The organism is Rhodohalobacter barkolensis (assembly GCF_002834295.1).
GTDB lineage: Bacteria > Bacteroidota > Rhodothermia > Balneolales > Balneolaceae > Rhodohalobacter > Rhodohalobacter barkolensis.
Map to the genome: position 1 here is coordinate 865,072 of NZ_PISP01000001.1, position 230,686 is coordinate 1,095,757.

The following is a 230,686-nucleotide window of genomic DNA, read 5'->3' on the forward strand; positions in this document are numbered from 1 at the left end:
ACTTCCCGAATATGAGATAGAAATGCATTTCCCTTTCCCTTCCCTTCGGAAGCACCTTTAACCAAACCGGCAATATCCACAAATTCAATTGTTGCAGGGATGGTTTCTTTGGGATCAATCAATTTTGTAAGAGTTGTTAGACGTTGATCCGGGACGGTAACCAAACCTACATTGGGATCAATGGTACAAAATGGGAAGTTTGCTGATTCAGCGCCTGCATTACTCAAAGCATTAAAAAGAGTGGATTTGCCAACATTAGGCAATCCAACAATACCACATTTTAAATTCATAAATATTAATTCTTAAAAGTCGAGTGAAGTTTGTTGTATAAATTGTTGTTCGGGTAGCAGAACCGCAGTTAATTTTCCATAACCAAGCTTTTCATACACGCATCCTGTATCTATACCAATCATATTTTTCTTTTGAATAGGATAAGGTCTTGGTGTATGTCCAAAAATCACAGTTTTTTCCCATGGTGTTTCGAATGAGTCAATATGATCTCTGCCCCATAAGAAAAAGTCGTGATTTTCTTCTGACTCTATACTTTTGCGTATAGGCTGATGAGGCGGAACACCTGCATGAACAAAAAAGTAGTCGTCTGTTTGATAGTAGAGTTTGGTATTTATATAGAACTCTAGATGATCATCCGGTATTTGATCTGCCCCGTCCACACCATATGATTCTAAAGTTGTATCTCCGCCATTCAGGAGCCAATTATAATCTCTTTTAGATTCAAATGAATCGAGCAGCATCTGTTCATGATTTCCACGCAGAAATATACAATTGCGTTCGTTTTGTACTTTCAACAGAAAATCAACCACACCTTTTGAGTCAGGACCACGATCAATATAATCTCCAATAAATATAAAGGAGGCGTCTGAAAAAGGTTCGAGTTTATCCCACAATGCCTTTAAAGATTGTGAACAGCCGTGAATGTCTCCTATAGCAACTAGTTGATTAGTCATTCAATTATGAGGATTCTATTAAGCCTCTTCCCTTTTTATTGATTTTCCCATCTTCATCCAACTGATTTAGTACTGCATCCAGAATACCGTTCACAAAATTTCCACTTTTCCCTGTGGAATAATCTTTTGCAAGCTCAATAGCCTCGTTAATAGTAACTTTAGTGGGTACTTCTTCAAAGTGGAGGAATTCTGTCATGGCCATCCTGATGATTAGCTTATCAAGCATGGCCAGACGTTCTACTTTCCAATTCTTAATATGATTTTGAATAATCTCATCATACTCATGAGCAAAATCTACAGTTGTTAATAACAGTTTTTCAGCAAACTTAATAGAGTTCGTATCATCTTTTAATTCAGCCTTTATAATATTCTTTGTTACATCCTGAGTCCGGCTATTGCCTACCTCAACGGCATAAATCGCTTTTAAAGCTGATTCTCGTGCTGCTCTTCTATTCGACATACATTTTATTAATTATTCAAAGACAGGAAAAATACAAAGCATTATACTCAGCTGAAAGATTTCAATGCTATTTCTTTTGCTATTAAAACAATTGGTGTTGTATATTTGGACTCTTGGGTTCATAGCTCAGATGGTTAGAGCGCTACATTGACATTGTAGAGGTCGGCAGTTCGAATCTGCCTGAACCCACCAACTCATTTCTCTTCCTTTTTAAGATATGCGTAATTGAGCGGGAAATTCTCTCAGTTGCTGGAACGCAAGCACACCGAACGTTTTGAAATAAAGAGATCCAAACTCTTAGCTATTCAATGGATCTATCTAACACAAATAGTTGATTCATCAACTGCAGGTCTATTGAATCACGATAAGTTTGGGTTAAACTGTCTTTAAAAGCAGAAATAGTAAAATATGCCGTATCCGAACAGCGTATTTCATTATCCCATGCCTGATCACAAGCATGGATTACATAAGAAATTGAATCTGCTACATGATTGATTTCCAAATTAATACGATGAATATCAATTTCAGATTGTCGATGTTCCCAGTCTACAGATAGTATAAGATCTTCTGCTTCTTGCAAATCATTATTTATACTACTCAAATCAGGATCTTGCAAACTATCATTAAAATCATTTGAAACGTCACTCGACATTAAAACCTGCTGGTAACTTTCCAAGCCACCAATTGAATTTGGAACATTCGTCTTGCAACCTACTGACAATAACGTCAGCAACAATACAAAATTGGCGATGCCAAAATATGTTCCTACCCTTTTCATGTTTAAACCCCTTAAATTGTAGCATAACTAACTGCTACAGTCTGTTCACTCCTACTAAATCGGGCTTTTTTGCCCACTTAATTGATTGCTTAAATCTTTGTTCTATAATAACTACTCTGCAGAAGAATTATTAGTCGTTCAACGATAATAACTCCTTTATTAAAAAATTTTCACGTACGTAAAAACCTTGATATTCAGACCAAGTTGCATTCAAGCTTATGGAACCTTGCTATCTACTCTTGAAGAGTGCTTTTCTTTAGAGCAGATGGGAAAAATGGATTTATCTCGGTTTTGTATTCCAACAACCCTACTCTTAATTTGAACTTATTATAATGAATAAAAATTTCATCAATGAATTATGAAAATAACAGCAATTGCAATAATCTGTATCTCTTTCCTTTTAGTTTTGGGATGCAGTAACGATAAAAGTATGACTGAAAATCCGTTCTATTCTGAAAGCTCTCTTCCATTTGAAGCCCCTGATTTTGATAACATCGAAAACAGACATTTTATGCCTGCCTTTGAACGCGGCATGAAAGAAGGACTGGAACAAATTGAAGCCATTGCCAACCAAGATATACCGCCCACTTTTGATAATACCATTGTAGCAATGGAGCAAAGTGGTGATTTGTTAACTCGGGTTCAACAAGTGTTCTATAACTTGACCTCTGCTCACACAAATGACGAGATTCAGGATATCCAGTCTGAACTAGCTCCTAAGCTCGCTGCTCACTCAGATAACATCTATTTGAATCGTAACCTTTTTGAACGTGTAGAAACACTATACAACGATATCGAATCTCTCTCTTTAAGTGATGAAGCTGAAAAGCTATTATCCGACATTTACCGTGATTTTGTTCGGGCCGGTGCACAGCTTTCAGACTCAGAACAACAGCGTATGCGTGAGATTAATGAGCGAATGTCTTCATTAACTACGGAATTTCAGGAAAAGCTTTTAGCAATGACTCGTGAACGGGCTGTAGTGGTTGATGATATTGATATGTTGGAAGGATTGAGTAACGATCGTATTGCTGCTGCTAAAGAAGCCGCAGAACAGAGAGACCATGATGACAGTTATTTAATCAATATTTCCAATACTACGCGTCACCCCCTCCTCTCATCACTAAGTAACAGAGAAATGAGAAAACAGATTTGGGAAGCATCTGCCTACCGTGGCCTTGGTGAAAATGGAGGAATTGATACTCGCCCAATTCTACTCGAAATTGCAGAACTGCGCGCTGAGAGAGTTCAACTTCTTGGTTATGAAACGTATGCACACTACGCAATTGAACCTCAAACAGGCGAAACACCTGAACGTGTCTTAGAACTTCTCAAAGATTTAATTCCACCGGTTGTAACCAATAGCGAAGTGGAGGCTGAATTGATCCGTGAGTATATGCAGCAAGACGGTATTGAAGATGATCTTCAACCCTGGGATTGGGAATACTATGCGGAAAAAGTTCGGCAGGAACGATATGACATTAACGATAACGAAGTCAGAGCTTATTTTGAACTGAACCGTGTTTTGGACGACGGTGTTTTCTTTGCAATGGAAAAACTCTTCGGAATTACATTTGAAGAGCGATTTGATCTCCCGGTATATCATGAAGATGTAAGAGTATGGAATGTGATGGATGAAGACGGATCGCAAATCGGACTTTTCTATGGCGATTTCTTCAGTCGAGACTCAAAGAGAGGTGGTGCATGGATGAACTCATTTGTAGTTCAATCTCACTTGAAAGAAAAAAATCCTGTAGTCGTTAACGTTTTAAATATAACTCCACCGGCAGAAGGTGAACCCGCACTTGTAAGTTTTGATAATGTGACGACTCTATTTCATGAAATGGGTCATGCCGTTCATGGACTATTTTCAGACGTAACCTACCCTTCCTTAGCCGGCACATCTGTACCAAGAGATTTTGTCGAATTCCCTTCAACTTTCCAGGAAGATTGGGCAATACTTCCTGAAGTACTTGAGAATTATGCTAAACATCATGAAACCGGTGAACGGATTCCTCAGGATCTCTTAGACAAATTGATCGAAGCCAGAGAGTTCAATCAGGGATTCAATACCTACGAATATCTTGCCGCAACCTTAGTGGATATGGAGTGGCACCTCTTGGATCAATCCTCAATTCCATCAGATGTTGAAGCATTTGAACAGGCATCACTTGCAAAATATAACCTTGCAAATCCTGCTATTCCTCCAAGATATAAGTCAACGTATTTTTCTCACATTTTTTCCGGAGGGTATGCGGCTAATTACTATGCCTATATTTGGAGTGAAATTCTAGCGGCTGATGCGTTTGCATTTATGAGTAATCAAGGTGGACTTACCCGGGATAACGGAAATCGATTCCGGGAGTATATTTTGTCTCAGGGCGGCAGTGAAGAAGCCATGGATCTGTATCGTAATTACAGGGGCGGAGAGCCGGATGTTCAACACTTACTCGAAAGGCGTGGACTTACTTCGAACTAGGTCACTAGAACGTTTATATAAGTAAAATAAAACCTCATCGGCATTCCCGATGGGGTTTTTTATTTTTCAAGCTTAAATGAAAAGGTATAAGCAGTACCATCTGCAGGGTTTACACTCATTTCTGCATTCAACTGTCTATTCAGTGTTTTAATCAGGGTTAATCCAAGTGACGTTTCTCCCAGATTTTCGAATTCTCCGGGTAAACCGATTCCGTTGTCACTAATCTCGAGTTTTATATTCTGTTCTTTGTCCATTGATAAGGATGCGTTGAGTTTTGCCTCTCCTATAAATGATTTACCAAACGCGTGTTTATAGGCATTCGTAAAAATTTCATTTAATAAAAGTCCGCATGGAATCGCTTGAGTGATCGTAAACTCAACAGGTTCTAAATCTAATTGGATCTGAATTGGATAGGAATCCGTACGATGTGTTTTATCAATAACATCAACAAGATCTTCGATATATTTTGCAAAGTTTATATTCGATAGAGTCTCATTTTGATAAAGCTTTTCATGAATCAATGCCATAGTGTTGATACGCATCTGGCTATCCTTTAAAGCTTCCTGAACATCGAGATTTTCAGTGCTATGAGACTGAAGATCCAATAAACCGGTAATCACGGCCAAATTGTTTTTTACACGATGATGTATTTCAGCAAGCAGTACCTCCTTCTCTTTTAAGGAGCTTTTTAGCTTTCCCTCTGCATTCTTCTGATCTGTGATGTCAACATATAAGCCGTAAATGGAAATGGTTTTACCATCAACTTTAACAGGCACACCGTAGATTAGTACATCAACAATTTTTCCTGATTTCGTTTTACGAGACCCCATAACTTCAAAAGTTTCAGAGCTGTTCGATAGTTTTCTCGCAACATCCAGTTCTTCGTCAGGTGCAATTAAATCATCAATATTTAACCCTCTGATGTCGTCAATCTTATATTCGAAAATTTCTTCAAAACTTTTGTTAACCATCTGCACTTCATTATGGTTATCAAGCATCGCTATACCAACCGGTGCATTCTGAAAAAGCTGCCTGAATAGCTCTTCACTGTGCTTAAGTTCTTTTTGTTGTTCGTGCTGTTGACTAATATCACGGGCCATGGCTATTACCACATCCTTGCCAAAATACTTTCCGGGATTCAGTGTCACCTCATTAGGAAAAATTTCTCCATTTTTTCGTTTACCCCACCACTCGAATCGCTGCATTTCTCCCTCGAGTGCCTTTTCAATAAAGCCAAAAGTTCTCTCTTTATTTACTTTTCCCGGAGCTGCAAGCAGCATTGGATCTTTACCAATTATTTCATCTCTATCGTATCCAAAAATTTCCTGTGCCGTTCGGTTTGCTTCTATAAACTCACCATCGCTGTTGTGAATATAGATTGCGTCCCCTATAGAGTTAAACAGGTCTTTATAACTTTGGATCGAGTACTTGAGTTTTTTCTGAGCATCCATCTGTTTTGTTTGATCGATTACAACTCCCATAATAGCAATACGATCATCAAGCATGATTTTAGAACCATAAATTTTGACAAAAATCTCAGATTCATTTTTGGATAAGGCCCTGGCATCCACCTCAAATGAGTCGATTTCTGAATTATGAAACCGTTCCCGGAGTGACTTCAATTTCCCGACATCATTTTTATGAATCAATTCAACAGGATCGATTGACTGAAAAAGCTCATTTTTGGTGTATCCGGAAATCTCACAAAACATCGGATTCACATATTTGAGTTTACCGTCTTGCAGCAAGTATACGCCCACAGTTGAAGCTTCACTCAAAACCCGAAAACGTTGCTCAGACTCTTTTAACTTATCTTCAGCATTTTTACGCTCAGTGATATCCTCAATCAAAGAGTAGATGCTTAACAGTTTTCCACTTTGATCATAATTAGCAGAATTATGCCAAGTTGAATAGATTGTTTGTCCGTTTTCAAGAACCGTTTTAGAGTCAAAAGTAAAATAGTTATTGTAATTTAAAATCAGCTCATGGATCTTACTTTCAACAAAATCTCTGATATCTGGCTGTATAATACCGGTTTCGAAAAGTGATTTCCCCATTACCTGTTCATAATTCCACTCAAAAAGAGACTCTGCTTTCGGTGACCAATCTCTGATATTTCCGCTTCTGCTCCACTCTATTGTTGCCAATGGCAACCTCTCCCGTAAAGTATCAATTCTGGGCAGCTGATGTAGATTCTGTTCTACTTCGGGAAACTTATCAGAAATGTCATGCAGTACACAAAGTTGAACATATTTCCCATCTCTCTTGAGTTGATGAAATGTGTATTGCACATAAAAAGAAGATCCGTCTTTTCTGTAGTGCTTCCATACTGCGGGAAGTTGTAAATTATCTGATTTTAAAGCATCGCCATTTAAACCGGACACCGGCTCTCTATACTTCTCCCCTAAATCGGTAATTTTTTTGCTTAAGAACTCCTTTTTAGAAAATCCGTATTTAGTTTGACATGCCCGGTTAACTTCCAGGATATCAAGGGTGTAATAGTCGTAAATAAGCATGCATTCATTTTCAAAAAAACCATCTTCGATGTGTTTTTCTTGAGCAGATATTCCCATTACAAATGATTTAGTTCTGCAGCATTCCAAATAAATCTGAATATAACTAATTCAATTAGAGATAACAGTTTAAAGGATTGTCAGGATTTTGTATTTTAAGGCTTCATATGTTAACGAATTAAACTTATTCCTCACAGATAAAATTTAATGCCAGAAGAATTTATTACGCTCACCTTTCCTGACGGAGCAAAAAAAGAATTTAAAAAAGGAGTTTCAGGATTTGAAGTTGCTGAGAGCATTTCCAAAGGTTTAGCCCGCAATGCATTAAGTGTAACATTTAATGGAACGATAAAAGATTTGGATGCACCTATTGAAGAAAGTGGTGCGATAGAAATTAATACCTGGGACTCGGAGGATGGTCAATATACATTTTGGCACTCTTCGGCACACCTTCTGGCTGAGGCTATTCAAGAACTCTACCCAGACGCAAAATTCGGCATCGGCCCTCCTATCGAAAATGGTTTTTACTACGATATCGATTTTGGAGATGAATCCTTTGGTCAGGACCATCTTTCGAAAGTTGAAGATAAGATGATCGAACTTGCCAGAAATAAATCTGAGTTCAAGCGTCGCGATGTCTCAAAAGAAGAAGCTCTTGAGTTTTACAAAGAACGGGGTAACGAGTATAAAGTAGACCTGATTGAAGATCTTGAAGATGGAACCATTACATTTTATGAGCAGGGTTCATTTACAGACCTTTGTAAAGGTCCGCATATTCCGGATACATCACTGATAAAGGCCGTTAAGCTGACCAATCTTGCAGGGGCTTATTGGAGAGGTGATGTTGACAGCAAGCAGTTGACCCGTATTTACGGTGTCTCTTTTCCTAAACAGAAACTATTAAAAGAGCACCTTGAACAGCTTGAGGAAGCTAAAAAGCGTGATCATAAAAAATTAGGGAAAGAGTTGGGCATTTATATGATGGACAGAATGGTCGGTTCCGGACTGCCTATGTGGCTTCCGAATGGTACTGTTCTCAGAAGAACTCTTGAAGCTTTTTTGCGGGAAGAACAGAAAAAACGGGGATATAAAGAAGTTATCACTCCTCATATAGCCAATATTGAGCTTTATGAAACCTCTGGGCACTACCCCTATTACAAGGATTCTCAATTTGATCCAATGGAGGTTGATGATGAGAAGTACATGCTCAAACCAATGAACTGTCCGCATCATCATAGAATTTATTCCAATGAATTACGCAGTTACCGGGATTTACCGCTCCGACTTGCAGAGTTCGGTTCAGTTTATAGATACGAACAGAGCGGTGAGCTGAATGGACTTTCGCGCGTTCGTGGATTTACGCAGGACGATGCACACATCTACTGTACTCACGACCAATTAAAAGATGAAATTAAGAGTACGATTGAGCTGACACAATTTGTGTTTTCCACATTTGGAATGCCTGTTGATATTCGTCTCTCTTTTCGAGATGATAATGACGAAAAGTATGGGGGAAATAACGAATATTGGGAACGTGCGCAGCAGGAAATTAAAGAAGTTGCCGACGAAATGGATCTGGACTATAAGATTGCATTGGGAGAAGCCAGCTTTTATGGGCCAAAAATTGATTTCATTATTCGTGATGCAATTGGCAGAAAGTGGCAGCTGGGAACCGTTCAGGTTGATTACGTGATGCCCGAAAGATTTGATTTGACTTACGTGGGATCAGATAACAATAAACATAGACCGGTCATTATCCATCGTGCACCATTTGGATCCATGGAACGCTTTACAAGTATTTTGATTGAGCATTTTGCCGGGGATTTCCCGCTATGGCTCTCTCCTCTTCAGGTAAAAGTCCTTCCAATTTCTGAAGATTTTAATGAGTATGCTGAGAAGTGTGTTAAGAAATTTGAAGATGCCGGAGTACGTGTAGAAATTGATACGCGTTCAGAAATGATTGGCGGTAAAATTAGGGATGCAGAAAATGCAAAAATTCCCTATATGTTAATAGTCGGAGCTAAAGAGCAGGAAGATGAATCTGTCTCCGTCAGAAGGCACAAAATGGGTGATATTGGAACGTTTTCACTCAATGATTTTTTTAATAGTGTGATGGAAGAGATTAACTCTAAATCACTTACAACAAACCTTAATTAAAATACAGAGGATTACTTATCGCAAGACCACGACCAACAAGAAGACCACGGAATGACGACAAACCGAGGGTTAATAACGAAATTCGGGCATCAGAGGTCAGATTAATTAAACCTGATGAAGAGCACGAAATCGTTTCTGTACAAAAAGCCCTTCAAATTGCCGAGTCATTCAATATGGACTTAGTAGAAGTTGCACCTAACGCCAAACCACCCGTTTGCAAGGTGATTGACTTTGGAAAGTTTATGTATGAAAAGAAGAAGAAGGAAAAGGAAGCGAAGAAAAAGCAACATACTATTCAAGTGAAAGAGTTGCGTTTCCGGCCTACTACTGATGATCATGACCTGGAATTTAAAACCCGTCACGCCAGAGAATTTTTAGAAGGCGGTGATAAAGTGAAAGCTACGGTTCAGTTTCGAGGACGTGATATGCTATATACAGAGCAGGGTGAAGAGCTGCTGAAAAATCTTGCTGAGGAATTAAGTGATGTCAGTAAAATCGAATCCAATCCTACCATGGAAGGACGCAGAATGATTATGATCTTATCTCCTTCAAAAGATTAAAGAAGTTCTTTTATCAGACCGTAAACATTTTTATCTTTCTGTTCTTTATAATTTCAGACAATTACGCTAGTTATGCCAAAAATGAAATCGAATAGTGGTGCGAAGAAGCGTTTTAAGGTTACCGGTTCCGGTAAAATTAAAAGAAAGAAAGCTTACAAGCGTCACATTCTCACAAAGAAATCACCTAAGCGGAAGAATAATCTCGGAAAGGATGCTTTGGTTCACAAAGCAGACGAAAGTTCTGTGAAAGATCTTCTCCCATACGGTGGAAAGTAAATCAAATTAATTATTAACTCTTAAACGTTAAGTAAAAATGCCACGATCAAGAAATTTGGTGGCTTCCCGTCGCCGTCGCCGGAAGATTTTAAATAAGGCGAAAGGCTATTGGGGCAGACGCAAAAACGTTTACACCGTTGCCAAGAATGCGGTAGAAAAAGGTCTTCAGTACCAATACCGCGACAGAAAGGTTCGTAAAAGAATGTTTCGTCGGCTTTGGATTACGCGTATAAATGCAGCTGCTCGATTAAACGGGACCACATATGCCAAGTTAATACACGGCATGAAGTCCAATAACATGGAAATTAATCGAAAAATGTTGGCCGATATCGCCGTTCGCGATCCGGAAACATTCGCTGCTGTTGTCAAAGAAGCAGTTAAGTAATTGCAATTTCATGTTTATAGCCGGCAAATCTTCTGAGGTTTGCCGGCTTTTTTTTATCAATATTGCACTATCTTTATAAACATAATCCTTCAATACTCCTCACAGAGTCCTTAAACAGCTAAGTAAGGCATGATCGAAAAAATTGAACTGATCAAAAAAGAGATAAAGAATTTTCAAATCACCAACGAGAAACAGTTGGAAGCTTTTCGCCTAGAGTTTCTCTCCAGAAATGGAAAAGTTCAGGAGATGTTTGGTATGATGGGCAATGTGCCAAATGAAAAGAAAGCTGAAATGGGTAAGGCAATGAATAAGGTTAAAATCCTTGCTCAAGAAAAATTTGAAGATAGTAAAAGCAATTTACAGTCAGCTTCGCGAAAGGAATTTGGTGCAAAAGATGATATTACCCTTCCTGTTGAACCTACCTACACCGGGTCTTTTCATCCGTTAACTCAGGCATTGGACGAGATCAAACAGATTTTTTTACGCCTTGGATTCAATATTGCTGATGGACCTGAACTGGAAGATGATTTCCACAATTTCACAGCACTCAATTTTCCACCCGATCACCCTGCTCGAGATATGCAGGATACTTTTTTTGTCAGAAAATCAGATCAACCGGATGAACAGGACCTGGTACTGAGAACGCATACCTCCCCAGTTCAAATTCGTTTGATGAAAGATCAACAACCGCCACTTCGATCCATCATGCCTGGCCGTGTTTACCGAAATGAAGCGGTTACTGCGAAATCATATTTTCAATTTAATCAGGTTGAAGGTCTTTACGTAGATAAGAATGTTACCATGGGCGAGCTCATTGAAACTCTTGTGATGTTTGCCAAACTCATGTATGGAAGTGATGTAAAATACAGGGTACGACCCTCCTTTTTTCCTTTTACAGAACCAAGCATTGAAATGGACGTTTGGTGGGAAAATGAAAAAGGCGGTCAATGGCTCGAAATATTAGGAGCCGGAATGGTCGATCCAAACGTTTTTGAAGCCGTAAATGTAGATCCGGAAATTTATACAGGATTTGCGTTCGGTATGGGAGTAGACCGTATTGCAATGCTACGCTATGGAATTGATGATATCCGCTTGCTTTATGAAAATGACCTGAGATTTTTGAATCAATTCAAATCATAAAATTAATTAACTGCATCTAAATTATATAGTGGAGCAGTTTACTTAAATATTCAAGATTTACTAAATACCAACGTTTTTAAGCATGAACATTTCTTATAACTGGCTCAAGCAGTACATCGATTTAGATTTATCACCCGCAGAAACTGAAGAAAAACTTACCCTGTCCGGTTTGGAAGTTGAAGGTATTGAACAGATAGGATCGGACTTTGAAGGATTTGTTGTTGGTGAAATTAATCAGGTAAGATCACATCCCAATGCAGATAAACTTCAAATATGTGATGTGAACCTGGGCAACAAAGAAGTTCAGATTATTTGTGGCGCCAAAAATGTAGCAAAAGGCCAAAAAGTACCGGTTGCAACTGTTGGGTCTACCCTTCCGGTTCCCATGGATGATGGAAGTTATTTGAAAATCAAAAAGGCCAAATTAAGAGGAGAAGCTTCTCACGGGATGATCTGCTCTGAATCTGAGCTTGGTTTAAGTGATGACCATTCGGGGATTATGGTATTAAATTCTGATTTGCAGGTAGGCTCATCACTTAAAGAGGCTTTAAATGTAGACAAAGACACAATCTTTGAAATTGGATTGACTCCTAATCGTCCTGATGCCTCCTGCCATGTAGGTGTTGCACGGGATTTATCGGCAATTACCGGTAAACCACTGAACAACCCCTATTCGGAGTTAAAGCCTGAGAAAGGTTCTTTAGATGATCACATTTCCATTTCGATTAGAGATGAAGATAAATGCCATCGCTATGTTGGAATTATGGTTCGAGACTTGGAAGTTAAAGAGTCTCCGGCTTGGTTGAAGCAGAAATTAACGGCCATTGGATTAAGACCCCGTAATAATGTTGTAGACATTACCAATTACGTGTTACAGGAAATTGGACAGCCGCTACACGCATTTGATTATGATAAAATTGCGAGTAAAAAAATTGAAGTTAAAACATTCGATAAGGAGATGAACTTCACTACACTTGATGATGTGGAACGTAAAGTGCCGGCCGGCTCTCTCTTTATCTGTGATGGAAATGGTCCGGTAGCTATTGCCGGTGTGATGGGTGGTGAAAACAGTGAAGTATCACTAGAAACTAAAAATGTACTAATTGAAAGCGCGTACTTTAACCCCTCTTCCATTCGTAAAACCTCTAAGCAGCTGGCTCTGCAGACAGACAGTTCATATCGATTTGAGCGAGGAATAGATCCGGAGATTCAGTTAAAAGCAGCCCAGCGAGCCGCTGAACTTATAAGGAAATATGCCGGCGGTGAAATTGTGAAAGGATTTACTGATGTTCATCCTGTTAAATTTGAAAAAAGAGAAGTTTCACTTCGTCTGTCCAGAATTAACAGAGTATTGGGCACATCTCTGACGCTGAAGAAAGCAGAAGAAATATTAAATGGACTCGAATTTGAAACAACTTTAACCGGTGAAGGACAGCTTCTGTGTAAAGTACCAACGTTCCGGCCGGATGTAACACGAGAGATTGACTTAATTGAGGAAGTTGGACGAATTTTTGATTACAACAATATACCCTCTCCTACTTCCTCTCCTTTCTTCACACCGGAGACTCTGTCTGATTTTGAGGTGTATCAGCAGAAAATAAAATATTTTGCAAAAGGACTCGGTTACAAGGAGATCTCAACTAATTCCTTGTTGTCTCCCAAAGAAGCCGAAGCACTGGCTGAAAAAGAACTACAGGTTGAGACTTTAAATCCCGTCTCTCAGGAGAATACAACACTCAGAACCCATCTGGCCGGTGGATTTTTAAAGTCTGTAGGATACAATCTCAATCGGAATGCAGAGAAGATTCGATTTTTCGAGCTGGGTCATGTATTTAGAAATGCCAATAAGGAGAACAGTACATGGGTAGGTGGTATACAGGAAAATGTTCACCTTTTAATGGGTAGCTGTGGTCAAAAATATTCAGATGACTGGCAAGGATCTTCCTCAAATTATTCAATATTTGATGTCAAAGCCGATTTAGAAGCTCTGATTCAACATCTGGATATAGACAAATCTGTGGAATGCTCAGCTGAGAATAATTACTCCCTCCAATACAGCCTAAACGGGAAAACCGTTGCCGAGCTGAAACAAATTGACGAAAAAACACTTCATAGTTTTGATGTTGAGAAAGACGCGTTTGTTGCGGAAATAAATATTTCTCTGCTTTACGAAATGGGAGCCGGAAGAGATAAGACAACATACAAACCGGTAGCGAAATATCCTTCATTTGAATTTGATGCAGCCTTTACGGTAGATAAATCAATTCGTGCCGGAGAGCTTTCATCTGCTATCCATAAAAATGCAGATGAAACATTGCAATCGGTTTCGGCATTTGACGTATATGAAGGAGCAAATATTGGTGAGGATAAAAAAAGTATTGCATTTCGTCTCACTTTTTTAGATCCTAATAAAACATTGACAATCAAAGATGTAGAACCAAGAGTTCAAAAAATTGTTCAATCGTTAGAGAAAAAGTTTGGAGCTAAATTGAGATCATAGAATCTAACCTTATGGCTATCAGTGAAATTCAAAAAGAAACATTTTTAAATTTACTGGAACAGATCCGTACTGAGGTTCAATCACTTAAGAAAAAGAACAAAGATCTTAGCCGTGAAAACCTGAAGTTGAAGTCTAAACTGGATGAGATTCAAAAAGATCAGAACGATATATTTTCATCCATCAGTGAATCTGAACGTATTGCTATGAGACATAAAGTTGATGGATTAATCGAAAAACTGGAAAATCATTTAGGCCATTAATATGCAGTCCATAAAAGTAAATATTATGGGTAAGCAGATTCCTCTCAAAGTTGAAGAGAGTGAAGTGGAGAGTACTCGTAAGATTGCCCAATTCGTGGATGAAAAATTCAGGCTCTACAGAAATCAACTATCGAATCAACCCGATTCAACAGTTATGATTTTGGCTTGTTTAAATATCGCGGAAGAGGTATTTGAACTCAGATCAAAATTACAGTATCAAGAAGACAAAGAGAGTGAGTTGATGGACCAAATCAATCATAAGATTGAAGACTTTATCAAAGATCTTGCATAATATTTTTTTATAATAGAATCTTTTCGCCTGGTTTGTCGTTCTCAATCTATAGCATCATTAATTCTCTATTTCAAATAATATGTATAAAGGCGAACGTTTTAATTCCATTACTCACCTTATCGGTGCCATCGCTGCAATTGCCGGTCTCTTCGCCTTGATCTATATTGCAGTAAAACAGGGTGATCCATGGAAAATTGCTTCATTTACGATTTATGGAAGCACGCTCTTTATTCTATATCTTTTTTCTACACTTTATCACAGTTTTAAAGGCAAATGGAAAAAAATATTCCAAAAGTTTGACCATATTGCCATCTATCTGTTAATTGCAGGCACGTATACTCCATTTACATTGGTTACGCTTCCCGATAGCCTGGGATGGACATTTTTTGCAATTATCTGGGGTTTAGCCATGATCGGTATCGTAATCGATCTTCTTCCTCAAAAAGGACACCGAATTTTACCTCTTGTCATTTATCTCTTAATGGGATGGCTTGTAGTGTTGGTACTTGAACCACTGACTCAAAATCTACCCATGACCGGGTTTGAGCTCTTGATAACCGGTGGTGTTTTCTATACGATGGGAGTCCTATTTTATGTTCTCGACAGTAAACATAAACTGGCGCATGGAATTTGGCACCTTTTTGTGTTGGCGGGAAGTGTAAGTCACTTCATTAGCGTAGCAGCTTTTGTCTAGTACATAATACAGATCCAAAAAGAGTGGTTCTGCCCTTCGCTTTTCTTTACCTTTCCACAGATTTTAATTCTTTCACTTAAAGAGTACATGGCTAAAACTCTAAAGATTTTTTTTATTTCTGATATTGTCGGGGAATCGGGGCTTAACCTATTGGAAACGATGTTTCCTCCTATCCGGGAAAAATACTCACCTGATTTTATCATAGCGAATGCAGAAAACTCCCACGAAGGTCGAGGTTTAAACAGATCCATTGTAAAACGACTTTATGACATAGATGTTGATGTGATAACCGGCGGAAACCACTCGTTTGATAAATGGAAGATTTTCTCCTACATGAAAACGGACGAAAAGCTTCTGCGGCCTATGAACTACCCAAAAGGTAACGCCGGTTATGGGTATGGAATCTACCCGGTTAAGAATTCAGATTTAAAAATTGGAGTTTTAAATCTTCAGGGAAGAACATTCCTGCCACAGATTGACGATCCATTCTCTACAGCTGAGTGGGCTTTAGAGAGAATCAAAAAGGAAACAGACCTTGTGTTTGTTGATTTTCATGCTGAAGCAACCGCAGAAAAGATGGCATTTGCATGGGAATTTGACGGACAGGTTTCGGCCGTAGTTGGTACACATACTCATGTTCCTACAAATGATGCTCGAATTTTTCCACAGGGTACCGGTTATTTGACTGATGCCGGCATGACCGGTCCTTTCGATTCTGTAATTGGTATGGATAAGAAAACATCCATCAATCGTTTCAGATTAGGTACCCCGCAACGTTATAAAATTGCCGATAAAGATAACCGGATGTGCGGAGTCTATCTTGAAATTGATCCCGAAAGCGCGAAATGCTTGCTTATTGAACCTGTCATTTTTCCTGAATTTAATAATAGAGCGAACTAATGAGCACTCCTTCACCCGTACTTCGTTGCGAAGAAATTCATAAAAAATTTAAATCCGAATCCGGTCCTGAAGATCTTCATATCCTCAAAGGAGTTAATTTAAGTGTAGCATCTGCAGAAATGATCTCCATTGTTGGCTCTAGCGGTAGTGGAAAAAGTACACTCCTACATATTCTCGGCGGGTTAGACAGGCCAAATGCGGGTTCTGTTTATTGGCATGATAAATCTATTTATGATTTTAAACAGGATAAACTGGCAGATCTCAGAAACCAAAATGTAGGATTTGTCTTTCAGTTTCATCATCTATTACCCGAATTTACCGCAATAGAAAATGTTACGATGCCAGCATTGATTCAGGGACAGAATCAAAAAGAAGCTGAACATCGTGCATCAGAACTTCTCAAACGTTTCGGAATGTCTGATCGAATTTATCACAGGCCTTCACAGCTTTCTGGTGGTGAACAACAACGTGTTTCCATGGCCAGGGCGTTAATGAATAGTCCTTCAATAATCTTAGCCGACGAACCGACAGGTAATCTAGACGAAAAGAATACGGATATCATTCTGGATCTTCTTTTTGAGCTGCGTGAAACAGAGCAAGTATCCCTCGTACTCATCACTCACGAAAAAGAAATTGCAAGGCGTTGCGACTCTCTCTATTCCCTTCATATGGGAGTACTTGAAAAAGTAGAGTGAACGACTCATTTCTCTTGGTTAAATGCACAAACAATGATATTTTTGTAAGTCTTAAAACCATTTTAAAAATCTACTACAGAACCAGCAATATACTATTAGCAGAATGAGTAAACGATTGAAAAACGAAGATCTGGAACAGGATCTACTAATTGAATATACGTCCAGATTTGTACACTTCTACAATCAAAACAAAGCAGCTGTAATTGGCGGTGGAATTGGATTGGTATTAGCGATAGGGTTAATAATTGGGTACGGTATCTACAGTTCACAACAGGAAACTCAGGCTCAGGATCTTTTGGGTATTGCTGAACAGTCTTTGATGGAGGGCGATTATGAAACAGCTCTTTATGGAAATGAAGAAGAATTTACACTTGGATTTGAACAAATAGCTGATAATTACTCAAATACAGAAGCCGGAAATCTTGCGAAATATTATGCGGCTATTTCTGAGTATGAATTGGGGAATTTTGATTCCGCCCTTACATATATCGAAAGTTTTAATAAGCCTAAAGGAATATTGGGCGTATCCCCTGCTACTTTCCATGCCACTTTGCTGCTTGAATTAGAGCAGTATGAAGAAGCCGCACAAATGTTTGAACGAGCAGCGGAATGGGATGAAAACAGTGCTACAACACCATTTAATCTGTTTGACGCAGCACAGGCTTATCAAGCAGCCGGACTTACTGCAGAGGCTAACAGAGTATTGGATCAAATTATGGAAGACTACCCCAATAGCCAGATCCTGGATCGTGCACAAAGATTGAAAGGTACTTTAGCTATTAATGGATAATCCCTTTTCCAATATCTAAAAAACTTTTAAAAGGAGTAACTCCATGTGAGTTACTCCTTTTTTTATATGATCAATAAGCTGCTGAGTACACGGATTACGACATCTACATATTTCTTCTGTACTGCCCGCCTACTTCATATAATGCTTGAGAAATCTGACCCAGCGATGCTACTTTCACCGTTTCCATCAGTTCCTCAAATAGATTTCCATTCTCCCTGGCCACTTTTTTAAGTCGGTTAAGTGCCTTATCTGCAACATCTTCATTTCTCTTTTGAAATGCCTCAAGATTATCGATCTGCTGTTTCTTCTCTTCCTCAGTTGATCGGATAAGTTCTATTTCTCGCTCATCCTCTTCAGATGTTGATTCCGATTTAAATGTGTTTACACCAATAATCGGAAGTTCGCCGGAATGTTTTTGAGATTCGTAAAACAGACTCTCTTCCTGAATTTTACCACGCTGATACATACTCTCCATAGCGCCTAGAACTCCGCCCCTGTCTGTAATTCGGTCAAACTCTTTCAGAATTGCATCCTCAACCAAATCTGTAAGCTCTTCAATGATATACGAACCTTGCAGTGGGTTTTCATTCTTGGTCATACCCATCTCCTTGTTAATAATGAGCTGTATCGCTAATGCACGCCGTACAGACGCCTCAGTTGGCGTTGTAATGGCTTCATCGTAGGCATTGGTATGCAGAGAGTTGCAATTATCGTAGATCGCCATCAATGCCTGCAGTGTCGTTCTGATGTCATTAAACTGAATTTCCTGAGCATGAAGTGAACGTCCACTGGTTTGAATATGATATTTGAGCTTTTGAGAACGCTCATTCGCTTCGTATCGATTCTTCATGGCAATAGCCCAGATTCTTCTTGCAACCCGTCCTATGACAGCATATTCCGGATCTAATCCATTGCTGAAAAAGAATGAGAGGTTGTGTGCAAAATCGTCCACATCCAATCCACGCGACAGATAGTACTCAACGTAAGTAAAGCCATTTGCAAGGGTAAAGGCAGCTTGTGTAATCGGGTTTGCCCCTGCTTCGGCAATGTGATAACCGGATATTGATACTGAATAGTAGTTACGCACTCTGTTTTCAGTAAAGTACTTCTGCATATCTCCCATCATCTTCAAGGCAAATTCAGTAGAAAATATACAGGTATTCTGTGCCTGATCTTCTTTAAGGATATCAGCCTGAACCGTACCTCTCACAACCTTGAGGGCATCCTGTTTAATTTTTTGATAGGTTTCGTTATCGATAAGTTGATCACCGGTAACACCCAATGTACCGAGCCCAAAACCATCCGTATTTGATGGGAGTTCACCGGCATAGTTTGGTAGTGGCAGACCCTTATCCTTATAAATGGACTTAATTTTCTTCGTAGCGTCGTCCCACTTACCGCTCTCTTTCAGGTAACGTTCTACTTCCTGATCGATGGCCGTATTCATGAACATTGCCAAAATCATTGGGGCCGGCCCATTGATCGTCATCGAAACCGAAGTAGTTGGTGCTGTCAATTCAAAGCCGGAATAGAGCTTTTTCATATCATCCAGTGTACAGATGCTAACACCTGAATTTCCAATCTTACCATAAATATCCGGTCGATACGCCGGATCTTCACCATACAGCGTAACAGAATCAAAAGCCGTTGAAAGTCGTGCTGCCGGCATTCCTTCACTCACATAGTGGAATCGTTTGTTGGTACGCTCCGGTGTTCCTTCTCCGGCAAACATTCGAGTTGGATCTTCACCTTCCCTTTTAAATGGAAATACACCCGCAGTAAATGGAAAATAACCCGGCAGATTCTCTTTCAGCGCAAACTTGAGCCGATCTCCGAGATTCTTAGTTTTGGGCATGGAGATTCTTGGAATTTTTGTTCCGCTGAGAGATTCTCTGAATAGCTCGTTCTTTATAACTTTATCCCTGATTTTAACATCAAATGTTTCTTGCCGATACTTTTCAAATAGCTCGTCCCAACCGTCAAGAATTTTTTTAGGCAGCGGATCGAGTTTCACTGACCAGTGCTCCTCCATCTCCTCCATTTTGGTGAGCATCAGGTCGCTATCTTCAGGATTCCAGTTTTTCACCTGTTCTATGGTGCCTTTAACCTGATCCAGCTTGGATGCAATATCAACCTGCTCATTTGCCCAATGATGATAGTTCTCAATTGTTTCTGTAATTTCTGAAAGATAGCGCTGTCGCTTACCGGGAATGACCGCTTGTGTGTGGAGATCCTCAGCCGGTTCAACATTTGTATATAAGTTTGGAGTCCATCCAAGCTCAAAATGGTAATTGATTCGTTCAACAATGGCAGCAAAAAGTCTGTGAACACCTTCATCATTAAACTGTGCTGCAATAGTCGGGTAAACCGGCATCTCTTTTGGATCGGTATGAAATTCTCCGCGATTTCGCTGAATCTGCTTACGAACATCACGCAGTGCATCCAGAGATCCTTTTTTCTCAAATTTGTTCAGTACAACAATTTCTGCCAGATCAAGCATATTGATCTTTTCAAGCTGAGTTGCCGCACCATACTCGTGAGTCATCACATAGATTGGAATGTCACAAATATCTACAATTTCTGACCCACTCTGCCCAATTCCACTGGTCTCGACAATAATCAGATCAAATCCGGCAGCTTTATACACCTCAATGGCACCTTTTACCGAGTCACTGATCGCCTTATTCGTTGCTCGGGTAGCCATACTTCGCATGTAAACCCTCGGTGTATCAATGCTATTCATTCGAATTCGGTCACCCAATAGTGCACCACCGGTTCGAAGTTTTGATGGATCAATCGAAATAACTCCAATATTCAGATCTTCAAATTCAGTGATGAAACGGCGAATAATTTCGTCAGTTAAAGAACTTTTACCGGCACCTCCTGTTCCCGTAATTCCTAGAACCGGAATATTTTTATCGATATTGACGTCGACCTTGCTTCCACCGATGCTTAAAGCTTTGTCATCAAACGAAGCGATCTTATCAATTCCATTTTCGAGTGCAGATATGGTACGGGCAATTGAGTTGGTTTCGCGTTGCTTAATTTTCTTTGGATCAACCGGAGCAACTTCATTTGTATCAAAATCACATTGCTCCATCATGAAGTTGATCATTCCCTGAAGCCCCATCGTACTTCCATCATCAACTGAGAAGATTCGGGTAACTCCATATTCATGCAAATCTTTAATTTCTCTATCTACAATCACACCGCCTCCGCCACCAAAAACCTTTATGTGAGAAGCATCATTTTCCACCAGAAGGTCTACCATGTACTTAAAATACTCCATATGACCGCCCTGATAGGAACTAATGGCAATCCCTTGTGCATCTTCCTGGATTGCACAGTTCACAATTTCATGCACAGAACGGTTATGTCCCAAATGGATAACTTCAGCTCCGGTTCCCTGTAAAATACGCCGCATGATATTGATACTGGCATCATGCCCGTCAAATAGACTCGCAGCTGTTACAAAACGTACTTTATGTGTTGGAGAATATTTTTCAGGTGTATTTGCTCCGTTGGATGAAGTTTTCTTAGATGATGAGCCTTTCTTTGTGATCGTACCTTCTGACATAAAAACTAGCCTAACTGATTTCAATTCTTGTTTATGGAAGCGATTCCAAAAGATAATGATTTTAATGGATAATCTTTATCCGTGAATAGTAGATGAACGTTTAAAAACTGTAAATCATGTAATTCTAAGTCCGATCTAATTTGGGTTCGGTATGTCCGGCTTTGAATTGTCTAAATAACTGATCGTACGTTGAGGAAAAGGAATAACGACTCCTTCTTTGTCAAATCTTTTCTTAATGCTTTCTGTCACATCACATTGAAGCAAAAACGCACTTTGAGCATCTTCCGCCCAGGCCCAGCCACGAATCATTACTGAGGAGTCTAACAGACTCAGAACTCTGACAAAAACTCTTGCTGTATCATTTTCGATATCCTCTGGAGTACGCACGTCAATATTGAGTGGGTGATTTTCGATCTCTTCCGCAATAATTTTTTTCGCAAGATCGATATCCGACCCATAACTGATTCCAACATCGATAAAACGGCATATTTTTGAGTCATTAAAATTGGAATTAATCAAAACCTCATTGCTGATCACTGAATTGGGTATGATAATTCGTTGATTCTCAAAATTTCGAATAACCGTATGTCTTAAGCTGATATCTTCCACAACTCCTCTCAGGTCGGTTCGAAGTGTTATTCTGTCATTAATTACATAAGGTTTATAGATCACAATAAAGAGTCCGCTTATGATATTTCCCAAAGCCTGTTGGGATGCAAAACCTACAGCAATAGCTAAAATTCCTGCACCGGCAACCATCGATTGTGCAACATGTTCAAGAGCTGGAATTCTCCAAATAGCGAGACTAAAACCTACTAAATAGATAATGGTTGAAAGAGAATGCTCAATAAACTTATAGTTTGTAAGATCTTCATCTTCCGTAACCTTACTGCCTATAAATTTTTTAAATAAACGTTTTGAAACCCTTGCAAGAATAATAGTTACAATTATTATTATTGCAATAGTTATGGGTAATTGATATTGAATGAGAATATCTGATAGCATATTAAGAATCATTATTAGTTGTGTCTTGGTCAGATTTTTCGATTTCTTCGACCGGAATCTCAGGCAGGTCAACAGAAAGAGTATCTCTGTTGGGAAAACTCATTTGTGTTTCTGATGTGAACCCCTCACGAACGGGGATGGATCTCTGAACAGTATACGGTTCTGGTTTTTGAAATGGATCAACAGACCCTGAATCCCATCTGCCATTTTCATTCAGATCCTGAAAAAGGATAGCACGATATTCCAATGGCGGCAGATTATCAATTTCAATTGTTGAATCAGTAAATGTCGTATCCACCTCGATACTTCGATCCATATCGTGAACCTGTAGAATTAGAGGCAGATCAGCCTCTGCATTTTCAATAATAAATTCAATACTGCCCAATTGATTTCTTTGCCAAATCTCGGGATTTATACGCAGATGTTCAGACTCCCATGGATCCCAAACCCTGAACTCGTATCTAAGACCACTTTCCCATGTTTCATCTTGAGGTGAAATGCGCAGAATATGCCGGTCAATTTCAAAAGTGGGCCAATCATCAAACATTTGATCTCCCTCAAAAACCAGTAATGAATCTGAAATGACATCATCATCAATAAATTTTGAATAAGTAATTTCGAGTGATTCATCCGGGAATAGACCATTTTGAGAATTGTGAGATATGGGACGCAGTCCGGTAGTATCCGGTTCAGAGGATCCTACGAATGGGTCGATATCGACCTGAAGCGAATTCCCTGATACATCTGTGAATTGATTGGGTTCAACCGTATAAAACTCCCCTTCCTGAAGTGGATCATCTGATTCTGCAAAAAATACTGTGGGATCTGATTCCTGTTTATAAAGTGGGAATGCTGTGGTCTGTTCTTTACCCAGTGTATCCTGAATAGATAAGGTTGCATTCGGACTCCAATCCACTTCTTCGCTGTTTCTTATTCGCAGCCTGCGTTCAGATAGTAAACCGACCCCTTCCAAGATTGGAGCAACCGTATCGGGTATAGAAACGAACAAAGTTCCCAAATCAAATTCACCATTTCTTTCCAGTTCAAAACGTTCCTCAGTAAATGGTTGAGCCAGCTCCCGTCCACTCTCCCAGGTACGATTTCGGTTTACATCATCGACCCAAATTGCCCTGTATTCACCCTCGCTTAGATAACCGAAATTTGCAGTACCGGCCGTATCCGTTTGCGCTACATAATTTGCACGGCCTGAAAAATCAACCGGTTCACGATATAGAAAAACTCTTTGACCGCTTTCGGCACTCCCCGTTTCAGCATCCAATATCCTTGCTGTTACAGATCCCTCATCTAAAATATCTCCTGTGGAAAGTGCCAGGTCAAATGAACCTGTCATCTTGTTTCTTTGCGTATCCGTAATATCAACACCCAGCTTAATAATGATCGTGGTATTTTCAGGGAGTTCGCGCTCAAAAGAAACGATTACAGTTTTTCTTCTAAAGTTGATTTCAAAAGGAATGGCTAAATCAGGCTCAATACTTACATTTTGTCTGACTGAACTGCGATCTACAAACTGATCAAAAGTAAAACGAACCTCATCATCTGAAAAATTAGTTGTTCCGTTTTCCGGTATTGTTTCAATAACTTCAGGTCCTTCCCGATCGGGCGGTCCACCGGTGGGTGCAACCGGTGTTGCACAACTCAGGCCAATTATTACAGATATGAATACAAATAGAATAGATAGTATACCACGTTTTGTACCTGACATTTTGCCTGCTTGTCGATCTGTGTTCATGGATTTTGTAAACTTAAAAGATTGTGGTGCAAATATAGAGAATTTGCAGTTCGAATCGTATTACTCCCGGATGAATTATATCAGATAGAATTGACATCAAGATGTGTAACTAAATTCATGAAAACGATTTTTGACCTTTATATAAAAAGCAGTATCCATGTAGCGGTTTCTATAGCTTCTTTTACGGCATTAACCTATCTCCACTTGGGTTTACGTATTGACCCGGGAATGATCTTCTTTACCTTTTTCTGCACAATTTCAGGTTATAATTATATCAAATACTCTGATGTCATCCTTCATAAATCTCACAGACTTACTTCAAAACTGAAAATTATCCTTTTTATTACTTCAATTTCTGTGGTTGGAATTGCTATTTTTTTACCCTCTTTTGATTGGGGTGAAATATTATTCCTCTCCGCTTTAGCTATGCTCTCTTTTTACTATTCCCATCCTGTTATAAACCGATTTAAAAATTTGAGAAGTATAACCGGTATTAAGATCCTAATAATTGCTATCGTCTGGACCGGTTTTACTGTTGTACTACCCGGTTTAAAAGAAAATATAGGATCCGAGAAGATACTTTGGATTGAGGCCCTTCAAAGATTTTTAATAGTGATTATATTGACTCTTCCATTTGATCTCAGGGATCTTCGAACAGATTCTGGGCAAATTAAAACGATTCCCCAGCTCATTGGAATAAATAATTCCAAATATTTAAGTACTGTTTTGATCGTCATCGTTATTGGAGTTGAAATCATATTCCCATATAAAATATTCACTGCAAGTGCAGTATTTATTGTAATTTCACTAATTCTTTTGGTTATAACTTTAAATACCCCACTTTTCCAATCACGTTACTACGCTTCTTTCTGGATTGAAGGAATTCCAATCGTTTGGTTTATAGCCCTCTTTTTATTGACATAAAGTGAATTACAGCTTTTGGATTGGCGATCACTTCTCTATTTTTAGCCCTGAAAGTTCACCTAATAAATAAAACATGTACATAAACAATCCTGCATCATACACCGACTACTATGAACTCACGATGGCGCAGGGATATTTTCTCTCAGGAAAGCATCAAAAAAGTGCCGGTTTCGACTATTTTTTCAGAAAAATTCCTTTTAAAGGCGGTTATGTAATTTTTGCAGGATTGAATGAACTGATTGAAACCATTCAAAATTTTTCATTCAGCGAAGAGGAGATTGAATATTTACGAAAAGAGAATTTTAAAAAGGAGTTCCTGGATTATCTACAAGACTTTCAGTTCAAGGGAAATATCTACTCGGTAAAAGAGGGAGAGATTGTTTTTCCCACCGAACCGATTCTTCGCGTAGAGGGTAACCTCCTCGAAACTCAGCTGATTGAAACTCTACTATTGAATATTTTAAACTTTCAATCACTTATAGCCACGAAAGCCGCGCGGATTAAATTAGCGGCCGGAGAGGGTCCAATAGTACTCGATTTTGGCCTCAGACGCTCTCAGGGGCTTGGTGGCATTCACGCTACCAGAGCAGCCATGATAGGCGGTTTTGACGGAACCTCAAACGTCTATTCAGCACAGCGGTTTGATGTACCTGCCGGAGGAACAATGGCCCACTCCTGGATTCAATCCTACGATTCCGAGCTGGATGCATTCCAAACCTATGCTAAGTACTATCCGGACGACACCACGCTTTTGGTCGATACGTACGACACCCTGGGATGCGGGGTTCCAAATGCAATAAAAGTTGCCAAAGAACTTGAAGAGAATGGACACAAAATGAAGGCCATTCGATTAGATAGCGGTGATCTGGCCTACTTCTCAAAACAATCCCGTAAACAACTTGATGATGCCGGTTTAGGTTATGTAAAAATCGCAGCTTCAAACCAATTGGATGAGAGAGTCATCCACAGTTTAAGAACACAAAATGCCCCAATTGATATATTTGGAGTTGGAACTCGTTTAGTTACCGGCCACACCACTCCTGCTTTGGATGGAGTTTACAAGCTAAATTCTGTAGACGGAACTCCTAAATTGAAAATTTCTGAAAATATTGAAAAGATTACGCTCCCGGGAAATAAAAAGATATTTCGCTACTGCAATGATGACGGTACGTTTTATGGGGATGCCATTCTATTTGATCAGGAAAAAACCATTGAGCGAATGCATCATCCTACGTTTCCGGCCAAGAAGAGCGATGTGACCAGCCGGGAATTTGAAGATCTACTTCAACCGGTTATTAAAAATGGCAGAATTGTATCAAATTTGCCGGAAGTGAAAGAGATTGCTAAGTACGCAAAACAGAGATTGAATCTGCTTCAGCCCGAATATAAACGACTTGAAAACCCACACATCTATAAAGTGGGCATCAGTACAAATCTGATGGAAAAACGAGACGCACTTTTAAAACTATTCAAATCTTAAATCTATGAAAGCACTCTTAATTGTAGACATTCAAAATGATTTTTGCCCCGGCGGTGCATTGGCCGTTCCGGATGGCGATGCCATTATTCCCACCGTAAACCAGTTAATTGAGCATTTTGATGTGATTATACAGACACAGGATTGGCACCCCGAAGGTCACTCCTCTTTTGCGTCGTCACACGAAGGCAAAGAGCCATATAACACTATCGAAGTTGAATATGGAAGTCAGGTACTCTGGCCCGATCACTGTGTACAAGGCACAAATGGAGCCGAATTTCATTCAGAACTGAATACTCTGAAATCTCAGGTGATTATAAGAAAAGGGTTCAGAAAGGCCATTGACTCCTACTCTACTTTCTTCGAGAATGACCAGGAAACAACAACAGGTTTGACAGGATATTTACAACAGCGCGGTATAACTGATCTTTATACTGTTGGCCTGGCCACCGATTTTTGTGTTAAATGGTCTATTTTAGACGGAATTGATGAAGGATTTACCATGCACATCGTAGAAGATGCTGTAAAAGGAATTGACCTGAATGGTTCACTTGATGCAGCATGGAAAGAGATGAAAGAAAAAGGTGTAAGAATTACAGATTCAGAAGAAATTTTAAAATAAATTTCGTTGAAACTGCAGGCTGAATACACTATCTTTTGAGTCTTGGATTTTTTGGAGAGATGCCAGAGTGGTCGAATGGGCTCGCCTGGAAAGCGAGTGTGCCCGCAAGGGTACCAAGGGTTCGAATCCCTTTCTCTCCGCTCTTTTCTTTAATTGGTATATCATTATCAACAGACGCAGTTAATTGTCTGCAATACCGATAAACAGCCAAACCTACTTTTCTCAAATCACGAATATCATATACCTTAAACCGTATACCTGTATTCAATAATTAAATCTCTGCCTTGTAAAGGCTTTCACCGGTTCGCCATCCTGTCGGGCGGGCCTGAATTGCCACTGCATGGCTGCTCTCAGAACCGCGTCCATCAAACCGTATTGAACAAAAGGCAGTTCTTCATAGCTGCTTCCGGATTCATCATAAAGCCTTATTTCCATCACACTAGCCTCTTCTACATTTCCCTCTTCATCAACTAAAAAGTTTACAATCATTTCGAGCTTTCCCTTATACTCATCAGGTACCGACTCCGGAGCGGTAGCCTCCACAATTCGGACAACAGTTGGAGGAATTTGAGGATTTGAGACAATTCTCTCTTCATCGCCAAACTCTCCGGTTCCAAATCCTTCTTCCAAATCGGGCAGTTCGGGAAGATCAAGATCAAGTTCTACATCAAGTTCAATTTCCACAACTTCATCACTTGGAACCGGGTTTGGCAAAATTGGTCTGGGAGGTGGCGGAGGTGATGTTTCTTGACGAGTAACTTCAATATCATCCAGAAATACCTGCTCTTGAGGTGGTAGTTCGAATGTCAACTCTGGTTCGTATTCTGTTTCAGGCCATAAATTTATGGCGGCAATCAATAATACTTCTATAAGAACAACGGCCAGCAGGTATCGGTTTCGGTAAACCGGTTCAGGCATTCGGCGTTCTGTGGATTGATTCGACAATTCGGGGTAATTAATGATTGAGCATCAAAGACAGATAAACTAACGAATTGTTACCGATTTTGATTTGTCTGAACTTAGATTTATTGAAGTTTTATTAATGCTTTTCTGATAAAACCGTCATTCAGCCTTAATTCTTCTTCTGCCTGATTCTTGTCGAGATTTCCAAGCGCCATCAAAAGAGCGGTTTTAACATGATGATCAGCCTTGTTCAGATATTCAGATGCCTCTTTGTACTCAAGGTCTGCCAATATCATAACGATTCGTTTTGCTCTCTCTTCAAGTTTCTTGTTAGTCAGCTGTAGATCAACCATTACATTCTGATACACTTTCCCCAACCGAATCATCGCTCCGGTAGTAAACATATTGAGGACCATTTTCTGAGCTGTTGCACTTTTCATGCGCGTACTTCCCATAATCACTTCCGGACCAACAGGTATATCAATCATATGGGTTACTTCAAGGTCAACCTGATCTGCAGAGACGGTAGTTACAAAAATGGTTGGTGATCCAATTCGCCGGGCTTCCTTTATTGCGCCATGTACATAGGGTGTGCGTCCACTGGCTGCCAGGCCCACAACTATGTCATTGGATGTTACATTTAGTCTCCTCAGCTCTTTTACTCCTTCCTCTTCACTATCTTCTGCTCCCTCCTGTGCAACAAACATCGCTTCTTTTCCTCCGGCGATGAATCCCTGAACGGTTTCCGGGTCAGTCCCAAAAGTTGGCGGACATTCAGAAGCATCAAGTACACCCAACCTTCCACTTGTACCCGCACCAAAATAGAGTAGCCTGCCCCCTTTTTTTAAATGATCTACAATGGTATCAATTGCAGATGCTATCTCATCTAATCGCTGTTCAACACTTTGGGCCACTTTCTTATCTTCATCGTTGATAATCGAAACAATCGTACGGGAATCAGCAAGATCAATCTCCCGGCTGTTAGGATTTCGCTGTTCAGTAAGTAGCCTTTCAAGCTGTTTAAAAAGTGTTTGATTTTCCTTCACGAACTAAGAGGTTCTATTTTTCCACCACTGATCTGCAGTTGTATTTGCAACTACACTGGTTTGATTGTGATTAGAGTCGTACTTATTTGATCTTTTTTTCAACAGAGCAGCAACAATCGAAATCACCTCCGATTGATCTGTTTTTTTAAGATCCTCTACAACCGGTGTATAATGATCCTGTACAAAATGAGTATCGTATTGCCCGTTAACGAATGATTCATTCCTCAACGTAAATTCACAGAACGGAATTGTTGTACGTACACCGGCGATTTCATACTCTTCCAAAGCACGCAGCATTCTTGCAATTGCACTCTTACGATCTGTGGAATGTGTGCAGAGTTTAGAAATCATCGGATCATAGTTGATGGTAACTTCCTGTCCCTCTTCAACCCCGGCATCAACACGCACTCCGGGTCCTGCAGGGATTCTGTGTTTTTGTAAGAGGCCTGTACTTGGCAGAAAGTTATCGGCCGGGTCTTCGGCATAAATCCTGCACTCTATAGCATGGCCGTTTGCCTGGACATCTTCTTGGGTAAAGGGTAACTCTTTTCCTTCAGCCACATCAATTTGAAGGGAAACCAGATCCAGACCTGTAATCAATTCCGTAACCGGGTGTTCTACCTGAAGGCGGGTGTTCATTTCCAGGAAGTAAAAATTCAGGTGTTTGTCCACCAAAAATTCTACAGTTCCAGCTCCAACATAGTTACAGGCTTTTGCAGCATTTACTGCCGCCTCGCCCATTTCAGCTCTTAATTGAGGTGTCAAAACCGAGGATGGAGCTTCTTCAATTACTTTTTGATGCCTTCGCTGTATCGAACACTCTCGTTCATATAAATGAACTGTATTTCCTTTTTCATCAGCCAAAATTTGAAACTCAATATGACGCGGCTGTTCAAGATATTTTTCGATGTATACACGATCATCCCCAAAAGCATTTTTGGCTTCCGATTTTGCAGCTTTCACACTTTTATCAAAATCCGCTGGATCATGAACAATTCGCATTCCCTTTCCACCGCCGCCGGCAGCCGCCTTAACTAAAACGGGATAACCGATCTCATCGGCAATCACTCTTGCCTTATCGATATCTTTCATAGCCGATTCCGTACCGGGAGGATAAGGTACGTTGGCCTTGGCCATAAGTTCACGAGCTTTGGTTTTATCCCCCATTAAATCTATAGCATCCGGTCTTGGGCCGATAAAGATAATACCGGAATCCATGCATTTTTTTGCGAAAGACGCATTTTCACTTAAAAATCCGTAGCCGGGGTGAATTGCATCTGCTCCTGTATCCTTAGCTGCAGATATTATTTTCTCCATTGAAAGATAACTTTCAGAAGATGCCGCTTCACCGATAAAAACAGACTCATCTGCAGCCATTACGTGTGGTGCGGTTGCATCAGGACGAGAATAGACTGCTACAGTTTTGATATTTTTTTCCTTACAGCTTCGGATTACTCGTAGAGCGATCTCTCCACGATTTGCAATCAGTACCTTTTTAATTTGAGACATAAACTGGATTTAGAACAGGTTTTCTTTAAACATAGAAGAAATAAGCGTCCATGGGTTGCTTGATTCCTCTTCCCAAACATAGTGTTCATGGTCTATAAATTTCAACCATAAGATATCACTCATTTTTTCCGTAGCCTCCCGGTATGGATCATTCATATAACTCAATAATCGAATATCAATCGTAGAGATGTTTTTTAAAATCTCCTGATCATGCAGATTAGGTATAAATTCAATGGGATTGTTGTAGTAACTATTGTCGTCTTTAAACCCGTTTAAATGAATGTTGATGTCGTAGTAACCGGACATTGCCAATACCTTATCAATCAGCTCAGGGAATTTCAGTGCAAATACCAAAGAGTGATAGGCGCCCAATCCCGCACCGGCAGTAATTAAATATGGATTGTTATTTTTCTCTTCAATAAATGGAACAACTTCATCCTTGATGTACATCTGGTATTGGTTTTCACGAATAACACGTGTGTATGGATCTACATCTTTATTCAAAAAGCTCTCATTATCTATGCTGTCTACACAAAAAAACTGATTATAGCCCAGCTCAATTTGTTCACCCACACTATCCATTATTCCCTGATCTTCCCATTCAAAAAATCTTCCTTCTTCTGTCGGAAAAATCAAAACCGGTGTTCCCTCTTTTCCAAACACCAACAACTCCATATCGCGCCCAAGTGTGGGGCTTTTCCATTTTCTATATTCCCTTTGCATCGTCTTTTAGTACCTTCCTTTTTCAGTTTTAAAGTTACTATTCATACTTAATTATTATATGCATAAATGTTTAAATAACCGCTCATAATCGCTATCCAGCATGCAATAACTGTGTACTAAAAGATAGGAATTTTTCTCTCTCTTGTAAGCGCTTTTCTGAAGAATAAAAGGGGATTACAAATTTATGCTGATCTGAGGCTATACATGACCTTAGGTACCATGGAAAGCTTTTCAGTAGAATTTAGAAATGCTCTTCTATCGTAAACGTTAAAGTTATTCTCTTCAATTTTTGAAAGAATCCGAGAATAGTTTTCCCGAGCCAGACATACAGGAAGCCGGCTGTCCCTGTTTAACATAGGAATTCCTTCATCAGCGCTTCGGTAGTATTCATTTGCCCGTTCAATCTGAAACTTCATAAAATCAACAAACCTCTCGTCTAATTTATGACTGAACAGATCAGATTCGGATAAGCCAAAATCTTTAAGCTCATCTTGTGGTAGGTAGATCCTGTCTCGTTCAAGATCTTCTCCAATATCACGCAAAATATTCGTCAACTGCATTGCAATTCCCAAATCAACGGCGTGTTCCAAGGCTTTAGGATCTTTGTAGCCAAATATTTCACTGGTCATTAGGCCTACTACTGAAGCCACTTTATATGAATAGTCGTAAAGTTCATTGAAGTTACTGTACCTATTTTTGACAAGATCCATTTTTACTCCATCCATCAACTGTAATGGTAGGTCAAGCGGAATCTTGTATAGATTCAATGTGTCGGAGAAAGCAATTAAAATTGGATCGTCTTGTGCAGATCCCCTGTAGGTATCCACCAGATTAAGCTTAAAGTTTTCAAGCTTTTCAATAACATCTAACGGACTAATTTTCTTTTTGAGGATTAAATCTTCAGCTTCGTCAACTAGATCATCCAGGTAGCGGCACAGTCCATAAATCGCGAAGATGCTTCTCTGCTTATGATTTGGAAGAAATCGGGTAGCCATGTAAAACGTCTTGGCGTGGATTTTTGTGATTTCTCTGCAGTGAGCATATGCATTTTTTAGACGTTCGTTATCCAATTCAGAAATAACCGATTGATGAAAACTGGTTTTCTCGTAAATAGGACGTAAAAGCGTATATGGAAGTTTAAAAAGGCCGGTCATGATCATATTTATCTGTATGTTCATTATACGCAATGCGTGCAACACTGCAAATAGTTCCTGACCACGGTAAAATTTTATCAAATTCTGCTTTTTTTCTGCTATTTTAACATCAACTTAATTAAGGGTATTTTGATTTTTTGTATCCTTTTTAAAAGGATCATAATTAAATAGTGTTCGAATGAAGTCTCAAAGCAAAAAAGTTACAATCTATCAGGTAGCAAACCGGGCAGGTGTTGCTATTTCTACAGTATCAAGAGTTTTAAATAATTCACCTAACGTATCAGATAAGACAAAAATAAAAGTTCAGGAGGCCATTGATGAATTGAATTTTCGGCCACAGGTTAGTGCGCGAAAACTTGCCAGCAGAAAACCTCAGATGCTTGCTATAGCTGTCCCCTCCTTTACAACTCCCTTTTATAATGAAGTACTAAAAGGTGTTAAGGATGAGATTGATTCGATGGATCTTGATATTGTTATTTACAATACCGGATCAAAGAATCCTAAAGAGGGAATTGAGAACTTCTTCAATCGTGGAACGGCTGATACCGTTATCAGCATCAGTATTGACATCGATGAGAATGTACATAAACAGATTCAGGCATCAGGTATGCCCATTGTGTTAATTGGTAGTTCCCACCCGGAGTACGACTATATTGATTTAAATCATCGCAGAGGCGGATTTATTGCCGGGGAACACCTTGTCAAGCAAGGATACGAAAATATCGGATTGATCAGACCGGCATTAGAAACAAAAGCCGGAATGTTGAGAGAACAGGGTTTTATTGATGCATTAAAAGAGTTTAAAATGCCAATCAATGAGGAGCTGTTCCTAACAGGACAAAGTACAAAGCACGCTGGTTTTACTGAAGAAGCCGGGTTTGAAGCCGTTTATGAATATGACCGAATGGGTCAATTTCCGGATGCTATTTTTTGTGCTAATGACACACAGGCAATTGGTGCTTACCACGCTTTAAACAAATTAGGGATCAAAGTACCGGAAGATATCGGGCTGATGGGATACGACAATATCAAGTTCACCAAATACCTAGATCTTACCACTGTAGATCAAAGCATGTACTCCATTGGTGTTAAGGCCACCAAGCGATTGGCGGAAATCATTAATGGTGAAGCTGATCATAAACTACAAATCGCCATTGATCCTGTTCTTGTACCACGTAATTCTACTAACAATCCAAATAAATAACTGACTTAAGATGAATCAGCAGGAGGCGCTCCGTCACTGTATCACAACCTCCAACACAAATCTGGAATCTATCGACGAACCCTATCGCGGCAAAGTCAGGGATGTTTATACACTAAATAAGGATACACTTGGAATTGTTGTGACTGATCGAATTTCTGCATTTGATCATATCATGAAGCAGGCGATTCCGTTTAAAGGTCAGATCCTAAATCAGCTTTCGGCATTTTCATTTGATAAGGTTTCTGATATCGTAGCCAACCACATTATTGATGTTCCCCACCCAAACGTTACAATTGCTAAAAAGTGTGAGCCCCTTCCTATCGAAGTGGTAATACGTGGGTATTTAACCGGTCACGCCTGGAGGGTATACCGTTCCGGTGCCCGCGAGATTTGTGGTGTAAGAATGCCTGACGGTATGATTGAACATCAAAAGTTTCCGGAGCCAATTTTGACACCCGCCACAAAAGCAATGGAAGGCCATGATGAAGACATTTCGGAAGACGAAATACTAAATCAAGGTATTATAGACGAAACCCTGTGGGATAAAATCCGATCTGTTGCTTTCAGGCTCTTTGAACGTGGGACAAACGTTGCCGCTAAGCAGGGTTTAATTCTGGTAGATACCAAATATGAATTTGGACTCTATAATGGTGAGTTAACCTTGATTGATGAAGTGCATACCTCTGATTCTTCTCGATATTTCTACTCTGAGGGATATGAAGAGAGACAAAAAAAACGTGAACCCCAGCGACAGCTATCGAAGGAATTTTTACGTGAATGGCTGATGGAACATGATTTCCAGGGTTTGGAGGGACAAAACCTACCCAACCTGCCCGATCAGTTCAGATGGAGTATTTATCAGCGCTACTCTGAGCTTTTTGAAACCTTAACAGGTGAAGAGTTTGAGCCCGTTATAATCGAAAACATCAATAAGGATCTGGACCAAGTCTTTCGGGACTTAAGCTAATTTACTTTTATAAATCCCTTTTTACTGCGATAAAAGCCGTGTGGTAGTGCACATATACTTTTCCGCCATTCTGTTCTTTCCAGTAGTTATTGAGTAATTCCAGCTGCTTGGCCGAGATCTTTTTCCCGGTAAAACTGGTTCCGGTTCCTGATCTTTTCAGATGATCATAAAATTCATATACAGAATTATATTCTTCATTGGATTGATCTTCGTAATAGTCCACTTTTACAGGCCCCATCGAAAGCTTCACAACCACTTCTTCAATATCAGGCAGCGGATTGGCAGTGAATGGTATTCCCAGATCCAGACAATATTTTCTCCACTGTGGAAAAGATTCACTTCCCGGAAACGACATCAACAGAAAACCACCGGGTTTGAGTGACTGAGCCATTTTAGACATGACCTCAGCCGGGTGTTTTAACCACTGTGCCACAAAATTACCGGCAATCAAAGAATATTTATTTTCAGGCCAATCAAAGGATTCCACATCCATTGTTTTAAATGAGACATGTTTACCCTCAGAAAAGTTATTCTCACAGAATTGAACCATCTCGTAAGATACATCCGAAAGAATTAATTCCCGCCCGGGATACATCTCTATGAGATGTTTGGAGAAAAATCCCGTTCCGGCCCCAACTTCGATGATGGGACCTTCCGGCAGAGAGTATTGCCAGGGTTGAAGTGCGTTGGCTAACCTCTCAGCCGTTGTTTTTTGAATGGTAGCATGTTCATTATAATAATCAACCGATTCAGAAAACCGCTCGATAATCTCACTTTTGGGAAAATCCATTCAGATATACTGCTCTATTCTATTCAACCTTTCAATTCGTTTCGGAAGGTGAATTCCATGTAGAATCAGCCTCAAATGTTCTTCCCATTGCCCTGAACTGACGAACAAATCTCCTTTTAGAAACACTTGGAGCAAATTGACCATATTCGATCATAAAAAGTCGCTCCGTTTCCGGATCGTGATAAAAGAAATTTACAAACGGTCCGCCCATAAAGTCGTTGGTCATTCTCCAGGTACCGAGTGTTTCAAATCCGGTCAGTCGGCTATCCAGATCCATCTCCTTTGTAATCACACTTCTGCCATATTCTGTGGTGATATACGACCCTTCTCTCGTACCCTGAACATATTGCTGGAGCAGTGAATCTCTGGTTGCATTGATCCACTCATCGTCAATAAAATCAGTATTCGGAACGTCATCCTTCCACCACGCAAGGATCCATCGATCATTATCTGGCAGAGCTCTTCGGTACACTTTTACGTTGGTGGTGTCAACTGTCTCAATATAATCGTGCTGCATCCGGACTTTCCATCCATGATTTTCCCACAGTGAATCGCTGATCGCAACCTGCTCTCCTCGTCGATATACCTCTTGAATGCGACGTTCAAATTCACGATCCATCAAATGCCCGACTAAAGATTCTTCAGAGTTTCTGATTTTTTCTGAAAGCTCTTGGTCATCATTCGATGCAAGGATTAAGGTCCATTGATCTCGTACCCAGCGGTCTTCCAAGGGAAATGCAAAACTTTCACCGGAACGGACACGCTCTTCTATCTCGTCACTTAATACGGCCCGGATAAACGTACCAACATTAGACTCTGCGTCAATAGGTGATGCAAAAATGATATTCTTACTTTCACGAAGCTGATCAAGCTGATCGTTATTACTGAAATCGCGAAATATCAGCCTGTATGTGGGTTCATAACTGGGAACAGTTTCAATTGCTTTTCCAAATGTCTCCTCAATTGCAAGAGCGGTATCACTATCCCACTCAGTGGAATCCATTACAACGATCACCTCATCGATTTGACCGATCGACATCGGTCTGTAATCCGACTCACATGCCGACACAATGAATAGAATTAAAAGTACAGGAATCAGATATAGATAATTTTTCATAGTCATGTTCAAGTTTGAATTTGATGGATCAAATATTCCCAAATTTCAATTCTTTAACAAATTGAAAAACATTTTCTTGCCAACCATTTTCCGGATAGTTCTTTTTGATAGTATCTATGAGCGCACTGCCGACAATAAAACCATCAAGATCTTTAGATATGATCTGTGCATCTTCATGATTCTTAATGCCAAATCCTACCAGTTTTGGATTATTAACCACATTAGCGTTCACCCGATCTATAAACTTACTCACAGATTTAGCAACTTCATCACCCTGCCGGGCTCCGGTTACACCGGTAACAGACACACAGTAAACAAAACCTTTGCTGGCTTGGTCAACTTTTTTCATCCGTTCATCTGTCGAATTTGGTGCTACAAGATAGATGATATCCAAGTTATTCTTATCCGCTTCTTCCGATATCAACGAAGACTCTTCAAGCGGTGCGTCCGGAATGATTAAACCATCAACGCCACTTTCAGACGCCTGTTTACAGAATTCAGCCACTCCAAAACGCAATACCGGATTGATATATCCCATCAGAATAATCGGTATTTGAGAACTTTTCCGAACCTCACTGACGATATCGAAAATCCGTTTCATCGTAATACCATTTTCGATCGCAATATTACTTGCCTGTTGAATGGTGGGACCATCGGCAAGAGGATCACTGAACGGCATTCCCAATTCAATCAGATCAGCTCCATTTTTTTCAAATCCAAGAATTAGATCTGCGGTTGAATCCAAATCGGGATATCCGGCCGTAAGAAACAGAGACATGATTTTATCGTCCTCTTCCCTGCTTTGAAAAATTGATTGAATACGCGAACTGTTATTACTCATGAAATCATGTATTGAATAAATTCTATTTCTAATGACGTATTGATCAGATCAGGCAAACCACTCAGAGATGGTTTTCATGTCTTTGTCGCCTCTTCCCGAAAAGTTGATAACGATAATCTCATCCTTTTGAGTCATTGGCATCAGGTTTTCCAGATAGGCCAGTGCGTGAGCCGTTTCAATAGCCGGAATAATCCCCTCTTTTTCCGATACTAATTTCACAGCATCCATCGCCTGTTGATCCGTTACACCATAATAATGAACTCTTTTGGAATCGTGCAGAAATGCATGTTCCGGTCCAATTCCGGGATAATCTAAACCGGCACTTACAGAGTGTGCCAGCTGAATCTGTCCTTCATCACTCTGAAGAAGGTAACTTAAGGAACCGTGCAATACTCCGGGCGTTCCCTTTGTAATGGTTGCAGCCGTTTGATTCGTTTCGGCTCCGAGACCTGCCGCTTCAACACCGATCATTTTGACCATTTCATCCTCAATAAAAGGATAGAAAAAACCTATTGCATTACTCCCACCTCCAACGCAGGCAATAAGATAGTCAGGTATTTTGCCTTCCTTCTCTTTAATCTGACTTTTAGTTTCTTCACCAATTACTCGATGAAAGTTTCTTGTCATCATCGGATAAGGATGAGGCCCAACCACTGACCCTATGATGTAGAATGTATTCTCTACATTTGTCACCCAATCCCGAATCGCTTCGTTGGTTGCATCTTTCAGTGTCTTTGATCCGCTATCAACTGACCGTACCTCTGCTCCCAGAAGACGCATGCGTTCTACATTCAGCTTTTGGCGCTCCATATCCTCTGCTCCCATGTAGATCACACAATCAAAACCGAACTTAGCACAAGCCGTTGCAGTTGCTACACCGTGCTGCCCCGCTCCCGTTTCGGCAATAATCCGGGTCTTGCCCATTTTCCGGGCAAGCAACAGCTGACCAATCGCATTATTTATTTTGTGAGCACCGGTATGACAAAGATCTTCCCGCTTAAAGTAGATCTTCCCTTTACCGTAGTATTCAGTTAAACGATTGGCAAAAGTAAGTTTGGTAGGTCGACCCACATACTCTTGTAACAGGTCGTGATATTCTTTTTGAAAAATGGGGTCTTCTAGCGTTTCCAAATAAGCTTCTTCCAGTTCTTCCAATGCCGGAATGAGTATTTCAGGAACAAATTTGCCCCCATATTTTCCAAAATATCCTTGTTTTGTAGGTGCTGTATACTTCATAATCTTTATTGAAAATATTGAGTAGTATGATTTTTCAAATGAGGTAGAATCTTCTGCGTCGGGATGCCTCCATTTCTGACACTACAGAGATCATTAAAGTTCCTGTTCTTCCCATATATCGCGCATTTTATCAAAGAAAAGCTCGATTTTATCAAAATCTTTCAATCCCGGTGATTCTTCCAGTCCGCTGGACAGATCCACGGCATAGGGTTGAACTTTCTTAATGGCATCTTCTATGTTTTCAGGATTCAGCCCACCTGAAAGGAAAAATGGTTTTTCATTTGAGATCTCCTTCAAAATATTCCAATCAAATGTCTGACCGGTCCCACCCCATTTTCCATCTACTTTTCTATCAAAAAGAAAGAATTCAACGTGTTCAACGTAAGGATCAATCTGTTCCACGAGATCATCTCTTGTCGTTTCACTATTTACGTGAAATACTTTAATGATCGGTTTTTCAACCAGAGCGCAGTAATCCGGTGATTCATTTCCATGAAGCTGAACATAATCAACACCGGTCTGTTTAGCGATGCTATTTACATCATCCAACGGCTGATTCACAAAAACACCAACCTTTCCCGGTCCTTCCAGCCAATTGATAATAGCACCTGCTTTAGCAGGTTCCACATATCTAGGACTTTCCGGATAGAATATAAATCCAAGAAAATCAGCCAGCGCTCCGGATACGAATCGTGCATCTTCAAGTGTGGTTAAACCGCAAATTTTGACTTTCGTTCTGTTTTCTGGTTCAGCAAACATACTTCCTGGTTTCTGTAGTAGAATTCAAATTTCAATTATTGATGCCTAAAAGTTCATTCAGTGCCTTCCCGGGATCTGATTGTCTTATCAAATGTTCACCGATTAAAGCTGAATGAATATCATTCTCCTGCAATTTCCGGATATCCTCTTTTTTATGAATACCGCTCTCTGAAACTCTGACAACACCTTCCGGTGCCAATTTCAGCAGTTCAATTCCGCGATGAAGATCAACTTCAAACGTATTCAAATTACGATTATTCACACCTACAATCTCAATTTCATCCCAGTTTAGAGATTCTACTTCTTCTTGGTGATAACACTCAACCAACGCCTGCAGACCCATCTCTTTAACGGCTGCCAATAATTCTGATAATTGGCTTCCCTCACAAATTGTTGCAATAAGCAAAACGGCGTCTGCTCCATAAGCCCGCGCTTCTTTCACCTGATAGGGATCAATAATAAAGTCTTTTCTGAGCAACGGGATTGGACTTATCTCTGAAATACGCTCCAGATATTTTAGTGAACCTTGGAAAAAAGGTTCGTCAGTCAACACTGAAATAGCTGATGCACCGGATTCTATATAACGATCTGCAATTTTCAAGGGATCAAAATCCTGGCGGATCAGCCCCTTTGATGGAGATGCTTTTTTTACTTCAGCGATAATGGAAACTGAATGATCTACTTTAAGAGCCTCTGAAAATGACTTCCGTTGATTCTCAAACCTCGGGAAACTTTCAAAATCTTGAAATGAAACTTCCCGCTTTCTCTTTTTGAGGTCTTCTTTCGTCTGATCCGTGATCTTTTCGAGTATGGATGCCATATCAGGCTTTAGACACTTTTTGAGATTCTTTGATAAACTGATTCAATTTGCGCAAGGCTTCTCCTGTCTCAACGCTTTTAACGGCTTTACGATTTGCCTCTTCCAAAGTGTCGGTTGCCCCTGCAGCATGAATTGCAAATGCAGCGTTCAACGTTACAATATTTCGTTGAGCGTCTGTAGATTCACCTTTCATAATATTTTTGATTATGCCAGCGTTTTTTTCCGCATCTCCACCCAAAAGCTCCTCGGGTTCAACCCATTCATAACCCAATGATTTAGGATCAAACGTTACAGATCCGTTTGAAAGATGAGATTGAAGCTCGAAAATTTCACTCTGCCCGGTCAAGGTCACTTCATCCAGTCCATCATGAGCGTTAAGAGTGTAGGCTCGTTTAGTGTCTAAATTTGCAAGAATTTGAGCCATCATACCGGCCGCTTCATGACTAAAGGCGCCAATCACCTGATTTTCCACATCTGCAGGATTTAAGAGAGGTCCCAGCATATTGAAAAAAGTTCTCAGTTTCATTGCCCTACGGGCCGGCATCACATACTTCATCGCAGGATGAAAATTCGGAGCAAACATAAAAACCATACCTGTTTCATTGAACATCTTTTCAGACTGTACTTTATTCAGGTTTGGAACAGCTCCCAGCTCCTCCAATACATCATAACTCCCGCTTTTACTGGAAACACTTCGGTTTCCATGCTTTAATACCGGAACACCGGCTCCTGCTACTACAAACATTGCTGCAGTAGAAATATTAAACGTTCCGGACTTATCACCTCCCGTTCCGCATAAATCAACCGCACCTTTTGTATCGACCTCCACTACAATTGAGGCTTCCCGCATCACTTCCACAAAAGCCGTTAACTCTACGACTGTTTCACCTTTTGTTCTCATTCCCATCAGAAATGCAGCAACCTCGGCGTCGGACGCATTCCCGTTCAGAATGCTTTTCATTGCAAATGTAGCTTCTTCGGGAAGTAAATTTTCCTGTATAGATAATTTCTCTAATAACGCTGTAAACTCTTTACTCAAAACAATTTATTCCAATTAAATATTGATTTACTAAACAACTGATACACATTTGTTTCAACTCAAAATCCAGTTTTTAACAATCTTCGGACCCTCAGTAGTCAGTATGCTTTCGGGGTGAAACTGAATTCCTTCAATTGGGTACTCCTTGTGACGCACTCCCATGATAACATGATCATCTGTTTCTGCGGTAACTTCCAGTTCATCAGGAATCGTTGAGAAGTCTAAAGCAAGTGAATGATATCTTGTGGCGATAAAATGTTCATCCACATCCTTAAATACCGACTTCCCATCATGATTGATATTGGACGTTTTACCGTGCATCAGAGTAGGTGCGTGAACTACTTTAGCTCCAAACACATTCCCGATTGCCTGGTGCCCGAGGCAAACGCCCAAAATGGATATTTTCGATCCCAGTTCGCGAATAACCTCCTCAGTTATCCCTGCATTTTCCGGTCTGCCTGGGCCGGGGGATATTAAAATTTTAGATGGGTTTAGTTCACGAATTTCATCCACAGTCATAGCATCATTGCGAATCACTTTATAGTCATCCGTAACCGAGGCAACAATATGAACCAAGTTATAAGTAAAAGAGTCGTAATTATCGATAATTAAAACCATATGCTAAAGGGTCGAACGGTCTGAGCAATAAGTAATGAGAAGGAATTCCACTTATTTTTAAAATTGATTGCTATGGGTACTGAAAACTTCTGAATAAACCTGTTGCAGAGCGAATCGGTTCCATTACCTCTTCTGCTCTTTCCCGTGCTTTAATTCCGCCTTCACGAAGAACATCGTTGACGTAACTCATATCGTTAGCAAGTTCTTTCCTTTTGCTTCTCGCATCTGCAAAATACTCTTCAATTAATCCGAGAAGCTCTTTTTTGGCATGACCGTAACCATATCCACCGGCTCTATACTTATCAGCTACTTCTTTCTGCTTATCCTTATCAGCAAAAAGTTTAATCAATGAGTAGACATTGCAGGTTTCGGGATCTTTTGGATCCTCAAGTGCGGTTGAGTCCGTTTGAATGGCCATAACCCGTTTTTTAAGGTCTTTCCCTTCCGCAAATATATTGATGGTGTTGTCGTATGATTTACTCATTTTTCTCCCATCAATTCCGGGTACCGTTGCAACACTTTTCACAATATACTCTTCCGGTATGCGAAGTAACTCTTCATCATATGCGCGATTGAGTTTACCGGCTAAATCACGCGAAATTTCAATATTTTGCTTTTGATCCTCACCTACGGGAACAAGATTTGAGTGGTATATCAGGATATCTGCTGCCTGCAAAATGGGATATGAGAATAATCCGATATTCGGACTCAGCCCATTGGCAATTTTATCTTTATAGGAGACGCCTTTCTCCATCAAAGAGACCGGGGTTAAACAACCCAGTATCCAAGCCAATTCTGTGGTTTGAGGTACATCAGACTGTGCAAAAAAAGTACATTTATCGGGATCAAGACCGAGAGCCAGGTAATCGAGAACTACATCTGTTGTATACTCTTTCAACAAATCTCCATCATTGAGTGATGTCAACGAATGATAATTGGCCAAAAAATAGAACGCATCTCCCTCCTCCTGCATCTTGATATGCTGACGCATGGCACCAAAATAGTTACCAATATGAAGTTTACCGGATGGCTGAATTCCTGATAAAATGGTTTTTTTCTTCGTCATGAGTAGATGTTTTTCTGTACTTATTGTGTTAAGTAATTTCTAAAGCTACGCTTAATGCTTCAATCAAAGCACCCGCTTTGTTCTTTGTCTCTTCAAATTCATTTGCGGGGTTACTGTCTGCAACAATTCCCGCACCGGCCTGAATAAAAACAGATTGATCTGTTACCACCATTGTGCGAATGGCAATACAGGTATCCATATTTCCGGAAAAGTCGAAGTAACCAACCGCACCGGCATAAGGTCCGCGTTTGGTAGGTTCAAGTTCATCAATAATTTCCATTGCCCTGATTTTTGGAGCCCCGCTAACCGTTCCGGCCGGGAAACACTGTTTTAGTGCATCAACTGAACTTTGATCATCAGAAAGTTCTCCAACCACATCTGATACGATATGCATTACATGAGAAAATCGTTCAATGGCCATATTTCTTTCCAATTTGACGCTGCCCGATTTACAAACCCTGGAGAGATCATTCCGCCCCAGATCAACCAGCATAATGTGCTCAGCTATCTCTTTCGGATCATTTTTTAATTCCTCTTCCAGTGCCAGATCTTCTTCATGCGTTTTTCCTCTCGGACGTGTTCCGGCAATTGGGAGCAGGCGGGCTTCTCTGTTTGTAGTCCGAACCAGTACTTCCGGCGAAGATCCCACCAATGTAAAGTCATCAAATTCAAGAAAAAAGAGATAGGGAGATGGATTTACCATTCGAAGAGCTCGATAAAGTGTAAATTTATCGCCCTTAAATGGCACCTCAAATCGCTGAGATAGTACGACCTGAAATATGTCGCCTTCATAAATGTATTCTTTTGCTCTATTTACAATTTCATGAAAGCGAGTCTCTACAATATTGCTTTTCAATTGATCCGTTTGCAGCTCAAAGTGTCCTGTTGCCTCCGGATAACGATTCGCTTTTTGCTCCATCTCATCAAGAGCTTTCTGTGCTTTCTTGTATTCTTGTTCAAGATCAGACTCTTTATTCACGAAAACCGTTTTCATTAACACAATCTGCTGCTTCACGTGATCAAATGCATACACTTCATCATAAAAAGCCCAGATTGCCTCTGGCAGATTTAAATCGTCTTTTGGTGTATTGGGCAGTACTTCGACCTCACGCACAGTATCATACGATGAGAAACCAACAGCCCCGCCCGTTAACCTGGGAAGTTCAGGTAATCTGGGTTCGCTGTGTTTAGATGTCAAACGCTCTAAAGCCGAAAAATAGTCCTCAGAAATTGATTCGGGTGAAGATTTCCCTTCACTTTTCAATGTAACATCGTTTCCATCAAAGGAGAGTATTTGATAAGGATTTGAGCCTAAAAATGAGTATCTGGCAAGATTTTCACCCCCTTCAACCGATTCAAATAAAAATGGGTAGGTAGCACCGTCTCTGATTGATAGAAAAAGTGAAACCGGGGTCAAAATATCAGCCATCATTCTGCGGTACACGGGAATGGCCGTAAATCTGTCTGCTAATTCCTTAAACTTTTTAAAATCCATAATATTTAAATAAAAAAACCCGCTTCCGTAATACGGCAGCGGGTTTAACAAATCTTTCTAAAACGTAATTACATCATAGTGATTCCACTGCCGAATATTTTCGCGCGGGCCACCACCAACTGTTATGTACGTTTTGCTTATTCATACAGGAAGAAACTATTGCTTGAAGAAATGAAATGCAACTGAAATGTTGAAGATTATCGGCTTTCAGTTATTTCAAGTTGTAAATGGATATTCACATAAAACCCTTCAATAAGTCAGGTTAAAAAAAGCCGATCTCAACTTAATGAGATCGGCTTCAAATGCTTTAATGTCTAAATCAGACTTTAGCTTTTCTTGGTTACTAAAAGTACTACCAATCCAATGATAACAGCAAGACTGATCAGGAACAGGATAAACATCAGGTTAGATGTTGGAGGTGCATTTTCACCCCATGTACCAAGTTCTACATCAATCTCAGCCATTTGAGATGGGGAGAGAACATCACCCTGAACCAATACCTCGCCCCACTGTCCTTTAACAGTAGAATTCCAGAAATTGGCAAAGTTTCTGTATGTCTCGTAATCCTCTTCACTATTTGATTCAACAGCTGCCTGAGAAGATTCTCTCACGTATACTCCAAGTGCATCAATAAATTCATCGGAACCGGTAAATGAGTCTAACTCAATACCGTTCTGATTGAACGATGTTGACAGCGCATTCCAGAGTTTATTGTCTATACTTGCCTGCCAAGCTGCGAGCATATCAGAAACTTCCTGACGCTCTTGTACCGGAGAATCCGGTGCAAATGTATTAGTCAGTTGGTCACCGATTCTGTCCCACACATCAGCGAAATAGCCGTGCTGCGCGCGCATACCCAGATAGTCGGCAGATGAGAGGTCTGAACCCTGATCTGCAATATTTGTGTATTCTGAAATGATAGTCTTCAGAACTTCAACCGGATTATCTTCCATGCGCTCTGCTGCATCAGCAATCTCAGACTGTGTTGAAGAGTCCATTGATTGATACTTCGTCATCAGATTTTCTAAAAATTCTGTTACGAAAGCATCTCGCTGTTCCAGATTCTGTCTGTACTGACGAATCAGTGCGGCCTGTCTTCGCTCATTTGCTGAAGAACGGTCGAGTTGCTCTTTAAGATCAGCTTGCTCCTCGTCCAGTTCAGTCATTTGTCCCCTGAATTGATCCAGATCTTCCATCAATCCGCGGATGCGCTCATTAAGCTCTTCAATTACAGTAATGTTTTGATCGGAAGCTGCATAGCGGCTTCTCAAATCATCCATTCTTTCTGAAAAGGTATCAGGATATATAGCGGCATCAATAATTGATGAGTATTCGGAATAATCTGCTTCCAATGCATCAATATCGGCATTTAAGCCTTCGAGGTCTTCTGAACTAACTGCGTTATCTACCCGGTTAACGAGTTCTGAGTAGTCTGCCCTGAAGTCTTCCTGAATTTGATAATCAGACTCCTGAGCAACAACTGTTGAACTAACAACGAATAAAAGAGCAGCTAATATAGAGAGTGAATTGTAAATTGTTTTCTTCATTGTATTAGTCTCTTAGTTTCGTCCTTCGTGATTCAGATTATAGGTGTCGCCGGATGCTCTGTCAACGAGTTCGATAAAGCCATCACGCTGATTAAAAGCCGGTTGTCCCAACCCCTGCTCTGTAATCTCGATTTTATTTTCCAGTTTCAGTTCGCCTTCATCAGTTTCAAAAACATATACGTTGTTGAAACCGGCAGCGGTAACAAAGTAGTAACCCGCATTGTTGCGAATCAGACGAATTTCATCAACGGATGAAGTTCCCTCTTCTTCCAGAAGATTCGATACGTTGAACTTGATTGCATATCGCTGGTCGTGAACGTCATTATTAGAATCCGGACTCAGCACGCTTTCAATCGGCTGTGAATAGTCTACATTCTGAATAACTAACGAAGGTCCACAAGCTGCAGCGCCAAACAAGATAGCAACACACATTGCGAGTGTGGTAATTGTTGGTTTTGCCATAGTAGTTAGTTTATGATGTTTTAGTGATTATTGGTTTATATTCAAAAGATGTTCTTTTGTTTCTTAAACGCTTAGAATAGAGTGAAATGGGATCGTTTGATCAAGATTTTCTCGCCCATTTAAAATTTCTATTTCCATAACAAATGAATAACCGACGATATTTCCGCCCAATTTTTCGATTAATTTTGTAGCGGCCATTGAAGATCCTCCGGTGGCAACCAGATCGTCATGAATCAGTACATTATCCCCCGGGTTGATGGAGTCTGTATGAACTTCAAGGATATCTGTTCCATATTCAAGTTTATATTCTACAGATACGGTTTCTGCCGGTAATTTTTTGGGTTTCCGAATAGGAATAAATCCGGCATGAAGATCTTGGGCCAGGTTGGTACCGAATAAAAATCCCCGAGATTCCAATCCGGCAACATAATCAATATGATGACCCCGAAAAGGTTCTGCTAACATTCTGGATGTGAGTTCGAGAAGATATCTGTCATTCAGCAAAGGCGTAATATCCTTATAGACAATTCCTTTTTTTGGAAAATCTTTCACCGAACGAATATTATCTTTCAGTATCTTCTTCAGTGAACTGTGAGTATCAGTTAATGACATCCCCTTTACCAATCCCGTTGTAAATTTTTTACGAATAATTATAAAGGACTAAACATAATATTTTTTGGCGCAAATGTTTAATGGAAATAGCCCTATTCATAAAAATTTTCACAATAACTTTATGCTTCAGGCTTTTTTGTTGGCCGAAAAAGCTTTTAAGCAAGATGAAATACCTGTAGGAGCTGTTGTTGTACAGGAAAACAGGATTGTAGGCAGAGGATATAATCAGGTTGAACAACTCAAAGATCCCACCGCTCATGCAGAAATGATTGCAATCACTGCCGCCTGTGATACACTCTCGACGAAATATCTGACCGATTGTACACTTTACGTAACGTTGGAGCCTTGTACAATGTGCAGTGGGGCTATTGTATGGTCTAAACTGAAGCGCGTTGTTTTTGGCGCATTGGATGAGCAGTCCGGCGGATGTGGTTCACAGTTCAATATTGCTCAAAACAAAAATTTGAACCACCAAACTGAAGTTATTCACGGCATCATGGAAGAAGATTGTCGCTATCTCCTGAAAAAGTTTTTTGAAGCGAGACGTTAAGAACGTTTTACCTCCCCCACTTTTGCCAATACCGAGACCATTTTACCAACAGACGTCTTCTTCCTCGAACGGTTGTCATCGGTATACCCACTTTAACCACCAAATAAATGATTAAAACAGTAAATAACAGAATCCAGAATGCATAATCCTGATAAACGCTGAGATATTGAATCATTGGTTGACCAATTAAAACGGTAATGCCAACCAATAGAGGCGTCCACACAGCTATTGATATGAAAAAGTAAATAAAGAATTTTTTAAAGCTTGATTTTAACAAGCCTGCAGCAAAATACATCGGAAATCGAGCTCCCGGAATAAACCGCGCAACAAACAGGAGTTCCATCCCATACATTTCATATAGATTTTGAGCCCTGTTCAGATCATCCTCTTTGATGAGCCACTTAAAAGGAATTCTTTTTAATGCAGGATTACCCACCTTTTTACCCAGCCAATAAATATTTGTATCCAGAATCAAAATTCCTAAAAAGCAGCTCAAAACTGCATAAAAGAATGGCAGAATACCTGCAGCTGTGAGCAGTCCGGCAGCAATTACCGCTAGATCTTCACTAAAAATGGTAAAAGACATGATGAGTAAAATAATAACGATCAGTGCTTTGCCCTGTAGTGCTTCAATATCTTCTGCATTGAAGGGTTCTTCTGCCTTTTTAATCCGTTCCTCAGATGCAGAGTCTTTTGTTATCGCACGCTGATTTTCAACATCATCCAGAAACAGGTTAATTTCATTTGACCACCGATTGTGATTTAATAAATTATTATTTTGATCTCCCTCAAAAAATATCAGTTTACTTTGAGGAATTAATCGATATGTCTCCTTTGCAGTTGAAAGCGGTACGTTCTGATCATTTTCTGCATGGACTATCAACACCGGCTGATCCAGTTTCTTTACATCATCACGAAAATCTCTTTGATCCAGATTCCTCATGGCATCAACATAGTTAATGTTAAACTTTTGTTGATGATATCTGCCGAAATGAGGAAAGGTATATTTGTAGAGATTCAAAAACGGGCGTGACAAACTGTAGAGAGATCTGTTGATATGATGATTGCCCAAAAATCGCAATTCCTGTACTCCCAAAGAACCGATTAAAATTAGGCTCTGCACTCGATCCTGAGATTTTAGGGCTGACTCAACTGCTACCAACCCTCCATATCCATTTCCTGCTAAATGAAAATTATCAATCTGAAGATGAGCTACAAATCGATCCAGAATATCTGCTTTACTTTCAACGGTAAATCGATCTGAGTTTGTGCCGTTTTGCAGTGAATTTAATTCCGGGATGATCACATGATACTTTTCACTCAACTTCTCAGCTATCGGAAGAATGGCGTCGTATTCATAATAAACGTCCGGAATGATGATAAGTGTAGATTTACTTCGTTCATTCTCAGTTCCTAATTCATGAAATATAAATTCAGTTTGATGATCATCTACTTGGATCGTTTCACTTTTCTGATACTTTCCCGGTATCTCGGGAAAGGTAAATTTGATTTGCACAAACCACGACATCCCCAAAAGAAAAAGGTACATTACGAATAACCAAACCAGGATATATCTATTTCTCTTAATCAATGACTTCTAATTTGAGCGCTCTACTTCCTGACTTAAATCTTTTCTTTCGATCCTGCTGGAATAGGTTTTATGCAAATCTTTTACTCTGTGAAAAAGTTCAGCAGCCAACTCTTTACGATCGTTTCGTTTCACAGACTGATCACCAAAATAAATATAAGCATCTGTTGAACGATTCCCTGCAAATTTAAAAAAATGACTTCCAAATGTAGAGTCCCCCCACCAACAGACACTGTTTATTGCATCTTCATCATTAGGTCCGGCAACATAATCGATATATGCATAATGAACCGGCATATCACTTCTGGCAGGATGCTCTAAGATGGAAGGTTTAAACGGAAGAATATTCTCTCCACTTGAAGTTCTTCCCTCAGGAAATAGTACAACTCCTTTATGTGAGGTAATTTGATTGGCAACCAAGTTGTTTACTCTCGCTACATCCGACTTACGTCTTCGATCAATAAAAATAACACCGAGTGTTTTTGCCATGGAACCGATGACTGGCCAATTCTTAATTTCTGCTTTAGCAACAAAGGTTGTATCCAATACTTTATGGTAGACCATGATATCTGCATAGCTGAGATGATTACTGACCAGGAAAAATGGCGGTTTTGGAATCTTTCCTACTACGTGTACCCTGATGGACATAATTCTGCACACTGCAATACCCCAAAGATTCAGCCAATAGTTTCTCCATTTGCCCGTTTCTGCATTGAATAATTTTAAGAAAAGGTGTCCGATAGCAAAACATCCATATAGAAAAAGAGTTGCCAGAATTGTAGAAAAAGTTTTAAAAAGTGCCCTTAAAAATTTCATGCCACAAAAATAACTTTTTATCTATTAAAGAACAGATTTATAACTGCTGATTCGTAGCATTTAAACACTTTTATCTTTAGACATTTTGTGGATCTTACAAAATCTAAATACTGCCCAGCTGTTCCGGGGAATAGGATGACTCAATTCTTCATTTGAATGCTTTTATTCCTTGATATCCGTAAACATTTTCTACATTAGGGGATCTTATTTGTATTTTAACACGTTATCCTATCAAAACAGAAATTCCATAAAATTGCTATCAAGCATTAATGCTATACAGTAAGTCATTTTACAATGGTGATGATCGGGACTGGGTGGTTTTTGTCCACGGTGCAGGCGGTTCATCATCGATCTGGTTTCAGCAACTGAAAGCTTACAAAGATGAATTCAACGTGCTGTTAGTTGATCTCAGAGGACACGGAAAGTCTAAAGAGATGAGTACAATGAAGAAGTATTACAAGGAGAAGTACACATTTAAAACTGTTAGTCATGACGTGCTTGAAGTATTAAAGAATATGGGTATTCAAAAAGCTCATTTTGTGGGTGTTTCCCTGGGTACGATTATCATACGTTCGATAGCTGAAATAAAACCCGAAGTTGTGAAATCCGCCATCATGTGCGGTGCAATTACACGATTGGATGTTCGCAGCAGAGTTTTGGTTTGGCTCGGTCATACATTTAAAAAAGTGGTTCCTTTTATCTGGCTTTATAAACTTTTTGCCTGGGTAATCATGCCAAAAAAGAATCATGAAGAATCTCGATTACTTTTCGTGAAGGACGCTAAAAATCTTGCCCGTAAAGAGTTTTTAAAATGGTTTAGGTTAACCTATGATGTCAATCCGCTATTGAGGTATTTTAAAGAGAAAGAGATGGAGGCGCCTACCCTTTACATAATGGGCGAAGAGGATCATATGTTTCTTCCTCCGGTTAAAAAGATGATCAAGGATTTTAACCACAGCAAATTAGTAGTTGTTGAAGGAAGCGGCCACGTCGTTAATGTGGATAAACCTGATGAATTCAATCGCATTACCTTGGAATATTTAAAACGCCAATCTCAAAAAGTTGCTGATGCAGAATCAGCATAGGCATTATATCAAGCATAAAAAAACCTGTCGAATATCTAAATTCTGACAGGTTTTTTGTGTATCCATTCGAAATTAATCCAACTATCTGCTTCTATCCAATCGAGTTTCATTGATAATTCTCGATAACCAAGCCTCTGCCTGAACATCGGCTTGAATTTCACGAGTATAAGCAATGGCTTCTTCCGGATCTTCAAATCCTTCATAGGCTACAAAGTAATAATCGGATTCCGGGTTATAGAGCATATGAGCATCGTAACCTCTATCAACCATTCGGGCAAACAAACGATCTGCATTATCTTTTACGAGGAATGAACCGCCAATTACATAAAATTCAAGATTGCTGTAATCTCCATTCATATTCGTCATTTCCACTTCTCGCCACTCACCGGAGTATTGAGACAGGTCACGACCTCTAACAGCACCTTCTTGCAACTGACGTGATTCAAGTTCAGCTCTCATTCTACTAATTTCTTCGGGATTAACCGTTTGAGGTGTAGTTCTTAACTCAACTTCTTCCTCTACTACATTTACATTATCTGTAGTCACCTCCTCTTCAGACTCATTTTGAGTGTCAGAATCATCTATGATACCTGATCCAAGAATTGGCTCCGGTGATTCTGGACTAATATATTCAAAACGATTTCTATGACGCTGCTGAGCTTGATTGACAAGATCCTGTTGTGACTGAAACTGTTTTGCAAATCGCTCAGAAATCGGGTCTTCAAGTTCTGCTTGCAGAAGAACAATCAGCTCATTTTCCTGAATATCTGATGAATTGTAGCCAAAGAGATATTTTAGGCCGAAAAACCAACCGGGCAAATCCTTCAGGATTGGAATTCCACGACGAACTTTTGCCTCCTCCGTACGGTACAGCCCGGCAATCACCGTGCTTTCTCCATCTAAAAGAAGAGCATGAGTACTTGCAGTCTGTTTACTAATTACGGTACTCACAGGATCGGGCTGAGCAGATGAACGTTCTGCTTCAATTTCCATGTATATCAGTGTCGTATCTGCATACTCTACAATTTGTGGTGTAACTTCGAGAATAGTACCCGTACTGAAAAATTGATCGGTAACGTTACCGGCAAAGTCTCTCTGTTTAATTGAAAAGTCTTCACCCACCTGAATTCTACCCTGTTCTCCGTTCATCACTTTAACGGAAGGTGTTGCAAGAATTTGTCCCAGGTTATCAGCTTCAAATGCACTGAAAAGGGCCTGTACTTCAATCCCGCTGCTACCCACTTCACCAAAATTCACTATGGAATTGAACACATTCTGAGATACATTCTGAGCACCTCTGGCATTGATATTCACAAAACTGTTTTCAAATTCTGCCGTTGGGAACTGTCCACCTTCGGAACCACCCCCACCGCCTCCGCCTTCCTGGTTAACTAGATCACTCAGGTTTTCAGGAACTCCACTTGTTAATGTAGACCAGTCAACACCAATTTCGCGAAGAGCACGCTTACTGCCTTCAAAAAACGTAGCGTTAATGCGGATTTCCCGGGTTCCGGTATTGATCAATAGCTCTGAATCGGTACCTTCGGGTGTTGCAGCTCCCGGTGCAGGCTCTTCACCTCTTCTTTGTACCTGCTGCTGTGCATCTGCCTCCTCTTTTGTCACAATTTCATATAAGTCAGCCTCTTCAAAAGCTACAAAATTCTGAACCCGAAGAATGTAATCCAATGCATCTCGCCAGTGCATGGCAGGCAGTGTTACCCCAATTGGGCCGGTGTAACCGGTTTTATCAATAATGAATTTATCTTCATAGTCCTGTGCAAATTGATTCAATACATCAATTGCTTCAGTAAACGTGGTACGCCGATCAAATGCAATCATTTCATCGGGATTGCTATACTCCCTTGGCATACGATCCTGAGCCATCGTGATATCAATCGCAGATGAAGCGATGAAAATAAGAATCAAAAAGGCTGCTGTTTTTGTACTTTTCATTTTATGTTTGATTGATTTCATCGTTGTACCTCCATTGTAACCACGTCAATGATGCCACCTCTGTTTAATCTGAATGTGGCAGATCCTTGTTGCATATTAATTTGTTCAAGTCTTCCTAAATAAACTCTGTCATTTTCACGAAGTGTAACCATACTGCCGGTTTGATCCATCAAATAGACAGCCGTAGATGTTAAACCGACAATTCGGCTCTGATCCACATCTGGAAGATTATCCTCGTTTGGCGGAACATTTCGAATTAGCGGGAAGAATGGATTCTGGTTAGACTCATTCGTTCTGAAAGCAATATCGGGTGTTTGGTTATTGTTATCGAACACACCTACACGATCGTAATGACTCTGTAAACGAAACGTAAAATTAACATTTTGATACCCTTCTTCCTCGCCTGATGGAGTGAGTGAAATTCCATCAATTTTTTGAACAGGTTCGCTGTACTCAATAGCATTAATAAAGCGAACCACATTTCTATAGGCCCCGGAACCGTTAATTTCTGAATTTATTACACCATACTGTTCAGAACTTGTGGAGTCAACAAAAGTAAAGTTAAAATTCACCCCTGACCCCTCATTGATGAGCGACAAGAACCGAAAGATTTCGTCGGCATTATTATTTGAGAAAATAGTTTTGTCAAAATCTTCTATAATCGATGATGCTTCGGCAAACTGTTCACGGAGCAATGGTACTTGTTCAGCGACTTGAAGATCTTGTTCATAGTCGCGCTCCAGGTTTCCCTTTTGTTCTTCCAGCTGTTCAATTTCAGCCTTTTGTATGAAATGCATATATGCATACCCCCCTCCGTTGATAACCAACAGTGCCAATAGTAAAATGAGTGTATTTCGAAGACCGTACGACATAGACTTTTTCTAATTTAGTTTATTAAATCATTAAGACTTCGAACATTATCAGGTGTATACATATTTTCATCTTCAATGACAGACCGAATCATCATATTAAAGAAAAAGACCTCTCTTTCCCGCACCTCTTCACGGCTGACAGAAAGCAGAGTAACTGAATCAAACTGATTCGCCAATTGAGGAATACGTTCACGGTTCAATGAATATCCATCAACCATAATAACGTCATTATTTTGCCTAAAGGAGTTGATCCAAAGTCCGCCAACTTCCTCCGCTGCACGATTGAAATGATCAACCGTAACGGACCATTTGATATTTTCCGCACTCAGATCGCCCAAAAGCTGCAGTTGATTTTGCATCTGGCCCAACTGCATTGTCAGTTCTTCTGATTCCTCAACTAAGGGTTGTAATTGCTGAATTTCACTCTGTAAACGATTGTTCTGCTGCTCAAGCTGTTCAATCTCACCGGCATACTGTTGGTAGAAATGGTTCAGAACAATCGGACTGGCTCCGATTAAAACCAACAGAATAAAGCCATGCCACTGTAGTTTAAATATTTTCTGTCGGTCCGAAATATATTCTGGCAGAAAAGAAACAGTCGGGTATTCACTATTCCCGATATTTGCAGCAGTAGTGGCAATCCCGATTGCCGTTGTATATCCGGGAATGATATCCTTAATTCCTTCTTCGTAAGTGATCAGTTCAGAATCAAATCTGAAGTCTTCGACTTTCAGATCAGGAAAATTCTTTCTGAAGAAATCGGTTGCATCTTCACCAATTGTATTGTTATAGATCACAAATCGATCCAGACCGGGAATTTCACCGGTATCCAATTGAAAAAGTACTTTTGAAAATATGGTATTCAGGAAGTTCTTGTCGTTCGTACCTTCATTGATTACCGGAGATACCTGAAGTATTTCGTGTCCCCTCACAAAAACCATCCGGCACTTATCGGGGCTGAACTGTACTAAACCGGTAATTTTTTGATCCTCTTTTTCGTAATGATTTCTGAAGAGCCCAACCATTACTACTTCATCCGGTACAACATCATTGATAAAATATTTCTCACCAAAACGATCCGTTGCTCGATTCACCAATTGAAGTGTAGGTGACTCTTCATCAATGGATGCAATTACCAGATTACCATTATCCCTTAGAAAATATTGATATAGATCTTTATTAGGCTCTGTTCCATAAATTGCTTCAAGCTTTTCAGTAACAGCTTGCTGCACCTCTTTTTTCTTCAGCTCTTTAAAATTTTCAGTCTTTACAATCTGAAATATTGTATTTCCCGCTTCAATATTGAGAGAAAGCTGTACTTTATTCTTCTTAAAATCATCAAGGTACTGAACAATGAGTTCCTCATTGGTTTTAACCATGGAAGACTCTTCAACAAGGTCCGGTTCTTCAAAATCTTTTATTGGAGAGTCATCAAGATCATCTAAATCAATCTCAGCAAGTTCATCCAGACCTGAATCATCCTCATCTTCGTCTAAATCCAGTCCGAAAATGTCATCAGAATCTTCTTCATTAAAAACATCTTCACTGGAGATCTCTTCCTCCAATGCAGACTCTTTTCTTTCAGATTTTATAGGATCAATTAGTTTCAATTTATCCAGCCTCAAAAGTTGAAAACCTTTTTTATGAGGCTTAATCCGGGCTATCTTAAGATGATCGCCTTCAAGACTAATGCCAATATATTCACGAGATTTAAACATCCGGTATACGTTATGTTAGTCTAATCCAACTCGTTGAAAAGTTGTTGAATCCGTTTTTTGTTGTTTGCGTTATTAAATGCTTCTTCTTTGGAAATGCGGCCTTCATCATAGAGCCGTTTCAAATCCTGCTCCATGGTGTTCATGCCCAGTTCACTTCCCTCATTCAGCATCTGATAAATTTCATTTACGTTATTATTTCGAATCGCTGCCCGAATTGAGGGAGTTACCAACAGTACCTCCTTGGCCAAAACACGTTTTCCATCAAGGCTTGATACGAGTTTTTGACTGATAACACAAGTCAAAACATCTGCAAGTCGATTTCTTACCCGATCCTGTTCCTCAGTTGGCACCTCACCCAATATACGCTCAATACTTTCCATAGCCGAGGAGGTGTGAAGCGTACCAAAAGTTTTGTGTCCGGAGTCTGTAATTTCAAGAGTAGTGGTAATGGTTTCCGGATCACGAAGCTCACCAATCACAATAACATCCGGATCCTGACGCAGTGCCTGTATGGCTCCATCTTTAAATGACGTTACATCCCGTCCTACTTCCCTGTGCCTGATCACGCTGCGTATTGGGTTGTGAATCAATTCAACCGGAGAGGCGATGACAACAATGTGAGCATCTACGGTTCGGTTATTCGCATCAATAATTGTATCCAGTGTACTGGATTTACCTGAACCGGTTATACCAGTAACCAGTGTCAGTCCATATTTGTAATACTTGAGACTCAGAGCTTTTGCAATTTCGGGATGGACACCGAGTGTTTTAAACGGTCTGATTTCGGTGTCGATCTTACGCATATTAAGCGCCAGGGCCTCCAGATCCATATACATATTAGCACGGTAACGGCGGTTTCTGTTACCGTCCGTTTCAATCGTATAGGAAAAGTCGAGACTCTTTTTGTTCAGCAGCTGGTCGCGCTGAGTTTGAGTAAGAGCATTGTGAAGAAGAACGTCAGTCTCTCCGATGGGTAACTCAGCCTCCATCTTTAACGGAGATTTTTTACCAAAAACCCTGTACCAGATTTTACCTGAACAGCCATGACCTCCAATATCGATATCGGAGGCCTCAATTTTTTCCATGTAAACCAGAAATGCATTGAGGGATTTTCTAAGGGTCTTTCTCTCCTCTTCCGGCAGGTTGTTAACCATATCGCCAATAGCCGCGTGATACTCTAATCCTTTTTTTGATTCGGGTATCTGAGATACAATTTTTCCGCAAATTTCCCGGATAGGTTTAAAAGATATCGATGTACTCATGCAGGACTATTAGTTAGATCGTTAACCGAATATAAATAAAGTAGATGATTTTTAATTTTGAAAATAATAAGCAGTACTAAATGGATTGAAAACCTATAAATTTTTTACACGCCTAAAACACATTATTAAGTACTAAGAGGCTTTAAAATACCGTCATTCTGATCCCGAGCATTCGGGAGAAGAATCTGAATTAGATTAAATCTCCTTAAAAGAGATCCTTCACTTCGTTCAGGATGACTATTTCAGTTTTTCAAAGCATTATAATAAGCGATACTCAGATTCCATTGAATCCGTAAACTACTACTAAAGAGTACCCAAAACAGCGATTGTTACAAATTATCTGAACCTAAAAGAGTACTAAATTACTTCCAGCTTTCATTCCCCAAAAGCCTCTTTTTCAAATTCAAAAGCTGGATGTTCATATTTTCAATTTTCTTCTGCTGTATTTCAATAATATTCTTCGTGAAAATGTTAAAAAGCTTTTCCGGACGTCGTCTGAAATAGTTTAGCACATCATATCTCTGAAAAGCCAGCAAAATGGCATTCTCTTCACATACTACTTTTGCCATTCGGTTCTGTTTACTAAAAAGAAATGTTTCCCCTATAAAACTGCCTTCATCCAGCACAGCAAGCTGAATTTCATCTTTCCACACACCAACTTTCCCCTCACCAACCAGATAGGCCGTCTGAACCCGATCATGTTCATTCACAATCGTTTCACCCCGGAGGAATCGCTCTTCATTCCCCAGTTCCAAAAATGATAGAACATCCTCATAGTGGAAATTTTTTAAAAGATGCGGCGGATCCTTTAATAAATTCCGCATATAAAGTGGCATCATATTTAGTTTGTTACTGTCCGATCTGGTCATATTAGTCACCTACGCTTCAATTAATCATCCAGGGTAATTGCAATAATCTCCTCTACAGTGGTAATCCCTTCCTTAATTCGCTCACGGCCTGATCCACGCAATGTAAGCATTCCATTTTTAATTGCCTGCTCTTTTATGCGCTCCTCGTCAATATCACCGCCCGATTCCAAAATAATTCGCTTGATATCCTTACTGAAGAATAAAGCTTCATGAATCGCAGCACGACCCTTAAAGCCAATTCCATTACATTTATCACAGCCTACAGCTTTGTAAAAGGTTTCATTCTGAATCTCTTCTTCCGTAAAACCCAGACCGCGAAGTGTTTCAGGATGAGGTTCATACTGTTCCTTGCAATTGTTACAAAGTCGACGGATCAGACGCTGTGCCATCACAAGATTTACGGCATTGGCAATCAAAAAGGGCTCCACCCCCATTTTAAAAAGTCGGGACACGGCACTGGGGGCATCATTGGTGTGAAGCGTAGAAAAGGTAAGGTGACCGGTATTCGCCATCTTAATCGCAATTTCAGCGGTTTTAAGATCACGCATCTCACCAACCAGTACAATGTCGGGGTCATGACGAAGAATACCCCGAATCGCCATATCAAACGTCATGTTGTTGCTGATCTTCAGCTGACGTGCACCCTGAATCAAATATTCGACCGGTTCCTCAACCGTCAATACATTCTTTGAAGGATCAATTACGTAGTAAAGTGCCGCAACCAGTGTAGTTGATTTACCACTTCCCGTAGGACCCGTAATAATTACAATTCCTGACGGTTTCTCGATCGACTTTACAAAATCCTCTTTTGCTTTTTTCTGAAGACCCAGTACGTTCAGATCGGTAATCACTTTACGGTCATCCAGAATCCGAATTACAATCGACTCAAATTTGCGATCAAACTGTGCTCCTACCATTGGCATAATAGAAACACGATACCGGATGTTGTGGTTGTCTACATTACGCTGAATAAAACCATCCTGTGAACTGTCGCGCTCAAATCGGTCAACGTTCCGGGTTTTATCTTTTACGACCGCCGTAATTGCCTCAGGTTTAACATTCTTCTGCTGATACCAAAGTTGCAGCTTTCCATCCGTTCTGAACCGGATATCTGTGGTGGCGGGACCACTCGGCACAATATGAATATCACTCACTCCCTGGCGGACGCCTTCTACAAGCATTCCCTCGATGAGAGAATTGAGCATGCTTTGGTTGATTTCCGCCTCTATCTCCTCTTCATCAACCTCCTGGGTGTCCTCTCCCATTTGAGGCTCTTCATAATCGATCTCTTCGAGAAGATCTAAAAATTCATTCTTCTGCTCATACACATTTGAAAGGATATACTCGATCATCTCATACCGGCAATACTGTATGTCGAATTCCTTAAAACTGAGACGAGAAAGCGTACCGGATAATTTGGGATCTGATGGATCGGCAGCCGCTATGGTCAGTGATGTTGTACTTTTATGAATGGGAACCGCTTTTTGGTGAGCGAGTTCATCCACAGTATCCTGGGGAAGATCATCCATATAGGATTTAATATCCTGAATACGATCAGGAGGAAGGTCGGTTCTGCCGGCAAAGACCTCATCAAAAGCATAGATGTCGGCTATCTGGCGCATCACCTCATGACGATCCAGATTAAGATCCTGATAGAGAATCTGTCCGATTCGTCGGTTAGAGTGTTCAGGCTCCTCAGAAAGGATCTTCAAAGCCATCGAAAGCTGCTCATCCGTAATCACCCCCCTGCTGCAAAGGAGGTCTCCAATATGTGTTCTGGTATTTACTTTACCCATGTATGAGAGATTAGTGATATCAAGGGTTTAAGACAAGCTTTATTTAATAAGAATGCAAATGGATGTCAGATGATCAAAAATTAGTTACATTCGTTAGAATCGCTAATATTGATCATTAATTCAATAACAGATTGAAAATGGCGGGATTAAATTATTCAAAGATTTGTTCGAGGAAATGAATGATAGGTGATTGTCTAATAGTTTGATAATGAGTTAAGAACACTCGTGGCACAACTTCGAGGCGTGCCACGAGTAATAAATCTCTATAATCAATGATAAAATTAAATGATGTCCAAACCACCAAACCCTACGGCAATAAAATGGCGTAGCCATGCCCCATATCATAGCCCACCAATTCATTGGTGGGTGAATAAGCATCCTAAAAATAATCAGTCCCATCGGGACGTCATCCAAAAAAACCATTGAGTACGGCCGCCTCTAACCTATTTGGATCTTCAAACCACGCCCTCTGTTCGGCGGATGATGTTTATTGCACCTTATAGCCTGCACTGCGCTATCGCTTGTACAGGGCTACTCATATTCTGCCCCGCTGGGGCAGCTTCATAATTCAACTATTGCCCTCAGCGCTGAGAAAAGTGCGTGTTGAGATACCAACAGCCCTAACTAATTCAAAAGAGGCAACTGAAAACCCATTTATGGGTTATATATGCGAGGCCGGTCATTCATGGCCGGTGGAGAAACTCGTGGCATGCCACGAGTACTATCCATTCATTACTGCGGATTCATATCAATCAGGGCAGACTCGGACGATACCACCGTAATGGCAATCAGCGCAACCATAATGAAGAGGTTGATAAACAGGTTAATGGTATCGATGACCGATTCCATCTTGTAGGTTGTCTGAATTTCATAATACTCGGCCAGCTGTTTTGCGTTCTCTTTCAACGCACCGGACTCCGCTCCCAAGCGGAACCGACTGATCGCCGTGGTAGTGAAAACTCCGGTATCCTCAATCGACTCTACAAGGCCGGCACCATCCTTCAGCATTCGTTTTATGGCAATCTCTTTAATCTGTTTTTCCATATAGGAGTTACGACAAGCTTCCGACGCTACCCGTATCACATCAATATTTTGTCCGGACCCACTGTATAGCGTGAAGAATACACGCGCAAAAATCTCAATACTTGTTTTATGGAGCAGGTCTCCAATGACCGGTATTTTGATGATATACTTATCCAGGAAAAGCTTTCCTTTGGGGGTCCTCACATACCATATAAAGACTGCTATCGGTATCACAAATGAAAGTGTCAAGGCGATCCAGTTATCCGCAAGCCAGTAACTCATCTCCAGAGTCGCTGCGGTCATAGGTGGCAGGGCAATGTCGAACTCCAGAAAGAGTTCAGCGGTGGCCGGGAAGATATATCCCACATAAAAAAGAATGGTTGCCACTACAGCCAGAACCGTCACGGTTGGCATCAACAGCGATCGCCTCAGGTTCTTTTTAAATTCAGCATCCCTCTCCAGGAATTTTGCCGTACTTTCGAAAACCTGAGCCATGTTACCGGATGTAGACGCCACACTGAGCATATATGCCGCAAACTTTCCAAAAACATCCTCATGCTTTCCGTATACCTCTTCCCCCTCTTTACCGTCTTTCAGGTCTTTCTGAATCTCCTTAATCACGTCCTTCATACGCTTGTTCTGTGTATCCTCATAGAGAAGTCCCAGAATTTCATCGTAGGGAAGCTGCTGGTTTAAAAGGTCGGAAGACAGGCTAACAAATGTTACAACATCCTGCGTGGGCACACCGCCTTTAAAATCAAAGAGCTTCTTATTGACGCTGATAACTTTATAACCCAGCTTGGTCAATGCGCGTTCCAGCTCTTCCTTACTGTAGGCCTCCTGCTCACCCGATTGCTTCGCCTTTCCGGGCCGCTGAACCTTATAGACATAGGTCTCCTTTTTATCCAGTGCTTTTACCTGAACTCCATTCTTGGACTCCAGTTTTTTAATCTTAGCCTGCGCCTCTTTTTTATTCTGGGCTTCAAACTCGGTTTTAATGGGTTTACCGGCAGAGGAAATTGCTTTTAAACGAAATTGGGCCATGTCTGAAAGATCATTGATTTATTGGGAGATATAGATATGGAATATTTCTCTTATCAACAAGACTGTTTGTGAAGAGAAATGTTACAAAAATAGTGTGAATTTAAAGAGATTATGGATCTTCCCTTTCCCAATCAATGGAGTCTCTGGTTATTGTGGCTGTTAAAACGAATCCCCTTTCTGATGTGGCGACAATTTCAAATGAATCATTATTAATATCTCCAAGTTCATAAACAGCATTTTCATTTTCTTCCGGTAGAGATATCGCTTGCAAACTGATTCCCTGATATCGACCATTCCCACCACCCATAATTTCTGGTTTCAGTGTAAAAGCATTAGCATTGGATTGCGCCTGCAGAATATCCTGACGTATAGAATCAATATTTGCTTCCTCAGCAGCAGATTGAAAAGTATTGATTGCAACAACCGTTGCAATACCTACAACAATGGTCACAAGTATGACTAATAGTAGTTGTTGTTGTCCCATCCTAAACCTTGAATTTTAAATGTAATTTGATTTTTCTTAAGCTAATTAATTGCAATGATATAATTAGCTTAATTAGAAGGGTTTAAACTAAATTAGTCAAGGTTAACCAATAGATTATTATTCGACAGGAAAAAGGCCCTGTCCCCAAAACCTTGGGTACAAACTTTGGCCCGGATACTGCTCTGCATAGGCTTGATACATATCGGACAGAGTTAGCACATCAGGTATGACAATGTACAGTACAATTGCCAATGAAATAACATAAGCCATCACCGGAACTCGATCGGTCTTGAACTTATAGTTGTATTCTCTTTTGTAATATCCAATAAACCACGCCAGAATCAGAACCAGCCACATCTGGCTTAATGGTGTATGCATTACACCGCTAAAAAAAGCGTGACAACAGGCGGCAATAAACACCCAGCTCATCACAAGAAAATTTAGACGGTTTGTTGACCCAGGCTTTGTCTCCTCAAACTTTTTCCACGCAAAAGATGCTGCAACAAAAAAAAGTATTGAAATACAGATAAAGGCAAAAACACCCCACTCACTTAAAATCTGCAAATAGTAGTTATGCGGGTGACCAACAAATTGAGTAGGACCAATTTCCCCATAGTGTCCCGGTCCAATACCAAAGAATGGGTTTTCCCACCATACTTCCAACGCTCCCTCCCATCGGAATGTTCGATTATTTTGGGTTCTAAGTACTGCCTGGCCAGAACCGGAAAACGGGAGATCAAATAGTAAATATTTAAGTCCCCATCCGGCTAATGATGAAACTATTAAGGGTCTTACGAATGGTGTAAAGTCTTTCCGGGAAAATGCCCATAAAAACGCAGCTGCTACAAAAATACTTAATGTGGTACCACGACCTCCTGATTGGAACAGCATCATCCACCACAGAGATATGATAATAAAGATTAAGGGTGTGAAGTTCTTATAATCTTTTGATCTCTTAAAGAAAACAAAAAGACCAATGATTAGTGGAAATGTCCATGTTTGGGTGTGATTAAAAAATCTTCGATTTACGAAGAAAAGTACTTCTTTTCCCAACATCGATATGTCACCGATATCTATAGAGTAATCAACATTATTCGGCCAGACTGAAATAAGTGGATTTAAAAAGGATGATATGTAATTGCCTATAAATAAGACTATATATAAACCAACATAGCTCAAGGCAGTTATATAAATAACCTTACCAAGCCAATAATGTTCTTTTAAAAATGTTGAAGAAACTAAATAGGCGAGTAATAGCAATATTAGATGGAAAAGCACATCAACAACTGCTTTTTCTGGATAATTACTTAAAAGAATTGATACAGATGTACTAAAAAGTAGAACTACTAAAACAAAATTTAAACCAAGAATTCGATTTTTAAATTTTAGGTTATTAATCGTAAAGTTTATATAACTTCGCTTACTGACTATTCCAATTACACAAAAAAAAAGCCCAATAATAGTTAATACAGCAAGTTGAAGTATTCTTTTACTATCGTAAAGACTAAAATCTGATAAATGGGGATAAGTCCCAAATATCAAAAATACAGTACATATTATTATAGAAACTTTTTTCATAGACAAAAAAAAACCTCTCAACCATAAGCTGAGAGGTTTTTAATAAAGCTAATTTTATGAATTAAAGTTCAATTCATTAGGCTCGATCGTCGCAACCAAATCATCATCAGTCCCTGTTTCACCTGGAGTATAGTCTACAGAGCTTGATGGCGAAGCGGTAATTTCGATCTCATCAGTACTACGGGATGTGATTTCATATGTACCGTTTTCATTGCTTATGATTAAATCTGTCCCTTCATCTTGAATTTCTCCGGGAACAGCAACACCATCAAATGTGAAGTTTGAAAAATCTCTACTTCCACCCCCAAGCATTGCAGGCTTCATAAAATATCCTTGTGCAGAAGATGCTATCGATGCAACATCCTGACGTACTGCATCTATGTTAGCAGAATCCGCAGCGGATCCAAATGTGTTAATAGCCACAACCGTCGCGATACCCACGATGATTGTTACGAGAATTACGAGTAATAATTGTTGTTGACCCATGGTATTTTACCTGTTTGTTTGTGTTTGGTTAAAGTATTGTTCGAAATTTATCCTCTGTGGAAAGTAGGTTTCGAATTTTGGTTATTGTTAAATGTAAGTTCTTAAAAAGTTTTGTTTCACAGATAAAGAGTAACGACTCTTTGCATTGTTACAAAATTTATTTCAAGTAAATCTACATCTGTAACACTGAATCCAAGATGGCAACTTTGACAATGCGATGCAGTTAAGCTTTTCTAAATTTATTGAATTAGATTTAAACTCTTCTAATCCCATTCAAACGGCGTTTCTAACCTTCAATTCAATGTCTGTTAAAGTATAAGGCTATTTTTGTTAAAGTCACTTATAAAGTATTAACCTCCATTTATTAACACTCTGTTAACGATTCAGCCAGCTTCGTTAGAAGATTATTCAACTTAAAAGACAATCAAAGTTTCTGTTTGTTACAGATTTGTTAAATATTTTTAGAAAACTTTACAAACCGGAGCCGTCATTCTGAACGCAGTGAAGAATCTTTTTTAAAACTACTGTTGTTTACTGTGCACTTGATATCACAAATCGGTCGTTCTGTCTATCGCAGTTCGGTGATTCAATTTACATTTACTTCAGCGGCGTATAACAGATTCAAATTCAACGACCAATCGGCATACGCCGCACATTGAACCCCAACTGTCCTGTCATATCGAGCGAAGTCGAGATATCCCCCCTTTTGGAATGCACAGGATTAAGTTAGGTGATCTCTCGATGCGTTCGCTCTGCTCTCTTACTCGAGATGACAGGGAGGCCGTTATTCATGTGACGGCGTATCAGACCAATGGTTTTATTTTGAAGTTTAGTGTTACGCCGTCAAGAGAATTTGTTGTCTTTACGGCGGGCGGCTGATAGTGTATTTCTTTATTCACAAACTTTATGTCCGTCTGCGCCAAGGCTAGGAAGGACAGGCCCGCCGCTTTACCCCCCCCCTGTCCATGTCATCTCGACCGAGCGAACAGAGTAAGAGAGTGGAGAGATCTCCCATTGGAATGCACGGGATTAGAATAAGAAATTCTCGACGTTGCTCGAAATGACGAAGTTCCTCCACAAGTAATTTTAATACTCCGATTTTAAAGGAATCGTAACCGTAAACCGGGCACCGCCCTCTTTTAAGTTTTCGGCTGTGATTTCTCCTCCGTGCTGACGGATAATGTCTCTGGAGATGGATAACCCCAATCCAAGCCCGAATTTCGCCCCGGTCTGCTTGGTTGTAAATTTGGGGTCAAATATTTTATCTAGCAACTCTTCGGGAATACCGGGACCGGAATCCTGAAAACCCACCCAAATCACTTTACCAAGCTCTTCATCCTCACTCGTCCCGCAACGAATATCCAGGCTGCCCTGTTTGCCCATCGCATCAGAAGCGTTCAAAATGATATTGGTCCACACCTGGTTCAGCCCGGCGGCATCCGCTCTGATCTCGGGTATCTCCTGCAGATCCAGATAGAGATCGTAATATTTGATGCGATTGCTGGTCAGCTGCAGCGTATCGTGTATTCCCTCCCTAAGGTCAATCCATTCATATTTATCCTCAGTATCGGACCTACTGTAACTTTTTAACGACTTCACTAAACCGGCAATCCTCTCACCCGCCGTTTCGATATTCTGGAACATCTTGCCAAATTCAAACTGATCCAGCAGATACTGTATCTTTTCTGAATCCCCCTCCGTTACTTTTTGTAATAGATCCGCATATCCGTCCGGCATCTGCGCAATCAAACGTATCTGTGAATTTTTCACCTCAGGGAAGATCTCTTTTAACTTTGAAGATCGCTCCCGGATCGTCTTTGTGTCCGGAAACCCTGCATTTCGCCCAAGCTTGAAGAACTGCTTTCCCGTTTGATGGAGTTCTGATTCTCCATCTTCATACAGTTTATTCATCAAATCAATTAGATGCCTTTCCAGCGTATCTGTTGAGCGCAACAGTGCTGCGGTCGGATTGTTCACCTCATGGGCAAATCCCGCCACAAGCTGTCCCAGTGTGGCCATCTTCTCTTGGTGAACCAATGCCTGTTGGGCACTCTGCAGATCCTTATATGCCTGCTTTAATTCATTTCGCTCGTTCTGTAGTTTACTGTTTACCGAATCAAGCTTCATCTGCAGGATGATGGTCTGCCGATACCGCTCCAGTAAATTTGCCATGATCAACTCATCCAGATAACCGTCAAGTTCCGGATGAATATCGATCAGATGGTTGACGTCCTTTTTGGGAATTTTTAGAAATCGACAGGCTTCACGGGTTTTGGCCGTAGTTAGCGACGGAAGACCGGTCATAAAGGAGATAATACCTATCAGTGAACCGGATTGCAGATGCTGTAACGGGAACTGAACATCATTGTAGGGTTTCTTTTTGTAGAGCTGTACATCCCCCGAAAGAAGAATATAAATATTGTTGAGGGGTTCTCCCTCTTTGAAAATGGTGATATCATCCCCCACCTCAAACAGATATTTCTCGGCCTGACCATTTTCATCCAATACCCTGTGAAGAAGTCCCGTGACCTTCTCACGATTTTCCAGCCATTGTGAACCGAGCTTAAATTTCATTGATCCGTTATTTTCCGACCGGTTCTGAGGCTTTCAGCGATTCGTTCTGAGTCGAGTATCTGCATAAATGGAAGCGGATCCTTCACCTCTTCCAATACAAAGTCTGTCAATAGTTTTCGGGTGATATCAACCAGATCTTTTTTCTCCCAGGGTTTGGCAATGTAGTGTTTCAGATCGGCCTCATTCACAGCTTTTACGGTCTCATCCAGTCCGGCCTGACCGGTAATCAGTACTTTTCGTGTGGAGATGGTCTTTTCGTTCTTCTGCATTTCAACCAACAGCTCCACCCCATTTTTTCCAGGCAAAACATGGTCGCACAGAATCAAACCAATTTTCCCGTCCCTGCCGGTAATTTCATCAATGAGTGATTCTGCCTCCTCAGCCGTATCGGCCATCTCTACGGTAAAGTAATCCTCAAATTCCGTAATGTCCCGCACAATGGAATCCAGAACTTCCGGTTCATCCTCAACAACCAAAATATAGATTTCAGGTTTCATGATCGTATGATTTAGAGTATATAGGGCCAATAAAAGTTAGTCATTATTATCACCAATATAATGGCTACTACGCCAATAATTGTACCGGCAATGATCATATCTTTTGTTTCTACCACTCCGGTACTGACTGCAATGGCATTGGGAGGCGTCGAGATCGGAAGTACCATGGCAAAACTGGTGCTCAAGGCGATAATCAAACCGATAATCAACGTGGATGCCGGTCCGCTGATAACACCGGATGTTGCTAAAGTAATACCCAGCGGAATAAGCAGGGATGCGGTAACCGTGTTCGACAAGAAGTTTGACATCAAAATGGCTACAACTGCAAATACACTTAGCAGCATAACGTAGGACATTTGATCCCAGCTAATGCTTCCCACAATCCATTCTGCCAGCCCGGTTTCCGACATCGCGATTCCGAGTGAAATTCCACCGGCAATGAGCCAGAGTACCTCCCAGGGAAGGTTTCGAATATCCTCTTTTTCAAATGTCTGAGTGAGGGTCAGTACCGCAACCGGTAACAGCGCAACAATACTGCTCTGTATGCCGTGCAGACTTTCTGTAACCCACAGCAGTACGGTAACGCCAAAAATGACATACAAAATCCATGCGTGTCCGGTGGTTTTCCACTCCCCTTTCATTTCCAGTGGAATAGAGTGAACAGCCGGTGGGTGTAGTTTAACCAACAGAAACCACGTAAAAGCAAGCATTATGAGGGCCAGTGGCAGAGCGTAGAGCATCCAGCTGCCAAACTCGATCGCCAGACCCTGCTGATTGAGTGCAGCAATAACAACCGCGTTGGGAGGTGTACCTATCGGCGTGGCCACTCCACCGATGTTGGCCGCAAATGGTATGGACAATGCAATACTGATGCGTGCCGGATCACTCATCTCCATCTTCGCGAGGATTGGAATAATCACGGTAACCATCATGGCCGTGGTGGCGGTATTACTCATAAACGCGGACAAAAATGCCGTTACAGCCATCAAACCAAACATGATCATTTTAGGATCTGTACCGAATGGTTTGAGAAGAATTCGGGTCATGTTTTTATCAAAATTGTACTTCACGGCAGCATCTGCCAGCACAAACCCCCCGAGAAAAAGTATGATAATCGGATTGGCCAATGTAGCCACAAACCGGCTGAACGGTACGGGATCGTAACCGGAACCTGAACCGAAGGAGATAAAACCTTCTGCGCTGAGCAGTAAAACCTCAAGCAGAATAACCAGAATTGATGTGGAATAGATGGGGATCGTTTCAAACATCCAGAATACAGCAGCAAGCAGAAAAATACTGAGGGCGAGGTGTCCGGCCAGCGACAATCCCGGAAAGGTTATGAGTAACGGGATTGAGAATCCAACAATCCCTAAAACAAGTCCCGTGAGCTTTATTTTATCCATGGTGTGCAATGGGTAATAAAGATGATTGATTTTTATCAAAATACATAGAATTCGAGATCAATCAGAGGAGTTTCCTCAAAAAAACCAATGTTTTAATGGAACCGTTTTCATGCAGAATGTGTCATCCTGCTGAGTCCCGACTCTTTTTCGGGGAACGGTAGTGAAGGATCTCCATAGTACGGAGGTAAAGCATGGAGAATCTTCATTCAAACCAACGTTCTGGCGGCTGTTTGTACCGGATCCCAGACCGGAGAGAATGGTGGGGCGTAAGAGAGATCCAGGTCAACTAAATCTTGTGCACTCATTCCGGCTGTTATTGCAGTGGCAATGGTGTCAATTCTTTTGGCTGAACCGGAAAACCCAACAATTTGTCCGCCTAAAAGTTTCCCACTCACCTTTTCTGCAATCAGTTTGACCGAAATTTTATCACTTCCGGGATAGTAACCGGAGCGTGTCCGGCTTTCAATCATGGACGATTCATACTGAATCCCCATTTCATTTGCCTCTTGTTCATTCAGCCCTGTTCTTGAGATCTCCAGGTCCTGGAACTTGGTAATTGCTGTCCCGCAAACTCCCGGAAACTCAATATCTCCGCCACTCAGATTAATCCCGGCAAACAAACCGTGTTTATTGGCAATCGTACCCAATGCAATCCATGTCTGTTCTTGTTTGACCAGATGAAATGATTCGGCACAGTCCCCTGCTGCCCAGATTCCCTCAACAGAGGTTCTCAATTTTTTATCCACATGAATGGCTCCTTTCACACCGGTTTTAATTCCGGCGTTCTTTGCAATCTCGCTATTGGGTTTTACTCCCATCCCCAAAATAACCAGATCGGCCTCAATCTTTCTTTGGTCTGTTTGAACAGCATCAACTCTCCCATCTTTTGAATCAAACTTTTCAAGCTTTTCATTAAGATACACGTGAACTCCCTTTTCAATCATGTACTCCGATATGATTTCAGTCATATCTTTATCCATCGTTGTCATCACCTGGGGAGCCATATCAAAAAGCGTCACATCCATATTCAGGTCCAGCAGTGCTTCGGCCATTTCAATACCGATATAGCCGCCACCGATTATCGTAGCTCTTTTGGGACTATTTTTTTCGATGTAATCAAAAACGTTGATTCCGCTCTGAAGGGTACTCAGTGCAAATATTCCATCCGAATCTATACCTTCAAAATCGGGACGGATCGGTGATGCTCCCGTAGCTATTAGCAATTCATCATATGATTCCCAGAACTTTGAGTGATCTCCCAAATTTTTAACACGAACTCTCTTCTTCTCCGTATCAATTTCAATGACCTCGTGTCGTATCCGTACATCAATATTCTGTTTCTCTCTGAAAACTTCAGGTTTCCGGGCGATCAGCTGATCCGAGGTCTCGATTTGTCCGGCGATAAAGTATGGCATTCCACAAGCCGCATATGACGTGTGATTTCCCCTTTCAAATACCACAATTTCCCTGTCCGGTTGTGCTCTTCTCACTTTTGATGCGGCACTCATTCCGGCAGCATCTCCTCCGATGACCACTAATTTGTCTTTTACCATAGTTCTCTTTTGTTCTGACTGTGATGAATAATTCGTTCTTCTTCCTGTTTCCGTTTCAAAGCGTGAAAATCCTTCACTCTGTTCAGGATGACCACATCGTCATTCTGATCCCGAACATTCGGGAGAAGAATCTCACGGTTATAGCTTCATATTGTTGAGATCATTCACTACCGTTCAGGATGACTTAACCGTCATTCTGATCCCGAGCATTCGGGAGAAGAATCTCCCGAAATCAGGATGACACCTCAACTCAAAGTATAAAGATTCCCTAAATTCAACTAATCCCTTCATGATTTATCCAAAACATCGTGAAAGAATCTTACTTTAATTGACTGTATATTCAACAATTATATTACGACTGTTCAAAAAGAAATTTAATTTTCAGAGAAATCACCCTTATAAATCATCAACTGAATCTTTTTTATGAGTACAGAGACTGATACCCAGCATTCAAATCGTGGCTTTCGTCTAGTCATGAAATGGTCCGGTCTGTTTTTTGTCATTTTAGTTATCGTCGGTTTGATTTACCGGACCCTCTATCCTGTAAAATTACAGCTCGACCAGGATCAATACATCAAACGTGTTTTTACCGGTGAAGAGAGCAAGGTCTACCCCAGTCTCGATACAGTTGATGTCTTTTACAGAGAGATCGAAGCCGGAGAGATATTGTATGTTATCCAAGAACAGGATTCTCTCTATTTGGTTCGTCCACTCATCACAATGAACCCCGATAGCGTCTGGATATCTCAAAACAGTGTCATTGACTACACTCCCCAGTCGTACAAACAGTGGCAAATGGAGAAGGATCAGAAAACTTATGGATTGGAATAATTACGGTTCAGCATGACAGAACCCAATGACATTAGTCAGCCGGTTGAAGTATCACAAATCCACCGATGGATAGGCAGAATACTGCTCATTATTGTTGGATTAGAGTGGATATACCTTCTGCTCGACGCGCAGTGGTTGTCTCTATTTCCCGTAAGTCTCATTTTGATTGTCCTGTTTTCACCTATCATTTTTCGGCGGCATCTTCAGGTCGAAATTCCGGCTGAATTTCATTTGACAGCCGTTATATTCACATTTGCCGCGCTCTATCTGGGCGAAGTGCAACAATTTTATCAAAAAGTATGGTGGTGGGATATTGCCCTGCATGCATCCGCAGGACTTTTGATGGGAATTCTGGGGTTTCTTCTCATCTATCTTTTGAACGAGAGTAATCGGGTTGATGTGCATCTTACACCGGGCTTTATCGCATTTTTTGCATTCACGTTTGCGATAATGATCGGAACCGTTTGGGAGATTCTCGAATTTTCTATGGATCAGATCTTTGGACTTAATATGCAAAAGCCGATGCTGGGAGATGCTTCAGGTTTAACCGATACCATGTGGGATATGATTGTGAATGCCGTAGGAGCAATCATGATCAGCCTGATGGGTTGGTGGTATCTGAAGGTTAAAAAGGATTTCTTTGTCAGAGATTGGATAACAAAATTCATCAAACGAAATCCCAATCTATTTAATAAGTAGAATTTCAGATCGGAAAGAATTCAATTGAATCAGAAAAGCGGATTTCAAAATTGAAGAAGGAGATCCTTCACTATCGTTCAGGATGACGGTACTGTCATTCTGAGTGCAACGAAGAATCTCCCTGAATTAGGAAGTCCAATCTGTCACCCTGAGCCTGTCGAAGGGTCTCCTGTTTTCAACTTCGTAGTATGGAGATCTTTACCCCAAAAATGTCGGGGGAAGGATAACGTCATTCTGAGTGCAACGAAGAATCTCCATGAGTTACCTCCTCACCAAAGAGATCCTTCACTACCGTTCAGGATGACAATATATTCTAAAAAACCTCTTCTATGATCCTTCAGGATTCATTTGTTGCTGTTGCTGCTGATTCGTTTGTGAATCCATCATCATCTGCTGAACACGTTGCTGTAATTCCTGATCCTGTTGCAGTGCCATGTTCAACTCCATGAACCGTTCCATGTCCATTCCCTCAGCCTCGATCGCTTCGGCCATTTTTTCATCCAGTTCCTCTTCCATCTCACCAATTCGATCAGAAGCAGAATCAAATTTTTCCAGATCATCAGCGGAAACATCCAATTCTTCATCAGACTGTCCATTATACCGTGCTTCTGCGATGACGTTATAGGTCTCAACATCCAACCCTTCATCCTCTACAACGGTGACCATATCCGTTTGAGCTTCCATCTGAATCTCCTGAGCAACTGTAGATACATCCACAAATTCTTCAAGCTCTTCATCAGTCACTTCTACTTGAGGTGCAGCTTGTTGCTGGTCAAATTGTCCCTGCATTTCACCTTGCTGTTCCTGTGGGGCCTGTTCCGTCATGGCTTCACCCTGTTCCGACTGCTCTGACTGGCAAGCCAACATACTTAATGCCAACGCGATTACAGATAAATATTTAAAAGTCATAGTATCGTCTGTTTTCTTTTAATTAATTATTGATATACAGGTTTACCAACATGTCTCTTCACTAAATGTTTCCTCCTTTATACGATTTTATAGGATTTAACCCCGTTTTACGAGTTTGTAAAATTGGGTAGAATAATAGCTGCTCAGAAAATAACTGGAGAGTCCTCCATCAATTAGACATACAGCCGGGCATTTTCTATCTGGACGGTTTTCGAACATGTGCTAATCTCAATATCGAAAAATAACAGGAAATTATAGTTCGATTTGAAAGATTCCGAATAATCCTGTCGGTGGGACAGGCTTCTCGTCCCTGTTCGATTTATCGAAGTGCTGTTATATAAAAAGAATGGAAAAAAAGAAACAAGATGAGGATAGTACCTGGGAAGGGACTCGAACCCTTACGACATCGCTGCCACCGGATTTTGAATCCGGCGCGTCTACCAATTCCGCCACCCAGGCATTTATCAATTTGTTTGAGGTGCACCGGAAATGAGGATGCAAATATAAGCAGGGTTTCAAACAATAGAAAAATAAAAATGATCAAAATTAACTTTTGATTTGTCACCCTGAGCCCGTCGAAAGGTCTCCTGTTTTCAACTTCATAGTGAAGAGATCCTTCACTATCGTTCAGGATGACGTGACTGTCATTCTGAGCCTTGCGAAGAATCTCCATAACTTACCTCCGTACCAGTGAGATCCTTCACTACCGTTCAGGTTGACCATAAAGTCTCAAAACAACCCCTTATAAAGATCCATCCATTGGGGATTCATCTCCTCTATCAACGCAATTTTTTTATATCTCTTCCAACCTTTAATCTGCTTCTCCCGGTCAATCGCATCTTGAGGCGTACGATGTTCTTCAAACCAGACAAGCTTATTTAAATTATACTTTTTACTAAACCCGGGAACTAGTTTTTGTTTGTGTTGATAAATTCTGACTGCAAGATCATTCGTCATACCTGTATAAATAGTGCCACTCTTTCGATTTGTAATGATATATGTGTAGTAACATTTCATGATTATAAGAAACAGAAATAGACCGTTCCTTACGGTTTATTTTGAAAAATTACTTTTAATCTATCATGACAAGAAACCATCTACTGTTATTCTGAGTGCAACGAAGAATCTCAATGATCCACCTCCAAACCTAAGAGATCCTTCACTATCGTTCAGGATGACGAATTTGTCATTCTGAGTGAAACGAAGAATCTCCTAGAATCTGCTGCATAGCCAGGAGATCCTTCACTACCGTTCAGGATGACCAATAAATCGTACTGAACGACTCAAGCCTAAACCATCTCTTTAATTCAATATCATATCATCATATTTCTTAGTAGCTTCCATTAAGCATTAAGACTAAAATATTTCATCAATGAAAAAATCAATTATTGGCAGCCTGGTAGGTATCGCCATTGTTATTGCGTTGGACACTTTTGCGCGAGTCGTAATTTCAATTTACATGGGGCTCAATTATCCGATGATATCCTACACTGAGTTCTCAGGTATCATCTGGCCCATACTTCTCACATTGATTGGTGGTTTTACGGTCTTTTTTGGAGCGATGTTCTCTCTCACCTATGGTCGGTCACACCGGGTGATCACCATGCTCAGCTTTTTAACACTCACCATCTTATTGAGATATGGACAAATCTACCTTCTGACCGGTAAGGAGTCTCTCTTCTACCCGATCACAACCCTGGTTCTTTCACTTGGTTCGATTTTGATTGCATGGCAACTCACCGGAAATAAGAAAGGGACTGCAACCAGCGCAGCCGTTGAGGAAGAGAGTTTTAATGACACTCAGCAGGAGTACCACGAAACTGAGTGAGTTGTTCGATGAAAATAATCCTGAATTCTTTGGAGATCCTTCACTCTTTTCAGGATGACCCTACGCGTCATTCTGGGTGAAACGAAGAATCTCCCTGAATCTGCTTCATAGCCAGGAGATCCTTCACTATGTTCAGGATGACGATAGTGTCATTCAGCAAGTCAAATGAAGAGTAATTCATCAATCTTCATCACACTGAAACATAAATCCTTTCTTACGGATGGTTTCAATGAAATCGAACTCGGAGTGCTCTCTCATCTTTTTGCGAAGGTAACTGATATAGACATTGATGTAATTTGTCTGAGTATCAAAATGAATATCCCACACGTTGCTGGCCAGCTCTTCCTGTGAGATAATTCGTCCCTTATTCCGCACAAAATAGACCAGCAAATTGAACTCGTTGTTCGTCAAGTCAATCTCTTCTTCATTAATGATCATTTTGCGGGTAATCAGATCAACTTTCAAACTGCCGCACGTGAGTTCTTTTTCGGAATCCTTGCTGGTGCTGCGTCTGGCGATGGCGTCGAGGCGGGCCATCAGCTCATCGCTGTTGAACGGTTTGGTCAGATAATCATCAGCACCAACATTCAAAACTTTGACCTTTACGTCGGTCTCATGTTCGGCAGAGAGCACAAGCACAGGAGTTGTAACTCCCTCTTCCCGGATTTTTGCGCACACATCATATCCATTCCCATCCGGCAATCGGAGGTCCAGTATGATCATATCAAACTTGTTATTCAGCGCTTTATCTTCTCCATCACCGGCTGTTTCAGCAACGGCAACATCGTTACCACGATGCTCTAAAACCGCTTTTACAAGGGTTCGCACAGTGGGGTCATCTTCTACGACCAATATTTTCATCTTTTTTTTCGTATCCGTAGATGCTGTAGACATAAGTAGTTCTTTTCAGTGAGTGGTAAAGATGAATTCTCCGAAGGTTACAAAAATATTCTAATTAAAGTATAATTTTTTAAAGCTTTGTATAACCAATTTTTTCAAACCAATCTAAAATACGTTTTATATAGACATCACTAAATGAATGGTTTTCCTTTAATAAATTCAACTCTGCATTCACACCTTTTTCCTTCAGGGTTTCAATTTCTTTTGCCTGAGGTTCAGCTTTTACCCGATCATCCTTCTCTCCATGAAAAGCGGCAATATTAAGATGCTGAATGTTTTCCCATTTATCATTTAAAATTTCTGTTTTGATTCTGGCTCCCACTACCGCCAGATCATTTACGTGTTTCCATCTTGTAAGTGCAAAAAATCCCGCTAAATATCCACCCATTGAGTAGCCCATCAAACCGATGCGACTTACCTTCAGCATGGGTAAAAGGTTATCAATGATCTCCTGAATGAATTCAGATGCCAGCTCAAGTGATTTAATAAACTGGCCCCGGTTGCCATCATACAGATACCACGCCCGTCCCCAGTCGGCAACATTTTTTTTACGGCTTCGGTCATAAATCGGATAGGGTCCCTGAATAAAAAGATGATATGCTTCCAGATTGAACAGCGAATCACATGTTTTTATGAATTCACTGTTGTTCTCACCAAATCCATGTAAATAGACAATCAACGGTTTTTTTCTCTTCTCACCGGTTTCAATTAGAGTATAGGGTACTTCAATTTTAAATGAGGTTTTTCCGGATACCAAAACCTCTCTGTCCTTACCGGCCATCTGTATTTCTATTTTTATTTATTGATTACTGACTAGTTAACCATGATTCAGGATGACGTTGCCACAGTCATTCTGATCCCGAGCATTCGGGAGAAGAATCTCCATGTTACAGCTTCATAGTGTAAAGATCCTTCACTGCGTTCAGGATGACAATTCCGTCATTCTGAGTGTAACGAAGAATCTTCATGCATTGCCTCCGTACCCAACAGATCCTTCACTCTGTTCAGGATGACAATTCCGTCATTCTGAGTGTAACAAAGAATCTCCCGCTTTCAACTTCATAGTGTAGAGAACCTTCACTCTGTTCAGGATGACTCGATTGTCATTCTGAGCGATAGTGAAGAATCCCCTCGAGTTCAGCGCCAACGTGTTGAGATACTTTTCCTTAATATCACAGCTACTCAAGGTTGTTGTTGGATGATAATAGTAAAATTTGAGTAAAAGTTTCCTACTCAGCTTTTTTATTTTCTTTATCAACCGTTTTTTTTGAAAAGCCTTCCGATGGCCAAACTGTCATTCTGATCCCGAGTATTCGTGAGAAGAATCGCCCTAATTTGCCTCTGTTCCTTAGAGATCCTTCACTCCGTTCCCCGAAAAAGAGTCGGGACACAGCAGGATGACGATAGTGTCATTCTGAGTACAACGAAGAATCTCTGTGTTATTCATCCATACCTAAGAGAACCTTCACTACCGTTCAGGATGACGATAGTGTCATTCTGAGTGCAACGAAGAATCCCTTTGATACACGTCATTCTGAGCCCGCCTGTACCGAGGTTTCGGAGGGCAGGCCTGTCGAAGAATCTCCCGGAATCGGCTTCATGACCAGGAGATCCTTCACTCCGTTCAGGATGACGGGACCGTCATTGCCATTATGATCCATCCCCCATATTCTATAGATTTAGAGACCTAAACCGTGACTTCAACACAACTTTAGTAAACGAATCGAATGGATAAACGAATCGGTCTGGTTCCGGCTATCATTTTTATCTTATTGACAGGGATCAGCTCAACCGCGTATTCCCAGGGAGGCTACTCCGGTGAGTTCGCCCGCATCGGTTTTTCACCCATCGGACTGGCAATGGGTAATGCCATGACTGCATCTACTGAGTTCTCCGGTTTGAGTTACTATAATCCCGCACAATCAGCTGCAACAAGCACCTCTGTTCCCGTTCATTTTTCCTCAGCTTTGATGGAGTTCGACAGAAATCTTCACATGGTATCTGCACAGTTTCAGCTTCCTCCATCCGCCGGAATTTCCATCTCACTCATTAATGCGAGAACCGCAGACATTGACGGTAGAAATTTAAGCGGTTACCACACCGGATATTTAAACAGTTCGGAGTATCGATTGAGCGGTGCATTTGGAATCCGTTTTTCTGATTCTCTACTGGCTGGAATCGGTATACACTACAACTATTCAACCCTGCACGATGAGGTGCCCGCTGTTCAGGGGGTTGGACTGGATATTGGATTTTTAACCAGGCTTACGGATCAGCTTCAGGCCGGTCTTTCCATTCAGAATCTTCTCTCCTCCCGTTCAATTGACAGTTCCGATCTTTATGGCACAGAATCACGCCCAAGAGCAGAAAAAGATCCCCTTCGAATCCTGACAGGCTTCAGTTACTCGCCGATAGAGAACTGGTCGATTCATGTCGATGTTGAACACAGAGTCAACTACGGAGAAGAGCTGTCTGACGGTTCAGGTCTAAATAACATTCAAGAAGGTGCGAATTTTCTAAGATTGGGAAGTAACTATCGTCTTCATGAAAGAATTTCTGTTCGGGGCGGACTCAGATGGCAGGAAAAAAATCCGGATCGTAAAATTCATCCGTCTACAGGATTTTCAATCCACCTGCCATTCGATCATTATACACCCTCCATCGATTACGCATTTGTGCCGGAGCCTTCCGGAATCTCCACCATGCATGTATTCGGGTTGCGAATGAATTTATAAGCAGCAGGCTTATTATTTTATCGTGAGAAAACCGTTTTGGAATCTTCCGGATTGAAAATACCTTTACTTATTACAACCAAAACAGAATAAAAAAATTGATTCAAAGACCCATGTCTGACAAATCCATCACTTTGACGCCATCTCATAAATCGCTCTTCTGGTGGTATCTGCTGGGCTTCATCCTCATTCCCCTGTTCGGCGTGGGGATCTATCTGATCTACAGATTTTATTCATCTCACAACTCGATTGTATATACAATCACAGATCATGCTATAACGGCGAAAGATTCTAGAATTGAACAGAAAATGGATCTCGTCAACATTCATGATGTGGATGTCACCCAAAAATGGATCGATAAAAAGTTTGGGATCGGGATCGTTACCATTCATTCAAACTCCAGGACTGTAGATTTGATCGGACTGGAAAATCCGCAAAAGCTTGCTGACATGATTCTGTCGGCGGCAAAGGCTGAACGCAAACGAATTTCTGAACTGAAAACAAGAACTGCCAGGGAGGAACCCTCCGCTCCCGGAAGAGATGACCGGATGGACTACTTGACGGGCCTCTGGCAGCAGGGACTGATCTCCGAAGAGGATTACGAAAAAGAGAGAAAACATTTTGAGTAAGTTTCTCAACTCCCCTCTTGAGAGGGGAAAAGCAAAGGTGAGAATGCGTCAGCATTACTCACTGTGCGAGGGGTGTGTTATTGGGTATAACAAAAACGAGCTTATGCAAATCTTAGAGGTAAAATCTGAGCTCAGCAATAACACACCTCTGAATCCTACGTTGAACACTCCGGATTCTGTCTCCTCTCAAGTGGAGATGTCCACAAACCTCCCCTCTCGAGAGGGGAAAAGTTTGAATGAAAGCGCGAAGCGTGCTTCATTCAAGCAAGGGGTGTGTTCCTGGGTTTGAGATAAAACAAAGAAATGAGTTCTCGACTTCATCCCAAAAAAGCATAGGGATTGCGCCTGTCTGCAGAAGCTCTAGCACAGGCAGGCTCGAACTGACGGATAAATTATACCCTTACTTTAAATAAAATCCCGTTACGTTAAACACTCCGGAGGAGTGCCCTGTTTATAGAATACAACCGTCACATATATATCCGCCGAACAGAGAGAGTGGTTTGAAATGAATAATCATATTGAGGCGGAATCTTTCTGAAAACCGATATATTTTTCATCTCCATCAGCCAACAAATAAGCTCGTTCTAACCAAATAAAGGCGATACTGATAAACTACTCCATTTAGAAAACTATTTTGAAATATCTCCCCTCGAAATGACTCCTTATTGAAAATGCACAACACCGGAGATAAACAAAATTTGTAATCAAAACTCATAGAACCTTTTACTGAGGTTTTCTTATCATACAACAGAGGATCTTGCAGATCCAGAGCTGTCATTCTGAACGCAGTGAAGAATCTTTTTTAAAAACGATACACGCATATAAAGATTCTTCTCTCGAAAGTGTCGGGGGAAGAATGACAAATTGTAAAGGTATTGCAAAATCCTTTAACATAACCTGATTTTAATAATCATCTACATTTTACGATGAAAACTATCAAGCCCTACATCCTGTCTGCTGTCGCTGTTTTGCTCTTTATTCAGTGCGAAACACCCGGCGATCCCAATTTCACCCTCTCCCATCAGATGGACACCCCGCTCATTGCTGAGAGCCGGTTTCAGTTTCTGGGAGACAAAAATGCACTCATCGATACTACATCGGAGGATTTTTCAGACCTCTTTACTGTAGACGGTGACCATTTGATCACCCTCACCAAACAGGATCTGTTTGAATTTGAGGACCTGAATGATGCCATACCCGTAATTGATGCAACCACAGCTCAATTTGAAACTCAGGTTGGTGAAATCTCCATTTCTGATTTCTCGTCACAGGACGAAAATGGAAATCTGGGAGAGGCTGGCTTTGAGAATCTGACCGGACAGACCGTTACCCCTCAAGAGGGAGATTTTATACCGGGCGCACAATCTCCATTTCCGGTAAATATCGATCTCGACACGGATTTCTTTGAATCGGCCACCATCAAACAGGGATCTATTGAAATTGTTCTTCGAAACGAACTGGGCATTGATCTGGACCTTCTTACCCTGGAACTTTTCAGTGATGACAATTCTGTCGGTTCAGTCACATTTTCGAACTTTAGCCATGGAACCACAGAAAGCGATAAAATCACTATCGTAGAAAATCCCGATGTCGACCCGGAAGTTCTGCTCACAAACCTAAACGTTGATGTAGAAATTGAATGGTCGGGACAAACGCTTCAAACTGATCCGGGAAGTTTAATTGTGAATGGTGTTCAGGGGCAGGATCTGGTGGCTTCACAGGTTGTAGCCCAGATACCTTCTCAGGACTTCTTCTTCAGCGGTTCCGCAGATTTTGATAACTCCGAATTCAACTTCACCTCAGCTGATCACTACGTTGAGCTGCAAAGCGGAACTCTCTCTATTGAAAATATTCTGAATTCTATCGACCTCGAGATCCCTTCCCTGCAAATCTCCTTTCCGGATATCCGAACAGCTCCCTGGACCGAAGCGGATTCGTTGGTGATCTCATTTGAAGGGGCTAACGCCATACCGGCAAACAACAGTCAGCCCATTTCGCAATCCGTAGACCTGACAAATACACGAATTTATGCCCAAAACAACGAGATCAAATACAACACGTCTGCCATCACCGAGGATACACAAGATGATTCAGGCAACTCATTGAGTACCATCAACGAATCAGACGCCGTTTCAGCAGATGTAAATCTCGATAATCTCACTATTTCGGAAGCATTTGGAGTTCCTTCCACACAACAGGCACTTTTAAATAATGATGATCCTTCAAACGGAACGGTCATTGACCTTTTGAATGACAGTGAAGCGGAGATTATCGAAATTGACGGTATCCGAGATCTTTCACAAAAAGTGGATGGCATTGAGTTTTCAAACGCCTCGCTGGATTTCAACTACTCCTTCAACTCCGATCTACCGGTGCGAGTTATCGGGGCTTTTCTGGGAAGAGATTCAAACGGAAATCAATTTTTCTTGCAAGCACTGCCCGGAACCAATCGAACCGTTACGGACGCAACCGATGCTGAGCGCCTCCGGTTTGACGGAAATACCATTCCTGCCAATGATCTTATTCAGTTCGAAATCGATCATCCCGGTGATCCGGAGATTACGGAACAGATCATATTTGATCGTACCAATACCACGATCAATGAGTTTTTCAGCCGGCTGCCTGACGAGATTCGATTTGTAGGAATCGCACTGGTGAATGAAGAAGAAACCTCAGGAACCATCCGAAATCCGATACAATTCAATCCCGAATACAGCGTAAATATTCCGCTTTCTCTGAGAGCAGAAAACGCCACATTCGTGGATACGACATCGCAAGATCTGGGGAATCTACCCGGTCCGGATGATGATTCCATGATTGAAGAGGGATCACTGGAGATTCAGTATGGAAACCGCATCCCGCTGGGATTCACGCTGCGTCTCGATTTCCTTGATGAAAACAACCGGGTTCTCACCACAGCTCCCGTCAGTAATGATGATCCGCTTCGTTTTGATGCTGCCCCGGTTGACGGCAATGGCATCAGTACAGCCGCATCAAACGGAAATACGACGCTCAGTTTGAGTCGTTCTCAGCTCGATCTGCTCAATCAAACCCGGAATATTCGACTATCGGCCGGAGTTCAGACAAGTGACGGTGATGAAGTGAGCATTCGGGATACGGATGATGTGACGATCCGCATCAGCGGTCGATTCAAAATTTTAAATCAAGTGAACTGAGGGCTGAGCCATGAAAATCAAACAATCTTCCTTATTTACGATACTGGCATCCTTTGCTCTCCTCCTTTTCAATCCTTCTGAGAGCTCCGGACAAGCATCCCATCAAACAGCCGGTACAATCGGACTGGGTGGCGGCGGTGTTGCCTACCAGGATCTCTATCACGCCAATTTTATCAATCCGGCCAACCTGATGCTGAACCACAACAGAAGGCCTCACATTACGCTTGGTGTAGTAGGCGGAATCCAGGCCCGGTCAGGCGGAGATTTAATCAATATCAGCACATACAACGACTACCTGACTACCGGAATGACCATTGAGGGCACTGTTGCAGATGATATGCTGAATCAGTGGTTTGGCGCAAATGATGCGGGTATGCGTTCTGCTGCCATGGATTTTAGCCTGGTACCTGTAGGCGCCGTCTACCGCAATCCGGATTGGACCGTCAGTATCGCGCATCGCATTCGTGCATCCGGAAAATCATCCTTCTCTAGAGGATTTGCAGACCTTGTCTTCCGCGGACTCGACTCTGACTATTTCAACCAGTTCCGGGCCGTCAACTCTGCACAGGAGTATTACGCGTGGCACGAGTTTTCAGTGGGCTTTGCAACCACAATTTATCGTCAGGACCGGTTTATGGGATTGGGCCGGAATCTACGTATTCACGCCGGAATAGCACCTAAGCTTCTTCTCTCTGCCGACTATGGTTCACTGAGCCTGCAGTCTGATCTGAGGATTGAAGGTGTATCAGCTGAATCGGGAGGAGAAATTCAGCACAACTTTAACTACACCGTTGAAACCATTGGAGCACGAGCCGCTCAGCTTGAGCAGTATAACCAAGATCGTCAGGCCGGTTTGGATCCCAAACTGGATGATTATTTGGACCCGGATGCAGGCGATTATACCGGTTTCAGGGGAACCTCCATCGGCGTGGATATGGGGGTAACGGCCCGGCTCGATCTGCACGATAATGCTTTCAGTAATCTTGGAATCTTCCGCGGTGATAAAACTTTGACCGTTGGCCTCTCACTCACGGATTTGGGAGCTCTCTCCTTCTCCGATAATGCACGCTCATTTAATGCGGCAGACAACTTCACATGGAATGGGATCGACTACGATCAGGAGACCATCGACAATGATTTTGACGGAGACGAGAGTGCTTACTTTGAATCTGTTCTGGTTGACAGTATCGGAAATGACGTCTATGGTAATTTCAACACAAGTACGGAGTCCTCTCACTCCGTCGGATTGCCAACCATGTTGAGAGTCGGCTCGCACCTGCAGCTGGGCAAGTTCGGGTTTATGGCAGATATCGGAGCGGGAATGGTTGATCGAGGCATCAACAGCAGCAGACTGCATCTCTCGCTGGGCAGTGAATACAAATTCTTCAACATTATTCCACTTCGTGCAGGAGTACGAATGGGCGGCTACAGCAGTACCACATTTCACGCCGGTACGGGGGTAGAACTCAGGAATTTTGAATTCAGTCTGGGAGTTGCGGGGAGTGCCAACTCCCAAAACCGTGGAGCCGCACTGGGCGCCGCCTGGAGCGGGATCGTTGTTCATTTTTAAAATAACCTCCCCCTCTGGAGCCCGCCTGCGCCTAGGTTTTGGAGGACAGGAGGGGAAAAGTTTGAATGAAAACGCAAAACGTGCTTCATTCAAGCAAGGGGTGTGTTCTTGGAAGCACAAATATTGAAGACATTCTAAACTTAGAAGTGAACACCGGGGTCGTCGTTCAACACACCTCTGAATCCCTACGTTAAACAATTCGAGTTCTTTCTCCTCTCAAGAGGAGATGTCCTTAGAACTCCCCTCTCGAGAGGGGAAAAGCAAAAGGGAGAATGCGTCAGCATTGCTCACTGTGCGAGGGGTGTGTTACTGGATACATTATTTGAGGACATGCTTAAAGTTATGAGGTGACTTTCTAACCCAAGGTGAACACACCTCTGAATCCTTCGTTAAACACTTCGGATTCTGTCTCCTCTCATGAGGAGATGTATACAATCTTCCCCTCTCGAGAGGGGAAAAGTTCAATTCAAAAGCGAAGCTGGTTGAATTGGGCGAGGGGTGTGTTCTTGGGAATATCAAAAACGAGGCTATTCAAATCTTAGAGGTAAATCTGGGCTCAGCAATCAACACACCTCTGAACCCTACGTTGAACACTTCGGGTTCTGTCTCCTCTCAAGAACTTGTCCGACTATCGGCGGAGGAGATGGCTAAAACCTCCTCTACAGAAACACCTCTCCATTCGGCGATCTGCGCTGCAATGCGTCTGCGCACATCTTCTACCAGTTCCACACCATCCTCTTTTTCCATACCTACGGTTGGAATCGGATCGAGAACTTTCATTCTGACGTGTACATTCGGCTTAAAAACCCAGCTCTTTTTGGGGAGACAGTCATGAGTGCCGTCCAAAGCAATTGGCAAAATCGGTTTCTGTTCGCGAATAGCAAGGTCAAAAGCACCGATTGCGAAATGATTTACTTTGCCGGTTCGGGAACGGGTCCCCTCCGGAAAAAAGATGACCGATATATTTTGATCCAGGTAGTATTTACACTGTTTAAATACACCGATTCTCTTGTTCGATGAGGACCGATCCACCGATATATCCCCCGACATCTTCATCATCCATCCGACAATCGGAAGTCCAAACAGCACTTTTTTGGCAATCCATTTCATCTCCCACGGCAGATTGGAAATCACCGGTATATCCGCATTCGACATATGATTACTTACCATCACATAGGGATTCCGGTCATCAATATCTTCACCTCCGTCAATATCCACCTTCCAGGTTGGATTTACTTTGGATATGAAATAACCCAGCTTCCGAAACCACTTTCCCGTTCTGTATCGGACCGGGCTTCGGTCAAACAGACGAATGAGCGCGAGAAGTGGCATCCAGAAAAGTATCAACAGAATGATGCCGGCCCAAATCAACAGGGATTTTATTCGCTGTACCATAAAACCGGAAATTGCTATTTAATCTTCGGTATATAACTCTTAATAATGCCCCAAATTCCCTTGGACGGTTTACGGGCACGTTTATTGCGATCCACAGCCTTCTCTACAACAGGTGGCAGCGTTACATTTTTCAAGTCCTCAACCTTCTCCGGTTTTGCAGCCTGTTCCTGCTTCTCTTTATCAGCTTTTTTCGGCTGCTCTTTTTTCTTCTCCTGTTTCGGCTTTTGCTTTGGAGACGATTTGGACTCAGACTTCTGTCGCTTGTCTGACTGATCTTTGGCTGAAGAGTCCTTGCTTTGTTTCTTATCGGTTTCCTTATCTGATCCTGTTTGGCTTTTAGCCTGGTCCTGCTTGTCAGATCCTTTCTTCTCGTCATTGCCCGATCGGCTGCCCGGTCGCTGTTTTTTGGAATCATCAGACTTCTGACTCTTATCCCTTGAATCCTGCGACTTCTCTTTTGTCTGACTCTTTTTGCCTTTCGATTGATCTTTCTTTCCGCCTTTAAAATCATCATCCCATGAGAAGTCGGACGAATCACCAAAGTTTTTGGGCAGTTCAATATGCTTGATCGTATTCCCTTTGATCCGCTCAATATCACGGAATTTCTTGCTGTCGCGGCGGGTCACAAACGTAATGGCAATTCCGGATTTATCATACCGTCCGGTTCGCCCGATACGGTGAATGTAGTCATCCGTGTTGTTGGGTACATCGTAGTTCATGATGATCGACACCTCTTTGATATCGATACCACGCGCCAGAACGTCGGTAGCCACAATTACCGGTACCTGACCGTTCTTAAATGCATTCAGTGCCCTGTTTCTCTCATCCTGAGAACGGTCACCGTGAATACTTTCTGCCTTGATTCCCTCATCCCGAAGAAGTCTATGAAGTTCATCCGTTCCTTTCTTGGTAGAGGTGAAAATAATGCAGGAGTCCCATTTAATATTCTTAAAGATCTTTTTGACCAGCGGAATTTTCTGATCACTCAATAGCGTGTAAGCGCGCTGTTCAACCTGTTTTGATGGCTTGGACCGCTCAATTTCTACAGAATCGGGATTATTCATGATGCTGCCGGCCAGATTCTTAATCTCATTCGGCATCGTAGCGGAAAAGAGAAGAGTCTGTCTCTCCTTTGGCAGCCACGAGATGATCTTCCGGATATCCGGCAGAAAACCCATGTCCAGCATTCTGTCTGCTTCATCCAGGATAAAATACTCCACATTCGAAAAGTCGATGTTGATCACTTTGTTTTGATCCATCAATCGTCCTGGCGTCGCAACAATGATGTCCACTCCTGCCTTGATTGCGTTTACCTGCTGAGCAAAATCGCTGCCGCCGATCACCGTGGCTGAGGTCAGGCCGGTATGATATCCGATCGCAAAAATCTCTTCATCAATCTGTTTGGCAAGCTCGCGGGTCGGACTCAGAATAAGCGCTTTTACGCCATCACGCTTTTCATTGTTTTTTAGAATTTGATCCATAATTGGGATCACAAACGCGCCCGTTTTGCCGGTTCCTGTTTGTGCGGTGGCAATAAGGTCACGCCCGGAGGTGACAATGGGAATCGCTTTCTCTTGAACAGGTGTAGTATCAGTAAATTGAACATCCCGCAAGCCGGCGAGCAGTGAATCAGAAAGGTTTAAATCAGTAAACTTCAAATGTCAGTCTTTTATTTGTTATAAATCGTTGATGGTTTTTCATCTAAGTCAATAATATAACAAAAGCTTTCGACAGTTTAGAGTGGAAAAGATGGACGGTATACGGTGTATGGTTTACGGTATGCGTGCAATCGGCAATCGGCAATCGGCAATCGGCAATCGGCAATCGGCAATCGGCAATCGGCAATCGGCAATCGGCAAATTTTTTAAAATTTGACACCACATCCAAATTCTGAATTCAAAATTCATCATTCAAAATTCAAAACCTTCCGCGAAAATCTGCGACTTGATTTGCGCAAATCTGCGAGAACCCCTAATCACTAAGCATTGCAAATATAGAAATGTATCAAACATACTTCTTTTGTGACCTTTTTTGTTGGAAGCCCAGATTACCAAATACCAAATACCAAATACCAAATACCAAATACCAAAATTTTTGAACATTACTAACAAATCCAAAATCTAACGGGATTCATTAATAAAACTTGAAAACCCAATAGCATTGTATTACATTATGTATGACAAGTAAGTAAATCCAAGACAATGAAATCCGTCAGATTACCCAAAAAGCTCGAAGAAGAGCTGGATGCCCTCTCCTCTTCCACGAATAAATCTCATTCCCACATTATCCGGGAAGCGCTGGTGGAATATATTGCAAAAGAGAAAAAAACACAGAGCCCCTTCGAAGCAGGAAAAGATCTATTTGGCAAACGAGGGAGCGGTGACATCGATCGATCTGTTACTTATAAATCGAGAATAAAAGAGAAAATAAGTGAAAAACAGTCTGATTGATGCGGGTCCGATAATTGCACTTTTTGATAACACTGATCAGCATCATGAAAAAGTCCTTTCTTTTTTAAAAGAGTATCACGGCCGTTTGACAACCACCTGGCCGGTACTGACTGAGGCCTGCTATATGCTCGATTTCAATAGAAACACTCAGCTGGATTTTATTGACTGGATTATTGCCGGTGGTTTAGACGTGTACAATCTTCAACATTGGCAAATCGGAGCAGTCCGAGATTGGTTTGTCAAGTACTCCGACTTACCGGCGGATCTGGCTGATTGTACTCTCCTGGAAGCAGCAGAATCACAAAATATTGATTCAATTATTACACTGGATCAGGATTTTTCCGTATACAAATTGAACAATGGGAAATATTTGAATAATCTGATTCAATGAGTTGATCAGTGAACGGTTTAGGGTATACAGATTACGCCACTAAAACTACTAATCACCCTCTCCTGATTGATTTACATTCTTTTCGCAGCCCAAAATTGCACAATGGCTTTCCTGCCCAGTAAAATTTCAGTATGTATCCCAATTGAAGAAATCGTCTAAACCCTACAGTCTATCTATAATTATAAATGTGGTTGCAATAGCAGACACAGCCGGTCCGATAACACGTACATAATCTGCAAAGGATGGCCTACGCTTTACTTCAACACCTATAATATCACTATTTTTTAAGGTATGATCATAAAATCTGTCCGGGATCGGGTCCGAATATCGATACGTGAAATTCGTAAATACAGGGTCTTCGTTTGATTCTCCAAATGATGTGATATTAATCTCAATTCGAAGTTTAGACCAGTCTACAGTCGTATCTCCTGTTCTGTAAGATGCCGGTCCGCGTGCATAGGATATCAATTCATGGATTCTCGTACCCCGTGGAATTAAATACCGACCGGGGGTATTAATATCTCCCCAAACACTCACTGAGTCAGCCAGCTGGCCAGGTTCAGCAATCCGGATCAATCCTTCCCCCAAACGAAATTGTTGGGATACCGGAACACTTCGTTGTTGTGCATTTGCAAACTCATACCCAATACACACAAAAAATAATATTCCCAATAACGTTTTCAGTCTAATCATACATCGATATTTTAATTTCATGTCTAAACAAATTCAATTGATAAATATCACAAAAATGATATTCTAAATATCAAATACTCCGGTTGTAGTCTTTGTAAGCACGTTGATAATCGTAATGTCCATTCGATCGAGTATAATAATCTCCACTTTTTTCGTAATTATAGGCTGTCAAAACAGTACCGATAATTTTGGCATGAACGCGTTCTAAATTTTCAATCGACTGGTTTAACTCATTTATCGGTGTTTCACCAAATCGTGCAATCAGAACAACTCCGTCCACAATAGGGATTAAAGGAGCTGCATCTGTAATAATACCATAGGGAGCCGTATCAATAATAATATGATCGTAATGCTCCTCAACCTGATCAATCAAACCCTTCAGCTTTTCACTCTGCAATACAGCTGATGGATTAGGTGGCTCTTGTCCGGTGGTTAACAAATCCAGGTTTGGAACCACAGTTTCACGAATTACCTGACTCAACTCTATATCATCATTAAAGAGCGTGTCAATGAGTCCGGGTATCCGATTTTCTCCCAGTAATTTGTGCAGATTTGGCCTTCGCAGATCGGAATCAATAATTAAAACTTTTTTCCCAGAATCGGCTAAAATTACGGCAAGATTTGTAGAAACGGTGGATTTTCCCTCACCTTTAGCGGAGCTGGTAATCAAAATACGTTTAAAATTTTCGTCCGGATGAGAATAGATAATATTGTTATGCAATCTGCGAAAGGATTCACTTACCGGGGAAATACTGTCTGTGATTGACAGCAGAGATGTTGAGATCGATTTCCCTTGAATTGTAACTGTTTTTGAATCACCAAATATCTCTTTCATTCGATTAGTCATATCCGGAATCACAGTAAGAAGCGGATATCCCCTCTCTTTCAAATGATCTACACTATCCAAAGTATTATTAAATAATTCCCTTGTAAAAACTGCACCCAAGCTGACGATTCCACCAAGTAAAAATCCAACAATTACGATCATCCGTTTCTTAGGCTCTGTCGGTTTATCGGGAACAAACGCATAATCAAGTGGTCTGCCCTGTCCGAACTGCGTCTGTTCCCACAATGCAGTTTCTGCGTACTGTTGAGAAATAGTCAAAAAGAGCTCTTCCTGAATTTCTGCATCCCGTTTCAGACGAGCTAATTCTATCATATTATCGGGCAGATTATTGAAAAACTCATTTTCTGCAGCCATGCGTTCATCAATTGCTGTTTCCTGAGCCAGATATTGAGATTCTTCAATGCGCAATTCAATCAATTGGGTTCTGAGTTCTGTAATCCTTCCGGCAATACCATTGTCTGTATTGCTTAAAAACCCGATATAGGCATCTGCGCTTTCATCAACCAATGTAGATGCTATTCTGTTGATCTCTCTCCTCAGTAATTGAATCTGATCTTCAATTTCCACGAGATAAGGCTCCTGATCCGGTTGATCTCTCAATGACGGATTCCGTTGAAGTAGAAGTAATTTTTCAGTTTCCAGCTCGGCCAATCGATATTGATATCGCTCCAGGGTGGTCCCAACATTGTCTGAAAATTGATCAGCAAGACCGGGCTTAATCTCATCCAATTGCTGCTCATAAGCACTGATTGCTGAAGTTACAGCCACCTTTCTAACTTGTAATTCCTGCCTTTGAGCCTCAAGCTCAGAAATCCGTTCAATTGCCGCACTTGTCTGCTCATCCACCTGAATGAGCCCGGTTTCATTCATATATACACGCAGTCGCTGTTCATTTTCATTCAGTTCCTCGCGAATCAACTCTCTCTCCCGCTCTAAAAAGTCAAGCGCGGATGATGCTGCACCGCGATTCTGTTGTTGGGAAAGATCCGTATACCCTTCAATAGCCTGATCAACCATCCAGGCCGCCTCAAGCGGAGAGTAGCTTTTAAAAGTAATACGTAACATATCCGTATCCTGATCCTGACGGACTATATCCATGTTATTTCTGATTCGAGTTGCAACAGAGTCACGCGTAACTACGGTCGAGTCATCCGGAAAAGCTCTCCAAAGTATTGGGAATCGACTACCGTTTTTCATTACATCCTCTTGAATCACTCTGTTAGCAAGTGTGAATGACATCGATCTGGATCGAAAAACCTGCAGTTCATTCGATAGCGTACTGCCCATACCAATTCCATAGGTTGCTGATAAAAGATTTGACAGTTCTGCACCTCCGCCCGGATACCGGTTTTGATCATCTTTGATCAGGATGGTTCCATCACTTTCATACACGGGAATAATAGAATATGAATAAATAACAGATGCAATCGTAAACATCAGTGTAATACCTGCAATAATCCATTTATATCGCAGGATAATACTGAATAACTTTATCAGATCAATCTCATCCGGATCTAATTCATTAGGATAATCCCCGTTATAGAGATTTTTATTCGCAGAAAACCCATTTCCCCGCTCAAACTGTCCCATTCTCTTCTTTTATATTAAAGCCAACTGATGATTTAACAAATCATATGTACCTAAAGTGTGACACAATATATGAATCTATTGCTAACAGTTACAATGGATTTAGTCTATTTAGTAAATAGATATCAATTTCTAATTTAGAAAATGTAATACTATATTTTTTTAGTAATTATTAACTATACATTAATTCAACGTTTACAATTGTTTATTACAACTAAAATTATACTTAAGAATACAATTATAAAGTTTCAGTCTGAGTGAATTCCAACTAAATATTTCATTGTTATTCAATTTTGTTTACTTAAACTAAACTTCCTTGCAGTAAAGGAAAATAAGCCATTAGATTATTCAAGATGTAAAAGAGCAAATGTGAGAAATAAAAAAAATGATTGTAACACCCTGTTTACAATTCATAGGATACAATTGCACCCTTCGCGGTTTCCAATATTTCCTCTATCTTTCAATTCAACCACATCAAGTACAATCTTTCTACATCCGGGTACTCTAAAGGCATGAATCCATTCTATCGTATTTATTCACTTATTTTTCTTGTGTTTCTTATCACGATAATACTGTTGACCGGATCCCGAATCCATGCTCAACACTCAGAAAATTGGTCCAAAACCTTAATCCTGAAACCTGAAACTTTAAACCTGTTACCCGACACTACCGACTCAAGACTCAATAAATCCTCCTACTCCCAAATTCGTCACTTCGAGCGTAATGAAGAGCTTGCGATGAATAGAGTCGAGAAGCCTTACGCAGAACCACAAAGTTCTCGACAAGCTTGTCCTCCGGAGCCTCGGCACAGGTGGACTCCCCGATTAAATACATCGGGGCACGGCGCACTGACAGAATCCAAAAGCCAACTGCCAATTGTCAACTGCAAACTTCCTTCTCAAGACCCAAGAAACACGACTAACTACTCAACCTCAAACATTGAACTTTCAGAACCAAGCCTTCGAAATTCAAAATTCAACATTCGTCATTCAAAATTCCTATTTACAAGTTCCCTAATCACAGGCTCCGGAACCACACTCCCCTTCCACCTCCACACCAATCGTCTGGGCACCGTCGATCCAAACTCCACCAACTTTCTCAATCGCATCCGTGCCTTAGGAGATGTATACGAAACCGAAAACTTTAAACTGGACTACGGAGCAGACCTCGCTCTCCGCGTCTCCGAAAACTCCACCGCATTTTTCCCGGAGCTTTATGCTGGAGCAGAATACAAAGCCTTCCGCCTGGACTTCGGGCGCTTTGACCGGCCTATCGGACTCAACAACCACGATCTCTCCATCGGCTCGATGATGGTCAGCCGCAACGCCGTGCCCATTCCGCGCATCATGTTCTCCACACCGGACTTTAACGCTGTGCCATGGACGAACGACATTCTCGAGTTCAAGGCGATGTACAGCCACGGCTGGTTTACAGATGAGCGATATACCGATAGTCCATACCTCCATCAAAAATATCTCTATCTGAAGGTGAATACAGGTCCGATCTCAACGATCGGGGGTATTATACATAACGCATTCTGGGGAGGTACGCATCCCACACTGGGTCGGGCACCACAGTCGTTTGATGACTATCTGCGTATTGTATTTTCCCGGCCGGCTAACCCGGACAGTAACGCGCCACCCTCACAAATTTCTAATGCTCTGGGTAATTCCCTGGCCGCTTATGAATTTGCCCTGGAATATGAAGGAGAAGGGTTCAATCTAAATGCTACACGGCTCTTCTATCTTGAGGATTCTGTCTCTAAGCGATTCCGAAGCCCCTGGGACGGTGTTTGGGGTATGAATCTGGTTTTTAACGATGAAAACAGAATTCTGAACGCCATTACTTACGAGCACATCAATACCCGCCGACAGGACGCCAAATCGGACCAAGAGCGTGGACGTGCCGGATATTACAACCACAGCTACTACAGATCTGGATGGTCACATTACAGCCGAACCATCGGTATCCCGCTGATTACACGCGATCAGGAAACCGACCGGGTGGATAATAATATCATCGTAGGACATCACTTAGGACTGAGAGGGAATTTGAACAACAATATGAGCTATAAATTCCTGGGCACCTATACCCGTAACTACGGAACAGCCGAAGGATTCTACAAAGCTCCGCGTGGGTCGATCGATTTCGGAGAGAGACGAGAAGACCGATACTCTTTTCTTTTTGAAATGAACTACACTCTTAAAAGCATTGATAACCTTTCGTTCAGCTTTTCCACAGCTTTTAATGCCGGGGAATTCAGAGAAAGCAGTATTGGCGGAAGCCTTGGTGTGCGGTATTCCTTCGACTGACGAATTCCACGATTGTGGTTCGTCTGTCAAATTTCCGAGGCTGGTGGTAAATTTTTTAACCACAAAGGACACAGCGGGCTGCACAACGTACACAAAGATTAACTCTGCGATAATCAGCGAGAACTATTCACCGCAGTGGTCGTAGAGTAATTTACAGAGTCTTATTTGAAAGAAGAGACGACATAAGTACCAGAATTTTGATCTGAGAGGAGCCTAAGGACAGCATTGCACTTAAAATGTTAACAAAGATAAGAGAGAGATTTCAACCCATTAAGCCGGAATGGTTTCCATTCTAAGTCTGATCAGATCTTTTTTTTCCAACGTAATCAAAACAGAAGTGCGACCTTTTTTATCAACAAACTCCACTTCAGCTACGGTTTCAGATAAATCAGCCACAACTGTTCCAACATCCCCCCTATGCAGTTTTTTATCCGGAAGGTCTTTTAAAAGGGCTACAGTATGTAATTCTTTGATGTTATACATGATTTTCAATTTATGTGATAATATAGCAAGTCACAAACTCTGGAATACTACTGCCAGATTTTTGTATCCATATGGTTTTAACGATTGCAGCCTGATCCTTAATATTTATAGAAAGATCAGCACTGAATCTTTTTCCAAACCGATCCTCGGGACCGGGTACCAACTCAGCATTTTTAATCTCATGCAATATCTTTTCTTTTAAAAGTTTTGCCTTAGATTTCCCGATTCTTAATTGGGAGGCAAATACTCTCGCCTTGTGTTTCCCACAGGATGACTAGGATTTAAGCAGTAATCTCTCAGTTTCCGTATATCAATATGAAAATCAGAATATTCCATAGTTTTACGATGTTTAATGACTCCAGGAATAGAAAGAATAGAAAAATTGAATGTTTGTCATCTGTACATATAATCTAAATTCTAACCACAAAGAACAATGCGATCTTCACAACGATCACTAAGATAGATTCCGCGCTAATCTGCGAAATCTCTGCAAATATCCGCGAAAAACAATTCACCGCAGTGGGCGCAGTGAGGATTGAATAGTGTATTGAGTCATAGTGCTTCCACTGTGTACGTTGTGGTTTAAAGAGTCTTGAGTCCTGAGACCTGAAAACCACCCCGGAATTCGGCAGACGAGGAACCTGTCACTGTTACCTGAAGCTTGAGGCTTGAATCTTACCCAACCTGCTTGGCTTCCTTTTTTTTCTTTTGACCGGAAGATCTTTCCACACCCGATGTTCTTTCATTCCGCTCGGCAACTCTCTCCTGATAGGTAAAGTAGCGCTCAAGATCAATAATCCCGAGCTTTTTGAAGATAAATCGCTTATAGCCGCTGGTTGGCAGAAACGTAACCATCGATAGTATAATCACACCGAGAACAATGTTGTTGTTCAAGTGAGCAATTGAAATAGCCAAAAGCCCGATTAAAATAGTAACAAGATAGAGCATTACGGCTGTCTGTCGCTGTGTAAATCCAATCTCCAGAAGCTGATGGTGTACATGGTCACGTCCTGGAGTGAATGGGCCGTCACCGCGAGCCAGGCGTTTCAGGAATACAGTCAATGTATCATACAGGGGAATAGCCAGAAATGCGATTGGTAGTACGGTAGATGCATTACTGTAAATAATTGAAAAACTGCGAACCTCACTCAGTCCGATGAAATGAACCGTTAAAAATGCCAGCAGGAAACCGACAACTAACGAACCGGTGTCTCCCATAAATATGTTGGCCGGATGAAAATTGTGAATCAAAAACCCTAACATTGCAATTGCTGTGAAGAGAGCAAGAATTGTGAGCGGCATATTTCCGGCAGCAAAAAAACCGGCTGACAGAAAAAGAGAGGCGATCAGTCCGATACCTCCGGCAAGACCGTCGATTCCATCAATCAGGTTATAGGAGTTCATAATTACAATCACTGTAAATAGAGTAACCGGAATAGATAGATAGAGCGGAATCTGATCAACCCCAAAAATCCCGTTAAAATTACCAATAAACGCATTGCAGCCAAAAATGATGAGCATTCCTGTCAATATTTCAACTGCGAGTTTTTTATTGGGGGAAAGTCCCATGATGTCATCTTTCAGCCCGGTAAAGAAAAGCAGTACAAGAGCTGCAGAAAGATAACCGAAACCGGTGAGTTGCTCCGCATAGCCGCTAATAGCGTACCCAATAAAGAGTCCGATAAAAATTGCAACTCCTCCGAGAGATGAAATATAGCGGTCGTGAAGTTTGCGTTCTCCGTCCGGTTTATCGTAAAGGTCTTTGTGGTAGGCCACCTTGATTAGCAGCGGGATAGTTAAATAAACAACCCCAACCGTTATGATGGCGGCTGTAGTTAGCTGTAATAGTGATAGTTCCATCTGATCTGTAGCGTATAAACTTACTCTCTTCTTAATTTCTTCGTTAGGGTAAGTCTAAACGTCTCTGATATTTATTATTAATTAGTTGTGTATTCATAACATTCCTCATCCATCAACAACTTATAATAAAACATTTTGATAATTAAAAAAAATTAATCTATTGAAGAAGAATTAGGTCTATGATTTCTACACCTTACAGGTTTGAATTCAATTCGTCACTACGAACATAATAAAGTTTTCAAGACGAGTATAGTCAAGACTCCTCTGACAAACATTACCATGTTCTCGACTCTGCTACTTTGCATTCCGCGACGCTCGAACTGACGAGAATCAATTTAAAATTTCCCGAATTCTCGGGACTGCGAACAACACGCAGCATCATTCAAAATTCCGTGAAAAAACTGTTAACCGCAGGGTTACACAGAGTGGCACAGAGTTTACGTTGCGCCCTTAGTGCATCCTTTGTGCTCTTTGTGGTTAAAAAGGTCTGAGTATGAGTGTCCTGCGGCTTGAGACTTGATACCGACAGCCTTTAAAACCACTCGTAGGACGAGGAACAATTCAAAATTCATCATTCATCACTCAAAATTCCTATCAGGTTCTCAAATATTCTTTTAAACGTCTTAGCTCCGATCGGTACCTACACCCCGTAATACCCACGATACCACTTGATAAACGCATCAATTCCATCCTGTACTTTCGTATCCGGCTTGTATCCAAGATTTTCTTCCAAATCCGTCACGTCCGCTTCCGTCCGAGGTACATCACCGGGCTGAATATCCATAAAATTCTTTTTCGCCTCCTTACCCAGGCTCTTTTCAATGGCCGTTATAAAATCCATCAGCTTCACCGGTGAGGAGTTCCCGATGTTATACACCTTGTAGGGTGCGGTGTTGCTGTAAGATACATCCTGCTTACCGTCTTCGTGCTGTACAGGCTTCGGAATATCCTCCATCACTTTAAAAACTCCTTCGGTGATATCATCAACATAAGTAAAGTCCCGGACCATGTTGCCGTGGTTGAACACTTTAATCGGCTCATCATTTATAATAGCATCCGTAAAGAGAAACAGCGCCATGTCGGGTCGTCCCCACGGACCGTAAACCGTAAAGAATCGAAGGCCCGTTGTTGGAATTCCGTACAGGTGACTGTAAGTGTGGGCCATCAGCTCATTCGCTTTCTTGGTGGCTGCATAGAGGCTTATCGGATGATCCACGCTGTCAGACGTACTGAGCGGCATCTTGGTGTTGTTTCCGTAAACGCTGGATGAGCTGGCATAGACCAGATGTTTTACATCATTGTGCCGGCACCCTTCAAGGATATTGATGAAACCGACCACGTTGCTGTCCACATAGGAGTACGGATTTTCGAGGCTGTATCTAACCCCTGCCTGCGCAGCCAGGTTTATGACCTTATCGAAATTCTCCTTCTCGAACAGAGAAAGAATCTCTTCACGGTCTTCCAGGTTCATCCGGATGAATCGGTAGCCGTCGTGTGATCTGCTTTGTACCGGCTTTTGCCACTGCTCTGCTCCTTCCCGTGAAATCCCACACTCGGCCAGACGATTGTACTTCAGGTTTACGTCGTAGTAGTCGTTGATGCTGTCAAGCCCAACCACTTCAAACCCGCGATCCAGGAGTTTTTGAGTCAGGTGGTACCCGATGAATCCTGCGGCTCCGGTGACGAGTACTTTTTCTTTATTATGTTTCATCCTATAATTTATTATTTAAAAACTCCGTGTGACTCCGCGCATTCCTCCACGTAACTCTGTGGTTAATCTTTTCACCGCAGAGTTTCACAGAGTACTTCTCAGTGTTTCACAGAGAGTTAATAACCCGTTTAATTCCTTCTTTCAATGATCTTACATTAAAATTCAGTATCAATCCGACTTCTTTATTTAGCAGCTTCAAGTATGTCAATGTTTGTGCTAAATGTAAATCATTAATTCCATCTGCAGCCTTAATTTCTACCACCACTTCATTTTCAACAAAAAGATCCACCCGATAACCGCACTCAAGCTTAACTTCTTTATAAACCAAAGGTAAAGGTTTTTGTGTTTCAACATAAATACCATCTTCTCGTAATTCATATGCCAGACAGTTCTCATAAGCAGATTCCAACAACCCCGGACCAAGTTCTGTGTGGACTCTGTAGGCAGCGTTTAAGATGTTATGTGTTATTTGGTTTTGTTTCATGAAAATAGCCACCGCGTTACACCTTGAATACCGCAGAGTCTCACAGTGTACTGCACAGTGTTTCGCGGAGTTCAACTTAGTGAAACTCTGTGGTTAATCAATTATACCGCATCGTTTCACAGTAATTACAAGAGTTTTAAAAACCACCGTGCGACTCTGCGATTTCCTCAGCGATACTCTGTGGTTAATCTTTTCACCGCAGTGTTACTCAGAGTTTATCACTATTATTCAAGTCTTTCTTTGCTTCTTTAAGAAGTCTGATAACCACTGATCGTTATCTATTTGAATACTTTTTGTAAGCTTCCTGAACCGTTACAGATCCTATTTTACCTTCATTATAAGCATCAATTCTATGCTCAACTTCTTTCTTCCATAAAGAATCCATTTCACGGTCGGGCTGATCCAGGCTCATCATTAACTGCTCAATGATTTCGGATTTTTCCATAGCGGATAGTTCCAATGCCTCTTCAAGAAGTTTTTCCTTTTTTGTCATACCAATCAGAACTTGTGAGTTAAAAACTCAAATTAATATAATTTTTAACGAAATGAATTAATCATACACTTTATGAAATATTATAATCAACCACGGCGGGCACAGCGATATTTCACAGCGCCCACAACGCAGTGTCCGTAGTGCCTTCACCGTGCACGCTGTGGTTACACCATCCAACCGTTATCACCACGAAGACCTCAAAGCAGGCACAAAGTTCACAGCGTTGTGCATTTTGTGAAATCCCTTCGTGCACGTTGTGGTTCATTTATTTCAGCAAAGAACTCGAAATCGGCAACGTAAATTATCTACACTTCCAATATCACTGCATTTAACTGCTTAATTTTAATAAAATCACTATCCATAGTGATCAAAGGAAAACCTAGATGAATGGATGTTGCTGCAATGATCGCATCTGGCAATTTCAACATCTTTTTTCTTCGCAACTTAATCGCTATCTGTTTCACCGGCTTCGTTAAATCCAATACGAGGCACTCATTTAAAAAGGAATTTATTAGTTTTACTTCTTCACTTTTAAGCTTGGGATGGCTCAACAACTCAATCTCGGTAATAGCAGAAATCCAAATTTGCTGCCCTTGAAGGATCTTCTTAGCCGGTCCGTTTCCGTTGAAAAAGTTAATTAATAGAGAAGTATCGGCAACGATATTATTTCCATTCATCTCTTAATTTCTTCTGATAGGTTAACCCATCTACTCCAAAATCTACCTTTCCAAAGTAACGATCCAGGTCGACCGTCTTTTTACTTTTCCGTTCTGTTGCTTTCCGGATTGTTTCCCGGATCGTTTTTTCGGAATCTTTTTTATGAATGGTAAGTGCCATGGTTCCATGAACTCTTAAGTTGGTAATGAATCTCAATATACTAAATCAAAAACATTTGATCAGTATTCACTGCGTCACTCTGCGGTTAATCCTTATCACCACAAAAACCTCAAAGAAGGCAACACGATCTCAACATCGTACCTTTCGTGAAAATACTTAGTGCGCATTGTGGTTAACCTTTTCTTACCGCAGAGTCTCACAGTGTACTACACAGTGTTTCACGGAGTTGTCAACTTTAAGGGAAGCTTACATTTAACTCCGTGCGACTCTGCGATTTCCTCTGCGCTACTCTGTGGTTAATTCTACACTTACAGCCTCTTATCCACCTTGTCCTTATCCAGGAAGCTCTTCACATCAAATACCACACACTCATCCGATTTCTGGATCGGCAGGTTTCTGAACTTCTCATGTGCTACTGCCAGGATAATTGCCGAGTAGTTCTCCAGTTTCGGCAGATCACTCCCATTCGTGAGCTCTAAACCATACTCATCCTTTACCTCTTCGGGGTCCGCCCACGGATCAAACACATCTACATTCATGTCGTAACTCCGAAGCTCGTTATAGATATCAATTGCCCGGGTGTTACGAATATCGGGACAGTTCTCCTTAAAGGTAATTCCCAGCATCAACACATTCGATTCCAGAACCTTCAGATCTTTTCGCATCATGCACTTCACAACTTCCGTAGCCACGTGCTTGCCCATGCTGTCGTTAATTCGCCGGCCGGCCAGGATAATCTCCGGATGATAACCCACCTCCTGCGCCTTCTGTGCCAGGTAGTACGGATCCACGCCGATGCAGTGTCCGCCTACGAGTCCGGGATGAAAATTCAGAAAATTCCATTTGGTACCCGCCGCTTCCAGTACATCTTTTGTATCGATCTCCAGCAGATTAAAAATCTTTGACAGCTCATTCACAAACGCGATGTTGATATCCCGCTGTGAGTTCTCAATCACTTTTGAGGCTTCCGCCACCTTAATGGACGGTGCCAGGTGAGTCCCGGCTACAATCACCTCTTTGTAAAGATCATCCACATACTTTCCGATTTCCGGTGTAGAGCCTGAAGTTACCTTTTTGATCTTGGTTACAGTATGCTCCTTATCGCCCGGATTGATTCGCTCGGGGCTGTAACCCGCATAAAAATCTTTGTTAAAAGTGAGCCCTGAGACACTTTCCAGAACAGGTACGCACTCATCCTCGGTCACACCGGGATAAACGGTTGATTCATAAATCACCACATCTCCTTTCTTGAGCACTTTCCCTACGGTTTCACTGGCTTTGTGGAGCGGTGTAAGAATTGGACGGTTGTGCTTGTCGGTCGGTGTAGGTACGGTGACGATATAAACGTTGCACGCTTTCAGATCCTTGGTTTCTGAGGTAACGGTCAGCCCGTTCTCATTCCCGTTAAAATCTTGTTTAACAACCGACTTCAGATCTGCATCATCCACCTCAAGGGTACGGTCGTGACCGTTGTTCAGTTCGTCGACTCTTTTCTTGTTTATATCAAATCCAACGGTTGGGAATTTTTTACCGAACTCAACGGCAAGCGGCAGTCCCACATATCCCAGCCCGATGATAGCTATCTTACTGTTCTTGATATTCAATGAATTGTTCCTCTTTATTATTATTCTTCTAGGTTAATGCAAGCGCGAAAGATATTGAAAAAAGTAAGCCTTCGCCATGATGAAATTTTAACCAAACTCAAATTTGACTACATAGTGTCCTCCATAGCTAAACCTCACAGCTAATGAATCAAAATTAAGAACTCATATAATCACAGTCCAAAACATTCATAGCATTTTGAATCAGTTCATCCATAATAAAAAGATACAAACCACGGTGTACGCAGCGAATATCACGGCGTTCACTACGCTGTGTCCGCTGTGCATCCGCCGTGTCCACCGTGGTTATCTCATCAACTAATAACTCAATCTATAGAACTCAAAAAAAAAGAATCCAACCCTATATTATAAAAAGGATTAGATTCCATATTGAAAAGATGTTAATCACATAGTACACAACGTTGTGTCCGTGGTGCCTTCTTTGTACTCGTTGTGGTTAACCCTTTAGCTATTACCCAGATATCAAATTACAATATCACCCGCTTAATCCTCTGTTTTCATCAACTTTACATTGTAATTCAAGAGCAGTCCCAAACGACAATTGGTAAGCTTTAAATAGGTGAGAACCTGGGCAAGATGGATGTCGTGGAGAACTTCAACGGATTTTAATTCGACAATAAGCTTATTATCTATAAAGAGATCCAGTCGATAAGCTGTTGCAATAGATCTTCCTTTATATTCGAGAGGCACTTCCTGCTGCGCAACAAAGGGTATACCCACATCAAATAGCTCCGCCTCCATTGCCATTTGATATGCCGACTCCAACAACCCCGGCCCTAAATCCCGATGTACCGTAAAGGCGCAATCCAATACTTTCGTAGCCAATATGTTCAGTTCTTTCATATCCAAAACGTATAACCACAGCGATCGCTGCGATTTTCACGGCGTCCACCACGCTGTGTTCGCCGAGGAACCGCTGTGACCACTGTGGTTATTAAAACCTTCCTACTTATTCAGCAATTCAATCAAATGCTCAACAATCCTCCCCGACGTCTTCCCGTCCCACATCTCCGGGATGCCTCCCTTCTTCCACTCGCCAGCAAACAGTTTCTCCAGGGCCGGTTGTATCGCATCAGGGTTCACGCCCAGCAGCTCATTGGTCCCGATGGTAATCGTCTCCGGACGCTCGGTGCTGTCTCTCAGCGTCATGCACGGAACACCCATCACCGTCGTCTCCTCCGTGATGCCGCCCGAATCGGTAATCACCGCCTTCGATCGCTCCACCAGGTAGTTAAACTCCAGATACCCCAGCGGCTCCACCATATGCAGACGCTCATGACTGATCCCCAGATTGTTCAACATCTTCGCCGTTCGCGGATGCACCGGAAAGACCAGCGGCAGATCTTTTGTATTCGCGATAATCTCATCCATCAACGACTTCAGGTTCTCCTCCTCATCCACATTCGAGGGACGATGCAGCGTCATCACCAGGTAATTCCCCTCTACCAGGCCCACTTCATCCCAAACGGCGGGCTTTTGAAACCGCGATCGATGCTTTAGCAGCGTATCGATCATTGTGTTGCCCACGTAAAAGATCCGGTCATCCTCCACACCGCTCTTTCGTAGGTTTTCGTTGGCAATCTCAGAAGTGGTGAAAAAGTAGTTGGTCACCGCGTCCGTGGCCAGACGATTGATCTCCTCAGGCATTTTCCAGTCGCCCGACCGGATGCCCGCCTCCACATGCGCCACCGGAATGTGCATTTTCTGTGCGGTAATTGCGCACGCCATCGTGGAAGTCACGTCTCCCACCACCAGGCAGAGATCCGACGGCTTCTCCATCAGAAGCTTTTCGTAGCCGGTCATAATGGCCGCAGTCTGCTCCGCCTGCGTTCCTCCGCCCGCCCCCAGGTTCACATCCGGGGCCGGAATCCCAAGCTGCTCAAAAAAGGAACCACTCATATTCTTGTCGTAGTGCTGGCCGGTATGTACCAGTCTGAAATCGATATCCGTTCCTTTCTCCTTTGCTGCTTTGATGGCGTCAATAATGGGAGCAATCTTCATAAAATTGGGTCGTGCTCCGGCAATGAGATCTATGTACATGCTATTTTGTTCTGTTTAATTTTTAAAATAATTATCCTGGTCATGATGTGATTAGCGATCTAAGGTAAAAAGTGAAACGGCAAAAGTGAAATATTATCCCTCAGCAATCATAATTTCGAACTGACACTTCAGAGTTCGTAATTTTACATTCGATATTCTGCGGTTCAGACATCCCCCCCTTCACTATTCCATTCTGTCTCTCCAATACTTCGGCTCTTTATGTAAATGCATCACTGCCACTACGTAAATTATATTATTAGCTTCACTGTAGTGGTAGAGTATTCCATACGGAAATCGATTGGTTAAAGATCTGCGGAGGTTTTTTGAAATAGACGTCCATGCCGTAGGGTTTATTCGTATTCTCTCTAACACTCTTTTGACTTCACCTGAAAACTTTATTCCGAGCCCTCTCTCCTGCTGTTCGTAATATTCAATTGCCTTCTTGAACTCCAATTCGGCATCCGGGTGAAACTGGACAGTCATCCTTTATATTTTCGTTCAATCTCCTCGAACAGATCTTCCTCAGATTTCAATGTGACATTCCCTTCACGAACCTGAGTTAACCTCTCTTCTGCAACTTTCACCCATTGTTTATCGTTTTCAGGATCAACTTCATGCATGGATTGAAGTATTTGATCTGCGATATAGACCTTTTCATCATTGGAGAGAGTTTCCACCCTTTCAAGTATTTCTTTTGTGTCTGATTTGCTCATAGATTTCTCCGGGAATTGGGATTATACTGTCTTAATAACGTCCATTCTATCAATTTATGCAATATGAATATCGAACTGACACTTCAACATTCGTTATTAGTGATTCAATATTCTGCGGTTCAACATCGAGGAACCATTCACCGCAGTGGACGCAGAGTTGCGCAAAGTTTTATTTTAACAAACTTAGTGACCTTGGTGAAATCCATTGTGAACATCGTGGTAAAAAAAGAGCTTGAGACTTGAGTCCTGCAGCCTGAAAATCCACTCGTCGGACGAACCGCCGCAAACCCACGTCGGAATTCGGCAGACGAGGTAGAATTCAAAATTCATCATTCACCATTTAAAATTCCTATCTACCATTTACTATTTTCCAACAACTTTTTCCCGAATAACCTCCAGCATCTCCTTCGCTAGCTTTTTTCGATCGTAGGCCCTGGCTAGATTCAATGCATTCTCAGACAGTGTTTGATACAACTCCTTATCCCCAACCAATCGATTTACCGCATCCGCAAATTCAGTACTGTTCTCCGGTTCAAAGCAGACTCCCGCATCAAACTCATCAATAATCTCTTTGGCCTGACCTTCTACCCCCAGAATGATCGGTTTACCCATCGCACACGCTTCAAATATCTTGGACGGGATCACTGTTTTAAACGTATCCGATTTCTTTAGCGGCACCAATGATGCATTCGTCAATGCCAAGTAATCCGGTATCTGATCTTTTGGAATCGGATCCAGAAAAGTCACATTCTCCAGCCCCTTGTCTTCGGCCATCGATTTCACCTTCTCTTTCTCTGCACCGTCTCCGATAAACAGGAAGTGAATATTCCCGAAATCAGCCTTCGCAATCGATTCTATTACAAAATCCAGCGAGTGAGCCAGGCCGTGGGTACCGATATATCCGATCACAAATTCCTCTTTGATGCCGAGTTTCTCCTTCAACTCCGGATTCTTCCGATCCGGATCAAAAAGCTCCAGGTTCGCCCCGTTTGGAATCACATGCATCTTCTCTTTCGGAATACCCCGATTCACTAAATTTGTTTTAAATGCCGGTGTATTGGGTATAACCAGATCAGCAGATTTATAGAGACCCAGCTCTATCTTTTCCAGTGTTCGGTACGCACGGCTCTCTTTGCTCATGGCTCCGACCGTTGCGATCGACTCCGGCCAGAGATCACGCAACTCAAAAACCCACGGTTTGCGCTTCAGTTTAGACAAAAACCAACCGGCCCACGTCGTAAAAAACTGGGGCGACGTCGCAATGATCACATCCGCTTTTTCAAACAGTCCGAAAACAGAAGACATCCAGGCAAAACTCATGTAGTCGAGCGTTCGTTTAACAAATCCCTGGTTGGCCGATATATACGACCACAAACGAACCACCTTTATTCCATCGATATGTTCAACCTGCTTGATCCGGTTTTTGTAACCGTCATAAATTTTACCTTGAGGGAAATTCGGATTACACGTAAGTACGGTTACCTCAGCTCCCTCATTCACCCACTCTATCGCATGTTCATAAGTTCGCGTAGCCGGAGCATTCACTTCCGGCGGGAAATTGTCCGTGATGAATAGAATTTTCATTTAGTTAATTATTCAGATTAAACTCTAATTTTCAGAAAAACTCTCCCCTAATAAGGGGAGATAAAGAGGGGTGTATATCAGCTTTTCATGTATTCATTTACCACAATGTTTCGCAGTGTACTGCGCAGTGTTACACAGAGTATTGATCTTACACTGTGCAACTCTGTGAGTTCCTCTGTGTCACTCAGCGGTTAACCTTTTGATATCACTGTTTTCAACCGATCCCCAAAAACCACCCGCAATCTCAACGCTTCCGTCTTTTTATTAAATCCCAGGCAGTACTCATACGATTCTATCTCTGCTGACCGAAACCCATCGAGCGCCAAAATAAGGTTTTCTATATGGAATGTCCCGCGATCTAATTCCCGTACAACCACCTCAGGATGAAAATGAAACCAAGCCTCTGCCCGCTTTACGTCACCATCCACTAAATCCTCAATCTGTAAACTTCCATCCTCTATCGTCCATTTGCGCCTGTGCTTACAGCCAATATGTTCATAACCTGTATGCGTCGCCGAAAGAACGCCTTCAAGATCCTCTAAAATTTCAGGTATAGCCCTTCTTCCCACTCTGAATCCGCCCCATACATCCGACTGCTCCTCACCGTTGATCATCACCGTGTTGTGCGAGGCTGTTCCCCTCTCCTCTTCGCGGCGACTGTTTTTCTCATACGTTGAAATTTCCCTGTCCACAATCACCGGCTTGCCCTTATGATAAAGTACAAAAGAGAGCATGTCGCAGTGTGCGTGACCCGGCTGATAGCTCGGTCCAACCGATCCCACATCGGCCTCCATTTCAAAATCGCCGGACTCAAATTTACGATAGCCCGATTCAGTCAGCTTAATAGGTTCCGGACTAAATCCGAGTCGTTTTGCATAGTCCAGTATGGTCTTCGGATCCAACGCCTGCCCATGCGTGCTGTCATTAAACATCGGTATGTCGCCGTTTCTGAACTGCATGGTATCCAACCAGTTGACCATCAACTGAATCTTTTGCTCCAGGAGATTCTGCATCTCTTTGAGATCGTGATTGTTGTTAATGAGCAGGTTGTACCCGTCCAGTGCCCTCTGAAGTAAAATGGTGTGATACATCGGAGAGAGCTCAAAATGTGCGCCATCTTCTAAAATCTGTTCATTGAGTTCTCTAGACAGAATCTTTTTCGCAAGTTGAGTCAATTTCTCATCCTGAAAGAATACAGCGCCGAAGAGCAGAGAAAATCCATTCTCCAGCAGGTGATTTCCAAGAAGGTGGTACTCCGGTTTTTTGGTTAGTACCAGATATTGAACATGGAGCGATTCCACGATATGTTGAGGAAAGCGTTGATGAACAGCCAGAAACTTGATCCAGTTAATGGTGCGAAGCGAGATGGGATACGGCTCCATTCCATCCATTCGATTTTGAATATCGGCAAGGAAGTCATCCATCAGCTCTTTCCCGGTTTCCCATCTCATCCCGGGCTGATGAAGATAGTCGAAGTAGTTCAGATGGTAAGTCCACAGTTTCCCGTAACCCGAGTAATTCCAGTTGATGGATTCATTGAATGTGTGTTCCTGATGTAACAGTGAAAAATGGCCATCTTCCAAATAGTGCTCAAACTGTTTTGGAAACGGTTTGAGCTTTACCTCCTGAAATTCAGGAGCTTTTAGACCATCTGGCACTTCAACCGGAAAAAACCGGTCCCTCACCCTGTACCACACCTGATACCGTATTTGTATCGGCTTAAGGTGTTTGAGGGTGTGATAATATCGATTGAGCTTTTTCAACATTAGCTTTTGAACCACAATGTACACAAAGGATTTTCACAAAGAACACAACGTTGTGTTCACTGTGCCTTCGTTGTGCCCTTTGTGGTTTATTGTATTTTTATCGGCCTTTTTTTCTTCAATGACTCAATTGCCGCAAAGGTCGCCCTTGTTGTATTCACAATTTCATCAAACGGAATGAGCGGTTCGCCGCCCTCTTTCCAGCGCTGGGTCAGGAGCTCGAACTGTTTATGATGCCCTTTATCCTGCTTCGTCTTCAACAGCTTGCTGCCAAACCCTTTTCCATATCCATATCCATCCAGCCTTCGGAAATTGTCGAGGATGAGGTTGTTGCCTTGGTAATACACTTCCACCCGCTCTTTGGAATAGGATTTATTGCCGTTGGCAAAGTAGTTGATCACACCCAGCGATCCGTTTTCATATTTGAGGTGGATGGAGGCATTGTCGGTGTTTTCTTTGGGATCTGTGCCCATGGCCTGCATGCTCACTTCAACTACTTTGGAGCCGGTCAGGTAGGTGATCAGATCCACATAGTGACAGGCCTCTCCGACAATACGACCGCCACCCGATTCCAGATCGTGAACCCACACTTCCGGGGGAATATGCCCGGCGTTCATGGTGGCAATCACATTCATTGAACCCGGACGTTCGCCTAAAAAGGATCTCATCTTCTCGGCATGAGGAGAGAACCGGCGGTTAAATCCAACCGTTACCGTATTTCCTGTCTCTTCTACCGTGGTTATTATCTCATCCAGCTCTTCCGGTTTCAGGGCCAGCGGTTTTTCTACAAAGACCTGCTTTCCGGCCTTCAGGGACTGAATAGTCATTCCGGCATGCAGGTTATGCTGGGTGGTAATGACCACTCCATCCACATCCTCATCACGTAACACCGCATCCAGATCCGTGGTGCTGTTGGGTACCCCATACTTTTTGGCCAGAGTAGTCGAAGAAAGCCCGCCTGAGCTCACGATATATTTCATCTCCGCCCTACCCTTTTTCAGCGAAGGCAAAATCATCGCCTGCGTAAAATTCCCCGCACCCACAATCGCCATGGTTCCCTTACCACCTTTATAATCAGTCTCAGGTATCGAAATCGTCCTACCTAACTGCTTTTTCTTTGTGTTCTCCGTGCCCTCTGTGGTTCGATCGACAGGATATTCAAGAATAGATGCAATACTCTTACCACCATCCATATCCCCATAAATCTCTAAATAATCTTCCAGCTTCACACGCTCCGTAATCAATGATTGCACATTCAAACTCCCATTCCTAATCGCCTCCAAAACTGCCTCAAAATTCCGCTTCTCCGTCCATCGCACATAGGCCAGCGGATAATCATTCCCACGCTGTTCATACTCCTCATCGTAGCGACCGGGACCGTAGGAACAGCTCACCTGGAAGCTCAGCTCCTTCTCGTAAAAATCTGCCCGGTCAATATCCAGCCCGATAACCCCCACCAGCACAATACGCCCGCGCTTGCGACTCATATTGGCCGCATGTTTGATTACGTCATTGGATTGGGTACTGGCGGTAATGATCACCGCATCGGCGCCTACCTGACCCGTAAATTCTTCCATGAAACGAACCGGGTCTTGTTTGCCCGAGTTTACGGTGGTGATACCATAACTCTCTGCCTGCTTCAGTTTCTCTTCGTCCAGGTCAAATCCGACTACTTTGCAGCCATTAGCTTTGAGTAGTTGGCTTGTGATCAACCCAATTAAACCCAAACCGATGACCGCTACGGTTTCACCTAAGGTAGGCTGAACCAAGCGAATGCCTTGCAAGCCAATAGCGCCCACGACTGTAAATGAAGCTTCCTCATACGAAACGTCTTCCGGGATTTTGGCGACCAGATTTTTGGGAACAGCCACATACTCGGCGTGATTTCCATTGGAAACCACCCGGTCTCCGGGACTGAATTCCGTTACCCCTTTTCCCACTTCCACCACTTCACCGGCCTGGCTGTACCCCAGTGGCAGTGGCGTTCCCAGCTTTCTGAATACCGCTTCCACCGTGGGCTGTATGCCGTCGGTTTTCATTTTGTTGATGACCTCCTTTACCCGCTCGGGCTGCTGACGCGCTTTGTCTAACAAATTTGCTTGACCAAAACTGACCAGCATTTTTTCCGTTCCCAGAGAAACCAGGGTGCGATGAGTTTTAATGAGCACTTTGCCGGAACCGACTCGAGGAATGGGAACTTTTTCTAATAGGGTATCGCCGGATTTGAGATCTTGGATGATTTGATGCATTTATAAACTTCGTGTTAATTCAATTTCTTTTTCTGTTACCGTGTTTCTAACCATCTCTGTGATATGTAACATTAGCTCAGTAGAAGCTATCACTTCATTTAAATCTCTGTTGTCTTTCTCAAAAGGCTGCATAACAGAGCGTTTGTGGCCGACATCTTTTGGCCTGTATTTCTTTTTATATAATTTTTCTTCATCCCAAATAGTGAGTCTTCTAAAATCATCGATCTTTGCAATGATGGTATCGTACTGAAAATTAATCGTTTCATTAATTCCTTCAAACGGTTCGGAACGTGCAGTAATGGTGATGGATGTTATATCTCCCTCGGGTGTTGTAATGGAAATCGTAATGTTATCATCCGGCTCTTTCGTATTTGAATAGGCAATCTGAACCTTGAAAGCTTTTGGAATGTAACCTCTCCAATTGTACATGTGGATCATGAGGTCCAACCAGTGACCTACATTACCACAAATTCGAGTGCCTTCCTCCGGGTTTCGATACCAATGGTCTTCTGGAATATCATGGGCGGAAATAAAACAATTAAGAGAGAACTTACCTACTGTATTATTTTTTTCTTTTACTCTCTGTTTTATCTTTTGAACGGCCTGGGAATACGGGCGGTTATAACCTGCATAAAAAGACCCGTTACTTTTATTTATAGACTTTATCAGTGATTCAAACTGAGTAAATGTTACAGAGACGGGTTTTTCGCAATAAACATTAATGTCTTTTTCTAAAAACTTTAAAGCATAGGTTGTATGTGAGGCATGATTTGAAGCGATATAAACCAAATCTGTACCGCTTTGATTATAAACCTCTTCCTGCTCTCGAACCACCGCAGGAACTTTGTAATATTTTCCTAATGACTCTGCCTTTTTCTCATCTATATCATAACAAAACAGAAAACGGTTTTTTTTACCTTTTGAAAGAAAATAAGCGATGGTAGAAAACTGGAATTGACCACAGCCAATTAACCCGATGACAGGATTTCTTGATAAAAATTTAGGCTTGAAAATGTTGAAGCTTCTTAACCTGCCTGATACTTTGTTTAGAGTTCTGGACAACCCATAAACTGACCAATAACGAAAAACCTTTTTAAAACCTTTTTTCCCCTTAACTTTCTTTTTCATATACCTCATTCAAAAATTCAACGGTTTCTAAATAATTTTCCCGAAAAGATTTGAATTTATCCTCAAAAACTTTCTTAGGCATTATAAGCTCGTTTCTAAAACTTGATTCGGATAATATTCGATCTATCTGCTCAGAAGCACCGCGCCAATCACCCGGTTTAAAATAAGCTGCATAATCGTCACACACATCTTTATTAAAACTAAAATCTGTTGTAACAATAGGCGTTTCCATGAACAACGCCTCTAATAACGTAGCAGAAAATGTTTCTAAATAAGTCGGTAAGAACACCACACTGGATTTTTCATACCATTCTGCACACTCCTTCTGAGTCAGTTTACCTACATTTAAAATGTGATCTGATACCTTTAACTTTTTACTTTCTTGATTGATTTCATTTAATACTTTAGATCCTTCGGGTAAAGTAAGTATAAACTTAAAATCATGATATCCCGATTCTTTTAGTCCATGAGCTACTAATGGTATTTTATCTATATTCTTATGAGGGTAGGGAGCTGCCAAGCAAAAGATAAAGTTTTCATTTACATTCGTATTAGTTACTGTCTTATAATCTTGAAAAGTTTTAGAAATAGAATTAGGAATAACTTTTACTGAATTTGGTGATTCACCTGTTAATTTAAGAATCCCCCGCTTGGCAGTATCTGATTGAGTAACAAAATATTTCGATCTGCCTACTATTTTTTGTTGTATAAAACTTTTAGTGAGAAACTTTTGCCTATCTATAAATCCATAACAACTTAAAGTTTCCGAATTAAGATGAGTAATTAATCCATTCGTTAGTCTTAATGCCTCTGTAGAATCAAAGCTAACATAAGAAGGCGCACCAATGGAATAAACAATATCCGGGCTTACTCTTTTCTCAACTTCATTGATTTTTCTGAGTGTTTTTTTTCTAGAAATTATTTTAGCAGGGGATCGATTAATAACGGAATAGCTGCCCTGAGGTAAATTTACAGATGCAATATTTAATTCTTTATCTACAACTTCAGAAATTAGGTAGTGCCATTCTACATGTTCTAAAGAAGCTGTAAGTGATTCTTTTATAAAATTGATTGTGACAAATAGGCCTCCCCCAACATTGATAGTAGAAGCATTTAGTAAAATCTTCATTTCTAATACCCCGCTAACCTATCATTGTTTTTTAAAGCAGTATAAACTTCTAAAAGTCTCTTTTGATTAATTACTTCGAGAATAGTTCTTTTATGTATTGAAATAAGTTCATCCTTCTCTTTAGACCTTACATTCTTAAGCCCCCCCCTTCTGTTATCTCTCTTGGACATCCTCTCATATACTTTATTACCCAAATTTTCTTGTTCTTTAAAAAAATCCTTACTTGTTAGAGAGCTACAAAGTTTAACGTACTTTTGTACATCATTTGTAAGAATTGAAAAATCAGCCATATTAATGTTTTTGTCTAAATGAATAAGACAAAATTTGTAATATTCTTCCCATCTCAATGCTTCATTATAAGCCAATTTCTGAATGTTCAAATCGGGGGTAATTGCTAAATTCCTTAAAACAGATGATACAATAGTATTTAATGGTTCTCTAAAGTTAACTATCGTGGGAATTTCACAGTGTATTGCACTTTTCAGTGATGAAATAGTATGAATATGACTTACTAATTTTATGTCATAAAATGCTTCTTTAATGACATTAACTGCAAACGTATTACCGCTTCTTTGAAATCCGGTAATAAACAATTCATGATGCTTTTCAGGTTTAACATATTCTAAGCTTCTCAACTTTGAATATAAATCATAGGTAAACTCATGTTTTTTTATAAATCTTTCTATAGAGCCTTTAGTGGAGATCATAGTGCTATTTGAATTAACTAGAGTTTATTATACATCTATATAATAATATTTATACTTTATATTTAAATTTAAATAAGATTATAGCAATAAAACTTAAAAGCATAAACATATTTCCACTGTTATTTCCAAGTCGAAAATAAAATAGACCAGATGTCATAAACATCATGTAAAAGCTAATTATAAATGATGTTCTAATTATATTCTTGTCATTTGTTCTCTTGTACTGATAGAATATAAAATAAAAGATAGCTGATATAATTATCGTATAGAAGTATCCTCCGCTTTGGTAAAGAGACTTCACAAATGAACCAAAATTCCACGTATAAGGATGGCTCAAATCTCGTTTAGAAGAATTAACACTTTCCCCTTTGATAGAATACACAAGTGGAAAATTAGAACGCCCTAAATCAAATTCATTATGTATTTTTACGGTGCTATTAAGTGTAAAAGGCTGCATACTATAATAATTCAATACTCCATATTGCATCGTACTAATAAATACATTCTCCGTCCTATCGCCAAATCTATCAAAACTGATATATCCAAGCATGCTTACTCCAGATACAATTAACGAAAATAATACTATACGTAATCTCTTTTTAGTCTTTTTTGTTAATACATTTTCAAAATAAAAGTAACCAATTACCAACCCAATAAATGATAGCACTATACCATCCCTTCCGGCCACAGTTAAAACATTGACTATAAAGGCAATTATCCCCAAGAACAAAGAGATTTGGATTATTTTATTCCATTTATTTGTAAGTGATAAATAAAATAAAATTATGTATACATAGAAAAACATTGGAAAACCTACAGCAACTGTAGTAAATATGCTTTCAGGAAGAATTTCGTTACCTAAACCTAATAAATGTCGAGTAGCAGCAGCCCCAAATGTTAGGGACCGTATAGCGTACGGGATTTGATAGAAAAATGAGTATATGGCGCCTATACATAACACTATAACTACAAATAAAAGCACTTTATCCAACTTTATACCGGTTGCATATTTCAAAGGCTTAATTTGTAGTGAAAAATATAGAAATGGAGTTATTACAATTGAATAAAATAAAAAAACAAAAATTGAATCCGTTTCAAAATTATGCCAAGGAAGATGTTCCGGCATTATAAACAATGCCCCTACAGAAGAAAAGAAGTATAAACCACAAATAACTAAAGCAATTTTATTGCCAGATTTAATTGATTTATAAAAAGGAAAGAAAAAAAATATGATTGGTATTAACCTATACCAATACCAAATTTCGGAGGTTACCATTAATTTACTTTTAAATATCTTCTTAATGCAATTGAAGCAACATATATCTTATCTGTAATACCACTTTCGAACTTGAAATACTCTTTGAATGATTTCATTTTCAATAAATTTATCAGCATTCTTCTATTGTAACTTCTAATAATTTTATCTTCATCAATTTCCACATTGTAATGTTCTGCAAACTTCTTAACTACTTTTAATCCTTTTTGTTTAAACTTTTTTAAATTTTCAATATTTGTATGATTTGATGCAGAATTATTGAGTACTCTGTAAGTTGCAGTTGATTCTGACAAATAACCAATTTTTTTGTGAGCTGCTATCTCTAACCACAATGCTTTGTCATATATTTTGTTTAATTCTATACCAACCTTTTTAAATCTATCTAAATCTACAAATTCTTTTAAAAAAAGAGACGTGCATGTAACAAAGGGGTTTTCATAGATCAAGTTTTGAAATACTTTTCCCTGAGGAATACTCTTCCCACTGTTACTATAAAAAGAATATATAATGTTACCAGTGTCTTGATGTAGTCTATTGTAGTCCGTAAAAACAGCACCATAATCAGGATTCTCCTCCATAAACTCCACCTGCTTTTGGAGTTTTAGCGGGTCGGTCCAGTAGTCATCACCTTCGCAGAGGGCAATGTATTTGCCTTTGGCTTCGGGAAAAACGAATCTCGCATAAATACTACCCCCACCTTTTGACCATTGGTTTTCATCTTGAAGTATAATCCGAAAAAGATCCGGATATTCTTTTTTGTATTCCCTAATTATAGTAGCTGTACTATCGGTTGAAGCATCATCGTGAATAATAATTTCAACGGGAAATGTAGTTTTTTGTATTAGAATACCTTCAATAGCATCCCGAATATACTTTTTATGGTTAAAAGTAATAGTACAAATACTTACAATAGGTTTTATTTCTTCATCCCAAGTATGTTCGGTAATGAGTACCGGATCTTTATAACATTTCAATACTTTATCTGTTTCCATGATTCACTATACTCCGTATTATCATATCTTTCCTTCCCTCAACACCTATTGTATAATCTTTTAGTTCATCCCTTCCTTCTTCATTATCAATCCATTTCAAAATTACTCCAGGCAAATTTGCCCCTGCTAAATGACTAAAGGGATATCCCCCGCCAAACCGGCAATTCATTTCCAGTACATAAGGTTTACCGTCAATCAGAAAGCAGTCGGTGTCTAAGTTTGCAATATGTCCTAAAGATTTTGCAATTTGCTCTCCGGTTTTCTCAAGAATTTCATTTTTCTCGGTTATGGCTCCGTCGGTTTCCCCGGAGCGCATAGCGGCTTTCTTTTTAACAAAGGTGGTTACATAGTTTTTTTCTAAATCATTGATAATATCCAAGCCATATTCTTGTCCATTAAGGTATTCCTGAATAATGACCGCATGTTCAGGATCTACTTGGGATTCATACTTTACGTAGCTTTCTTTTACTTCCCGTTTTACCTTTTTATATAAAACTTTTAGTTCCTCTGCATTATCGGCTTTGAAAATTGAAATGGAACCCATACCCCAGCGAGGTTTAATAATTAACGGAAATTGGATATCTCGCTTTTGCAGCGCTCTTTGCGCCTGCTCTAATTCTATAAAAGTTTTGGGGGCATTCAGGTTATTCTGCTTTAAAAACTGGTAGGTATTCCATTTATCATTACAGATTTGAGTTACTTTATAATCCGAAACAATGACGTGAATCCCCAGTTCTTTGAATGATTGCTTTGCCTGGGCTAATATGGGCAGATCAATATCAAATAGGGAAATGATCATACCAATATCATGAACTTGGGCATAGTCTTGTATAAAACTTATGTACTCGTCATCATAGATCAATGGAGTAATAACCGCCTCATCGGCTACTTCCAAAGCTGTTGACCATTCAGAATTTGAGGCATGTACTTTACCCTTTCCGTCTAATACTTCTTTGAAATATTGTACTAAATAGGAACGGCGGCCGGCAGAGGTTAGTAGTATGTTCATAAAAATCTTTGATGTTCTTTAAGCAAATTAATGAGTCCTCCTGTATGCCAAAACAAAACTTTTGCTCCAGATTCAATCTGTTCTTCATTACGCATTTCATAAAGTGCTAAAAGTGCTTTTCCTGTATATACCGGATCCGTTATAAACCCAAACTTTGCTGCCTCCTTAATAACTTCGACTAATTTGGGGTAAACAGAACTATACCCATCTTTAATCCAGTTATCCAAAAAAATCACATCCTTTTTTTGGCTCTCAATTCCTAAAAGTTTTCGAAGATCATGAACGCCTTCTTCAACAACTTTTGTCCCTCTGCCTTTTTCTCTTGCTACAGATATACCAATCACTTTTGTATTGGGGAAACACTCTTCAAATCCAACATGTAATCCTGATTGCGTCCCACCTGTTCCACTTGCGTGAATTACATAATCCGGCACCCAATAACTGAGTTGCTTTTTTACCTCCAACACGGCTTCGTAGTAAGCTTGCATTCCATATACATTATGTCCCCCACCCCAAATATAATAGGGTAAAAAACCATTCTCTTTGAAATCATTCATTGCTTCATCCATTGCGTCGGAGACATCAGCGTGATTTACAAAATTTAAATCAGCCCCAGCCATTTTCATCAACAATAAATTCCCATTCGAATAATCTTCAGAATCATGAATAATGAGTTTAACAGGCCACCCTTTTTGAGCTCCTGCGAGAGCTACAACCCGAGCATGATTAGAGTTTGCTGCACCTGCACTGACTAAAGCATTACTTCCTTTATTTTCAGCGTCTTTCAAAATAAATTGAATTTTTCTAGCCTTACTTCCACCACCTATAAATGGATATAAATCATCATGCTTTACTTTTAAATCAACATCAAGCCAATCAGAAACAGAGTTATATTTCTTTAAAATAGTTTTCATCAGGAATTAAAAGATGTTTTTACGAAATATTTTTTTCCATTTAGTTTAAAAAATGCAGGTTCTTTTCCTGGAAATTCAAATGCTCTTATTACACGATCTATTTTTTCCTCTGAATCAGTTAAATAAAATTGTTTTTTGCCTAATAAGCTGTTCTTGTCATAATAGTTACTATTTATTCCTTTCTTACTATAATTAATCGGCTTTTGTGTTTTAACAGACTTATTAAAAATCGTTTTATAATAATCGTAAAATGAGATAATAAGTGCTTCTTGGGTACGCTGAAATAATGTATATGAAGTATCTTTATCTGTTACTTCAATTTCAGCTCTAACAATAATTTGACCTGAATCAATTTGCTCATCTATAAAATGAATTGTTCCACCACCAAGATTTGAACCTTCTAATATTGTATGACAAGAACTGTAAAGTCCCCCAAATTCAGGTAGTAACCCCCCATGAAAATTCACTATACCCTGTTGAAATAATTGAATATGTTCTTTCTTCAAAATTTTGCTAAACCTACAACTAAAACCAATGTACAGATCATTTTTTTGAAATTTACTTACCAACTCATCTAAAGAAAATTTATGAATTCCCTCTCTCTCTACATACTCTGCTAATAAAGGTACCTTCTCCCAAGGATCATTATTTGTAGGGTTCTCATTTCCAATTACAACTCCTATCAGTTGAACATTTGGATCCTCCATTATATGCTTTGCTACAAGAGTAGCGATAGGTAAATCACCAAAAACAATTATTTTCTTCATAATTCTTTACTAATAATTCTCACTATTTCTTCAATACTTTCTATTTCCAATGAAAAATACACAGGCAAACATAAAATCCGCTCCGAAATATCTTTCGACACCTTCACTTTTTCCGTCTTCACATATTCTAACGTATCCAAACTCGGGTAAAAGTACCGGCGGGGATAAATGTCGTTTTGTTCCAAAGCTTCTTTCAGCCGTAACGTTATAGCTTCGCTTTCAAAAATAACCGGGTAGTAGGCGTAATTCCACCCGGTATCTTTCTGAATAGATATACTCCGTACCAGAACCTCCTTCAACAGTTTCTCATACAGAAGGCACTGTCGTTTACGACTAGCCAGAATTTTTTCAATATAAGCAAGATTGCACAATCCCATCGCCGCATGGAATTCTGAATTTTTACCGTTAATACCCACCCCATCAAATTCTTTAAAACCGGCATGACCAAAATTCCGCATACGGCTCATCCGGTAGTTGATTTCTTCGTCTTTGGTAAACACTGCCCCTCCTTCCACCGTATGAAAGAGTTTGGTGGCATGAAAACTGGAAGTGCTTACATCACCGAATTCAAACACCGATTGGTTTTTATAGGTGGTGCCGAAACAATGAGCGGCATCATAAATCACTTTTAAATCATGTTTGTCGGCTATGGACTGTATAGCTTCAATATCGCAAGGATTCCCAAAAACATGTGTGGCTAAAATTCCGGTTGTTTTGTCGGAGATAGCCTCTTCAATAAGTGTCGGGTTTATATTCAAAGTTTGTGGATCAATATCCACAAATACCGGTGTGCATCCCTCCCAAACAATGCTGGATGTGGTTGCCACATAGGAAAAGGGTGTAGTAATAATTTCGCCTTTAAGCCCCAACGCTTTAATGGCAATTTGCAGGGCTATGGTGCCATTCGTAAGGTACAGTAAGTGCTCAACGTCCAGGTAATCCTTCAGTTTCTGCTCCAGCTGCTGTACCAGCGGACCGTTGTTGGTCAGATACTCCCGATCCCAAATTCCTTGCAGGTATTGCTCGTATTCTTCTCGCGGAGGCATGTATGGCTTGGTAACGGGGATCATACGTGTAAGATGGTTTTAATTTTTTTAGGTAAAAACGGAGCGGCCATTTCTAAAACCATCTGTACAATCTCCGTACGATATATCAAATTGCCAATGAGATAAATTGATGCTGAAAGAAATAGATACCCTATTAACATTATTAAAGAATGTATTGGATATATTATTGTCAAGCTGACCACTATAACCGTCATAGGAACAGACAATCCCAAAACTTTTAATACATCCACACTCTGCTCACTGATTGAATAATCTAAAAATTTTGCTGTGTACCATGTATTTATAAATAGAGCAACATAAGATGAAATGACTTGCCCTATCAAGAGACCATAAATCCCAAATTGTAATCCTATCAATATGGCTAGTGTTATATTTACTTTTTTAATGATTTCCAGTTTCAAAAAAAGGTCTGATCTTCCAAATACTTTCAGTACATTTAAATTTATAGCATGCAGATGATATAGAGCTCCACTTATACATAAAATTTGTAAAAACGGTGCAGCAGGTATCCATTGTACCCCTAAAACATATTCCATAATTGGTTCTGCGAAAAAAATCAAAATAAGCATAGATGGAAAAATTATAAACGAAGTACTTTGAACTACTTTTCGATACCCTTCTTTAATTCTTTTTTTGTCATCTGCTATTTTTGATAGCAGTGGGTAAGAAACTTTCTGAATCACAGAGGTTAAATTCTGACTTACTATTTGCTGCATCTCTTTTGCCTGAGTATAAAATCCTAAAATTGAGGCAGGAAAAAACTTTCCAATAACCAGTTTGTAAATGTGTTGGTAAGTAGTAGCCAATAATCCAGATAACAACAATTTGTATCCAAAGCTAAATAACCTGTCGAATGATTCTTTATTAAAAGAGAATAAAATTTTTGCAGGCTGCAATATCCACAGAGCAACGCTACTAAAAAATGCGAAAAGTAAATATTGAGCCACCAAAGACCATACTCCAAATCCAATATAAGCCATCGATATAGAAACTATACCAGCTATAAATACTGCAGGGACCTGTGCAAAGGCCTGTTTTTTAAATTCCAATTGTTGAGTCATTTCGGAACGCTGTACAATGGCTACCCCAAAAAATATAATTGATAAGCCCATTACACGGGTCAATTCTATAAGTTCCGGACGTTCATAAAAGGAAGCAATCCATGGAGCACTTATATATAGCAATCCGTAAAATAAAAATGATAAAAGCAGATTAAACCAAAATACCGTTGAACGATCCTGATCGGTAATTTCTTTCTCCCGAATTAGCGCCTGTCCCATACCACTATCAATAAAACTCTTTGATATAGCGAAAAAGATTATAAGCATGGCTACCAAGCCAAAATCTTCAGGTGTGAGTAACCTTGCCAAAATAATAAATATTACCGCTTGTAATATCTGCTGCCCAAACCGCTCAACAGCAACCCATAAAACACCTTTTGAGGCTTCTACTTTAAGAGACATGCAGTTCGATTAACCTTTTTAAATATGCTCCATAGCCGTTTTTCTTAAGCTCATCAGCTTTTTCTAACACCTCTTCAGTGGTTATCCACTTTTTTCTCCATGCGATCTCTTCCAGACAGGCAATTTTGTATCCTTGCCGTCTCTCAATAATTTCCACATATTGAGCCGCCTCGATCATCGCGTCGTGCGTACCGGTATCGAGCCAGGCATATCCACGCCCCAAAACCTGAACGTGGAGATCATCCAGCTCCAGGTATCGCTGATTGACAGAAGTAATTTCCAGTTCACCTCGGTCAGAGGGTGTTACATTTTTTGCAACATCAACTACGCGGTTATCATAAAAATATAATCCGGTCACCGCCAAATTACTTTTTGGATTATTCGGTTTCTCCTCAATGGAGAGGGCTTTTCGATTTTTGTCAATCTCCACCACCCCAAACCGTTCGGGATCGCTTACCCGATATCCAAATACAGTAGCCCCCATCAAATTTTCTGCCGTTTCTTCAAGTTTGTCTCCAAACCCTTGTCCATAGAAAATATTATCTCCCAAAATCAAACATACATCATCATCTCCAATAAATTCTTCGCCGATGATGAAAGCCTGTGCCAGTCCATCTGGACTAGGCTGCACGGCATAGGATAGGTTAATGCCCCATTCGGAACCATCACCTAAAAGGCGTTTAAAGCTATCGTTGTCTTCGGGGGTAGTAATGACCAAAATTTCCCGAATGCCAGCGAGCATAAGTACCGAAAGCGGGTAATAGATCATCGGCTTGTCGTACACCGGCATTAGTTGTTTGCTAATGGCTTTAGTAACAGGGTATAAACGAGTTCCGGAGCCGCCTGCGAGTATAATTCCTTTCATGTTGTGAATTTTGAATGGAAAATTATGAATTTTGAATTATTTAAGCTGTACCGAGTCTTTCGAGATCGTAGTTGTTTTCTGTGACAGCCTCACACCAATCAATATTTTCGAGATACCATTGAATAGTTTTCTTTATTCCACTATCGAAGGTTTCTTCCGGTGTCCAGCCGAGTTCTTTTTCTATTTTTGAGGCATCTATGGCATAGCGAAAATCATGGCCCGGACGGTCAGTTACGAAAGAGATTAGTTCTCTGAAATTACCTCCAGTTTCTTTTGGGACCAACTCGTTCAGGGTGTCACAAATGGTGTGTACTACTTCAATGTTTTGTTTTTCGTTGTGTCCACCGATATTGTAGGTTTCACCGGGTTCTCCTTCTTCTACTACTTTCAATAGCGCGCGGGCATGGTCATCTACATAAAGCCAATCTCTCACATTTTCACCGGTTCCATACACGGGAATGTCTTCACCCTGCAATGCTTTTAAAATTACAACCGGGATGAGCTTTTCAGGAAACTGATACGGACCATAATTATTAGAGCAGTTGGTGATCATGGTTGGTAAACCATAGGTGTGATGCCAGGCTCTTACCAAATGGTCAGATGATGCTTTACTAGAGGAGTAAGGTGAACGAGGGTCATATGGAGTCTCCTCAGTAAAAAATCCTTCATCTCCTAATTCACCATATACTTCATCTGTAGATACATGCAGAAAACGAAAGCTTTCTTTTCTGTCTCCTTCTAAACTTTGCCAATACTGCTTTGCTTCTTCTAATAATGCATGCGTGCCATTCACATTTGTTATAATAAACTCTGCAGAACCGTCTATGGAGCGATCTACATGGGATTCAGCTGCGAGGTGCATTATGGCATCAGGATGAAATTCGTTGAATATTCGATTGATTTCTTCCGCATCGCAAATATCTACCTGCTCGAATTGATATCGGTTAGAATCTGAAATGGATTCCAAAGACTCTAAATGTCCGGCATAGGTGAGTTTATCAATATTCAAAACTTCATGTTCGGTTTCATTGATAATCATTCGGATTAAAGCTGAACCTATGAAGCCCGCGCCGCCTGTTACGATGATTTTTTTTGAACTTTTATCCATGACATACTTTATTACTAATTAAATCGTCTTTTGTAATACGTTTTGAAAACTTTACATAAGTCTTTTTGTTCTGTTTGATGGGCATTCCTTAACGCTGACAGGTTCTCCGTGCTGCTTCGTACGCTGTCAGGTTGTTTGGGAAATTACAATCGGTCATCGGTCTCCCGTTAACGGTCAATCTTTTTAAGAATGTTCTCTACAGCCTCTTCAACCGAAATCTCATCCGTATTCAACGTTACGGCAGAACTCTCGGGAGCCTCATGATCGGCATCATAACCGGTCAATCCTTTGATCTCGCCATCCTTTGCTTTTTGGTAGAGTCCTTTCGGATCACGTTCCTGCGCGGTTTTAGGATCGCAGGTCACGTGAACTTCCATAAATCGTTTATCGGGGAAGAGACTTCGTACTCGGTCTCTGTCTTCCTTGTAGGGTGATACAAAGGTGCAGAGTACAATGTTCCCGTGCTCAAAGAATAGCCTGGCCACTTCTCCAACACGGCGGATGTTTTCGGTGCGGTCTTCCGGGCTGAAGCCGAGGTCGCCGTTCAGTCCGTGGCGCACCTGGTCGCCATCCAGCAGAACGGTCTGTTTGCCTTCTTCCCAGAGTTTCTTCTCCAGGGCTTTGGCAATGGTGCTCTTTCCGGCTCCGGAGATTCCGGTAAACCAGAGGACGATGGCTTTGTGGCCGTTGCGGGTTTCGCGCTGCTCACGTGTAATATTCCATGGTTCCCAATGGACATTGGGTGAGACAAGGGTCGTTCCTTTGGAACTTACACCCCCCTGCGTCCCCCCTTGATAAGGGGGGAATTTTTTATCAGCCCCACGGTCGTCGGTCTCCGGTCGCCCGTCAGACGACTCTGTCGTCTTAGAGCGGATCATTCCGGCACCGACGGTTACGTTGGAGGCGGGATCAATCACGATGAAGCTTCCGGTTTTTTGGTTGGAGCGGTAGGCATCAATGAAGAGCGGCTGGGCGGAGGTCAGTTTTACCCGGCCGATTTCGTTCAGATCGAGTCCTTCGGCATCTTCACGGTGAAGACTATCCACATTCATACGGTAGATGACCTCATCAATATAAACTGGTGTGGTTTTGGTGGTGTGCATCAGCAGGTACTGTTTGCCGGTCTCCATCGCCTCCTCATTCATCCAGCAGAGGTACCCCTCAAATTTTGAGGTGATTTCCGGCACATTATTCTTCCGCACAATCATATCCCCGCGGGAGATATCAATTTCGTCCTCAATCGTCAGAGTAATGGAATCACCCGGCAGAGCTTCATCTTCATTCCCATCATGAGTCACAATCTCTTTGACCCTGCTTGAGAGCTTGGACGGCAGTACCGTAATCTCATCACCCGGCTTAATTCTTCCGGACGCCACTCGCCCGGAAAATCCTCTGAAGTTTTGGTTTGGCCGAATCACATACTGCACCGGAAAACGGAAATCGACGACGTTCTCTGAGGCATCCACTTTCACTGTTTCCAGGTGGTGAAGAAGAGTCGGGCCATTGTACCAGGGCATATGGTTTTTTTCTTCCCCGGTCAGTCGGGTTTTGGAGACCACATTATCTCCTTTTAGAGCGGAAATCGGAATATAAGTTACATCATCAATGTCCAGTTTTTTGGCGAAAGAACGGAAATCGGCAACAATTTCGTTAAATACATTCTCATCGTAGTCTACCAGGTCCATCTTGTTCACGGCAACAACCAAGTGAGGAATCTGAAGCAGGGATGAGATAAAGGCGTGACGGCGGGACTGGGTCAGAACGCCTTTGGAGGCGTCGATCAGTACAATGGCCAGCTCGGCAGTGGAAGCTCCGGTCACCATATTTCGGGTGTACTGGGTGTGCCCCGGAGTATCAGCAATTATAAATTTTCGTTTCGGCGTGGCAAAATAGCGGTAGGCCACATCAATGGTAATCTTCTGCTCTCTCTCCGCTTTCAATCCATCGGTCAGCAGCGCCAGGTTTACCTCCTCTTCCCCGCTGCTCTTGGAGGTCTTCTCAATCGCCTCCATTTGATCCTCAAAAATCGACTTCGAATCATACAGCAGCCGCCCGATCAGGGTACTTTTCCCGTCATCCACGCTACCCGCAGTGGTAAAACGGAGCAGATCCATGTCGAGATACTTATAGTCTTCGGCGTCTGTAGTTTTGAGTTTTGAGTGTTGAGGTTTGAGGTTGTTCTCTTCTTTCTTGCTCATTCAGCTTATTTATTTTGACGGTAGACGGATGACCGTAGACCATTGTTATCAATTCTGTTGTTGTTTAAAATATGTTTTTCTTGACCGCGGACCGTTAGCTCACTTCGTGACCTGACCGATGACCGTTCACTCGCTACGCGAGTCGACCGATGAACTTCGCTTGCGAACTGATCTGCGCTCATAGAGCTTTAATCATCGGTAAGTAAGGCAAAGCCTTGCGATGGTCATCCGTCAACAGTCAGTTTCCGTTCTTCATCAAGGACCGTTTAAATGCCTGCAATTTACCAAACAGTATGTTGCATTTACTTTCTAACTTATGTTTTAATTCATTTCCTATGATATAACCTCGCCTTTCCATCAATCGAATACATCCAATCACTTCTATAAGTGACCTGATCGCATACCCAATAAATCTGGTCTGTTCTTTATCGGATTGCGATGTTGATCCCTCAGCAATATTCAAAGAAATTGATGTTACCGCACGATTTATTTGTGTTACCAGGTTAAACTTTTCAATATCCGGCAAACCGGTACTTGCTTCGTAAACCATATCATTCAACTCTAAAGAGAGTTGCCAAACTTCCAAATCTTCAAATTTATATCTCATGACTTTTATGATTAATGACTGTTCATATCATAAGAGCCAATAATTTTTATTTCCTTACAAAATTTAAATTTGTTGCTACCGGTCATCCGTCTTCGGTCCGTGAAACAAAGTTTCACTTTCGGTCAGCAGACAAAGTCTGCGCGGTCACCCGTCCCCGGTCGCAGCGAAGCTGCACACGTCTAAAAATACCCTTGACGTTTTCGATCCTCCATCGCAGTCTCACTTCGCTTATCATCGTGGCGGTTGCCTCGCTCGGTTTGACGGGCAGAAGCGACTTCCTGGATGATCTCTTCCATATTGGATGCTGTGGATAGAACCGCGCCTGTACAGGTCGCATCTCCGATGGTTCGGAACCGCACGGTTTTGGTCACAATCTCCTCATCCGGCTGACGATTTACAAAATCAGTATCCGCTAGCCAAACACCGCGTCGGTTAAATACTTCGCGTTCATGAGCAAAATAGAGTTCAGGAATATCAATCTCCTCCTGTGCGATGTACTGCCAGATATCCATTTCTGTCCAGTTACTGATCGGAAAGACACGGAAACTCTCGCCCATGTTTTTACGTCCGTTGTAGAGATCCCACAATTCAGGGCGTTGGTTTTTTGGATCCCACTGCCCAAAACTGTCACGATGTGAGAAAAAACGCTCTTTGGCGCGGGCCTTCTCTTCATCCCGTCGGCCACCGCCCAAAGCGGCATCCACCTGATGTTTTTTCAAGGTATCGAGCAGCGTTACGGTTTGAAGGGCATTCCGGCTGGCATCGGGGCCTGTCTCCTCTTTTACACGTCCTGCATCAATCGACTCCTGTACGCTACCCACAATCAAATCAATACCAAGTTTTTCCACCAGTTTATCGCGAAATTCGATGGTTTCCGGGAAGTTATGACCGGTATCCACATGCATCAATGGAAATGGAATTTTACCCGGATAAAACGCTTTTAGTGCCAGGTGAACCATTACAATGGAGTCTTTTCCGCCGGAAAATAGAAGTACCGGCCGTTCAAACTGCGCTGCCACCTCGCGCATAATATAGATCCCTTCATCCTCTAACTGCTTCAGGTGGCTCTGTCTTTTAATCATTCTCTTTTTCTCTTTAGCTGGCTTCTAAATTTAGTAAGTTCGAAAGATAGGTGTTGTTGTGGAAAATATCGAGGGGAAAATTGAGTAGTTTTGAGTGTTTAGTTTTGAGTTTTGAGTTGACCGATGACCGGTGACGGTAGACCGTCGAATTGACCGGTGACCGAAGACGGGCGACCGTATGCTTGTCTGGGGACTTACATCTGTCAACACACGAAAAATATGTGTCATCGTTTATGGATAAGTCATATATCTACTACCCAGAGGACTGGTTAAAGTCTGACTTAGAAGATCATAGAAAACACGATCTGTATATTATCGCCTCAAAAAATCATCGCACTCCAAACTACTCCCTCTATTCGGCGGGAATTTATTCGTTTCACCTATACCCCGCATTTCATGCGGAGCTACCCATATTCTGCCCCTACAGGGCAGTGTAGCCACATCCATAAAAACGGCGTTGCACAAAACCTCGAACCATCTCAGAACCCAATACGCCGCCTTAACAATACTGCGCCCTGTCTTTCTGAGCGAAGAGAGGAGCACCGCGACGAATGCAGTCGAAGAATCTCCTATTCGGTCTATCACATGCGATAATCGGTATGCGCATAAAAGCTTACACTGTAATCAATAAGAATTCCGGCTTGCCGGCCCAAATTATTCGGGATTGGTACTTTTTGTACTTGTCCGACTACCGGCGGATCAAGACAAAATGAACAAGGAACTCCGTTTGAAATACGATCTACCCAACACCGCCTCAATTCTACCAAGCACTCCAAACTTATCCCTCTATTCGGCAGGGGATTAATCATTACCTATTTTAATCCTGTGGTTAAAACCACAGGCTATAAGCAGGCTACCCCTACAGGGTTGGACTTCTGACTCAATTTAAGAAAGCGGCTTAAAACAAAACTCATAAATCAGCTCAACCCTTATACGCCGCATTTCAAACCCTGCAATTTGTCATTTCGAGCGAGCAAAGCGAGTCGAGAAATCTCCTGATTGCTGTACGGAATACGTTGTACGGTTTACGTAAAAAACTCGTTCAATGGCTTCAGTCCATCAGGCTAGTTTCACTGACCCGGATTCCGTGACAAGACAGAGCTGAGCACTGAAAACTATAGGAACTGTTAATTGTATAACTGAAATCTCATCATCACAATAACTTCGCGTTTGCTTCGTAAAAAATCGGCTTTGTCCACTTCCAAGGCTGAATTTCAAAAACCTATTGATGGATTAATTAATTGATGGATTAATTACATGTATCCGTTCTTTATATGTGCAGAATGAATAAATCAATATATCTGAACAACAACTCAAAACTCAACACTAATCACTAAAAACTCCTATAACCCTATCACAAACTCCGGATTCAGCAAATTCTCCTTATTATACTTCAGCGGCGATTTCCGAGCTCCGTGCTTTCCTGAGTATCGATAAACCGCATCGGCCGCTGCGGTATCCCACTCCATCGTAGGTCCAAACCGCGGGTAAAGGTCGGCTTTTCCTTCGGCAACCAGGCAGAATTTCAGCGAGCTTCCGGATGGAATCTCCTCTCCTACTTCAATTCCCATTTCTGCCAGCTTCTCTTTTGTATCATCTCCCCCGTGCGAACGGCTCACCATAATCCGTGCCGGACCATTCTCTTTCCTGTACGGTTCATGCTCAATCTTTTCCGGTTCGCCATCGCCTTTCTGCTTAAACGCTGCCATCTCCTCAGAAGCAAAGTAAAGCAGCTCCTCTGCCGGAATATAGACCACACCTAAAACCGGTTCATTATTTTGAAGCAGGGCTATGTTCACGGTAAACTCCCCGTTTCTCTTGATAAACTCTTTGGTCCCATCCAGCGGATCGATCAGAAAATACTCTTTCCAATCTTTTCTTTCCTCGTATAGAGGAATAGCAGACTCCTCAGAAATCAGAGGAATATTTGGGTAGTTTTCTTTCAGGCCTTTCACGATCACTTCATGGGATGCGATATCCGCTTTCGTCAATGGAGAGTCATCACTCTTCCAGTCCACCTCGGCCGGTTTGTCTTTATGATAAAAATCCAGAATTCTCTCTCCGGCTTTGATTGCAATCTCATTGATGATTTGAATATTTACGTCTGTCATATAGTGTGTGATTGATAATTTTGGTGATATAATTTCATCAAAAAGATAAGGGATTGGTGATAAAGAATTGAGGGGAATCTGATTTGGTGTTTAGTTCGACCGGGGACCGCTGACGGGTGACCGTTTGCAAAATGAATCAAAATGTTCCGTTTTGAAATACCATTTATTAATCTTCGCCTCAACAAATCTCTTCACTCCAAACCCATCCCTCTGTTCGGCGGGGACGTGGTGTGTTCTCTATTATCCCCGGGTTCCGCTGCTCTACACCGCGGGGCTAATCACATTCTGCCCCTACAGGGCAGTTTCTATTCACAGAATTTTAAATGCGGCGTGACACAAAACTTCGAACCACTCAAAACCAAATACGCCGCCTTAATAATACTGCGCCCTGTCTTTCTGAGCGAAGAGAGGAGCACTGCGACGAACGCAGTCGAAGAATCTCCTTGATGAGAATTGGTGAAGCAAATGGATAACCCTCGTCAGACGGCTCGAGTCCGTCAGACGAGTTTTATTAACCGGGTATCCGGGTTATAATAAATTGAGCACTGAAACCTGTTGGCACTGATAAACCGAAAACCTATCATCCCCCTGCCCCCTTCAAAGGGGGAATCCCAAAACCCATTTATGGGTTTTACACACGAGCCGGTCATTCATGGCCGTTCTAACGGTCATCCGTCTTCCGTCACCGGTCTCACCCATAAATTTCAACTCAAAACTCAACACTAAGAATTCAAAAATCAAAACGGCCAAATAACCGGAATCAACAACAATGCCACAGTGGCCACGGCAATATTCAATGGCAAGCCTATCTTAATGTAGTCAGTGAATTTATATCCACCCGGCCCCATTACCATCAAATTGGTTTGATATCCAATCGGTGTAGAAAAACTGGCGGAAGCGGCAAAAATGATCGCCATCACAAATGGCATATAGCTTACACCCATTGAATCAGCAATGGTGATTGCAATTGGAAAAATAAGTGCTGCTGCAGCGTTATTAGTTATCATTTCGGTCAGGAGCCACGTGGCTAAATAGACCGCAATCAAAGCCATCAGTGGATTTACTCCGGCCCATCCGATAAATCCGCCGGCAGCCGTTGAAGCCACTCCCGTTACCTGTAACGCATTGCCAATCCCAAGAGCGGATGCAATCACAAGCAATACCTGCCAGTCGATGCTTCGTCTTGCATCCGAAAAATTACAGCATTTTGTCAAAATCATCGCTCCGGCAGCCAAAAACGCCGCTTTGAACATGCTTAACAATCCAAAGGCTGCAACTCCGACCATCAACCCTAAAATCAGCCATGCCACACCCGCTTTTTCTGTATTCAGATTGCCGTCAGTCGATAAGGTACTAACTAAGAGAAAATCGTTGGAGGATCTGAATCGCTGTGTAAAGTCACGCGGGGTTTCTAAAAGCAGAATGTCACCGGTCCGAAGTCGGATATCCCCCACTTTTGTTTTAATCCGTTCCCCGTCCCGGCTAACCGCCAACACTACAGCTCCAAAACGATTTCGAAACTCTCCTTCTTTGATGGTCATTCCATTCAGCGGGTTAGAAGGTGCAATCACAGCTTCCACCAGGTGACGCTCATTTCGCGGGGCATCCAGTTTAAAGACCTGCTCGGTAGCAGGCTGGAGTCCCGAAATCTTCTGCAGTTCACTCATGGCATCCACAACACCCGTAAAAATCAGTCGATCCTGTTTTTGAAGTATTTCAGATGGCTCAACAGCAGCAATAATTCGCTCCTTTCGAACAATTTCAACCAGGAATAGTCCGGGCAAATGACGCAATCCGGCCTCTTCAATCGATTTTCCGGCAATTGTACTGTTATTAGGTACAATCATCTCAATGGTATACTCCCGGGTGTTATCAAACGAGGCAAAGCCGGAGCTTCGATTGGGCAGTAGTTTTCTTGAAAACAGTAACAGATAACCGATTCCAACCACGGCCACCGGCAAGCCTACATACGCAGGATCAAAAATATTCATGGAGACCTGTTTTGATTCAATGAGCAGGCCATTTACAATCAGGTTGGTACTGGTCCCGATCAGCGTACAGGTTCCGCCAAGAATCGCTGCATAGCTTAGCGGAATCAAGAGCTTCGAACCGGGAATTTGATTCAGCTTACTCCAATCTTTGATTGCCGGAATGAATGAGGCAACGATCGGAGTGTTATTGAGAAATGCGCTCATCCCAAAAACCGGACCAATGATTCGGCTTTGAGCTTTAAACTCTGAGCGAGTTGTACCCAGAAGTTTATGAATTACAAATTGGATTGCACCGGTCTCCTTCATTCCAAGAGCTACCACATAGAGGGCGGCGACTGTTAGCATTCCCTCGTTTGAAAAGCCAACAAGAGCATCGCTTACCGGAACCAGGTTTAGAACAATAATCAGAATTAATGCCCCAATAAAAACAAAGTCAGCCGGAGCATCCTTCCAGATCAGGAGAATAAAAGCAACAAATAAGATGAATAAAATAGCAATGCCTGCAGGTTCCAAACAGTCTCTTCTCTATTCTGATTAATATTGGTGTAAGAAAGTTAGCAGGACAAATATACAATAGAAATAGAAAGGATGTTAGATTGGTTTATGTCAATGAACCCTCGTCCGACGGCTAGAGTCCGTCAGACGAGTTATATTGACCTGGTATCCATGGTAAGGCAAAACAGTTCACTTATCACTTATTTCTGTTGCCACTGTAAAGCTGTAAACCTTCCGCCTCAACTCTTCCAGGCACTCCAAACCTACCCCTCTATTCGGCGGAGACTTGATGTTGACTTTTAAACCCGGCACTGCGTACCGGCCTAATCACATTCTGCCCCTACAGGGCAGTTTATCCATAATTTATATGCGGCGTTGCACAAAACGTCGAAACCACAACAAAATCCAGTACGCCGCCTTCACAAAACCGCGCCCTGTCATTTCGAGGGAACGGAGTGAGTCGAGAAATCTCCCCCTCTTTAAAAAGGAGTGAATAGAGAGGAGGATTAAGGGGGTGAATTCGAAGAAACCCTCGTCCGACGGCTAGAGTCCGTCAGACGAGTTATATTGACCTGGTATCCATGGTAAGGCAAAAATGAACAACGTATACTGTTGACACTGTTCACTGTAAGTGACCGCCTCAAATCAATCAAGAGCTCTAAACCTATCCCACTGTTCGGCGGGGATTTTTGGGGCCACTCTATCCCCACACTGCGCTAACGCTTGTACTGGGCTAATCATATTCAGCCCCGCTGGGGCAAATTTTGTTCACCAATTGAATTTCAAAATATCCCCCCTTTATCAACGGATAGATTAAGGGGGCTTAAGGGGATGAGTTTGAAACAAACGGCCTTGAGAAAAATGGGGAGCGGTCGTGGACGTGACGTAGCATGAAAACCAAGAATCCATCAGCCTCAGCCAAAATCATGAACAGGAATACAAAATGAATAGGCCTTGGATTCTTGTCATGCGGAGGAGCAACACGCCCCATTTTTTTCACCGCCTTGATTTTTTGGTTCGTTTTGTATCAAGACAAAATGAACAGAAATTACCGTTTGAAATACGATTTCCGCATAATCCGCTAAACATAATATTGCACTCCAAACCAATCCCCTCTCTTCGGCGGAGAATTCATGCTGACTATTAATCCCAGCACTGCGCAAACGCTTGTAGAGCCTGTCCCGATGTTTTTGATCGGGAGGCTAATCATCTTCAGCCCTTTCAGGGCTTGTATTCTGCTTCAATTTAAAGAAAGCGGCGTGGCACAAAACCTCTAACCACTCAAAACCCAATACGCCGTTTTTGTATCAACGCTTCTTGTCATTTCGAGCGAACGGAGTGAGTCGAGAAATCTCCTATTCGAAGTACGGTTTACAGGTAAAACCCCTCGTCCGACGGCTATAGCTCGTCAGAAGAGTTTAATTAACCTGGTATCCGTGGTTAGAAAAATGAACAATGATTACTGTTGACACTGTTCACTGTAAATAACCGCCTCAATTATGCCATGAGCTCCAAACCCATCTCTCTGTTCGGCGGAGATTTGGTGTTGACTTTTGGACCCGGCACTGCGTACCGGGCTAATCACATTCTGCCCCTGTAGGGCACTGCTTCAACACAGATTTACAATAAGCGGCGTAAAGCAAGGCTAGTGAATACTTTCAGACCTGATACGCCGCCTTCGTTAAACCGCGCCGTGTCATCTCGACCGAACGAGTGTAGGGAGTGAGCGGAGAGATCTCCATATCGTTGCACGGGATAAGGTTTACGGTGTAGGATTCATGCGAAACTCCTCGGTTGCATTGATACCCAAATACTCTGTCATCTCAAGCAAGCAGAGCGAGTCGAGAGATCTCATCATCCCCCTGTCTCCCTTCAAATTGGGAGATTTTTTCCAGACGCTGAAAGAATCCTCCTCACGTCGGAATGCTGTCAGGTCGTATTAGAAATGCCTCCCCTCTTTACGAACGAAGAGAGTAGAGAGGGGAACGAGGGGTGAGTTCCAAAAACCCAATTATGGGTTTAACATACGAGCCGGTCATTTATGGCCGGTGAAAAGAAGCAGAGATCTGTACTACAAATCATCCCCCTCAATCCCCCTTCAAAGGGGGAGATATTTTCCAGACGTAGACAGAATCCTCCTCACGTCGGAATGCTGTCAGGTCGATAATATGAATGCCTCCCATCTTTACGAACGAAGAGAGTAGAGAGGGGAACGAGGGGTGAGTTTAACCCTCCATCAAATTCTCCCTGAATGTACCAAGCAACGGTGCAATCAGCACCCATCCTACAGACAAAATTCCACCCAGCAGGGTAAATACAATCACCATCATTCCGCGCTTCGGTTCGCTGCGCTCTGTGGGAACATTCGCGGGCTGAACTTCGCTAAAAATTGGGGTCTGCTCCTGCAGGTTCAGGCGTGACTCTTCCACTCGTTGTGCCAGAGACTGGTAAACATTCAGTGCCAGATTCTTCTCATCCTGAAGGCGTTCCAGTTCGGTTTGAGCACGGGCCGTTGAAATGGATACATTACGGTCCTGAAATTCAGCCAATGCCATCTGTGTCTCCCGAAAACGCGCTTCGGCTTCCTCTTTCTGTTGATCTGCAAACTCCAGGTTCTGACGAGCTTTTTCCACGCGGTATTCAGTTACATACTCTTTGAGAAGATCTATCAGATATCGATTCATTTCCGCGGCTGCACGGGGGTCTTGTAGTTTTACTTTTGCGGTAAGAAGCCCGGTTTCCTGATCTTGGGAAACAGATATCCGTTCCCGAAGCTGCTTTACAAGTTCAAACTCTTCCTGGGATAATGAGATGAAATCCTGTTCCAGGACATCCTCTCTCACTAAGGTTCCCGTCTCTTCATCGGAACTGAAAAATTCTCGAATGCCACCCAAAATAGTGAAAGGCAGTCTGACGGTATAGTCTTTGACATAGGTCGTAATAGGTTTGGAGTAGTGATTCTCCAAAAAATCTGGCCAGGTGGTAGTTACGCCGTACTCCCTGAACTCGATCTCGGTACTCATCAGTTCCAGTTGGAATGAAAGCGAATTAACGATCTGAGGATAGATTTGAGGCGGAATGGTCCCGGCCGGCATCGAACTTCCTCCGGAAATTCCGAACGCACCGCCAAAGCGCTGAAGTAACTGACTGGCTCCTCCTACGTCCTCTGTCTGTATTTCCGGCATCAGAACGGCATCACTTTCAAACTCTTCAGCACTGAAAAGCGCCCAGAAGACCCCAAGAAAAATAAACACTCCGGTTATCTTAATGATCGTCCACCGGCCTGCCCAGATCTTTTTGGCAAGCTCCATTAGATCTATTTCGTCTTCATCCGGCATTCCGTGTCCGGGTCCATAACCTTCAACGTACTCTACCGGCACATAGCGAATTTCATTCTTCTCTTTTTGAGGGTGAGACTGCCCTTCATTTTCGCTCTCATTTCCCGGCTTATTTTGATCGGCCATCTATTGTTTATTCTTCTTAATTATAAAGTCTTTACCAAGCAACAAAGGTAGGAGTTTTGAGAATTAATTTCAGAAAGAAATTTCCCTTCTCCCCCTGTAATAGGGGGAGAGACAGAGGGGGTAAAAAATGTGTCGCAAATTATATTCTAAAAAGATTAAATTTGAGCTTAGTGTTTCTCCTCCGTTAAATTTTTAACTACTCTGTTCGATTTCTCCACGCGGACAGACCTGTTTCGGTATCCGGTTTATGTTTTACGGCTTAAGGTGTATGTATGCACAAAGCAAATTCAGCCCCATTAACTTTACTAATTTCAATCTTTCAACAAAATATTCATTGATCACCTAAGGAACTGGAAAACTGTGAAAAATCCGCCTCAAAACGGTATTCAACTTCAATCCACGCTCTTTGTTCGGCGGGGGAAGATGGTTGTCACTCTACCCTCGGGTTCCGTGATGCTTATTTATATGCCACACCTACGGGGCTTAACCTAATGTCCAATCAAGCGTAGCAATCCTAAGCAATCCAAATGAAAGGGTAAGTTAACGTACGGCCTAGAAAAAAATGGGGAGCATTCGTGGAAGTAACGAAGCATGAGATCCATGAATCCACCAGCCTCTGTTTAAAAAGTAGTAGAGCACAAACCAAACAGGCCTTGGATTCATGGCATGCGAAGGAACAACACGCCCCATTTTTTTCTAGGCCTTGACTTTTTGAATACTTTTGGGTCAAGCCAAAAGTATTGTATTAATCGTTTGAAATAAGATCTTCTAAATACCGCCTCATTTCTATTTCTCACTTCAATCCACGTTCTCTGTTCGGCGGGGATTTGATGGATCATTTTTTCCTGGGGTTAAAACCCCAGGCTATGATGTAGACCACCCCGTTGGGGTTTGGCGGTTATTCCCAAGCATATTCAGCGGCGTAACACAAATTTATCTGTTAACTATATAGCACTATACGCCGCCCTTATTAGCCATCCCTGTCATCTCGACCAAGCGTAGCGAGCGGAGAGATCTAATCATTTTGCCCCTTTGTTTTTGGCCACAGGTTACACCCGATTCACCGGCTGTCAGACGATGTCAAAAAAGACATTTCTATACCCATTCATGGGTTATAAACACGAGCCGCTCATTCATAGCCGGGCTCCATCAACTGGTCAGGCGACCCGTTGCACAACAGTCATGACGCTGACAGAATCCTCCTCTCGTCGGAATGCTGTCAGGTCCAGTTCAGAATCCATCATCTATTTGTGATTTGTCTAAGGCATAGAGTAAAGTGGGAATATGGGGTAAATTGCTAAACGGCCTTGAGAAATCAGCGGGAACAGAGAGCTGACAGGAGACGAAAAGAAAAACTCACCAGTCTCCAACTAAATCAACCATGTCATACAATCTATCAGACGTTGAGTTTTTCCGGCTCATGGCAGCGAACGCCGATGATTTCTCTCAGCCTTGATTTTTTACGTCTCTTTTGTATCAAGACAAAAGAGACAATATGTTCGTTTAAAATAAGATCGTTGCAACACCGTCTCAATTCTGTTATGAACTCCAAGCCAGTTCCTTTTTCGGCGGTAAATTGTGGTTGGCATTCTACCCCGGGGTTCCGTTGCGCTTTACCCCAGGCTAATCATGTTCAGCCCCTAAAGGGCTGTGTTCACCCACAAATTGAATTTGAAAGGTTACCCCTCTTTATGAACAAAGTGAATAGAGAGGGGGCTAGGGGCTGAGTTTAAAAACCCATTTATGGGTTCCATATGCGAGCCGGTCATTCATGGCCGGACACCACCAACGAGTCAGGCGAACCGTTGCACAACAGTCCGTCCAGACGCTGACAGAATCCTCCTCTCGTCGGAATGCTGTCAGGTCAAGTTTAGAAAACGAATGGTAAGTCCACAATTCAATTCACAAAAAGCCCTGTATATCATTACATTATCCACATGCCAAAATTCAATGTCCAAATAAATGTCTCCTCAGGTTTTGCTGCGTTCATCCTTCTGTCCTTGATCTGGCTGGGCTTGCCCGAAATTTCAATATCCCAGGATCTCAATCTTGATCCGATACAGGACCGATTTCGCTCGATCTCACAGAACTCCATTACATCCCTTGAAGGGTCCGGTGATCTGATCTGGATGGGGCCGGGGTTGAATGCATACTCGGAGCTGTCGGGTGATATCTACATTCCGGAATCGGCCGACAGCATTTTTGCCGGACGCGGACGTGTTTTCTCCCTTCAAACAAATCAAAACCGGATTTTTGCCGGACTGGGATTTACATCAGACATGGGCGATGAATCGGTACAGACAGCTATAGGATACTACAAATCGACCAATTCAGGGGAATCATGGCAGTTTATTTCATTCCCATTGGATGAACGTCCGCCTGCCGACTGTACCGGATCAGAAACCGGAACACCCTGCGACCTGGAGTTTGAATACGGCAATCAGACTTACCTGCGCACCCGAATCACCGTACCGCAGCTCTCCCCTCCGTTTGAGGTCGACTTTTATGATCAAACGTTGCTTTCTGTCAACTGGGCGTCGGGACTGATGAGGAGTCTGGACGACGGCGCCAACTGGGAGCGCCTGATCTTGCCGCCGGCTTCACTTCAGGAGATGAATCCAAGTATGGAGAATATTGAATGGATCTCCCAAACGTCGGATGGAACAACCGTCAACCGGTATGACCCTCGTTTTGATAACAACCTGCTTGGGTTTGGCCTGATGATCGACCGTGATCAGAATGTGTGGGTGGGAACGGCCGGAGGAATCAACATCTCACCGAATGCATTGTCTGCGCCTCGCAGTGAAATTGAATGGAGACGCTTCACTTTTGATCCGGATACTCCTGATGAAGGACTATTGGCCAACTGGATTGTAACAATTCGTCAGCAGCCCGGTACCGGCCGGGTCTGGATGACCAACTGGATGACTGATCCTCAAAACCGGGACACAAACGGCGTGGTCTATACGGATGATCTGGGAGAAACTTTTCAGCAAACGCTGGTGGGTGTTCGGGTGAACGATATCGGATTTTGGGAGGATAAGATTTTTGCTGCTGCTGATGACGGAGTCTACGTTTCTGACAATGATGGTAATTCGTGGGAAAAAATCGACCGGATCAGCAGCCCCAATTCCTTCATTAAAAAGGATGCTCAATACTATGCCTTATCATCTACTGATCACAATCTGTGGGTCGGGACAAGTGATGGAGCCGCCTACACTTCCGATGGCGGCGAAAGCTGGAGTATCCTGCGGGTTGATCTGCCTCTGCGCGGAGGAAATATCTATCAACCCGATGCACCGGATAACGATACCTACGCCTATCCGAATCCGTTCTCCCCTACCCAACACGGCGTTGTTCGGATCAAGTTTGAGTCAAATTCATCGGGTCCGGCCACAATTCAAATCTACGATTTTGGAATGAATCCTGTTAAAACAATAGAAGTAACCACATCCGGATCAGGCAGCTACGAAGCCACCTGGAATGGAGAGAAAGACAGCGGCAGACTGGTAGCCAGCGGCACCTATTTTTATCGGGTGAATACACCATCAGGGAGTACCGATGGGAAGATATTGTTGTTGGATTGAGGATGCAGGTCGCAGGTTTCAGGCTTGCAGGCTTCCCCTCTTGAGAACTTGTCCGACTACCGGCGGAGGGGATTGAGGGGTGTGTTTCTGGGTAAAACAATGGAGAAATCATTCAAATCTTAGAGGTAAAATCCAATCTCATCAAGAACACACCTCTGAATCCGTGATATAATCCTAATACAAAATATAAAATCGTAGTTCGGTCATTCGGTCCATCGTGATTCGCAATTCAGAATGATTCCGCCTCAATTTAATTCTAAGTTTAAAACCTTGCTCTCTCTTCGGCGGTGAATATTTTTGCATTTGTATTCTACAAACAGAACACTCCTCCGGAGTGTTGTTTTAAACACAATCTAATTATTGCAATTTGGCTCAGTGAAATGGCGATTAATTTGGAGTACTTATTGAGATCTAAACAAAATTTCGAGGTTAAACCTCTCTTAGCATAAACAAATCTCTGTCCGATAATATTCGAGACTGTAGCCTTTCATCGAAGAAAGGTTTTCTAATCGTCCCCTCTTGAGAGGGGATTGAGGGGTGTGTTTCTGGGTAAAACAATGGAGAAATCATTCAAATCTTAGAGGTAAAATCCAATCTCATCAAGAACACACCTCTGAATCCTTCGTTGGACACTTCGGATTCTGTCTCCTCTTCCCGATCAAAAACATCGGGACAGGCTCCGAGGAGATGACATACTATTTACTCTTCTTCCCTCTTCACCGCCTTCTCTCTCTCCCAGTGTCTTAAAATCGAAATGGAGAATCCGGCCATGAGCATAAACGTACCCAGCCATACGATCGAAACGAACGGTTTCTTCTCCGCTACAATCAAAACCCAGTCCTCTTCAAACTCTTCATCAAGTCCCTCAACAGTAAGTTCAATGGTGTCGGTTTCCGGATAGATACTGCTGAAAAAGACATCCATATCCCACCGGTCAATCTTCAACGGCGGTGAATAGGTGTAACTTCGTCCATCTTCGGTGTAAACGGCAAATAGCGGCTCAACATCGTACGCATTACCCGATGGCGTGTGTTCAACACGAACCTGTGCCCTCACTCCAATCTGAGTATTTTCGGGCAGACTCTCCTCGCTGGCCGGTGTGAACTGCATAAATGTAAATGAAAAGGGTCCGGCATCGATCGACTCACCTTCCTTGATTTCAATTTTCTGAGTATCCTCAATCGTTGAATCCTGTTCTGCACCGGTTTGTGCCATTCGTTGTAATCTCCGCTCCTGATCAATCTCCTCATTTCGTCCCGCAACATATTTACTGCCGGCTACATAGAGATAGACATCACTCAGCCACCCGGTTCGAACGTGGGGATCTACCGACCAATCAATATTATCCATGGATGATGTGGTCATCATCGGATATACAACAGGATCCATATAAAATGTGTCACCGCCATCAATCGGTTCAAACTTTAAGCGGTAGGTCTGCTGACCCGGACGTGGCGAATCGGATACGTCAAACCCTTCATAGGTCACCATATACTTATCATTGACTAGTTTAGGACGATTGATCTCCAGTTCAAACATCTCAACCGGCTGTGTAACCGGAAATCCTTCTTCATCAAAAACATCACCCGCAGCAATTCGTGAATTATACTGCGTAGTACGTTCATCGAGCAGCGGTTCGGTGTAGACCGATGAAGCGATAATTCCAAGCAGCAGAGCTCCAAATCCGATATGTGTGATCGTACCCCCGATTACTTTCGGGTTCTTGCGAACCAATTCAAAAAGAACCGCACCGTTACCAATAACGGCAAACCAACCGGCAAAAATGAATACCATGTAGTACAGGTTTCTTACCTCACCAAATACGATCGAAACTACTGTAAAAATGGATGTCAGAATGAGCGGCATAATCATCTTCCCGGCCAGGCTCTCCCAGGTATGTTTTTGCCAGAACAGGTACTGCCCGATCACCGTCGCAAACGCCATGAGAATCACAATCGGCATGCTCCAGTCATTATAAAACTGAATTTCGGGTGGGGTTGGGTTGTCTACAAAAAGTCGCCCTAAAATCGGTGAACTGGTCCCGATAATGATGACAAATCCAAGGATAAAGAGCAGAATCGCTCCGGTAAAGGTCATGAACTCCTTGCTCAGAAAATCGGACTCCTTATCCACGGATGGAATCTCCCGGTATCGGTAGAGATAGAAGCCGATTCCCATAATGGTGATCACGAGAATGAAGAGCAGCAGCTGACCATAGAGTCCCAGATCCACAAAACTGTGAACCGACTGCTCGGCAAGGACACCGGATCTCGTTAAAAAGGTTTGATATATCACGGCGACGTACGCCAAAATCGCAAAAAAGAGGGAGGCTTTATGAGCGCGTGAACTTTTACGCTGAATGATCATCGCGTGGATTCCGGCCGTTCCGATCAGCCATGGCACAAGCGATGCATTTTCAACCGGATCCCAAGCCCAGTAACCGCCAAACGACAGCGTTTCGTACGCCCAGTATCCGCCAAGAAAAATGGCTGTCAATAGCGATACGTTTGCTGCGAGCGTCCAGGGCAGTGCCGGACGAATCCACTCGTGATAAGTTTTTGTCCAGAGTGATGCAATGGCAAACGCAAACGGGACCGTCATCATGGCAAATCCAACAAAGATGATTGGCGGGTGAATCATCATCCAGGGACTTTTCAGCAGATCATTCAAACCGGAGCCGTCAGACGGTACAAAATCGGGGTTGGCCTGAATAAACGGTGCATTCGGCATCTCCTGGGCAATAGTTCGGAAAGGTGAAGCCCCTATTTTGGTGAATCCAAAATCCCAACCCACAACCATGGAAAGCAGAAAGAGTTGAGTCAGCATCATCACAAACATCACCGGGGCGCGGTAGGGCTTTCGGGTCCAGCGGATCAGTCCCGCACCTACCAGGAAACCGCAGAGAACCCAAAGCATAAAGCTTCCCTCCTGTCCGCCATAAAAGGCTGAAAAGAGATACCGAGACTCCAGGTCAAGGCTTGTGTAGTTCCAGACGTAGTAGTACTGAAACTGATGAGTCATGATCAGGTAGATCAATGCCCCGGATGAGATCAGAACAAAAAGTCCTTTTGCCATCCAGAGCCAGTTGGCGTAGGTTTCAAATTTCTTTTCCTCTTTGATGGAAGAGAGAGCATAGAGAATCAAGCCTGCAAATGAAACGGCAAATGCACCGCTTAAAAAGAGATTACCGATTTGTGCAATCATAGATGAATCTTGTCAGAGAGTTGAATCAGGTCGGTTGAGAGGGCCAACGTATATAGGATGAATTTACATTCCGGCTGTTTCTGCGGGTTCAAAATCCGGATTTTCGTTGTATTTGGACGGACACTTCATGAGCATTTCATTGGCGTAAAACACATTATTTCGCATTTCACCGATCACAACAAGCTGGGTGGCCTGTTCAAAGTTATTGGGTTTGGGCCTCGAATAGACCACGCGACGAATATTTCCATCCTCATCTTCCATATGAAATGAGAACTGCATCGTTTCGCGGGAAAATCCGTAATCGCCTGTCTTGTCCCACTTGCCAACCACATGTGAATTGGTTCGGTTTTCAGCCTGTTCAAAATTGACATACGTACTGATACTGTTGCCAAAATTGTACATCAACAGTGATGTAAAGATCACAATTGAAAAAATTCCGATTAATAATTTAGGCTTCATTGAATTTTTAAATTAATGCGTTTAAATGTTTTCGTCGCTGTCTGTTTCAGTTGATTCGTCTGAGCGTTTTGATGCTTCCAGTTTCTCTTCGAGTCCGGTTATTTTCCGATCCACACGAAACATCACAAAAAGCAGTACAAACCAGATGATCAGGCTCACACCCAGAACCACGTAGATCAGATCGTTGGATGACATAAACTGGATTAATGCGGATGACTCCTCCGCCCCTGTTCCTTCCCAGCGATCGCCATAGCTTTGTGATAACGTATCAACGGCGGTATTTACCGTATCTTGTACAGAAATTAGATTCATGATATCTGAGCTTCTTCAGTCAATTCTTTGATTCGCTTATAGCGGTTGATGATATCCATCATCCATATGGATAGGCCGATAAATCCAATTACGGCCGGATAAAAAATAATTCTGAGTTCCGGTGCCGTCATATCACTGAAAGCCGGATTGCCGTCCGCTCCGGGATGCAGGCTCGGCAGCTGACGCGGGATGATGTAGAGCAGAAACGGAATGGTGGTTACACCAAAAATATTGTAGACCGCTGAGATCTTCGCTCGTTTTTCAGGATCATTAAAAGCCGTTCGCAGAATGAAATAGGCTACAAATATCATCATGGCCAGAGCTGAAAGATTCATTCGCGGCTCGGCAAAGGTCCACCAGGTGCCCCATGTAAATCGTGCCCAGAGCGATCCGGTCAGGAGCCCGCAGATACCAAATATAAGCCCGACAGCCGTTGCGGTTTCAGCCTTGCGATCCCATTTCATCTCCTCATCATTCAGATATCGAATGCTGAAATAGAATGCCATCGTGAATGCGATCATCATGGTAAACCACATCGGCACATGCAGAAAGAGATTTCGAGCGGTCTGTTCCAGAATATCGATCTGCGGAATCTCGATCGAAAAGCCAACAATGATGACTAGTGTCATCCAAAATGCTACAATGTACTTCCAGATCTTCAAGAGAGCGTCTGTATAATTAAAATTCATGATTTTGCAGAACCTGGATAAAAGACGTCCTGCTCTTTTTCAGCATAAAAGATACAGAAAATGAATGAGAAGTTTATGAACGGGATATGAATTTTTGGGTGTTTTGGGTGGCGGTTTAAGGTATACGAAGTATGGTGTACGTGTGTGATTTTTGATGGTAGTTTGGCCAGAAGCTTCTCTACTCCGTTTAGTCGCTGTTGCTCCTTCATTTGCTCGAAGTGACGTGTTTTGTATTGAGCTGTCGGTAATAAAAACCGTCAGTTCGAGCTCCTAATTTTGCCAATAAAAAGTAGGCAACACTACTGAAGAGGCGACAAGCCGAAAGTCCCCTCTTGAGAGGGGATTTAGGGGTGTGTTCACACAGGGCAAAAACGTCGATTCAATCCAATAAACACATATTTCACCAAATCTGTCACCGGTAGCGCAGTCCCGGTGCTTTTCCGGGACGGAGTCGAGAACTTGGTGATAATTGAGTAACTCATTTTTTGTTAAACACCGCCTCTACCCTGCTCATGACTCTCAAATCGCTCCCTCTGTTCGGCGAGGAATTGGTTGCAAATAACAACCCCCGGTTGAAACCGGGGGCTAATTGTATTCCACCTCTACGAGGTTAGGACACCAACACATTTTAAAATTCAAGACTCAAATCGTAGTTCGCTGTTCGTCGATCAGTCATTCGTCAATCAGAAAACCTCTTCGGAGGTTGTATATGCGAGTTTACCAACCATAACATGATGTGTCGGTTGGCCGGTAATTTATTGCCGGATAATTGCATGTAGTCTTTCTGCCTCAGAGAGGCAGTATCTTTTTATCAAAAAGACAAAGACCCATTTACACCTGCTCCGGATGGAGCAGTAGATGGTGTTGTTTCCACTCTAGAAAACGTGCGGGAAAACTGTGTCCAGTCTTGATGAAACGTGTCGCGCCTTCAGCGCTTTATTACAGTTAAGTTTAGTAGTCTTTTTTACAATGGTATTGCTCCTCCGGAGCAATATTGAAGACAAGATCAATCCATCGATCATTCGTCAATTAACCTATGATCGTTACCGAGTAAGAAGAAGATTAAGGGGGCTAAAATAGAAGTATTGGCCTAGAGAAATCAGCGGAAAAAGAGAGCAGACAGGAGACGAAAAGAAAAACTCACCAGCCTCTTGCAGGTTTAGTTGTAGAAAGTCAAAATTCACAGGCCTTGAGTTTTTCCGTCTCATGGCTGTGAACGCCGATGATTTTTCTCAGCCTTGATTTTTTACGTCTCTTTTGTATCAAGACAAAAGTGACAGAGGATACTGTTTGAAATGAGATCCCAGTAGTACCGCCTCTATACTATTTCACACTCCAAACCACTCTCTCTATTCGGCGAGGAGTTGGTTTCAAATAACAACCCCCGGTTGAAACCGGGGGTTAATTGTGTTCCACCTCTACGAGGTTAGGACACCAGCTCATTTTAAAATTCAAGACTAAAATCGTAGTTCACAGTTCGGTCATTCAGTGATTCGTCAATCAGAAAACCTCTTCAGAGGTTATATATGCGATCCGGTAATTTATTGCCGGATAACTGCATGAAGTCTTTCTGCCTCAGAGAGGCAGCATCTTTGTATAAAAAAAGAAAAGATCCGTTTACCCCTGCTCCGGATGGAGCAGTAGATGGTGTGGTTCGCATTAAAGAACGCGTGCAGGAGTTCTGTTTCCAGACTTGGTGAAGAGTGTCGCGCCTTCAGCGCTTTTTTGTTGTTAGATTTCGTAGTCATTTTTACAATGATATTGCTCCTCCGGAGCAATATGAAAGTCAAGATCGGTTCATTGATGAGTCCTCATTCAGTAACCATTTAGGATGGTACGAAATAGATTACCTGATACAACCTCAACGCTGGAGTTTTCCTTATTCTATCTAAAACCTAAAATAAGTTGAATTCCTGCACTGTTTTCTACTCCGGCTCATTTGTTGTAATAACAAAAATCACCAATGGATCGCTGCCGCTGTTCTCCACTGCATGATAGGCCTCTCCTTTTACCGTGGTCACCGTACCTTTTCCGATTTTGAAAAACCTGGCTTCGCCTACAGCACTGTCTTTCTCTTTATAAATGCCTTCACCATGAAGAACCACGTAGAATTCTTGCTCAATTCTGGTTCCGTGGGTATGAAAACCGACGCTGTCACTTTTACCGGGTAATATCATATATGCACCGATTCTGTTGTTTACCAATTCTCCTTTTTCAAACATCTGAAGCAGGTAAACAGTCCCGGTTCCGCCATACATACCCTCTCTTTTGTCATATCTGGCCACATCCCTCCGGTCCGATCCATAATGGTATAGAGTGGGTTCCAAAATAGGTTTCAGTATGTTATTGAGCTCAGACTTCTCTTCGTCTGTCAGTGACTTTCGTTTTCTATTCATAGGATATCATCGGTTGTTTCTGCTCTGTAAATACGTTTTTTGAGTGCTTTGCAGAACCAGAGCTGTCATTCTGAACGCAGTGAAAAATCTTGCTTTAATATCGATTCACGCATATAATAATTACTCAAATCCCAGACCGTGAATCTCTGCAATCTGAGCCGAATACCGATCAGGCCGGCTTTTGAAATAAGTAAGAGCATCACTCAGGTGGCTTTCAGCTTCATCCTGTCTGTTTAGATTCCAAAGACAGATACCCAGTGTGAACCGAGCACCAATCTGGTCAACATTGTCGTCCGGAAGAGTACTTCTCAACGCGTAGGCTCGTTCTGCATAAGATATTGCCTCTTCAAACCTCCCCTGTTTTCTGAGGGCGTCGGCTAGTCCTTTCAGAGGATAGGATAAGCGAATGTGGTCTGCAGGCAGGAGTCTCTCCCCGTGTTCCAGGCTTTCACGAATAATTGTTTCAGCCCGGCTATAGTTTGCCATTCGCAGATACACATTTCCGTAGCTTTGTAGAATACCCGATATGTAGAAATTTTCGTTTCCATACTCTTCTCTGAATATTGCAAGAACATCACGATAGGTTTCGGCGGCTTCCTCAAGTCTTTCTGCCCCGGAATAGGCTCGTGCGGTATTAGAATGGGCTGCTAACGTGTTGAGATGAGCCGGACCAAAAATCTCCAGACGCATTTCATGAGCTTCAATAGCGTAGGGTATCGCTTCCTCAAACCGCCCCATATTCTGGTACAGGCTGGAGATGTGATTCAAGGTAGAAGCAACCTGTTCGTGAATACCGGGATGCCGCGCCCGACTCAGCTCCAGCGATCTGTATAGGTACTCTTCGGCTTCTTCAAATTTACCTGTTCGCCTGTAATTAGTGCCCATATAAAAAACAAAATCATCATACGTCTCACCGGCTTCTTCACGATTGTTTTCATAGATCGGCTTCAACATTTTGAGTATGGAGTCGGCCCGGGCATACTCCTGATTGACATCCAAATGGTAGGTGTAGTCAAGATGAACGCTGGCAAACTCAAGTGAGCCGGGTTCTAAATAGCGGTTGGCAAGATCAACAGCACGGTGCATCATAGCCAGACCTTCGTCGTACTTCCCGGCTTTGTCAAGAATGATGGACCGGTCAGCCAGCATATCGATATAGGTAAAACTTGTTGTGTCTTCTAGCTGCTGATAAAGCTCTACAGCTATAGAGGAAACGGAATCAGCTTGTTCATGCTCGATCAGGTTAGCATATATATTTGCCATCGTAATCAAAAGTTCGGAGCGGGTTCTCGGGTCGTTGGCTAACTCATTATTGATGTATGCTGTACTCATGTTCACCATACCTAGAGCCGATAATTCCTCTCCCCGATTTTGCATCGGGTCAATCGATCTCAGCGAACTTCCAAGCACAGAAGCAATCCGTGTAGCCCTGAGTGCTTCCTGCTGTGCTCTCTCTGTTTCGTTTTTCAGTTCATGGGTATACACCAATACCAGAATGGTGATCGATACAATTGAAAATATTCCAATAAAGGATGCCACCCGGTTTCGATTCATCCATTTTTTCAGACGATAAAGTGGCTTTCTCGAAAATGAATACACCGGACGCTGTGCCATCCAGTCTCTGATCTCATGGCTAAGTTCAGAAACATTTTCATACCTTTCTGATGGGTCGTCCTGCATGGCTTTATCGATAATAGCACGCAACTCTTTTGAGATCGGAACAGAAGTGCAGTTCTCCTTTCTGTAATCCTTCTTTGGATGGCAACCGGTAAGTAATTCAGCTAAAATAACTCCCAGACTGTAAATATCTGAAGCTGTTGACGTTGATTCACCCCTCATCTGCTCAGGTGAAGCGTAGGCCCTGGTCATGGCCTTCACACCGAACTGTTCAGGTTCTGAATCTTCCAGAATTTGTGCAATACCGAAATCCAGCAGCTTGATCATGGGGGATTCATCATCACCGGTAACCATAATGTTATCCGGTTTCAGATCTCGATGAACAATCAGGTTTTTATGAGCATACTGAACGGCATCGATTACGTCAAGGATCAGTTTTAATTTGTCGTTTAGGGAGATCTGCATTTCTCTGCAGTATTCAAGAATATTTTTCCCCTTCACATACTCCATGGCAAACCATGGCCGTTCCTCGCCGGTTATTCCACCGTCTATCAGTCTTGCAATATGTGGGTGCTGCAGCCGGGCCAGAATGCTTCGCTCGCCCAAGAAACGACTGATCGCCTGATCCGAGCCCATCCCATATTTTATCAGCTTAAGCGCGACAGATTGTTCAAAACCTCCCTCAGTGCGATTGGCCAGATATACATTCCCCATCCCTCCTGAACCAATCTTTTTTTCAATTAAAAAAGGGCCAACCTGAACGCCTTCAAGCGGAAACAAGTCCGAAAGATCCACATGGTCTATAGCAAACCCATCCAGTAAAGAAGTGTGATCGGAGTCGGCTTTGAGTAGAGTGATCAATTCCTCATATATGAGCGGATCATTTGTCTTTACAGTTTTCAGGCGTTCGGATCTTCGTTCCGGATCCAGATCCACGATCTCTTTGAACAAGGTGTTGATTTTCTTCCACTGGGATGCTTTCATGGAATGATTGATTAGTGATTAAAAGATCTGTTTCACTCTTTGAGAAAAAACTGCTTATTACAATACGCGCAAAATTATATGTAGAGTGGCGAAGTATTTTTAAAAAATCGCTACATCCGAAATCGGAAATCTCAAAAATCGTTAAATGAATCTTTCAATCTATCTCATGTTCTCAAAATTTGATGTAAAGATTTTCTGATTTAGCGATTTACAGATTTCCGATCTGTCACACGATTACGATTACGATTACTTGCAGTTTGAACACTTTTATGAAAAATTGCCACCAATTCATTGCATTCTGTAATTGCTCTATTTATTGGTGAGTCAGAATGGTAATAATTGGTTCGTTTGATAATTTTTAAACAATTCAGAGATTCCCTGAGCTCTTTAAGAACAATACTCATCTTATGGACAAAATCTTTTGTTGACTCAGCACTCTGTGTTTCTCCATAATTTAAGGCCGGTGAAGTACAGGATCTGACTAACTGATTAGCAAGATTATTTGCAAACTTATTATTTGGCATTTTATTAATAATTTCAGCTGTTATGACTGAAAATTCTATTAACCTTTCTTCAAGTTCTTTTCGGTTCATAATCTTTCTTCTTTTGTTTGAGTATATAAGTATGAACCAAAAACGCCGGTTTGCTTACAGCTTTTTTTAAATCGTTACATCCGAAATCGAAAATCTCATGAATCGCTAAATCAAGACTCCGATATTTTTCTTGTAAACAGTATTTGATGTAACGATTTCTGATTTATCGATTTACAGATTTCCGATCTAACTGGTTACCCCAACTCACATTTCAGCCAGGCTCTGGCCACACGCCAGTCGTAACGAACCGAGTGCTCGGTGCCACCCATTACTTCAGCAATTTCCTTATAGTTCATCCCACCAAAAAAACGATACTGGACAATCTGAGCCTGACGTTCGTCCAAGGCTTCTAATTTTTTAAGGGCGTCATCCAGGTCCAGAAATTCATCGATTTGTGCCTCGTAGGGGGCCATTCCATCTGTAAAAGTTAAGGCAGGCTGTTTGCCTCCACGTTTTTCCGCGTTCTTTTTTCTGGCGTAGCTTATCAGAATTCTGCGCATGGTAAGGGCAGCAACGGCTAAAAAATGAGAACGATTATTATAGATAGCCTTATCCTGATCTACCAGTTTTAGGTAAGCCTCATTGACCAGTGCCGTAGTTTGTAAGGTATGCCCGGCTCTTTCTTGTCTAAGTTGAAGGTGAGCTTCATTTCTCAAGTGATCGTATATCAATGGATATATTTTGTCGATGGCCTTGGCGTCGCTTTCTTTCAACCCATTCAGCAGCAATGTTATACGATATTCAGGAGATTCCATACTTAATTTCCTCGTTAATCTTAACTCTCTCCTTTTCTTTATGAACCTGCACAAAACTTTAAATAATCTAGCTTTTGTGGACCATATCTACAAAAATCCACCTGATTTTTAATGATTTAGTAAAACAGGGTTCACCCAATAAATTATTTCGCCAGGCTTCCTCATTTTCTGCGCGTACAGTGATAGGAAGGTTTTATCCAAACACCAACAAACTGTTACTATCATGGAAAATCAGAAAAAAATACATTTTAACTATCTCAGTACATTTACTGTAAGCTTATTGCTGCTGGCTTCTTTTATCACCATTACTTCCTGCTCCGAGAACGGGACATCCACAAATCCGGATCGGGAAATGACATTTGAGGAAGTGATTAAAAGCGGTGGTGAATTCGAGCAGATCCCCGACTCCAGAACCACCGATACCCTTTCCGTTAGCGAACCGGTAGCAGAAGACCGCCAGGTGGAAGAAAATGGCAGCATAGAATCACAGCGCTGGATCTGCACAACAAAAACCTTAAGCGTGCTCGACGGCAACGGACAGTTTCCGCTATTTAATACCAACGCAGATGTGATCTATCCCGGAAGTCTGCTGCAGGGTAAAACCCTGGCAAATGCAACTCCTTCACCTATTGTGGTTGAGAGAGCGGGAGGAACCATTTCATATAACCTGACCAATGGCAACCTCTCATCTACATTTTCTGTCGACAGGGTAAGTAAAAGCTCTATTCAGGATGCAATGAACAATATTATTGCCAATTCCGGTGAAGAAGTTCCGGCCAATTTTCAGTTGGAAATTCAGGAGGTTCAGTCTGAAAGTCAGCTGGCAGTAGAGTTGGGACTGGACGTTAGCACTTTTACCACCAAAGTGAAGTCGAATATGTCGTTCAGCACAGATCGTGAATACAATCGATTTCTTGTAAAGCTCAGCCAGGAGTACTACACCATGAGCTTTGACCTGCCCACCAGCCTCAGTCAGCTTTTTGATGAGAGTGTTACACCCGAACAGCTGGCTACATATGTGCAGCCAGACAACCCCGCAACATTTATATCATCCGTTACCTATGGTCGTATTTTTTACATGCTTGTAGAATCTACTTCCTCCAGCCAGGAGATGGAAGCCAGACTGAATATCTCCTATGGATCCTTTGACAATAAAGTGAGTGGCAGTGTAGATGTTGATAGTTTTCAGAAGATGAACAATGTGAAAATCAAAGTAATCGCCTACGGAGGTGATTCCGCCGGATCAATCAGCCTGGCAGGAGAGCGTACCATCGAAGCTATAGCTGAAAGGCTGGAAGAAAGCACCAATATCCGTACCGGACTTCCACTCTCTTATGTCGTGCGAAGCGTGGAGCGTCCCGATCAGGTCGTGGGAACCAAAATTGCGACTGAATACGACGTAACCAACTGCGAGCTAAAGGGAACCCTTCCACCGGTCACCTTCCGTTCCTGGGTTGATCTTTTTGATGATGGCGTCGGTGCGGCAACCAACGTAAAGGATGATATCGTCATCCTGTTTAACGGTGCCGGTACCGAATACGCCTGGTTCCACGACCGCCAGATCAAAGGAGAAATCTATAGCATAGCCGATAACGCGGCTCCGCTGGGTGTTGTTCCTTTTGATGCTGTAGGTTCAGCATTGTTGTTCGAAGAGGGGAATATCTACCTGATGAATAAAGAAGGCACTAAATACGCTCCATTCAAATTTACTCCGGGTCCATTATCAGGAGAGCCGCAAAATACACAATTTGGTAGTTATTCCAGTGTATTTGATATCAACCAGTGGGGAAGTGACAACCATCCTTTCGCCGTTGAAGGGATGGGCGCCGCCACAAAGCGAATTAATATACCTTCCGGTATAAATTACAGCATGTACCTCTTCAACAATGACGGAGACAGGTATGTGGGATATCAGGATGGAACATTCAGCGCTGTTACCGATTTTGCAGACTGGGGACCTGCCGATCAGCATGAGGAGTTCACCGTAGTCGGTGCAGCCACACGCATTAAACTTGGAGCGACCGAGCATAACATCTTCTTTAATAAGGACGGCACCGAGTTTGTGATCTTTGATTTCCTTGGAAATGGCGGGGCAAAACAATTTTCACAACCTTATGTCATTCTTTAAAAAAACCTAAAAATGAAGTGGCTTTACGTCACAAATTGATGGTTACTACAGATAGGTGCTTTTGGTGTTGGAAACATCGCCGGAAGCACCTTTTTTTATGTATACCGTCCCGAATTCTCGGGACAGAGTAGTATTGCCACGGAGGCACGGAGTTTATGTTGTTCTCTTATTTACAAATCGAGGTATCCCCAACCATTTTCCGTGTCTCCGTGGCTAAAAATCTTCAGCGCTAAAAAACTTTCGCCGGGATGCACATCTTTTTGCGCGTACAGTAACAGGAACATTTTAATCAACCTTCAACAACCTGTCACTATTATGGAAATTCAAATAAATCAAAGGAAAGAAACCATTTAGCGCATTTCATGTTTTGCTTACAGCATCACTATTAATGCTTTACCTGTTTGCATCCTGCTCAGAAAGCGGAACTTCCGATAACCCGGATTTGCCTGAAAAGTAAATTTTATACCGTTGAGGCAGGGGTTTCCTGTTTTAAGATGGCAAGAATTTTGGAAGCCTTAGAATCACATAAAGGGGGCAGTTTTACCGATGAAATTTTTATTCGGGATTGAGCTTGCCGCCACAATATTTGCAATATTCCGCATCGGAATCATGTCCCTCTTTTGAACAGTGAGGACAGGTCTTGGTCGTCTGTTTGTCACGATTCACGCGGCTAAATTCAGCAGTAAATATCCCGGTCGGTATTGCAATAATTCCATATCCCAAAATCATGATTATCGCTGAAACCATCTGACCTAAATTCGTCTGCGGAGAAATATCACCGTAACCTACTGTGGTTAATGTAACAATAGCCCAGTATATCCCTCTGGGAATGCTGGTAAAACCATTTTCGGGACCTTCAATAACGTGCATTAAAGACCCGACAATAACGGTTATGGTTATAACGGTGTAAACAAAAATAATAATTTTGCGTCGGGATGAAGCCAGTGCATTGCGAAGCTGATCGGCCTCGACAATGTAGCGGGTAAATTTGAGTACCCGGAATACTCTTAAAACCCTGAGTATACGAATCACCAGAAAGAACTGAGTGCCCGGAATTAATAAACTTAGATAAGTGGGTAAAAAAGAGAGCAGGTCCACGAACCCGTAAAAACTAAAAATATAACCCCTGGACCGTTCTGCGGTTGTAAGCCGAAGTATATATTCGAAGGTGAAAAGTATAGTGATAACCCACTCAATTTTGAAAAACCAGTCGCCGTAAACTGCTCGATAGCTTGAGACGCTATCGAGCATCACCACAAGCACGCTGATAACAATGCTAACGATAAGAATTATATCAAAGGCTTTTCCGCTTGGGGTATCGGCTTCAAAAATGATTTTATTCAGGCGTTCCTTAAAGCTCAATTGATTGCCGGCCTCCATATTTATAGTTCCTTCGTGATTATTTGAATAACATGAACTGATTTTATGACATAAAATAGAAATTACAAACAAAGATACTACAGTTTATCTGCCTTGCATGATCGGTCATGCATCAATTTTTTATGAAAGATAAGAGGCCACAACAGTCTGCTTTAAAAAAGAGTAGATATTTAAAGTTTAATAAAGCCGTCCAGTTAGTTCTTGTTAAATAGAAGCTAAAGGTTAAGTAAGATCAGAGAATAAATACTTTTACCTAGCTATGAACAACGGAAATTTGAACTAATATCTCGACTGATTCCTATGCAGTGACGCATTTACTGAAGCACAGCTTCAGCAGCAGATCGACCAGGGACGCATCAGTCCGCATAACCTGCCGGCGTTCATATCTGAACTAACCATCAATATGGATTCATCAAGACAGAAGGTGCTTTTGGTGATGGAAACATCGCCGGAAGCACCTTTTTTTATGTTCACCGTCCCGAATTCTCGGGACAGAGTAGTATTGCCACGGAGGTAAGGAGTTTATGTTGTTCTCTTATTTACAAATCGAGGTATCCCCAACCATTTTCCGTGTCTCCGTGGCTAAAAATCTTCAGCGCTAAAAAACTTTCGCCGGGATGCACATCTTTTTGCGCGTACAGTAAAAGGAATCTTTTATTCAACCTTCAATTACCTGTTATAATTATGAATAGACTAAAAAATAAAACTACCTTACAAACTAAAATTAAAGAATTTATATTTCTTCCGGCTTGCCTGTTGCTTGTTCTTTTAAGTTCATGCTCGGATAACAGCGTATCAGGAGAAGAACCACAGGGAGTAGATGAAGTAGGTGACTTCCTTGCCAACCTGACCTACGACGCTGATGAACTCCTAAATGTCCAACCCAACGACGCCGCCCGTGAACCCGTCGACACGACTGCCACCACCGAGCAAGATGGTATCACTCAGCGCACCTGTACCAGCACCACATACACACTGCAGAACAACTTCGAAGAGGTCGCCATCCTGCGCCCGACACAAGATGTGATTTGGCCCGGTGCACTTGTCGAGGCCAACCAGTCGTTGCTTGACGGCCTGCCCGAGCCGGCCCGCTTCGAACGCTCACCCGTCAAAATCCGCATCGATCTGCCCGGAATTGGCACAAATGGGACGAAAACAATTGAGAGCCCAGACCAAGCAAACGTGCAGAATGCCATTGACGAGGCACTGGAGTGGTGGAATGCCAACGCCTACGAAGAGGGCTACGTAAATGCCGCCAGTTCCTCGAACCGCATCACCACATCTTACGCGTCAACACAGGCTTCTTTAGACCTCGGTCTAAATGTAGAATGGGCAACCGGCGACGTGCAGTCACAGTTCAACTTTGAGACGTCTGAAGAGAGTCGTGTGGTTATGGCAACGTTTAAACAGGCCTTCTACACGATAACGTACGTACAGGAAAATGGCGCGCAACCCGAGGACGTGTTCGGCCCGAGTGTGTCGTTGCAACAGGTCCAGTCCGCCTTCAGCAGTACGGCACCACCTGCGTACGTGTCCTCCATTACTTACGGACGGATCATCATGTTTCGGATGGAGACATCCTCGTCGTATACCTCGGCTGAGGTCGAGACCGCCTTTCGGTATGCCGCCGGCGGACAGGTTGAAGGTGATTTAGAGTCTACCTACAAAGAAATTTTGCAGAACTCGTCGGTAGAGGTAATCACTATAGGTGGCAACGCGGCGGTGGCTTCGGAGGCCGTCACGGCGCGCTCAGCGGGCGATTTGGTGCCCATCATCACGGGAGATAACGCGGTATACTCTCGTAACAATCCCGGCGTCCCCATCGCCTACGCGGTGAAATACCTGAAGGACGACAAGGTAGCCAAGCTGGGTTACACAACCGAGTACACGGCCACCGAGTGCTCCGCGATCAGAACAGCCGATGTCGTTACCGTCGACCTCATTGAGTTCGAGGCAGTCAACGACTGCGACGTGGGGCCGGGCGATTTCGATTTCAACGCCACGGTTTATTACAACGACGAGCAAATGTTCAACACAGGTGGTGTAGGGCCATGGATTTCCGCTGAGTTGGATGACGGCGAGACCAAATCGATCGACGAAGAAGTCGTATTCAACGCGCAGCGGCAAGACGGCAACACATTTGCCGTCGACTTTTGGGCGAGGGAACAAGACAACCCGCCCTTTGGGTCCCCGAATTACAACGACCTAAACGGCAAGAAGAAACGCACCCACACGTACAACATAAATACGGGGTGGACAAACCTGGATCCGGGGAATGGTGCCCCGGACAAAGACGGGGATGGAGTCCAGGATCTCGAAATCGAACTAGTCGGTGAGAAGAGCAATACGTGCCGGGTCAAGGTCTACTACGACGTTACGCTACAGTGACTGATCGACTGTGAAATTACGCCTTAAAACATGTTGCTTGGAATAAAAATCAATAGAAAAGACAACGTGATTATACGTCCATGGTCTCTATCAATGTTCGACCCAAAAACGCCAAACAAATTAACATGATTGAAGCAGCTTGAATAGTAGTCAAGACTGGAAGGTGCTTTTGGTGATGGGAACATCGCCGGAAGCACCTTTTTTTGTTCACCGCGGAGGTACGGAAGACGCAGAGAAGGTTTGCCACGGAGATACGGAGAATACTTTTTAAACTATTTCTTAATTACTGTATCGACTACCGTTTATTAAGTGGTTTATCCTTATTTTTTATATAAACTCTTCAAAGCTCAAATCTGCTCAGGAATTTCTTCTCATCTTCGTAATAAAAGACGCCAACGATATGTTTGGTTCCGTCAATGACTGGGGTCTTTTCAAATCTTGGGTTCTCTTTCTCCCACTTGGTCTGCTGCTTTAAAAAAGTGACAAACTCGTTATCGAATTCAGAATTAAAACCCTTCAATACTTCTACAGTTTTAATATTTAGATGTTCATCAAATGTGATTAGATAGTGTGCAGATTTACTACTAAAGGATTGCCCATCATATTGAATAAGATAATCTGATATCTTTCCGGAACTTTCTCTTAACATATATTCTCGATGTAAATTGGGCACTGTTCGCTCTAAGAACTGAAAATGAGTGATAGCTTGCCAGTGTCCGCTCCGACTCGTATTAGTGCCGTCCGACGATTTTAATTTGCTTGCAAAAGAACAGTAACTCAATGGGAAATAATTTTGGTCATTTTTTGAAAGTGCAACCATCCATTCCTCCCCCGTTTCTACAGATCTCTCACAACTTGCACCCCAATTGATTCCATTTATCGTTCCTGAAACTCTTAGTTCCGAAGGAGCTTCTCTCTTAAAAACAGCCAGCGGTTTTATGTTTGCAATGTAAGTTCTCCTTTCGTCGGAGTCGGGATCTTCCTCAGTTGATATTATTTTTATGGTTCCAACAAAATCAGATGTGATAAATTCATCATTTGTTGTATAAAAAATATCAGCACAGCTGCAACCCAATGCTATTGATGAAAAACAGAAGAATAACAATATTGTGAGTGCGTACTTTTTCATATCCATTTATTTTTCAAAACTATCAAAGACAGGTATCCAATTTTTATAACGGCACTGGAAGGCTTTAGACATTGAAGCACGGAGTATTATTGGAAACATTTCGACTAAAATAGAAAAGTAATAAAAATTCCGTGACTCTGTGGCAATTCATTAAAATCACAGGGAGCTCCGCCGGAGCTTCGGAGTCTTGAGGTATATGGGAGCTATATTCAGGCAACTCCGATGGAGTTGGTTCACAGCACAATATGTGTTTAACAGGAAAGTGAAACAAAAACATGGTATTTCTATGCAGCGTCAGTTCAGAATCGCAATCAAAACCAAATTTGGAATTATATCCAAATAACATAGCATTACAGAAATATCATGCTTGACTAAAGCTTGAAATAGAAGGTCCCGACACTCTGTACTGGCTTCTCGACACCGCTCGAAGTTACGATGGATGGTATGTTTTATGTACAAGTCGATATTCAACCAGAGGCCAGCTGGAACTATTGCCTAATTTTATAAAGCAAAAATACTCACCCTGCCTCAGCGAGGCAGCACATTTGTAAAAAAGGTCTGAAAGCCCATATCCACCCTGCTCCGGATGGAGCAGTACCAATCACTCTGACACATGCAACCTTACATGGAGATCACTAGTCTTAAGCACTGATGAATACCATGAAAAACATTTGAAAAAAGTATCAAATATCAGAACGGACTTGAGTCTGTGGAAGTTTTACTTTCTTTTATCTGCCAACAAAATCATTTGCAATGAAAGACTTCTTTGATACCACGGATCGCCGCATTGCCGAATCAATGAACAAGATTGGATTACCTGCCCTCAGATTATCTATGGGAATAATTTTTATATGGTTCGGGATCCTGAAAACCATCGGGCTATCACCGGCCGAGGGACTCGTTCTGTCTACCGTTAACTGGATGCCGATATTCAGTGCGGAAACCTGGCTTGTTATTATTGGATGGTGGGAAGTCATAATCGGAATTTGTTTTCTGTTTAAACCAACACTTCGAATTGCGATAGGACTGCTCGCCATGCAGATGGCCGGTACTCTTCTGCCATTGTTTATCCTCACCGAGGTAACGTTCCAGTCCGGTGCTTTCCCCTACGCTCCCACCATGGAGGGACAATATATCATCAAAAACCTGCTCATCATTTCCGCGGCTATCGTTATCGGAGGCACCGTTCGAAAAGTTTAAGTACTGATTTCAAGGATCTTTTGAAAGCGAAATTATGACAGGTGTGCGCAATGGGCCACGACTCTGCCGAAAGATATGTAGAGTGTCTTCTCTTTATCTATTGATTGAATTTCTCGTGGCACGACTTAGAGACGTACCACGAGGATTATTTCATCTAATCAGCCACACTCACCGGCACCCGGATTTTAATCTCTTCCCAGGCCAGTTCAATGAAACCGCTGTCATCCTCTTCCGAAACCACGGAGTAGATAAGCTGTTCGGTATGATCGTTTGCCATAGGCTCTACGTCAAAACGAGCCACATCCAGTTCCTCATCATAATCGCCCGCCTGATGCTGATCCCAGTGTTCATTTATGATCACCATCCAGTTCTCTTCACCCGGAATGGTAAAAAAGGCATATTTCCCAGCCGGAACCGGTTCTCCGTTCACGAGCATATCATCTTCAAACTCCACCGATGTGGCCATGTGTGCACCGCTGACCCAGATTTCTCCATAGGGAACCAGATCATCCCAAATGATTCGCTCTCTGACCGAAGGAGCGCTGTATTCGATCAAGATTTGGGAACCGCCAATCTCTCCGGAAACTTCCCGTTCCGGACTTAATACCTCTTCCTCCTCGCCCGATTCATTTTCACTATCACTTTCTGTATCCGTTTCCTGCTCAGACAATTCTATCTCTGTTGATGTTTCCGACTCAGCTGCGGTTTCTGTTTGATCTGAGCCTGAACTGCATCCCGCGAAAAGCAGTGCAATTAGTAAAATCCATACATTTTTCATGGTTATTCCCTCATTTTTATGATTACAATTATCTCAATGTTTTAAATCTTTCGTAGAAAACAAAGTGATAGTTCACAGAAGAATCATCTATGCATATAAAAAGAAGACTCCGTCGGCCATGATTTTGTGGGATGACATCTATTATAGTGCCGGGATGAAGTCGAGATCACAGTAGTGATTGGATTAAACAAATGTTGGTACCTATCGCCTCTACCCTGCTCATTACTCTCAAACCACTCCCTCTGTTCGGCGAGGAAATGGGTTGCCATTTTCTTACCCCCGGTTAAAACCGGGGGCTAAAATCTGGCCACCCCCGATGGGGTTGAGTTAAACCGTATAACCAAGACTGACTCCTAAGGCTACTATCGGTCATCGCTGAAGGATTGGAAAACATGGTATTTCTACGGATGTTGGATGGAAGAAATACAGACCAAAATTATTGAAAAGCATATCTTGGAACAAAGAAATACAGAAGTACCATGTTTGGGAGAAAAATCGTAGTTCACAGTTCGTTCCATCGATCATTCGTCAATTAATCTATGATCGTTACCGAGTAAGAAGAAGATTAAGGGGGTTAAAATAGAAGTATTGTCCTAGAGAAATCAGCGGAAAAAGAGAATAGTCAGGAGACGAAAAGAAAAACTCACCAGCCTCTTGCAGGTTTAGTTGTAGAAAGTCAAAATTCACAGGCCTTGATTTTTTCTGTCTCATGGCTGTGAACGCCGATGATTTTTCTCAGCCTTGATTTTTTACGTCCCTTTTGTATCAAGACAAAAGTGACAGAGGATACTGTTTGAAATGAGATCCCAGTAGTACCGCCTCTATACTATTTCACACTCCAAACCACTCTCTCTATTCGGCGAGGAGTTGGTTGCAAATAACAACCCCCGGTTGAAACCGGGGGCTAATTGTATTCCACCTCTACGAGGTTTGGACATCAGCGCATTTTAAAATTACAGACTCAGATCGTAGTTCACAGTTCGTCCATCGGTGATTCGTCAATCTGAGAACCTCTTCAGAGGTTACATATTCGAGTTTACCAACCAGAACATGTTGTGTCGGTTGGCCGGTAATTTATTGCCGGATCACCGTTTGTATCCCTCCTGCCTCTGAGAGGCAGGACATTTGTAAAAATTTCCGGGAGCTCAACTCTCCACTGCTCCGGAGCGAGCAGTACCGGTCATCACGGTTCTAATCACTACCCGCCAATAAACCATCGCAGGAAGCTCCGCTGAAGCATCGGAAGGCAGAGTTTGTTAAAACCAAAATCGGATCAGGTTTGAAGCCTCAAATCATCAAGGCTACCTCCCCCAACCCCTTCCCGAAAGCGTTCGGGAAGGGGAGAATCATTTTCATGATTCTTATGTCGAACTCACGTTACTTACCACTTCATAGACCCTTCTCCATTTCAACCACAATCTTACCCAAATGCCTTCCATCACCGAAATATTGAATCAGCTCCGGGATTTTATCAAATTCGTAGGGTCCATCAACAACGGGACTTAGTTGTCCCTGTTCCACAAGCTTAGAAATTTGGTCTAATCCTTTATTTGCCTTCAGAGTGAGTACGCTTAGCTTTTTACCGGTGAAAAGTGATATGAGCCAACCGAACAGTACGATTTCCAGCAGTCTGACCATCGATCCCCCGACTGTGACATATCTACCATCTTTTTTGAGGGATCGTGCAACTTTAAATGGAGATCGGGTTGATTTTGTATCGAGGATCAGGTCATACTTTTCTCCGATAGCGGTAAAGTCCGCTTTTCTATAATCCATCAACTTGTCAAATCCCAGCGATTTCATCAGATCAAGTTTTTCGCCGCTGTCAACGCCGGTTACCTCTACCCCATACGGTTTCAGGATTTGAATACCCAGGGTCCCGACACCGCCTCCGGCTCCATTGATCAGGACTCTTTGCCCGGTTTTCACCTTTCCCTTCTCCACCAGTCCCTGGAGCGCGAGAATTCCCGCATGCGGCAAGGCGGAGGCATCATTATGACTGATATTGGACGGTTTTTTGGACAACATCTTTTCCGGAACGCAAACGTATTCGGCAAATCCGCCCAGTCCGCACTCCGACAGATCGCAGTAGATCTCATCGCCGGCGGTAAAGGAACTCACTCCATCGCCCACCGCTTCGATGGTACCGGAGATGTCTACCCCGGGAATCTCTATCTTTGGCTTTCTCAGGCCGAAAAACAGACGAATGATAAATGGCTTGCCCCTGACCAGTCCCCAGTCCCAGTCATTGATGGAAGCCGCATGAATTTTTACCAGTACTTCTCCCTCACTCGGAACCGGTTTTGTCACCTCCCCGATCTCAAGATCATTTGGCATTCCGTATTTTTTTAAGAGTATGGCTTTCATGAGGTTTTTTAGTTGGTGATTATGAGGTAGAGCATTAACATAGCGGACTGGTTCATAAAGGTAGAAAGGATTATGAGTTAATAAACAGCTAAAAGTGACAACAAAAATATGATCATTGATATTGCAAACACATACTTCGCAGACTTCAACACTCAATCAACGCTTCCTTCTCTTGCCTGGAAAACTGCTTAATCTCGTACTCCCTCTTACAAGCTGCTGAACGATCTAAATGTTGTTCTATAAACACGACTTCTTCAGGATCGTGAGCCCGCAAATATTTCGCTCCGGTCCCCTGCCGATGCTGATGCCAGCGTCTGATCATATGATTTGTACTCCCGGTATAGAGACTGCCGTTCGTGCACCGGATGATGTATGTAAACCAGGATGTACGAATGGTTATTAGGATATTGAGTTATTTCTGAAAAAATAAGTAATAAAGCATGCTACACCCATTAAGGCAAAGATCAAAGAGACGAAGACGCTCGTATCAGGATCAAAAAAAGATGACATGATATCCTGTAATGGAGGAATTATTGAGAGCGCACCAATAGAGGCAAATAAGCAACCAAAAACGATCCATTCAATATTATCATTTTCTGTATCGCTTTTCATGATGAATACGTTTGTTTTATCGGATGATGGATGTAAACCGAGATGGTCTAAATGCGTTATGGGATTGTATTCAGGACCATGACGGCCCAGCGTTTAGCGGCGCAGGTTCTCGTATTTAATAGAAGCAACTGTCTATTTTTATTGTCCACAAACTTAAGTGCAAACCCATCCTGCGTACACCTTGGAATGATTGATAGTATAATTTTTAACCAATTCTGATTAAAAACTTCATGAAAGAGCTAGTCATTTCAAACATGATTTCTACCTCAGCTTCAACAACTGAATCATTGTGTTTTATAAAGGTATTATGATATTTAGAAAAGTAATCCAATAGCTTTACAAACATATTAACTAATTCTTTGGACCCACCATTTTCTTTTACATAAGTGCCTACAGGACCTAATTGATTTTCCAAAGACTTATCATTGCCCAATAAATTTTTAAGTAAAACTTCGAGTGAAAGTCTTAGGTCGTCTAAAGTATTTCTTTGAAACATATCCGCATTAAATTTAGTCAGAGCCTCATCAAAAAGTTTTAGGGATTCAGGGTAATCAGACAACCAATGTTTTGTTGACTCAATAAGAGGTTCACTAATTTTTTCTCCAGTTTCATCAAGTTCATCATATCTCGTAATTAGCTTGATTTTCAAATCCTTGACAGATTTATTTTCTGAGAACTGTGGTAAATCGCAAAGATTTTTGATAATTATATACTGTTGTTCAGGTGAAAAAGCACTTAGATTTTCACGTAGAGCAGTCCTCTTATTTGGCAGATCAGTAGAAAATGGATAGGTAGGATGAGGAATATCAACATCAAAATCTATAGCATATGCTGAACAGTACTCTACAATCTTTGCTCCTGATAAACCCTCATGAGTTTCTCCTAACACATTTGAAGTGTGGTTAATAAATAGCTGAGGTATCATAAATGATTTTATTTGTGCTAACGACCCAGCGCAAAACGGGCGCGGAGATTATGAGTTAATAATTGATGAAATTTTCAAAACGAGATACCACTGGAAACGAGACCTCAGCGTACCTAGTTGATGCATCTTTTTTATATCGATCATTGTTCTAAAATTTCTTCTCCAAGTATAATTCTTCGAATACTTCTTTTGTCATCAAATGGCACTACAATATCCGCGCCATTATCTTCTACAAATAATTCTATTTGTGGTTCTTTAGATGTTCCAATCAAATCTACGTATGTACCATAGTCTAAGCTATATATATCATACCTAACACCCGGATTATCTTTATCAGCATAGCCTCTTTGCATATGATGCAATACTCTGGCATCGAACAATTTTTGAATTGTATCATGTTTTATTAAGGAACGAGGAAGTAGAAATGATCTGGCTTTTTTTTCGCCTATGACATCTTCAACAATACGTCGAAGGACTTCATGCATTTCATCGTCTAAATCTTGTGCTTTGTCTTGCTCAAACCACTGCCTGCTCGCTTCAAGAATTGCTTTTAAATCAATTGTATCTCGCCCTCTTTTCCTTGCATCAAAAAAAGCATTAGTAAAAATATTTATAAGATCTCTAACTACTCCTTCAGCTGCCCGTGATAGTTCTTTTAGTGTATCACGCTGCGTAAATAATTTTGAAGCTAAATCTTTACCGCTGCTGATTCCATATTTATTCTTTAAATAATCTACTGGTAAATCTACATTTAAATGTTTAAGTAAGATTTCACTAAACAAGTCTGTAATTTGTTCAGGATTTCGATCAAATACGTAATAATCGTCTAAATCTGGAGCGGTTGAAATATCTGCACCCAATTCAAATCCGAAAATTGGAGTTTTATTCGGAATTTTAAACTTTGATCTATACTCAAGACTCGCAATCTTTAAAACTGCACGATTTACTGGTAAAACACCGCGCTTCAAGAACTCTGCCAGATACGGCTGGATATCTTCAGGAATAGAAGACCATTCGTCAATCAATAAATATAGCTCAACATCAGCAAGCTCTAAGGTCTCTGATAATGATTTATGTAGGGAAGGAAAAATTATTTTATCTTCTTCATTTACCCTAAAAGTTTGCTCTGTAGCCTGTGTTGAAGATTCTTTGTCAGAATAATTGAGCGATAAATCAGGTGATGTGCTTGTTATATTTAATCCACCTGTTTTTGATTTACCAACTTCTTTTTCAATTCTTTTTACTTCAGAATCTTGTTTATAGCTTTTAATTGGTTGAGTTATTGTATCTAATAGTTCATCCAAAGCGACTATAGCTTTTTCAGCATTTTCGTTGGGATACTCTACTATATGTTCGAGAAGCGTATTGTATATAGGAGTTAAAATATCTCTAAACAATGCTAAACATCTTTTTTTCAAAGGCAAAGAAGTATCTGAAAATTGAGAAGTACTTCCAAGAGTGCGACAATCCAAATATAATGAAACGATCTTGTTGTCAGGGGAAATTTCAGTCTGAAGTACTTTTAAAACGTGAGTTTTTCCAGTACCTCTTCGACCATATAGAATTTGGTTATTTCTGTTAATTAATTGAGGAAATATTCCAATATCTACGAAAGTTTCTACAAGTTTGTCTATATCTACATGTCGTTCAGATCGCTGCAAGATTCTTGACACTGCAAGTGTGATTTTTTGGTCTTGTATCATACTCGAAGATATTGATTAGGAATTCCTGAATGTATTAATCGGCACTTCTCAAAAGGCTTCTTTTGCCAGATACTCTACCAGACCGCGGCCTTACCTCTTGCTGCTTTCTTCTCTCGGTTACCGCTGTGTGCTATTATCATCCGGTGGGAAAAACTCTTGTCTGCTTCTTTATCAATCGGATGATCGTACTGTGTAAATAATTTCAACGTCCGTTCGGATGCATTGAAGCAGTTGGCAATTGACAGTTGGCAGTTGCCTTCCGTCCCAATGTTTCACGGGTTGGAGTCGAGAACTTTGTAATACCTGGCACAAGCTTCTCAACTTCTCTCTCCGAAAACAATCGGAGTACGGCTTCAGTGTCAAAATCATATTCAAAACCCTCCCCTCTTTCTGATCCGCCAGGGGCGGAGAAAAGAGAGGGGCCGGGGGTGAGTCAGAAAAAACAACCCGACGGATTTTCCGTCCGCCGGGCTGAAAAAGACTAGTCTATCGATTGCTAAATCAGGAGCACCCGGTCGTTGATCCACACGTTATGCACTTCTGGCATGTCCCATTACGGATCATCGTCATGCTCCCGCACTCGGGGCAAGAGTCGCCTGTATAACCAAGCTGTTTAGCTCGATCGTAGTCGCTTTCTGCTTCGTCTTCAAGTTCTATCTTAGCTGCACCTTCAGTTTCGGTAACCGGATGTTTCTTCTGATGCACTTTTTTCGCTACCTGCTCTTCTAGTTCATCCTCTTCGGATGGGCGCAGTTTTCTGGTCATAATCTCCTCGGGAGACACATGAGCCAGATCATCCCGCTCAAGATAAGTCACAGCCAGTTCCCGGAAAATATAGTCGATCACGGAGGTCGTCATCTTCACATGAGGACTTCCCGCTACCATGCCGCTCGGCTCAAACTTGGTGAATACAAACGCATCCACAAACTCTTCGAGCGGAACGCCGTGCTGCAGACCCAGCGAGATGGAGATCGCAAAGCAGTTCATCAAGCTTCTGAAAGCTGCTCCCTCACGGTGCATGTCGATGAAAATCTCACCGAGCTGACCGTTCTCATACTCACCGGTTCTCACATAGACGCTCTGTCCGCCAATCTTCACTTTCTGCGTATATCCGCTTCGTCTGAATGGCAGTCGCTGACGACGGGCCACATACTTGTGAATGATCTTCTCAGCGGTTTTAATCACATTATCCTGTGCTGCCATACTCGCTGCGTCATCATCCTCATCCTCAAGCTCTTCCAGAACATCACTCATAGAGTTGAGCGGCTGACTCAGTTTCGATCCATCCCGGTAAAGCGCATTCGCTTTCAGCATCAGCTGCCACGAAAGCATGTACGCCTCCTTGATATCCTCAACGGTTGCCTCATTCGGCAGGTTGATCGTCTTGGAGATCGCACCGGAGATAAACGGCTGAGCCGCTGCCATCATGTTGATATGTCCTTTCGCGGAGATGTAACGTGTACCGGTTCGGCCGCACTTGTTCGCGCAGTCAAAAACTGCCAGGTGTTCATCTTTCAGGTGAGGGGCACCCTCTACCGTCATAGTTCCGCAAACATAGTCGTTCGCTTCCTGAATCTGATCTTTGCTGAATCCGAGGAACCGCAGCATGTCAAAGTTGAAATCAGACAGCTGCTCTTCGGTAATTCCGAGAACATCCTTGCAGAAATCCTCGCCGAGTGTCCACTGGTTGAAGGCAAATTTAATGTCAAAACTTCCGGGCAGCGCCTCATTTACGGCATCCAGCTGCTTGTCGGTAAATCCTTTCTCTTTCAGCGTTTCCGGATTGATGTGTGGACAGCCGTCCAGGGTTCCGTACCCTTTGGCGTAATTGATAATCTCATCGATCTGCTTCGGCTTGTAGCCCAGGTTCTTCAGCGCAAGCGGCACGCTCTGGTTGATAATCTTAAAGTATCCGCCGCCGGCCAGTTTTTTGAATTTCACAAGCGCAAAGTCCGGCTCAATTCCCGTGGTATCACAGTCCATTACCAGACCGATGGTACCGGTCGGTGCAATCACAGTTACCTGTGCATTTCTGAATCCGTGCTCTTCGCCCAATTTCACCGCCTGATCGGCATCCTCACGGGCCGCTTTCAGCAGATATTCGGGACACTGATTAGCATCAATTCCTTTCGGCCTGATGGTCAATTCTTCATACTCCTCGGGAGCCACGTTGTAGGCCGCCCTTCTGTGGTTGCGCAGTACACGCTGCATATGCTCTTTATTTCGCTCATATCCTTCAAACGTGCCGAGCTCTTTTGCCAGCTCCGCACTGGTTGCATACGATTTCATATGCATGATGGCCGTGAGTGAACCCGCAATGGCGCATCCGCGCTCACTGTCGTACGGAGCACCCTGAACCATCAGCGCAGCACCCAGGTTGGCATAGCCTAGTCCGAGTGTTCGGAAGATGTATGACAATTCCGCAATCTCTTTGGATGGGAACTGTGCCATCAGAACGGCAATCTCCAGAACGGTAGTCCAGAGCCGTGTGGCGTGACGAATCGACTCCACATCAAACTCCTTGCAATCCTCATCTTTGAAAAATTTCATTAGGTTGAGGGATGCGAGGTTACACGCGGTGTTGTCGAGGAACATATACTCTGAGCAAGGATTACTCGCCTTGATCGGTCCGTCTTCCGGACAGGTGTGCCACTCATTAATGGTGTCGTGATACTGTGTTCCGGGATCTGCGCAGGACCAAGCCGCGTAGGAAATATCATCCCAAAGTTCTCGCGCTTTCAGAGTCTTCATCGGCTCCGGCTCACGGTTCTCCTTCTGAGCTCTTTTCTTCTCTACTCGTCCGTAAAGATTCCACTCTTTGTCGTCCACCACAGCTTTCATAAAACTGTTGGGCACACGAACGGAGTTGTTGGAGTTTTGCCCGCTCACCGTCATGTACGCTTCTGAATTCCAGTCGGTGTCGTAGGTATCAAATTCAATATCGGTGAATCCCTGTGCGGCAAGCTGAATCACACGCTCGATGTAGTTCAGCGGCACCTGGTGCTGTTTCGCCTCTTTAATGGTACGCCCCAGCTCCTTGTTTTTCAGAGGATCACGGCTGACAGCACCGTTGTAGGACTGACCGTCAATATCTACCGGCTTATGGCAGAGACTGATAATTCGTTTCAGGTACTTCTCAGAAATTTTTGAACCGGTTACGATGGAAGCCACTTTTTGCTCCTCGCGAACCTTCCAGTTGATATATTCTTCAATATCGGGGTGATCCAGATCGAGCGTCACCATCTTGGCAGCGCGCCGGGTTGTTCCACCCGATTTGATGGCACCTGCTGCACGGTCACCGATTTTCAGAAAACTCATCAAACCGGAGGACTTTCCTCCGCCGCTCAACGGCTCACCTGAACCGCGAAGAGCTGAGAAATTAGATCCGGTTCCGGAGCCATATTTAAATAGTCTTGCTTCACGAACCCACAGGTCCATGATTCCGCCTTCGTTCACAAGATCGTCATCCACGCTTTGAATAAAGCAGGCATGCGGCTGCGGATGTGTATAGGCGTCTTTCGATTTCGTCAGTTTGCCGGTCTTGCCATCTACATAGTAGTGACCCTGTGCCGGACCGTTAATTCCGTACGCCCAATGCAATCCGGTATTGAACCACTGCGGACTGTTGGGGGCAGCCATTTGGTTGGCCAGCATGTAACAGAGTTCATCATAGAAAGACTTTGCCTGATCTTCAGAATCGAAGTAGTCATGCTTCCATCCCCAATAGGTCCAGCAACCTGCCAATCGGTGAAACACCTGGCGGCTATCGATCTCATGAGAGTATCTCTCCTCTTCATCCATCTTTTTGAGAGCTTTCTCATCAGGCTCCGAACGCTGCAGCCATTCCGGCACACCCTTCTCCTCTATCTTCTTCAGTTTTGCAGGGACGCCGGCTTTACGAAAATATTTCTGAGCGATGATGTCGGTGGAAACCTGCGACCATGTTTTGGGGACAACAACATTTTCCATCTTGAAGATGACAGATCCATCCGGATTCTTAATTTCAGACTTTCTCTTTTCAAATTTGATGGAATCAAACGGGGTCTTCCAGTCTGCTTTCGTATATAGTCGGCTAAATTGCATAGGTGTTACTCCTTATCTTGTTCTTAACGTATATGATTACTAATTCCTTACTACCCGTACTTCTCGTGAGATGACATTTTGGTTGTTCTCTTCAACCGGCAGTTGCTAAATATTGTGCTTGGTAATATATCCGAGAGGAGGTATCACAGCAAGAAAAAATTCAATTACTTTTCCACAAATCGGGCAAGTTATCCACATTAGAAAAATTGACAGAAATCCTGAACATAGAATTGTAAACCTGCTTTACGCCCCACATGTCTTTATAACGCGGATTGGAACACGTTGAATCTGCCCATATGAGATATCAACACAATTCTGTGGATAAATATCGCTTTTTAAAGGTTCTTATGCAGAATTTTCTAGTTATCCACAAAAACCCCGAGTTATCCACATTTACGGTGTTAAGTCAAAAAATCCCACAGCCGAAGTCTGCCTTTTACAATTCGAGGGTTTCAGTTCACTTCTCATTTCCGATCCCTTTTCTATGTATTTTTTTAGTTTAATAATATTTTTGTTTTAATCGTTTTTGCATATTATTTAAAATACTTTTTCATATACTTTTAATCCTAAATCGCACTACAAAACCCACATAGATCAGTTGATGATCCAGGGTCGTGCTTTTATTTTTTTGTGAAAAGCATGGAACCTCAGGTGGATCGGCAACAGATCAATCCGGATTGAATTGAAGTGATATATCAGTAGAAATACTTAGGGATAGACGGCCCCACTCCTCGTTCCGAGCCCCTACCGTCATTCTGAGTGTAACGAAGAATCTTTTTGATCACACGTCATTCTGAGCCCGCCTGTACCGAGGTTTCGGAGGGCAGGCCTGCGAAGAATCCCCCTGATATTATGTTGAAGCGTGGGAAACCGGTGGCGGTGGGCAGTGGACTTTAGAATAGCATAGAAAAAAAAGGAGAGCCCGGGCTATCAACCAGGACTCTCTTCTACGTTGGCTTATTATTCGGGGTACTCATGTAATACCAGGGTAGATATTACAATTAAATCATACAGTGACCGGCCCATTATGTTCCGGACTTTTTCATTTTTTCCGAATAAAATTTCAAGATCCTCTACATGGGTTCAACGCGGCCATGTTGAGGCTGAATAATAATCTCCTCTACCAGTGATCGGGGCGATAGTGACGCCAGTGTTACCAGAATTTTTGCCACGTCGGTAGGATTGATCAGCCTCTCGGGACTCATACTCGATTCATCCCATGAAGTGGAGTGAGTCTGACCCAGATTAATGGCCGTTACTCCTACATTTGTAATCTGCAATTCATCACGTAATGACCGTGTATAACCTAAAAGGGCGTGTTTGGCCGAAGCGTAAGCACCGCTATCAGCTAATCCTCTCAGGGATCCCACAGAACAGATGTTAATGATCAGCGATCGATCCATCTCTCTGAGGGTTGGAAGAAACCGATTGACCGTATTCACCGCTGTAAACAGATTAATATCAATCTGATTCTGAAATTCACTATTGGTTGTATCCGTAACCGCCTTGTAGAGAAAACTTCCGGCATTGTTGATGAGCGTTCCCGGGTGGGCAATTCCATCAGGAAGCTCAAGACTTTTCATAGCCTCTTCATCGGTTGCATCACAAGCCAGTACGGCTACCTGTTTTGCACCGGCCTGTTCGCAAAGTTGTTTTGTCTCGTTTAGATTTTCCAGATTTCGTGCCAGCAACAATAAAGGGCGATCGGTTGCCGCAGCAAACGCGATCGATATACTTCTTCCTATTCCCTGACTGGCACCGGTTATGAGAATGGAGGATTCTTGATAGGTCATTAAAAGAGAGTCTTTTTTCTGTAGATTAGCCGTTCAGCAAACACTGACTGTTTGAACAAAAATTTAGCGACAAACAGATCAACGGGTTTATGGTACGTTGATAAACTTATGTGTCTGCAAACTAATTCCCCATTGTGGATTTTTTTTCACATACTCCACAATCAGTGGAATCGATTTTGGGGTATCCCATTCCGGCTGAAGCAATAACTGGGTATTTGATGGACATTTTTTCGCATTCTCTTCGGCCCAAGCGAGATCTTTATTGGTCAGAACCACAACCTTCAGCTCATCCACATAGGGAAAAACTTCATCCAGAGGTTTTTTGAACCGCTTGGGCGACAGTGTAATCCAATCCAGCTGACCCGTAAGCGGAGACGATCCGCTGGTTTCAATATGGGTCTGCAGTCCGGCTTGTTTCAATCTTATGGTAAGAGGCTCCAGATTGTGCAGCAGAGGTTCACCACCGGTAATTACGGCAAATTCAGCACCGCTCTCCACCGCTCTCTTTACGATCTCTTCGGTTTTGACCCTCGGGTGCTTCTCTTCGTCCCAGCTATCTTTCACGTCACACCACCAGCAGTTTACATCACACCCTGCTGTTCGGATAAAATAGGCCGGACGGCCGGTATGCGATCCTTCGCCCTGAATGGTGTAGAAATCCTCCATCAGGGGATATTCAAACAGATCCAGTTCGTTGGTATCCTCTAAATTTATTTTTGCGGCTTTTTCTTTCTTAAACATCTTGATCGGTGTATTCAACCCAGCTTGTGTCTGTCTCCCAAACGGTGACTTTCAACTCAATATTACCGGGAATTCTTTTTACGGTCTCTTTGTGGATATACTCTGCAATTCGCTCAGCTGTGGTCGCTACCGGAATCTCCTCATTGAGTACAGAGTGGTCGAATCCACCCTTTTTACTGTCTGAGGCAGCCCATTTCAGCTCCTTGAAATCACAAACCATGTCTGCAGATTTAAGATATTTTGATGGATTCAGCTCATGTGATTTCGCTGAGATATGAACCTTATAGGTATGCCCGTGCATGCGTCCGCATTTCCCATCATATCCATCAATAAAGTGGGCGGCATCAAATTTAAATTCTGTATGTAATGTCCAGGTTGGCATTTTACCGGTTTCAAGCAATTCTTATTTTAACTAAGCTTTCAAAATTAAGGATTTTTTTACCCAATTCAGAGTGTAGCATCATCATTTCAGAATTTCAGGATTCAACTCGATGGATGGATCCCAAAAGTGTTTCTCCATATCAACGGTGTAATCTTCACTAAACGTAACTCCCTCCTGTTCCAGTCTCTCCCTCATCGCATCCCCGCCAAAATAAGCCCTGCCTGTAAGTTGCCCCAGCCGATTGACTACCCGGTGAGCCGGCACGGCAGCCTCCGTTGGTTGATCAGCCAGCTGATTGAGGGCATAACCGACCATTCGCGCTCCCGATTTTACACCAATAAATCCGGCAATTGCACCATAGCTCGTCACCCGGCCAGCCGGTATATGATCCACCACTTTGTAGACCTTTTCATTAAAATCGTTTTTAGCCATGTGATTTGGGGGTTGGTACCAATTCTGTCATTCTGATTACATTGTCATTCTAAGCCTGTCGAAGAATCTCCCGGAGTTCAGCCTCATGATTAGGAGATCCTTCACTGCCGTTCAGGATGACCACATTGTCATTCTGAGTGAAACGAAGAATCCCTTGGATAACACGTCTTTCTGAGCCTGTCGAAGAATCTCCTTGAGTTCAGCTAAATGATTAGGAGATCCTTCCCCCGAATTCTCGGGGTCAGGATGACGTAATCATATAGGATGACATCATCGCCACTCTACTCTAAAATTCTTTGAAGCTCTGAAAGTTGCTCTTCAGTCAGGGAATCCTGCCTCTTTACAATGCCCAGACAAACACGGCCCAGTGCCTTGTATAAATTTTCTTTCTCTTCATCAGCCGCGAGATTTTCCAGGTGGTCTTGAACAGTAGTGGTATCCCCACGGGAAATCGGTCCTGTAAGTGAAAACTCAGTACCTCTTTCCAAGATATTCTTCAGAGTCTGGCGAATCAGCGGTTCAAGAATGTTCACTCCTTCCTCTACTCCGTTTTCTTTCAATATGACGTCTGAAGTGTTCAACAGCGCCACAAGATAGTTGGATGCAAAGACCGCAGAAATATGAACGGCTTTCTTCTGATGTTCATCCAGGATAAGCGGATTTGAATTCAAATCCTCCACAATCCCTTTCAGTTGTTGAACGAATGAGCCATCTCCCTGCAGACTGATATAGATATTTTTCAGCCTTCCCGAGTCGTCGCTTTTCTTGAATGTTTGAATCGGGTGCATTGAAGCGGTTGCAGCACCCTTTTGGGAAAGCGGAAGTAAAACTGAGGCGGGGTGGCTTCCGGAACAGTGGACAACTCGTTTATCGCTCCAGTCAATGTCCGATGTTGAGAGATTTTCAGCAACCGACCGGATAATGGAGTCCGGAGTGGTAATCAAAATCAAGTCGCCAATGTCTGACTCGCCCGCAGGAAGTGAATGATTTCGTTCATCCTGATGCTCAGAATCTGAACCATAAACCACACCCGATGAGCTATTCCAGACAGAAGCGATCGGGAAACCCGCCTTTCTAAAATAATCAATCCAGGCGGAACCTACTGCTCCGCTGCCGATTACGGTAATGGCGGGTCTCATTTTCATTACTTGAAGATCGCTTGCCGCTGCATCTCTGCATAACCGGAAAGAAGATTGGTATGGTCTGATGTGGAATCTTCCATGGAGCTAAACGTGAGTTTTAGTCCCCATTTTTTGGCCACAATCAGTCCGGCAACAAATGCTCCGATTCCCTCAATTTTTGAATCACCGGTATTCACATAGTTCATCAAACCGGTCATATTCCCTTCATTGTAGAAAGAGAGAACATTCCTGAGTTCATTGCGGTTTTTGTTCTCCATATCACAACAGAAAACGATGAGGGCATTTTTTGAAGCCAGAATCTCTTCCAGTGCATACGCCAGCTCTTTGATAATGAATGAGTTTTCATCCGTAATCTGAATGCTCAGTACAGTAAAATCGTCCAGCGAACACTGCAGCAGCATCAGTTGATCGTACAGGCTCAGCTCCTCATCAAAGGCTTCATCATCGATAAAGAAATCATCATCTTCATCGCAGAAGTCATTGCGCAGTTTATCATTGGCCGGTACTTCACCGAGCGACGTTTGAACGGTTTTAAAGGATGGCATTGGAAGTTTCTTCTCGGCACTGCCGGGATGAGATTCGACGATTACAACGGTGTCGAAATCGTCCTTTTCAATGTGTGAGTAAATTTTAAAAACTTCGTCGATATTGCTCTGATCTATAATTCGCGGTGAAAAGAGAATTCGAACGGTTTCCGACTTTTCAGTCTGCTCAGATTTGGCTCTTTCCAAACCTTCTGTGATCTGGTCACGGTTTAGGGATGTGATGTCCATAGAATTAGTGATTCTTTTGGGAAGTGTTATGGTAGTAATTTATAGCAAATGGATATCCAATGGTCTTGATGGATAAAGCTACAAATTTTTGCTCTGTTTCCATCATCAAATTCTGCATTAAAGTGATGCTCATTTTCAATGGAAACGGTTACGTGATTCATCGGCTTTCTAAGTCCAGTGCCGATCATTTTCAGCGCGGCCTCTTTAAACGTCCACACTCGTATTAACGAGTTGCCTTCATAAAGCGTACTTTTCTCATCTTTTGATTTCATTCGGGAAGCCAGTCTCTCGTGCACTTCCCGGCTTTTTGCCTCCATATCCACACCTACATTCAAGGAAGTGGAAATAGCGGCTACAATGGCGTCATCGGTGTGTGAAAAACTAACAGACACCTCCTCCCCATCAATAAAAGCCTGAGGCTTTTCATACTTCTTGGTAAATACGTCGATTGTTTTTCCGTCCAGATATCGATCGGCCATCCGTTTCAGCAAAAGGGTTCCGGTTATACTCTCTGATGTGTCCCGGTCTCCTCCTGTGGTTTCAATCGTTAACGGTTCGTAAGCCACAATGACTTCGTCAGGTATAGATGGGTGCTCTATTAATTCCGGCAATATTTTCTCTTTTACGGTCATTAAGAGAGAATCTAAATGATTCAAAGGATCACTCCCAATGAGAAAGTTTTAAAGAATAGGTGGATTCTTCTAATATACGAAAAATGATTCTGCCAATTACAGTTCAGTTTTTGTATCTTTGGAGGCTTCATCTGATGAAAATTTCGACATTAAAAAAATAGATAATTACACAATGAGCAACGCTGAACCTTCACTTAGTGAACAGCAGGAAATCAGACTGGAAAAACTTGACAAACTCAGAGAGCTGAATGTCAACCCCTTTCCCTATGAGTACGATATTACCCACTATTCTCAGGAAATTTTAAACAACGAAGATCACTATCTGACCGATACACCGGATGATCCGGGCGACGCAGAACGTGTTTCTGTTGCCGGTCGCGTAATGACGCGCCGAATTATGGGTAAAGCCGCGTTCTTTACTCTGCAGGATTCGAAAGGAACTATACAGGTTTATATTCGCCGTGACGATGTTGCCACCGATGAGCTCGGCACCGATAACTATAATAAGGTATTCAAGAAACTGACCGACATCGGGGATTTTGTCGGGATTAAAGGATTTGTCTTTAAAACAGGAACCGGCGAAACAACCATTCATGCCGAGGCTTTCGATTTTCTCGGAAAAACTGTTCGCCCCATTCCTACCCCAAAAGAGGTGGAAAATGAGGCCGGCGAAACGGTTACCTACGACGCATTTTCTGATAAAGAGCAGCGATACCGTCAACGATATGTAGACCTGATTGTTAACCCCGAAGTTCGCGATGTCTTTGTAAAGCGTACTCAGATGGTTCAATCGATGCGTAACTTTATGAATGAGCGAGAATACCTGGAAGTTGAAACTCCAATTCTGCAGCCTATTTACGGTGGGGCATCCGCTCGTCCATTTGTAACACACCACAATGCGCTCGACATGGACCTCTATCTGCGTATTGCAAATGAGCTCTATCTGAAGAGACTGATTGTTGGCGGATATGACGGTGTGTACGAGTTTTCTAAAGATTTCAGAAATGAGGGACTTTCAAGGTTCCACAATCCGGAATTTACACAGGTTGAACTCTATGTGGCCTGGAAAGATTACAACTGGATGATGGATTTTATGGAGAAGATGGTAGAGCATGTCGCTCAAACTCTTCACGGTTCAACCAAAGTAAAAGTGGGTGACCATGAGATTGACTTTAAAGCTCCCTGGCCTCGAATTCCAATGTACGAAGCGATCGAGAAAGAGACCGGTCACGATTTGAGTGACAAGAGTGAAGATGAAATCCGTAAGATTGCCAAAGATCTTCACATCGAGCTGGAAGAAGGTATGGGCAAAGGCAAACTGATTGATGAAATTTTTGGTGAGTATGTTGAACCCAAACTGATTCAGCCAACCTTTATTACCGACTACCCGATCGAGATGAGTCCGCTGGCGAAGAAACATCGAACCAAAGATGGACTCGTGGAGCGTTTCGAAGCAATCTGTAATGGAAAAGAGATCGCCAACGCCTTTACCGAGCTGAATGATCCTGTGGATCAGCGGGAGCGTTTTGAGGAGCAGGCCAGGCTTCGTGCCGGCGGTGACGACGAAGCGATGACAGTGGATGAGGATTTCCTCCGTGCCATTGAGTACGGAATGCCCCCAACGGCCGGAATTGGTATCGGAATTGATCGTTTAGCGATGATTATGACTGACTCCGACTCCATCCGCGACGTCCTATTCTTCCCACAGATGAGACCGGAATAGTTTATTACGCCCCGTCAGACCGCTCCACGCGGTCAGACGGATACTAATTACGCATTTTATTCCAGACCTGTCAGGTTTCAAAAACCTGACAGGTCTTTTTTATTTATAATCATTCTGAGACATGTTATTTCAATGTCTCTCTTGAACAACTCATCAAACTGCACCAATGATTTGAGAAAAAAACAGCTGCTACTCTATATAGAAATACCATGTCTTTGAATATGACTTTATCAAATCCGACCTCCAACTCCTTGCATTACTCCCGGGAAGTCACCACTTTCATGGACTGAATTTAAAACCCTATTTTCAACCACATGATGCGTACTTTCATACTACTCCTGTCGCTTCCCTTATTATTACTCTTTTCAAATCCACTAACGGCTCAGCCTTCTACACCTCAGTCCCTGGATGGTTTTTCTCAAAACCGGGTTACTACCCAGGTTGAACTGGAGCAGACCTTGATTCAGGCTCTTAAACCGGAGATGTACAGAGAACATCTCTACCGACTTACCCGGGAACCCAATATTGCCGGAACGGAGGAAAACCGACGGGTTATTGACTATATGACCGAGTCGATGGAAGAAGCCGGTCTTCGTGTAGATCACTATGACTATGATGTATGGCTGCCGGAGCCGGGTGAGGTTAAAGTCGAAATTGTTCGACCAAAACGGGAACCGCTAAATAATAAAGAGTACATCCTCGAAGAGGACCTCTACAGTGCTGATGAGCGTCTGCATCACGGATGGAATGCCTATAGCGGTTCTGGAGATGTTACAGCAGAAGTTGTCTATGCAAATTATGGAACCAAACAGGATTTTGAACGGCTGGATGAACTCGGAGTTTCTGTTGAGGGCAAAATTGTGATTGCCCGTTATGGCGGAAACTTCCGCGGTTACAAAGCCAAATATGCCGAAGAGTACGGCGCCATCGGTTTGATTATCTACTCCGATCCGGCAAATGGTGGCTATGTGAACGGCCCCGCTTACCCTGAGGATAAATTCATTAGCGAAAGTACCATACAGCGCGGTTCTGCTTTAACCACCGATTATTACGGTGACCCTCTCACCCCATTTGAACCCGCCCACCCGGTTGATGGCGATATTGATATCGATCGGCTTGATCCGGATGAAGTGGATTTTCACACCATCCCGATCGCTCCGCTGCCATACGCTTCTGCACAGAAAATTCTGGAGCAGATGGATGGAGATCCTGTACCGGATCAAAACTGGCAAGGCGGACTTCCATTCACATATCGAATGAATAGCAATACACCAATCAAAGTAAATGTAAAGGTGGATCAGCCCGCAGAGTTGAAACCCATCACCAATGTAATCGGTGTGATCGAGGGCTCCGAATATCCTGATGAATGGATCATTCTGGGAAGTCATTTCGATGCCTGGGGATTTGGTGCCATCGACCCGAACAGCGGTACGGCGATGCTGCTCTCTGTGGCGGATGTTTTGGGAGAGATGGTTCAAAACGGATATCAGCCCAAACGGAGTATTATGATTGCACACTGGGATGCTGAAGAGTATCTGCTGATCGGTTCATCCGAATGGGTGGAACATCTGACAGAAGAGCTCGATGCTAATTCAATCCTTTATCTGAATGCCGATTCAGCCGTGACTGGCCCATCCTTCGGAGCGTCATCATCTCCATCGTTGAAGAAACCGATCATCGAAGCTTCAAAAATGGTGCAGCACCCTGACACTACCCTATCGCTTTACGAAACCTGGGCCGGAGAATCCGACTCCCCATCGTTAGGCAACCTGGGAGGAGGCTCAGACCACGTTGGGTTGTACATGCACATTGGAGTTCCGGCGGCGGGAATCAGTATGTCGCAATGGTCGCCGGTTTATCATTCAAATTACGATACGTTCGAATACTACAAATCTCACCTGGATGGATCTTTCTCTTACGGTCCCGCACTTGGAGGGGTTTATGGAACCGTTGCACTTCGATTTGCCGAAGCAGACCTCCTGCCATACGATTTTGAACGATATCATGAAGATCTGGTTTCGCACCTAAGCGACATTCAAAGCAAGGCTGAATCTTATGAATTATCCATCCCTGCAGAACTGATGAATGAAGAACTGAGTGAGATGGAGAATCTGGTGACTCAGCTCGCAGAAAACATGAAAAACTTAACCGCTTCCGGTTATGCAAATGTGAATCGGGATGAGATCAATCGTAAGCTCATACAGCTGGAGCGAAATTTTATTGTGGATGAAGGAATGCCCTACAGTGCCTGGCTAAAATCCATCTACGCATCCCCCGATCCATACAGCGGATATGCTTCATGGATGCTCCCCGCATTTCAATATGCGATTGAAGAGGGATTTGATGAAAATGAAATCTCCAAATGGGTTGAAATTCACGCCGAGGCTTTTAAAGATCTAAACAGTAATATAAGTGAGCTGGTTGATCTGACTTCGGCAAAGTGATGATTGATATCTCGTGACAATGATCAAGAGACATGGTATTTCTGTTATTCTCATTAACTATTTATTCTATGGAATCAAGGATAAGAGTAATCACTACTCGCTGCTCCTGATAGAAATACCATGTCTTCAGTAAGTATTTTGGAGTTAGAGAATAATAGAACTGTGCCAAATTTTGAATGCTTTATAACTGGATCCCTCTTCTTAATCAACATTTTAAAGTCAAATAGATACAACATCACTTGAAAACATTTTTGTATACTTGAGCAACAAATTTAAAAGTTCATCTGTTACATTTCGGTACCCTAACTCCTCACTGCAAGATCTTACATGAAATTTACCTGGTACATTGCCGGTCGCTACTTTAAGGGAAACAAACGCGAGTCCCGGTTTCTGTCTTTTATCAAGATCATGGCCATTGCCGGGGTTGCCGTCGGTTCTGCCGGACTCCTGATTGCACTATCCATCGTTCACGGGTTTAAATCCACAATTAATGAGAAAATTGTTGGGTTTGCTCCTCATATCACCGTCAACACGTTTATGAACGATCCGATGAACCGTGCTGATACTCTTCAGGTTTTTCTGGACGATATTCCCGGAGTTGAACAGGCCCAGCCGGTTGTATTGGGTCAGGTCATGATCCAGTCATCAAGGGATGTGAGTGGCAGCGGCATTAAAGGTGTACCGGTAGATGGTGATGTAACACAGCTCAGAGAGTATATTTCGGAAGGAAACTATCAATTGGATCAAACCGAATCGGGGCTTCCCGGAATTATTCTTGGTTCAGATCTTGCAAGAAATATCGGAGCAGAAATTGGCGGTCGCGTAACCGTATATGCACTTGACGGCATGCCGTCTCCCCTCAACACTCCGGAGATCAAACAGTTTACACTGACCGGAATTTACCAGACCGGCATAGCCCGTTTTGATGATAATTTTGCCTTGATCAATATCGATTCAGCCCGCCAAATCTTTGAGTTCAATACGCAGCAGGCGAGTTCATTTGATATTAATGTTGGGGACATGGATCAAATTCTACCTATCTACAGAGTGATTCGGGATGAAACCCGGTTTCCGTACGTCACAGAAAGTGTTTATCAGCGATATCGAAATATTTTTGCCTGGGTAGATCTGCAGGAACAGACCATACCGCTCGTTATTGGAGTGATGGTAATTGTCGCAGCTTTTAATCTCATTGGAACCGTATTGATGATGGTACTCGAGCGGGTTCGCGATATTGGAATTTTGAAAACCATCGGTGCAAAAAGTAAGGCGATCCGAAAGATTTTCCTGCTCGAAGGGCTTTTTGTGGCCTCATCCGGTCTCATTATCGGGATTGGAATATCACTACTCTTCTATTGGCTTCAGGTCAACTACCAAATTATTCCACTGTCTGAAGAGAACTACTACATGAGCACCGCTCCCGTTGAGCCGCATCTGATCGATTTCGTGATTGTGAGTGGCATCACCTTTCTCCTTTGCGCCCTGGCCTCCTGGCTTCCTGCAAGAATTGCTGCAAAAACAGATCCTGTAAAAGTTCTTTCGATTGGCAAGTAATTCCGATCAGAAGCTAATCTTGACATCGTCCATAAAAAACAACAGTTTATACAGTATCTGCCGGTGAGTTTAGGTCTCATTAATAGATCAAATCGTCAAATATGTGGACGTTAGTCTGTTGTTTGAAATAATTTTCTTTATCCAAAATATTTGAGCATTAATCCGAATATTTGATTATTTAAAAATAAGAGAACACTTAGATATAATTTCATCACTAAACACAATCGAATCGGGGAAATATGAACTACTCAATGTCCGAAAGGTACAATACAGTTATTCTTACACTTAAGGGTAATGTTATGGGAGGACCATCTGCAACAACTTTTCATGATGAAATCAAAAAACTTGTTGAGAAGGAAAAGACAAATGTTGTGGCAGATCTCAGTAAAGTTAAGTTTATGAACTCTTCTGGTCTTGGCATCCTGATCAGTTCGATGACAAGTCTCAGAAATGCCGGTGGTGATTTAAAAATTTCCGGTGCATCAGACAGAATTGAGAGCCTGCTTATGGTTACCAAGCTTATTACTGTTTTTGATCACTATAAAACACTTGATGAAGCGGTTGAAGCCTATCAAAAATGATTATGAACTGATGGTGGGTATGAGTTTAATGGAATTTTAGTTCTTTCCCATCATCACGGTTTTCAGTCAGATATCCATTGTATTGAACTGAATCAAACGGATTCGGTCAGGCGAAATAGACCTATTTAGAACAGTAGGTTGATTAAACCAAAGTATACCATCACACTTTTAAATGATCTGTTAAGCCTATTTGCCGCATTTTAAACTGATCATTTGCAAAGATCCAACTAATTGCTAGATTTCGACTTACAACAACTAACTAACCAATAGAATGCTATGGGAACTATCGTTGGAATTATCGCCCTCATCTGTGCCATTTATGTCATCATTGAAGTGTGGACCAAACAACCCTCCATGGGAACCGGTGAGAAAATCATCTGGACGCTTGCTGCATTCTTCTTCAGTATAATCACAGCTATTGTCTACTACTTCATGAAGAAGAGTTAATTCACGCTTATATCGCTTTGATGGGTATAGGCGAAGTGAAAAGATCGTTTTTCATTTCGTTCCTTTTCTAGAAATAATCCGCTTTATCCTTCCCAGAAAGTATCCAGTCATGTTCATTTTGAAAACGAGAAAGTATTTTCTTCCGGCAAGTCTGAAATGGGGACTAACTTGTCGAGAAAAGAGAACGTAGCCCTGAGATTATGCATGAGAAATCTTTTCCGGATTTTTTGATACAATCCCGTATCACTACTTTTGCTACTTCTCTCCTTTTTCTGATGTACACCGGCGGCTGTGCAGTTACATCAAACCCTGATGACAATGGCGGTGAAATCATCGCTACTCCAGACGCCTCCTGGTGCAGTTTCTCTATCTCTTCTGACGGGCGCTGGCTTCAGTATGAGGGTGATGTTTCACCACTGACTGACCGGGACTCACGAAATGCCTCCAATCAGCGGGAGACCTACCTGGTTGATCTGGAAACGGGTGAAAATTTCTTTGCTGGGCCGGATCCAACGGTTAAACAGCGAATTGAACAGGGCATTGGCCCGGATGGACTGGGTTGCTTTAGTCCGGACAACCAAACACTATACCTCACTATCGCTGATTGGAACAACAAAACCGAATCAGGACAGAATTCAAACCGGATTGAGAACAGAAACTCTCCGCAGGTAGGAATATCTACACCGTCCAGATCAAGGGCCCGCTTTTACTACAGGGTTGACCTGAACAGCAGACCTCTTGTTATTCAGGTTAGTGATGACAGAAACTGTGCGGAGAGGCCTGATCCTGTCAAACCGAATATTCGTGTTGAGCAGCCCTCCGATAAGCGAATCGAAATTTACGCCAACGAAGGACGGCAGCTTGCAACTCATCGCCCCCGCGGACTTACAAGCAGCAGGATCGGTATTTGGGACTTGGACAGTAACCAGTGGAAAAGTGAATATTCTCTGTCACCCGACGGGAGCAGGCTTGCCTACCGGATCAGTGAAACCGGCATGATCGGCTTCTCAGCACCTACCCGCGGTTATATGCTAAATCTAAATCCCAATGAAAACCCGGGCCCTGACTTTTTAGGTGCTTCGGTGTACGGCATGGCGTGGGATCCTGCCGGAAACTTTTATGCCTGTACGAGCCACAGCAAACACCACCGGGCTATTGCCAAGTGGACATTTTAAAAGTATCTCGGTCTGCAATCACAAAACTTATCGCAACTTTGGTCTCATTCTGACCTTGTGGTATTTGAATCTGCACTAGAACTCAGGTTACCAAATTTTTCAGCCCGGTGTATCTTACAGTTTTACGATTTGCTCCACTGGCAAAGAGTTCCATGCTTCCAAACAGTCTGAAGCTCTTCCGAGAACGGGTGATGGCTGTGTAGAGTAACTCACGGGTCAAGATGGGAGTATCCCGGTTAGGAAGCAACAGATTCACGTGTTCAAACTCTGATCCCTGGCTTTTGTGAACGGTTAAAAAGTATGCCGGAGCATAATCCGTAAGCCGGTTGGGCTGTATTTTTTTGATCTCGGATCCGGATTCCACGTAGACGTTCAATTTCCCGGCAGAATCCCTCATACAAACTCCGAGGTCTCCGTTGAAAACTCCCAGCGAATAGTTATTACGTGTCATAATCACCGGACGGCCATGATACCAGTCGTTTACAGGCTGAACCGCGCGCTGAAGTACCAGAATCTTCTCCACAAGTCGGTTCAGCTCCCGACTCCCTTCCGGACCTCTCCGAAGAACTGTGAGCCATGCTGATCGCTTCCAGAATGCCATCAACTCTTTTTCATCGACAATTTCATTCACCTCTTTTACCTGCCCCGAAATTGTGTTCGCAAAACTTTCCAGGCTCTCTCTGCTGAAGTCAAACTCATCGTGATTCAGCTCCGGACTTTGATCCATTGCATCCGCTATATGATCGGAATCTGCCTCTCCCTGTTTTACAATTGCAGCCAGTTTTCCAATTCCGCTGTCTGAATCGAACCGGTAACTTTTGGTCAGATAGAGAACAGAGTCGCTTAAAACCGACTGCTCGTTCACTGATAGCTCTACATCCGGAATAAATCGTTTAATTTCAGCCGCGGTCTGATCTAAAAATCCATTTTCAGACTTTTGGCAAAGATCGGCAAAAACAGACCCCGCCTCCACCGATGCAAGTTGATCTTTATCTCCAAGAAGAATCAACCGGGTATTGTCTCCAGTGTGAGAAATCAGTCTATACATCAAATTCAGATCAATCATTGAAGCCTCATCCACAATGATCAGATCATATCGCAATTTTTTCTTTTCGGGATCGGGTAAAAGACCACCCCGATCCATTCCATAGAGCAGCCGATGAAGAGTTCCCGCCTCTTTAGGCAGTTGTTCTTTTTTCTCCTTCGGGACATTCAGCTTTTCGATCTCTCGATTCAGTGATTCCGCCATTCGTCCGGCCGCCTTACCGGTTGGGGCCGCCAGAGTAATCCGCAACGGATCATCACTGCTCATTAACTGCATCGCCAGGATTTTAGCTACCGTTGTTGTTTTACCTGTTCCCGGTCCCCCAGAAATGATCAGAAACGGTTTGATCAAAGACATCACTACAGCTACCTGCTGCCAGTTGGGTGATTCTGTTTCTCCTTCAAAAAGTGAACAAAAGTAGTCGATCGGATAATCAGAATCCGCTTCAAAAACTGATTTACTTCGTTGGGTAATCCAATCGGCAATCCGCTTCTCATACATAAAGAACCTGCGTATGCTGATTCGATCGCCATGATGGATAAATGGTTTCTCATCACTTCCATTTCCAACAAGCTGACTGGATTCCAGCTCGGATCGATCGATCATCTGATCCGGCAGCTGCACCGGCTCCGAACTGTCCAGATTCAGATATTCTGCCCACTCTTTAGGCGAATGGTCGATCGGTAAACTTACGTGACCAGCTTTCAAATACAGTGACGTAAACACGGCTACTAAACGTTCTGCGTCAGTTAGAACTCCATATTTTGATTCGAGATAGCGAACCAGCTCCTGTTCATAGAGTTCAATCCAGCCTTCCGACTTTCCACTGCCGTACCAGTCAAAAAGAGTGTTTATCTGACTCATCGCTGCATCTCCTCTTGATTTGTTTCTGATGTCAGGTAAATCTCAAGCCGGTCAATGACCTCCTTTTCGGGCTTGACGCTCCAGACCCCGTTATTTGAATCAGCCCGCATTCCACGCACAAAGAGATAGGCTACACCGCCAAAATCGCGATCATAATCAAAATTTGGAATCCGTGTCGTGAGATACTTTTTCAGCGCCACCGTATAGATGTGATACTGAACGTCATAATTGACCGACTCAATTTCGCGCCTCAGTTTTTCAGGCGCATAATCTTCGATCTGATCTCCCAAATAGTTCGATTTATAATCCAGAATGTAATACTTGCCATTTTGACGAACTGTCAAATCGATAAACCCGGTCAGGTAGTTTTGAAGTCTGCTTTTGTTCTTATGAGAATGTGGACTATTCCGAATAATCTCCAGAATTTCGTCCAGTTGGAGATCTGATGATGGAAAATGAAATTCCATCTCCCGGATTTCATCCACTCTTTTAACCTGACTTAAATCCAGGTCGCCAATCGTTGAACCGGTTACGTCTCGCATCATTTTCTGCAAAACACCTGACCATTTTTTATCGAAGTTGTACTGATCAAGAACCTCTTCAGTAATCGGAATCAGATTGGTTTGATTAGCTGCAGCAAACTCAAAATCTTCATGCTCAAACAGTTTATGAATGGCCGTACCGGCTGTGGCTCCTTTTGGGAAGGTAAAGATGCTCTGTTTTCTCTGTTGTTCAGAACTATCCTGAAGAAACGAGACGTAGCTTTCAAGAGTCTGATCATAGTCGGGCTGGGAGGCATCGCCACCGTGGGAGGTCAGTGAAGAAAAACTATCCAGTCGTCTTCCGGGTTGAATTTTTACAGGGCCGCTATAGGGCTGAAAATCAGGTACGGCTTCAAACTCATCAGACAGTTTCACAGGCTCTTCTCTTTGATAGTATTCTGATATCTTTTTGATCGAAATGAAATCAGCATGCTGAGCCTGAACCTCAGAAATTATATCTATAAATTTTGTAGTACTTACCTGTTTATCCTTTTCTCCCAATTTATTATCAATCTGTTCCTCAATAAATTTCTTACCAAGCATAATGCCTCCCATACCCGATAAGTGTGATTCGGTATGGCTGCCCCAAATGATCCTACATTGATATTTTGCACGCGTAATGGCCACGTACGTTTTACGAACTTCTTCCGAAACAGATTCCAGGATACTTTTCTGAACAATCTCTGTATTCGCATCTTTTCTGAAATCAACATTGATTTTCAAACGGTTATTTTCATCGTGATACTCGTTAAATTCATCGCCCTTCTCTTTTCTTGTACCCTCCCACAAAAACGGGCAAAAAACTATTGGAAACTCCAGTCCTTTACTGGTATGAACGGTCAGGATCTTAATCAGCTTCTGATCGCTTTCCAGCAGCTGCGTCTTTTCATCGTCATCCTCAGCTTGCTTCATCTCATCCAGAAACCAGTGGTAGAGCTCCCCCATTGAGAGGGCATGTTCCTGCTCAGCCTTTGCGCAAATATCCGCAAGATGGAACAGATTGGTCAGAACCCGTTCAGAGTCAGGCTGAGCCGAAAAGTGATGCAATGACTCTTTTTTAAAAAGCAGATGACGGATCATGGCATAGAAGCCATGGCTGTACCAGATCTCATTCAATTGGTTAAGAATCTCAAACAGTTGAGTTAAAAATGACTCATCATCGCCGGCTTTGTACAGGTGATCTCCATCAAATCCGAAAAATCCTGAAACCAGTAAATTCCCGGCTTTTGAACTGCTTTCGGGATCAAGGACACTCTCCATCAAAAGCTTAATCCGGATTGCCTCAAACGACTCCAGCACCTTCTCTCTAGAGTAGGTAACGGCGCTCAGTCCAACCTTTTTCAATTCATGTTTTACTTTTTCAGCGTCCCGGTTCTTAGCCACCAGAATGGCAATATCTCCAGGCTTCACTCGCCTCATCACTTCCGACTCTTCATCAAAGATCTGCAATGTGGAATCTTCCAGCATCTCACCTATCTCCCGAACGGTTTGATGCACAGAGTAGTAGCGCAGGTCATCTTTACCGGTTTGAAAGGGCTCATAAACTGTGAAATGAATTCCGGGTACCTGTTTTCCATTTTGCAAAAACTGTTGACTCAGATGCTCCATCCCAACTCCGGATGGATTATACTCGATCTGCTCGTCCAAAAACGGATAGTCACTAAACCCAAACAGCGCATTCACTCCTTCAATTACTCCCTCAGAACTTCGGTAGTTGTCCTGAAGCGTATAGACTTCACCCTGCAGTTCGTTCTTTGCTTTCAGGTAGGCATATACATCGGCTCCCCGAAATGTATAGATCGCCTGCTTAGGGTCACCGATCATGAGCAGTGAGGAATCAACAGAGTTAGCGGGATATATTTTGTCAAAGATTTTGTACTGAATGGGATCGGTATCCTGAAATTCATCCACCAGGGCAACCGAATACCGCTTTCTCAATTTCCTGACCAGTTTATCAGCGTTAGTACCAACAGTAAGAGCGTCTCGAAGTTTTATAAGAAGATCATCATAACTGTATGTCTCTGAATCTTTTTTCAGATTGATACGGCGCTCATTAATTCTATTATAAGCCTCGAGAAGAACCGTAGTTTTTACTTTTTCGATGTCTGAGATCAGATCAGAATATTCATCAACCAGATCAAAAAACTCACAATATTCAGGCTTTACCGTGCCTTTGCTCGTCAGGTTTGAATCGTCGCTAACATAGCTCCATTTGAAGTATTTAAGCTGGTCAATTATCTCATTGCCATAAAGTGGGAAATTGAGGAAGTCATCCATCTTTTGAATTCTGCTTGTCACATTTCTTTCCGAATAGTGACTCAAATCACACTCTAAAAATTCTTTTAGAATCTGGGATCGGTGTTTATCCCAACTTCGCTTCAATTTATCACGTAGACTGAGAACATCAGCAAGGTACCCCTGAACATTGTCCATCACCTCACCTTCAACCTCTGCATACGGCTTTTTAAAGAGATCATTCAGTACTTTCTTTAGAGTATCCGGGTGAGCCGAATCGCTATTTACCTTTTTTAAATTATATAGAATTTCCAGATTGTACTGTCCCGGTTCAGTACTACTGTTTTCCGCAACATACTCTCTCCAGAAATCCTCCGTAGCCTCATCAAGTTGAGAATCCTGCCGGAAAATCTCGGCACCAAATGAGGATCCGGCCAGCAATGCCTCCTCTCTTAAAACTTTCTGGCAAAAACCATGAATAGTGGAGATTAAGCTGTCATCAAAATTAAGTATAGCCTGATTAATGATTTTAACAGCGTCTTTCCTGTCCTCCGTCCTTTTAAAAAGCTCCCTCAGGAAATCATCAATAGTCTCTTTCTCTCCGTTCAGAACCAATTTTGCTGTGCGCAGAGACTCAAGAATACGCTCCCGAAGTTCAGAAGCTGCTTTATTGGTAAACGTCACAACCAATATTTCATCCACCTTCAGTTCTTTTTCCAGCAACAGACGTAGAAAAAGCCCTACAATGGTATACGTCTTACCTGTTCCGGCATTTGCTTCAATAATGGCCCGGGCGTCCCACTGCAGATCATAAATCGATTCGAGCTTTTTCGACATTACTTCTCCTCCGTCATATGTTCAACCATGATTTTTATCCATTTCAGGTATGCATCGTTCAGCAATTCATCTGAAAATTCCACACCAGGCCCATATAGCAGTTTTACGGATAGATTATCGCGTTCGGCATAAGGTGAAAACTGGCTGCCTTCGAATTTTGTCCTGGCAACTGAAAGAGCTTTTTCCAGGTTTTTATCCGGATCTTTCTCCAGGTAATCATAAATCACATCCGGGAAGAATTTCATCGGTTTCAAGGTGTGATCACGATATTCATGTATTAGTTCTGTAAGTATTTCATCCGGATTATCTACCGGACTAAATGTTAAAACTTTTGGTTTTCCTTTTTTCAGCTCACAAATAAATCTGCTTTGTCGACTTTCCCTTTCATCGGTTGACTGTATAACCAAATGATTTATCCATGCCTTAAACAGATTCCCACCTCGCTTTGAAGATGGATTAACCTGTACGAATTCGTTGTTTGTATAGTTATCAATTGATCCGCTTAATCTATTGTCTTGCAATAGTATATTGATGTCAATATATGACAATTCCGGTTTAACATTCAGTTCACTTAAAACCTCTAAAGTAGTGTTAACTGAATCAGCTAGTTCATTAAATATTTTACTCCCGCCCCAACCTGCAGGCAGTAATCCCGATTCAAGAACTATAGATTGAATCTGATCCGAACTCATTCCTGATAGTCGCCATGAAAAGATCTGCCTGAAAAGTTGATGTTTTTCTAAAGCACTGAGCGAAAATTCATCTCTCTCCTCCTCAGGATCACGCGGTCTTGCATTAAACTTGTTACGCAAAAACCAATCAGGGTGTTTGGTGTAGAACCTAATCAGATCACTCAGCTCAATATTGGCTTTTTCTTTCTTTTGATCCAGTTGTTTGTTGAACTGTAATCCTCCTTTGCGCTTTGCCGTTTCTGAAATGGTAGCCTGCATGGCGCTGTAATATTTATCTGAGTAGGACTTTCCGTTGACAAATGCATTCGGGGAAAAGCCTGAAATAGCCTCATGCCGAACCCAGCTCTCCGGGTTTTTTCCGGTAACTCTGCTCAAAAAATCAATCCATTCGTTGACAATCGGTGATGGAGGAAAATGCTCGTTATCCACCTTACTCTGGCCTATGTAACTGCAGTAGTGGGTTTTTCCCGCAGCCATGACCGATTCCAGAAACAGAGCCTTATCCTCTTTTTTACGATCTCTTTCGGTTATTCGCGGATTTTGATTCATCAGATCAAAATCGGGAGCATTCTGTTTTCGTGGAAAACTCTCCTCATTCAGACCAATCATTGCGATCAGCTTAAACGGCAATCCCCGAACCGGTACCATACTGCTGAACGTTACCCCATCTGTGAAACGAGCAGACTGTCCGGTGCTTTTATCCAAAACCGATTCAATTTCTGATCTGATAATTTTAAATGAAATTTTTTCTTTGATAAATGACGCCTCAAATTGACTTCTAAGCGATTCAAAGCCTGAGTTTAGCAAAGTACCCGATCCTTCCCGCATAACAGCGTCAGAGAAGAGCTCAGAAGCCCATCGAGTCAAAAGATCACACCAATGCCCTGCACTCTTGGGATTCTTAAGTTCTTCCCGGCAATCACATAAAAAATTGAAATATTGATTAAATACAGCCCAGCGCTCTCTGTCAGTTACTGTCTCCACACCGGTGTATCGATCAAAACCTGGCATTTCTTCAATATTGTCGCCGATTAGATCTCCATCCCATATTCTCTGTATCGCTCGTTTCCAGGTATGAGTCTTCTGCTCCGGCTGTTCCCATTCTTTACGATGTGCCTCATCAATCCCCCAGATAATGTAGTTGTCTACTAACCACCCTTTAATTCTGGAGGCGTCAGAATCGGTCATCTTAAATCTCTCTAAAATGGGTTTTGATTGAAACAGATCGAATACGTCATCAAATTGAAACCGTGAACTCAGCAGGTTCAGAAAATCCAGAAATGTATTGCTTAACTGCATCGATTGCCGGAAGCCGGATGAAGGAGTTTTGTATTGAATTTCCGGCACTCCATCCTCCTGAATTCCAAACACGGCATCAATAATCTTTTCATATGGAGCTAAATCCGGTGTAACAACAAGTATATCATCCGGTTTCAACGATGGGTCAGTCTCAAACTGCTCCAGCAAAAATTGGTGTAGGGTCTCAATTTCACGGAGTGGACTGTGGCATGATCGAATTTGAACCGCAGTCCGGTCAAAATCAGTATCACCTACTTCATCAGGCTGATTTTTTGTGATCCTATTCTTAACCTTACCGAGAAGTGTGGATGCATCAAATTCGTCAAACTCCTGATTCTCTTCACTGACGATTGGCCGAAAGATTGAATCAATGCTTACCGTTTCATCCGCCAATGAATTTAAAATCGAACAATCGTACGCTTCAGAAATATTCTCAGTAACCCTGTTTTGAAACAGGAATACCAGGTTTTTCTCAGAAAAGACTTTCAGGAAAGTGACAATGGAACCGGACAACAAACCGGGGTTGAACATAAAAACCGGAGTCTTTTGCCCAGTCTGTCTCCTTCTGAATTCATTTTCTGCAATCTCAAAAAGCTTTGCCTTGTGATAACAGACCGGAGCATCAAATCTTTGGTTCCATCGCTCTGTTAAAAGGTGCCACAACTCTGCCTGCCACTTTTCATCTCCAGAACCTGTATTACCTGCATCCCATTTCAAAATCATCTCCGGACGATAAATCAGGTATTGATCATATACAGAGGCGAGTTGCCGGGATAGTTTTAGTGTTGCCGGGCCTCTCATTTCCTCACTCTGTTCAGAAATGTAGTTATAAAGGCGTTTAAATCTTTTCAGAACATCAGGTTCGTTTAATAAACTGAAAAGAGACCACTTTAGCGGTTCAGGATCAGATGGAAGTACTTTGGGGAGATCGGGATAGATTTCTCGAATTTGTTTCCAGTGCCACTCAGCAGGTAATTCGAAATTCAGATTAGCTGCAATACCCATTCTAACTGATACCTGAAGCTGAAGCCACTTGGCCGTATCACGATTGGGCACAATTACAGTTTGGGAGGCTAGCGGGTCGTCGGGTAGATGATCTGCAAGGCATTTAGATAGCCTGTCTGCCAAAAGGGTTAGCCGGTTGCCGCTATAGTAGGTGATCATAAACTCTCAAATTACAGTATCGATGAAATAATCTTCGACAATGTAATAATCAAGAGTGACAACTTCTGTCACCCGATCAAAAAAGATAGGATCTGTTTACGACTGTTCTGTAGTTAAAGAATCATTCGGGAAATTAATATCCCTCGATATACTCTTCGATAGCTTCAGTGACTACAGCAGAATAGGAGCGGTTAATTTTATCGGCGTACAGTTTCAGTCTGTCGATGAGGTCAACTTCCAGGTAGTAGCTGGCCACTTTTTTCTTTGGTGGGTCTTCATCAACGGGTTCAGGTACATCTCTTTCAACGAGATGCTGGCTAAGCTCATCATCATTTTTCTGAGGATTGCCGCCAATTTCACGTAATTCTCTGTTCAGATTAAACCCTCCGCTGTGCTCATTTCTTACACTTCTGAGGGGTTTCCGCTCTTCACCCCCATTAATATCGGGAATAAAGGAGTATTCCGATTCGTCAACTTCGGATGAGCTAAATGGGAAATGGCCTAAGCTTTTCTTAGTTATGTTCATATCGGTTAGTGGCCGTTTCTGATTTCTTTCGCAAGCATTTGATAGTCTTTAGCACCGTTACTTTCTCTGTCATACTCAAATATTGTTTTGTGATGACTGGGTGCTTCTGCTAAAGCAACGTTATCTCTAATAACGGTATTAAATACTTTTGATCCAAAATAATCCCGGATATGTCCTACTACTTCCCGGTTCAGGTTCTTGCGATTATCATACAACGTGCAGAGAATCCCCTCAACTTTGAGGTTCTTATTTAACCGTTTTTGAACAATTTGTATCACATCCATCAACTTAGACAAGCCGTGTAGTGCCAGATATTCTGACTGAAGCACAATAACCAACTCGTCGGCAGCTGTAAATGCATTCAGGGTTAGTATTCCAAGGTTTGGCGGACAGTCGAGCAGCACAAAATCGTATTTGTCGTCCACCTCATCCAGGGCATCTTTTAACAGCATTTCCCGTGCCGGAACATTTACAAGTTCCATTTCAGCACCGGATAACTCAATAGATGAAGGAAGAATATCAAAGGAGTTGTGTTTTATGATAACATCAGAAACTTGAGCGCCATCCTTAAGCACATGATAGATATTCTTATCAATCCGATTGGAATGCAATTTCAGCGAGAAGGTCAGGTTGGCCTGAGGGTCCATATCCACTAAAAGTACTTTATAGCCCAGATTACTTAATCCGGCTCCTGTATTAATCGTAGTAGTGGTTTTCCCAACCCCTCCCTTCTGATTTGTAAAAGCAATTTTCCTCATTGTAACCCTATCGAAAACATTCGCATTTTTTGTCTATTAGAAGGAGTAAGAAAATGAATTTTTGTTACAAAATATAGTATAGATTATTAATTAAAAGAAAAAGGGCACCCGGTCAGAGCACCCATTTTGCCGTTATTTGATTGTCGATAGTACGTATTGGAGTTACTCCACTAATATTCGCATTATACATTAGCAAATTGTTAAGCTCATGTTAAGCTTAACTGAATATTTCACATGAACCTATTCACTCAATTATACGTCAATATCTTTTATTGAAATCTTCCATAGATGATGAGAACCTGCTAATTATGACCTTTAATGAAAATTTTTATTCTTAACTTCACACTAATGAAAGACATGTTTGATCTGATGTCAGAAAACAATCAGCTGTGAAAGGATTCATTCAACACATATATGATTGAGAAATCTTTTTTAATGAAAGAAAATTGCGGTGTTCAAAACCACCAAAAGAAGAATTAAAACCTACTAAACGTTTTTTGAAATGCCCGATATACACGAAGGTATGCGCTTTTTCAGTCGTAAATTGATTAAACCACAGGATTTGAATGCTCACGGAACTCTGTTTGGAGGAAGTGTTCTTGCCTGGGTTGATGAAGAAGCTGCGATTTATGTAATATGCCAGCTCGGAAAAAGTAATATCGCCACCAAATTTATGTCCGAAATTGATTTTGTAAGTTCAGCCAAACTGGGCGACATCATTGAAATTGGTATGGAGACTGTGAATTTTGGTAAGTCATCAATTACCGTAAAATGTGAAGTACGTCACAAATTTACCAAAGAAACGATTATACGAATTGACAAAATAGTATTTGTCCATCTTGATGAAGAAGGGCGCCCTACTCCTCACAATATTAACAAGCCCGTAAACTGACCTATGGAAAACAAAGAGAATTTAGTTGATGTACAATTGATCCGGGACATGCTCTACGATGATGATGGATATGTAAAAGAGTTTTCCAACGCATCTATTCAATCATTTGGCGAATTCAAACAGCATTTTAAAGAGTCTTTACTGGCCAGAGAAATGGATGAACTGCGAAGAGCCGGTCACAAAATTAAACCGGTAGCCATGATGTTAAAACTGGACCCGGTTATAGAAATGTACGACACTTCCAAGACCTATCTTGAAGAGAACAGATCCACAGAAGAACTGGCCGATTTAGCCGATGACATGGAAACCTATTGCGACACCGTAATAGCTGAGTTCCAAGAACTTGTTTAATTAAACTGATTTAAAACCAAGACTATTTATGAAGACTGTACTCGTGACCGGCGGAACCGGTTTTATCGGCAGCCATACCGTGTTAGAACTGCTCGAAGATGATTACAAAGTTGTTGTTATGGATAATCTTTCGAACAGTAAAACGGAATCACTGGCCCGGGTTGAAAAACTGACCGGCAAAAAAGCTGATTTTCATGAACTGGATCTACTTGATAAAGATGGACTTCGTAAACTGTTCAGAAAATACAATTTCGACTCAGTTATACATTTTGCGGGTTTAAAAGCCGTAGGTGAATCTGTTGAAAAACCACTTCTCTATTTTAAAAACAACATTTCTGGCACAGTCATACTTTGCGAAGTGATGCAAGAGTTTGGCGTGAAAAATATAGTATTCAGCTCTTCGGCTACTGTTTATGGCGACCCTGAAAAATCTCCAATTCCTGAAGACAGTCCTGTTACTTCAGTTAATCCATATGGCCGTACCAAACTGACTATTGAATATATTCTGAAGGATCTCTATCAGTCTGATCGGGATTGGAACATTGCACTTCTCAGATATTTCAACCCTGTGGGAGCGCACGAAAGTGGATTAATAGGCGAAGATCCAAATGGAATTCCTAATAATCTGATGCCATTTGTTACGCAGGTTGCTGTAGGAAAACTGGAAAAACTGCGAGTATTTGGGGATGACTATCCTACTCATGATGGAACGGGTGTAAGGGATTACATACACGTTGTCGACTTGGCCATTGGCCATCTGAAAGCACTTGAAAAGTTGGAAGAAAACCCGGGCGTGGTCACCTATAACCTCGGTACAGGGCAAGGCTCAAGCGTTCTGGACGTTGTAAAAGCCTTTGAAAAAGCCAACTCTATTGAAATCCCCTACGAAATTGCTCCCCGGCGTCCAGGTGATGCCGCAATCTGTTATGCTGATCCATCAAAAGCGGAGAAGGAGCTCGACTGGAAAGCCGAGCGTGATCTCGAAATGATGTGTCGCGATGCCTGGAACTGGCAGCAGAAAAATCCGAACGGATACGGTTCCTAAAACTCAGCTATTCAAATACCGAAAAGGTTTGATCCGGTTCCATTGCCAGTATGGACTCGGTCATCAGGGAGATCAGTGCTTCCACATCCTTCAGTGACGCCGTTTCTACCGGTGAATGCATATAACGGATCGGAAGGGATATCAATGCACTCGGAATTCCGGTTCTCTGGTAAAAGATACTGTCTGTATCTGTCCCCGTCCTTACGCTGGTTGCCTCGTGTTGTATTGCTATTTCTGACTTTTCAGCCGCTTTTTCAATGAGAGATACAATCGAAGGATGATTCGCTCCACCATGCTGAACCGATGGGCCTTCTCCCAGTTTTACAGTGCCGTGTTCTTTGTTGTTAATACCGGGAGTATCCGTTGCATGGGTTACATCTGTCACTAAAGCGGCATCGGGCATATGCCGGTAACTCATCATACGCGCTCCAAACCCTCCCACTTCTTCCTGTACAGAGTTAAGAGCCATTACATTCACTTTAAGCTCACTCTTCCGCTTTCTGAGCTGTCGCATTACCTGTGCAATCACAAAACCGCCAATCCGGTTATCCAGTGCCCTGGCTGAAATAATTTCATCATTCAAATATTCAACTTCATCAGTGTAAGTAACGGGATCCCCGATCTGAACCAAATCGAGAGCTTCTTCTCTACTTCCCGCTCCGATATCCACATAGATATCTTTCCACGACGGCTGTTTTCCACCGCCGTTTTTTGAATCCTGCAGGTGGATTGCCTTGTTCCCGGTCACACCCAAAACCCGGCCTTTTTTGCTATGAATATAAACCCGCTTGGCTCGGGCTATGGTTGAATCACTTCCTCCCAATTTATTTAACGTGATAAAGCCGTCATCCGAGATATGTTGAACAACCATCCCGATTTCATCAGCATGGGCTTCCAGCATAATTGTAGCGACGTCCATATTCGTCTCAATTTTTGCAACAACAGAACCGTAAGCATCACTCTCTACTTTATCGGAATAATTCTTTACATATTTACGCCATACTTTCTGGCCTTCCGATTCATACCCGGTCGGACTCGGAGTAATAAGAAGTTCTTCTAAAAATGACTGTGACTCTTTATCTAACATCTTTTATGATTTATTTTTTGTTCATTTTGCAACTGAATATAAGCAACGGATTGATCGATATCGCGTTTAATTCCGTTGGTGATCTTGTATTCATCTTTCAGAGATATTCTGATTAACTTATAGTTTTTAAAATTTCATATACATCTTCATGCTTAAACCAGAATATAATCCGGAAAGTTTTTTTCACTGGACAGAAATCCGAGTTCGATTCAGAGATCTTGATGCACTGAATCATGTCAATAATGCTGTTTTTAACACCTATTTTGAAGAAGCAAGAGTCCAGTTTATCGAAGAGATTCCCGAATTTAAATCCTCTGTTCAGTCCGGATTCAGTTTTGTACTGGTTCATCTGGAACTTGACTACATTAAACCGATCCTTTTCAAAGATACCATTCTAGTTGGCTCAGCGGTTGAAGAGTTCGGAAATAGCAGTATTCAAGGTTTTCAAGCGATCTACTCCAAACATGATCATGAGCTTAAAGCTGTCGCTAAAACGACCGGTGTTTGGTTTGATCTGAAGAAAAACAGACCTGCTCGTTTGCCTGAACTGAAGAATCAGGAGAAATATATTTTTAAAAGCTCAAACTGATGGATAAAAGTAAACAGTATAAAATTTTCAGTGATCCTATCCATGGATTTATCTCTGTTCCAAAAGGGATCATTTTAAAACTGATAGACCACCCGTACGTGCAGCGTTTGAGGAGAATCCGTCAGCTTGGACTCGGGTACTTGGTGTTTCCAGCAGCAGAGCATTCTCGATTCTCTCATGCTATTGGAGCTCTTGAACTTGGACAGCGTGTTCTAAAAAATTTACAGGAGAAAGATACCACTATAAGTGATCCGGAAATCAACGGGACATTAATCGCCATATTGTTACATGATATTGGTCATGGTCCTCTCTCCCACACGCTGGAACACTCGCTCATTAAAGATTTCAACCATGAGATGATGAGTCTTAAAATCATGGAGAAACTGAATCAGGAGTTTGACGGTGCCTTAACTACGGCCATTGAAATATTTACAGATCAGTATCCAAAGAAATTTCTTCATCAGTTGATCTCCTCCCAGCTCGATATCGATCGTCTTGATTACCTCAAACGCGACAGTTTTTTCACCGGGGTATCTGAGGGCTCAGTTGGTATCAACCGGATTCTAAAAACCATGAGAGTGATTAATGGTAATGTTGTGATCGAAAAGAAAGGGATTTACGCCATCGAAAACTACATTCTATCCCGGCGATTAATGTATATGCAAGTCTACCTGCATAAAACGGTTTTGAGTGCAGATTCGCTCTTAAAAAAGATCTTCAAACGCGTGAGTTACCTCATTAAAAATGGTGAGCAAATAAACATTCCTTCAGAACCCCTTCGTTATTTTCTTGAAAAAAGACCTAGCGCCAAGAAAGTAATTACCTATGAAATGATGGGACATTACCTCTCACTTGATGATCACGACGTGATGATTTGTCTTAAAAGTTGGATTAACAGCAAGGATCCCATCCTGGCAGACCTGACACTACGGTTTCTAAATCGATCACTGTTCAGAACTACGTTTATCAATAAAAAAGGATTGAAAAATTTAAAGAGTGATATATTGGCCCAAACTAAGAAACAGCTTAAAAAGGCGGGTTTACCTGATGATGATCATTCGGCAGGCTTTTATATCGACTTCGATAAAAGTTATTCAGAAGCGTACAAATACGAAAACGAGAGTATCTGGATCCTGGATGACGATCAAAAAGCGATAGAGTTTTCAAAAGCAGCAGATACCAAACATATTATTGCATTAACTCAACCCGTTGTCAAACCCTATGTGGTACATCTTAAAGAGCTTAATTTAGATGTGTATTAACCGTTTTAAGAATGTCGGTTAAGTCCGTCTCTTTAAAAGGTTTTTTCAGAAGCGCATTAAAACCTTTGCTTTGAAGGGTTTCTCTATTGTTATAGAAAGAGCTGGCTGTTACGGCAATAATTGGCAGATCGTGAAGTGTATAGCCCTGTTTCCGAATATGTTTTGCTGCTTCCAGCCCGTTCATAACCGGCATACTGATATCCATCAAGATTAAGTCAACCGGTTCCTTTTCAAAAAAATCGATGGCTTCCTTACCATTGACGGCTTCTTTCACATTGTACCCCATTCTTTTCAGCATAATCTTTAATACCGTTCGATTGATCGGTACATCATCAACAATAAGGATATCTTTAATTTCAGCATGATTTTCACTACTCACAACATTGTTGGAGTCTTGATCGGAAAGAAGATGCTCAATCTTAGATTTGAGCATAAAAGATTGCATGTTTATTGTTTCGAGATAGCTCTTCAGTTCGTCTGTCAATCCATCCTGCTTTTTCAATATCTCGGAATAGCCAACTATCGCATTCAACGGTGTATTAATCTCGTGAAGCCATTTACCGGCTTCTGATTTTCCTTTCCCGGTTAGAACGTGATCTGAAATCTTTATTAAACTGCCTAAAAACTGACCGTCATGAGTTGTAACCGGAGCTTTTCTACACGAGAATTTGTGATTATTAATCGTTAGTTGAACCGTTTTATTCCCGTCTGATTTTGTCTGGCTCTGTATAAACGCTTTCAGCTTTTTCGGTAATTTAATCTCTGAAACATTTTTATTATCAATACTTTCATCATTCAGGTTAAAAAGTTCGAGAAAGTGTTCATTTGCAAATTTCAGGACATGTTCTCGATCAATAATAAAATCTGCAGTATCTGAATATTTGGTGACAGCCTGAAGGAAATGGTACTGTTCAGATGTGGTAAGTGTAAAAGCTTCGGTTTTTCTGTTTTTAATAAACAGATAAGCTACTAATGAAAATACCATTAGCAGGGTAATTAAATAGATTTGGTTCGTGAGACTATAGAGCCAGATCTCATTTAAGAAAAAAAGGTTATATGTTTCGATATACGTGGTCATTTTTGCAGTAATCGAAAGCTAAACTTTATCCTTAACTTAGTGCAGTTAGTTTTTTTTAACTATAGGTAAACCACACTTAATAGGCTTACTTTTTGGTTAAACTTTTCTAAGCTTGACGAAATCGAATTCCTTATGCTCTTCTCTCCAATACTCTTCCCACTCTGACCCGATTTTGTTTCTGTATTCAGGAAAGAAAGTATCCCCCTCAAATTCCGCTTTAATTTCGGTGATTATTAATTCATCAGCTCTATTAATCGTCTGTTTATAAACTTCCCCACCGCCTATTATAAATACTTTTTCATGCCCCTTTAAATAATCCAGTGCTTTTTCAATAGAGGTAAAAGTCTTGACGTGATCGTAAGTCTTGGATCTGGACAAAACGATGTTTTCTCTTCCGGGGAGAGGCTTTTCGTTGAGTTCTTCAAATACAATTCGGCCCATAATAATAGGAGAACCCATCGTTTCTCTTTTGAAGAACTTAAGATCTTCACTGTAATGCCATGGCAACTCATTATTATTGCCAATTACCAAGTTCGGATCATGAGCTGCTATTAGAATCAATTTCATACGGCAACTGGGAATTTAATAGCCGGATCCGGATCGTAACCTTCCAGGGTGAAATCTTCATACTGCAGTTCATCAATTGGTTTATTGGCAATCGTCAGTGTGGGTAACTTTCTGGGCTCTCTTTTAAGTTGCTCCTGAAGACCTTCAATATGATTTTCATAGATATGAGCGTCAACAATTGTATGTGCAAATTCTCCGGGTTTCAATCCAACTTCTTTTGCAATAGCCATCGTTAATGCCGAGTAACAGGCAAGATTGAATGGGATTCCAAGTGCAATATCACCGGATCGCTGAGTGAGATGGCAATTAAGCTTTCCATCACTTACGTTAAAAATATACATAATATGACAAGGTGGAAGTCGCATCTCATCCAACAGACCCGGGTGCCATGTAGATACCACAATTCTTCGGCTATTTGGATTGTTTTTCAACATATCAATAGCACGCTGAACCTGATCAAATTCATCATAGACCCAATCTTTGTCTCGAGACTCCCCTAGTTTTGGATAAGATGAACCATCACTCGCTTTCAAAAAAGGAAATCGTCTCCAAAGAACCGGGTAGATTGGCCCTACATAACCATCATCATCGGCCCAGGCATCCCAGATATGAACATCTTTTTCATCTCTCAGCCACCGTACATGATCATCCCCCCTCAGGTACCAAAGAAGTTCCATGATGACAGATTTAAAATATACTTTTTTAGTTGTTAGAAGAGGAAAACCTTCTGCCAAATCTACCTTATAGAATTCAGCAAAATTGGAGAGCGTATCGGTTCCGGTTCTGTTCTCTTTACGAACACCGTTTTCCAAAACACGCTGGACGAGATCTAAATAAACTTGCATAGTTAATCAATCAATTTAAAGTACAACTCCTGTTAATAGTGCGACGGCGATACTGAAGTAGATCATAATTCCTGTCACATCCACCAAAGTAGCTACAAAGGGTGCGGAAGTAACAGCCGGATCAAGGCCTACTTTTGACATGATGAAAGGGAGCATGGATCCACTTAAATTTCCAAATAGTACAACTCCAATCAAACTCAGCCCCACCGTTAACGATTGAAGAAACACAGCAATAGACATGGGTTCACCGCGAAATACCATCCATGTAGATATCACAACTGTTCCCATTATACCCAGAATTAATCCAAGCATAAAACCTGACATGAGTTCCCTTTTTAGAACTCCCAGCCAATCGGAAAGCTTAATGTCGTCAGTAGATATAGCGCGAATAATCAGCGTGGCGGCCTGTGAGCCGGAGTTACCTCCACTGGAAATAATCATTGGAATAAAAAGTGCAAGAACAGCTGCCTTTGCAAGGGTGTCTTCAAAACCTGCCATAGCTGTTACGGTGAACATCTGTCCCAAAAAAAGCAGAATAAGCCACCCTATACGTTTTCTGACCATTTCAAGCATGTTGGTCTGAGAGTAGTAATCATCCAACGCACTCATACCGGCCATCAGCTGCATATCCTCAGTTGTCTCCTCTTCGGCAACATCCAAAACATCATCTACCGTAACAATTCCTACAAGGATACCATCAGAATCAACAACCGGAAGGGCAACCCGGTCGTATTTACTTAACATGCGTACGGCTTCTTCCTGATCATCAAAAGCACTTAAAGCTTCAAAAGAGTAATCCATGATATCCTCAATCTTGAGGTCAGGATCAGCAATTATTAGCTGATTTAAACGAAGATCATCGATCAGTTTTTCTTCTTCGTTTACAACATAAATAACGTTTACCGTTTCTGCATTACGGCCATATTTTCGAATGTGGCTTAAGCTTCTATCGATTGACCAGTCCTTTTTAATTTTCACGTAGTTGGTGGTCATCAAACGTCCAACACTCTCAGGAGGATATCCCAATAGCCGTCTTATCAGAGCGATATTTTCTGAATCCATGGAGTTCAGAACACGCTGTGTTAATCCTCCGGGCAGTTCCTCCATCAGAGCAACTCTCTCATCCGGCTCCAGGTTATTCATCACATCGCTCAACTGCTGCCGACTGAATACTTCCAGGAGTTCAACCCCTTTTCCGGAGCTTAGATAGGTAAATACATCCGCTGCTTTACTTTTTTTGAGAAGACGAAATATGACTACAGCAACTTCCGGTTCAAGATCTTCAAGAAGCTCAGCTACATCAACGGCCGGTACATCTTCAAGAGACTCTTTGATCGTGATCCACTCTTTTTTCCGGATCAGCTCATCAAATTCGGGTTTTAATAAATGTGCAATCATATCAGTACCGATTGTAAACAGGGATTACTAACAAAAACGGTTCACAAAGATACTTCAAACACTCTGCAGAAGCTAACCGTTAAGGCTAATTTTTTGTAATACCTAACAACTCAATTGCTTTTTTTGCAGCCTGTTGTTCCGCCTTCTTTTTACTCTTTCCAACACCCTCTCCCAGTTTCTTATCATCAAAATAAACAGCCACTATAAATGTCTTATCGTGTCCCGGTCCCTCCTCCGATAAAACCTTGTAGGTTGGCAGCGAAGCACTTTCCGACTGGTAGTACTCCATCAATACACTTTTGAAGTTGTCAATCTTATTTTCAATTGTCTCGAAATCCAGGTAACGGTTTACATTGCTGAGAACAAAATTATAGGTGAACGAATAGCCTTTCGAAATATAAATTGCTGCAATAATAGACTCGTACACATCTGCCATCACACTTTTAGAAAGTTCAATCCCCTGCCCTGTCGATCTCTCCCCAACTTCGAGCGCCTTATGGAGTTCAAGCTTCTCGGCAATGGTTGCGAGTGTATCTCCTTTTACAATTTTGGAGCGCAGTTTTGTTAAAAATCCTTCATTTTCGGTGGGATACTTCTCAAACAGAATTTCAGTCACAATCAGATCCAGAACGGCGTCTCCTAAAAACTCTAAGCGTTCGTAGGTTTCGTACGATTCGTACTGTTCATTGTCAACAATTGAACGATGTCTGATAGCCTGATTAAAAACCGACTGATCTTTAATGGGAATAGAAAATCCAAGAGAGGCTTCAAGAGTTTGAAGACGAGCTAAAGGCTCAGATTGATTTATAGAAGTACCTTTTCTGAACCACTCCTTTAGCCTGTCAATCATAAATTACTCTTCAAATTTCTTGAATACAAGAGTAGTATTGTGTCCTCCAAAACCAAATGCATTGTTCATTGCATATTTCACATCGCGAACCTCCGCTTCGTTTGCAGTGTAATTCAAATCACACTCAGGGTCCGGAGTTTCCAGGTTAATGGTTGGAGGTACAGTTCCATGATAGATGGAAAGAAGAGTTGCTAAAGATTCTGCAGCTCCGGCGGCACCCAACATGTGACCTGTCATCGATTTAGTAGAGTTTAAGTTGATCTTATAAGCATGATCCCCAAAAACTCGTTTAATCGAATTGGTTTCTGCGATATCTCCCAACGGAGTTGAGGTTCCGTGCATATTGATGTGATCAATATCTTCAGGTTTGATGCCGGCCATCTTCAATGCGTTTGTAAGCGCTAAATGGACACCATTTCCCTCAGGATCCGGTGCAGTGATATGATAAGCATCTGCAGAAAATCCGTATCCTACAATTTCTCCATAAATTCTGGCACCTCTTTCGAGCGCCGAATCCAAAGATTCCAAAAACATCATTGATGCACCTTCAGACAGTACAAAACCATCTCGGCTTTTATCGAAAGGACGAGATGCCCTTTCCGGTTCATCATTGCGGGTCGATAGAGCTTTCATGGATGAAAAACCGGCTATTCCGATCTCCCAAACAGGAGCTTCAGTTCCACCGCACAACGCCATTTCAGACTGCCCATGACGAATTGAGTCGTAGGCTAATCCTATGTTGTGGGATCCGGTAGCACAAGCCGATACAGCACAGAAATTTGCACCTCTAAAGCCGTATTTAATCGAAATCTGCCCGGCCGGCATATCAGGAATCAACATGGGAATAAAGAAAGGTGAAACCCCTCTGGGACCATGTTTATCGTGAGATATAGACTGATCGTAGAATGTTTTCATTCCGCCTATACCTGTACCAATCAATACAGCAACACGATCTTTATCAATTTTTTCAAGATCGATTTTACTGTCTTTTATGGTTTCGTCTGCGGCAATCATACCATATTGAGTAACAGGATCTAATCTCCTGGCCTCTTTACGGTCGAAGTGATTGTTGGAATCATAATCTTCGATTTGCCCTGCAAACTTTGTAGGATAATCGGAAGTATCGAAATGGGTAATTGGACGCACGCCACTTTTACCGGATACAAGACCGTTCCAGAAATCCGGAGCGGTCTTACCCAGTGGTGTAAACGCGCCTATGCCCGTGATAACGACTCTGCGTTCAGTCATCGGCGGCTAATTAGGTTGTTAGTTTGCTTTAAACTAAGACTTTTCTTGAATGTACTTAACGGCATCCCCTACAGTGGCGATGTTTTCAGCATCTTCGTCAGGAATACTCAGATCAAATTCTTTTTCGAATTCCATAATCAGTTCTACAGTGTCCAGAGAATCTGCTCCAAGATCATTGGTGAAGTTTGCTTCCGCAACAACTTCTGATTCATCTACACCGAGTTTATCAACTATAATGGATTTTACTTTTGCTTCAACATCTTGTGACATATGAGTCCTATCGATTTGAATTATTGGTTTTTAAGTTAACTAAGTTTTTTTGACATGCAGAAAATACAACATCTCTGCATAAATAACACGAGTCAGAAAAGACTCCGTAAATTTATAAAAAATTACATTGCCATACCGCCATCAACACGGAGAACTTCACCGGTTATGTACGAACTGAGATCAGAAGCCAGAAATGCAACTACATTTGATACCTCTTCCGGATTCCCGGCACGTCCTAATGGAGTTTCCTGTTTAATCGACTCTAATACTTTTTCATCCAGATTCTCCGTCATTTCGGTCATGATATAACCGGGAGCGACAACATTGGCGCGAATATTACGACTTGCCAGCTCTTTGGCATACGATTTGGTAAATCCAATCAAACCGGCTTTTGAGGCGGCATAGTTACTTTGGCCTGCATTACCCGATATACCGACAACAGATCCGATATTAATGATGGAACCACCGCGGGCACGCATCATCGGTTTAGCAGCAGCTTTGCTGTAATTAAATACACTTTTTAAGTTGGTATTGATAACAGCATCCCACTGTTCTTCATTCATTCTTAGAATCAGGTTATCTTTGGTAATCCCTGCATTATTCACCAAAACATCCAGTGATCCCCACTCCTCTACAACTTTGGCGATTACCTCTTCTGCTTTACTGTAATCCGTTGCATCAGCTTGCAGTGCAATACCTTTAGAGCCGGATTTTTCAATTTCACTGACTACATCATTTGCAGCATCCGCCGATCGGGAATAAGTGATTGCAATGTTTGCTCCTAATTTTGCAAATGTCAATGCAATGGCTTTTCCAATTCCACGGCTTCCGCCCGTTACAATACAATTTTTACCTTTTAAGTCCATTATTCGTAGCCTTCTATTGTTACACTTTTCAACGTTCGTTTCACCAATCCTTGTAATACTTTTCCGGGACCAATTTCAATAAAATCAGTTGCTCCGGCATCCTGCATATTTATCAAGGTCTTTGTCCATTGAACAGGATTCGTAAGCTGCATGATCACATTTTCCCTCAAAACATCCGGATCAGTCGTTCCTTCTGCAGTATAATTACTATTAAGCGGAATATTGGCCGTAGAAAAATCGATCTCTTCAACCCTGTTTTTAAAAGATTTATATGCCGGTTCCATCAATGGAGAGTGGAACGCGCCACTGACCGGTAACAGCATAGCCATCCGGCACCCCTGATCTTTTGCGATTTCTACCGCTTTTTTTACAGCATCTACATCACCTGAGATGACCAGTTGCCCCGGAGAGTTGTAGTTAGCAGTCACAACCGGCTTACCCACTTTCTCGGAAGCGTCTTCACAAATCTGATCCACTGCATCATCATCCATCCCAATAATTGCGGCCATTGTTCCCGGATGATGATTTCCTGCTTCCTGCATGAGTTTACCACGCAGTGAAACAAGTTTCAGAGCTGTTTCGAATGATAATACTCCTGCTGCCACCAATGCACTAAACTCTCCTAAACTGTGGCCTGCAACCATATCCGGTTTGATATCCTGTTGCTCATAAAGTGCCACGGAATGAGTAAATATTGCGGGTTGTGTGAATTTTGTTTGAGTTAATTTTTCTTTAGGGCCCTCAAACATAATCTTGGACAGATCATAACCCAGAATTTCATCAGCCTGATCTATTCTCTTTTTGAATGCAGCATTCGAATCGTAATGATCCTTAGCCATTCCTACCTTTTGTGATCCTTGTCCCGGAAAAAGTATCGCTTTCATTACTTGCTCCATTTTAAATAGATGGCACCCCATGTCAAGCCCCCGCCAAATGCAGAAAGAATGATATTATCGCCCTTCTTCAGGCTATCTTTCCAGTCATCCAAACAGAGAGGTATTGTAGCAGCTGTGGTGTTGCCATATTTATTGATGTTTACCATCACCTTATCCTTACTGAGTCCCATTCTGCGAGCTGTGGCATCAATTATCCGCAGATTTGCCTGATGAGGAACCAGCCAAGCCACATCATCGGCATCCAGATTGTTTTTCTCCATTATCTCCAGAGAGACATCCGCCATGCCTTCTGTTGCTTTCTTAAAAACCGATCGGCCATCCTGGCGGATATAGTGCTGTTTATTTTTAACCGTCTCTTCCGATGCAGGATTTAAACTTCCCCCTGCCGGCTGATAAAGCATACAATTTTCATCACCTTCTGTATACTGTATAAAATCGACAATTCCATCATCCTGATCACTCTCTTCAAGCACAACTGCACCGGCAGCATCACCAAAGAGAATACAAGTGGAACGGTCGGTAAAATCTATGATCGAACTCATCTTGTCGGCACCGATTACCAGTGCTTTTTTAATACGACCGGATTCTATCATAGATCCTGCTGTAGAAAGTGCAAAAAGAAAGCCGGAACATGCAGCCGACAGATCGAAAGCAAATGCTTTTTTAGCACCGATCCGTTTTTGAACAAGAGCTGCCGTTGCGGGAAAAAGATAATCCGGTGTGACGGTAGCTACAATTACAAGGTCAATCTCATCAGCTTTCACATTGGCATCCTTCAAAGCTTCTTCAGCAGCATTGGTAGCCATAAAGGAAGTTGCTTTATCAGGGTCTTTTAAAATTCTTCGTTCCTCAATTCCGGTTCTGGACCTGATCCACTCATCGTTCGTTTCTACGTATTTTTCCAGTTCTTCGTTGGTTAACACATATTCAGGAAGGTATTTACCCACACCTGTAATTTTTGCTCGCTTAAAAGCCATTAATTTTGGATAAGATTAGTTTAGAGAAGCTACGATTTTGTCATTGAGCTTGTGAGTAACGCATTGAGCTGCGTTTAGAATCATATTTTTGATTGCCATAGGAGAACTTCCTCCATGACCAACCAAACTTGTTCCGTTTACGCCCAAAAAGGGAACACCCCCAACATGCTCGTAGTTGAAAGTATTCAAACCTTTCGTAAGAATGGTATATAATTGCTTTTGCACTTCGGGAGCAACTTTCTCTTCTTCCATTGTCTTGGAAAGAAGTAATTTCAAAACACCCGGAATAGATTCACCGAATTTCAGAACTACATTTCCGGTAAATCCATCAGTAAGATAAATATCTGTTGCTCCGTATAAGATATCCTTACCCTCTATATTACCTTTAAATTCATCAAGTTCACTTAAAAGCTTATAGACCTCCTTATGGCAATCTGTTCCCTTTTCAGGTTCTTCACCAATATTTAGAAGCCCAATAGTTGGATTGGATTTATTTAGAATCTCTGTCGAAAAAATTGAACCCATCTTTGCAAACTGAAGATACATCTCAGGCTTCAAATCTAAATTAGCACCGGCGTCTATTAAAAGACTGATGCCTTTCAGGGTTGGATAGGTTGCAGAAATGGTAGGCCTGATCACACCCTCAAGTTTTCCGAGAATAAGTGTTGAGGCCGCCAACAGGGCACCCGTATTCCCGGCACTGACAAAAGCATCGCAATCGCCATTTTTATGTGCCGAAATACCTATTGCTATTGAAGAAGAGCGCTTGCTCTTAACTGCAGCAGAAGGTGAATCTTGCATCCCTATAATTTCGGGTGCATGCTGAATATGTAAACGATTCTGATCATACTCCAAACCTAACAATTCAGTTTGGATAAGATCTTCAGGACCTAAAAGTAGAATTTCAATTGAGTCGTCTACTTTCAGGGCTTCAATTGCACCCAAAACAGGATTTTTAGGATAATGGTCTCCGCCTACAGCATCAACAGCAATCAGCATTTTTCAGTAGTTTAGTTATTTGGAAACATTCAGTACCTGACGGCCGCGATAATAGCCGCACTCCATGCAAACATGATGATACCGGTGCATTGCTCCGCAGTTTGTACATTCTGACAACGGTATTTCAGCTACTCTGTGGTGAGATCTTCTTTTATCTCTGCGGGTTTTGGATGTCTTTCGTTTAGGATGCGCCATTTTTACAGTTAATTATTGATTTACTTTAATTTTTTCAATTTTTCCCATCTGGGATCAATCAGTTCCTCTTCATCAGGTTGAGGACCAAACGATTGAGTTTCAAATTTTTCCGGTTTTCCGTCAGAATCTAACAAGTCAGGATGAATTTTACGAATTGGAAGATTCAGTAAAATGGTATCCCTCACCTCCTTATCAATATTTATCAACAGATCATCTGCCGGTATTTGCCGGATCGCCCCTTCCTCTGTTTCACTTTCTTCAACAGGATTCGGTTCGAATACTATGTGATAAGAACCCTCTGTTTTATATACAAACGGCTCTAAAGTACGATCACAAACCAGGTTTAAATCTGCAATTACACTGAATTTAACCTGAACGAAGTGATCTGTTTTATAAAAATTGATCTCAACGTTGGCCTTCTTCAGCGATACTTCATCATTAAAATCAAGTTCAGCATCCCCAAGAGCAACACTTTTGTTGCTTTCACCATCAGGTATTTCCTGGAGCCGAAATGTTAGTTTTGATGTTTTCACGATAGCTTACAAAAATAAAAAGATATCTTTTGGAAAGCAATTTAATTAAAGAGTCCGTAAAGGCGTTGTTCAACTAAGGAGATGATCTTACCGAGATCTTCACTGTCGTTCACAAAATCAAGATCATCTGTATCAATAATCAATTTTTCGTGCTCATAACGGTCGATCCAGTTTTCATATAAACCATTCAATTTTTCAAGATATTCAATACGAATTGTGTTTTCGTAGGTTCTCCCCCTTTGCTGAATTTGCCTGACCAAAGTCGGAACTTCAGCTCTCAGGTAGATCAAAAGGTCCGGCGGACGCAGATAGTTAACCATTTCGTGAAACAGAGACTTATAATTTTCATAGTCCCTGTCACTCATCAAACCCATATCAAACAGGTTCTTGGCAAAGATTTCCACATCTTCGTATATCGTACGATCCTGAATCAGGTTAAGATCTGATTCCTGTATCTCTTTTTGATGACGAAACCTGCTCGACAGAAAGTAGATTTGAAGGTTAAAACTCCATCTCCTCATATCGTCATAAAAATCCGACAAATATGGATTATCATCCACAGACTCGTAGTAGGGCTTCCAGTTAAAATTCTTTCCAAGCAGCCGGGTTAAAGAAGATTTCCCTGCGCCAATATTGCCGGCTATCGCAACGTACTTATTTTTGCTGTTATTGTTATCCATGCTGAGCGTTACCTTTTCCCCAATAGTCGGTACATCGCCTGTTTATAATTTTCCACACCGGGTTGGTTGAACGGATTAACTTCCAACATATAAACGTAAACAGCGGTCATCAATTCGTAAAAGTAAATCAGATGACCAAGTTGCTGGGCATTAAGTTTTTCGAGAATAATTTCTACAACCGGTACGCCCCCTTCCCTGTGTGCCTGGACTGTTCCTTCCCGTGCACTCTTATTAATATCATGAAAGAGCTTACCATCCAAGTAGTTTAATTGATCTGTATCATTTTCTACCTGGGGTACTTTCATTTTAGAAAGCGGACTTTCAACGACAAAGAGTGTCTCCATCATGTTTCGCTGGCCCTGCTGAACCATCTGACCTATACTATGCAGATCAGTGGAGTAACCTGCAATGGCAGGAAACAATCCCTTGCCTTTCTTTCCTTCACTTTCACCTAAAAGCTGCTGTGTCCATGCTGCAAAACCCATCAACTCCGGTTCAAATGAACCAATTACATCCAATGCAACCCCTTTCTTATGCAGTGTATAGCGCAAAGCAGAGTATTTTAATACTGTTTCAGGATTCTTCTCCTGTAATTCAAATTCGGCAACTGCTCCATAATAAAGGGTCTGAACATCAATCCCGGCCACGGCTACCGGTAACAATCCAACCGGTGTCAAAACAGAATATCTGCCCCCGATGTCTTCCGGAATGATGTACTTTTTGTATCCCTCTTCTGCAATAATTTTATTCAGTACACCGCCGGTTTGGCCAGTAGTGGCAACAATTCTACTTTTTGCTTCATCACCATACGCCTCGTGCATCCATTTTCGGATGGTTCTGAATGCCAGGGCTGTTTCCAATGTGGAACCGGACTTGGAAATCACATTCAAATAAACACTTTTAGGATCACCGTTCTCTTTTGGAGCCTGGATATATTTGAGAAGCTGTTCCAGGTATCTTCCGCTCATATGGTGCCCGGCAAATAATATTTCCGGGCCCTGTTCATTGAATGGCATATTCAGTGCTTCAATGATGGCTTTTGCTCCGGTGAATGATCCACCAATACCGCATACAATAAAGATATCAGCATCTTCACGAATTTTTGTGGCATGTTGCTGAATCTGGTCAATTTCAGCATCATTTGGTTCGGCAAGGATTCTTCTCCATCCCAACCAGTCGTTGCCCGGTCCGGTGCCATCCACTACTTGCTTAAATGCTTTCTCAGCTTGTTGAAGAGCACTTTCTAGTTCACTCTCTTCAACAAAGTCTACTGCATTATCTAATTTAATTTTAATCATTGTTACCTCAGCATTTTAGCTAATTCAACAAGATCGAAATTGATGTCTTTCTTTTTACCAAATGTCATCTTCAGGGGAGTCAATTTGATTTTGTTGTTTACCACGCCAACCATTACCTGACTATGCCCCTCTTTCAAAACGGTAACAGCTGCAGAACCTAATCGACTGGCAAGTACACGATCTCTCGCAGTTGGGTTGCCACCACGCTGTACGTGACCCAGAATACAAACTCTCATTTCATATTTACTGAAGTCTGGCTTTAAAGCTTCAGAAATTTTCATTGCTCCGCCGGTTTCATCTCCTTCTGCAATTACAACCAAGCTGCTTCTTCGCTGTTCGCTGAGTACTTTATTGAGAGAAGATTTTACTTCATCAATATCAGTTAGAGATTCAGGCAAGAGGATCAATTCAGCCCCACCTGCAATACCCGTTTCGAGCGCAATAAACCCGGCATCACGTCCCATAACTTCCACTAAGAATAGACGATCGTGTGCATCTGCTGTATCACGGATTTTATCAATCGCTTCCATTGCTGTATTAAGAGCAGTATCATATCCGATGGTTTCATCAGATCCTACCAGATCGTTATCGATAGTAGCCGGTACACCAATTACATTAATGTCATGCTCTTTGGCCAAAAGAGCAGCACCCTGAAAAGTCCCATCTCCTCCAATTGTAACTAATGCTTCAATTCCATGTTTTTCTAAAACCTTTGCAGCCTCAGCTCGGCCTTCCGGTTCTCGAAATTCATCGCATCTGGCTGATTTCAGTACAGTTCCGCCTCGTTGAATAATGTTCGATACATCATTAGAAGTAACTTTTGAAATATCATCATTAATCAAACCTTTGTAGCCATGTCGAATAGCTAAAACATCAATATCAAGTCCGTGAGCTGTTCGAACGATTGCCCTGAAAGCTGCATTCATTCCGGGAGAATCTCCCCCACTTGTTAAAACACCTATTTTTTTCAAGATTCAAAAATTTAGATTCATAGTAATTTTGAATAAGTTGTAAAACTAAAGAGCCCTTCATCATTGCGCAACTATTTAATCAGTTTATTCTTATTTTTCGGCTCTAAATACAAAAAGGATTTATCTACATGGCCTCAGAGGCATTATTAAAAAAAGACGATTCAACCACTAACGATCTATCTCTCAAGGAGATAACTGCGCCTATACAAAACGACCTCACCACATTCAGAACCTTTTTCAAAAATGAACTGAGAAGTGATGTTTTTGTCTTAGACCAGATTATACAGTATTTACTGCGGCAGAAAGGTAAGGAAATCCGCCCCACCCTTGTGTTTATGACTGCCAGAATGTTTGGCAAAATTGATAATCGGAGCTTTGTAGCCGCAACTATGATTGAGCTTCTTCATACGGCTACCTTAATTCATGATGATGTTGTGGATGAAGCCGATCTTCGTCGTGATTTCCTGAGTATAAATAAACTGTGGAAAAATAAAGCCGGTGTATTATTGGGAGATTTCCTCCTTTCCAAAGGGCTTTTGGTAGCATTGGACCATAAAGAGTATCAGCTTTTGCATGTACTCTCTGATGCTGTTCGTAAGATGAGTGAAGGAGAGCTGAGACAGCTCAAGACTTCCAAACTTTTTAATATGACGGAAGAGCGCTACTTCCAGATCATTTCTGAAAAAACAGCCAGCTTGATTTCTGCATGTTGCGAATGCGGGGCTATAGCTGCTACCGATGACGAAAAAGTCATGAGTGGTATGAGAGAAATTGGCATGAATATCGGAATCGCCTTCCAGATCAAAGACGACCTGTTTGATTACGGCATTGATAATGTTGGTAAACCCACCCGAAATGACATTCAGGAGCGGAAGGTTACTCTGCCATTGATTAAAGCATTAGAAAAGGCACCCGCGTTGGAGCAGTTGAAAATCCGTCGGCTCATGAAAAAGCGTAAGAAGAAGACGTCTAATGTAAATGAAATTGTAAATTTTGTACATAAATACGACGGATTGAAAGAAGCCGAAAAAAGTATGGGAGAGTATGCTGAAAAAGCTTTAAAAACGTTGAATGCCCTTCCTGTGCAGCAAGGTGCAGAAGATTTTGTTTCATTAATCCAATTCATCATTAACAGGAAAAAGTAGCTCTTCTATGAAGCACCTTTTTCTATCGGATGTCCATCTTGGAGCTTTCACTGATGATGAAAATGAACGGCTGGAAAAAGACCTCATTTCATTAATTGAATACGCCATCGAAAATAAGATTCACCTCCATATACTTGGAGATCTGTTTGACTACTGGATGGAGTTTGGGGCTACAATCCCGAATTACGGCCGTAATGTTTTAGACCACTTTGAGAACTACAACCTCAAATTGGCACCGGCTACGTATATAACTGGAAACCACGATAACTGGACACTTGGTTATTTTAAAAAAATTGGGTTTGATGTTCACAGTGACTTCAAAGAGCTGAATACCGGTGCTCATTCATTTTTTCTGCATCACGGCGACGGTTTAGCAGACCCGGAGTACAATCTGCAACGTCCATTGGTTCACAAAGTACTGCGCCATCCGCTGTTTACATCTGCGTACAGAAAAATATTTAATCCAGATACCGGCATTGATTTAATGAAACAGTTTTCTGATTTCAGCAGAGCCAATCCTGATCAAAAACCGGATCGGCTAAACAGATGGTCAAAATCATTTTTAAAAAACACCTCATATGATTTTGTGGTATCAGGACATGATCATATAGCAAGAGTGGAAACTTTCTCTTTCGGTACATATATAAATCTGGGTACCTTCTACGGAGATAAAACTGTTGCATTATATAACAACAACCAACTCAGTCTCGTTAGATGGGATGCAGAATACAGGCAGCTTAAAACCGTAAACACTTTACACGAATAATTTTACGATGAGTGACAATGACCACAATGTAGATATGGATCGATATTTTAATGATCCTGAGTATCGAAAAAGTGTGATGGGTAAGAACAAAAAAGACACCCCGGATGACAAATCTTTTCGCAAAGACGGAAAACTAAGTCGTAAAATTTTACTTTACGGAGGTGGAGCGCTTGCTTTTTTTATTTTAATTGCTGTCGGATATTTTATTTATCTCACTCAGGGCCTCCCTTCAATTCAAGAACTTGAAAACCCACAAACATCCGTTGCTACCGAGGTCAGAAGTCGTGATGGTGCAGTTCTCGATCGGTATTATATTGAAAACCGTACCCACGTTCCCATCGAAGATATCTCACCGAACATTATAAATGCTCTTGTTGCTACAGAAGATCATCGGTTTTTTGATCACTGGGGCGTTGACGTTCAAAGACTCATCGGTCTTCCCTACTACTGGATTCAGGGCAGAATTCAAGGTGGATCTACCATCAGTCAGCAACTTGCCAGAAATCTCTATCGTAAAATTGGGTTTGAAGTTTCAGTGACCCGAAAACTGCGTGAGATGATCACTGCCATTCAAATTGAACACAATTACACGAAACGGGAAATCATTGAGATGTACCTGAATACTGTAGAGTTCAGTAACAGTGCGTTTGGGATAGAGCAGGCTGCAAGAACCCATTACGGGAAATCTGCACAAGACATTACAGTTAGTGAAGCGGCCACTTTAATCGGGCAGCTGAAAGCAGTTTATGCCTATAACCCGCGTCGATTTCCCGAACGCGCAGCCTTTCGAAGAAATGTTGTACTCAATCAGATGTATAACAGGGGATTTATAAGCAGTGAAGTTTTCCAAAATTTAAGATTGGAAGAGATTCAGTTAAACTACCAGCCACCATCCAGATCAGGCCGGGAAAGCCGTTATTTTGGAGAATATGTACGACTGCGTGTACAAGATTGGGCTTTGGAAAACGGATATGATCTGTTTACCGACGGCTTAGTGATTTACACGACCATAGATTCCAGACTTCAGCGACATGCTGAACGTTCAGTGCAAGAAAATCTGGTAGAGTTTCAGCCGGTGTTTGAAAGCGAGTGGACCTCACGGGATGGAGAATATATGGATGAATACTGGGAACGGTTTCCTCAATTTCTCAGGGAATATATTCGGGAAACAGATCGATATAAGAATGGTTTCCAAAAATTTGATACAGATCAGGAATCCGTAGTTTTCGAAGAATTGATGGCAGATTCAGCGTTTGTAGATTCCGTAAAAAGAGTAAATACACGACTGCAGGCTAGTTTTACAGCCATTGATCCGTCAAACGGTAATGTTTTGGTTTGGGTAGGCGGAGCCGATTTCGGGGCTAAACAGTTCGATCATGTGCATCAATCCAGAAGACAAGCCGGCTCAACATTTAAACCTTTTGTTTATGCTGTTGCCATAGATAATGGATATATGCCCTATCATAAATTCTCTAAATATCCATCCAGCTTTATTGAAAATAGTGGCAGGTTATGGAATCCTAAAGATCCTTCAGTGCCCGCCGGACCGGAAATGGTTGCACTAAGGGAAGCATTGGCCCGAAGTCTGAATAATGTAACTGTAAGGTTACTACCGGAAATTGCAGGGGCTCCGGGCACGAACAGAGCAGAAGACCTGATGCCTGCCGCCCGAAAAATAGCGGAAATGGCGTCCAACCTGGGTATCAACATGTCTTCATCCAGTGTCTACCCTTCTATTGCTCTTGGAACAACAGAAGTATCACTTTTAGAACTTGTTAGTGCTTACACTACATTTGTCAACCAGGGAGTTCATGTTGATCCCGTTGCGATTACCCGTATTGAAGACCGTGAAGGAAATGTTCTCGCCGAATTCAATCCGGAATACACGCAGGAGGTCATCAGCCCGGAAACCGCCTACATGATGATTGATATGATGCGTGGTGTGATTCGCGGCGGTGATGGCTACAATGGCACCGGGGTTCGGCTACGAAATACGTATAATGTACAGCAAGATGTTGCCGGAAAAACCGGAACCACCCAAAACAGTGCTGATAATTGGTTTGTAGCAATGATGCCCCACATCGTGATGGGGTCTTGGGTTGGCGGTGAAGATCGCAGAATTCGGTTCCCTTCGAATGATCCGAATAGTATTGGTCAGGGTGCAAGAACTGCATTACCTATTGTGGGACAGTTCATAAACAGCGTCACATCCGATCCGGACACTCCATGGAGTTATGACGCTTTTGAACAACCGCCTGGATTTATATTACCCGAAGACCCTGCTGATTCGGAAAGGGATGACAGGCGCGGCAGAATTGGCTGGTAATCATTAAATAACGAATGACTCATGAGATTTTTAATAATCATCAGTTTGGTAACTATCTTTGTGAGTTGTACCAGATCGGATTCACCTGAAACCGAGTTATCCAATAAATCTGATCTTAAAAGCGTATCAGAAATCAACCGGCATTGTGGTGATACTCTTTTTGCAGCAATGTATCACATCCCTGCTACTCAAGATTTTTTTGATAATCGTGCACAATTTGCCGGCCAACCTGTAGATTATTTTTCCGAAATGCTGAATGCCAGCCAAAAAGAAAACTTGCTGAAAAATTTTGAACAATATTTCAGTCAAGAGGATAACAACGAAAGATTAGTTCAACTGTCTAATCAGTTTTTGCAATGGTGTGATGCCAACGAAGAAATTCAGCAGCTGCAACACCAAATGAGTCACGAAGAATTTCTTGCCTTACTATATGATAGTGAACGCTTTGGATATCTATTTCAACCGTTTAATGATCGTTCACTATTTCAATCCAAGGAGTACTCATCTTTAGATAAGGTAGCATCACTCAGCTCAGCTCAAAGCCATCAAATCCTATCCACACTTATAACAGATTTATCCATGCAAGGTCAATCTGAGTTTGAAAATGACCTCAACTCACTACGCACGCTGATACAGTAAAACTTATAAACAAAAGGCGTTTAAAAGTTTACTTGTACTATGCTTCCTGCCACTATATTCGCCTTAAACAGATTGTAATATTCAAATTTATTCAACATTCAATTTTTCTTAAAAAAGTGTTCATAGTTGGACTTAAAACCTGCTATATTCCATGCGTAATTTCGTTGACTTTCCGTCCTTGTGGCGGTAATTTATGGCAAAATTAATTCTAACCGTATTTCATGCTTGAACAATATTATCCCATTCTGGTACTGATAGGCGTTGCTTTTGTACTGGCGCTTGTTTTAATGTCGCTCTCAAGGATTTTGGGGCCCTATCGGCCAAACACAAACAAACTTAGTCCGTACGAAAGTGGTATGGATCCTGTTGGAGAAGCCAAAGAGCGATACTCAATCGCCTTTTACCTGGTGGCCATGGAATTTATAGTGTTTGATCTCGAAGTCGTTTTTATCTACCCATGGGCCGTCCGATTTATGGAACACGGTACCGGAACGTTTATAGCCATGACAATCTTTATTGTAGTACTGTTTATTGGCTTGGTCTACACCCTTAAAAAAGGCACCTTAGACTGGGACGTGAAAAACATTAAATATGAAGCTTTATCGAAATAACCGAATATTATGGGTTTAGAAAGTTCTCTTAGCGAAGGCTATTTAACAACCAAGGTAGACTCTTTGGTTAACTGGGCCAGATCAAATGCTGCATGGCCAATGCCTATGGGATTGGCATGCTGTGCAATTGAAATGATGGCATTTGCAGGTCCGCGGTATGATGCAGCCAGATTTGGATCAGAAGTAATGCGTTTTTCTCCAAGACAGAGCGACGTTATGATTGTAGCCGGGTGGTGTACATATAAAATGTCGCATGCAATCCGAAGAATCTGGGATCAGATGCCGGATCCAAAATGGTGTATCGCCATGGGAGCTTGTGCTTCAACCGGAGGGATGCATCGTTGCTACGGGGTAGTTCAGGGTGTTGATAATTTCATTCCTGTTGATGCCTATATTTCAGGTTGTCCTCCCCGCCCGGATGCCGTTTTGCACGCATTAATGAAAATTCAAGATAAAATTAAAACAGAGCATTCCGTTTCGCTCGACAGTTAATTCCTATGAGTTTAGAACTATCAGAACCGCTTCAAAAAGCTATAGACGGGCTTTCCGAGAATTTTTCGGATCAAATTACAGATATCTATCAATCAACCGGTGACACATATGTTGTTGTCCAAAAAGATTCGATTACTCAGATCTGCAAATTCCTGAAAGAAGACCATCACTATACCTATTTGTCTGATGTTTTTGGGATTGACCGATACACTTCCGACGATCGGTTTGAAGTCGTTTACAATATGATTTCACTCCGCGACGGTGTTCGTTTGTTTTTGAAAGTTCGTTGTGAAGAAGAGAATCCTGAAGTTGATTCGGTTACAGATATCTGGCCTTCTGCAAACTGGGCTGAACGGGAAGTTTATGATATGTTTGGCATCCGATTTAATAACCATCCGGATCTCAGAAGAATATTGATGCCGGAGGATTTTGACTACTTCCCGCTACGAAAAGAGTTTCCACTCTTGGGAATTCCCGGTTCTATCGAGCTACCTAATTCAACACCCGATACTGAATAGTAAGATTTTATGAAATTAACGGATATTCAATCGAAAGTTAACTCCAAGTTCTTTAAAGAGCACCAGAAAAAGCTCTATCAAAGTCTTGAAGATAAACACACCACTATTGAAGAGATGGATGACGGCGATCCGCTTACATCCAAAATGATCTTGAATATGGGGCCCCAGCACCCTGCAACACACGGTGTGCTCAGGCTGGTTCTTCAATTAAACGGTGAGTCCATTGAGAAAGCTAAACTCGATATTGGATATTTGCATCGTGGTGTTGAGAAGATCGCAGAAAATAAGACGTACCAGGAGTTCATGCCCTATACAGATCGTATGGACTACCTATCCCCTTACAGCAACAATGTTGCGCTTTGCCAAACTGTAGAAAAACTTGCAAACGTGGAGGTTCCGGAAAGAGCCCACTACATACGCATGATTGGTGCTGAGTTGGCAAGAATTTCTTCACATCTGCTTTGGTTGGGAACAATGGTGATGGATGCCGGAGCTGTCTCTTTCTTTATCTGGACGTTTAAGGAGAGAGAAAAGATTTATGATATAATGGATCGCCTGACCGGTCACAGATTTACAGTTTCTCATGCCAGAATTGGCGGAGTAGCTAACGACATTACAGATGAGGCGATGGGAGCCATTAAAGAGTTTGCTGCTACCTTCCCTAAAGAACTCAGAGACTATCATAAGCTGCTCGACAGAAATCGAATATTTATTGACAGAAATGAAGCCGTTGGGGTTTTAAAAACTGAAGATGCACTTAGATTTGGTGCAACCGGGCCTGTCCTTCGGGCATCCGGTTATGGTTTAGACATCAGAAAGTTCGCTCCTTACGCCCGTTATAATGAGGTTGAATTTGATATTCCTACCCGAATGGAAGGTGATAATCTGGCCCGGTACTTTGTAAGGATGGAAGAGATGAGCGAAAGTATTCGCATTATCAATCAGTGTCTGGAAAAATTACCCAAAGGCCCCATTCGAACTGATAACGCAAAGCAGGCCTATCCTTCTAAAGACGAAGTATACTACTCAATGGAAGGTATGATTCATGACTTTATGATGACGGATACCGGAATTTGTCCACCCGAAGGTGCAGAAGCATACTGTGCCGTTGAAGCACCAAAAGGTGAACTTGGTTACTATATTCAAAGTGATGGTACCGGTCACCCTTGGCGACTCAAAGTACGTGCTCCGTCATTTGCCAATCTGCAGGTTTTAGAAAATATTATTGATGGTGAAATGGTGGCAGATACGGTAGTTATAATTGGAGGTATGGATCCTGTAATGGGTGAAGCTGATAAATAAACATTATGAAATACGAATTCACACAAGAAGACCTTACAGAAATAGAAAAGATTAAAGCTAAGTATCCCGATGTGAAAGCGGCAACGCTGCCGGCTTTATGGGTTGCTCAGAATCGTTTTGGTCACGTTAATGACGATGTACAAAAACTTGTTGCATCAACGTTGGATTTACCTGATGCCCACGTACATGGTGTGGCCAATTTCTACACGCAATACTATAAAGAAGAAAAAGGGAAATTTGTATTGGATGTTTGTACATGCCTGAGTTGTCAACTCTGTGGCGGATACGACATCCTTGAACACGCTGAGAAAAAACTGGGCATCAAATCCGGTGAAACCACCGAAGATGGAATGTTCACGCTTAATGAAGTTGAATGCCTTGGTGCCTGCGGTTATGCCCCTATGTTGCAAGTAACCAACGACAAATATGTGAATAATCTCACTCCGGAAAAGGTTGACAAACTTATTGAAGATCTGAAGTCGGGTAAGACCCTCGAGCACGAACAAATTGAAATGCCACTCAGAAAAGTTAAATAAGCACTATGAGTACTGTTGATTGGAAAAATTATGATCCGGTTCTGATTCCGAACATCAAAGATCTTCATAAGATTGATGTTTATCGAAAAAATGGTGGCTATGAGGCTTGGAAAGCTGTGCTGACTGACAAAAAGAAGTGGGCAGATCCTAAAAGTGTTGTAGATGAAGTTAAAAGCGCCAATATCAGAGGACGTGGCGGTGCCGGTTTCAATGCCGGTTTAAAATGGTCATTTATGCCCCCTGCTGATGGAGGTCCTCGTTACCTGGCTTGTAACGGAGACGAATCGGAGCCCGGCACATTTAAAGACCGTAAGATTTTTGAGTATAATCCTCATGTTTTCATAGAAGGTGCACTTATTGCTGCCTACGCAATGGAAATTACATCTATTTATGTCTACATCCGGGGAGAGTATAAGTCATACATAGATATGATGGAGAAAGCAATCCAGGACGCTTATGATGCGGGATTGATTGGCGAAGATATTTTTGGATCAGGATACAGTGTTAATTTCTATGTCCATTCCGGAGCCGGGGCTTACATTTGCGGTGAGGAAACATCCATGCTTGAATCCCTGGAAGGAAAACGTGGATATCCACGTGTAAAACCTCCATTCCCTGCCCAAAAAGGATTATGGGGACGCCCTACCACTATTAACAATATAGAAACCCTCTCACACGTGACCAGTGTAATTAACAAAGGTGCAGATTGGTTCAAAAGTGTTGGAGCTGAAAATCATCCCGGACCACTTCTGTACGGAATTTCCGGTCATGTAAATCGCCCAGGAGTATATGAACTTCCTTCCGGTATGCCCATTCTTGACTTAATAAATGATGTTGCACAGGGCATGAGAAATGGAAAAAAATTAAAAGCCGTAATTCCGGGTGGTTCATCTACTCCAGTTGTAAGAGCTGACCAGTTAGACGGTGTAACGATGGATAGTGATTCACTTCGTGAAGTAGGAACCATGCTCGGTACTGCCGGCATGGTAGTGATGGACGAGGATACAGATATGGTAGATATGTTGTGGAGAATCACTCATTTTTACCACCATGAATCTTGTGGTCAATGTACCCCCTGCCGGGAAGGAACCGGTTGGCTTGAAAAAGTGATGCTGAGAATCAAAAATGGCGAAGGGGAAATTAAAGACCTGGATCTATTATTAGACATCACTACACAGATGGAAGGCCGTACAATCTGTGCATTAGCTGATGCTGCCGCATGGCCTGTTCGTCATACCATTACTCGCTTCAGAGATGAATTTGAAGCAAGGTGTAAAAAATCAGTACATGCTGTAGCTTAAAGTTTTCTTAGGCTTAAAAGATATTTGCTTTAATTTTTAACAGAAATTGAATGAATGGTTTGTCTTACGATTTAACAGACAAACCCACTCTAAAATAAAGACTAAAAAGATGCCTGAAGTATTTATAGATGGGAAACGATACGAATATGAAGGAGATCAGAGACTTCTTCAGTTCATACAAGATAAAGGGATGGAAGTGCCTTTTTTCTGCTATCACCCTTCATTATCGGCTCCTGCAAACTGCCGGCAATGTCTGGTTAAAGTCGGGCAACCGGTAAAAGATCGAGAAACCGGAGAGTACGAACTGGATGAAAATGGTGATCGTGTAATTCGTTGGTTCCCTAAGCTGCAAACTTCATGCAACACCATGATCTCTGATGGAATGGTGGTTCATACTCAGGAAACCGATGATCTTGTTGAGAGAGCCCAAAAAGATAATCTCGAATTTATTTTGATTAATCATCCGCTGGACTGCCCAATTTGTGATCAGGCCGGTGAATGTCCGCTACAGATTCAGACATACAAATATGGTCCGGAAGGAAGTCGGTTTGAAGTTAAAAAAGTTCACAAGCCTAAAAGAGTTAAATTAGGACCTCGCGTTATTCTTGATGCTGAGCGCTGTATCAACTGTACAAGGTGTGTTCGGTTTACCGATGAGATCAGTAAAACTCATCAGCTCACTATTACATCACGCGGCGATAAAAATTATCCCACAACTGCGCCGGGAATGGAATTTGATGATGCCTATTCATTAAATACCGTCGACATCTGCCCGGTTGGAGCTTTAACATCTGCAGACTTCAGATTTAAAGCACGAGTATGGGAAATGAACCAAACTCCAAGTATTGACATCACGGGTGCAAAAGGAACGAATATCGATCTGTGGACTCGAGATAACCTGGTTCTGAGAGTAACTCCAAGATATAATGAAGCCGTTAATGATCACTGGATGCCGGACGAAGGCAGAGAAGCATATCGATTGTTTAATGAAAACAGAGTATCCCGGCCACATCAAAAGCTGGATAACGAACAGATTAAGTCATCTTGGAATAACGCATTTGCAACCGTTGCAGAACAGCTCGAAAATGTAAACAAAGATGATATTCTCCTTATTGGGAGTCCACACGCTTCCGTGGAAGAGAACTATATTTTATCAAAGTTTTCATCCCTTCTGGGTTACAATAATCCTGTATTCACTTCTCATATTGAAGAAGGTAAGGGAGATGATCTTTTACTTACAGATGATGTGGCTCCAAATGCAAATGGATGCCGCCTGTTAGGATTTAATGAGGTAAATAGTGCTGAATTGGGTAAATCTGTATCCAAGGCAAAAGTTGTTCTGCTTCTGAATGACAATCTGATTGACCGTGGAGTATTGAGTAAAGAGCAGATAGCAAATCCATTTGTTGTTTGTTTCGCTACGAACCACACTGAAACAACGAAACTGGCTGATCTGGTCATTCCAATTACATGTATCGCAGAACATGCTGCAAGTTACGTAAACATTGATGGACGTATTCAAAGATCTTTTCCGGCTAAAGAGACTAAATACACAAACCGCAGACTTGATTTCGAAATGAATGAAGGTCGTTTGGACCGATATGGAACAAATTTCGATAACTGGGTTACTGAAGAAAATAAAGTGGATTGTCTGCCCCTCTGGATTGTAGCAAATAAACTATCCGAAGAAATGGGCTTAGATGATTTCAGTTATTCATCCGGAAGAGAAATAATGGAAGAAATTTCTTCTAATCTCGCTCCATTTGATGGTGTAAACTATGCAAGGATGGATGAAGAGTCCGGAATTCTGGTTCAGAAAGAACAACAAACCGTATAATCGTAATAAAAATATTTAGGGGATGGCTGAAGTCACATTGACATCTTACATAGTTTTAGGAGTGGGTCTATTCATGCTCCTTAACTCGGCAGCAATTGCTGTATATGCAGAACGAAGAGTTGCTGCATTTATACAATACAGGGTAGGTCCAAATCGTGTAGGTCCACTGGGACTACTCCAACCTATTGCTGATGTTTTAAAACTGATTCTTAAAGAGGATGTCACGCCTGATAAAGGCAACAAAGTGTTACATACTGTAGCTCCTATGATTCCGGTGGTTACAGCTCTTTTAACGGTTGCTGTCATCCCTTTCGGTGAAGGTCTTTATGCCACGGATATTAATGCCGGCGTTCTATATTTATTGGCTGTAGCATCTCTTGGCGTTTACGGAGTTACTCTGGCAGGATGGGCATCAAACAGTAAATACTCCCTTCTTGGAGGCTTGAGAGCAGCTGCTCAAATGATCAGCTACGAGTTACCGTTAGGCATGGCTGTTGCCTCTGTTGTGCTTTTTGTTGGCTCACTAAGTGTTGTTGATATTGCAGCAGCCCAGGAAAACTGGTGGTTTGCGTTTCTAAATCCTTTAGGCGCTATCATATTTATTATTGCAGCTTTTGCAGAAAGTAACCGAACTCCTTTCGATTTAGTAGAAGCTGAACAAGAACTCGTAGGAGGTTTCCATACAGAGTACAGTTCTATGAAGTTTGGAATGTTCTTTTTGGCAGAGTATATGCATGTTGTCATAAACTCTATGCTCATGACCACTTTCTTCTTTGGAAGTTATCACCTCCCCTTTGCCGGTTACTGGCTGCCTGAATTATCGCCATTGGTTAAGGGAATCCTTGACGTTTCGGTATTTACTGCAAAAACAGCATTCTTTGTCTTCTTCTTTATCTGGGTACGATGGACAATCCCAAGGTTTAAATATAATCAGGTAATGAAACTGGGTTGGTCCAGACTTCTGCCACTTAGTATCATAAACTTTTTTGTAATTGCAGCGATACTGTTTTTTATCGTTGGATAAATAGAAGCCAACTTTTAATATCCTTATAAAGCCCCATTTGTATTTTACAATTGGGGCTTTTTTTATTTGCAGATTTCAGAGCTGAGTGAGATGATAACAAATGTCTATTTTTCACTTATAAATGAATCCATCTGTTAACTTATCCACTATTTTCGATATAAATAAAAAATGGGGCACCTAACATATTAGATACCCCACGGTTGTATAGATATTGCAATAAGTACTCAGTGTTATTTAATCAATACCATTGATCGGGTTCTTACATAATCTGATGTTTGTAACCTGTAAAAATAAATTCCACTTGAGAAATTGTCAGCATTAAATGTAACATCATATTCACCCGCTTGCTGATTTTGATCCAATATCGTTGCTACCCTTCTCCCTAATGAGTTATATACATCAATTTTAACATTACTGTCATTCGACAGTTTATATTGAATTGTCGTAGACGGGTTAAAAGGGTTTGGAAAATTTGGCAGAAGTTCCGTCCGCTCCGGAGTGGTTGGTCCGGGCTCCACAATGGATCCTGTTTCATCAAAGCTTAAATAGACATCATCTGTGGTATGTACGTCTCTGCCTGCAACTATGGAGGCTCGTTCCAGCACAATTTCAGGTGATGAGACCCAGTCCTGAACGGCACGTAAGGTGATTTTGATGAGATTATCTCCCTTTTTTGGCTGAGTAAAACCTCGATGTGCGACAGCTGCAGATAAACCAAAATCACTTTTAGCATTGAAATCGATCAATCTATTGTCGCTTTCCCACTCTTTCCCCCAATCTCCAACACTTAACTGTTGAACTTGCCAGTCAGATTCGGCTATGCCATTAATACTAAACCTAAATGAAAAACCGGTTAATAAGATTTCATCATCTGACATTATATAAAGATCCATCTCCTCACCCGCTTTCATATTCTTTGCTGTAACTGTAGACAATGCAATACCATCCGGTTGTTTAGTTCCGGTTCTGCTTTCACCAAAATTTAAACCAATAGGCAATAGATCATTTTGATTCACAATACCATCGCCATTTGCATCCGCATAAGTAGCTTCTACAGGAATCCATGCTTCCACACCCCTGGCATCCCAGTTTCTAAATTGATAGGGAGGTTCCGGGCCAACTGATCTCCAATATGCAGTTAAAGGAAGAACATCAGATTCATTAACAAAACCGTCATTATCGGTATCTCCCGGCCATACTTCAACCCGCTCCGCATCCGGATTTACACCGGATATAATGATATCATCAATTCTACATGTACCACCGGAAGACGTTTCCGGATCAGAAGCTTCTTCGTCAATCCTAAATTCAGATGTATTTAACCACCTGATAAACAACTGTTCCTGATTATTAGCAATAGAGGGTAATTGAAGTTGATCCAAAACACCTGAAGTCCAATTTTCACCGACAATTATTTCTCCTCCTGCAACATCAACCCAATCTACACCGTCAACACTGACTTGTAGCTGAAAGTCTCTTGGCCCGGTACCTGAACCAGACTGCTTTGAAGACAAAAGAATATTTTCAAAATTTTCTGTAGAAATTGAAATCTCCCAATATTTGGGTAAAGTTTCATCATAATTGTCCCAGCCATTTGAATTTGCTGCTTGTCCAGAAGCACCTGATATAAATCCGCTTAAAGAGGCCCCGACGATTTCTAATGGAATACCGTCATTCTGGGGAAGTGAAAATGATGGATTCATAATTTCTTCGTCAAAGTTGTATTCAACTAAAGTGTATCTGAATGGTGCTTGTTCTGAAATTATCATTTCTGCGGATGGATAATCCAAGCTGTTCCAAAAGCCGCCCACACCACCATATTTATATCCCGGCTGTGTATCTAATTCACTTCGAACTGCAACATAGTAACTGCCTAAAGGCCTTTGGTAAGCAATCTCCGCTTCATATAGAAAATATCCTTCATCCTCTTCAATTATGGTCATCTGTTCCCAGACACTTTCGTCCCAATCAGAAGGGTCAGAATCCACCTCATTCACACCAACCCACACATTTAATCTGTCGCTATTTGAAATATCTTGAGAAACACCATTTGCATAAACTTCTGAAGTGGCCAGGTATGTATCTCCCTCAGTTAATTCAATGAGTGACGGGGTTGTTAGAGCGAGATCAGTAATCGCTTCTTCAACTTCAAATGTAATATCATCTAATGGGTCAGTTGTAATTATTTGATCCGAAGAATCTGTTAAATTTTGGTTGTTAAATGAAAATGTATGATTGCCAACCGTTGTTTTCGTCTTAACGCTAAATGTCAATTGCATTATGTCGCCGGCTGAAATTGTTGATAATGGAGACGTTCTGGAAACTGAAGATCCCAGTAAACCACTATCCAAAAGTTCTGCAATTTTTAGTCCCCCGGAAGTTAATCCAACATTCTCTATACTTTGAAATTCCAGAACATTCTCATCGAACTCAACTTCAACTGAAAAGAAAAAGACATCTGCGGCATCATTAACAGAGATGGTTAGTACTAACTCATCCTCAGGTAATAATACTTCACTTGACAGGTCACTGTTTAACGTTACTGTTTGTGAGTAAAGGTTTATTGGAATAATCAGTAACAGAAATATTCCTTTTATAAATGTAGTTAGCTGCTTCATATCTACCCCCTTGTTTTTGTTTTTGGTAGTTAGAAATTCTTCATTTGATTTTGAAATAATAGATTCTGCTCTCCCCCTTTTTTGGCATCATCTATGATTGAAGAATTGTACTTTAATTATTTATAAATATTTGATTTAAGGTTCAATATTTCCAATCAAGATTATTTTTTTATAAAAACTGTAAGGATTTTGCCGTTCTCGTTCCTTATGACCTTAGGTGTTATATCTTAGAAAATCATTTGCAGAAAACTTGAAATTATTACACTTTTTCGGATCAAATAAGTAGGTGTTTTTTATTACCCCGGGGTGTACGATAAATTGGATAAATATGTCTGACTGGTCATTAGTAGAACAAATTGTTGATGAAGCTCTATTACTCTCTGTTGAAGATCAGAACGCTTTCATTAAAGACAGATGTAAAGGAGATAGCCAACTGGAAAATGATGTCAGAGATTTCCTGAAGTCTATTCAGCAATCATCTGATCTCTTCGACAGCGCAGCCAATACTAAGCAGTTTGCCTATAAGAATGCTTTGAATGAAAAAAGTAGAAATTCTGCCAAACTGATCGGTACGGAAATCGATAAATATAAAATCGTTGACCTCATCAGTCACGGTGGAATGGGCACTGTATTCTTAGCTGAGAGAAACGATGGTTTATATAACCAAACTGTTGCCTTGAAGTTAATACGGCACGGAATGGAAACTCCTGAAAACATTTGTCGTTTCGAAAAGGAAAGAGAAATATTAGCCGGTTTAAATCACCCAAATATTGCAAAACTTATTGACGGTGGAGTGACAGATTTTGGACTCCCCTATCTGGTGATGGAGTTTATTGACGGTAAGCCAATCGACACCTATTGTGATGACAACAAGCTAACCGTAAAGCAGAGAATTAAGTTATTTACGGGCGTTTGCAAAGCTGTACAGTACGCACACAACAATTTGGTTATTCATAGAGATTTAAAACCTGACAATATTTTTATCGATGCGAATGGTCACATAAAAATATTGGATTTTGGAGTTGCCAAATTGATTGAAAATCAATTCGAAACTAAGGAGAATCGGACAGATCTTTCCAGGGAAGCCGTCACACCTGCCTACGCAGCTCCCGAACAAATATCCGGGGAAACAGTCACGACCTCTACAGATACCTATTCTCTGGGAATTCTCCTCTACAAATTACTTTCCGGAATTACTCCTTTTGACTTCTCTAATTACTCCAAACTCACGACTCGAAGCAGACAAAATATCGTCCAAATGCTTCCGCCAAAACCGTCTGATCGGTTCAATCAAATATCTGTTCATGATCAACAGATCATCTCAGAAAACCGATCTACAACCATCTCAAAATTATTTAATTCACTTCGTGGAGATCTGGATGCAATAATTTTAAAAGCACTTGAGAAAAAATCGACTGATAGATATCAAACCATTGATAATCTCGTAGACGATTTAACAAAATATCTGGTAAAGCTGCCTGTTTCTGTATATCAGAATAATTTTATGTATCGGGCTAAAAAGTTTATCCATAGAAACTACAAGCTGGCTTCGGCAACCGCAGCACTTGTACTGCTCTCATTAACATTTGGCTTTTACCATACCAATCGAGTAACGGAAGAGCGTAACATTGCTCAGGATGAAGCTTTAAAAACTGCCGAAGTATCTTCCCTCCTCTTCGATCTGTTTGAAGCTAACGATCCTGATCAATCGCTCGGTGAAACAGTAACGGCTCAGGAGTTACTCGAAAAGGGATTATCCAGAGCCGAAAAGTTAGTTGAACAACCTGATCTACAGTCCCAAATGTTCAGGGTGATCGGAAAGGTTTATTTAAAAATGGGAAATCTTCCAAAAGCTGAAGAATTGATCAACAATAGTGTGCAAATTTACAACCGGCTGTATGGAATCGACCATCCTGAAACAGCATTAGCCATTGCCGACCAAGCGTCTGTAAATAGCGCTTTCGGAAACTACTCCAGAGCAGAATCGTTGTATGAATACTCTCTCAATATTCTTAGCAACCACTCCGGTTCCTACATGAACCAATACACAAACGCCATTAGTGAACATGCATATGTACTTAGAAGACAGGGGAAATACTCTGAAGCAGAAGATGCATTTCGAAAAAACTACGATCTCCTCAAATCACAACATGGTGAGCTTCATCCCAAAACATTGGCCGCTTTGAATGGAGTTGGTGTTACACGGTTTAATAGAGGAAAGTATGAGGAAGCAGAAAAAATTATTCGAGAGGTTTTAGACAAAAGAATTGAAGTCTTTGGAGAAACACATCCGGACATTGCAGAGAGCAAAAACAGTTTAGGCGCACTACTAATGAACATTGGGGTGTTTGATCAAGCGGAAAAGCTTTTTGAAGATGCTTTCTTTTTAAGAAATAGAATTCTTGGGTCGGATCATCCCAAAACACTTCTCACTCTCAATAATTTAGCATTGATGCAGCGCGACCAGGGAAAATTTGATCTGTCCATGTCTACATTCGAAAGAGTGCTTCGATTGAAAGAAGCTCGATTCGGTACGGAAAGTATAGCTTCTGCGATTACATATTTCTCCTTTGGTGAGCTTTACCTAATGACAGACGAGTTCGAAACTGCGAATAGTTACTTTCAAAAAGCTTTGCCAGTTTTTGAAAAGCTTTTGGGTAAAGAACACTCATTTTCAGCTCGTACAAAAATGAATCTCGGATTCAGCTACCTCCTATCCAAAGATCTGCAAAAAGCCAACAAACTGATTGTTGAGGGATATGAGCAAGTGATTCAAATACACCCTGAAATTTCACTGGAGCGCGCAATTGCGAATCACCAATATGGAATGTTGAAATTAAATCAAGGGCAATTTGAAATAGCCAGTGACCATCTCAACAAATCGCTGAGCGCCCTGAAAAGTATTGAAAGATCAGAGTCTGCCAGAAGAAAAATTGTGTTAAATGATATACAAAGACTCAACCAACTTGCCTCTGCAAATTAGTTAAGATTATTTATTCATCTCTATTGCTTACAATTCATTTAGTGATTGAATAAATGATTACCAATCTATATTCAGATTGGTTTTCTTACTGCTCATCACGTTGGTTACGTCCGTTTTAATTTCTATTTTCTGATTCGTTATCAGATTTGACGATTCATTCCATCATTCAACCGAAATGATCTCTAAAGACGTTTTAAAAAAGATTCGAAAATTGGAAATCCGTACCAAAGGATTGGTTAATAACATCTTTGGCGGAGAATATCAGTCTGCATTCAAGGGACAGGGAATGGAGTTTACAGAGGTACGAACCTACACCTACGGCGATGACATCCGGCAGATTGACTGGAATGTAACTGCACGCAATGATGAACCTTACATCAAGGTGTTTGAAGAAGAACGAGAACAAACCCTCATGCTTTGTGTAGACATATCACCGAGCGGATTTTTCGGGAGCCATTCTCAAACGAAAATGGAACTGGCCATTGAAATATGTGCAGTAATGGCGTTTAGTGCGATTAAAAACAGTGATAAAGTGGGGCTGCTTCTATTCAGTGATAAAGTTGAAAAAGTAATACCGCCCAAGAAAGGGAAAAAACACGTTTTACGACTTATTCGTGAAATGTATACGACTAAGCCCACCGGAAACCGTACAGATATTGCCGATGCTCTCTCCTATGTAAATCGGCTGCTGAACCGTAAATCGATCATTGTACTTGCTTCCGATTTTGAAGATGAAAATTTTGAAAAACAACAAAAAATCACTTCAAGAAAACACGATTTAGTGAATCTGATTATCAGGGATCGCCTTGAAGAGGAATTGCCAGACGCAGGTGTCATTCCACTGCTGGATGCTGAATCAGGTGATCAAATATTAATAGATACATCAGATAAAAAGGTACGATCTGAGTACAAAAAGAAGATGTGGCAAAGTAAAAAGTCTCTGAATGAATATTTTGTGAAAAACAAAATGGACTATGTAGATGTTTACACAAACGAATCATACATCAGGCCATTAACTAATTTTTTCAGAAAACGGATTAACCGATACTGATTTACGATTAGCGGTTAGACGCAATTTCTTCGACTAGCTCAATATTAGCTAACCGATCATCAAAATGCTGAACTACCTGTTCGTATTCATGATGATACTCCTCTTCAAGAGATTCGGCAGCCGGTAAATCTACTGTTACGGAATTCACAGGACGATCGTTTACGTAAAGTCTGTAGCATAAATGAGGCCCCGTAGCTAAACCCGTTTGCCCCACATAGCCGATAACCTGTCCCTGCTCAACCTTGACACCCGGTCTGATTCCCGATGCAAATCGATTCATATGCAGATATGCCGATTTATAGCTGTTGTTATGCCTGATCTGTACAATATTACCATTCCCGCCGCGATATTGTGCTTCAGTAACTGTGCCTTCACCCACAGAGATGATAGGTGTACCGGTTGGTGCGGCATAGTCTGTTCCGTGATGAGGCCTTCTCTCATTCAAAATTGGGTGGAACCTGCTATTTGAAAAGCCGGAGCTAATTCTTTGGCTGTAGTTGAAGGGAGCTTTCAAAAGCTCTTTCTGCATACTATTTCCATTTTCGTCAAAAAACCCTCTTCGGGATTCATTATCAAAATAGTATGCCTTGTGGATATTGCCGCGATGCTGAAACTCTGCGGCTTTTATATCACCAATTCCTAAATATTCGTCGTTAACGTAGAGGTTTTCGTAGATAACTTTGAAATGATCTCCATTTCTTAAGGCAAAGAAATCAACTTCCCAGCCAAAAACATCTGCTAATTCCACACCCAATCTTTGCGAGACACCCGCACCGGTCACAGTTTCGTATAGTGAACTTGTAATCACACCGGCAACTTCTGCTTCTTTAACGGTAATCGGAATATTCCCCGTTTCTACAGTAATATCATCTTTCCAATTAATCGTAGCATAATTTACTTTAGACTGGTGCCACACCATTGCAAATGCACCATCATCGTCCTTGTAAATTCGGTACGATTGCCCGGGCATCATTCTTCTTAAATTAACGCTGCCGGATGCACTCTGTTGAATATTGTAAATCATTTGAGGATCTACATCGTGTCTTCGTAAAATGATGTATAGACTTTCATTTCTTCTTACAACACCCTCTTCAACTTCCAATTCGTTTCCCTCAGTAACAAAACCATAATGGTCTTTAGCAGGCATTGGAGGGATTTCGTAGAAATTTTGAGTAGTAATTATATCTTCTTTTAAATCTTCTACTTTTTCAGGTCTCTCTAAAATTGCAAGAAAAATAAGCGCAAGAAGACACACGAATCCAGCTAGTATAGTCCGGGACATCGAATAATTTTAATTTTGAATGGTTAGTCCTAAAAGCATAACTAAATTAAAATAATCTGATCTCTATTCATAATTTTCAATTTGAATCAAATAATGTAGTTCTGTATTCGTTTTGCCTTTTCTTATCTTAGCAGACTGTAAACTCAATTAGACCTCAAGTTCTGTTTTCTGTGTACTCAAACGTTCGCTATTACATCCTGGTCATTTTACTGATCTCCTTACAATCTGCAACTGCCCAACAGGTATCCACTTTTGTTGATACAGATTCTTTACAGGTGGGGGATATTTTTGAATATACAGTTGTGGTCAATGGCGGAGATGAACTTTTATCCTATCCGGATCAAGATGATTTTGAAGAAGACTTAGAACTGCTTGATAGAAATCGATACCAGGTAGGTGTAAGCAGGGACAGCCTTGTTTATCGATTTCAATACTTTGGAACGGAAGATCTTACAATATCCCGAAAATCGATTGTTCTCTCAGTAGCGGAAAGTGACACAACTCTGTTTACCAATCAGGTGCCCCTGTTTTTTAAAACCTTACTTGCTGAGGAAGACGAAGAGTTCAGATCTTTAAAACCAATATTTGATTTTGCCCGATCTATACTCCCGTGGTTAATTGGATTTATCCTACTTTTAATACTTGGATACTTAGCCTATAGATTGTGGCAAAAACAGCAGGCCAAACCGGTGGCAGAAAAACCCTCATATCAACCTGTTCCCTTTGAGAACCCGCTGGAGCAACTGAAAATCGAATTAGATCAACTGCCGTCAACGGAAAACCTGAATAGCTTCAAAGAATTCGAAAGTTACTATGTGAAGCTTGGTGACGCGATCAGAAGATATCTGAAACGTGTTCACGGTATACCG

At 41.9% G+C, this 230,686-nt stretch carries 193 protein-coding genes, 3 tRNA genes and 1 pseudogene (2 of these 197 running past the window's edge); 63 read left to right on the top strand and 134 right to left on the bottom strand.

From position 1 onward, the window contains the following. The 3 genes in view from ychF to nusB are tightly spaced (at most 12 nt apart) and all read right to left on the bottom strand, a layout consistent with a single transcriptional unit that may run on beyond the window. Positions 1 to 290: the 5' end (the start) of a redox-regulated ATPase YchF gene (ychF, locus tag CWD77_RS03560; protein ID WP_101071846.1), read on the bottom strand. 805 nt of this gene lie to the left of the window's left edge; 290 of the gene's 1,095 nt are visible here — the first part of the coding sequence; its start codon is at positions 288 to 290; its stop codon lies off the left edge, out of view. A gap of 12 nt (positions 291 to 302) precedes the next feature. After that, positions 303 to 965, bottom strand: a complete 663-nt coding sequence (locus CWD77_RS03565) for a metallophosphoesterase family protein (RefSeq protein WP_101071847.1) — start codon at positions 963 to 965, stop codon at positions 303 to 305. 4 nt (positions 966 to 969) lie between these two features. Beyond that, positions 970 to 1,425 (bottom strand): transcription antitermination factor NusB, encoded by a 456-nt coding sequence (gene nusB / locus CWD77_RS03570; protein ID WP_101071848.1) that lies wholly within the window; start codon positions 1,423 to 1,425, stop codon positions 970 to 972. A 115-nt stretch (positions 1,426 to 1,540) separates the two neighbouring features. Between nusB and CWD77_RS03575 the strand changes: the two genes are divergently transcribed. Next, a tRNA-Val gene (locus CWD77_RS03575) sits at positions 1,541 to 1,617 on the top strand. Between the two features lie 109 nt (positions 1,618 to 1,726). Here the strand turns inward: CWD77_RS03575 and CWD77_RS03580 are convergent. Beyond that, the gene (locus CWD77_RS03580; RefSeq protein ID WP_133120170.1) at positions 1,727 to 2,203 is read right to left on the bottom strand and encodes a hypothetical protein; all 477 of its coding nucleotides are present in this window, start codon (positions 2,201 to 2,203) and stop codon (positions 1,727 to 1,729) included. Positions 2,204 to 2,561: 358 nt separating this feature from the next. Between CWD77_RS03580 and CWD77_RS03585 the strand changes: the two genes are divergently transcribed. Further along, complete coding sequence (locus CWD77_RS03585; RefSeq protein ID WP_101071850.1) at positions 2,562 to 4,682, top strand: M3 family metallopeptidase; 2,121 nt, start codon at positions 2,562 to 2,564, stop codon at positions 4,680 to 4,682. Positions 4,683 to 4,741: 59 nt separating this feature from the next. Here the strand turns inward: CWD77_RS03585 and CWD77_RS03590 are convergent, their stop codons facing one another. Then, positions 4,742 to 7,255 carry a PAS domain S-box protein gene (locus CWD77_RS03590; RefSeq protein WP_101071851.1) on the bottom strand — a complete coding sequence of 838 codons (2,514 nt, stop codon included), beginning with the start codon at positions 7,253 to 7,255 and terminating at the stop codon, positions 4,742 to 4,744. 147 nt (positions 7,256 to 7,402) lie between these two features. Here CWD77_RS03590 and thrS point away from each other — a divergent pair, with 147 nt between their 5' ends. From thrS to CWD77_RS03650, 12 genes are all read left to right on the top strand, one after another. After that, the gene (gene thrS / locus CWD77_RS03595) at positions 7,403 to 9,352 is read left to right on the top strand and encodes a threonine--tRNA ligase (protein WP_101071852.1); all 1,950 of its coding nucleotides are present in this window, start codon (positions 7,403 to 7,405) and stop codon (positions 9,350 to 9,352) included. 17 nt (positions 9,353 to 9,369) lie between these two features. Beyond that, positions 9,370 to 9,912 carry a translation initiation factor IF-3 gene (infC, locus tag CWD77_RS03600; protein WP_101071853.1) on the top strand — a complete coding sequence of 181 codons (543 nt, stop codon included), beginning with the start codon at positions 9,370 to 9,372 and terminating at the stop codon, positions 9,910 to 9,912. A 72-nt stretch (positions 9,913 to 9,984) separates the two neighbouring features. Beyond that, positions 9,985 to 10,188: a 50S ribosomal protein L35 gene (gene rpmI, locus CWD77_RS03605; protein ID WP_101071854.1), complete on the top strand. Its 204-nt coding sequence runs from the start codon at positions 9,985 to 9,987 to the stop codon at positions 10,186 to 10,188. A 37-nt stretch (positions 10,189 to 10,225) separates the two neighbouring features. Continuing rightward, the gene (gene rplT / locus CWD77_RS03610) at positions 10,226 to 10,573 is read left to right on the top strand and encodes a 50S ribosomal protein L20 (protein ID WP_101071855.1); all 348 of its coding nucleotides are present in this window, start codon (positions 10,226 to 10,228) and stop codon (positions 10,571 to 10,573) included. Positions 10,574 to 10,702: 129 nt separating this feature from the next. Continuing rightward, positions 10,703 to 11,713 carry a phenylalanine--tRNA ligase subunit alpha gene (gene pheS / locus CWD77_RS03615; RefSeq protein ID WP_101071856.1) on the top strand — a complete coding sequence of 337 codons (1,011 nt, stop codon included), beginning with the start codon at positions 10,703 to 10,705 and terminating at the stop codon, positions 11,711 to 11,713. Between the two features lie 82 nt (positions 11,714 to 11,795). Further along, positions 11,796 to 14,213, top strand: a complete 2,418-nt coding sequence (pheT, locus tag CWD77_RS03620; protein ID WP_101071857.1) for a phenylalanine--tRNA ligase subunit beta — start codon at positions 11,796 to 11,798, stop codon at positions 14,211 to 14,213. A gap of 11 nt (positions 14,214 to 14,224) precedes the next feature. Continuing rightward, positions 14,225 to 14,473: a hypothetical protein gene (locus CWD77_RS03625; protein WP_240596631.1), complete on the top strand. Its 249-nt coding sequence runs from the start codon at positions 14,225 to 14,227 to the stop codon at positions 14,471 to 14,473. Between the two features lies 1 nt (position 14,474). Next, positions 14,475 to 14,765, top strand: coding sequence for a cell division protein ZapA (locus CWD77_RS03630; RefSeq protein WP_101071858.1), 291 nt, complete (start codon positions 14,475 to 14,477; stop codon positions 14,763 to 14,765). Between the two features lie 79 nt (positions 14,766 to 14,844). Then, on the top strand, positions 14,845 to 15,459 hold the full coding sequence (trhA, locus tag CWD77_RS03635) for a PAQR family membrane homeostasis protein TrhA (protein ID WP_101071859.1): 615 nt from the start codon (positions 14,845 to 14,847) through the stop codon (positions 15,457 to 15,459). A gap of 87 nt (positions 15,460 to 15,546) precedes the next feature. Next, entirely contained in the window at positions 15,547 to 16,359 is an 813-nt protein-coding gene (locus CWD77_RS03640; RefSeq protein WP_101071860.1) for a TIGR00282 family metallophosphoesterase, read from the top strand. After that, positions 16,359 to 17,054, top strand: a complete 696-nt coding sequence (locus CWD77_RS03645) for an ABC transporter ATP-binding protein (RefSeq protein ID WP_101071861.1) — start codon at positions 16,359 to 16,361, stop codon at positions 17,052 to 17,054. The genes CWD77_RS03640 and CWD77_RS03645 overlap by 1 nt, the downstream gene beginning before the upstream one ends. A 103-nt stretch (positions 17,055 to 17,157) precedes the next feature. Continuing rightward, positions 17,158 to 17,844, top strand: coding sequence for a tetratricopeptide repeat protein (locus CWD77_RS03650; RefSeq protein ID WP_101071862.1), 687 nt, complete (start codon positions 17,158 to 17,160; stop codon positions 17,842 to 17,844). A gap of 103 nt (positions 17,845 to 17,947) precedes the next feature. Here CWD77_RS03650 and CWD77_RS03655 read toward each other — a convergent pair whose 3' ends face one another. The 3 genes from CWD77_RS03655 to CWD77_RS03665 all read right to left on the bottom strand — a co-directional run bounded on the left by CWD77_RS03655 (position 17,948) and on the right by CWD77_RS03665 (position 24,149). Beyond that, on the bottom strand, positions 17,948 to 21,421 hold the full coding sequence (locus CWD77_RS03655) for a methylmalonyl-CoA mutase family protein (protein WP_101071863.1): 3,474 nt from the start codon (positions 21,419 to 21,421) through the stop codon (positions 17,948 to 17,950). Between the two features lie 135 nt (positions 21,422 to 21,556). After that, positions 21,557 to 22,426 carry a mechanosensitive ion channel family protein gene (locus CWD77_RS03660; protein WP_240596633.1) on the bottom strand — a complete coding sequence of 290 codons (870 nt, stop codon included), beginning with the start codon at positions 22,424 to 22,426 and terminating at the stop codon, positions 21,557 to 21,559. Between the two features lies 1 nt (position 22,427). Further along, positions 22,428 to 24,149 carry an Ig-like domain-containing domain gene (locus tag CWD77_RS03665; RefSeq protein WP_165779065.1) on the bottom strand — a complete coding sequence of 574 codons (1,722 nt, stop codon included), beginning with the start codon at positions 24,147 to 24,149 and terminating at the stop codon, positions 22,428 to 22,430. Between the two features lie 144 nt (positions 24,150 to 24,293). Between CWD77_RS03665 and CWD77_RS03670 the strand changes: the two genes are divergently transcribed. The 4 genes from CWD77_RS03670 (at position 24,294) to CWD77_RS03685 (ending at position 27,339) form a co-directional block, all read left to right on the top strand. Then, entirely contained in the window at positions 24,294 to 25,100 is an 807-nt protein-coding gene (locus CWD77_RS03670) for a UbiA prenyltransferase family protein (RefSeq protein WP_101071866.1), read from the top strand. A 73-nt stretch (positions 25,101 to 25,173) separates the two neighbouring features. Continuing rightward, a complete protein-coding gene (locus CWD77_RS03675; RefSeq protein WP_101071867.1) occupies positions 25,174 to 26,580 on the top strand; it encodes a nicotinate phosphoribosyltransferase in 1,407 nt (468 codons plus the stop codon). Positions 26,581 to 26,584: 4 nt separating this feature from the next. Next, on the top strand, positions 26,585 to 27,199 hold the full coding sequence (gene pncA, locus CWD77_RS03680) for a bifunctional nicotinamidase/pyrazinamidase (protein ID WP_101071868.1): 615 nt from the start codon (positions 26,585 to 26,587) through the stop codon (positions 27,197 to 27,199). A 53-nt stretch (positions 27,200 to 27,252) separates the two neighbouring features. Beyond that, positions 27,253 to 27,339: transfer RNA gene (locus CWD77_RS03685), tRNA-Ser, on the top strand. 124 nt (positions 27,340 to 27,463) lie between these two features. Here CWD77_RS03685 and CWD77_RS03690 read toward each other — a convergent pair. From CWD77_RS03690 to CWD77_RS03710, 5 genes are all read right to left on the bottom strand, one after another. Beyond that, positions 27,464 to 28,117 (bottom strand): energy transducer TonB, encoded by a 654-nt coding sequence (locus CWD77_RS03690; RefSeq protein WP_101071869.1) that lies wholly within the window; start codon positions 28,115 to 28,117, stop codon positions 27,464 to 27,466. Positions 28,118 to 28,224: 107 nt separating this feature from the next. Further along, complete coding sequence (murQ, locus tag CWD77_RS03695; RefSeq protein WP_101071870.1) at positions 28,225 to 29,148, bottom strand: N-acetylmuramic acid 6-phosphate etherase; 924 nt, start codon at positions 29,146 to 29,148, stop codon at positions 28,225 to 28,227. A 3-nt stretch (positions 29,149 to 29,151) separates the two neighbouring features. Then, a complete protein-coding gene (accC, locus tag CWD77_RS03700) occupies positions 29,152 to 30,657 on the bottom strand; it encodes an acetyl-CoA carboxylase biotin carboxylase subunit (RefSeq protein ID WP_101071871.1) in 1,506 nt (501 codons plus the stop codon). A 9-nt stretch (positions 30,658 to 30,666) separates the two neighbouring features. Continuing rightward, positions 30,667 to 31,380 carry an esterase family protein gene (locus CWD77_RS03705; RefSeq protein WP_101071872.1) on the bottom strand — a complete coding sequence of 238 codons (714 nt, stop codon included), beginning with the start codon at positions 31,378 to 31,380 and terminating at the stop codon, positions 30,667 to 30,669. 182 nt (positions 31,381 to 31,562) lie between these two features. Continuing rightward, complete coding sequence (locus CWD77_RS03710) at positions 31,563 to 32,558, bottom strand: phytoene/squalene synthase family protein (protein WP_240596635.1); 996 nt, start codon at positions 32,556 to 32,558, stop codon at positions 31,563 to 31,565. Positions 32,559 to 32,712: 154 nt separating this feature from the next. Between CWD77_RS03710 and CWD77_RS03715 the strand changes: the two genes are divergently transcribed. Beyond that, complete coding sequence (locus CWD77_RS03715) at positions 32,713 to 33,738, top strand: LacI family DNA-binding transcriptional regulator (protein WP_101071873.1); 1,026 nt, start codon at positions 32,713 to 32,715, stop codon at positions 33,736 to 33,738. A 10-nt stretch (positions 33,739 to 33,748) separates the two neighbouring features. Beyond that, complete coding sequence (locus CWD77_RS03720) at positions 33,749 to 34,705, top strand: phosphoribosylaminoimidazolesuccinocarboxamide synthase (RefSeq protein WP_101071874.1); 957 nt, start codon at positions 33,749 to 33,751, stop codon at positions 34,703 to 34,705. Positions 34,706 to 34,712: 7 nt separating this feature from the next. On the opposite strand, the gene CWD77_RS03725 is transcribed toward CWD77_RS03720, so the two are convergent. From CWD77_RS03725 to CWD77_RS03785, 13 genes are all read right to left on the bottom strand, one after another. Next, positions 34,713 to 35,495 (bottom strand): methyltransferase domain-containing protein, encoded by a 783-nt coding sequence (locus CWD77_RS03725; protein WP_101071875.1) that lies wholly within the window; start codon positions 35,493 to 35,495, stop codon positions 34,713 to 34,715. Positions 35,496 to 35,526: 31 nt separating this feature from the next. Then, positions 35,527 to 36,612, bottom strand: coding sequence for a DUF4837 family protein (locus tag CWD77_RS03730; RefSeq protein WP_240596637.1), 1,086 nt, complete (start codon positions 36,610 to 36,612; stop codon positions 35,527 to 35,529). A 28-nt stretch (positions 36,613 to 36,640) separates the two neighbouring features. Beyond that, positions 36,641 to 37,453, bottom strand: a complete 813-nt coding sequence (gene trpA, locus CWD77_RS03735; protein ID WP_101071876.1) for a tryptophan synthase subunit alpha — start codon at positions 37,451 to 37,453, stop codon at positions 36,641 to 36,643. 48 nt (positions 37,454 to 37,501) lie between these two features. Beyond that, positions 37,502 to 38,689 (bottom strand): tryptophan synthase subunit beta, encoded by a 1,188-nt coding sequence (gene trpB, locus CWD77_RS03740; RefSeq protein ID WP_101071877.1) that lies wholly within the window; start codon positions 38,687 to 38,689, stop codon positions 37,502 to 37,504. A 93-nt stretch (positions 38,690 to 38,782) separates the two neighbouring features. Further along, entirely contained in the window at positions 38,783 to 39,448 is a 666-nt protein-coding gene (locus CWD77_RS03745; RefSeq protein WP_101071878.1) for a phosphoribosylanthranilate isomerase, read from the bottom strand. 31 nt (positions 39,449 to 39,479) lie between these two features. Continuing rightward, a complete protein-coding gene (gene trpC / locus CWD77_RS03750; protein ID WP_101071879.1) occupies positions 39,480 to 40,268 on the bottom strand; it encodes an indole-3-glycerol phosphate synthase TrpC in 789 nt (262 codons plus the stop codon). Between the two features lies 1 nt (position 40,269). After that, positions 40,270 to 41,307, bottom strand: a complete 1,038-nt coding sequence (gene trpD, locus CWD77_RS03755) for an anthranilate phosphoribosyltransferase (RefSeq protein ID WP_101071880.1) — start codon at positions 41,305 to 41,307, stop codon at positions 40,270 to 40,272. A 54-nt stretch (positions 41,308 to 41,361) separates the two neighbouring features. Beyond that, complete coding sequence (locus CWD77_RS03760; protein WP_101071881.1) at positions 41,362 to 41,925, bottom strand: anthranilate synthase component II; 564 nt, start codon at positions 41,923 to 41,925, stop codon at positions 41,362 to 41,364. Between the two features lie 70 nt (positions 41,926 to 41,995). After that, positions 41,996 to 42,991 carry a tryptophan--tRNA ligase gene (trpS, locus tag CWD77_RS03765; protein ID WP_101071882.1) on the bottom strand — a complete coding sequence of 332 codons (996 nt, stop codon included), beginning with the start codon at positions 42,989 to 42,991 and terminating at the stop codon, positions 41,996 to 41,998. 28 nt (positions 42,992 to 43,019) lie between these two features. Then, positions 43,020 to 44,486, bottom strand: a complete 1,467-nt coding sequence (gene trpE / locus CWD77_RS03770; protein WP_101071883.1) for an anthranilate synthase component I — start codon at positions 44,484 to 44,486, stop codon at positions 43,020 to 43,022. 326 nt (positions 44,487 to 44,812) lie between these two features. Then, the gene (locus CWD77_RS03775; protein WP_101071884.1) at positions 44,813 to 46,033 is read right to left on the bottom strand and encodes a hypothetical protein; all 1,221 of its coding nucleotides are present in this window, start codon (positions 46,031 to 46,033) and stop codon (positions 44,813 to 44,815) included. 12 nt (positions 46,034 to 46,045) lie between these two features. Further along, positions 46,046 to 46,495 carry a hypothetical protein gene (locus CWD77_RS03780; RefSeq protein ID WP_101071885.1) on the bottom strand — a complete coding sequence of 150 codons (450 nt, stop codon included), beginning with the start codon at positions 46,493 to 46,495 and terminating at the stop codon, positions 46,046 to 46,048. Between the two features lie 63 nt (positions 46,496 to 46,558). Beyond that, the gene (locus tag CWD77_RS03785) at positions 46,559 to 47,107 is read right to left on the bottom strand and encodes an adenine phosphoribosyltransferase (protein ID WP_101071886.1); all 549 of its coding nucleotides are present in this window, start codon (positions 47,105 to 47,107) and stop codon (positions 46,559 to 46,561) included. A 73-nt stretch (positions 47,108 to 47,180) separates the two neighbouring features. On the opposite strand from CWD77_RS03785, the gene tadA reads away from it, so the two are divergent. Next, entirely contained in the window at positions 47,181 to 47,657 is a 477-nt protein-coding gene (gene tadA, locus CWD77_RS03790) for a tRNA adenosine(34) deaminase TadA (protein ID WP_240596710.1), read from the top strand. Positions 47,658 to 47,664: 7 nt separating this feature from the next. Here tadA and CWD77_RS03795 read toward each other — a convergent pair whose 3' ends face one another. Next, entirely contained in the window at positions 47,665 to 49,248 is a 1,584-nt protein-coding gene (locus CWD77_RS03795) for an alpha/beta fold hydrolase (protein ID WP_133120172.1), read from the bottom strand. 6 nt (positions 49,249 to 49,254) lie between these two features. After that, positions 49,255 to 50,061 carry a lysophospholipid acyltransferase family protein gene (locus CWD77_RS03800; protein WP_101071888.1) on the bottom strand — a complete coding sequence of 269 codons (807 nt, stop codon included), beginning with the start codon at positions 50,059 to 50,061 and terminating at the stop codon, positions 49,255 to 49,257. 269 nt (positions 50,062 to 50,330) lie between these two features. Between CWD77_RS03800 and CWD77_RS03805 the strand changes: the two genes are divergently transcribed. Continuing rightward, positions 50,331 to 51,146, top strand: coding sequence for an alpha/beta fold hydrolase (locus tag CWD77_RS03805; protein WP_101071889.1), 816 nt, complete (start codon positions 50,331 to 50,333; stop codon positions 51,144 to 51,146). A gap of 81 nt (positions 51,147 to 51,227) precedes the next feature. On the opposite strand, the gene CWD77_RS03810 is transcribed toward CWD77_RS03805, so the two are convergent. The 14 genes from CWD77_RS03810 to CWD77_RS03875 form a co-directional block, all read right to left on the bottom strand. Continuing rightward, entirely contained in the window at positions 51,228 to 53,099 is a 1,872-nt protein-coding gene (locus CWD77_RS03810; RefSeq protein WP_165779066.1) for a type II and III secretion system protein, read from the bottom strand. Between the two features lie 17 nt (positions 53,100 to 53,116). Next, entirely contained in the window at positions 53,117 to 53,971 is an 855-nt protein-coding gene (gene pilO, locus CWD77_RS03815; RefSeq protein WP_101071891.1) for a type 4a pilus biogenesis protein PilO, read from the bottom strand. Positions 53,972 to 53,985: 14 nt separating this feature from the next. Further along, positions 53,986 to 55,689 (bottom strand): PilN domain-containing protein, encoded by a 1,704-nt coding sequence (locus tag CWD77_RS03820; RefSeq protein ID WP_101071892.1) that lies wholly within the window; start codon positions 55,687 to 55,689, stop codon positions 53,986 to 53,988. Between the two features lie 20 nt (positions 55,690 to 55,709). Then, on the bottom strand, positions 55,710 to 56,951 hold the full coding sequence (locus CWD77_RS03825) for a type IV pilus twitching motility protein PilT (RefSeq protein WP_101071893.1): 1,242 nt from the start codon (positions 56,949 to 56,951) through the stop codon (positions 55,710 to 55,712). Between the two features lie 362 nt (positions 56,952 to 57,313). Next, a complete protein-coding gene (locus tag CWD77_RS03830) occupies positions 57,314 to 57,820 on the bottom strand; it encodes a Crp/Fnr family transcriptional regulator (RefSeq protein WP_101071894.1) in 507 nt (168 codons plus the stop codon). Positions 57,821 to 57,840: 20 nt separating this feature from the next. Continuing rightward, complete coding sequence (locus tag CWD77_RS03835; protein WP_101071895.1) at positions 57,841 to 59,616, bottom strand: GspE/PulE family protein; 1,776 nt, start codon at positions 59,614 to 59,616, stop codon at positions 57,841 to 57,843. A gap of 732 nt (positions 59,617 to 60,348) precedes the next feature. After that, positions 60,349 to 61,683, bottom strand: a complete 1,335-nt coding sequence (locus CWD77_RS03840) for a type II secretion system F family protein (protein ID WP_101071896.1) — start codon at positions 61,681 to 61,683, stop codon at positions 60,349 to 60,351. 109 nt (positions 61,684 to 61,792) lie between these two features. After that, on the bottom strand, positions 61,793 to 62,167 hold the full coding sequence (locus CWD77_RS03845; RefSeq protein ID WP_101071897.1) for a hypothetical protein: 375 nt from the start codon (positions 62,165 to 62,167) through the stop codon (positions 61,793 to 61,795). Positions 62,168 to 62,284: 117 nt separating this feature from the next. Continuing rightward, positions 62,285 to 63,745: an O-antigen ligase family protein gene (locus CWD77_RS03850; protein WP_101071898.1), complete on the bottom strand. Its 1,461-nt coding sequence runs from the start codon at positions 63,743 to 63,745 to the stop codon at positions 62,285 to 62,287. Between the two features lie 54 nt (positions 63,746 to 63,799). After that, a complete protein-coding gene (locus tag CWD77_RS03855; RefSeq protein WP_101071899.1) occupies positions 63,800 to 64,231 on the bottom strand; it encodes a hypothetical protein in 432 nt (143 codons plus the stop codon). Between the two features lie 1,086 nt (positions 64,232 to 65,317). Continuing rightward, positions 65,318 to 66,805, bottom strand: a complete 1,488-nt coding sequence (locus CWD77_RS03860) for an ATP-binding protein (protein ID WP_101071900.1) — start codon at positions 66,803 to 66,805, stop codon at positions 65,318 to 65,320. Continuing rightward, positions 66,802 to 67,302, bottom strand: coding sequence for a response regulator (locus CWD77_RS03865; protein ID WP_101071901.1), 501 nt, complete (start codon positions 67,300 to 67,302; stop codon positions 66,802 to 66,804). The genes CWD77_RS03860 and CWD77_RS03865 overlap by 4 nt, the downstream gene beginning before the upstream one ends. 11 nt (positions 67,303 to 67,313) lie before the next feature. Beyond that, on the bottom strand, positions 67,314 to 68,705 hold the full coding sequence (locus CWD77_RS03870; RefSeq protein ID WP_101071902.1) for an SLC13 family permease: 1,392 nt from the start codon (positions 68,703 to 68,705) through the stop codon (positions 67,314 to 67,316). A 206-nt stretch (positions 68,706 to 68,911) separates the two neighbouring features. Then, positions 68,912 to 70,258 carry a CoA-disulfide reductase gene (locus CWD77_RS03875; protein ID WP_101071903.1) on the bottom strand — a complete coding sequence of 449 codons (1,347 nt, stop codon included), beginning with the start codon at positions 70,256 to 70,258 and terminating at the stop codon, positions 68,912 to 68,914. Positions 70,259 to 70,681: 423 nt separating this feature from the next. Between CWD77_RS03875 and CWD77_RS03880 the strand changes: the two genes are divergently transcribed. Together CWD77_RS03880 and CWD77_RS03885 are read left to right on the top strand one after the other, a co-directional pair. Next, on the top strand, positions 70,682 to 71,089 hold the full coding sequence (locus CWD77_RS03880) for a hypothetical protein (RefSeq protein ID WP_133120173.1): 408 nt from the start codon (positions 70,682 to 70,684) through the stop codon (positions 71,087 to 71,089). Between the two features lie 12 nt (positions 71,090 to 71,101). Beyond that, on the top strand, positions 71,102 to 71,788 hold the full coding sequence (locus tag CWD77_RS03885; RefSeq protein ID WP_206017938.1) for a DUF2238 domain-containing protein: 687 nt from the start codon (positions 71,102 to 71,104) through the stop codon (positions 71,786 to 71,788). Between the two features lie 327 nt (positions 71,789 to 72,115). On the opposite strand, the gene CWD77_RS03890 is transcribed toward CWD77_RS03885, so the two are convergent. The 3 genes from CWD77_RS03890 to CWD77_RS03900 all read right to left on the bottom strand — a co-directional run bounded on the left by CWD77_RS03890 (position 72,116) and on the right by CWD77_RS03900 (position 73,714). Continuing rightward, positions 72,116 to 72,697: a DUF4168 domain-containing protein gene (locus CWD77_RS03890; RefSeq protein ID WP_101071905.1), complete on the bottom strand. Its 582-nt coding sequence runs from the start codon at positions 72,695 to 72,697 to the stop codon at positions 72,116 to 72,118. 375 nt (positions 72,698 to 73,072) lie between these two features. Next, positions 73,073 to 73,156: transfer RNA gene (locus CWD77_RS03895), tRNA-Leu, on the bottom strand. 270 nt (positions 73,157 to 73,426) lie between these two features. Continuing rightward, positions 73,427 to 73,714: a GIY-YIG nuclease family protein gene (locus CWD77_RS03900; protein WP_101071906.1), complete on the bottom strand. Its 288-nt coding sequence runs from the start codon at positions 73,712 to 73,714 to the stop codon at positions 73,427 to 73,429. 355 nt (positions 73,715 to 74,069) lie between these two features. On the opposite strand from CWD77_RS03900, the gene CWD77_RS03905 reads away from it, so the two are divergent. Beyond that, positions 74,070 to 74,525 (top strand): hypothetical protein, encoded by a 456-nt coding sequence (locus CWD77_RS03905; protein ID WP_101071907.1) that lies wholly within the window; start codon positions 74,070 to 74,072, stop codon positions 74,523 to 74,525. Positions 74,526 to 74,705: 180 nt separating this feature from the next. Here CWD77_RS03905 and CWD77_RS03910 read toward each other — a convergent pair whose 3' ends face one another. Both CWD77_RS03910 and CWD77_RS03915 read right to left on the bottom strand, forming a co-directional pair. Then, entirely contained in the window at positions 74,706 to 75,419 is a 714-nt protein-coding gene (locus tag CWD77_RS03910; protein ID WP_240596639.1) for a response regulator transcription factor, read from the bottom strand. 76 nt (positions 75,420 to 75,495) lie between these two features. After that, positions 75,496 to 76,206 (bottom strand): alpha/beta hydrolase, encoded by a 711-nt coding sequence (locus tag CWD77_RS03915; protein ID WP_101071908.1) that lies wholly within the window; start codon positions 76,204 to 76,206, stop codon positions 75,496 to 75,498. A 946-nt stretch (positions 76,207 to 77,152) separates the two neighbouring features. Between CWD77_RS03915 and CWD77_RS03925 the strand changes: the two genes are divergently transcribed. From CWD77_RS03925 to CWD77_RS03945, 4 genes are all read left to right on the top strand, one after another. After that, positions 77,153 to 78,160, top strand: a complete 1,008-nt coding sequence (locus CWD77_RS03925; RefSeq protein WP_101071910.1) for a hypothetical protein — start codon at positions 77,153 to 77,155, stop codon at positions 78,158 to 78,160. Positions 78,161 to 78,270: 110 nt separating this feature from the next. Further along, complete coding sequence (locus tag CWD77_RS03930; protein WP_101071911.1) at positions 78,271 to 78,786, top strand: PH domain-containing protein; 516 nt, start codon at positions 78,271 to 78,273, stop codon at positions 78,784 to 78,786. A gap of 926 nt (positions 78,787 to 79,712) precedes the next feature. After that, positions 79,713 to 81,962, top strand: coding sequence for a hypothetical protein (locus CWD77_RS03940; RefSeq protein WP_101071913.1), 2,250 nt, complete (start codon positions 79,713 to 79,715; stop codon positions 81,960 to 81,962). A 10-nt stretch (positions 81,963 to 81,972) separates the two neighbouring features. Beyond that, positions 81,973 to 83,532: a DUF5723 family protein gene (locus CWD77_RS03945; RefSeq protein ID WP_101071914.1), complete on the top strand. Its 1,560-nt coding sequence runs from the start codon at positions 81,973 to 81,975 to the stop codon at positions 83,530 to 83,532. Between the two features lie 612 nt (positions 83,533 to 84,144). On the opposite strand, the gene CWD77_RS03950 is transcribed toward CWD77_RS03945, so the two are convergent. Together CWD77_RS03950 and CWD77_RS03955 are read right to left on the bottom strand one after the other, a co-directional pair. Further along, positions 84,145 to 84,927 (bottom strand): lysophospholipid acyltransferase family protein, encoded by a 783-nt coding sequence (locus CWD77_RS03950; protein WP_101071915.1) that lies wholly within the window; start codon positions 84,925 to 84,927, stop codon positions 84,145 to 84,147. Positions 84,928 to 84,941: 14 nt separating this feature from the next. Beyond that, positions 84,942 to 86,585, bottom strand: coding sequence for a DEAD/DEAH box helicase (locus CWD77_RS03955; protein WP_101071916.1), 1,644 nt, complete (start codon positions 86,583 to 86,585; stop codon positions 84,942 to 84,944). Between the two features lie 543 nt (positions 86,586 to 87,128). Between CWD77_RS03955 and CWD77_RS03970 the strand changes: the two genes are divergently transcribed. Both CWD77_RS03970 and CWD77_RS03975 read left to right on the top strand, forming a co-directional pair. After that, positions 87,129 to 87,377, top strand: coding sequence for a ribbon-helix-helix protein, CopG family (locus CWD77_RS03970; RefSeq protein WP_101071918.1), 249 nt, complete (start codon positions 87,129 to 87,131; stop codon positions 87,375 to 87,377). Further along, complete coding sequence (locus CWD77_RS03975; RefSeq protein ID WP_101071919.1) at positions 87,358 to 87,768, top strand: type II toxin-antitoxin system VapC family toxin; 411 nt, start codon at positions 87,358 to 87,360, stop codon at positions 87,766 to 87,768. Before CWD77_RS03970 ends, CWD77_RS03975 begins: the two co-directional genes overlap by 20 nt. 162 nt (positions 87,769 to 87,930) lie before the next feature. Here the strand turns inward: CWD77_RS03975 and CWD77_RS03980 are convergent, their stop codons facing one another. Both CWD77_RS03980 and CWD77_RS03985 read right to left on the bottom strand, forming a co-directional pair. Next, on the bottom strand, positions 87,931 to 88,461 hold the full coding sequence (locus CWD77_RS03980) for a hypothetical protein (protein ID WP_101071920.1): 531 nt from the start codon (positions 88,459 to 88,461) through the stop codon (positions 87,931 to 87,933). 70 nt (positions 88,462 to 88,531) lie between these two features. Continuing rightward, a complete protein-coding gene (locus CWD77_RS03985) occupies positions 88,532 to 90,898 on the bottom strand; it encodes a GumC family protein (protein ID WP_101071921.1) in 2,367 nt (788 codons plus the stop codon). Positions 90,899 to 91,407: 509 nt separating this feature from the next. On the opposite strand from CWD77_RS03985, the gene CWD77_RS03990 reads away from it, so the two are divergent. Continuing rightward, positions 91,408 to 93,207 (top strand): capsule assembly Wzi family protein, encoded by a 1,800-nt coding sequence (locus CWD77_RS03990; RefSeq protein WP_101071922.1) that lies wholly within the window; start codon positions 91,408 to 91,410, stop codon positions 93,205 to 93,207. A 270-nt stretch (positions 93,208 to 93,477) separates the two neighbouring features. Here the strand turns inward: CWD77_RS03990 and CWD77_RS03995 are convergent, their stop codons facing one another. From CWD77_RS03995 to CWD77_RS04170, 34 genes and pseudogenes are all read right to left on the bottom strand, one after another. Beyond that, on the bottom strand, positions 93,478 to 93,690 hold the full coding sequence (locus CWD77_RS03995) for a DUF4926 domain-containing protein (protein WP_101071923.1): 213 nt from the start codon (positions 93,688 to 93,690) through the stop codon (positions 93,478 to 93,480). A gap of 10 nt (positions 93,691 to 93,700) precedes the next feature. Then, positions 93,701 to 93,943 (bottom strand): annotated as a pseudogene (locus tag CWD77_RS15750) (DUF6883 domain-containing protein); the annotation flags it as partial. Between the two features lie 422 nt (positions 93,944 to 94,365). Beyond that, positions 94,366 to 95,550, bottom strand: coding sequence for an MraY family glycosyltransferase (locus tag CWD77_RS04000; RefSeq protein WP_101071924.1), 1,185 nt, complete (start codon positions 95,548 to 95,550; stop codon positions 94,366 to 94,368). Between the two features lie 640 nt (positions 95,551 to 96,190). Continuing rightward, positions 96,191 to 97,261, bottom strand: coding sequence for an NAD-dependent epimerase (locus tag CWD77_RS04005; RefSeq protein WP_101071925.1), 1,071 nt, complete (start codon positions 97,259 to 97,261; stop codon positions 96,191 to 96,193). A gap of 106 nt (positions 97,262 to 97,367) precedes the next feature. Then, positions 97,368 to 97,745 carry a GxxExxY protein gene (locus CWD77_RS04010; protein WP_101071926.1) on the bottom strand — a complete coding sequence of 126 codons (378 nt, stop codon included), beginning with the start codon at positions 97,743 to 97,745 and terminating at the stop codon, positions 97,368 to 97,370. Between the two features lie 274 nt (positions 97,746 to 98,019). Further along, complete coding sequence (locus CWD77_RS04015; RefSeq protein ID WP_101071927.1) at positions 98,020 to 98,238, bottom strand: addiction module protein; 219 nt, start codon at positions 98,236 to 98,238, stop codon at positions 98,020 to 98,022. 305 nt (positions 98,239 to 98,543) lie between these two features. Further along, positions 98,544 to 98,915 (bottom strand): type II toxin-antitoxin system VapC family toxin, encoded by a 372-nt coding sequence (locus CWD77_RS04020; RefSeq protein ID WP_101071928.1) that lies wholly within the window; start codon positions 98,913 to 98,915, stop codon positions 98,544 to 98,546. Then, positions 98,902 to 99,075, bottom strand: a complete 174-nt coding sequence (locus tag CWD77_RS15525; protein ID WP_165779067.1) for a hypothetical protein — start codon at positions 99,073 to 99,075, stop codon at positions 98,902 to 98,904. The genes CWD77_RS04020 and CWD77_RS15525 overlap by 14 nt, the downstream gene beginning before the upstream one ends. Positions 99,076 to 99,383: 308 nt before the next feature. Further along, on the bottom strand, positions 99,384 to 100,679 hold the full coding sequence (locus CWD77_RS04030) for a nucleotide sugar dehydrogenase (protein ID WP_101071930.1): 1,296 nt from the start codon (positions 100,677 to 100,679) through the stop codon (positions 99,384 to 99,386). A 501-nt stretch (positions 100,680 to 101,180) separates the two neighbouring features. Continuing rightward, the gene (locus CWD77_RS04035; protein WP_101071931.1) at positions 101,181 to 101,540 is read right to left on the bottom strand and encodes a GxxExxY protein; all 360 of its coding nucleotides are present in this window, start codon (positions 101,538 to 101,540) and stop codon (positions 101,181 to 101,183) included. 102 nt (positions 101,541 to 101,642) lie between these two features. Continuing rightward, positions 101,643 to 102,737 (bottom strand): non-hydrolyzing UDP-N-acetylglucosamine 2-epimerase, encoded by a 1,095-nt coding sequence (wecB, locus tag CWD77_RS04040; protein WP_101071932.1) that lies wholly within the window; start codon positions 102,735 to 102,737, stop codon positions 101,643 to 101,645. A 183-nt stretch (positions 102,738 to 102,920) separates the two neighbouring features. Beyond that, entirely contained in the window at positions 102,921 to 103,220 is a 300-nt protein-coding gene (locus CWD77_RS04045; protein WP_101071933.1) for a type II toxin-antitoxin system RelE/ParE family toxin, read from the bottom strand. Further along, a complete protein-coding gene (locus tag CWD77_RS04050; protein WP_101071934.1) occupies positions 103,217 to 103,450 on the bottom strand; it encodes an addiction module protein in 234 nt (77 codons plus the stop codon). Before CWD77_RS04050 ends, CWD77_RS04045 begins: the two co-directional genes overlap by 4 nt. A 363-nt stretch (positions 103,451 to 103,813) precedes the next feature. Next, complete coding sequence (locus CWD77_RS04060) at positions 103,814 to 105,034, bottom strand: glycosyltransferase family 4 protein (protein ID WP_101071936.1); 1,221 nt, start codon at positions 105,032 to 105,034, stop codon at positions 103,814 to 103,816. A 191-nt stretch (positions 105,035 to 105,225) separates the two neighbouring features. Next, positions 105,226 to 106,815: a heparinase II/III family protein gene (locus tag CWD77_RS04065; RefSeq protein ID WP_133120174.1), complete on the bottom strand. Its 1,590-nt coding sequence runs from the start codon at positions 106,813 to 106,815 to the stop codon at positions 105,226 to 105,228. Between the two features lie 71 nt (positions 106,816 to 106,886). Continuing rightward, complete coding sequence (locus CWD77_RS04070) at positions 106,887 to 109,046, bottom strand: bi-domain-containing oxidoreductase (protein WP_101071938.1); 2,160 nt, start codon at positions 109,044 to 109,046, stop codon at positions 106,887 to 106,889. Continuing rightward, positions 109,047 to 110,174, bottom strand: a complete 1,128-nt coding sequence (locus CWD77_RS04075) for a Gfo/Idh/MocA family protein (RefSeq protein ID WP_165779068.1) — start codon at positions 110,172 to 110,174, stop codon at positions 109,047 to 109,049. After that, on the bottom strand, positions 110,158 to 111,303 hold the full coding sequence (locus tag CWD77_RS04080; protein ID WP_101071940.1) for a glycosyltransferase: 1,146 nt from the start codon (positions 111,301 to 111,303) through the stop codon (positions 110,158 to 110,160). Before CWD77_RS04080 ends, CWD77_RS04075 begins: the two co-directional genes overlap by 17 nt. 2 nt (positions 111,304 to 111,305) lie before the next feature. Next, on the bottom strand, positions 111,306 to 112,010 hold the full coding sequence (locus CWD77_RS04085) for a hypothetical protein (protein ID WP_101071941.1): 705 nt from the start codon (positions 112,008 to 112,010) through the stop codon (positions 111,306 to 111,308). Positions 112,011 to 112,059: 49 nt separating this feature from the next. Then, positions 112,060 to 113,286, bottom strand: coding sequence for an O-antigen polymerase (locus tag CWD77_RS04090; protein WP_101071942.1), 1,227 nt, complete (start codon positions 113,284 to 113,286; stop codon positions 112,060 to 112,062). After that, the gene (locus CWD77_RS04095; RefSeq protein ID WP_101071943.1) at positions 113,286 to 114,278 is read right to left on the bottom strand and encodes a glycosyltransferase; all 993 of its coding nucleotides are present in this window, start codon (positions 114,276 to 114,278) and stop codon (positions 113,286 to 113,288) included. Before CWD77_RS04095 ends, CWD77_RS04090 begins: the two co-directional genes overlap by 1 nt. Then, positions 114,265 to 115,287 carry an ATP-grasp domain-containing protein gene (locus tag CWD77_RS04100; RefSeq protein ID WP_101071944.1) on the bottom strand — a complete coding sequence of 341 codons (1,023 nt, stop codon included), beginning with the start codon at positions 115,285 to 115,287 and terminating at the stop codon, positions 114,265 to 114,267. The genes CWD77_RS04095 and CWD77_RS04100 overlap by 14 nt, the downstream gene beginning before the upstream one ends. Further along, positions 115,284 to 116,201 (bottom strand): 1-aminocyclopropane-1-carboxylate deaminase/D-cysteine desulfhydrase, encoded by a 918-nt coding sequence (locus CWD77_RS04105; protein WP_101071945.1) that lies wholly within the window; start codon positions 116,199 to 116,201, stop codon positions 115,284 to 115,286. Before CWD77_RS04105 ends, CWD77_RS04100 begins: the two co-directional genes overlap by 4 nt. Continuing rightward, positions 116,201 to 116,968, bottom strand: coding sequence for a formyl transferase (locus tag CWD77_RS04110; RefSeq protein ID WP_101071946.1), 768 nt, complete (start codon positions 116,966 to 116,968; stop codon positions 116,201 to 116,203). The genes CWD77_RS04105 and CWD77_RS04110 overlap by 1 nt, the downstream gene beginning before the upstream one ends. Continuing rightward, positions 116,965 to 118,038: a DegT/DnrJ/EryC1/StrS family aminotransferase gene (locus CWD77_RS04115; protein ID WP_101071947.1), complete on the bottom strand. Its 1,074-nt coding sequence runs from the start codon at positions 118,036 to 118,038 to the stop codon at positions 116,965 to 116,967. The genes CWD77_RS04110 and CWD77_RS04115 overlap by 4 nt, the downstream gene beginning before the upstream one ends. After that, positions 118,035 to 119,498 (bottom strand): lipopolysaccharide biosynthesis protein, encoded by a 1,464-nt coding sequence (locus CWD77_RS04120; protein WP_101071948.1) that lies wholly within the window; start codon positions 119,496 to 119,498, stop codon positions 118,035 to 118,037. The genes CWD77_RS04115 and CWD77_RS04120 overlap by 4 nt, the downstream gene beginning before the upstream one ends. After that, positions 119,488 to 120,363, bottom strand: a complete 876-nt coding sequence (gene rfbA, locus CWD77_RS04125; protein WP_101071949.1) for a glucose-1-phosphate thymidylyltransferase RfbA — start codon at positions 120,361 to 120,363, stop codon at positions 119,488 to 119,490. Before rfbA ends, CWD77_RS04120 begins: the two co-directional genes overlap by 11 nt. A gap of 40 nt (positions 120,364 to 120,403) precedes the next feature. Then, positions 120,404 to 121,471, bottom strand: a complete 1,068-nt coding sequence (gene rfbB, locus CWD77_RS04130; RefSeq protein WP_101071950.1) for a dTDP-glucose 4,6-dehydratase — start codon at positions 121,469 to 121,471, stop codon at positions 120,404 to 120,406. Between the two features lie 167 nt (positions 121,472 to 121,638). Beyond that, positions 121,639 to 123,669 carry a sulfate adenylyltransferase subunit CysN gene (gene cysN, locus CWD77_RS04135; protein WP_101071951.1) on the bottom strand — a complete coding sequence of 677 codons (2,031 nt, stop codon included), beginning with the start codon at positions 123,667 to 123,669 and terminating at the stop codon, positions 121,639 to 121,641. Between the two features lie 238 nt (positions 123,670 to 123,907). Continuing rightward, positions 123,908 to 124,276, bottom strand: coding sequence for a four helix bundle protein (locus tag CWD77_RS04140; RefSeq protein ID WP_101071952.1), 369 nt, complete (start codon positions 124,274 to 124,276; stop codon positions 123,908 to 123,910). A 179-nt stretch (positions 124,277 to 124,455) separates the two neighbouring features. After that, complete coding sequence (gene cysD, locus CWD77_RS04145) at positions 124,456 to 125,358, bottom strand: sulfate adenylyltransferase subunit CysD (protein ID WP_101071953.1); 903 nt, start codon at positions 125,356 to 125,358, stop codon at positions 124,456 to 124,458. A gap of 1,343 nt (positions 125,359 to 126,701) precedes the next feature. After that, positions 126,702 to 127,469: a 3'(2'),5'-bisphosphate nucleotidase CysQ gene (cysQ, locus tag CWD77_RS04150; RefSeq protein ID WP_101071954.1), complete on the bottom strand. Its 768-nt coding sequence runs from the start codon at positions 127,467 to 127,469 to the stop codon at positions 126,702 to 126,704. 737 nt (positions 127,470 to 128,206) lie between these two features. Beyond that, positions 128,207 to 129,973, bottom strand: coding sequence for an SLC13 family permease (locus CWD77_RS04160; protein WP_101071956.1), 1,767 nt, complete (start codon positions 129,971 to 129,973; stop codon positions 128,207 to 128,209). Between the two features lie 2,207 nt (positions 129,974 to 132,180). Beyond that, on the bottom strand, positions 132,181 to 133,419 hold the full coding sequence (locus CWD77_RS04170; protein ID WP_101071958.1) for a Wzz/FepE/Etk N-terminal domain-containing protein: 1,239 nt from the start codon (positions 133,417 to 133,419) through the stop codon (positions 132,181 to 132,183). A 1,937-nt stretch (positions 133,420 to 135,356) separates the two neighbouring features. Here CWD77_RS04170 and CWD77_RS04175 point away from each other — a divergent pair. Continuing rightward, positions 135,357 to 137,006, top strand: coding sequence for a WD40/YVTN/BNR-like repeat-containing protein (locus CWD77_RS04175; protein ID WP_101071959.1), 1,650 nt, complete (start codon positions 135,357 to 135,359; stop codon positions 137,004 to 137,006). A 699-nt stretch (positions 137,007 to 137,705) separates the two neighbouring features. Here the strand turns inward: CWD77_RS04175 and CWD77_RS04180 are convergent. The 8 genes from CWD77_RS04180 to CWD77_RS04220 form a co-directional block, all read right to left on the bottom strand. Beyond that, entirely contained in the window at positions 137,706 to 140,210 is a 2,505-nt protein-coding gene (locus CWD77_RS04180; protein WP_101071960.1) for a heme lyase CcmF/NrfE family subunit, read from the bottom strand. Positions 140,211 to 140,273: 63 nt separating this feature from the next. Continuing rightward, positions 140,274 to 140,669, bottom strand: a complete 396-nt coding sequence (locus tag CWD77_RS04185; RefSeq protein ID WP_101071961.1) for a cytochrome c maturation protein CcmE domain-containing protein — start codon at positions 140,667 to 140,669, stop codon at positions 140,274 to 140,276. A gap of 21 nt (positions 140,670 to 140,690) precedes the next feature. Beyond that, positions 140,691 to 140,981, bottom strand: a complete 291-nt coding sequence (locus CWD77_RS04190) for a CcmD family protein (protein ID WP_101071962.1) — start codon at positions 140,979 to 140,981, stop codon at positions 140,691 to 140,693. Further along, positions 140,978 to 141,670 carry a cytochrome c biogenesis protein CcsA gene (gene ccsA / locus CWD77_RS04195; protein ID WP_240596641.1) on the bottom strand — a complete coding sequence of 231 codons (693 nt, stop codon included), beginning with the start codon at positions 141,668 to 141,670 and terminating at the stop codon, positions 140,978 to 140,980. The genes CWD77_RS04190 and ccsA overlap by 4 nt, the downstream gene beginning before the upstream one ends. A 1,925-nt stretch (positions 141,671 to 143,595) precedes the next feature. Further along, positions 143,596 to 144,066, bottom strand: coding sequence for a cupin domain-containing protein (locus tag CWD77_RS04205; RefSeq protein WP_101071964.1), 471 nt, complete (start codon positions 144,064 to 144,066; stop codon positions 143,596 to 143,598). A gap of 120 nt (positions 144,067 to 144,186) precedes the next feature. After that, positions 144,187 to 146,667, bottom strand: coding sequence for a serine/threonine-protein kinase (locus CWD77_RS04210; protein ID WP_101071965.1), 2,481 nt, complete (start codon positions 146,665 to 146,667; stop codon positions 144,187 to 144,189). Between the two features lie 200 nt (positions 146,668 to 146,867). Next, positions 146,868 to 147,260, bottom strand: a complete 393-nt coding sequence (locus CWD77_RS04215; RefSeq protein ID WP_101071966.1) for a four helix bundle protein — start codon at positions 147,258 to 147,260, stop codon at positions 146,868 to 146,870. A gap of 194 nt (positions 147,261 to 147,454) precedes the next feature. Continuing rightward, a complete protein-coding gene (locus tag CWD77_RS04220; protein ID WP_101071967.1) occupies positions 147,455 to 148,015 on the bottom strand; it encodes a sigma-70 family RNA polymerase sigma factor in 561 nt (186 codons plus the stop codon). Positions 148,016 to 148,238: 223 nt separating this feature from the next. Here CWD77_RS04220 and CWD77_RS04225 point away from each other — a divergent pair, with 223 nt between their 5' ends. Beyond that, entirely contained in the window at positions 148,239 to 150,143 is a 1,905-nt protein-coding gene (locus CWD77_RS04225) for a thiol-activated cytolysin family protein (protein ID WP_101071968.1), read from the top strand. A gap of 555 nt (positions 150,144 to 150,698) precedes the next feature. Here CWD77_RS04225 and CWD77_RS04230 read toward each other — a convergent pair. Then, complete coding sequence (locus CWD77_RS04230; protein WP_101071969.1) at positions 150,699 to 151,523, bottom strand: ion transporter; 825 nt, start codon at positions 151,521 to 151,523, stop codon at positions 150,699 to 150,701. A 330-nt stretch (positions 151,524 to 151,853) separates the two neighbouring features. Then, on the bottom strand, positions 151,854 to 151,997 hold the full coding sequence (locus tag CWD77_RS15530) for a hypothetical protein (RefSeq protein ID WP_165779069.1): 144 nt from the start codon (positions 151,995 to 151,997) through the stop codon (positions 151,854 to 151,856). 210 nt (positions 151,998 to 152,207) lie between these two features. Here CWD77_RS15530 and CWD77_RS04235 point away from each other — a divergent pair, with 210 nt between their 5' ends. Together CWD77_RS04235 and CWD77_RS15700 are read left to right on the top strand one after the other, a co-directional pair. Then, positions 152,208 to 153,911: a thiol-activated cytolysin family protein gene (locus CWD77_RS04235; protein WP_101071970.1), complete on the top strand. Its 1,704-nt coding sequence runs from the start codon at positions 152,208 to 152,210 to the stop codon at positions 153,909 to 153,911. A gap of 139 nt (positions 153,912 to 154,050) precedes the next feature. Next, positions 154,051 to 154,182 carry a hypothetical protein gene (locus tag CWD77_RS15700; RefSeq protein ID WP_276307510.1) on the top strand — a complete coding sequence of 44 codons (132 nt, stop codon included), beginning with the start codon at positions 154,051 to 154,053 and terminating at the stop codon, positions 154,180 to 154,182. 69 nt (positions 154,183 to 154,251) lie between these two features. Here CWD77_RS15700 and CWD77_RS04240 read toward each other — a convergent pair whose 3' ends face one another. Continuing rightward, positions 154,252 to 155,040: a hypothetical protein gene (locus CWD77_RS04240; protein ID WP_133120175.1), complete on the bottom strand. Its 789-nt coding sequence runs from the start codon at positions 155,038 to 155,040 to the stop codon at positions 154,252 to 154,254. A 753-nt stretch (positions 155,041 to 155,793) separates the two neighbouring features. Here CWD77_RS04240 and CWD77_RS04245 point away from each other — a divergent pair. Then, positions 155,794 to 156,240, top strand: a complete 447-nt coding sequence (locus CWD77_RS04245; protein ID WP_101071972.1) for a hypothetical protein — start codon at positions 155,794 to 155,796, stop codon at positions 156,238 to 156,240. Between the two features lie 154 nt (positions 156,241 to 156,394). Here CWD77_RS04245 and CWD77_RS04250 read toward each other — a convergent pair whose 3' ends face one another. From CWD77_RS04250 to CWD77_RS04310, 14 genes are all read right to left on the bottom strand, one after another. Next, positions 156,395 to 157,018 carry a DUF2911 domain-containing protein gene (locus CWD77_RS04250; protein ID WP_101071973.1) on the bottom strand — a complete coding sequence of 208 codons (624 nt, stop codon included), beginning with the start codon at positions 157,016 to 157,018 and terminating at the stop codon, positions 156,395 to 156,397. A 1,389-nt stretch (positions 157,019 to 158,407) separates the two neighbouring features. Then, entirely contained in the window at positions 158,408 to 159,385 is a 978-nt protein-coding gene (locus tag CWD77_RS04255) for an NAD(P)-dependent alcohol dehydrogenase (RefSeq protein ID WP_101071974.1), read from the bottom strand. A gap of 145 nt (positions 159,386 to 159,530) precedes the next feature. Continuing rightward, a complete protein-coding gene (locus CWD77_RS04260) occupies positions 159,531 to 159,791 on the bottom strand; it encodes a GIY-YIG nuclease family protein (protein ID WP_338063802.1) in 261 nt (86 codons plus the stop codon). Continuing rightward, positions 159,785 to 159,997, bottom strand: coding sequence for a hypothetical protein (locus tag CWD77_RS15465; protein WP_133120176.1), 213 nt, complete (start codon positions 159,995 to 159,997; stop codon positions 159,785 to 159,787). The genes CWD77_RS04260 and CWD77_RS15465 overlap by 7 nt, the downstream gene beginning before the upstream one ends. Positions 159,998 to 160,202: 205 nt before the next feature. Beyond that, positions 160,203 to 160,922, bottom strand: a complete 720-nt coding sequence (locus CWD77_RS04265) for a hypothetical protein (protein ID WP_101071976.1) — start codon at positions 160,920 to 160,922, stop codon at positions 160,203 to 160,205. A 140-nt stretch (positions 160,923 to 161,062) separates the two neighbouring features. Then, positions 161,063 to 162,625 carry an ORC-CDC6 family AAA ATPase gene (locus CWD77_RS04270; protein WP_101071977.1) on the bottom strand — a complete coding sequence of 521 codons (1,563 nt, stop codon included), beginning with the start codon at positions 162,623 to 162,625 and terminating at the stop codon, positions 161,063 to 161,065. A 501-nt stretch (positions 162,626 to 163,126) separates the two neighbouring features. After that, complete coding sequence (locus CWD77_RS04275) at positions 163,127 to 166,708, bottom strand: vitamin B12-dependent ribonucleotide reductase (RefSeq protein ID WP_101071978.1); 3,582 nt, start codon at positions 166,706 to 166,708, stop codon at positions 163,127 to 163,129. Between the two features lie 1,073 nt (positions 166,709 to 167,781). Continuing rightward, the gene (locus tag CWD77_RS04280; RefSeq protein WP_101071979.1) at positions 167,782 to 168,501 is read right to left on the bottom strand and encodes an SDR family NAD(P)-dependent oxidoreductase; all 720 of its coding nucleotides are present in this window, start codon (positions 168,499 to 168,501) and stop codon (positions 167,782 to 167,784) included. A gap of 87 nt (positions 168,502 to 168,588) precedes the next feature. After that, positions 168,589 to 169,242 (bottom strand): 7-carboxy-7-deazaguanine synthase QueE, encoded by a 654-nt coding sequence (locus CWD77_RS04285; RefSeq protein WP_101071980.1) that lies wholly within the window; start codon positions 169,240 to 169,242, stop codon positions 168,589 to 168,591. Continuing rightward, positions 169,235 to 169,624: a 6-pyruvoyl trahydropterin synthase family protein gene (locus CWD77_RS04290; RefSeq protein WP_101072935.1), complete on the bottom strand. Its 390-nt coding sequence runs from the start codon at positions 169,622 to 169,624 to the stop codon at positions 169,235 to 169,237. Before CWD77_RS04290 ends, CWD77_RS04285 begins: the two co-directional genes overlap by 8 nt. Before the next feature lie 81 nt (positions 169,625 to 169,705). Further along, positions 169,706 to 170,056: an MGMT family protein gene (locus CWD77_RS04295; RefSeq protein ID WP_101071981.1), complete on the bottom strand. Its 351-nt coding sequence runs from the start codon at positions 170,054 to 170,056 to the stop codon at positions 169,706 to 169,708. Between the two features lie 281 nt (positions 170,057 to 170,337). Then, a complete protein-coding gene (locus tag CWD77_RS04300; protein WP_101071982.1) occupies positions 170,338 to 171,201 on the bottom strand; it encodes a Rossmann-like and DUF2520 domain-containing protein in 864 nt (287 codons plus the stop codon). Next, positions 171,201 to 171,971 (bottom strand): AmmeMemoRadiSam system protein B, encoded by a 771-nt coding sequence (gene amrB, locus CWD77_RS04305; protein WP_101071983.1) that lies wholly within the window; start codon positions 171,969 to 171,971, stop codon positions 171,201 to 171,203. The genes CWD77_RS04300 and amrB overlap by 1 nt, the downstream gene beginning before the upstream one ends. A gap of 26 nt (positions 171,972 to 171,997) precedes the next feature. Continuing rightward, positions 171,998 to 172,582 carry a 4'-phosphopantetheinyl transferase family protein gene (locus CWD77_RS04310; RefSeq protein WP_165779070.1) on the bottom strand — a complete coding sequence of 195 codons (585 nt, stop codon included), beginning with the start codon at positions 172,580 to 172,582 and terminating at the stop codon, positions 171,998 to 172,000. A gap of 193 nt (positions 172,583 to 172,775) precedes the next feature. Between CWD77_RS04310 and lysS the strand changes: the two genes are divergently transcribed. From lysS to CWD77_RS04340, 6 genes are all read left to right on the top strand, one after another. Then, positions 172,776 to 174,326, top strand: coding sequence for a lysine--tRNA ligase (lysS, locus tag CWD77_RS04315; protein ID WP_101072936.1), 1,551 nt, complete (start codon positions 172,776 to 172,778; stop codon positions 174,324 to 174,326). Between the two features lie 314 nt (positions 174,327 to 174,640). Further along, positions 174,641 to 176,770 carry a M28 family peptidase gene (locus CWD77_RS04320; RefSeq protein ID WP_101071985.1) on the top strand — a complete coding sequence of 710 codons (2,130 nt, stop codon included), beginning with the start codon at positions 174,641 to 174,643 and terminating at the stop codon, positions 176,768 to 176,770. 327 nt (positions 176,771 to 177,097) lie between these two features. Continuing rightward, entirely contained in the window at positions 177,098 to 178,324 is a 1,227-nt protein-coding gene (locus CWD77_RS04325) for an ABC transporter permease (RefSeq protein WP_101071986.1), read from the top strand. A gap of 239 nt (positions 178,325 to 178,563) precedes the next feature. Beyond that, a complete protein-coding gene (locus tag CWD77_RS04330) occupies positions 178,564 to 178,905 on the top strand; it encodes an STAS domain-containing protein (RefSeq protein WP_101071987.1) in 342 nt (113 codons plus the stop codon). A gap of 276 nt (positions 178,906 to 179,181) precedes the next feature. Continuing rightward, a complete protein-coding gene (locus tag CWD77_RS04335; protein WP_101071988.1) occupies positions 179,182 to 179,352 on the top strand; it encodes a PLDc N-terminal domain-containing protein in 171 nt (56 codons plus the stop codon). A gap of 200 nt (positions 179,353 to 179,552) precedes the next feature. Continuing rightward, the gene (locus CWD77_RS04340) at positions 179,553 to 180,527 is read left to right on the top strand and encodes a hypothetical protein (protein ID WP_101071989.1); all 975 of its coding nucleotides are present in this window, start codon (positions 179,553 to 179,555) and stop codon (positions 180,525 to 180,527) included. Positions 180,528 to 180,609: 82 nt separating this feature from the next. Here the strand turns inward: CWD77_RS04340 and recD are convergent, their stop codons facing one another. From recD to CWD77_RS04365, 5 genes are all read right to left on the bottom strand, one after another. After that, positions 180,610 to 182,436, bottom strand: a complete 1,827-nt coding sequence (gene recD / locus CWD77_RS04345; protein ID WP_101071990.1) for an exodeoxyribonuclease V subunit alpha — start codon at positions 182,434 to 182,436, stop codon at positions 180,610 to 180,612. Further along, a complete protein-coding gene (gene recB / locus CWD77_RS04350; protein WP_101071991.1) occupies positions 182,433 to 186,050 on the bottom strand; it encodes an exodeoxyribonuclease V subunit beta in 3,618 nt (1,205 codons plus the stop codon). The genes recD and recB overlap by 4 nt, the downstream gene beginning before the upstream one ends. Then, positions 186,050 to 189,205 carry an exodeoxyribonuclease V subunit gamma gene (locus CWD77_RS04355; protein WP_101071992.1) on the bottom strand — a complete coding sequence of 1,052 codons (3,156 nt, stop codon included), beginning with the start codon at positions 189,203 to 189,205 and terminating at the stop codon, positions 186,050 to 186,052. Before CWD77_RS04355 ends, recB begins: the two co-directional genes overlap by 1 nt. A 133-nt stretch (positions 189,206 to 189,338) precedes the next feature. Further along, on the bottom strand, positions 189,339 to 189,731 hold the full coding sequence (locus CWD77_RS04360; RefSeq protein WP_101071993.1) for a ribbon-helix-helix domain-containing protein: 393 nt from the start codon (positions 189,729 to 189,731) through the stop codon (positions 189,339 to 189,341). Positions 189,732 to 189,736: 5 nt separating this feature from the next. After that, the gene (locus CWD77_RS04365) at positions 189,737 to 190,489 is read right to left on the bottom strand and encodes a ParA family protein (RefSeq protein ID WP_101071994.1); all 753 of its coding nucleotides are present in this window, start codon (positions 190,487 to 190,489) and stop codon (positions 189,737 to 189,739) included. A 523-nt stretch (positions 190,490 to 191,012) separates the two neighbouring features. Between CWD77_RS04365 and CWD77_RS04370 the strand changes: the two genes are divergently transcribed. From CWD77_RS04370 to galE, 3 genes are read left to right on the top strand one after another with little or no spacing between them, the layout of a single operon-like run. Beyond that, the gene (locus tag CWD77_RS04370; protein ID WP_101072937.1) at positions 191,013 to 191,381 is read left to right on the top strand and encodes an acyl-CoA thioesterase; all 369 of its coding nucleotides are present in this window, start codon (positions 191,013 to 191,015) and stop codon (positions 191,379 to 191,381) included. Between the two features lie 3 nt (positions 191,382 to 191,384). Beyond that, positions 191,385 to 191,732, top strand: coding sequence for a taurine dioxygenase (locus CWD77_RS04375; protein WP_101071995.1), 348 nt, complete (start codon positions 191,385 to 191,387; stop codon positions 191,730 to 191,732). A gap of 28 nt (positions 191,733 to 191,760) precedes the next feature. Then, entirely contained in the window at positions 191,761 to 192,777 is a 1,017-nt protein-coding gene (galE, locus tag CWD77_RS04380) for a UDP-glucose 4-epimerase GalE (RefSeq protein ID WP_101071996.1), read from the top strand. A gap of 7 nt (positions 192,778 to 192,784) precedes the next feature. Here galE and CWD77_RS04385 read toward each other — a convergent pair whose 3' ends face one another. Continuing rightward, positions 192,785 to 193,864 (bottom strand): M42 family metallopeptidase, encoded by a 1,080-nt coding sequence (locus CWD77_RS04385; protein ID WP_101071997.1) that lies wholly within the window; start codon positions 193,862 to 193,864, stop codon positions 192,785 to 192,787. 148 nt (positions 193,865 to 194,012) lie between these two features. Here CWD77_RS04385 and CWD77_RS04390 point away from each other — a divergent pair, with 148 nt between their 5' ends. Both CWD77_RS04390 and CWD77_RS04395 read left to right on the top strand, forming a co-directional pair. Further along, complete coding sequence (locus CWD77_RS04390; protein WP_101071998.1) at positions 194,013 to 194,453, top strand: acyl-CoA thioesterase; 441 nt, start codon at positions 194,013 to 194,015, stop codon at positions 194,451 to 194,453. Next, complete coding sequence (locus CWD77_RS04395; RefSeq protein WP_101071999.1) at positions 194,453 to 195,715, top strand: HD domain-containing protein; 1,263 nt, start codon at positions 194,453 to 194,455, stop codon at positions 195,713 to 195,715. Before CWD77_RS04390 ends, CWD77_RS04395 begins: the two co-directional genes overlap by 1 nt. Here CWD77_RS04395 and CWD77_RS04400 read toward each other — a convergent pair. The 16 genes from CWD77_RS04400 to pfkA form a co-directional block, all read right to left on the bottom strand. Beyond that, positions 195,696 to 196,700, bottom strand: coding sequence for a response regulator (locus CWD77_RS04400; protein WP_165779071.1), 1,005 nt, complete (start codon positions 196,698 to 196,700; stop codon positions 195,696 to 195,698). The two genes, CWD77_RS04395 and CWD77_RS04400, sit on opposite strands and share 20 nt — an antisense overlap. A 189-nt stretch (positions 196,701 to 196,889) precedes the next feature. Further along, positions 196,890 to 197,360, bottom strand: a complete 471-nt coding sequence (locus CWD77_RS04405; protein ID WP_101072001.1) for a dihydrofolate reductase — start codon at positions 197,358 to 197,360, stop codon at positions 196,890 to 196,892. Next, positions 197,357 to 198,205 carry a thymidylate synthase gene (locus CWD77_RS04410; protein ID WP_101072002.1) on the bottom strand — a complete coding sequence of 283 codons (849 nt, stop codon included), beginning with the start codon at positions 198,203 to 198,205 and terminating at the stop codon, positions 197,357 to 197,359. Before CWD77_RS04410 ends, CWD77_RS04405 begins: the two co-directional genes overlap by 4 nt. Positions 198,206 to 198,220: 15 nt before the next feature. Beyond that, entirely contained in the window at positions 198,221 to 199,603 is a 1,383-nt protein-coding gene (gene mgtE, locus CWD77_RS04415) for a magnesium transporter (RefSeq protein ID WP_101072003.1), read from the bottom strand. A gap of 85 nt (positions 199,604 to 199,688) precedes the next feature. Further along, positions 199,689 to 200,453: a ribonuclease III gene (gene rnc, locus CWD77_RS04420; RefSeq protein ID WP_101072004.1), complete on the bottom strand. Its 765-nt coding sequence runs from the start codon at positions 200,451 to 200,453 to the stop codon at positions 199,689 to 199,691. A 3-nt stretch (positions 200,454 to 200,456) separates the two neighbouring features. Further along, positions 200,457 to 201,701, bottom strand: coding sequence for a beta-ketoacyl-ACP synthase II (fabF, locus tag CWD77_RS04425; protein WP_101072005.1), 1,245 nt, complete (start codon positions 201,699 to 201,701; stop codon positions 200,457 to 200,459). 33 nt (positions 201,702 to 201,734) lie between these two features. Next, positions 201,735 to 201,971 (bottom strand): acyl carrier protein, encoded by a 237-nt coding sequence (locus tag CWD77_RS04430; protein ID WP_069130991.1) that lies wholly within the window; start codon positions 201,969 to 201,971, stop codon positions 201,735 to 201,737. 122 nt (positions 201,972 to 202,093) lie between these two features. After that, complete coding sequence (fabG, locus tag CWD77_RS04435; RefSeq protein WP_101072006.1) at positions 202,094 to 202,837, bottom strand: 3-oxoacyl-[acyl-carrier-protein] reductase; 744 nt, start codon at positions 202,835 to 202,837, stop codon at positions 202,094 to 202,096. Further along, positions 202,837 to 203,721, bottom strand: a complete 885-nt coding sequence (gene fabD / locus CWD77_RS04440) for an ACP S-malonyltransferase (protein WP_101072007.1) — start codon at positions 203,719 to 203,721, stop codon at positions 202,837 to 202,839. Before fabD ends, fabG begins: the two co-directional genes overlap by 1 nt. Next, complete coding sequence (locus CWD77_RS04445; protein WP_101072008.1) at positions 203,721 to 204,710, bottom strand: beta-ketoacyl-ACP synthase III; 990 nt, start codon at positions 204,708 to 204,710, stop codon at positions 203,721 to 203,723. Before CWD77_RS04445 ends, fabD begins: the two co-directional genes overlap by 1 nt. Positions 204,711 to 204,725: 15 nt before the next feature. Beyond that, positions 204,726 to 205,709: a phosphate acyltransferase PlsX gene (gene plsX, locus CWD77_RS04450; protein ID WP_101072009.1), complete on the bottom strand. Its 984-nt coding sequence runs from the start codon at positions 205,707 to 205,709 to the stop codon at positions 204,726 to 204,728. Between the two features lie 15 nt (positions 205,710 to 205,724). Then, a complete protein-coding gene (gene rpmF / locus CWD77_RS15755; RefSeq protein ID WP_101072010.1) occupies positions 205,725 to 205,904 on the bottom strand; it encodes a 50S ribosomal protein L32 in 180 nt (59 codons plus the stop codon). Positions 205,905 to 205,924: 20 nt separating this feature from the next. Further along, entirely contained in the window at positions 205,925 to 206,437 is a 513-nt protein-coding gene (locus CWD77_RS04460; protein WP_165779072.1) for a YceD family protein, read from the bottom strand. A gap of 41 nt (positions 206,438 to 206,478) precedes the next feature. Beyond that, complete coding sequence (locus CWD77_RS04465) at positions 206,479 to 207,117, bottom strand: deoxynucleoside kinase (protein WP_101072012.1); 639 nt, start codon at positions 207,115 to 207,117, stop codon at positions 206,479 to 206,481. An 8-nt stretch (positions 207,118 to 207,125) separates the two neighbouring features. Beyond that, on the bottom strand, positions 207,126 to 208,415 hold the full coding sequence (locus CWD77_RS04470) for a glucose-6-phosphate isomerase (RefSeq protein ID WP_101072013.1): 1,290 nt from the start codon (positions 208,413 to 208,415) through the stop codon (positions 207,126 to 207,128). Between the two features lie 2 nt (positions 208,416 to 208,417). After that, positions 208,418 to 209,386, bottom strand: coding sequence for a 6-phosphofructokinase (pfkA, locus tag CWD77_RS04475; protein ID WP_101072014.1), 969 nt, complete (start codon positions 209,384 to 209,386; stop codon positions 208,418 to 208,420). 128 nt (positions 209,387 to 209,514) lie between these two features. Between pfkA and CWD77_RS04480 the strand changes: the two genes are divergently transcribed. The 12 genes from CWD77_RS04480 to nuoH all read left to right on the top strand — a co-directional run bounded on the left by CWD77_RS04480 (position 209,515) and on the right by nuoH (position 221,883). Next, on the top strand, positions 209,515 to 210,531 hold the full coding sequence (locus CWD77_RS04480; protein ID WP_101072015.1) for a polyprenyl synthetase family protein: 1,017 nt from the start codon (positions 209,515 to 209,517) through the stop codon (positions 210,529 to 210,531). 7 nt (positions 210,532 to 210,538) lie between these two features. After that, entirely contained in the window at positions 210,539 to 211,297 is a 759-nt protein-coding gene (locus CWD77_RS04485) for a UDP-2,3-diacylglucosamine diphosphatase (protein WP_101072016.1), read from the top strand. A 7-nt stretch (positions 211,298 to 211,304) separates the two neighbouring features. Then, the gene (locus tag CWD77_RS04490; protein WP_101072017.1) at positions 211,305 to 213,623 is read left to right on the top strand and encodes a penicillin-binding protein 1A; all 2,319 of its coding nucleotides are present in this window, start codon (positions 211,305 to 211,307) and stop codon (positions 213,621 to 213,623) included. A 21-nt stretch (positions 213,624 to 213,644) separates the two neighbouring features. After that, the gene (locus CWD77_RS04495; protein WP_101072018.1) at positions 213,645 to 214,262 is read left to right on the top strand and encodes a hypothetical protein; all 618 of its coding nucleotides are present in this window, start codon (positions 213,645 to 213,647) and stop codon (positions 214,260 to 214,262) included. Between the two features lie 221 nt (positions 214,263 to 214,483). Then, complete coding sequence (gene ndhC, locus CWD77_RS04500; RefSeq protein ID WP_101072019.1) at positions 214,484 to 214,873, top strand: NADH-quinone oxidoreductase subunit A; 390 nt, start codon at positions 214,484 to 214,486, stop codon at positions 214,871 to 214,873. A gap of 9 nt (positions 214,874 to 214,882) precedes the next feature. Then, entirely contained in the window at positions 214,883 to 215,365 is a 483-nt protein-coding gene (locus CWD77_RS04505; protein ID WP_101072020.1) for an NADH-quinone oxidoreductase subunit B, read from the top strand. A 5-nt stretch (positions 215,366 to 215,370) separates the two neighbouring features. Next, positions 215,371 to 215,883: an NADH-quinone oxidoreductase subunit C gene (locus tag CWD77_RS04510; RefSeq protein ID WP_101072021.1), complete on the top strand. Its 513-nt coding sequence runs from the start codon at positions 215,371 to 215,373 to the stop codon at positions 215,881 to 215,883. A gap of 9 nt (positions 215,884 to 215,892) precedes the next feature. Beyond that, a complete protein-coding gene (nuoD, locus tag CWD77_RS04515; RefSeq protein ID WP_101072022.1) occupies positions 215,893 to 217,185 on the top strand; it encodes an NADH dehydrogenase (quinone) subunit D in 1,293 nt (430 codons plus the stop codon). A 5-nt stretch (positions 217,186 to 217,190) separates the two neighbouring features. Next, the gene (locus tag CWD77_RS04520) at positions 217,191 to 217,721 is read left to right on the top strand and encodes an NADH-quinone oxidoreductase subunit NuoE family protein (RefSeq protein ID WP_101072023.1); all 531 of its coding nucleotides are present in this window, start codon (positions 217,191 to 217,193) and stop codon (positions 217,719 to 217,721) included. Between the two features lie 5 nt (positions 217,722 to 217,726). Continuing rightward, positions 217,727 to 219,022 (top strand): NADH-quinone oxidoreductase subunit NuoF, encoded by a 1,296-nt coding sequence (nuoF, locus tag CWD77_RS04525; protein WP_101072024.1) that lies wholly within the window; start codon positions 217,727 to 217,729, stop codon positions 219,020 to 219,022. A gap of 109 nt (positions 219,023 to 219,131) precedes the next feature. Then, positions 219,132 to 220,859, top strand: a complete 1,728-nt coding sequence (locus CWD77_RS04530) for an NADH-quinone oxidoreductase subunit G (protein ID WP_101072025.1) — start codon at positions 219,132 to 219,134, stop codon at positions 220,857 to 220,859. A 22-nt stretch (positions 220,860 to 220,881) separates the two neighbouring features. After that, positions 220,882 to 221,883, top strand: a complete 1,002-nt coding sequence (gene nuoH, locus CWD77_RS04535) for an NADH-quinone oxidoreductase subunit NuoH (RefSeq protein ID WP_101072026.1) — start codon at positions 220,882 to 220,884, stop codon at positions 221,881 to 221,883. Positions 221,884 to 222,113: 230 nt separating this feature from the next. Here nuoH and CWD77_RS04540 read toward each other — a convergent pair whose 3' ends face one another. Next, positions 222,114 to 224,501 (bottom strand): T9SS type A sorting domain-containing protein, encoded by a 2,388-nt coding sequence (locus tag CWD77_RS04540; protein ID WP_101072027.1) that lies wholly within the window; start codon positions 224,499 to 224,501, stop codon positions 222,114 to 222,116. 328 nt (positions 224,502 to 224,829) lie between these two features. On the opposite strand from CWD77_RS04540, the gene CWD77_RS04545 reads away from it, so the two are divergent. Beyond that, positions 224,830 to 227,484, top strand: coding sequence for a serine/threonine-protein kinase (locus CWD77_RS04545; RefSeq protein ID WP_101072028.1), 2,655 nt, complete (start codon positions 224,830 to 224,832; stop codon positions 227,482 to 227,484). Positions 227,485 to 227,659: 175 nt separating this feature from the next. Beyond that, the gene (locus tag CWD77_RS04550) at positions 227,660 to 228,535 is read left to right on the top strand and encodes a DUF58 domain-containing protein (RefSeq protein ID WP_101072029.1); all 876 of its coding nucleotides are present in this window, start codon (positions 227,660 to 227,662) and stop codon (positions 228,533 to 228,535) included. 7 nt (positions 228,536 to 228,542) lie between these two features. Here the strand turns inward: CWD77_RS04550 and CWD77_RS04555 are convergent, their stop codons facing one another. After that, complete coding sequence (locus CWD77_RS04555) at positions 228,543 to 229,682, bottom strand: M23 family metallopeptidase (RefSeq protein WP_165779073.1); 1,140 nt, start codon at positions 229,680 to 229,682, stop codon at positions 228,543 to 228,545. A gap of 305 nt (positions 229,683 to 229,987) precedes the next feature. On the opposite strand from CWD77_RS04555, the gene CWD77_RS04560 reads away from it, so the two are divergent. Next, positions 229,988 to 230,686 carry the 5' portion of a hypothetical protein gene (locus CWD77_RS04560; RefSeq protein ID WP_101072031.1) on the top strand. It continues 282 nt past the right edge of the window, so 699 of the gene's 981 nt are visible here — the first part of the coding sequence; its start codon is at positions 229,988 to 229,990; its stop codon lies off the right edge, out of view.

What these genes read in the sequence shown, in the direction of transcription:
- CWD77_RS03625 (WP_240596631.1), top strand. Translation starts at nt 14,225, where the DNA reads ATGGCTATCAGTGAAATTCAAAAAGAAACATTTTTAAATTTACTGGAA.
- CWD77_RS03715 (WP_101071873.1), top strand. Translation starts at nt 32,713, where the DNA reads ATGAAGTCTCAAAGCAAAAAAGTTACAATCTATCAGGTAGCAAACCGG.
- CWD77_RS04010 (WP_101071926.1), bottom strand. Translation starts at nt 97,745, where the DNA reads ATGAAACAAAACCAAATAACACATAACATCTTAAACGCTGCCTACAGA.
- CWD77_RS03665 (WP_165779065.1), bottom strand. Translation starts at nt 24,149, where the DNA reads ATGTCAGGTACAAAACGTGGTATACTATCTATTCTATTTGTATTCATA.
- CWD77_RS03930 (WP_101071911.1), top strand. Translation starts at nt 78,271, where the DNA reads ATGTCTGACAAATCCATCACTTTGACGCCATCTCATAAATCGCTCTTC.
- CWD77_RS04250 (WP_101071973.1), bottom strand. Translation starts at nt 157,018, where the DNA reads ATGAAAAATGTATGGATTTTACTAATTGCACTGCTTTTCGCGGGATGC.
- ccsA (WP_240596641.1), bottom strand. Translation starts at nt 141,670, where the DNA reads ATGAATTTTAATTATACAGACGCTCTCTTGAAGATCTGGAAGTACATT.
- CWD77_RS04190 (WP_101071962.1), bottom strand. Translation starts at nt 140,981, where the DNA reads ATGAATCTAATTTCTGTACAAGATACGGTAAATACCGCCGTTGATACG.
- CWD77_RS03760 (WP_101071881.1), bottom strand. Translation starts at nt 41,925, where the DNA reads ATGGTTTTAATTATCGATAATTACGACTCTTTTACTTATAACTTGGTT.
- CWD77_RS04505 (WP_101072020.1), top strand. Translation starts at nt 214,883, where the DNA reads ATGGGTTTAGAAAGTTCTCTTAGCGAAGGCTATTTAACAACCAAGGTA.
- CWD77_RS03820 (WP_101071892.1), bottom strand. Translation starts at nt 55,689, where the DNA reads ATGTTTAAATCTCGTGAATATATTGGCATTAGTCTTGAAGGCGATCAT.
- CWD77_RS04300 (WP_101071982.1), bottom strand. Translation starts at nt 171,201, where the DNA reads ATGAAAATGAGACCCGCCATTACCGTAATCGGCAGCGGAGCAGTAGGT.
- mgtE (WP_101072003.1), bottom strand. Translation starts at nt 199,603, where the DNA reads ATGATTGCACATTTATTAAAACCCGAATTTGATGAGCTGATCCGGAAA.
- CWD77_RS04175 (WP_101071959.1), top strand. Translation starts at nt 135,357, where the DNA reads ATGCCAAAATTCAATGTCCAAATAAATGTCTCCTCAGGTTTTGCTGCG.
- CWD77_RS04540 (WP_101072027.1), bottom strand. Translation starts at nt 224,501, where the DNA reads ATGAAGCAGCTAACTACATTTATAAAAGGAATATTTCTGTTACTGATT.
- CWD77_RS04395 (WP_101071999.1), top strand. Translation starts at nt 194,453, where the DNA reads ATGGATAAAAGTAAACAGTATAAAATTTTCAGTGATCCTATCCATGGA.
- CWD77_RS03870 (WP_101071902.1), bottom strand. Translation starts at nt 68,705, where the DNA reads ATGGATAAAATAAAGCTCACGGGACTTGTTTTAGGGATTGTTGGATTC.
- rpmF (WP_101072010.1), bottom strand. Translation starts at nt 205,904, where the DNA reads ATGGCGCATCCTAAACGAAAGACATCCAAAACCCGCAGAGATAAAAGA.
- CWD77_RS04485 (WP_101072016.1), top strand. Translation starts at nt 210,539, where the DNA reads ATGAAGCACCTTTTTCTATCGGATGTCCATCTTGGAGCTTTCACTGAT.
- trpC (WP_101071879.1), bottom strand. Translation starts at nt 40,268, where the DNA reads ATGGCATCCATACTCGAAAAGATCACGGATCAGACGAAAGAAGACCTC.
- CWD77_RS03950 (WP_101071915.1), bottom strand. Translation starts at nt 84,927, where the DNA reads ATGGTACAGCGAATAAAATCCCTGTTGATTTGGGCCGGCATCATTCTG.
- CWD77_RS04140 (WP_101071952.1), bottom strand. Translation starts at nt 124,276, where the DNA reads ATGAGATATAAATTTGAAGATTTGGAAGTTTGGCAACTCTCTTTAGAG.
- trpS (WP_101071882.1), bottom strand. Translation starts at nt 42,991, where the DNA reads ATGACGAAGAAAAAAACCATTTTATCAGGAATTCAGCCATCCGGTAAA.
- CWD77_RS04095 (WP_101071943.1), bottom strand. Translation starts at nt 114,278, where the DNA reads ATGGAAACAGATAAAGTATTGAAATGTTATAAAGATCCGGTACTCATT.
- galE (WP_101071996.1), top strand. Translation starts at nt 191,761, where the DNA reads ATGAAGACTGTACTCGTGACCGGCGGAACCGGTTTTATCGGCAGCCAT.
- CWD77_RS04465 (WP_101072012.1), bottom strand. Translation starts at nt 207,117, where the DNA reads ATGGATAACAATAACAGCAAAAATAAGTACGTTGCGATAGCCGGCAAT.
- CWD77_RS04325 (WP_101071986.1), top strand. Translation starts at nt 177,098, where the DNA reads ATGAAATTTACCTGGTACATTGCCGGTCGCTACTTTAAGGGAAACAAA.
- CWD77_RS04035 (WP_101071931.1), bottom strand. Translation starts at nt 101,540, where the DNA reads ATGAAAGAACTGAACATATTGGCTACGAAAGTATTGGATTGCGCCTTT.
- CWD77_RS04210 (WP_101071965.1), bottom strand. Translation starts at nt 146,667, where the DNA reads ATGAAAGCATCCCAGTGGAAGAAAATCAACACCTTGTTCAAAGAGATC.
- CWD77_RS03990 (WP_101071922.1), top strand. Translation starts at nt 91,408, where the DNA reads ATGAATCCATTCTATCGTATTTATTCACTTATTTTTCTTGTGTTTCTT.
- CWD77_RS15465 (WP_133120176.1), bottom strand. Translation starts at nt 159,997, where the DNA reads ATGAAAAGCGATACAGAAAATGATAATATTGAATGGATCGTTTTTGGT.
- amrB (WP_101071983.1), bottom strand. Translation starts at nt 171,971, where the DNA reads ATGGACATCACATCCCTAAACCGTGACCAGATCACAGAAGGTTTGGAA.
- fabF (WP_101072005.1), bottom strand. Translation starts at nt 201,701, where the DNA reads ATGACTGAACGCAGAGTCGTTATCACGGGCATAGGCGCGTTTACACCA.
- CWD77_RS04110 (WP_101071946.1), bottom strand. Translation starts at nt 116,968, where the DNA reads ATGAAGAAAATAATTGTTTTTGGTGATTTACCTATCGCTACTCTTGTA.
- tadA (WP_240596710.1), top strand. Translation starts at nt 47,181, where the DNA reads ATGTTTAATGGAAATAGCCCTATTCATAAAAATTTTCACAATAACTTT.
- rnc (WP_101072004.1), bottom strand. Translation starts at nt 200,453, where the DNA reads ATGATTGACAGGCTAAAGGAGTGGTTCAGAAAAGGTACTTCTATAAAT.
- CWD77_RS04105 (WP_101071945.1), bottom strand. Translation starts at nt 116,201, where the DNA reads ATGAAAACTATTTTAAAGAAATATAACTCTGTTTCTGATTGGCTTGAT.
- CWD77_RS03860 (WP_101071900.1), bottom strand. Translation starts at nt 66,805, where the DNA reads ATGAAATTTAAGCTCGGTTCACAATGGCTGGAAAATCGTGAGAAGGTC.
- CWD77_RS04120 (WP_101071948.1), bottom strand. Translation starts at nt 119,498, where the DNA reads ATGTCTCTTAAAGTAGAAGCCTCAAAAGGTGTTTTATGGGTTGCTGTT.
- CWD77_RS04330 (WP_101071987.1), top strand. Translation starts at nt 178,564, where the DNA reads ATGAACTACTCAATGTCCGAAAGGTACAATACAGTTATTCTTACACTT.
- CWD77_RS03655 (WP_101071863.1), bottom strand. Translation starts at nt 21,421, where the DNA reads ATGTCAGAAGGTACGATCACAAAGAAAGGCTCATCATCTAAGAAAACT.
- CWD77_RS04180 (WP_101071960.1), bottom strand. Translation starts at nt 140,210, where the DNA reads ATGATTGCACAAATCGGTAATCTCTTTTTAAGCGGTGCATTTGCCGTT.
- CWD77_RS03985 (WP_101071921.1), bottom strand. Translation starts at nt 90,898, where the DNA reads ATGGGACAGTTTGAGCGGGGAAATGGGTTTTCTGCGAATAAAAATCTC.
- recB (WP_101071991.1), bottom strand. Translation starts at nt 186,050, where the DNA reads ATGTCGAAAAAGCTCGAATCGATTTATGATCTGCAGTGGGACGCCCGG.
- CWD77_RS03710 (WP_240596635.1), bottom strand. Translation starts at nt 32,558, where the DNA reads ATGAACATACAGATAAATATGATCATGACCGGCCTTTTTAAACTTCCA.
- CWD77_RS04070 (WP_101071938.1), bottom strand. Translation starts at nt 109,046, where the DNA reads ATGCATCAAATCATCCAAGATCTCAAATCCGGCGATACCCTATTAGAA.
- CWD77_RS03980 (WP_101071920.1), bottom strand. Translation starts at nt 88,461, where the DNA reads ATGATTAGACTGAAAACGTTATTGGGAATATTATTTTTTGTGTGTATT.
- CWD77_RS04290 (WP_101072935.1), bottom strand. Translation starts at nt 169,624, where the DNA reads ATGCCAACCTGGACATTACATACAGAATTTAAATTTGATGCCGCCCAC.
- CWD77_RS03855 (WP_101071899.1), bottom strand. Translation starts at nt 64,231, where the DNA reads ATGGGTCAACAACAATTATTACTCGTAATTCTCGTAACAATCATCGTG.
- CWD77_RS04080 (WP_101071940.1), bottom strand. Translation starts at nt 111,303, where the DNA reads ATGAAGATTTTACTAAATGCTTCTACTATCAATGTTGGGGGAGGCCTA.
- CWD77_RS04365 (WP_101071994.1), bottom strand. Translation starts at nt 190,489, where the DNA reads ATGAGGAAAATTGCTTTTACAAATCAGAAGGGAGGGGTTGGGAAAACC.
- pilO (WP_101071891.1), bottom strand. Translation starts at nt 53,971, where the DNA reads ATGTCGTACGGTCTTCGAAATACACTCATTTTACTATTGGCACTGTTG.
- CWD77_RS04115 (WP_101071947.1), bottom strand. Translation starts at nt 118,038, where the DNA reads ATGATCCCCGTTACCAAGCCATACATGCCTCCGCGAGAAGAATACGAG.
- cysN (WP_101071951.1), bottom strand. Translation starts at nt 123,669, where the DNA reads ATGAGCAAGAAAGAAGAGAACAACCTCAAACCTCAACACTCAAAACTC.
- CWD77_RS03660 (WP_240596633.1), bottom strand. Translation starts at nt 22,426, where the DNA reads ATGCTATCAGATATTCTCATTCAATATCAATTACCCATAACTATTGCA.
- cysQ (WP_101071954.1), bottom strand. Translation starts at nt 127,469, where the DNA reads ATGACAGACGTAAATATTCAAATCATCAATGAGATTGCAATCAAAGCC.
- CWD77_RS03850 (WP_101071898.1), bottom strand. Translation starts at nt 63,745, where the DNA reads ATGAAAAAAGTTTCTATAATAATATGTACTGTATTTTTGATATTTGGG.
- CWD77_RS04020 (WP_101071928.1), bottom strand. Translation starts at nt 98,915, where the DNA reads ATGAATGGAAATAATATCGTTGCCGATACTTCTCTATTAATTAACTTT.
- trpB (WP_101071877.1), bottom strand. Translation starts at nt 38,689, where the DNA reads ATGAAGTATACAGCACCTACAAAACAAGGATATTTTGGAAAATATGGG.
- CWD77_RS03880 (WP_133120173.1), top strand. Translation starts at nt 70,682, where the DNA reads ATGAGTACAGAGACTGATACCCAGCATTCAAATCGTGGCTTTCGTCTA.
- CWD77_RS04375 (WP_101071995.1), top strand. Translation starts at nt 191,385, where the DNA reads ATGGAAAACAAAGAGAATTTAGTTGATGTACAATTGATCCGGGACATG.
- CWD77_RS03690 (WP_101071869.1), bottom strand. Translation starts at nt 28,117, where the DNA reads ATGCCTGAACCGGTTTACCGAAACCGATACCTGCTGGCCGTTGTTCTT.
- CWD77_RS04550 (WP_101072029.1), top strand. Translation starts at nt 227,660, where the DNA reads ATGATCTCTAAAGACGTTTTAAAAAAGATTCGAAAATTGGAAATCCGT.
- lysS (WP_101072936.1), top strand. Translation starts at nt 172,776, where the DNA reads ATGAGCAACGCTGAACCTTCACTTAGTGAACAGCAGGAAATCAGACTG.
- CWD77_RS03865 (WP_101071901.1), bottom strand. Translation starts at nt 67,302, where the DNA reads ATGAAACCTGAAATCTATATTTTGGTTGTTGAGGATGAACCGGAAGTT.
- CWD77_RS03810 (WP_165779066.1), bottom strand. Translation starts at nt 53,099, where the DNA reads ATGAAAAGTACAAAAACAGCAGCCTTTTTGATTCTTATTTTCATCGCT.
- CWD77_RS03725 (WP_101071875.1), bottom strand. Translation starts at nt 35,495, where the DNA reads ATGGATTTTCCCAAAAGTGAGATTATCGAGCGGTTTTCTGAATCGGTT.
- CWD77_RS04510 (WP_101072021.1), top strand. Translation starts at nt 215,371, where the DNA reads ATGAGTTTAGAACTATCAGAACCGCTTCAAAAAGCTATAGACGGGCTT.
- accC (WP_101071871.1), bottom strand. Translation starts at nt 30,657, where the DNA reads ATGTCTCAAATTAAAAAGGTACTGATTGCAAATCGTGGAGAGATCGCT.
- CWD77_RS03640 (WP_101071860.1), top strand. Translation starts at nt 15,547, where the DNA reads ATGGCTAAAACTCTAAAGATTTTTTTTATTTCTGATATTGTCGGGGAA.
- CWD77_RS04360 (WP_101071993.1), bottom strand. Translation starts at nt 189,731, where the DNA reads ATGAACATAACTAAGAAAAGCTTAGGCCATTTCCCATTTAGCTCATCC.
- pheS (WP_101071856.1), top strand. Translation starts at nt 10,703, where the DNA reads ATGATCGAAAAAATTGAACTGATCAAAAAAGAGATAAAGAATTTTCAA.
- CWD77_RS03785 (WP_101071886.1), bottom strand. Translation starts at nt 47,107, where the DNA reads ATGTCATTAACTGATACTCACAGTTCACTGAAGAAGATACTGAAAGAT.
- CWD77_RS03835 (WP_101071895.1), bottom strand. Translation starts at nt 59,616, where the DNA reads ATGGGTAAAGTAAATACCAGAACACATATTGGAGACCTCCTTTGCAGC.
- CWD77_RS03910 (WP_240596639.1), bottom strand. Translation starts at nt 75,419, where the DNA reads ATGTCTACAGCATCTACGGATACGAAAAAAAAGATGAAAATATTGGTC.
- CWD77_RS15525 (WP_165779067.1), bottom strand. Translation starts at nt 99,075, where the DNA reads ATGGCACTTACCATTCATAAAAAAGATTCCGAAAAAACGATCCGGGAA.
- nuoD (WP_101072022.1), top strand. Translation starts at nt 215,893, where the DNA reads ATGAAATTAACGGATATTCAATCGAAAGTTAACTCCAAGTTCTTTAAA.
- nuoF (WP_101072024.1), top strand. Translation starts at nt 217,727, where the DNA reads ATGAGTACTGTTGATTGGAAAAATTATGATCCGGTTCTGATTCCGAAC.
- CWD77_RS04340 (WP_101071989.1), top strand. Translation starts at nt 179,553, where the DNA reads ATGCATGAGAAATCTTTTCCGGATTTTTTGATACAATCCCGTATCACT.
- CWD77_RS03670 (WP_101071866.1), top strand. Translation starts at nt 24,294, where the DNA reads ATGAAAACGATTTTTGACCTTTATATAAAAAGCAGTATCCATGTAGCG.
- CWD77_RS04255 (WP_101071974.1), bottom strand. Translation starts at nt 159,385, where the DNA reads ATGAAAGCCATACTCTTAAAAAAATACGGAATGCCAAATGATCTTGAG.
- pncA (WP_101071868.1), top strand. Translation starts at nt 26,585, where the DNA reads ATGAAAGCACTCTTAATTGTAGACATTCAAAATGATTTTTGCCCCGGC.
- CWD77_RS03825 (WP_101071893.1), bottom strand. Translation starts at nt 56,951, where the DNA reads ATGAGTACATCGATATCTTTTAAACCTATCCGGGAAATTTGCGGAAAA.
- CWD77_RS03580 (WP_133120170.1), bottom strand. Translation starts at nt 2,203, where the DNA reads ATGAAAAGGGTAGGAACATATTTTGGCATCGCCAATTTTGTATTGTTG.
- CWD77_RS04245 (WP_101071972.1), top strand. Translation starts at nt 155,794, where the DNA reads ATGAAAGACTTCTTTGATACCACGGATCGCCGCATTGCCGAATCAATG.
- CWD77_RS03645 (WP_101071861.1), top strand. Translation starts at nt 16,359, where the DNA reads ATGAGCACTCCTTCACCCGTACTTCGTTGCGAAGAAATTCATAAAAAA.
- CWD77_RS03925 (WP_101071910.1), top strand. Translation starts at nt 77,153, where the DNA reads ATGGATAAACGAATCGGTCTGGTTCCGGCTATCATTTTTATCTTATTG.
- CWD77_RS04405 (WP_101072001.1), bottom strand. Translation starts at nt 197,360, where the DNA reads ATGAAATTGATTCTAATAGCAGCTCATGATCCGAACTTGGTAATTGGC.
- CWD77_RS03905 (WP_101071907.1), top strand. Translation starts at nt 74,070, where the DNA reads ATGAAAAAATCAATTATTGGCAGCCTGGTAGGTATCGCCATTGTTATT.
- fabG (WP_101072006.1), bottom strand. Translation starts at nt 202,837, where the DNA reads ATGGACTTAAAAGGTAAAAATTGTATTGTAACGGGCGGAAGCCGTGGA.
- CWD77_RS03970 (WP_101071918.1), top strand. Translation starts at nt 87,129, where the DNA reads ATGAAATCCGTCAGATTACCCAAAAAGCTCGAAGAAGAGCTGGATGCC.
- CWD77_RS03805 (WP_101071889.1), top strand. Translation starts at nt 50,331, where the DNA reads ATGCTATACAGTAAGTCATTTTACAATGGTGATGATCGGGACTGGGTG.
- CWD77_RS04275 (WP_101071978.1), bottom strand. Translation starts at nt 166,708, where the DNA reads ATGCAATTTAGCCGACTATATACGAAAGCAGACTGGAAGACCCCGTTT.
- CWD77_RS04090 (WP_101071942.1), bottom strand. Translation starts at nt 113,286, where the DNA reads ATGGTAACCTCCGAAATTTGGTATTGGTATAGGTTAATACCAATCATA.
- trpE (WP_101071883.1), bottom strand. Translation starts at nt 44,486, where the DNA reads ATGGATTTTAAAAAGTTTAAGGAATTAGCAGACAGATTTACGGCCATT.
- CWD77_RS03995 (WP_101071923.1), bottom strand. Translation starts at nt 93,690, where the DNA reads ATGTATAACATCAAAGAATTACATACTGTAGCCCTTTTAAAAGACCTT.
- CWD77_RS04370 (WP_101072937.1), top strand. Translation starts at nt 191,013, where the DNA reads ATGCGCTTTTTCAGTCGTAAATTGATTAAACCACAGGATTTGAATGCT.
- CWD77_RS04355 (WP_101071992.1), bottom strand. Translation starts at nt 189,205, where the DNA reads ATGATCACCTACTATAGCGGCAACCGGCTAACCCTTTTGGCAGACAGG.
- CWD77_RS04430 (WP_069130991.1), bottom strand. Translation starts at nt 201,971, where the DNA reads ATGTCACAAGATGTTGAAGCAAAAGTAAAATCCATTATAGTTGATAAA.
- CWD77_RS04045 (WP_101071933.1), bottom strand. Translation starts at nt 103,220, where the DNA reads ATGACTGTCCAGTTTCACCCGGATGCCGAATTGGAGTTCAAGAAGGCA.
- CWD77_RS03720 (WP_101071874.1), top strand. Translation starts at nt 33,749, where the DNA reads ATGAATCAGCAGGAGGCGCTCCGTCACTGTATCACAACCTCCAACACA.
- CWD77_RS04285 (WP_101071980.1), bottom strand. Translation starts at nt 169,242, where the DNA reads ATGTTTAAGAAAGAAAAAGCCGCAAAAATAAATTTAGAGGATACCAAC.
- CWD77_RS04320 (WP_101071985.1), top strand. Translation starts at nt 174,641, where the DNA reads ATGATGCGTACTTTCATACTACTCCTGTCGCTTCCCTTATTATTACTC.
- CWD77_RS04235 (WP_101071970.1), top strand. Translation starts at nt 152,208, where the DNA reads ATGAATAGACTAAAAAATAAAACTACCTTACAAACTAAAATTAAAGAA.
- CWD77_RS04075 (WP_165779068.1), bottom strand. Translation starts at nt 110,174, where the DNA reads ATGAAAAAGAAAGTTAAGGGGAAAAAAGGTTTTAAAAAGGTTTTTCGT.
- fabD (WP_101072007.1), bottom strand. Translation starts at nt 203,721, where the DNA reads ATGAAAGCGATACTTTTTCCGGGACAAGGATCACAAAAGGTAGGAATG.
- CWD77_RS03890 (WP_101071905.1), bottom strand. Translation starts at nt 72,697, where the DNA reads ATGACTTTTAAATATTTATCTGTAATCGCGTTGGCATTAAGTATGTTG.
- CWD77_RS04545 (WP_101072028.1), top strand. Translation starts at nt 224,830, where the DNA reads ATGTCTGACTGGTCATTAGTAGAACAAATTGTTGATGAAGCTCTATTA.
- CWD77_RS04480 (WP_101072015.1), top strand. Translation starts at nt 209,515, where the DNA reads ATGGCCTCAGAGGCATTATTAAAAAAAGACGATTCAACCACTAACGAT.
- CWD77_RS04185 (WP_101071961.1), bottom strand. Translation starts at nt 140,669, where the DNA reads ATGAAGCCTAAATTATTAATCGGAATTTTTTCAATTGTGATCTTTACA.
- CWD77_RS04230 (WP_101071969.1), bottom strand. Translation starts at nt 151,523, where the DNA reads ATGGAGGCCGGCAATCAATTGAGCTTTAAGGAACGCCTGAATAAAATC.
- CWD77_RS04220 (WP_101071967.1), bottom strand. Translation starts at nt 148,015, where the DNA reads ATGGAATCTCCTGAATATCGTATAACATTGCTGCTGAATGGGTTGAAA.
- rfbB (WP_101071950.1), bottom strand. Translation starts at nt 121,471, where the DNA reads ATGGATAAAAGTTCAAAAAAAATCATCGTAACAGGCGGCGCGGGCTTC.
- CWD77_RS03830 (WP_101071894.1), bottom strand. Translation starts at nt 57,820, where the DNA reads ATGACCAGATCGGACAGTAACAAACTAAATATGATGCCACTTTATATG.
- CWD77_RS04390 (WP_101071998.1), top strand. Translation starts at nt 194,013, where the DNA reads ATGCTTAAACCAGAATATAATCCGGAAAGTTTTTTTCACTGGACAGAA.
- CWD77_RS03915 (WP_101071908.1), bottom strand. Translation starts at nt 76,206, where the DNA reads ATGGCCGGTAAGGACAGAGAGGTTTTGGTATCCGGAAAAACCTCATTT.
- pheT (WP_101071857.1), top strand. Translation starts at nt 11,796, where the DNA reads ATGAACATTTCTTATAACTGGCTCAAGCAGTACATCGATTTAGATTTA.
- trhA (WP_101071859.1), top strand. Translation starts at nt 14,845, where the DNA reads ATGTATAAAGGCGAACGTTTTAATTCCATTACTCACCTTATCGGTGCC.
- CWD77_RS04280 (WP_101071979.1), bottom strand. Translation starts at nt 168,501, where the DNA reads ATGACCTATCAAGAATCCTCCATTCTCATAACCGGTGCCAGTCAGGGA.
- CWD77_RS03745 (WP_101071878.1), bottom strand. Translation starts at nt 39,448, where the DNA reads ATGTTTGCTGAACCAGAAAACAGAACGAAAGTCAAAATTTGCGGTTTA.
- CWD77_RS04005 (WP_101071925.1), bottom strand. Translation starts at nt 97,261, where the DNA reads ATGAAACATAATAAAGAAAAAGTACTCGTCACCGGAGCCGCAGGATTC.
- CWD77_RS04445 (WP_101072008.1), bottom strand. Translation starts at nt 204,710, where the DNA reads ATGGCTTTTAAGCGAGCAAAAATTACAGGTGTGGGTAAATACCTTCCT.
- CWD77_RS03885 (WP_206017938.1), top strand. Translation starts at nt 71,102, where the DNA reads ATGACAGAACCCAATGACATTAGTCAGCCGGTTGAAGTATCACAAATC.
- CWD77_RS03780 (WP_101071885.1), bottom strand. Translation starts at nt 46,495, where the DNA reads ATGGCAAAACCAACAATTACCACACTCGCAATGTGTGTTGCTATCTTG.
- CWD77_RS04530 (WP_101072025.1), top strand. Translation starts at nt 219,132, where the DNA reads ATGCCTGAAGTATTTATAGATGGGAAACGATACGAATATGAAGGAGAT.
- CWD77_RS03940 (WP_101071913.1), top strand. Translation starts at nt 79,713, where the DNA reads ATGAAAACTATCAAGCCCTACATCCTGTCTGCTGTCGCTGTTTTGCTC.
- CWD77_RS03650 (WP_101071862.1), top strand. Translation starts at nt 17,158, where the DNA reads ATGAGTAAACGATTGAAAAACGAAGATCTGGAACAGGATCTACTAATT.
- wecB (WP_101071932.1), bottom strand. Translation starts at nt 102,737, where the DNA reads ATGTACATAGATCTCATTGCCGGAGCACGACCCAATTTTATGAAGATT.
- CWD77_RS04170 (WP_101071958.1), bottom strand. Translation starts at nt 133,419, where the DNA reads ATGGCCGATCAAAATAAGCCGGGAAATGAGAGCGAAAATGAAGGGCAG.
- CWD77_RS04225 (WP_101071968.1), top strand. Translation starts at nt 148,239, where the DNA reads ATGGAAAATCAGAAAAAAATACATTTTAACTATCTCAGTACATTTACT.
- thrS (WP_101071852.1), top strand. Translation starts at nt 7,403, where the DNA reads ATGCCAGAAGAATTTATTACGCTCACCTTTCCTGACGGAGCAAAAAAA.
- CWD77_RS03900 (WP_101071906.1), bottom strand. Translation starts at nt 73,714, where the DNA reads ATGAAATGTTACTACACATATATCATTACAAATCGAAAGAGTGGCACT.
- rpmI (WP_101071854.1), top strand. Translation starts at nt 9,985, where the DNA reads ATGCCAAAAATGAAATCGAATAGTGGTGCGAAGAAGCGTTTTAAGGTT.
- CWD77_RS04470 (WP_101072013.1), bottom strand. Translation starts at nt 208,415, where the DNA reads ATGATTAAAATTAAATTAGATAATGCAGTAGACTTTGTTGAAGAGAGT.
- rfbA (WP_101071949.1), bottom strand. Translation starts at nt 120,363, where the DNA reads ATGAAAGGAATTATACTCGCAGGCGGCTCCGGAACTCGTTTATACCCT.
- CWD77_RS04000 (WP_101071924.1), bottom strand. Translation starts at nt 95,550, where the DNA reads ATGGAACTATCACTATTACAGCTAACTACAGCCGCCATCATAACGGTT.
- CWD77_RS03875 (WP_101071903.1), bottom strand. Translation starts at nt 70,258, where the DNA reads ATGGTAAAAGACAAATTAGTGGTCATCGGAGGAGATGCTGCCGGAATG.
- CWD77_RS04100 (WP_101071944.1), bottom strand. Translation starts at nt 115,287, where the DNA reads ATGAACATACTACTAACCTCTGCCGGCCGCCGTTCCTATTTAGTACAA.
- trpA (WP_101071876.1), bottom strand. Translation starts at nt 37,453, where the DNA reads ATGAGTAATAACAGTTCGCGTATTCAATCAATTTTTCAAAGCAGGGAA.
- CWD77_RS03630 (WP_101071858.1), top strand. Translation starts at nt 14,475, where the DNA reads ATGCAGTCCATAAAAGTAAATATTATGGGTAAGCAGATTCCTCTCAAA.
- cysD (WP_101071953.1), bottom strand. Translation starts at nt 125,358, where the DNA reads ATGATTAAAAGACAGAGCCACCTGAAGCAGTTAGAGGATGAAGGGATC.
- rplT (WP_101071855.1), top strand. Translation starts at nt 10,226, where the DNA reads ATGCCACGATCAAGAAATTTGGTGGCTTCCCGTCGCCGTCGCCGGAAG.
- CWD77_RS03705 (WP_101071872.1), bottom strand. Translation starts at nt 31,380, where the DNA reads ATGCAAAGGGAATATAGAAAATGGAAAAGCCCCACACTTGGGCGCGAT.
- CWD77_RS03585 (WP_101071850.1), top strand. Translation starts at nt 2,562, where the DNA reads ATGAAAATAACAGCAATTGCAATAATCTGTATCTCTTTCCTTTTAGTT.
- CWD77_RS04400 (WP_165779071.1), bottom strand. Translation starts at nt 196,700, where the DNA reads ATGGTATTTTCATTAGTAGCTTATCTGTTTATTAAAAACAGAAAAACC.
- CWD77_RS04050 (WP_101071934.1), bottom strand. Translation starts at nt 103,450, where the DNA reads ATGAGCAAATCAGACACAAAAGAAATACTTGAAAGGGTGGAAACTCTC.
- CWD77_RS04295 (WP_101071981.1), bottom strand. Translation starts at nt 170,056, where the DNA reads ATGGCTAAAAACGATTTTAATGAAAAGGTCTACAAAGTGGTGGATCAT.
- CWD77_RS04385 (WP_101071997.1), bottom strand. Translation starts at nt 193,864, where the DNA reads ATGTTAGATAAAGAGTCACAGTCATTTTTAGAAGAACTTCTTATTACT.
- CWD77_RS03590 (WP_101071851.1), bottom strand. Translation starts at nt 7,255, where the DNA reads ATGGGAATATCTGCTCAAGAAAAACACATCGAAGATGGTTTTTTTGAA.
- CWD77_RS03945 (WP_101071914.1), top strand. Translation starts at nt 81,973, where the DNA reads ATGAAAATCAAACAATCTTCCTTATTTACGATACTGGCATCCTTTGCT.
- CWD77_RS04335 (WP_101071988.1), top strand. Translation starts at nt 179,182, where the DNA reads ATGGGAACTATCGTTGGAATTATCGCCCTCATCTGTGCCATTTATGTC.
- CWD77_RS04205 (WP_101071964.1), bottom strand. Translation starts at nt 144,066, where the DNA reads ATGAATAGAAAACGAAAGTCACTGACAGACGAAGAGAAGTCTGAGCTC.
- CWD77_RS04085 (WP_101071941.1), bottom strand. Translation starts at nt 112,010, where the DNA reads ATGATCTCCACTAAAGGCTCTATAGAAAGATTTATAAAAAAACATGAG.
- plsX (WP_101072009.1), bottom strand. Translation starts at nt 205,709, where the DNA reads ATGCTGATTGCTGTTGATGCTGTAGGCGGAGACCATTATCCTAAAAAT.
- CWD77_RS04240 (WP_133120175.1), bottom strand. Translation starts at nt 155,040, where the DNA reads ATGAAAAAGTACGCACTCACAATATTGTTATTCTTCTGTTTTTCATCA.
- CWD77_RS04555 (WP_165779073.1), bottom strand. Translation starts at nt 229,682, where the DNA reads ATGCCTGCTAAAGACCATTATGGTTTTGTTACTGAGGGAAACGAATTG.
- CWD77_RS04410 (WP_101072002.1), bottom strand. Translation starts at nt 198,205, where the DNA reads ATGCAAGTTTATTTAGATCTCGTCCAGCGTGTTTTGGAAAACGGTGTT.
- ndhC (WP_101072019.1), top strand. Translation starts at nt 214,484, where the DNA reads ATGCTTGAACAATATTATCCCATTCTGGTACTGATAGGCGTTGCTTTT.
- CWD77_RS04495 (WP_101072018.1), top strand. Translation starts at nt 213,645, where the DNA reads ATGAGATTTTTAATAATCATCAGTTTGGTAACTATCTTTGTGAGTTGT.
- recD (WP_101071990.1), bottom strand. Translation starts at nt 182,436, where the DNA reads ATGAGTCAGATAAACACTCTTTTTGACTGGTACGGCAGTGGAAAGTCG.
- CWD77_RS04520 (WP_101072023.1), top strand. Translation starts at nt 217,191, where the DNA reads ATGAAATACGAATTCACACAAGAAGACCTTACAGAAATAGAAAAGATT.
- CWD77_RS03840 (WP_101071896.1), bottom strand. Translation starts at nt 61,683, where the DNA reads ATGGCCCAATTTCGTTTAAAAGCAATTTCCTCTGCCGGTAAACCCATT.
- CWD77_RS04490 (WP_101072017.1), top strand. Translation starts at nt 211,305, where the DNA reads ATGAGTGACAATGACCACAATGTAGATATGGATCGATATTTTAATGAT.
- CWD77_RS03675 (WP_101071867.1), top strand. Translation starts at nt 25,174, where the DNA reads ATGTACATAAACAATCCTGCATCATACACCGACTACTATGAACTCACG.
- nusB (WP_101071848.1), bottom strand. Translation starts at nt 1,425, where the DNA reads ATGTCGAATAGAAGAGCAGCACGAGAATCAGCTTTAAAAGCGATTTAT.
- CWD77_RS03845 (WP_101071897.1), bottom strand. Translation starts at nt 62,167, where the DNA reads ATGGGACAACAACAACTACTATTAGTCATACTTGTGACCATTGTTGTA.
- CWD77_RS04265 (WP_101071976.1), bottom strand. Translation starts at nt 160,922, where the DNA reads ATGATACCTCAGCTATTTATTAACCACACTTCAAATGTGTTAGGAGAA.
- CWD77_RS04060 (WP_101071936.1), bottom strand. Translation starts at nt 105,034, where the DNA reads ATGAAAATTCTATTCATCACGGACAATTTCCCGCCGGAAGTGAATGCT.
- CWD77_RS03730 (WP_240596637.1), bottom strand. Translation starts at nt 36,612, where the DNA reads ATGAAAAATTATCTATATCTGATTCCTGTACTTTTAATTCTATTCATT.
- CWD77_RS03565 (WP_101071847.1), bottom strand. Translation starts at nt 965, where the DNA reads ATGACTAATCAACTAGTTGCTATAGGAGACATTCACGGCTGTTCACAA.
- CWD77_RS03775 (WP_101071884.1), bottom strand. Translation starts at nt 46,033, where the DNA reads ATGAAGAAAACAATTTACAATTCACTCTCTATATTAGCTGCTCTTTTA.
- CWD77_RS04015 (WP_101071927.1), bottom strand. Translation starts at nt 98,238, where the DNA reads ATGACAAAAAAGGAAAAACTTCTTGAAGAGGCATTGGAACTATCCGCT.
- CWD77_RS03800 (WP_101071888.1), bottom strand. Translation starts at nt 50,061, where the DNA reads ATGAAATTTTTAAGGGCACTTTTTAAAACTTTTTCTACAATTCTGGCA.
- CWD77_RS04270 (WP_101071977.1), bottom strand. Translation starts at nt 162,625, where the DNA reads ATGATACAAGACCAAAAAATCACACTTGCAGTGTCAAGAATCTTGCAG.
- nuoH (WP_101072026.1), top strand. Translation starts at nt 220,882, where the DNA reads ATGGCTGAAGTCACATTGACATCTTACATAGTTTTAGGAGTGGGTCTA.
- CWD77_RS04215 (WP_101071966.1), bottom strand. Translation starts at nt 147,260, where the DNA reads ATGAACCGAAAAGAACTTGAAGAAAGGTTAATAGAATTTTCAGTCATA.